Source organism: Streptomyces tailanensis, assembly GCF_008386495.1.
GTDB classification, from domain to species: domain Bacteria; phylum Actinomycetota; class Actinomycetes; order Streptomycetales; family Streptomycetaceae; genus Streptomyces; species Streptomyces tailanensis.
The window spans coordinates 1-223,449 of record NZ_VTHJ01000004.1; the positions used below are offsets into that span (position 1 = coordinate 1).

The window sequence follows — 223,449 nt, forward strand, 5'->3', positions numbered from 1 at the left end:
ACATCGCCAAACACACCTCCCTGCTGGACTCAGTGCGCCGGCTCGGCGATGTGCTGCGTACCGATCCGCTTGCGGAACACCCAGTACGTCCACCCCTGGTAGAGCATCACGACCGGGGTGGCGATCGCCGCGCACCACGTCATGATCTTCAGGGTGTACGGGCTCGACGAGGCGTTGGTGACCGTGAGGCTCCACTCCTCGTTCAGCGAGGACGGCATGACGCTCGGGAAGAGCGCCAGGAAGAGCATCGCCACGGCAGCCACGATGGTGACCCCCGACAGCGCGAACGCCCACCCCTCACGTCCCGCCCGGACCGCCGCGAGCGCGGCCACGAGCGCGGCGACCGCCACAACGGCCGCCACCAGCGAGCTGCCGTCACCCTTCTCGATCTGGGTCCAGGCCAGGAAGAGCAGCGCCAGCCCGGCCGTCACCAGCCCGACCCGAAGAGCCAGCACCCGCGCCCGCTCCCGGATGTCCCCGACGGTCTTGAGCCCGACGAACACTGTCCCGTGGAAGGTGAACAACGACAGCGTGACCAGACCACCCAGCAGGGCATACGGGTTGAGCAGGTCCCCGACGTTGCCCACGTACTCGAAGTCGCGGTCGATCTTCACCCCGCGCACGATGTTGGCGAAGGCCACACCCCACAGGAACGCGGGGAGCAGCGAGGTCCAGAAGATCGCCGTCTCCCAGTTGCGCTGCCAGTTCTCCTCGGGCCGCTTCGCCCGGTACTCGAAGGCGACACCGCGGACGATCAGGCAGACCAGGATGAGCAGCAGCGGCAGATAGAAGCCGGAGAAGAGCGTGGCGTACCACTCGGGGAAGGCGGCGAAGGTCGCGCCGCCCGCCGACAGCAGCCACACCTCGTTGCCGTCCCAGACGGGCCCGATGGTGTTGATGAGGACCCGCTTCTCCGGACGGTTCCGGGCCAGCAGCTTGGTGAGGACACCGACTCCGAAGTCGAAGCCCTCCAGGAAGAAGTAGCCGATCCAGAGGACGGCGATGAGGACGAACCAGACGTCGTGAAGTTCCATGACTGTGCTCCCTTGGCCCGGTGCGGCCTAGTACGAGAAGGCCATCGGCTTGTCGGCGTCATGGGATTCGCCGCCGATCTTCGTGGGCGGGTGGAGGTCGGCCTCCGTCAGCTCCGGCGGTCCCGCCTTGACGTACTTCGCGAGCAGCTTGACCTCGACGACGGCGAGGATGGCGTACAGTGTGGTGAAGACGATCATCGAGGTGATGACCTCGCCCTGCGAGACGCCGGGGGAGACCGCGTCCTCGGTGCGCAGGACGCCGTAGACGACCCACGGCTGGCGGCCCATCTCGGTGAAGATCCAGCCCCACGAGCTGGCGATCAGCGGGAAGCCCAGCGTCAGGAACGCGATGCGCCAGTACCACGTGGTGAGGGTCGGGCCGAGAGCCTTGCCCGGCAGCAGCACCAGATGCGGCACCTCGTCGTCGCCCACCCGGAGGTGCTGCGGCAGCATGAACTTCTTGCGGGTGAGCCAGAGCCCGATCAGGCCGATGGCGAAGGACGCCATGCCGAAGCCGATCATCCAGCGGAAGCCCCAGTACGCGACGGGGATGTTGGGCCGGTAGTCGCCGGGCCCGTACTTCTCCTGCTCGGCCTTGTTGACGTCGTTGATGCCGGGGACGTGCGAGCTGAAGTCGTCGTTGGCGAGGAAGGACAGCAGGCCGGGGATCTCGATGGCGACCTTGTTGTGGCCCTTGTCGACGTCACCGTAGGCGAAGACGGAGAAGGGCGCGGGCGCCTCGCCGTCCCACAGCGCCTCGGCGGCGGCCATCTTCATGGGCTGCTGCTTGAACATGACCTTGCCGAGCAGGTCGCCGCTGACCGCGGTGAGCAGGCCGGCTATGACCACGGTGACCAGGCCGAGCCGCAGCGAGGTCTTCATCACCTGTACATGCTTCTTGCGGGCCAGGTGGAAGGCGGCGATGCCGACCATGAAGGCACCGCCGGTGAGAAAGGCGGCGGTGAGGGTGTGGAAGACCTGGGTGAGCGCGGTGTTCTGGGTCAGGACGAGCCAGAAGTCGGTGAGCTCGGCCCGGCCCTTGGCCTCGTTGATCCGGTAGCCGACGGGGTGCTGCATCCACGAGTTGGCCGCGAGGATGAAGTACGCCGACAGGATCGTGCCGATGGACACCATCCAGATGCAGGCGAGATGGATCTTCTGCGGCAGCTTGTCCCAGCCGAAGATCCACAGCCCGATGAAGGTGGACTCGAAGAAGAAGGCGATCAGCGCCTCGAAGGCGAGCGGGGCGCCGAAGACATCGCCGACGAAGCGCGAGTAGTCGGACCAGTTCATGCCGAACTGGAACTCCTGCACGATGCCGGTGACGACACCCATCGCGATGTTGATCAGGAAGAGCTTGCCCCAGAACTTGGTGGCCTTGAGGTACTTCTCCTTCCCCGAGCGCACCCACGCGGTCTGCAGGCCCGCGGTGAGCGCGGCGAGCGAGATCGTGAGGGGGACGAAGAGGAAGTGGTAGACGGTGGTGATGCCGAACTGCCATCGCGCCAGAGTCTCCGGCGCCAGAGCGAGGTCCACGTCTTCTCCTTACGTGCCGTGGCACTGCGGCAGTTTGCCCCGCTTGTCTCGTACATCACAGGGCAACCGGGACACGCTTGTGAACGCGTTCACATTCACAAGCAATTATGACGCATAGCCGTTCGAGCCTCGACGGGCGGGGGGTCCCCAAGCGTGGACCGCTCCACCCATGGCATGAAAGCGCACGTCAGCAGCCCAGGACCTGCCGTGCGAAACGCAAGAGGGGCCCGGCCAACCCGGGCCCCTCGACCGCCGAAGGCTAGAGCTCCTTGCGGAAGCCCTCCGTGACCTTGAGGAAGATGTCGTTCGCCTCGGTCTCGCCGATCGTCACCCGCACACCCTCCCCCGCGAACGGCCGTACGACGACCCCGGCCTGCTCGCACACGGCGGCGAAGTCGACCGTGCGCTCCCCCAGCCGCAGCCACACGAAGTTCGCCTGTGTCTCGGGCACCGTCCAGCCCTGGGCGCGCAGCGCCTCGACGACCCGGTTCCGCTCGCAGACCAGCGTGCCCACGCGCCCGAGGAGTTCGTCCTCGGCACGCAGGGAGGCGACCGCCGCATCCTGGGCGAGCTGGCTCACACCGAACGGCACGGCCGTCTTGCGCAGGGCCGCCGCCACCGGCTCGTGAGCGATCGCGAAGCCGACACGGAGCCCGGCGAGACCGTACGCCTTGGAGAAGGTGCGCAGCACACAGACGTTTGGCCGCTCACGGTAGAACTCGACGCCGTCCGGAACCTCGACATCCCGCACGAACTCGCGGTACGCCTCGTCCAGCACCACCAGCACATCACCAGGCACCCGGTCGAGGAACCGCTCCAGCTCAGCCCGGCGAACCGCCGTACCCGTCGGGTTGTTGGGGTTGCAGACGAAAATCAGCCGAGTCCGGTCGGTGATCGCGTCCGCCATCGCGTCCAGGTCGTGCACATCGCCCGCCGTGAGTGGCACCTGCACGGACGTGGCCCCGCTGATCTGCGTGATGATCGGGTACGCCTCGAACGACCGCCAGGCGTAGATCACCTCGTCACCGGGACCCGAAGTGGCCTGCAGCAGTTGCTGGGCGACGCCGACGGAGCCGGTACCCGTGGCCAGGTGCGTGACCGGCACCCCGAAGCGGTCCGACAGTTCACTCATCAGCCCCGTGCAGGCCATGTCCGGGTACCGGTTGAAGGACGTGGCCGCCGCGGTCACGCCCTCCAGCACTCCGGGCAACGGCGGGTAGGGGTTCTCGTTGGAGGACAGCTTGTACGCCACCGGACCGCCCGCCGCGGCCGGCTTGCCGGGCTTGTAGGTGGGGATACCCTCCAGCTCGGCTCGCAGCTTGGGGCTCGTCTCGCTCACCGCAGTCCTCCTCGTCGACGTAATGCTTCTCACCTTATGAGGATTCGGCGCGCCTGCGAATGGCCTGTGGACAACCACGTCCACACCGCGCCCGCGCCTCTCCCGTCGCACCGCCTCACGGGCATCTGCCCCGAAGGCGTACGAATCGGGGGCGCGCCGCCCACAAGCGCACGCGCCGGTGGCTCACGCCGTAGCGCGCATCACCCGTGCAGGTGAGTTGAGACCTCTTCGAGACATGAGCCACTTGGCAGGCGCATAGGCGTCGACAAGTAATGTACTGACGTTGGATCGTTCAACTCCCTTGCATTTCAAGGGCATTGACCCGTGGTGACCTTGCAGAAACGTGCCTGTCAACGAGTGCATATGCGTCCGCACTACCCCACCGCATGAGCCCTACTATCGGCTCGCCATGACAGCAGCAGGGAAGCACCAGGTGAGCCGGGCGGAAACTCCCCGCCGAGGCAGCCGGTCGGGCCGGGCGGGCATTCGGGATGTGGCCGCCGCCGCCGGAGTCTCCATCACGACCGTTTCCGACGCCCTCAACGGCAAGGGCCGGCTCCCGGACGCCACCCGACGCCATGTACGCGAGGTCGCCGACCGACTTGGCTACCGCCCCTCGGCGGCGGCCCGAACCCTCAGAACGGGCAAGTCCGGCCTCATCGGCCTGACCGTGACCACGTACGGGGATGAACCTTTCACCTTCACCGAGTTCGCGTACTTCGCGGAAATGGCGCGGGCCGCCACCTCGGCCGCGCTCGCCCGGGGCTATGCCCTGGTCATCCTTCCCGCGACCTCGCGCCACGACGTGTGGTCGAACGTCGCCCTGGACGGAACCGTGGTCATCGACCCGTCCGACCAGGACCCGGTCGTCAGCGAGCTGGTCCGCCAGGGATTACCGGTGGTCTCCGACGGCCGCCCGGCCGGCTCGCTGCCGGTCACCGCGTGGGTCGACAACGACCACGAGGCCGCGGTCCTCGGCATCCTCGACCACCTGGCCGACGCGGGCGCCCGCCGGATCGGACTCCTCACGGGCACGACGACCGACACGTACACCCACCTCTCCACGACCGCGTATCTGCGCTGGTGCGAGCGCGTGGGCCAGGATCCGGTGTATGAGGCCTATCCGGCGCACGATCCGTGCGCGGGGGCCGTCGCCGCCGACCGGCTGCTCGCCCGGCCCGACCGCCCGGACGCGGTCTACGGCCTCTTCGACCCGAACGGCACCGATCTGCTGGCCGCGGCCCGGCGGTACGGCCTGCGCGTCCCGGACGACCTGCTGCTCGTCTGCTGCAGCGAGTCCGCCGTGTACGCCACCACCGAGCCGCCGATCACCACGCTCTCGCTGAAGCCGCGCCGGATCGGCACGGCCGTGGTCCAGCTCCTCATCGACGCCATCGAGGGGGTCGAATCGGACCAACCGGTCGAGCAGGTGATACCGACGGAGCTGATCGTGCGGACCTCGTCCGAGCGGCGTCCGCCGCGTACGACGGTCAGTCCGCCGCGATCACCCGAAGAGGGTTGACGCCTCAGCGAGGATCCGAGAGGGAAAAGGGCGGGGAGAGCCCCGCCCAATTCGGGAGAAAACCGCGGTGAACTGGGGCCCTGCGCCATTTCACCACCCCTGGGTCATCACATGGCGCGATCCGCATTCCTATGATGGGCGGACGACACCGCGGGCCGCTGCGACCAGGCAGTCCGATGCGGTGCAGATGCGGCGCGATGGTGGTGGAGGGGTCGATGACTCAGGGGGCCGGTCAGGGACCCGAGGAGCGGACGCCGACGGTGCGCGATTTCCGCGTGCCCGCGTACGTCCACGAGGCCGGTCCGTACGGGCAGCACACCACGCATCCCGGCGGAACCGCCAAGCCCGCCGAGGAGCCGGGAGGCTACCCCGAGGGCTACACCCCGACCCAGCGGGACCTGCCGGTGATCAACCGGGGTGACACGCTTCAGGTCGTGATCGACCCGGAGGCCGTGGCGGCCGAGCCGTCCACCGCCAGGCCGGGCCCGCTGTTCGTCGTCGGGGACGTCCACGGCTACCTGGACGAGCTCCTCGCCGCGCTCCGGGAGAAGGGCCTCGTCGACGCGGCGGGCAACTGGTCGGCGGGCACCGCCCGGCTGTGGTTCCTCGGCGACTTCACCGACCGCGGCCCGGACGGCATCGGCGTCATCGACCTCGTGATGCGCCTGTCCGCGGAGGCCGCCGCGGCCGGCGGTTACTGCAAGGCCCTCATGGGCAACCACGAACTGCTGCTGCTCGGCGCCAAGCGGTTCGGCGACACGCCCGTCAACTCCGGGGCGGGCACCGCCACCTTCCAGGCCGCCTGGCTGCTCAACGGCGGCCAGAAGACCGACATGGACCGCCTCCAGGACCACCACCTCCAGTGGATGGCCCGCCTCGACGCCATGGAGGAGGTCGACGGCCACCTCCTGGTGCACTCCGACACCACCGCCTACCGCGACTACGGCGACTCCATCGAGGCGGTCAACGACACCGTCCGCGAGACGATCACGCGCAACGACCCGGACGAGGTCTGGGACCTCTTCCGCAAGTTCACCCGGCGCTTCTCCTTCCGCGACGAGGGCGGCGCCGACGCGGTGCGCTCCCTGCTGGACACCTACGGTGGCACACGTATCGTCCATGGTCACAGCCCCATCCCGTACCTCCTGGGCGAGGTCGGCTCGGAGGACGGCGAGGACGAGACGGGACCCTCGGTCGAGGGACCGTACACCTATGCGGACGGTCTGGCCGTCGCCATGGACGGCGGCGTGACCATGGCCGGAAAGCTGCTGGTCCAGCAACTTCCGCTGGATAGCTGAGCCGTCAACGGGCAGGCGTCCTTTCGTCGGAAGACTTCGCTGGCCAGGGGCCAATTTCTTCAAACCCCCTGTCACCGCCTGCCGTCACCGCTCTACCATCGGCTTATCCGTAGCAGGCTCCCCTCCGTTTCTGCCCGACGGCTCGTCAGCATGCCGAGCCACAAGCCCTACGGAGCATCGGGGGATGCACATGAACAGCGTTCCGCAGCACCTGCTCAGTGAGGACCGCCAGGAATACGAGCGGATCCTCGGCGAGGCGCTGCGCTCCGCACCACACCGCCCGGAATTCGCCGCTGGTCTGCAGCGGCTCAACCCCGAACAGCTGCGCACCATGGCCCTCAGCGCCACGGCCATCATCACGGCGGCCGCGGCGACCGAATACGAGTACTACGTGAAGGTCCGCGACGAACTGCGCAACCCGTCGCTGTCCGTCCCACCCGCCCACGAGGGTTCGGCGGCCGGTTCCGCCGAGCCCGACGGGACCGGGGTGGGACTCGCGGCCGCCACGGGCGAGGTCGGCGAGACGGCCGGTGCCGGTGCGGGCGCCATCGCCGCCGTACTCGCTCCCGTCCTGGCCGGTACCGCCGCCGGGCTCTTCCTGCTCGTGGGTTACATCATGAAGATGATCGACCCCGATCGGGCGATAGCCCAGACCCTGCTCACCACGGGGTGGGTCTTCGGCGCGGTCACGGCTGCCGCGATCCTGGTGGCCGCCGTCGGCCTCCTGCTCACCGCCCTGCGCAACGGCTCCACCACCGTGGACGGCGGAGCACACAGCGAGTTGAGCGAAGAGATGGCCCGGGCCAGGGAGGCCTGGCGCGAGGCACTCCTGGAGCGCGGCATCCTGCCGTTCCTGCATGACGCTCTCAAGAACCCGGGCGCGGCAGCGCTGAGCGACCCGGATCGGCCGGCCCCGCCCAGCCGTATGCCTCACCTCGGCTACAACCGCCCGAACTTCACCAGCCCGGGCAGCGGCCCCGCCGGCTCCCGCCCCAGCTTCAGCAGCCCGGACTTCACCAGCCCGGACTTCGGCGGCCCGGAACACCAGCCGGACTGAGTCCTCGGGACCGAGCCGCCGCCCGGAAGACACCGGGCCCGGCGGCCGACCGGCGCGAGCTCTGTCCGGCCGACCGACGCCGTCGCACTCCGACCCGTCCGCTCGACGTGCGCAGGGGAACGCCCGTCGGGCCACGGCGCTGCCCGAGCAGCGGCGGGCTCCCCGGACAGCCACCCGGGAGAGCACCGCCTCCGCGTGAACAGCCAACGGCCACGACGAACCCGCGCCCGCCGCACCCAGCCGTCCGCCCCTGGCTCTGCCGTCCACCCCCTTGCGCTCAGTCCGCGAGCGGCAGATACACCCGGTTCCCCGCTTGAGCGAACTCCTTCGACTTCTGGGCCATGCCCTCCTCGATCTCGGCCCGGGAGCCGCCGTGTTCACGACGGATGTCCTGGGAGATCTTCATCGAGCAGAACTTGGGACCGCACATGGAGCAGAAATGGGCCGTCTTGGCCGGTTCCGCCGGGAGGGTCTCATCGTGGAAGTCGCGGGCCGTGTCCGGGTCGAGGGCCAGGTTGAACTGGTCCTCCCAGCGGAACTCGAAGCGGGCGTCCGACAACGCGTCGTCCCACTCCTGTGCGCCCGGGTGTCCCTTGGCGAGGTCCGCCGCATGGGCCGCGATCTTGTATGTGATGACGCCGGTCTTCACGTCGTCACGATTGGGCAGTCCCAAGTGCTCCTTGGGCGTGACGTAGCAGAGCATCGCTGTGCCCCACCACGCGATCATCGCGGCACCGATGCCTGAGGTGATGTGGTCGTACGCCGGTGCGACGTCCGTGGTCAGCGGGCCGAGCGTATAGAACGGAGCCTCATCACAGATCTCCTGCTGAAGGTCGATGTTCTCCTTGATCTTGTGCATCGGGACATGTCCCGGGCCTTCGATCATGGTCTGAACATTGAAACGCTTCGCGATCCGGTTGAGTTCCCCGAGCGTGCGCAACTCCGCGAACTGCGCCTCGTCGTTGGCGTCCGCGATGGAGCCGGGCCGTAGGCCGTCGCCGAGCGAGTACGTGACGTCGTACGCGGCGAGGATCTCGCACAGCTCCTCAAAGTTCTCGTAGAGGAACGATTCCTTGTGGTGCGCGAGACACCAGGCCGCCATGATCGAACCACCGCGGGAGACGATGCCGGTCTTGCGGTTCGCGGTCAGCGGTACGTACGCCAGGCGCACGCCCGCGTGGACCGTCATATAGTCCACGCCCTGCTCGGCCTGCTCGATGACCGTGTCCTTGTAGATCTCCCAGGTCAGCTCCTCGGCCTTGCCGTCGACCTTCTCCAGCGCCTGATACAGCGGCACCGTGCCGATGGGAACGGGGGAGTTGCGCAGCACCCATTCACGGGTGGTGTGGATGTTGCGCCCGGTCGACAGGTCCATGACCGTGTCGGCGCCCCAACGGGTCGCCCAGGTCATCTTCTCGACCTCCTCCTCGATGGAGGAGGTGACCGCGGAGTTGCCGATGTTGGCGTTGACCTTCACCAGGAACCGCTTGCCGATGATCATCGGCTCGATCTCCGGATGGTTCACATTGGCGGGCAGGACGGCCCTGCCCGCCGCGATCTCCTCACGGACGACCTCCGGCGAGACATTCTCCCGTACGGCCACGAACTCCATCTCGGGGGTGATCTCCCCTCGCCGCGCATACGCGAGCTGGGTCACCGCCCTGCCGTCGCGGCTCCGGCGCGGCTGACGCGGCCGCCCTGGGAACACCGCGTCGAGGTTGCGCAGACCGCCGCGCGGCGAGGTGTGCTTGATCCCGTCGTCCTCGGGGCGGACGGGACGGCCCGCGTACTCCTCGGTGTCGCCACGGGCGGTGATCCAGTTCTCACGGAGGGGGACGAGTCCCCTCCTGACGTCGGTCTCGACGGTCGGATCGGTGTACGGGCCGGAGGTGTCGTACAGGGTGACGGACTGCCCGTTGGTGAGGTGCACCTGACGGACCGGCACCCGCAGATCGGGGCGCGAGCCCTCGACGTACGCCTTGTGCCAGCCGACGGACTTCCCGACCTCCTGGGACTGTTCGCCCTGAGGGCTTTCGCCCCGAGACGCGGCGGATGTCCCGCCCGTCTGGTCGGAGGCAGGCGTGCGTGTGTCCTCGATGGTCATGAGACCTACTCCCTACGCCGGCATTACCCGGTAACAGGTTCAGCGGTCGGCGCAGCGATTTCCGCCCGGCGATGTTCCACGTGAAACATCGCGTATACGGAGGTCAGCGCCCTCTCAGCCCGGTGCTCCGAGCTCCCGCGTGTGCAAAGGTGTCTCCACGCTAGCGTCAGATGTGGCGCGGTGAACAGTGGGCACCGCCCGTTCTTGCGATGATCGGTCGGTGACCACGATGCAGCAGCCCCCGCCTCCACCCTCCGAGCCACCCCGTGGCCATGGCCCCGCAAACAGCCACTGGGACGGCAGCGGAGGCGGCCACGGCCCCAGAGACGGGCACGGCCACAGCTTCGGCGACGGGCAGGGCCACGGCCCCAGAGACGGGCACGGCCACAGCTTCGGCGACGGGCAGGGCCACGGCCCCGGGGACGGGCACGGCCAAGGCCCGCCCTCCGGGGGTGGACACGGCCACTCACACGGCCACGGCCCTGCCGCCCCCGTTTCGCAGCATCTGCGCAAGGTCATCGCGGCGGTACTCATCCCCTTCGCGACCGCGGTCGTCGTGGGTCTGGTCGTGCTCTGGCCCGGAGGTGCCCCGCCGCACGAGCGCACCGGGGTGGGCTTCGACCGACAGACGCAGTCAGCCACGGTCACCAAGATCGAAGAGGTCGACTGCTCCTCGGTGAACGCCTCGGGCGTCCCCCCGACCGGCGACACGTCCACCGCCGAGGGCTCGTCCGCCCAGCAACAGGCGAACGGCACCTGCAAGAAGGCGACGATCCGGGTCGACACCGGCAATGACAAGGGCCGTACGTTCACGGAGATCGTTCAGCCGGACCAGTCACGGCAGTTGGATCAGGGCCAGGAGGTCGTGGTCGCGTACGAACCCGCCGCGCCCAAGGACCTGCAGTACTCGGTCACCGATGTGAACCGGCGGTTCCCGATGGCGCTGCTCGCCGGGATCTTCGCGCTCGCCGTCGTGGTGGTGGGCCGGCTGCGCGGGGTCATGGCGCTGGTCGCACTGGCGATCAGCTTCCTGGTGCTGACCTTCTTCATCCTGCCGGCCATCCTCCAGGGCTCGAACCCGCTGGTCGTGGCGGTGGTCGGAGCGAGCGCCATCATGCTGACCGCGCTCTATATGTGCCATGGCCTCTCGGCCCGCACCTCGGTCGCGGCGCTCGGCACGCTGATCTCGCTGCTGCTGATCGGCGTGCTGGGCTCGGGGTTCATCGGCTGGGCCAGCCTGACCGGCAACACGGACGACAACACCGGCCTGATCCACGGTCTGTACCCGGACATCGACATGAGCGGTCTGCTGCTCGCGGGCGTCATCATCGGTTCCCTCGGTGTGCTCGACGATGTGACGGTCACCCAGACGTCGGCGGTCTGGGAGCTGCACGCGGCCAATCCGTCGATGGGCTGGCGCGGGCTGTACCGCGCGGCCATCCGGATCGGCCGGGACCACATCGCGTCGGTGGTCAACACCCTCGTCCTGGCCTACGCGGGTGCCGCGCTGCCGCTGCTGCTGCTCTTCTCGATCGCGCAGAGCAGCGTGGGCACGGTCGCCAACAGCGAGCTCGTCGCCGAGGAGATCGTGCGCACGCTCGTCGGTTCGATCGGTCTGGTCGCTTCGGTGCCGGTGACCACCGCGCTGGCCGCCCTGGTCGTCTCCGCCGACCGACCAGGCACCCCGGCGACGGAGCCGGCGCCCGCTCCGGCGCGCGCCGGGAGGGGCCGCCGCCGCAAGCGCTGAAGCGTTACGGCACCCCCGGCGGCGTACGGCTCATCCCGTGCTCTGCTCCTCCGCCAGGATGCGGTCCAGCGCCTCGTCGAGCAGCGTGTCGAAGTCGGCGAGGGAACGCTCCTGCCCCAGCGGCACGAGCTTGTCGGTCCGGTCCAGGAAGGCCACGAGCGGCGCCGTGCCGACCCGGAACAGTGCCTGGTCGCTGCCCACCTGAAGCCGGATCAGGACCTCGCCGAACGTCTCCGGGTCGGCGGGGGCGATGTGCACGTCCCCGTCCCCGCACGGCCGTCCCACGCCGTCGATGAGCAGCTCCCGGCCGAACGCCCAGGTCACGGGAGCGTCGCCGGGCAGGTGGAAGGTCAGCCGTACGGCATAGGGATCACAGGTCTCGTAACGCAGCTCCACCGGAATGCGGAAAGAGAGCTCTTCGGACACGAGGAAGCTCATCATGACCTCTGCCTGTACCGACTCGCGCATCGCTTTACCCCGCCATGTTGGTCGAGTAGCCAGGAATCATCCGCCTGACACTGCTGGAAGTTTGCTTAACGTGCGCGGGAGATCACAAGGAGTGATTTTTCAGATGCTGATAGAGATCGCTAGTGTCCCTAGCAGCTTTCCGACCTCGGCCTGCAACTGATGCGCCGCGGGCAGCAGCCGGTCGGCCTGGTGCACGGGCAGCGAGATGGCAAGGGTCCCCGCCGTCGTCCCTGCGGTGATGGGGATCGCGGCGCAGGCCGTCCCCAGGGCGTACTCCTGCCGCTCGACGACCGGTTCCATCCGTCCGATCCGGTCCAGGCGCCGTAGCAGGGTCTCTTTGTCACGCACCGTGTACGGAGTGATCGACTGCACGGGGTAGCGGTCCAGGTGGTCGCGGCGGGCCTCGTCGCCGAGCTGGGAGAGCAGGCACTGTCCGACGGCGTGGGCGTGCCCGGTCTCCCGGAAGTCGGCCCACTCCTCGACCGCCGGGTTGTTCGGGCTGTCGGCGACGCAGAGGACGTCGATCTCGCCGTCCCGGTAGACCGCGTAGTAGACGGGTGCGCCGATGGTGTCCCGCCAGTGCGCAAGGGTCTCGCTCACCGTGCTGCGACGTTTCTCCTGCGCTCCGCTGCTGCTCAGCCGCTCGGCTGCCTCACCGAGGAAGAACAGCCCCTTCTCCCGGCGCAGATAGCCCTCGTGCACCAGTGTGCGCAGCAGGTGGTAGGCCGTGGGCAGTGCGAGCCCGGCGTCCCGCGCCAACTGTTTGGCGGGCGCCCCGTGTCCTCGCTCGGCGACGGCCTCCAGCAGCCGCATGGCCCGCTGTACGGAGCCGATGAGAGTGCCGGAGTGCGATTCCGGCGGGGCCGCCGGAGCCGGGATGCGCGCCCCCCGCCCCGATCCGTGCGAGTGCGGGGGGACGGATCGGCGGGTATCAGGGGGTACCGGTCGGACGAGGCGGGTCGCCGTAGCCGTGGGCGGTTCTGCGGGCCGGCCGGCCTCTTCGCCTGGTGACGTGCGCGGCTGTGCCGGGGGAGCCGGGGCCTTCGAGGGGCCCGTACGCGGCGTTGCGGGCGGGGCTTGGGTCTGCCCGGCTCGGGTGCGCGGCTGCTCGGGGGCGCCGACCGCCGGTGTGGATCGAGGACTCGGTTGTGATCGAGGGCCCGGTTGCGGGGGAGGAACAGCGCTCTGTGTCGCTCGGGAGCGCGGCTGGGAGGGCGGGAAGAGTGGTTCTGCGGGTGCGGTGTCAGCCGTGGCCAAAGGTCACTCCCGAAGCGCGAGGAGGGCCACCCGTGCGGGGGACACGGGAGGAGATGCGCCGCCCGCGGGGTCGAGCCCGCGACGAGTGCCCGGACTCTAGCCGCCCGCCACCACTCGCAGACGGCCCCACCGGGAAACTTCCCTCTGGCGAGGGAACCTCACGTTCCTGTTACCGTCGCGCCCTGACCGGCCCTCACTCACTCACACCTCAGTTCTTGCCCCATGCTGACGCCTCACCAGTCACCGCTTGACGACGAGCTCGTCGTGAACTTCCGTACGACGTAGATCAGTCCACCGACGAGCGCCACGAAGACGAGCACCTTGAAGAGCAGGCCGATCACGAAGCCGACGACATTGGCTATCAGGCCGCCGAACACGACCAGGGCGATGACCGGCACCGCGATCCACTTCACCCACCACGGCATCCCCGCGAAGATCTCCCGCATCGCCTTGCTCCTTGTGTCTCCACCCGTGGCTCCTCTTCTGAGGCACCGCTTCCGGGTTTTCTGACGTCCTGCCATCGATGCTAGGGCCGCGAAGGGGCCGTTCGGGGGCTTCGCACCCCTTGTCCGTCCCTGATCGTTCCCCTAGGGAACGCCGAAGCGGACATCAGCCCTCCGGCGGAGAGAACACCACCACGACCCGCAGATCCTCGGTGATGTGATGGAACTTGTGGGCGACTCCGGCGGGCACGTACACGACACTGCCGCGTGCCACCTGGGTGGTTTCCAGACCGACCGTGAGCGAGGCGCGGCCGCTCACCACGAGGTACACCTCGTCCTGGCGGTGCGGCTGCTGCGGATCGAGCTCCCCGGCGTCGAGCGCGTACAGACCGACCGACATGTTCCGCTCGCGCAGGAACTGCAGGTAGGCGCCGTCATTGGCGGCGCGTTCCGCCTCCAGCTCAGCCAACCGGAATGCCTTCATCGACTTAGTCCGCCTTGCCCGTACTAGTAACCGATCTCGTCTGCCACGATCAGACACATGAAGAATTTCGTAGTCAAGACGATCGCCAACGCCGGCGCCCTCGCGGTCGCCGTGTGGGTGCTCGACAAGATCACGCTGACCGGGGACAGCACGGGCAAGAAGGTCGGCACACTGCTGCTGGTCGCGCTCGTCTTCGGCCTGGTGAACGTCGTGGTCAAGCCGCTCGTGAAGCTGCTCACCCTCCCCCTGTTCATCCTGACGCTCGGCCTGTTCACGCTGGTGGTGAACGCCCTGATGCTGCTGCTCACCTCGTGGGTGGCCGACAAGCTCGACCTGAGTTTCCACGTGGACGGCTTCTGGACCGCCGTCCTGGGCGGCCTGATTATCTCGATCGTCTCCTGGGCACTCCACCTCGTCCTGCCCGACGGGGACTGAGGCTCCGAGATGACCTACCGCGTCTGCTTCGTCTGCACCGGCAACATCTGCCGCTCCCCGATGGCCGAGTCGGTCTTCCGCGCCCGTATGGAGGAGGCCGGGCTCGACGGCCTGGTCGAGGTCGACAGCGCGGGCACGGGCGGCTGGCACGAGGGTGACCCCGCCGATCCGCGCACCGTCTCCGTCCTGGAGGCGAACGGCTACGGCAGCATCCACGCCGCCCGGCAGTTCCAGGCTTCCTGGTTCTCCCGCCTCGACCTCGTGATCGCCCTCGACGCCGACCACGTCAAGGCGCTGCGCCGCCTCGCGCCCACCACCGCGGACGTGGAGAAGATCCGCCTTCTGCGTTCCTACGACCCCGCGGCAGGCGACGACCTCGACGTTCCGGACCCGTACTACGGGGGCATGGATGGCTTCGAGGAGTGCCTGGCACTCGTGGAGTCCGCGAGTCCCGGCCTGCTCACCGCCATACGCGAGCAGGTGGAGGGACGGGTCGCATGAGCGCGGAGAGCCCCACTTCGAACCCCGGTGACGGCACGCGCGCGGTGCGGGCCGGGTTGCCCGAGCCCGTCAAGCACGAGCCGACCTTGCCCGGGCCGGTCTTCGCCGCCCACTACCACCTGCCCGGCGACCCCACCGGACCGTACGTCTACGGACGCGACCAGAACCCCACCTGGACCCTCCTCGAACGCGCCATCGGCGAACTGGAGGCGCCCAGGCAGGACGACGTCGAGACGCTCGTCTTCGCCTCCGGCATGGCCGCCATCTCGGCCGTCCTCTTCTCCCAGCTGCGCACCGGCGACGTCCTCGTCCTGCCCAGCGAGGGCTACAACGTGCTGCCCCTGGCAGGCGAGCAGCTGCGGTCGTACGGCGTTGAGGTACGCAGCGCCCCGACGGGCGGCGACGCCCAGCTCGACGTTCTCGACGGCGCCAAGCTGCTGTGGCTGGAGACGCCCTCCAATCCGGGGCTCGACGTGTGCGATGTACGGCGGCTCTGCGAGGCGGCACGTGCGCGTGGATGTCTCGTCGCCGTCGACAACACCCTGGCTACGCCGCTCGGGCAGCGGCCGCTGGAACTGGGCGCCGACTTCGCGGTGGCCAGCGGCACCAAGCAGCTGACCGGGCACGGGGACGTCCTGCTCGGGTACGTCGTCGGGCGCGATGCTGCCGCGATGGAGGCCGTACGACGCTGGCGCAAGATCGTCGGAGCGATTCCGGGGCCGATGGAGGCCTGGCTCGCGCACCGCTCGCTCGCCACGCTCCAGCTGCGGGCCGACCGGCAGAGCGTCAACGCCCTCGCCGTCGCCGAGGCGCTCATGGGATGGCCCGCGGTGACCGGGGTGCGCTATCCGGGGCTGCCCGACGACCCCTCGCACAAGATCGCCTCGCAGCAGATGCGGCGCTTCGGGTGCGTGGTGTCGTTCTCGTTGCCCACGCGCGCGTGTGCCGAGCGTTTTCTCGACGCGCTGCGCCTAGTGGACGACGCGACGAGCTTCGGCGGGGTGCGGTCCACCGCCGAGCGGCGCGGACGGTGGGGAGGCGACGCGGTTCCGGAAGGCTTCATCCGCTTCTCGGCCGGCGCGGAGGACACCGACGACTTGGTGGCGGATGTGCTGCATGCGCTCTCTGTCGCTACCGACTAGTACTCCGCTACGTACAGCGGACGGTCCGAGCCTCCCCCCTCGTGGCTCGGACCGTCCCGGTTCCGCGCGCGAAGAACCGCGCGAACAAGGCTAGTTGACTCTGTGTCAGTGTCCAATCACAGTAGCGACAGCGACCTATCGACTTATTTATAGTTGGGCGCTCCGGGGGCGGCGAGGGGAGGGGCGACCATGGATCTGGCCTTACTGCGTACGTTCGTGACCGTGCACCGTGCCGGCTCCTTCACCCGCGCCGCCGCGCTGCTCGGCCTCTCGCAGCCGGCCGTCACCTCGCAGATCCGCGCCCTCGAACGACAGCTGGGCCGTCCCCTCTTCCTCCGCCAGGCCCGGGGAGTGACCCCGACGACCATCGGCGACGAGCTCGCCCACAAGGCGGCGCCGCATCTCGACGCGCTCGTGGAGATCGCCGAGGCCGGCCTGGACGGCGACTCCTCCTTACGGACCCTCCATCTCGCCGGTCCACCCGAGTTCACCGCCGAACGAGCCCTGCCCGCCCTCACCGAGCTGACCGGAGACGACGGACAGGGCTTCGCGCTGAGAGCGTCCTTCGGAAACGCCGACGAGACTCTCGACGGACTCGCCGCCGGGCACCACGACCTGGCCATCACCACCGCCCAGCCGCGCGGCACCCTACTCACCGCGACCCCGCTCTGCGACGAGGAACATGTGCTGGTCACCGCCCCGCGCTGGGCCGCGCGCATCGGTCCCGGCAAGCTGCGCCGCAAGGGAGCGCACACACTGGAGCACTTCCCGGTCGTCGAAGTGCACGAGTCACTGCCGTTCATCTCGCGTTACTGGGCCTCGGTCTTCGACTCCCGTCCCACAGCCTCCGGCACGGTCGTCGTCCCGGACCTGCGCGCGGTCCTCGCCTGCACGGTCTCAGGGGCGGGCCTGGCCGTGCTGCCCCGCTATCTGTGTGCCTCCGCCCTGGAACGCGGTGATGTCGTGGCACTCCTCGATCCGCCAGTACCGCCACTGCGGACGTATTTTCTGGTGGTCCGCACCGGCACCCTGGCCATGCCGCACATCGCGCGGGCCCACGAGTGGCTGCTGCGGTCGGCGGCGGACTGGTCCTGAAGCGGCGCCCACCAAAGCGGCGCGCCACACTTCCGTGGTCGGGCGATGTTTCACGTGGAACATGTCGGGCCACATTTCTCCCATGACCGTCCGACCCGTGGTCAAGCGCACCGCCCGCGCCGTCCTGCTCGACGGCGACGACCTGATCCTGATCAAGCGGACCAAGCCGGGCGTCGATCCCTACTGGCTCACGCCGGGCGGCGGGGTCGAGCCGGAGGACACGACTGTCGTCGACGCGCTCCACCGCGAGGTGCACGAGGAACTCGGCGCGAAGATCACCGATGTGGTCCCCTGCTTCGTGGACACGGTCGAGCACATCGGCGAGGACGGCGGCGCCACGGGCGTAAAGGTCCAGCACTTCTTCGTCTGCCGCCTGGAATCCATGGACCCCGCCAAGCGACACGGCCCCGAGGTGGACGAACCCCAGGGCGAATACGAGATCGTGCGTGTGCCCTTCACCCGGGTCGGCATCGCCTCCGTCCACCTCGTCCCGCTGTCCCTGCGGCACTACCTGGACGGAAACATCGAGGGCGTACGGGCGATGCACGCGCCTGACCTGGGATAACCCCTCACCGGTTGCTGCCGGACCGCTACCCGCGCGGACTTCTCGGTCAGTCCCCGGCCGCCACCAGTTCCTCCACCGAGTCGTGGCGAATGCGCTCCAAGGGGATGCCGACGCCCTTCAGGGCGTCCACACCGCTGCGGATCATGCCGGGCGGGCCCGAGAGGTAGGCGTCGTACCCGTTCCACGGTCCGTACTCGCGTATGGCGTCGGGCAACTGGAGCAACCCGTGCTTGTCCACCACCGGACGGACCTCCAGCCAGGGGTTGCTCTGCCGCAGTCGCAGCAGCGTGTCGATGTCGTACAGGTCGCGGTTGGAACGGGCTCCGTAGAAGACCTCGACCGGGCGGTGCCGTCCATGTTCGGCGACGTCCTCGACCATGGCTTTGATCGGCGCGATACCGGTGCCGCCGCCCAGGCAGAGCAGTCCGCTGTCGGTGGTGTGGTCGACGGTCATCGCACCGGCTGGCGGGCCCAGTCGGATGACGTCGCCGGGCCGGGCACGGTGCACGAGCGCGTTGGAGACCCAGCCCGCGGAGATCGCCTTCACGTGGAACGACAGCAGCCCGTCCGAGCGGGGTGCCGACGCGAACGAGTAGTGCCGCCAGATCCGCGGCCACCAGGGAGTCTCCACACTCGCGTACTGCCCGGCGAGAAAGGGATACGGCTGGTTCGGACGAACGGTGAGGACCGCTATGTCGGCGGTTCTCAGCTCGTGCGAGACCACCTCTGCCATCCACCAGGGCGGGGAGCGCAGCTCGTCGGCGGCCGCCGCGTCGATCATCACCTGCGAGATGGTCGTGTACGCCCGGACCCAGGCAGCCTCGGTCTCGTCGTCCCAGACCGCCTGGGCATAGCGGCTCAGCGCGCCGATCAGACACTCGCCGACGGCCGGGTAGTGCTCGGCCTGGGTGCCGTACTTGCGGTGGCCTCGGCCGAGGTTCTGCAGGTAGTCGACGAGGACCGGAGCGTTGTCGATGTGCTCGGCGGCGGTCAGCAGCGCCTTGAGCAGGCGATCCCGCTGGGCGTCCATCGCCGGGGGAAACATGGGGCGCAGTTCCGGGTGCTGGACGAAGAGCAGCGCGTAGAAGTACGAGGTGACCTTCTCGGCGACGGGGCCGACCTCGGCCATGGTGCGCCGGATGAGCACGACGTCGGGGGAGGGCTCGGGCGTGCGGACGGCACGCTGGTCGGGTACGCGGGATTCGAGTACGGAGTGCTCGGAGCCGTGCTCGCCCTCACCGGGGCCCGGCCGGCGGCGCTCCTGCGGAGCCTCGTCACGGTCTTGCTGCGGCGCACTCGGCGTCTCCTGAGGCCGGTTCACGGGCCGGAGTGCGGCGAGGCGGTTGCCTTCCGGCTCCTGGCCTCCGCCGGGGGACGGCGGCTGCGTCCGCGGTGTGAACCAACCGCTTCCGTCACTGTCCCCTGAAGTGCCGTTGCCGGCCGCCGTGGTGGTCGGAGCGTCCATGGTGTGCCTCGCCTCGAGCATCTTTCGGTCGATCTGCGCACTTCCCGGGTCGGAAGTCGCCTGCTTTCCCCCGTGGACGGCCTTGCTTTCCCTGTTCGTTCCTGTCGACCAATGCGGCCACATTCAACCCGCATTCCCGCTGCGTACGGACAAGTAGGTGAGAGTGTGACGTGAGCCGTAGCACTCATGCCGCAGCGTTCCACAGCACACGGACGCCCCGCCTCATAACAGTGAAGGCAGGTCTTCGATCTCCCTGTCCTGTTAGGCTGCATTGGACTGCTTTCGCACCCACGCCATGAGACGACTACATCTCGCTTCGGACACGAACCGGACTCGACCCTACCGGCAGGATCGCCATATACAAGTCCCCCCTTGCTGTACTGGGAATTCCACGGGTGCGAATCAGCAACACCTTCAATTACCGGGCGTGTCGCACCAACTCATAGGCATCCGACAGATCCTGCCCCGTGTAGGAGTGAGTGGCGAGCCCCGTCAGACGCCGATCGGCATTAACGGCCACCGAGATCGGCACCGTACCGAAGAGTTCCGCGTCGGAGAGCGAGTCGCCGTAAGCGACGCAATCGGCCCGGGTCAGCCCGAGCTCCGCGCAGAGGCGGTCCGCGATCTCCACCTTCGCCGCCGGTGTGAGGATCCCGGCCGGATCGACGGGCTCGCTGAAGGGCACCCGGGGAAAGCGCGATCCGTACGCCGCGTGTGCACCCCATGCGGTGAGCCGCTCGACAAAGAACGAGGGCGAGAGCGAGATGACGGCGCAGTACTCCCCGCGTTCCCTGATCTCGGCCCAGGTGTCCCGGATACGCAACAGCCACGGCGCTCCATCGAAAGCAGCGCCGACATGGCCCTCGGTGAGCCCGGCCCACAGGCCGTGGACGCGCCGTGCGTACGCCCGCGAGTCGATGCGCCGCGTCACGAAGTCCCGTTCGAGTTCGGCTATCTCCTTGTCCAGACCGAGTTGCCGCGAGATCTCCACGGGGGCCGCCGTGCCATACAGCAGAGTCCCGTCCAGGTCGAACAGATGCAGTCGCGTCATGGGAGCAGAGGCTAACTGCGCTCCCCTTCACGCCTGCACGGGTGTGCCTGCACGCGGATGTTTCACGTGAAACATCTGTCCGCCCGCTGTGCGGTTGTGCACGAGATGGCCAAAAGCGCGTACGCCTGACCGCAAACCGGTGGACGTCCGGGGCTTGTGTCGGACAGCCTGACCTGCGTGCCGACACCTTCCCCTGCTGCTCTGCCCATCCGTCGTCTGACGCCTCGCGATCTCACCGCCTGCGCCGACTTGTCCGAAGACCGGGGCTGGCCCCGCGAGGAGCACAAGTGGGGGCTGCTTCTCGCGGCAGGGACCGGGTACGGCATCGATGAACCAGAGGGTGGTCTCGTCACCGCCTGCGTGGTCACCGAGTACGGTCCGGCGGGCCGCCCTGATCTGGGGGCGATCGGCATGGTGCTGGTCGCCGAGCGACACGCCCGCCAGGGCATCGGCCGCCGTCTGATGCGCCATGTCGTCGCAGAGCTGGGCACCATCCCGCTGACCCTTCACGCGACGCCGTACGGGCGTCCTCTCTACGAGGAGTTGGGGTTCAAGGTCACCGGCAGGGCGGAGATGGTCCGAGGACACTTCGCAGCGGGCGGTTCGGCCCCCGCGATCCCCACGCGCCCGGCCACGGCCGAGGACCTCACCACGATCCTGCGCCTCGACGAAAAGGTCTTCGGCACGGACCGCACTCCTATCCTCACCCGGCTCCCCGCCTTCGCCGATCAGCTGCGCGTCGCCGAAGAGAACGGCCGGATCATCGGCTACGCGGCCGCTTGGCCCAACATGGACGACCATGTCGTCGGCCCGCTGATCGCCCGCGACACACAGACGGCGAAGGCGCTCATCGCCTCTCTGGCCGCCCACACCGACCGCCCGTTGCGCACGGACATCGACGTGCGTCACGAGGAGCTGCTGGCGTGGGTGAAGGAACGCGGCCTGGAATCGGTCACCTTCAACGCGGTGATGACGTACGGGATTTCCGAGCTGCCCGGCGACTGGACGCGACGGTACGCCCCACTGACCGTGGCAGCGGGCTGAGGCTCCCCGCCGAGCGGAGGATACCCCTCCCCACCGCTGGTCAACGATGCGCAGCCGTCCGCTGCTCGGCCGCTGCCGCTCCCGTTACGACGGTGCTGGAAACGCCTTCCTTGCGCTCCAGCGCAGCCGACAGGAATGCCAGCACGAGGGCGCCGGCCGCGAGGGCGGCTCCGACCCAGTTGGGTGCCGTGTAGCCGAAGCCCGCGTCGATGACGAGGCCACCGAGCCAGGCGGCGAGCGCGTTGCCGAGGTTGAAGGCACCGATGTTCACGGCCGAGGCCAGCGTGGGTGCGCCGTGCGCATGGTTGAGGACCCGCTTCTGCAGCGGCGGCACGGTCGCGAAGCCCAGGGCTCCGATCAACGCGAGGGTCACCGCCGCGGCGGCCTTGTCGTGTGCGGTGAACGCGAACAGGGCCAGGACGACGGCCAGGGTGCCCAGTGAGACGTAGAGCAGGGGCATCAGCGCGCGGTCCGCGTACCTGCCGCCCACGAGGTTGCCGCCGACCATGCCGAGGCCGAAGAGGACGAGAAGCCAGGTGACGGAGGAGTCGGCGAAGCCCGCGACGTGGGTCATCATCGGCGCGATGTAGGTGATGGCCGCGAGGACACCGCCGAAGCCGAGCACGGTCATCGCCATGGCGAGCAGGACCTGGACATTCTTGAACGCGGCCAACTCGTGGCGCAGACGCACGCCCTCCGGCTTGGGCATCTCGGGAACGAGCCGAGCGATGCCCAGCAGGCCGACGACGCCCAGCACCGCGACGGCGGCGAAGGTGACCCGCCAACCCAGGGTCTGTCCGATCAGGGTGCCGAGAGGGACTCCGACGACGTTCGCGATGGTCAGGCCGCTGAACATCATCGCGATGGCGCCGGCCTTGCGGTCCGGGGCGACCAGGTCGGCCGCGACCACCGAGCCGATGCCGAAGAAGGCACCGTGGGCGAGCGAGGCGACCACCCGGCCGAGCAGCATGACGGGATAGACGGGGGCGAGAGCGGAGAGCAGGTTGCCCGCGATGAACAGTCCCATCAGCAGCATGAGCATCCGCTTGCGGGACACCTTCGTACCCAGGACTGTCATGACCGGCGCTCCGAACATGACACCGAGCGCGTAGCCGGTCACGAGAAAGCCGGCGGTGGGGATGGAGACATCGAACTCGCCCGCGACCTCGGGCAACACTCCCATGATCACGAATTCTGTGGTGCCGATTCCGAAGGCCCCGATCGCGAGGGCCAGAAGCGCGAGAGGCATGAGGCTGTAGACCTTCCAGATGATTGCATGTGCACTTTGAGTGCGGCAACAATAATTGCACACGCGCTATAAATGCAAAAGCTGGCTATTGCGTCAGTGGCCTATCCTGGGTTTGAGCCGCTCCGGGACGGAGGAAACCGATGACAGCTACGGACCCCGCGCTCACTGCCCTCGCCCAGGGTTGGTGCGCCCTCTCCCTGTTGCACGGGAGAATCGAGGCCCGCATCGAACGCGCACTGCAGTCCGGGCACGGCCTCAGCGTGCGCGAGTACTCCCTGCTCGACGTGTTGAGCCGCCAGCACGACGGCGAAGGAGGCCATCTGCAGATGAAGCAGGTCGCCGACGCGGTCGTGCTCAGCCAGAGCGCCACCACCCGACTGGTCACCCGTCTCGAAGACCGGGGACTGCTCGCGCGCTACCTGTGCCCGACCGACCGCCGGGGCATCTACACCGATGTCTCCGAAGCCGGCCTCAAACTCCTCGCGGAGGCCCGCCCCACGAATGACGCCGCTCTGCGTGAGGCGCTCGACGAGGCAGCGGAGAACCCCGAACTGGCCCCTCTCGTCCGCGCCATGAGGTCGCTGAACGTGCCCACGTAGGGTTCAGATATGGGAGATCTTGAAGTTCACCCCGCGACCAAGGACGACGTCGCCGCGATCGTCGCGATGCTCGCCGACGATCCCCTGGGCGCGCAGCGCGAGTCGCCGGACGATCTGGCACCGTACTTCACGGCCTTGGAGCGACTCAGCGGCGATCCCCATCAGCACCTGATGGTCGCCGTTCGTGGGGGCCGAGTCGTCGGCACTCTTCAGCTGACGATCGTCCCCGGCCTTTCCAGGCGTGGCTCCACTCGCTCGATCATCGAGGGTGTCCGTGTGCACGCAGACGAGCGAGGGAGCGGCCTCGGCACAGAACTCATCGAGTGGGCGATCAGCGAATCGCGGCAGCAGGGCTGCCAGTTGGTACAGCTGACATCCGACATCACACGCACCGATGCCCACCGCTTCTATGAGCGGCTCGGCTTCGAGGCCACCCACGTGGGCTTCAAGTTGCCGCTCTGAGCGACACCCGGCGATGCGGGCAGGGGTCCTGTTTCACGTGAAACATCGCACGGCAGGACCCCACCCTCACCAATCGGCGTCTACGAGATCCCGCGCCACCCCTCGGGATCCACTCCACCTGGTACGGGAGCCCCCTCCTCGTACGGCTGACGCGTGAACACGAACGAGCCGAGGTCCAGATGGCTCACAGATCCGTCAGGCCTCCGCACGGCCCTCAGGAGCTCTCCGGCGAAGTACCCGTTGAGCCCGGTCCATGTGCCGTCGTCATTGAGGCGGAAACGCGCACTGCGCAGGGTGGCGGAGAGCGGCTCCAGCGAAACTCCCCCATCGGCCACGAGGCGCAGCGCGAAGCTGTACGTGCCCCAGTACCAAGGACCCGCCAACTCCAAGACGGAGCGGTCGACGTCGGGCAGCGGTCGCCACGCGTCGGGGATCCTGGGCTCGGCCTCCGCCACGATACGTACGAGGTCGGCGGCCACCTCCGACACCACCGGCCCGGAGGTGCAGTTGGCGAGCACTACGGCCGCCACATCGTCCTCGACGCTGATCGTGAGGGCCGCGAGAAAACCCGGAACCGAACCGCTGTGGCCGACGAGGAATCGGCCGTCCTGGTGTTGGAGCTGCATGCCGAGGCCGTACGCCGAACCGGCGGCCACATCCGAGGCCTCGCCCGGTGCGGCCGGCGTCCGCATCTCCAGGACGGACTCCGCGCTCAGCACTCGGTCGTCCCCCTGGGCCAGGAAGACAGCGAAGCGTGCCAAGTCCGCTGTTGTGGACCAGAGTTGACCCGCCGAACCCATCCGACCCAAGTCCTCGACGCGCTCCGGCAGCAGGACATCGGCCCAGGGGTGCACGGCCCAGCCACCGGCGTGCGGTGCCTGGGGGTGCCACGTCGTACGGTGCAGTCCCAGCGGTTCGAGCACCTCACGCCGCAGGACATCCTCCCAAGGAGCGTCCCTCAACCGCTCGACGAGCGCGCCGAGGACGGTGAAGCCCGGATTGGAGTAATGGAAGCGGCGACCGACCGGATGCCGGTGCGGCTGCTCGCCGAGCACATCGGCGAGTTCCGGCCGCAGGGAACCAGGGGTCCGCTCCCACCAGGGGGAGGGCGACTCCGCCGCCAGTCCACCTGTATGCGCGAGCAGTTCGGCGATGGTGGCCTCCCCCGCGCCGGTGCCCGGCAGATGCTTCTCCAACGGGTCACCGAGGTCCAGCAGGCCCTCGTCGCGCAACCGCAGCACCAGAACCGCAGTGAAGGTCTTGGTGATAGAGCCGATCCGGTACTGCACGTTCGCATCCGGCGCGTGCCCGTCCACCGAGGTCCGCGCCCCGTTCCACACCCTCTCCCCGCCCCGGACCACCGCCGCGACCAGCGAAGGCGCCCGTCCTTCGGACTGAGCGACGGCAATGCGGTGCAACAAGGCCCGGCGCGTGGCGGGCAGCAGCTCTTCGTGAAGTGTTGTCATGCGCCCAGTCCATCTGGCCCGGCATCGCGCGTCGAGCGCTTTTCCTCCGGACTGCGCGGCCTTCGGATCAGGTCTGCGCCATGTCCACGAATCGCGAGTAGTGCCCCTGGAAGGCGACCGTGATCGTGGCCGTAGGACCGTTACGGTGCTTGCCCACGATGATGTCCGCCTCACCCGCTCGGGGCGACTCCTTCTCGTACGCATCCTCGCGGTGCAGCAGGATCACCATGTCCGCGTCCTGCTCGATCGATCCCGACTCGCGCAGGTCGGAGACCATGGGCTTCTTGTCCGTACGCTGCTCGGGGCCACGGTTGAGCTGGGACAGCGCGATCACCGGCAGCTCCAGCTCCTTGGCCAGCAGCTTCAGGTTTCGCGACATGTCCGAGACTTCCTGCTGGCGGCTCTCGGAACGCTTGCCGCCGGACTGCATCAGCTGCAGATAGTCGATGATGACAAGCTTCAGGTCGTTGCGCTGCTTCAGGCGCCGACACTTGGCGCGGATCTCCATCATCGACAGGTTCGGGGAGTCGTCGATATAGAGCGGCGCGGCCGAGACATCGGGCATCCGGCGGGCCAGCCGGGTCCAGTCCTCGTCCGTCATGGTGCCGGACCGCATGTGGTGCAGGGCCACGCGCGCCTCGGCCGACAGCAGACGCATCGCGATCTCGTTACGGCCCATTTCGAGCGAGAAGATCACGCTCGGCAGGTTGTGTTTGATGGAGGCGGCGCGGGCGAAGTCCAGCGCCAGCGTGGACTTACCCATGGCGGGCCGGGCCGCGATAATGATCATCTGGCCGGGGTGCAGACCGTTGGTGAGCTGATCGAGATCGGTGAAGCCGGTCGGCACACCGGTCATCTCCCCCGACCGCGAACCGATCGCCTCGATCTCGTCGAGAGCGCCCTCCATGATGTCGCCGAGCGGCAGATAGTCCTCGGTGGTGCGCTGCTCGGTGACCGCGAAGATCTCCGCCTGGGCTCTGTTGACGATCTCGTCCACGTCGTCGTCGGCCGCGTATCCCATCTGGGTGATGCGGGTGCCAGCCTCGACCAGGCGGCGCAGGACCGCGCGCTCGTGGACGATCTCCGCGTAGTACTCCGCATTCGCCGCCGTCGGCACCGTCTGGACAAGACCGTGCAGGTAGGAAGCGCCACCGACCTTGGTGATCTCGCCGCGTTTGGTGAGCTCGGCGGCGATGGTGATGGGGTCGGCGGGCTCGCCCTTGGCGTAGACGTCGAGGATCGCCTGGTAGATGGTCTCGTGGGCCGGCTTGTAGAAGTCGGGGCCCTTGAGGATCTCGACCACGTCGGCGATGGCGTCCTTGGACAGCAGCATGCCGCCGAGGACGGACTGCTCGGCGTCGAGATCCTGCGGGGGCACCCGCTCGAAGGCCGAGCCTCCGCCGTCCCATTCCCCGTTGTCCCGGCCTCGGTCGTGCTGCTCGTCCCGGCTCCGGCCGCCGTCGTGACGTCGACGGGAAGCGGGCAGACGATCACTGGGTCCGCTGTCGGCCCACGGGTCGTCCAGGGGCTCGGAAATGCTCACCGAGCGACCTCCTCCCGTCCGCCGAGCGGACCTCGCCGTGCCTGTCATTTCTACGGCACGACACTGACAAATAAGAGGCCCAACTCCGGTTCTGGCGGCGTCGGTTTTGCGAGGTTTCCGTGATCCACCAAGGAGCGGGCGCCGCACCACCGTAGGCCCGCAGGCACCGTCAGCCAATCTGGTTATCCACAGGCCATGTGGACGACGGCCCAGATGCTGTGGAGAACCCCGCAAAACCTGTGCACGACTCGGTGGACAGGCCTGTGAACAAGCCCTCGCCGCCTCCCGCAAGACCACCCTGACCTGCACCTTTACCGTCCACCGGCTGTGCAGAAGAAAAACTTCCCGGACGGGATCAAGATCATCGCAACGATTGCGCGACAGCGCCCTCCGTCGGACCTAATGTAATAGGCACTGGTCGCTTGCATCTCTTACCTGTGGAAGATTAGATTGGTGGCCATGGCACAGGCTCCCGCGACCACCAAGGCCGCCCGGCGCCGGCACGACCGAGAGATCGTCACGCTGGCCGTTCCGACCTTCGGCGCGCTCGTCGCCGAGCCCCTTTTCCTCATGGTCGACACCGCCGTCGTCGGCCACCTCGGCACCGCCCAACTGGCCGGCCTCGGTGTCGCTTCGGCACTCCTCGTCACCGCGGTCAGCGTCTTCGTCTTCCTGGCATACGCCACCACGGCTGCCGTCGCCCGGCAGGTCGGTGCGGGCGATCTGCGGGCCGCCATCCGTCAGGGCATGGACGGCATCTGGCTCGCGCTGCTCCTCGGCGCCCTCGTCGTCGCGGTCGTCCTCCCCACAGCGCCTTCCTTGGTGGCCCTCTTTGGTTCCTCAGGCACCGCAGCCCCTTATGCCACGACCTACCTGCGCATCTCGGCCCTCGGCATCCCGGCAATGCTCGTCGTACTCGCCGCCACAGGCGTACTGCGCGGTCTCCAGGACACGAAGACCCCCTTGTACGTCGCCGTCGTGGGCTTCGTCGCCAACGGCGCCCTCAACGTGGGCCTCGTCTACGGCGTCGGCCTGGGCATCGCCGGATCCGCCTGGGGCACGGTCATCGCCCAGTGCGGCATGGCTGCCGCCTATCTCTGGGTCGTGATTCGCGGAGCACACAAGCACGGCGCCTCACTGCGTCCGGACGCCGCCGGTATACGTGCCTCGGCTCAGGCCGGAGCGTCCCTGCTCATCCGTACGCTCTCCCTGCGAGCGATTCTGCTGATCGCCACCGCGGTCGCCGCCCGACTGGGGGACGAGAACATCGCCGCGCACCAGATCATCCTCTCGCTCTGGAGCCTGCTTGCCTTCGCTCTGGACGCGATCGCCATCGCAGGGCAGGCCATCATCGGCCGATACCTGGGAGCGGGCGAGGCCCAGGGAGCACACGAGGCATGCAGCCGCATGGTGCAGTGGGGGATCGCCACGGGTGTCGTACTCGGACTTCTGGTGATCGCCACCCGCCCCCTGTTCATCCCACTCTTCACGGGCGACCCGGCGGTGCAGGAAGCCGCGCTGCCCGCCCTGATCGTGGTGGCTCTCGCCCAGCCGATCTCCGGGATCGTGTTCGTACTCGACGGCGTACTGATGGGCGCGGGAGACGGCCCCTACCTGGCCTGGGCAATGATGCTGACCTTGGCGGTCTTCGTCCCGGCAGCTCTGCTCGTCCCTGCCCTCGGCGGCGGTCTGACGGCCCTCTGGGCCGCCATGACGCTGATGATGGCGGCGCGCATGCTGACCCTGTGGCTGCGCTCGCGCTCCGGTCGCTGGATCGTCACCGGAGCGACACGCTGAACAGTCCAGCCTCGTTTCACGTGAAACATCGCCCTTTGCCCTGTTTCACGTGAAACAGTCACTCCGCAGGTATCCGGCCTGATTGACCTACGGCGCGAGAAAAGCATGTGGGGCCGTACCCTTCACAGGGTGCGGCCCCACGCTGCTTCAGCGAACGCGACGCTCAGGCCGCGACAACCTCGATGTTGACCTTGGCGGCAACCTCGGGGTGCAGACGCACAGACGTCTCGTGAGCGCCCAGCGTCTTGATCGGAGCAGACAGCTCGATGCGGCGCTTGTCGACCTCGGGGCCACCAGAGGCCTTGATCGCGGAAGCGATGTCGGCCGGGGTGACGGAACCGAAGAGACGACCGGCGTCGCCGGAGCGAACGGCCAGACGGACCTTGACGGCCTCGAGCTGGCCCTTGACCTGGTTGGCCTGCTCGATGGTCTGGATCTCGTGGATCTTGCGAGCACGACGGATCTGCTCGACGTCCTTCTCGCCACCCTTGGTCCAGCGGATAGCGAACTTCCGCGGGATCAGGTAGTTGCGAGCGTAACCGTCCTTGACGTCGACGACGTCGCCGGCAGCGCCGAGGCCGGAGACCTCGTGGGTGAGGATGATCTTCATTAGTCGGTCACCCTTCCCTTAGCGCGCGGTGGACGTGTAGGGCAGCAGCGCCATCTCACGGCTGTTCTTGACGGCCGTGGCGACGTCACGCTGGTGCTGCGTGCAGTTGCCGGTCACGCGGCGGGCACGGATCTTGCCGCGGTCGGAAATGAACTTCCGCAGCATGTTCGTGTCCTTGTAGTCCACGTACGTGACCTTGTCCTTGCAGAAAGCGCAGACCTTCTTCTTCGGCTTGCGCACAGGCGGCTTCGCCATGGTGATTCTCCTGTGTGATCAAGAAGTTTGGGGTACGGCCCCGCCCTTGACCTCCAGGACCGATGATCGGCCCGAAGGGTCTTAGAAGGGGGGCTCGTCCGAGTAGCCGCCACCGCCGCCGGAGCTTCCGCCCCAGCCGCCGCCACCGCCAGCGCCCTGGTTGCCACCGGCGGGAGCACCGCTGGCCCACGGGTCGTCGGCGGGAGCGCCGCCCTGCTGGCCGCCGCCGGGGCCGCCACCGGGGCCTCCGCCCCAGCCGCCGCCCTGGCCGCCACCGCCACCGTAACCACCCTGGCCACCGCGGCCGGTGGTCTTGGTGACCTTGGCCGTGGCGTTCTTCAAGCTGGCGCCGACTTCCTCGACGTCCAGCTCGTAGACCGTGCGCTTGACGCCCTCACGGTCCTCGTAGGACCGCTGCTTCAGCCGGCCCTGCACGATGACGCGCATGCCTCGCTGGAGCGACTCGGCGACGTTCTCCGCCGCCTGACGCCAGACCGAGCAGGTCAGGAACAGGCTCTCGCCGTCCTTCCACTCGTTCGTCTGGCGGTCGAAGGTGCGGGGGGTGGACGCGACACGGAACTTCGCGACCGCCGCACCGGACGGGGTGAAGCGCAGCTCGGGGTCGTCGACAAGATTGCCGACGACCGTGATGACGGTCTCGCCTGCCATGGGGGAACCTCTCGGCGGGTTTGCTGCTGGCTGCTTGGTGCTGCTACTCGGATCCCGGGATCAACTGAGCGGAAGAGCTCAGTGGGTCTCGGGGCGGAGGACCTTGGTCCGGAGGACCGACTCGTTCAGGTTCATCTGGCGGTCGAGCTCCTTGACGACCGCAGGCTCGGCCTGCAGGTCGATGACCGAGTAGATGCCCTCAGGCTTCTTCTTGATCTCGTACGAGAGACGACGACGGCCCCAGGTGTCGACCTTCTCGACCTTTCCGTTGCCCTCACGGACGACGGAGAGGAAGTTCTCGATCAGAGGGGCGACAGCGCGCTCCTCCAGATCGGGGTCGAGGATGACCATCACCTCGTAGTGACGCATGTGGAACCCACCTCCTTTGGACTCAGCGGCCACGGTCGTTCCGTGGCAGGAGGGTTGTGATGCGTACGCAACGGTATCGGCCACCACTGACAATCGGGGGTCCCCTCGGGGATTCCATGCCATGGCCTGGGCAGACACCGGTGCAGACGTTACAGAGTACCCGCACACAGGCTTCCGGTTGAAATCCGGCGGTGGGGACCGTCAATCTGTATGCATCGGGTGTGTATGGCGCTACGATGCGCCGCCTTCCGCAGGAGGTGCCCTATGGCACAGACATTGCGACCCAACATCGCCGGCTCTCTACTCGCCACCGACAACAAGCCCCACCCCGTGCAGGACACCCTGCTCGCCGTGACGCTCCTGCTCGGGGCAGTCTCCTTCATCACGGCGATGTTCCACCATCTGCACCTGCTCAGTTCCTGGACAGGGCTGGTGGGCATCCTCATCGGCGCGTACGGGCAGTTCATCTCGGAGACAACCCGTGAGCGCTTCGGACTGATCGTGGGTCTCGGTGCCTCGGCCGTCGGATTCTTCCTCGGCATGGCCCATGGAGGGCTCTTCGGCGGGGTCATCGGCTGACTCCGTACCAACTGCCGTACGGTCGGGGGACGGTTCCTGTGGTGGGCCGTCGCCTTACATCGGACCAAGCGGCCGAATAACACCGTCAGACGTCCCGGCCGCATACCGGCCGGGCGCCAGGTTGCGTACGGCCATCCGGGGCGCTCGTAGGGCGCAGTAGGCTTCGGCGCGAGAGCCGGAGCCCCTGTACCCATGGGGACACACCAGCCCGAGGAGCGCCCCGAATGAGCCTGACCCTGAGGACGATCAGCCGAGAGCAGCATCTGGCGTACATCCAGAGCCTGCCCGCGGCGAGCCACATGCAGGTCCCGGCCTGGGCCGACGTCAAGGCCGAGTGGCGCTCCGAAAACCTCGGGTGGTTCGATGACAAGACCGGTGAGATGGTGGGCGCCGGCCTGGTGCTCTACCGACAGCTTCCCAAGATCAAGCGCTATCTCGCCTACCTGCCCGAGGGCCCGGTCATCAACTGGTTCGCGCCGAATCTCACCGACTGGCTCGAGCCGATGCTCGCCCATCTGAAGCAGCAGGGTGCCTTCTCGGTGAAGATGGGGCCGCCGGTCATCATCCGGCGCTGGGAGGCCACGTCCATCAAGAAGGGCATCCAGGACCCGGACGTGAAGCGCCTGCGCGACATCGAGGCGGACTTCATCGAGCCGCGTGCCTTCGAGGTCGCCGACAAGCTGCGCCGCATGGGCTGGCAGCAGGGCGAGGACGGCGGTGCCGGCTTCGGGGACGTCCAGCCCCGCTACGTCTACCAGGTGCCGCTCGCCAACCGGTCCCTGGAAGAGGTCCACAAGAACTTCAACCAGCTGTGGCGCCGGAACATCAAGAAGGCCGAGAAGGCGGGCGTCGAGGTCGTCCAGGGCGGCTACCACGACCTGGAGGAGTGGCAGCGGCTGTACGAGATCACGGCCGTGCGTGACCGATTCCGGCCCCGCCCGCTGTCTTACTTCCAGCGCATGTGGACGGCCCTCAACACCGAGGACCCCAACCGCATGCGTCTCTACTTCGCCCGGCACGAGGGCGTGAACCTGTCCGCCGCGACGATGCTGGTCGTCGGTGGTCACGTCTGGTACTCGTACGGCGCTTCGGACAACATCGGCCGTGAGGTCCGGCCCTCGAACGCGATGCAGTGGCGGATGCTGCGCGATGCCTACGCCCTCGGCGCGACCGTCTACGACCTGCGTGGCATCTCCGACTCGCTGGACGAGACGGATCACCTCTTCGGTCTGATCCAGTTCAAGGTGGGCACGGGCGGGCAGGCCGCCGAATACCTCGGCGAGTGGGACTTCCCGCTCAACAAGCTGCTCCACAAGGCGCTCGACATCTACATGTCGCGCCGCTGACGCCCCCGTTTTTGCTTCCATACTTCTGATACACCGCAGCCACGAGAAAGGTTCCGGGACCGGCCATGGCGCTCACGCTCTACGTCGACACCGCGCGCTGGCGGGCACACCACAAGCACGTTCAGGAGCAGTTCCCGGGACTCGTCCCCGTCTGCAAGGGCAACGGCTACGGCTTCGGGCACGAGAAACTGGCGGAAGAGGCCACGCGCCTCGGGTCGGACGTCCTCGCCGTCGGCACCACCTACGAGGCTGCCCGGATCAAGGACTGGTTCAGCGGCGACCTGCTGGTGCTGACGCCCTACCGACGCGCTGAAGAGCCCGTACCCCTGCCCGACCGCGTCATCCGCTCCGTGTCGTCGGTCGACGGCGTGTACGGCCTCGTGGGCGCCCGCGTCGTCATCGAGGTCATGTCCTCGATGAAGCGGCACGGTGTCAGCGAGCAGGAGCTGCCCCAGCTCCACGCGGCCATAGAGAACGTGCGCCTGGAGGGCTTCGCCATCCATCTGCCGCTGGACCGCACCGACGGCTCGGACGCCGTCGAGGAGGTCATCGGCTGGATGGACCGTCTGCGTGCGGCCCGTCTCCCGCTGCACACCATGTTCGTCAGCCACCTCAAGTCCGAGGAACTCGTCCTCCTCCAGCAGCAGTTCCCGCAGACCCGTTTCCGGGCCCGCATCGGCACGCGGCTGTGGCTGGGGGACCACGAGGCGACCGAGTACCGCGGGGCCGTCCTGGATGTCACCCGGGTCGCGAAGGGCGACCGCTTCGGTTACCGGCAGCAGAAGGCGGCCTCGGACGGCTTCCTGGTGGTCGTGGCGGGCGGAACGTCGCACGGGGTGGGTCTGGAGGCTCCGAAGGCGATGCACGGCGTCATGCCGCGCGCCAAGGGCGTCGCCCGGGCGGGCCTCGCGACGGTCAACCGGAACCTTTCTCCGTTCGTCTGGGGCGGCAAGCAGCGCTGGTTCGCCGAGCCGCCGCACATGCAGGTGTCGATCCTCTTCGTGCCCGCGGACGCCCCCGAGCCGAAGGTGGGCGAGGAGTTGGTGGCCCATCTGCGGCACACCACCACGCAGTTCGACCGCATCGTCGACCGCTGAGTCTCAGCCCCTCAGGACACGCAGCGTCGGGCGGAAGCGCCCGCCCCGCACAACGCGGGAGGCCGTACACGGAGAACCCCGTGTACGGCCTCCCGCGTTGCTCCACGCGCCGTGTTCGCTCAGGGCGAACCGTCTGCCGCGTTACGGCTGCCCCACTCGACGGGCGGCCCCTCGAAGTGCGCCGCGTGGCGCGGGGGACGGGCCGCGGCGCCGTACACATGGACGTCCTCCGCGCCGTCCAGCACACCGCCGGACGGATCGTCGTCACCGGCTCGGCGCACCACGTCCCGTTCCGGCATGAAGATGTCGCGCACGACGACGACGCACAGGTACAGCGTTCCCAGCAGGTGGGCCATGATGGCGACCTGGTATCCCTCGACGGGCAGGCCCTTGTGGGCGTCGCCGCTCGTCGTGTACGCGAGGTACATCCAGATCCCCAGGAAGTACGCGACCTCGCACGCCTGCCAGATCAGGAAGTCCCGCCAGCGGGGCCGGGCCAGCGCGGCGAGCGGGACCAGCCAGAGCACGTACTGCGGCGAGTAGACCTTGTTGGTGAGGATGAAGGCCGCGACGATCAGGAAGGCCAACTGCGCGAAGCGGGGGCGGCGCGGGGCGGTCAGCGTGAGCGCGGCGATACCGGCGCAGACCAGTAGCATGGCGATCATCGCGTACGCGTTCGCCGTCTCGGCGGTGATCTGGATGTTCACCCGCTGCGAGATGACGAGGAAGAACGAGCCGAAGTCGACGCCGCGTTCCTGACTGAAGCGGTAGAACTTCGCCCACCCGTCCGGCGCCAGGAGCATCACGGGAAGGTTCACCGCGAGCCAGGCCCCGACGGCGCCGAGCAGCGCGGTCCCGAACGCCCGCAGCCTGCCCGCCCGCCAGCACAGGACGAGGAGCGGTCCGAGCACCAGGAACGGGTAGAACTTGGCGGCGGTGGCGAGCCCGAGCAGCACACCGAAGGCGAGGGGACGCTGCCGCGACCACATCAGCATCGCGGCGGCCAGCAGGGCCACGGCGAGCAGATCCCAGTTGATGGTGGCCGTGAGGGCGAAAGCGGGCGCCAGGGCCACCAGCAGGCCGTCCCAGGGCCGCCGACGGTGGATGCGCGCGGTGCAGACGGCGATGACCGCCGCGCACGCCATCAGCATCCCGGCGTTGACCATCCAGTACCACTGCTCTTGTTCCTGGATGGTGCCGCTGCCCGGGGTGAGCCACGCGGCGACCTCCATGAACACTCCGGTCAGCACCGGGTACTCGAGGTACTCCATGTCGCTGGTGTCGACAGGAATCTTGTCGAAGTACGGCACGAGGCCGTCGGCGAAACCCCGCCCCTGGTAGAGGTGCGGGATGTCCGAGTAGCACGCGTGCGTGTACTGGGAGCTGGCACCGAAGAACCAGGCGCCGTCGTAGCAGGGCAGCTTCTGCACCATGCCGAGCGCGAACATGCCGATCGCCACGAGCGCGACGACCCGTACGGGGGTCCACCAGGACGTCCCGAGCAGTGCCCGCCGCCCGATCGGGCCGCCGATCAGCTCACTGCCGGTCGCAGCGACCTCGTCCTCCTTGGTCGGACGCACTGGCTCCGGCTCGTCCACGCTCACTCGCGTCGTCTCTGCACTGGGCATGCCGCACATCCTGCCGTACGCGCCTGGGAATACGCCGAGGACCGCTACATCCCACATGGCAAGGGCCACCGCACCTGAGGGGTGCGGTGGCCCTTGTTTCACGTGAAACATCCCCTATGGGGTGGCGTGCTATCCGGTGTTGTCGCCGAACAGCCCCCCGTTCTGGTTGCCTCTCGTGCTGTCTTCTTCTGTCTCCGTCGGTGTGGCAGTCACGCCGCCGTCGGTGCCGGCGGTATCCGCGCCGCCCGTCTCCGTACCTCCCGTCACCTCACCACAGGTGGGGTCGAACGGGTTGTTGCAGGCCTCGCTGGGCGACGGCGACGGCAGAACCTCGCTCTCGCTCGGCGACGGGCTGGGCGACGGGCTCTCCTCCTCTTCCTCGGGCTCGGTCACCGTCGGCGTCGGAATCGGGTCCGGATCGTCGTTGACGATCTCACCGATGGGCTCGGGCTCCGGGAAGTCCTTGGCCGGCTGTCCCTTGAGCGCGTCCTCCATGTAGTCGTGCCAGATCTCGGCCGGGAAGGAGGCACCGTGGATCGAATCCTTGCCACCCGTTCCGTACATCTCCAGGAAGGTGCGGTTCTTGTTGGACTCGTCGTCGTCCATGCGGTACATGCTGATCGCGGTCGACAGCTGGGGGGTGTACCCGACGAACCAGGCCGACTTGTTGCCGTCGGTGGTACCGGTCTTGCCGGCCACCTGCCGGCCGCTCAGCTGGGCCGAGGTACCGGTTCCCTCGTCGACGACGGTCTTGAGGACGTCGGTGACGTTGTCGGCGACCTCCGGGGTGAAGGCCTGCTTGGTGTCGGCGATGTCCTCGTGGTCGAACGTCGTCAGGCCCTCGTACTCGACCTTCGTGACGGAGAACGGGTCGTTCTGCTTGCCGCTCGCGGCGAAGGTCGCGTACGAGCCCGCCATACGGATCGCGCTGGGGTCGGAGATGCCGATCGAGAAGGACGGGAAGCTGGTGCCCGCCAGGCTGTCCTCCTTGAGGCCGGCCCCGATGGCCGCTTCCTTCACCCGATCCAGACCGACGTCCATGCCCAGCTGCACGAAGGCGGAGTTCGCCGAGACCCGCATCGCCTCACGCAGGTCGATCTGGTACTTCGGCGGACTGCCGTACGACGCATCGTCGTCGTTGGCCTGCAGCCACTCCTCGCCCTTTTCGTTGGTCCAGATGTCGCCGTTGTAGTCCCTGATCTTGAGGTTGTTCTTGCCGCTGTAGAGGCTCTTCGGCGAGACGATGGTGACCTCGTCCTGCGCCTGCGACTCGCCGAGGTCGGGATCGCGCTTGCCCCAAGCCATGGCCGCCGCCAGAACGAACGGCTTGAACGTCGAACCGACCTGCGCACCGGTGACGTCGGCATTGTTGGTGAAGTGCTTGGTGGCGTCCTCACCACCGTAGATCGCCTCGATGGCACCCGACTTCGGATTCACCGACGCGCCACCGAACTGCACATGCGTGTCCGTATCCGGGCGCTGCTTCGGTTTGATGTTCTCCTTGCGGACCTTGTTCACGGCCTTCTCGAGCTCCTGGACCTTCGTCTTGTCGAAGGTCGTGTGGATCTCGAATCCGCCCCGTTCGAGCTCTTGCTGCGTGATCTTGGTGTTGTTGAGGATGTAGCCCTTGGCCGTGTCGACCAGGTAGCCGATCTGGCCGCCCAGCTGAGCGTTGGACCGAGGCTTCTGGACCTTGGGGAACTCGGGGTACTTGTCCCGCTCCGCCGCCGTCAGGTGCTTGTCCTTGACCATCTCCTCCAGGATCCACCTCCAGCGCTCCGTGACACGCTTGGTGTTCGCCTGTGCCGTGGCCGCCGGGTCGTACGCCGTGTTTCCGGCCGGGTCGTAGTATGTGGCGCCCTTGAGGAGCGCGGCGAGAAACGCGCACTCGCTCGCGTTGAGTTCCTCCGCGTCCTTGCCGAAGTAGGTGCGGGCCGCCGCCTGGAGGCCGTAGGCGCCACGGCCGAAGTAGGCCGTGTTCAGGTAGCCCCGCATGATCTCTTCCTTCTCGACGGAGGCACCCACCTTGACCGAGATGAAGAGTTCCTTGACCTTCCGCGACAGGGTCTGCGACTGGTCGTCGAGCATGGCGTTCTTCACGTACTGCTGGGTGATGGTCGAACCACCCTGCGTCTGACCGCCCTTGGCCATGTTGACGACGGCGCGGGCGATACCCATCGGGTCGACGCCGCTGTCGGTCTCGAACGTCTTGTTCTCGGCCGACATGACGGCGTAGCGCATCTCCTTGGGGATCTTCTCGTACGCGATGATCTGGCGGTTGACCTCACCACCCGTCGCGACCATCTGGGAGCCGTCGGACCAGTAGTAGACGTTGTTCTGCGCCGTCGCGGCCTGGGCCGGGTCGGGGACGGCCACGACCGCGTAGCCGATACCGGCCGCCGCCACCAGGCATCCGAAGAACCCGATGAACAGCCCCGTCACCTGACGCCACGAGGGCACCCATCGCATGGCCCCGTACTTGCCGGCGCGTGGATAGTCGATGAAGCGCTGCTTGCCGGGTGGAGCGGCGCGTCCGCGGCCACGACCGGGACCACGCCCTGCGGGCTCGGCCGCTCTACGGCGGCCGCCGACAGTGCCAGTGCTTCTCTGCGCCGCCCGTCGAGCCGCAGCACGGCCCTCGTACGGGGTCTCCTCACCTCCCGGCCCATAGGTGTCGGAAAGTGACCCGGTGGCGCCCCGCGGTGCCGCGCGGCGGCCGGAGGACGCCGACTGGCCGCGTCGGGCCGCGGCACGTCCGCCTCCCTGCGGCTGCGGCGGTTTGCGACGGTGCTCGCTCATCGAACGACTACTCCTCGGGCAGGCGCACCTTTGCGCGCCTGGAAACGGCGGCTGGTTTCCGGTCCCCCCGAAGTACGGATGCGGTCGTGTTGGCATTCATCCGTACCGCACCTAGGACGACGGCGTGCTCAAACGTCACTCGGTTCCCAGTGGTGTGCATGCCGCACAGACTACGCACCGCCAAAACCCACTGAGTACCGAACTTCATCCCAAAACAGGCAACTTGCATCCTACGAATCGGTGATGTGATCCCGTTCACCGCACCCCCACTTGTCGCATTCGGAGGGGCGTTCTATCGTCGGGATATATCGAGTCGATACATCGGCTCGGCATATACGCGTGTCGGAAGGCCAGCGGCGAAGAGGAGGCGACATGAGCCGGCGCTCCGGGATACTCGAGTTCGCCGTCCTCGGTCTGCTCCGCGAAGCCCCGATGCACGGCTATGAGCTGCGTAAACGGCTCAACACGTCGCTGGGTGTGTTCCGCGCGTTCAGCTACGGAACGCTCTACCCCTGTCTCAAGACGCTGGTCGCCAACGGCTGGTTGATCGAGGAATCGGGTGGTACCCAGGACGACGCTCCCGCCGCCCCGCTCACGGGTCGCCGCGCCAAGATCGTCTACCGGTTGACGGCGGAAGGTAAGGAGCACTTCGAGGAACTGCTCTCGCAGACGGGCCCCGACGCGTACGAGGACGAGCACTTCGCCGCTCGCTTCGCCTTCTTCGGGCAGACCTCCCGTGATGTGCGCATGCGCGTCCTGGAGGGCCGCCGAAGCCGTCTGGAAGAACGGCTGGAGAAGATGCGCGCCTCGCTGGCGCGCACTCGGGAGCGCCTCGACGACTACACGCTTGAGCTCCAGCGCCACGGGATGGAGTCCGTGGAGCGCGAAGTGCGCTGGCTGAACGAGCTCATCGAAAGCGAGCGGGCGGGCCGGGACCTGAAGGGCCCCGCCCATGGAGAACCCGCTCGCGACACCACAGAGGGAGCGCCGGGCGCCCTGCCCCGGTCCGAGGACACCCCTCGGCCGGATGCGCCCGGCGACACCGCCACGTGAGGTCCCTGCCAGGACCTCACTCGTACACACAGGGAGCAACCGGAATGGGTTCGGTTCGCGTAGCCATCGTCGGCGTGGGCAACTGCGCCGCGTCGCTGGTGCAGGGAGTCGAGTACTACAAGGACGCCGACCCGGCGTCCAGGGTCCCGGGTCTCATGCACGTGCAGTTCGGTGACTACCACGTCCGTGACGTGGAGTTCGTCGCGGCCTTCGACGTCGACGCGAAGAAGGTCGGTCTCGACCTCGCGGACGCCATCGGCGCCTCCGAGAACAACACCATCAAGATCTGCGACGTACCGAGCACCGGCGTGACCGTCCAGCGCGGCCACACCCTCGACGGCCTCGGCAAGTACTACCGCGAGACCATCGAGGAGTCCGCCGAGGCCCCGGTCGACATCGTCCAGGTCCTCAAGGACAAGCAGGTCGACGTCCTCGTCTGCTACCTGCCCGTCGGTTCCGAGGACGCGGCGAAGTTCTACGCCCAGTGCGCCATCGACGCCAAGGTTGCCTTCGTCAACGCCCTTCCGGTCTTCATCGCCGGTACCAAGGCGTGGGCGGACAAGTTCACCGAGGCGGGCGTCCCGATCGTCGGCGACGACATCAAGTCGCAGGTCGGCGCGACCATCACCCACCGCGTCATGGCGAAGCTGTTCGAGGACCGCGGTGTCGTCCTGGACCGCACGATGCAGCTGAACGTCGGCGGCAACATGGACTTCAAGAACATGCTCGAGCGTGACCGCCTCGAGTCCAAGAAGATCTCCAAGACGCAGGCCGTCACCTCCCAGATCCCCGACCGGGAGCTCGGCGAGAAGAACGTCCACATCGGCCCGTCCGACTACGTCGCCTGGCTGGACGACCGCAAGTGGGCGTACGTCCGCCTCGAGGGCCGCGCCTTCGGTGACGTCCCGCTGAACCTGGAGTACAAGCTCGAGGTCTGGGACTCCCCGAACTCCGCCGGCGTCATCATCGACGCCCTGCGCGCCGCGAAGATCGCCAAGGACCGCGGCATCGGCGGCCCGATCCTGTCGGCGTCGTCGTACTTCATGAAGTCGCCGCCGGTCCAGTACTTCGACGACGAGGCCCGTGAGAACGTGGAGAAGTTCATCAAGGGCGAGGTCGAGCGCTAGGCAGGCCTGTCATCCGGCCTGTTGAGGGTCCCCGGGTCATACGCCCGGGGACCCTCCCCGTATGTGAGGCTGTGCGCCATGGCTGTCGTACGTGACCTGCGGGTACTCCTGCGTTTCCGGGACTTCCGGCGTCTGCTCGCCGTACGGCTGCTGTCCCAGGGAGCGGACGGCGTCTTTCAGGTCGCGCTCGCCACCTACGTCGTCTTCTCGCCCGAGAGGCAGACGTCAGCGGCCGCGATCGCCTCCGCCATGGCGGTCCTGCTCCTTCCGTACTCCCTCGTCGGGCCCTTCGCGGGCGTCCTGCTGGACCGTTGGCGGCGCCGTCAGGTCCTGCTGTACGGCAGTCTGCTGCGCGTCCTGCTGGCGTGCGTGACAGCCGCCCTCATCGTGAGCCACGTCGCCGACTGGCTCTTCTATGTCTCCGCGCTCTGCGTCACGGCGGTCAACCGCTTCGTCCTGGCCGGACTCTCGGCCGCGCTGCCCCGCGTGGTGGATGACGACCGTCTGGTGATCGCCAACTCGCTGTCCCCGACGGCCGGAACGCTGGCTGCGACCGCGGGCGGCGGACTCGCCTTCGTCGTACGGTTGGTGGGTTCGGACTCCGACGCCGCGGTGGTCCTCCTCGGCGCGGCCCTGTACTTGTGCGCGGCCCTCGCTTCGCTGCGCATAGCCCCAGAACTGCTCGGCCCGGACCCCGAGTTGGTGCAGCCACGGCTGGGCGCGGCCATCGTCGGCACGGCACGCGGCCTGGTCGCGGGCGTACGGCATCTCGCCGAGACGGGACGACGGGCCACGGCCTGGGCGTTGGCGTCGATGACCCTGATGCGGTTCTGCTACGGCGCCCTGACGGTCATGGTGCTCATGCTCTGCCGGTACGCCTGGACACCAGCGACCTCCGGGGCGTCCGGCTCCGATGAGGGACTCGCCCTCCTCGGCCTCGCCGTGGCCATCTCGGGAGCGGGGTTCTTCGCTGCGGCAGTGATCACGCCCTGGGCTGCCGGACGGTTGGGTCCAGCCCTCTGGATCGTCACCTGTGCGGCGGCGGCCGCCGTGCTGGAACCCGCCCTCGGCCTGCCCTTCGAGAAAGTGCCGATACTGATCGCGGCCTTCGTCCTGGGCCTCGTCACCCAGGGAGCGAAGATCGCCACGGACACGATCGTCCAGACCTCGGTCGACGACGGTTACCGCGGCCGGGTTTTCTCTCTCTACGACGTCTTCTTCAACGTGGCTTTCGTCGGCGCCGCCGGAGTGGCCGCCCTGATGCTTCCTCCCGACGGCCGCTCGGCCGCTCTGGTGGTCACGGTGGCCGTGATCTACGGAGTCGCCGCTGCCGCCATGGCCCGCTTTGGACTGCCGAGGCAACGCTGAGCTGATGCGCGAGGGCCGATGTTTCACGTGAAACATCGCAGTGGAGCGTCAAACGGCGCGATGTTTCACGTGAAACATCGCGCAGCGCTGCCGCCCCATGGAGGCGGAGGGCCTGTCGTCACGAAACCTGCGGCACCTGGGCCCACCACTCCTTGAGTGCCGCCACCGCGTCGTCGTGTTCCATCGGCCCGTTTTCCAGCCGCAGCTCCAGCAGGAACTTGTACGCCTGCCCGATCACCGGGCCCGGGCCGACGCCCAGGATCTCCATGATCTGGTTGCCGTCGAGGTCCGGGCGGATGGCGTCCAGTTCCTCCTGCTCCTGAAGCTGAGCGATGCGCTCCTCCAGACCGTCATACGCACGGGAGAGAGCGTTCGCCTTGCGTTTGTTGCGCGTGGTGCAGTCGGAGCGGGTCAACTTGTGGAGCCGGTCGAGAAGCGGTCCTGCATCGCGCACATAGCGGCGGACGGCGGAGTCCGTCCACTCCCCGGTGCCGTACCCGTGGAAGCGCAGGTGAAGTTCGACCAGGCGCGAGACGTCCTTGACCAGATCGTTCGAGTACTTGAGGGCCGTCATGCGCTTCTTGGTCATCTTGGCGCCCACCACCTCGTGGTGGTGGAAGGAGACCCGGCAGTCCTTCTCGAAACGACGCGTACGCGGCTTGCCGATGTCGTGGAGCAGTGCGGCAAGGCGGAGCGTGAGGTCGGGTCCGCTGTCCTCCAGCGCGATCGCCTGCTCCAGGACGATCAGCGTGTGGTCGTACACGTCCTTGTGCCGGTGGTGCTCGTCGCGCTCCAGCCGCAGCGCCGGCAGTTCGGGCAGGACGTGCCCGGCGAGGCCGGTGTCGACCAGCAGGGTCAGGCCCTCACGGGGGTGAGCGGACAGGATCAGCTTGTTCAGCTCGTCCCGTACCCGCTCCCCCGAGACAATCTCGAGGCGTCCCGCCATGTCGGTCATCGCCGAGACGACCTCGGGGGCCACCTCGAAGTCGAGCTGCGCGGCGAAACGCGCGGCCCGCATCATGCGCAGCGGGTCGTCGGAGAAGGACTCCTCAGGAGTGCCGGGGGTCCGCAGCACGCGCGCGGCGAGATCTTCCAGCCCGCCGTGCGGATCGATGAACTCTTTCTCCGGGAGCGCCACCGCCATCGCGTTCACGGTGAAGTCACGCCGTACGAGATCCTCCTCGATCGAGTCGCCGTACGACACCTCCGGCTTGCGCGAGGTCCGGTCGTACGCTTCGGATCGGTAGGTCGTGACCTCGATCTGGTAACCGTCCTTCTGTGCCCCCACCGTGCCGAAGGCGATACCGACCTCCCAGACGGCGTCGGCCCAGGGGCGCACAATCTTCAGTACGTCCTCGGGGCGGGCGTCCGTCGTGAAGTCCAAGTCGTTGCCGAGCCGACCGAGCAGCGCGTCCCTGACCGAACCGCCGACCAGGGCGAGCGAGAACCCGGCCTCCTGGAAGCGGCGGGCGAGGTCGTCGGCGACAGGGAACACCCGCAACAGTTCACTCACCGCGCGGCGCTGCACCTGGCTCAGGGCACTGGGGTCTTCGTTGGCGTTGGGCACAACAGAAAAGGGTACGTGGCCCCGATGGCAGCGGTCGCCTCCATTGAATGTGCACAAGGGCTTCGTGCAGATACCCCCGTCGCCGACACCCTTAATACGTGCACATACAGGGACAGCACGGGCTCGTCCCCCGATCTTGTGGGCCGGACGGCGGCACTTCCCCTCGGCGCGCATCGTTACCATGCGTGGACGCACATTCCGACGACCACTGACGACGACGAGGGACGGGCGAGCGCGTGGCCGAGGCGGCAGACTTCCAGGGGACAAGTGCCTCACCTGCCCGCCGGTGGCTGCAGCGCACCGGAGCACTGTTCGCCGGGGCGCCTCTGCTGGCGGGTCTGCTCCAGCTGCCCACGGCCACGGACGCCCGGGCGGCGCAGCAGGCATCTCTGGCCGCCGCCACAGGGGCGAACACCGTAGAGGTCTCCCTGGACTCGCTCAGCCCCAGCGTCCCCACCGACGGCGACACGATCACGGTCTCCGGCACGGTCACGAACAAGGGCAAGCAGACGATCACGTCGGCTCATGTGGGCCTGCGCGTGGGCTCGGCGCCCATGACGGGCCGTTCGGCCATCGACGACGCCGCCAAGCGCACCGGTTTCGACCAATTCGTCGACGGGACGGAGGTCGGCGGCAAGTACGTGGAGAAGTTCTCCGAACTCTCCTCCGGTGTGGCCCAGCCCTTCACCATCTCGGTGCCCGTCAAGGAGCTGGACCTCGGCGCGGACGGTATCTACCAGCTCGGCGTCTCGCTCTCGGGCCGGACCTCCGCCTCCTCGTACGACCAGGTCCTCGGCATGCAGCGCACGTTCCTGCCGTGGCAGCCCGACGAGGCGGACACGAAGACGAAGACGACGTACCTCTGGCCGCTGATCTCCACCAGCCACCTCACCGCCGAGACCGGCCCCGGAGAGCAACAGACGCCCACCTTCCTGAACGACGACCTGGCCAAGGAGATCTCCGCCGGCGGCCGCCTGGAACAGATGCTGACGCTGGGCAAGGACCTCGACGTCACCTGGGTGATCGATCCGGATCTGCTGGCGTCGGTCGTCGCGATGACAGAGAGCTACAGCGTCCGGAGCGGAAACTCCACCGTCGCGGGCAAGAACCAGGCCGTCGCCAAGGAGTGGCTGGCCGAACTGGAGACGGCGGTCCAGGGTGAGGAAGTGATCGCCCTTCCGTTCGCCGACCCGGATCTGGCGTCGCTGGCACGCAACGGCAAGACGGTCACCGGCTCCCTGAGCCGTCTGAAGGACGCCACCGACGTCGCCGCGGACACCGTCAGGAACGTCCTCCGGGTGGAGCCGAACACGGAATTCGCCTGGCCAGTGAACGGCGCCGTCGACCCGTCGATCGTCAAGGTCGCCATCTCCGCGGGCGCCGACAAGGTGATCGCCCGCAGCGACAGCCTGCAGGAGAGCAGCCGCCTGTCCTACACGCCCAGCGCGGCGCGTCCCATCGGTGGCGGCACCACGGCCGTCGTGGCGGACGCCCGGCTGTCCACGGCGTTCCAGGGCGACATGACGAAGGCCGAGAGCTCCACGCTGGCCGTGCAGAGGTTCCTCGCCCAGAGCCTGATGACGGACCTCCAGAACAACAAGCAGCGCAGCATCGTGATCGCCCCGCAGCGCATGCCGTCGGTGAGCCAGGCACAGACGATGGCGCAGGCATTGACGGCGCTCCAGGGAGGAACCTGGTCACAGCCCCAGGAGCTGTCCGCGGCCGCCGACGCGAAGCCTGACCCGGACGCCAGCACCAAGATCCCGTCCGCCGCGGCGTACCCCAAGTCGCTGCGCAAGCAGGCGCTGCCGAAGTCGGCGTTCGAGGAGATCCGGACCACACAGAGCGACCTCGACCGCTTCAAGGTGATCCTCACCGACCAGTCCCGTGTGGTCACGCCCTTCGGCCGGACCATGGACCGGGAGATGTCCACGTCCTGGCGGGGCCGCGGCGCGGAGGCAAAGGCATACCGCGGCGACGTGGAGACGTATCTCGGCACGCTCACCAGCCAGGTCCGGCTCATCGAGAAGTCCGAGACGAAGCTCTCGGGCCGCAGTGCCACGATCCCGGTGACCGTGCAGAACAACCTGGTGCAGGGCGTCGACAATCTGACGCTGCGCCTCATGTCCGAAGCCCCGAAGCGCCTGAAGATCGGCGACGAGGCCTTCGACGAGCAGTCCGTCGACATCTCGGGCGGGCACAGCGAGTCGGTGAAATTCACCACCAACGCCGAGGCCAACGGCCCGGTCACCGTCGTCGCCCAGCTCTACACGGAGGACGGTGACAAGTACGGGGGCGAGGTCCGTTTCACGGTGAACGTCACCGAGATCACACCCACGGTGATGCTGGTCATCGCCGGTGGCGTCCTGCTCCTCGTACTCGCCGGGTTCCGGATGTACACGCAGCGCAAGCGTGCCGCCGCCCGGCTGGAGGCGGAGGGATCCTCCACCGACGACAACTCGTCGGAAGACATCTCGCCGGACGAGGACTCGAACGCCGAGGCAGCCTCAGTCGTACACACTGCCGAGGAGGAGTCCCCGGTCGAGTACGGGGCAAACGAGCCGGAGCACCCGAGTGACCCGGCACCGGACACCGCACCGGAAAGCGCCGACCCGTCCGGCACGGGTGAGAGAGTGGACCGTTGAGCGATTGTCGCGGCCGGTGGGCCCGGGGACGATGAGGTGGGGTAACCATGAACGCGCCGTACGACGGTGACCGCGGCCAGGGCGCGGCCGATTCGGGCTACCCCGACGGCCCGCTGCCCGGGCCGGGCCAGGTACCGCCGCAGCCCCCCGCGGACATGTACCTCCAGGACGCCTACGACCAGGACCCCTACCGCGCGCAGGACCTGGCCGCCCAGGACCCGGTGGCCGAGGCGCTCTACGACCGTGCCGCCCACCCGCCACCGCCTCCGGGCACCTACCAGCCTCAGCAGCCCCTGTACGCCCAGCCGGCGGCGTCGCAGTACGCCCCCGACCCGCGCGTGTGGGCGCAGACGCCGGCGCCGGAGCCGGAGGGGCCGACGCGGCATCTGCCGTACGGCGACGACGCCCGCCCGACCCAGTTCGTGGGCGTGGACGATCTGGTCACCCAGGCCGGGGAGGAGCGCCACGAGCCGGACGCGTTCGCTCACCTCTTCCGGGACCAGCAGCAGAGCGGTCACCCGCCGATGGGGCAGCCGTCCGTGCCCAACCCGACGCCCGCCCCAGCGCCGGGCCCGGGACGCCCGGCGCACGAGGAGTCCATTCCGGCCCCCGCTGCCACGCCCGTGCCTGCCCCGAAGAAGGGTGGGCGGGCCTCGGGACTGCTGAAGTCCAGCGCCGTCATGGCGGCCGGCACCATGGTCTCGCGCCTCACCGGCTTCATCCGGTCGGCGATGATCGTCTCGGCGTTGGGCCTCGCCCTGCTCGGTGAGTCCTTCCAGGTGGCCTACCAGCTGCCGACGATGATCTACATCCTGACCGTCGGCGGTGGTCTCAACTCCGTCTTCGTGCCGCAGCTCGTGCGCGCCATGAAGGAGGACGACGACGGCGGAGAGGCGTACGCGAACCGGCTCCTGACTTTGGTCATGGTGGTCCTGGGCGTGCTCACCGCGCTCGCCATGTTGGCGGCACCGCTCCTCGTCCGCGCGCTGTCGACCCCTCTCGCCACGGACGCCGACGCCAACGACGTCGCCGTCACCTTCACGCGGTACTTCCTGCCCTCGATCTTCTTCATGGGCATCCACGTGGTGATGGGTCAGATCCTCAACGCCCGTGGCCGGTTCGGCGCGATGATGTGGACCCCGGTCCTGAACAACATCGTCATCATCGTCACCCTCGGCGCTTTCCTCTGGGTCTACGGCAGTGCGGCCGACTCGAAAATGCAGGTCAGCAACATCCCGCCCGAGGGCCTGCGGCTGCTCGGCATCGGCATCCTCCTGGGCCTCGTGGTCCAGGCCCTGGCCATGGTCCCGTACCTGCGGGAGACCGGATTCCGGCTGCGGCTGCGCTTCGACTGGAAGGGGCACGGTCTCGGCAAGGCCGCGATGCTCGCCAAGTGGACGATCCTGTTCGTGCTCGCCAACCAGGCGGGCGCCCTCGTCGTCACCCAGCTGGCGACCGCGGCGGTCACGGAGACGAAGATCTCCGGCACCGGTTTCAGCGCTTACGCCAACGCCCAGCTCATCTGGGGCCTGCCACAGGCCATCATCACCGTCTCGCTCATGGCCGCCCTCCTGCCGCGCATCTCGCGCTCGGCCGCCGAGGACGACGCGGGCGCCGTTCGTGACGACATCTCACAGGGCTTGCGCACCACGGCGGTCGCCATCGTGCCGATCGCCTTCGGCTTCGTCGCACTCGGCATCCCGATGTGCACACTGATCTTCGGTTCCTCCGGCATCGGCGCCGCCACGAACATGGGCTTCATGCTGATGGCCTTCGGTCTCGGCCTGATCCCGTACTCCGTTCAGTACGTCGTCCTGCGCGCCTTCTACGCCTACGAGGACACGCGGACCCCGTTCTACAACACGGTCATCGTGGCCGCCGTCAACGCGAGCGCCTCGGCGGTCTGCTTCTTCGTGATCCCGGCCCGCTGGGCCGTGGTCGGCATGGCCACCTCGTACGGTCTGGCGTACATGATCGGTGTCGGCGTCGCCTGGAGGCGGCTGCGCAAGCGGCTGGGTGGTGACCTGGATGGGGCGAGGGTCCTGCGGACGTACGCGCGGCTGTGCATCGCCTCGTTGCCCGCGGCGCTGCTCAGCGGTGCGGCCTGCTACGGAATCAGCAAGTCTTTGGGACAGGGCGTCGGTGGCTCGATGCTCGCACTCGTCGGAGGAGGAATCGTTCTGCTCGGTGTCTTCTATGTCGCCGCGCGGCGCATGCGCATCGAGGAACTCAACTCGATGGTCGGCATGGTCCGCGGGCGGCTGGGGCGCTGAGGCGGGGGTACGCGCACAACCATCGTCCGCCGCCGCGTGTCGCTCATAGCGGCGGACTGTGGGCACAATTGGCTTTGGCGTCGCAGAGCGCGCAACGGATGGGGAGGCAGGAACGACGGTGGCGGAACGGAGCACGGCTGCCGTCGACGTGGCAGACAACAGCGGCGACAAGTCGCTGACCGCGCAGGCGGACCAGTCCACGGCCGACGGGGAGGCCCAGAACCGGGAGCGGGACACGGAAAGCTCGGCGAGTGAAGAGGCACAGGGGAGCGGCGGTACCGAGAGCCCTTCCCAGACAACACCGCCCGAACTGCACAGCGGCCACAAGCTCGCCAGGCGCTACCGCCTCGAAGAGTGCGTCACCCGTCTGGACGGTTTCAGCAGTTGGCGTGCCGTGGACGAGAAACTGCGTCGCGCCGTCGGGGTGCACGTACTGCCCGCCGACCACTCGCGCGCCCGTACCGTGCTGGCGGCGGCACGTTCCTCGGCGCTGCTGGGCGATCCCCGCTTCGTCCAAGTGCTGGACGCGGTCGAGGAGAACGACCTCGTGTACGTGGTGCACGAGTGGCTTCCCGACGCCACGGAACTGACGGCGCTCCTGGCCTCCGGCTCGCTGGAACCGCATGACGCGTACCAGATGGTCACCCAGGTCTCCCATGCGATGGCCGCCGCGCACCGCGAGGGGCTTTCCCATCTGCGGCTCAACCCGAGCGCCGTGCTGCGCTCCGCCTCCGGGCAGTGGCGCATCCGCGGTCTCGCCGTGAACGCCGCGCTGCGCGGCATCGGTTCGGACACCCCGCAACGCACGGACACGGAGGCGATCGGCGCGCTCCTCTACGCCGCGCTCACCCAGCGCTGGCCGTACGAGAACGACGCGCACGGTCTCTCCGGGCTACCCAAGGGCGTGGGGCTCATCGCCCCCGACCAGGTACGGGCGGGCGTCCACCGTGGCCTGTCGGAGCTCGCCATGCGCGCGCTCGCCAATGACGGCGCCACCGCATCACGCCACGAGTCTCCGTGCACGACGCCGGAGGAACTGGTGAAGGCGATCGGTGAGATGCCCCGCATCCGTCCGCCGGAGCCCGCGTTCACCGCCCCGCCCGACTACCAGCGCACGTCGTACCAGCAGGGGACGTACGGCCGTCAGACGCAGCACCCGGGCGTCACACAGCCGCTGCCGACCCCGCCGCCCCCGCTGCAGAGCCGGACCGGCAAGGCCCTCAAGTGGGCAGTGTCGGCGCTGCTCATCGCCGCGCTCGGCCTTGGCAGCTGGCAGCTGGCCGACGCGCTCATGCAACGCAGTGAGCAGTCCGGTGACACGGACACGAGTCAGACGACGGACGACAACGACAAGGGCACCAACACCGCCAAGCCGGTCACGACGCTCAGCATCCAGGACGCCGCGGAGTACTACCCGGACGGGAAGCCGCAGCACGCGAACGACGCGGATCTGACGTACGACAAGGACACATCGACGTACTGGCGGACCTACTCCTACACCGACGGCCCCACGCTGGCACCGTTCAAGCAGGGCGTCGGGATCGTCTACGACCTCGGGTCGGCCCAGGAGGTGTCCGCGGCGTCGATAGGGCTCTACTACGCCGGCGACCGCACGACGGCCACGCTGTACGCGGCCGACTCCCTGTCGTCGTCCGCCCCGCTCAGCTCCATGTCCAAGATCGCGACGAACACGACCAGCGGGACGAGCCTGAAGATCTCCGCCAAGAAGCCGGTGAAGACCCGGTACGTTCTCGTCTGGCTCACCGAGGTGCCCCAGGCGGCCGGTGACCAGTTCAGTGACTCCGGCTACAAGCAGGCGATCACCGACGTGAAGTTCACGGGCTGAGAGCTCACCGGAGGGAGGGGAGGTCCGATGGCGCACGGCGCTGATCACAGCGGAGTAAACGATCAGGATCTCCTCGCCCGCCATGTCGAGGGCGATCCCGACGCTTTCGGTGAACTCGTACGACGCCACCGGGACCGGCTGTGGGCGGTGGCCCTGCGGACGTTGAGGGACCGCGAGGAGGCCGCCGACGCCGTCCAGGACGCGCTGGTCTCCGCCTATCGGGCCGCGCATACATTTCGTGGCCAGTCGGCCGTCACGACCTGGCTGCACCGCATCACGGTGAACGCCTGTCTGGACCGCGCCCGCAAAGCTGCCTCCCGCAAGACGTCGCCCGTCGACGACACCGAGCGCCTGGAGCAGCTCCTGGAGCCGCACGAGTCGGCATCCGCTCCGGCCGAGCGGAACGATCTGCACCGTCAGCTGCTGGATGCCCTGAGCACCCTGCCGCAGGACCAGCGGGCCGCGCTCATCCTGGTCGATATGCAGGGCTACCCGGTGGCGGAGGCCGCGCGGATCCTCGACGTGCCGACCGGCACCGTCAAGAGTCGCTGTGCCCGTGGCAGAGCCAGACTTCTGCCGCTTCTGGCCCATCTCCGCTCGGATGGAGGGGGTGACGGCGGTGAAAAATCGAGGCATGGAAGGAACCGGACGCAGGGGACATCCGTCCCACCCGCAGCGGGACCACATGATGCAGGGCCAAGCGATTCAGCTGCTGTGAAGGGCGGAGGTGGACGCGCGTGACATCCACGACCGACGCGGCCGGGCACCCGGAAGTCGCGGAGATCTCCGACCTCACCGAAGGTCTGCTCCCGCCGACCCGTACTGCGGATGTGCGCCGCCACCTGGACGAGTGCCCGCTCTGCGCAGACGTCTACGCCTCGCTGGAGGAGATCCGCGGCCTGCTCGGCACCCTGCCGGGCCCTGTGCGTATGCCCGACGACGTGGCGGGGCGCATCGATGCCGCCCTCGCCGCCGAAGCCCTCCTGAACTCCACGGCATCCGGATCCGAGATCAACGACGTTCCCGCAGACTCCGAGATCAACGACGTTCCCGCAGACTCCGAGACCAAGGACGTTCCCGCGACGCTCAGCCCCTCCGGTCCGGCATCGACCGCAGACGACAGCGTGCGTGTTTCACGTGAAACATCGCCCGCAGCGGATCGCCCGGTCGGCCACTCGCGCGCCTCCACCGGCCCGGGCCGAACGAGTCAGAAGCGCCGCAACCGCCGCAGGACGGTTCTCGGTGCCGTCTTCGCGGTGGCCACGCTGGGCCTCAGCGCGCTTCTGGTCCAGTCGATGAACGACAACGGCTCCGGCAACGACCCCACGACAGCAGCGCAGAGCGCGGCCTCCGACTCCTTCTCCGGAATCAAGCTGGAGAAGCAAGTAGAGGATCTCCTGGACGAGTCCCAGGGCCAGACCTCACCCGGCGAGGATTCCCTCGGAGTCAAAGGGACGCCGGAGTCTCAGGAGAAGAGCACGAACTCAGTCCTCAAGACCGCCGTGCCCGACTGCATCGCAAAGGGCATCGGCGACACCACGGGCGCGATCGCTTCCAAGTCGGGCACCTACCGGGGAGCGCAGGCGTATCTCGTGCTGCTGCCCGACCGCTCCGACGACACACGCGTCACCGTGTACATCGTCGACGCCTCCTGCATGGACAAAGCTTCGGAGCCTGCCGGTGAGGTTCTGCTGAAGCGGTCCTACGCCGGTCGCTGAGTCCCGTCTCTCGCGTTCCGTCGCCCCTGGCATCCCTGTGCGGTCCCTCATCTCCGTGTGCCCGGACACACCGGGAATGCACGCCCCTTAGGATCCGTTGGGTGGGGTGAGAGTTCCGAGAGCAGCTCCCACCGGCAGTACGCAGCAGTCTCCAGAGACGAGGAATCAAGCCGTGAGCGACGTCCGTAACGTGATCATCATCGGCTCCGGGCCCGCCGGCTACACGGCAGCGCTCTACACCGCGCGCGCGTCGCTGAAGCCGCTGGTGTTCGAAGGGGCTGTCACCGCAGGCGGCGCCCTCATGAACACCACTGAGGTGGAGAATTTCCCCGGCTTCCGTGACGGGATCATGGGACCCGACCTCATGGACAACATGCGGGCCCAGGCCGAGCGCTTCGGCGCCGAGCTCGTTCCGGACGACGTCGTCGCCGTCGACCTGAGCGGCGAGATCAAGACCGTCACGGACACCGCGGGCACCGTGCACCGTGCCAAGGCCGTCATCGTCACCACAGGCTCCCAGCACCGCAAGCTCGGGCTGCCCAACGAGGACGCTCTCTCGGGCCGCGGTGTCTCCTGGTGCGCCACCTGTGACGGGTTCTTCTTCAAGGACCAGGACATCGCCGTGATCGGCGGCGGTGACACCGCCATGGAGGAGGCCACCTTCCTCTCCCGGTTCGCCAAGTCCGTCACCGTCGTCCACCGCCGTGACACCCTGCGCGCCTCCAAGGCGATGCAGGAGCGCGCGTTCGCCGACCCGAAGATCTCCTTCATCTGGGACAGCGAGGTCGCCGAGGTCCAGGGCGACCAGAAGCTCGCCGGGCTGAAGCTGCGCAACGTCAAGACGGGCGAGACGTCCGACCTGCCGGTGACGGGTCTGTTCATCGCGATCGGCCATGACCCGCGCACGGAACTCTTCAAGGGTCAGCTCGAGCTGGACGACGAGGGCTACCTGAAGGTGGCCACCCCGTCGACCCGCACGAATCTGACCGGTGTCTTCGGCGCCGGGGACGTCGTCGACCACACGTACCGCCAGGCGATCACCGCAGCCGGCACCGGCTGCTCCGCCGCCCTCGACGCCGAGCGCTATCTCGCCGCCCTCGCGGACGGCGAGCAGGCCCCCGAGCCCGAGAAGACCACCGTCTGACCCTCATCCGCCCCACCGCACCAATCAGTTAGGAGCCCTCTGTGGCCGGCACCCTGAAGAACGTGACCGACGACTCCTTCGAGCAGGACGTTCTCAAGAACGACAAGCCCGTCCTGGTGGACTTCTGGGCCGCATGGTGCGGTCCGTGCCGCCAGATCGCGCCGTCCCTCGAAGCGATCGCCCAGGAGTACGGCGACAAGATCGAGATCGTCAAGCTCAACATCGACGAGAACCCGGCCACCGCTGCCAAGTACGGGGTCATGTCAATCCCGACCCTGAACGTCTACCAGGGCGGCGAGGTCGCCAAGACCATCGTCGGCGCCAAGCCGAAGGCCGCAATCGTGCGCGACCTCGAGGACTTCATCGCTGAGTGATGTTTCACGTGAAACATGAATGGGTCGGCCCTCCTGGGTCGGCCCATTCGCTTTAGAGCGGCCGCAGCGCCGGTTCCTTCTGCACAGCTCCCAGGAGCCGGTCGAGCGCCAACTCGACGTCCTCCTTCCAGGAGAGCGTCGTCCGCAGCTCCAACCGCAGCCGCGGATACATGGGATGAGGGCGGACCGTCTTGAATCCCACAGCCGTCAGATGATCGGCGGGCAGGACACACGCCGGTTCCTTCCAGCGAGCGTCGCCAAAGGCCTCGATCGCCTTGAAGCCCCGCCGCAGCAGGTCCTTGGCAACCGTCTGGACCATCACACGGCCGAGGCCCTGGCCCTGATAGCCCTGCATGATGAAGGCAGTCATCAGCTGGACCGCGTCGGGGGACACCGGGCTCGTGGGGAACGCCATGGAGCGGGGCACATAGGCCGGAGGCGCGTAGAGCACGAAGCCCACCGGCACCTCGTCCACGTAGACGACTCGGCCGCAGGACCCCCAGTCCAGCAGAACGGCGGAGATCCACGCTTCCTTCTCCAGTGCGGGAGTGCCGGCCTTTACCGCGGCCTCGCCGCTGACTGGGTCCAGCTCCCAGAAGACACACGAGCGACAGCGCTTGGGAAGGTCCTGAAGGTTGTCCAGCGTGAGCGGTACGAGCCGACGCCCCATGAAGGCTGTTCCTCGCTTCCTTCGCCCGCGGCGTCGCGAGCGGCTGTCAGAGCGCTTCGCTCCCTGAGCAGGCTGCCGACGAACCCGCCGAGCGCGCCCAGTCCCAGGCCCGCGGTCACCAGACCGGAACGGCTCACGGTTCGCATTGCCCCGCCTCCTATTGAAGGTGCCGTCAGGTGGATGCGCCATCCCGAACGCATCGTATCCACGATGTGATTGCCTAGATACCGCCTGAAAGCAAAGAGCGGGCTGTGTCCGGTATACATCGGACACAGCCCGCTCGGGCGGTCGACCAGCCGAAGGCTGTCCTGCCATTCGAAGATTCAGTCCTCCGAATCCTCCGAGTCGTCGTCCAGGAGACTCCTCTGGAGAGCGAGCTTCTCGCCCGGAGCGAGCGTGCTCAGAATCCGCTCAAGGTCTTCCGTGGAGGCGAACTCCACGGTGATCTTGCCCTTCTTCTGGCCAAGATCGATCTTCACCCGCGTCTCGAAGCGATCCGAGAGCCGGGTGGCGAGCTCGCCCAGCGCCGGAGAGGGCACTGAGCCGGCCCGTGGCCCCTTGGCCCTCGCGGTGGTCTTGGGCCGCGAGCCCATGAGCGTGACGATCTCTTCGACGGCGCGGACCGAGAGGCCCTCGGCCACAATCCGGTGAGCCAGCTTGTCCTGCTCCTCCGAGTCCTCGACGGAGAGCAGCGCCCGAGCGTGCCCAGCCGAGAGGACACCGGCGGCCACACGGCGCTGAACCGCGGCTGAGAGCTTCAGCAGACGCAGAGTGTTGGAGACCTGCGGGCGGGATCGGCCAATGCGGTCCGCCAACTGGTCGTGTGTGCAGTTGAAGTCCTTGAGCAACTGGTCGTAGGCGAACGCCTCTTCCAGCGGGTTCAGCTGGGCACGGTGCAGGTTCTCCAGAAGCGCGTCCAGAAGAAGCTTCTCGTCGTCCGTGGCCCGCACGATCGCCGGGATCGCCTCCAGCTCGGCCTCGTGGCAGGCTCGCCAGCGCCGCTCACCCATGATGAGCTCATAGCGAGCCGGGCCCACCTGCCGTACGACGATGGGCTGGAGAAGGCCGACCTCCTTGATGGAGGTGACGAGTTCCTGGAGAAGGTCCTCGTCGAACACCTCGCGCGGCTGGCGTGGGTTCGGGGTGATGGAGTCGAGGGGCAGCTCGGCAAAGTAGGCGCCGATGGGTGCCGCAGGTGACTCCACCGCGCTGTTCGTCGGCAGCTCCTCTGTTTCACGTGAAACAGGCGGGAGGGTAGCCACCTTCGAGGCCGCCAGTCCACGCTCGGGGGTGAAGACCGATGCCGCCGCCGGTGGTGTGGACGCGGGTGCTCCCGCTGCCGGAGACTCCTTCTCTCCTGTCGAGGCTGCTGGGATCAGTGCGGCGAGACCACGGCCCAACCCCCTCCGTCGATCGCTCACTGGATCCCCTCCACCACACTCGGATTGTTCTGAGCACCGATATGGGCGTGCGTCGGGTCGTACCCTACGCCCACACCCTTCAGTGCGATTTCTCGTGCCGCCTCAAGGTAGGAGAGGGCACCGCTCGATCCTGGATCGTAAGTCAGTACCGTCTGCCCGTAGCTCGGCGCCTCGGAGATACGGACCGAGCGGGGAATGCTCGTCCGCAGTACCTCGTCGCCGAAGTGGGTGCGCACCTCTTCGGCGACCTGGGACGCCAGACGCGTCCGGCCGTCGTACATGGTGAGCAGAATGGTCGACACATGGAGGACGGGGTTGAGGTGCCCCCGCACCAGGTCGACATTGCGGAGCAGCTGTCCGAGGCCCTCCAGTGCGTAGTACTCGCACTGGATCGGGATGAGGACTTCCTGGCCGGCGACCAACGCATTGACCGTCAGCAGGCCGAGCGAGGGCGGGCAGTCGATGAGGACGTAGTCCAAGGGCTGCTCGTACGCCTGAATCGCCCGCTGCAGTCGGCTCTCTCGGGCCACCAGGGACACCAGCTCGATCTCCGCACCGGCGAGATCGATCGTGGCAGGGGCACAGAAAAGTCCCTCGACATCGGGAACGGGCTGGACGACTTCCGCCAGCGGCTTGCTGTCGATCAGCACGTCATAGATGGACGGCACCTCGGCATGATGGTCGATCCCCAGCGCGGTGGACGCGTTGCCCTGAGGGTCAAGGTCGACCACTAGGACACGGGCGCCATGCAAGGCCAGCGAAGCGGCGAGATTGACCGTCGTCGTGGTCTTGCCCACCCCGCCCTTCTGGTTGGCGACCACCATGACCCGGGTCTGCTCGGGCCGCGGCAGACCCTCGCCTGCGCGGCCCAGAGCCTCTACCGCCAGTTGGGCAGCACGACCGATGGGAGTGTCGTCCATCGGGGGCGGTGTTTCACGTGAAACATCCTCCCCCATCGACTCGGTACGGGGACCGGGGACCGGATCGGTCATCGGTCCCGCGATGTTGGCGTCGGACCGCAAGGATTCACTCTCCTCGACTTCAGGCTCGCAATGAACAGAGCCTCCCATGTCTTCGGGGTCGTGAACCAGTGAGGCCTGGTGTTCTGTGGAGAAATCCACCTCTGTGGACAACTCCGTTACCTCTCCGAGTGACCCGAGAGGCTTCCGGTCGCGCGGTTCGGCCGCAGCGCGGCCACGGCCGATGATGCCGTGCAGCAATGAGCGACGTTTCACGTGAAACACGATGCCTAGCGGCACAGGTCACAACCGCGCGACACTCCGAGATGCGTAGGTTTGGAAGCTTGTGTGGAGTACGACTCGTCGTCAGGACGGATCAGCCAACGTCCAGATCAACGGCGCCGACGTGCCCGTCCCGTACGGGCCGCCTTGGCGCGCTTCGCTGCGAAGCGCACGCCGCCCGGGCTCTCCCCCACCTCCACGCGGACGACCGTGGACATCGGGTCCACGACACCCTCACCGACATGAAGGATGGATGTCTCCACCGCACCGAGCTTACTCAGAGCCGTGGCCGCGCTCTTCAACTCCTCCTCGGCGGTGTCGCCCTTGAGGGCCAGCATCTCTCCGTAGGGACGCAGCAGCGGAATGCCCCAGGTGGCCAGTCGGTCCAGCGGAGCCACGGCCCGTGCCGTCACCACATGGACCGGGTGCAGCGTCCCGAGTACCTCTTCGGCACGGCCACGGACGACGGTCACATGGTCGAGGCCCAGGAGCTCAACAACCTCGGTCAGGAAGTTGGTACGCCGCAGCAGGGGCTCCAGCAACGTGATCTTCAGGTCGTCCCGGACGAGGGCCAGCGGAATGCCGGGCAGTCCGGCACCCGAGCCGACATCGCAGACCGTCACCCCCTCGGGAACGACCTCGGAGAGCACCGCGCAGTTCAGCAGATGCCTCTCCCACAGGCGGGGCACTTCCCGCGGGCCGATGAGCCCTCGCTGCACCCCCGCTTCCGCCAGGAGTTCGGCGTAACGGACTGCGTCCGCGTAGCGATCACCGAATACATCGCGCGCCTGCTCGGGCGCAGGGGGAAGCTCCGCTGCCTCCGTCACCGGGACCGTCCTTCCGTACCGCAAAAGCGCACTGGGCGCTGACACCAGAACAACAGGCTGACAAAGTTACGGCCCCGCCTGCGGACAGACGGGGCCGGAGGAACGAACGTACCGAATCAGGCGGGAAGCACGACGACGAAGCGCTGCGGCTCCTCGCCCTCGGACTCGCTGCGCAGGCCCGCGCTCTTGACCGCGTCGTGCACGACCTTGCGCTCGAAGGGCGTCATCGGCTGCAGCTTCACCGGCTCGCCGGTGCTCTTGGCCTCGGCCGCGGCCTTGGCGCCCAGCTCCGAGAGCTCGGCACGCTTCTTGGCGCGGTAGCCGGCGATGTCCAGCATCAGACGGCTACGGTCGCCGGTCTCACGGTGCACGGCCAGACGCGTGAGCTCCTGAAGCGCCTCGAGCACCTCGCCGTCGCGGCCGACGAGCTTCTGCAGATCGCGGCTGCCCGTGTCGCTGATGATCGAGACAGAGGCACGGTCGGCCTCGACGTCCATGTCAATGTCGCCGTCGAGATCGGCGATGTCCAGCAGACCTTCGAGGTAGTCCGCCGCGATCTCACCCTCCTGCTCCAGGCGGGTGAGGGTGTCGCCACCCTCGGAGGAGGCGGCGGGGGTGGTGCCTTCCGTCACGGGATGGGCTCCTTCTTACTTCTTGGACGGGGACTTGGGGCGCTGCTGGCCCCTGCGCTGACCGGACTGCGCCTTGCTTCGGCCACCGGCGCCGGTCTTGGGCGCGGCCTTCTTGGCGGCGGCCGGCTTGGTGTCCTCCGGCTCGTCCGACTTGGTCAGTGAGGGCCCGGCCTTCGGCTCGGTGTCGTCGGCGGTCTTCGCACCGGACTGACGCTGGGCCTTGGTCTGACGCTTGGGCTGCTGGCGCTTGGGAGCGCCGGTCGGCGTACCGTCCTCGGCGATGGCGACGGCCGAGGCCTCGCTCTTGACGACGGTGCCGTCGGCCTGGGCCGCGAGGCCCTCCTTGCTCAGACCGGTGATGAACTTCCGCTCGTACTCGTTGCGGTCACGGCCCTTGGCGACGATCGCCTTGACTATGGCGCGCTCACTGCGGCTGCGGGTCTTGCCGTGCCGCGTGACGTGCTTGAAGAGGCGCTCCAGGTAAGCGGCCTGGGCCTTGGAACCCGGGGTCGGGTTGTTGTGGATGACGTACATCTGCTGGCCCATGGTCCACACGTTGGTGGTCAGCCAGTAGACGAGGACACCGACCGGGAAGTTGATGCCGAAGACGGCGAACATGATCGGGAAGATGTACATCAGCATCTTCTGCTGCTGCATGAACGGCGTCTTCACCGTGGTGTCGACGTTCTTCGTCATCAGCTGACGCTGCGTGTAGAACTGCGACAGCGACATCAGGACGATCATGACCGCGGTGACGATGCGGACGGTGGTGATCGAGGCGTCGAGCGCCGAGGCCTCCGCCGCGGTGTCCGTGAACGTCGCGGCCAGCGGAGCACCGAAGATGTGCGCCTTCTGCGCGCTCGCCAGCAGGCTCTCGTTGATGACACCGACGGTGTCGTTGTTCGCGATGCTGTTGAGCACGTGGTACAGGGCGAAGAAGAACGGCGACTGCGCCAGGATGGGAAGGCACGAGGAGAGCGGGTTGGTGCCCGTCTCCTTGTACAGCTTCATCATCTCTTCGGACTGACGCTGTTTGTCGTTCTTGTAGCGCTCCTGGATCTTCTTCATCTCGGGCTGGAGCGTCTGCATGGCCCGGGTCGCCTTGATCTGCTTCACGAAGAGCGGGATCAGGCAGATACGGATCAGGATCACCAAGGACACGATGGACAGGCCCCAGGCCCACCCGGTGTCATCGCCGAAGAGGGCGCCGTACACCGTGTGGAACTGGACGATGACCCAGGAGACAGGTGTCGTGATGAAGCTGAAGAGACTGGCAATCGTGTCCACTAATCATGCTCCTTGGGCATGGGACGGGCTCTCGGCGGCCGGGCTCGAAGGAACGTGCCCCTCGGTGGCCGATTCGACGGCGGAGGACCCGCCCTTGCGTGCGCGCCACGTGCCACGCACCATCTCGTGCCACCGCGGCCGCTTGCGCGGCGGGACGTGGTCCACACCGCCGAGCGACCAGGGGTTGCACCGCAGGATGCGCCAAGCTGTGAGTGCCGTTCCCTTGATCGCACCGTGCCGGTCGATGGCCGTGTACCCGTAATGGGAGCACGACGGGTAGTACTTGCACACCGGCCCGAGCAACGGGCTGATGGTCCACTGGTACAGCTTGATCAGCACCAGCAGCGGGTACTTCATCGCGCGCCCCCTCCCAGCAGCCGCTGTAGGGCGGCATCCAGGTCTTGGGCCAGTTGTACGTGGTCGGCGTCACCCGCACCGGGCAGCGCTCGTACGACTACCAGGCTACCGGGGGGCAACTGGGCGACTCGATCGCGCATCAGATGGCGAAGTCTCCGCTTCACCTTGTTGCGCACGACCGCACCGCCGACGGCCTTGCTTACGACGAAACCCGCACGCGTCGGGGGAGCGCTCTCCCCAGGCGCATGCGGGTCTGTGGCACCGCTACGTAGGTGAACGACAAGGAGCGGGCGTCCGGCCCGGCGCCCTCGTCGTACCGCGGTCGCGAAGTCCTCGCGCCGCCTCAGCCGATGCTCGGTAGGCAGCACGACGTCATGACCTGATCAGGATCAGGCGGACAGGCTGGCGCGACCCTTGCTGCGGCGGTTCGCGAGAATCGCGCGGCCGGCACGGGTACGCATCCGCAGGCGGAAGCCGTGGGTCTTCGCGCGACGACGGTTGTTCGGCTGGAAGGTGCGCTTGCTCACTCGGGGGCTCCAGAAATAAATCGGTAGTTGCGGGTGCCGTCCTGGCTGTCACCGTGCGCCCACGAGTAGCTCGTATTAACGCCCGAGTGCACCGCTTTCCGATCACCTGACGCGATCTGTGCCCATCGGAGGCAGGCGGCAGCAGCCATCGACAACTCGACCTGGTTACGGTACGCGCGGCTACGCCATCCGGTCAAACCAGAGGTCACCGGGAGCCACTATCCACAGCCTGGGGACAACAACTTGAACCGCACCCGCCGCCGTGACTACCGTGACGGAACTCTGCTTCGTTCCCTTTCCTCGACTGCTGGGATCCGACCCACCCACCAGACCTGGTCCCGAGCGCACCAACCGAGATCCATCCCGACCCGTCCCAGAACCACACGTTCGTGGGACCTGTGAGAGAGCGTGCCCTGTGGCTGACGTACCTGCCGATCTTGCCGCAGTGTGGCCACGCGTACTGGAAAAGCTTCTCGGTGAGGGCCGCGGCCAAGGTGTCGAGGTGAAGGACGAGCGCTGGATCAAGCGCTGCCAGCCGCTCGCGCTGGTCGCGGACACCGCTCTTCTCGCCGTCCCGAACGAGTTCGCGAAAGGCGTACTCGAAGGCCGTCTCGCGCCGATCGTCAGCGAGACCCTCAGCCGGGAGTGCGGCCGCCCCATCCGTATCGCGATCACTGTCGACAGCTCGGTGGGCGAGCAGCCCGCCCCGCCCGTCCAGCCCCGATTCGAGGAGCCGGACCTCCCCTCGGGCGCGGGTCAGCACCGGGACGCCTACGACAGCAGGGACACATACGACAGTCAGGGGCGGGACGCCTATGACAGTCAGGGCTCGTACGAGAGCCAAACCCGGGACACCTACGAGAGTTACGGCCGTCACCGTGCCGACGACCGCGGGCCGGGACGCGGCGAACAACTGCCCGGTGGGGCCGGCGACCAGCTGCCGCACCCGCGCACGGACCAGCACCCCCCCGGTCGCGCCGATCAGCTGCCGACCGCCCGGCCCGCGTACCCGTCCGAGTACCAGCGCCCCGAGCCGGGCGCCTGGCCGCGGCCCTCGCAGGACGACTACGGCTGGCAGCAGCAGCGTCTCGGTTTCCCGGAGCGGGACCCGTACGCATCGCCGTCGCAGAACTACCGCTCGCAGTCGCTGGAGCGGCCGCCGTACGACCAGCAGCGTCCGGAGTACGGCTCCGGGCGCGACGACTACGACCGGCCGGGCAGCGACTACGACCAGCGGCCGGACCGGCGTGAGCTGCCCGAGCCGTCGCCGGGTCCGGGGCATGTGCACCGTGGCGGTCCGGCCGGCAGCGCGCCCGGCCCGCTGGCCGCTCAGCCCGCGCCCGCGCCCGGTCCGGGCGAGCCCACGGCCCGGCTGAACCCCAAGTACCTCTTCGACACGTTCGTCATCGGCGCCTCGAACCGCTTCGCGCACGCCGCCGCGGTGGCCGTCGCCGAGGCGCCGGCGAAGGCGTACAACCCCCTTTTCATCTATGGGGAGTCGGGACTCGGCAAGACGCACCTGCTGCACGCGATCGGGCACTACGCGCGCAGCCTCTACCCGGGCACGCGGGTGCGGTACGTGAGCTCCGAGGAGTTCACCAACGAGTTCATCAACTCCATCCGCGACGGCAAGGGCGACAGCTTCCGCAAGCGGTACCGCGAGATGGACATCCTGCTCGTCGACGACATCCAGTTCCTCGCGGACAAGGAGTCGACGCAGGAGGAGTTCTTCCACACCTTCAATACGCTCCACAACGCCAACAAGCAGATCGTGCTCTCCAGCGACCGGCCGCCCAAGCAGCTGGTGACCCTGGAGGACCGGCTGCGGAACCGTTTCGAGTGGGGACTGATCACCGACGTCCAGCCGCCCGAGCTGGAGACGCGCATCGCGATCCTCCGCAAGAAGGCGGTGCAGGAACAGCTCAACGCCCCGCCGGAGGTACTGGAGTTCATCGCCTCCCGCATCTCGCGCAACATCCGCGAGCTGGAGGGCGCGCTGATCCGGGTGACGGCCTTCGCGTCGCTCAACCGGCAGCCGGTGGACCTGGGCCTCACGGAGATCGTTCTCAAGGACCTGATCCCCGGCGGTGAGGACTCGACGCCGGAGATCACCGCGACGGCCATCATGGCGGCGACCGCCGACTACTTCGGCCTCACGGTCGAGGACCTGTGCGGCAGCTCACGTGGCCGCCAGCTGGTGACGGCCCGGCAGATCGCCATGTATCTGTGCCGCGAGCTGACAGACCTGTCGTTGCCGAAGATCGGCGCGCAGTTCGGCGGCCGCGACCACACCACCGTCATGCACGCCGACCGCAAGATCCGCGCGCTGATGGCCGAGCGGCGCTCCATCTACAACCAGGTGACGGAGCTGACGAACCGCATCAAGAACGGCTGACAGAAGGCCGTCTACGTCGCTGAGGGCGCCCCGGGACGAGTTCCCGAGGGCGCCCTCGGCGTTCCTGTGGCACCTGCCGACCGCTTCCCCCGTCGCCCGGCCGTCATCAGCTGTTCGAATACTTGCCGCGTTACGGCCTTCCTCCACAGATTCGGTGACTTTTTCCCGTCCACACCCTGGGGACCGGGAAGTTATGCAGATCGTGTCCACAGGGCAGGCTGTTGAGGGATCATCGGGCCAGGTCAGCCACCTGTGGATCCGTGGACGAAAGATCTCCACAGGCTGTGGACAAAGCGGAGATCCACAGACTGTGGACGAAGTTGTCCACCGACGACCCACAGGCTGCGGCCGATTGTCCCCAGTGATCGCCCGCTTCTCCACATGGCTGTCCACTGTTCGGCAAGCCTGAGCGCCTTCTCACCGTGTCGAGTGAAAGGCGTCACACGAAGTTGCCCGGTTGGCCTGTGGGAAAGGCGGGTAAACCTGGGGACGCCGCTGGGGAGAAGTGCCCTGGGGCTGTGCACGGTGTGTGCAGAACTTTCTGTTCTCCACAGAGACCCCTGGTTGTCCACCGCCTCCACCCACAGGCCCCGTGGACAAAATCTGCCGCCTGAGCTGCGGAAACGGGGTTATCCACGGTTTCCACAGGCCCTACTACTACTCCCAACTAGAGAGAGCTGGGAATCCGTTTCGAAGTGGGTCCTGTGCACAACTCGCTCCCGGCTGCCTGACCGCGCCTCGTCACGACTTGACCCCGAGAGGCTCCGAGTGTCAGTGGCGTGCGTCAGACTGGTCCCCGGTGTCCTTCCCCTCACAGGAGCCAGCGACACCGAGACAGACGACGAAGCCAGGCAGGGCGAGAAGCGCCGGCAACAGCAGGAGGCGGCAACAGTGAAGATCCGGGTGGAACGCGACGTACTCGCGGAGGCAGTGGCCTGGGCGGCGCGCAGCCTCCCGGCCCGTCCGCCGGCGCCTGTCCTCGCCGGCCTCCTTCTGAAGGCTGAGGACGGCCAGCTGAGCCTGTCCAGCTTCGACTACGAGGTCTCCGCGCGCGTCTCCGTGGAGGCGGAGGTCGACGAGGAGGGCACGGTCCTCGTCTCGGGCCGTCTCCTCGCGGACATCTGCCGAGCCCTCCCCAACCGCCCGGTGGAGATTTCCACAGACGGTGTACGGGCGACCGTGGTCTGCGGCTCCTCGCGGTTCACCCTCCACACACTGCCTGTGGAGGAGTACCCGTCGCTGCCGCAGATGCCGAACGCCACGGGCACCGTCCCCGGCGAGATCTTCGCCTCCGCGGCCGCCCAGGTGGCCATCGCCGCCGGGCGTGACGACACGCTGCCCGTCCTCACCGGTGTGCGCATCGAGATCGAGGGCGACACCGTCACGCTGGCGTCCACCGACCGCTACCGCTTCGCGGTCCGTGAGTTCCTGTGGAAGCCGGAGAACCCGGAGGCGTCCGCGGTCGCCCTGGTACCCGCCAAGACGCTCCTGGACACCGCCAAGGCGCTCACGAGCGGCGACAGCGTCATCCTGGCGCTGTCCGGCTCGGGCGCGGGCGAGGGCCTGATCGGTTTTGAGGGCGCCGGCCGTCGTACGACGACGCGTCTCCTCGAGGGCGACCTCCCGAAGTACCGCACGCTGTTCCCGACGGAGTTCAACAGCGTGGCCGTCATCGAGACCGCCCCGTTCGTGGAGGCCGTCAAGCGCGTGGCCCTGGTCGCCGAGCGGAACACCCCGGTGCGGCTGAGCTTCGAGCAGGGCGTGCTGATTCTGGAGGCCGGCTCCAGCGACGACGCACAGGCTGTGGAAAGGGTCGACGCCCAGCTGGAGGGCGACGACATCTCGATCGCCTTCAACCCGACGTTCCTCCTGGACGGCCTGAGCGCCATCGACTCCCCGGTCGCCCAGCTGTCCTTCACGACGTCCACGAAGCCCGCGCTGCTCAGCGGCAAGCCGGCGGTGGACGCGGAGGCGGACGAGGCCTACAAGTACCTGATCATGCCGGTGCGGCTGAGCGGCTGAGCGGCCCGACGACCTTCGCGGTTGTCCACAATGCTGTGGGGCCCGGTGGATGGATCACCGGGCCCTCGGCACGAAGCCGCAGGTCGGAGGCAACGTATGAGCGGGTATGCCCACAGGTGTGCGTGAGCGTCCGGGTTTAGGGTCGTGTGTGGGTACGCAGGTGCCCTCATGCCACGTCGCAACCTAAGGAACAACTGATGGAGCTCGGTCTCGTCGGCCTCGGCAAGATGGGCGGCAACATGCGCGAGCGGATCCGCCGCGCCGGCCACACCGTCATCGGATACGACCGGAACCCGGATCTCGCCGATGTCCACAGCCTCGAAGAGCTTGTGGGCAAGCTCAAGGGCCCCCGCGTCGTGTGGGTGATGGTCCCGGCCGGTGCCGCCACTCAGTCGACCATCGACGAGCTCGCCGAGCTCCTGCAGCCCGGCGACGTGGTCGTGGACGGCGGGAACTCGCGCTGGACGGACGACGAGAAGCACGCCGGGGAACTCGCGGCCAAGGGCATCGGTTTCGTCGACTGCGGCGTCTCCGGCGGTGTCTGGGGCCTGGAGAACGGCTACGCGCTGATGTACGGCGGCGACGCCGAGAACGTCGCCAAGGTGCGGCCGATCTTCGACGCGCTGAAGCCCGAGGGCGACCTCGGCTCGGTGCACGCCGGCAAGGTCGGCGCCGGGCACTTCGCGAAGATGGTCCACAACGGCATTGAGTACGCGATGATGCAGGCGTACGCCGAGGGCTGGGAGCTGCTGGAGAAGGTCGCCTCGGTGACGGACGTCCGTGAGGTGTTCCGCTCCTGGCAGGAGGGCACGGTCATCCGCTCCTGGCTGCTGGACCTCGCGGTCAACGCCCTTGACGAGGACGAGCACTTGGAGCGGCTCAAGGGTTATGCACAGGACTCGGGCGAGGGCCGCTGGACCGTGGAGGCCGCCATCGACCACGCCGTGCCGCTGCCCGCGATCACGGCCTCGCTCTTCGCGCGGTTCGCCTCGCGTCAGGAGGACTCCCCGCAGATGAAGATGATCGCGGCGTTGCGGAACCAGTTCGGCGGCCACGCGGTCGAGAAGAAGTAGCCCACGGCACAGAACGTAAGAACGAACGGTCGACGAGAAGTAATCCACAGGGCCGCACAGCGGTCCACAAGCCTGGGGGAGGTCGGCACCCGACCATGCACGTCACGCATCTGTCGCTGGCCGACTTCCGCTCGTACGCCCGGGTCGAGGTCCCGCTCGACCCGGGCGTCACCGCGTTCGTGGGCCCCAATGGGCAGGGCAAGACGAACCTGGTCGAGGCCGTCGGCTATCTCGCGACCCTCGGCAGCCATCGCGTCTCCTCCGACGCGCCGCTGGTCCGCATGGGCGCCGACCGCGCGGTGATCCGGGCGCAGGTGCGCCAGGGGGAGCGTCAGCAGCTGATCGAGCTGGAGCTGAACCCCGGTAAGGCCAATCGCGCCCGTATCAACAGGTCCTCGCAGGTCAGACCGCGTGATGTGCTCGGCATCATACGGACGGTGCTGTTCGCGCCCGAGGACCTCGCCCTGGTCAAGGGCGACCCCGGGGAGCGGCGTCGTTTCCTCGACGAGCTGATCACCGCGCGGGCGCCCCGCATGGCGGGCGTGCGCTCCGACTACGAGCGGGTCCTCAAGCAGCGCAACACCCTCCTCAAGACGGCCGCGCTGGCCCGCCGTCACGGGGGCCGCACCATGGACCTGTCGACGCTCGACGTGTGGGACCAGCACCTCGCGCGCGTGGGCGCCGAACTACTCGCCCAGCGTCTGGACCTGGTCGCGGCCGTCCAGCCGCTGACCGACAAGGCGTACGAGCAGCTGGCGCCCGGCGGCGGCCCGGTGAGTCTGGAATACAAACCCTCCTCGCCCGGCATCGTCGGCCACGCGCGCGAGGAGCTGTACGAGCAGCTGATGGCCGCCCTCGTCGAGGCCCGCAAGCAGGAGATCGAGCGGGGCGTCACCCTCGTCGGACCCCACCGGGACGACGTGATAATCAAACTTGGTCAGCTGCCCGCCAAGGGATACGCCTCCCACGGCGAGTCCTGGTCGTACGCCCTGGCGCTGCGCCTCGCCTCGTACGACCTGCTGCGGGCCGAGGGCAACGAGCCGGTGCTGATCCTGGACGACGTCTTCGCCGAGTTGGACACCCGCCGCAGGGAGCGCCTGGCGGAGTTGGTCGCGCCGGGCGAGCAGGTGCTGGTGACCGCGGCGGTCGACGACGACGTACCGGGCGTACTGACGGGGACACGGTACGCCGTCTCCGACGGGACGGTGGAGCGCGTATGAGCGGATCCGAGGGAACCCCGAAGCCTCCCGAGCCCTCCGGTGTGGACCTCGCGCGCGTGGCGCTGCGCGCCGCCAAGGAAGCCGCACGCGCGCGTGGGGATGCCGCGCAGCAGAAGAAGCAGGCGCGACGTGGTGGCGGTCTGCGCTCCGGAGCGCGAGCCGACGGCCGTGATCCGATGGCCCTCGGCTCCGCCATCAACCGGCTGATCACCGAGCGCGGCTGGGAGACCCCGGCCGCCGTCGGCGGGGTCATGGGCCGCTGGCCGCAGATCGTCGGCGAGGACCTGGCCAAGCGCTGCGTGCCGGAGAGATACGACGAGGACGAGCGGGTCCTGCACGTGCGGTGCGACTCCACGGCGTGGGCGACGAACGTGCGGATGCTGGCACCGCAACTGGTCGCCCGGCTCAACGAGGACCTCGGGCACGGCACGGTACGGCTGCTCAAGGTGCACGGCCCCGACGGTTCCGCCCGTCGCTACGGTCCTCTGCGCGCCCCGGGGAGCACCGGTCCCGGCGATACCTACGGGTGACCGTAGTCACATTCTCAAGCACATCCATGCCCCCGAGCGGGAGTCTCCGGCTGCCCGGCGAGCGGCCACGTGCTGCGGCACGCGCGTTCGCATGCGGTTGCGAACGCCGACCTGACCCGGGGGTAGCAAAGGGTTGACACCCGGAAGCGCTGAGTGCCTCCGTGAGCCTCTTGGAGCCCCGCTCCGCATATGGGGAGTCGGGAGAGACCGGTTCAGGGCGGCACATGCGGACTCAGGTACCGGCAAACCCCCATCACTGTCGGCGCTACCGGTAGACTGGGAGCGAATCCCGCCCCATTCGTGGGGACCGCTTCGGAAACACTGTGTAACGCTGACAAAGGCTTCCACCGCAACACGCCGCAGCCGCTCCGGCAAACCCGCCGGGAGTCTGGCTTGTGCTGTGCCAGAAAGGGCGCTTCGTGGCCGATTCCGGCAACCCCAACGAGAACATCCTGTCCACCGAGGCCCCGGCTGGAGTCGCCGAGGCCTCAACCACGGCGTACGACGCCAGCGCCATCACCGTCCTCGAGGGCCTGGACGCGGTCCGCAAGCGACCCGGTATGTACATCGGCTCGACCGGTGAGCGCGGACTTCACCACCTCGTGTACGAGGTCGTCGACAACTCGGTCGACGAGGCGCTGGCCGGCCACGCGGACACCATCGACGTGACGATCCTGGCCGACGGCGGTGTGCGCGTCGTCGACAACGGCCGTGGTATCCCGGTGGGCATCGTCCCGTCCGAGGGCAAGCCGGCCGTCGAGGTCGTGCTGACCGTCCTGCACGCGGGCGGCAAGTTCGGCGGCGGCGGCTACGCGGTCTCCGGCGGTCTGCACGGCGTGGGCGTGTCCGTGGTGAACGCCCTGTCCTCCAAGGTCGCGGTCGAGGTCAGGACTGACGGCCACCGCTGGACGCAGGACTACAAGATGGGCGTCCCCACGGCGCCGCTGGCCAAGCACGAGGCCATCGAGAAGACCGGCACGTCGGTCACCTTCTGGGCCGACTCGGACATCTTCGAGACCACCGAGTACTCCTTCGAGACGCTCTCGCGGCGCTTCCAGGAGATGGCGTTCCTCAACAAGGGTTTGACGATCAAACTCACTGACGAGCGCGAGTCGGCCAAGGCGACCTCCGGAGCGGACGAGGCAGGCGCGGACGAGACCGCCGAGGTCAAGACCGTGACGTACCACTACGAGGGCGGCATCGTCGACTTCGTGAAGTACCTCAACTCCCGCAAGGGAGACGCGGTGCACCCGACGGTGATCGACCTTGAGGCGGAGGACAAGGACAAGAGTCTCTCCCTCGAAGTCGCGATGCAGTGGAACAGTGGTTACACCGAGGGCGTCTACTCCTTCGCGAACATCATCCACACCCACGAGGGCGGTACGCACGAAGAGGGCTTCCGCGCGGCGCTCACCAACCTGATCAACAAGTACGCGCGCGACAAGAAACTGCTGCGTGAGAAGGACGACAACCTCACGGGCGACGACATCCGCGAGGGTCTGACGGCGATCATCTCGGTGAAGCTGAGCGAGCCTCAGTTCGAGGGACAGACCAAGACCAAGCTGGGCAACACGGAGGCCAAGACCTTCGTCCAGAAGGCGGTCTACGAGCACCTGAACGACTGGCTGGACCGCAACCCGGTCGAGGCGGCGGACATCGTCCGCAAGGGCATCCAGGCGGCCACCGCGCGCGTGGCGGCCCGCAAGGCCCGGGACCTCACTCGGCGCAAGGGTCTGCTGGAGACGGCGTCCCTGCCGGGCAAGCTCTCCGACTGCCAGTCGAACGACCCCATCAAGTGCGAGATCTTCATCGTCGAGGGTGACTCCGCCGGTGGCTCGGCCAAGTCCGGCCGGAACCCCGAGTACCAGGCGATCCTCCCGATCCGAGGCAAGATCCTCAACGTGGAGAAGGCCAGGATCGACAAGATCCTGCAGAACCAGGAGATCCAGGCGCTGATCTCGGCCTTCGGCACCGGAGTCCACGAGGACTTCGACATCGAGAAGCTGCGCTATCACAAGATCATCCTGATGGCGGACGCCGACGTCGACGGCCAGCACATCAACACCCTGCTGCTGACCTTCCTGTTCCGCTTCATGCGGCCGCTGGTCGAGGCCGGGCACGTGTTCCTGTCCCGTCCGCCGCTCTACAAGATCAAGTGGGGTCGGGAGGACGTCGAGTACGCGTACTCCGACCGCGAGCGCGACGCGCTGACCGAGATGGGCCGCCAGCGCGGCAAGCGCATCCGGGAGGACTCGATCCAGCGCTTCAAGGGTCTCGGCGAGATGAACGCCGAGGAACTGCGCATCACGACGATGGACCAGGAGCACCGCGTCCTCGGCCAGGTCACCCTCGACGACGCCGCCCAGGCTGACGACCTCTTCTCGGTCCTGATGGGCGAGGACGTCGAGGCGCGCCGCGCGTTCATCCAGCGCAACGCCAAGGACGTCCGCTTCCTCGACATCTGAGTCGGTCCCAGCTGACCGCACCAGGAAGGATCCTCACCAGCAATGGCCGACCAGAACACTCCAGTGACGCCCGAAGAGGGCGGCGAGATCGTCATGCGTGTCGAGCCCGTCGGGCTCGAGACGGAGATGCAGCGCTCGTACCTCGACTACGCGATGTCCGTCATCGTCTCCCGCGCGCTGCCTGACGTACGTGACGGTCTCAAGCCCGTCCACCGCCGCGTCCTGTACGCCATGTACGACGGCGGCTACCGGCCCGAGAAGGGCTTCTACAAGTGCGCCCGCGTCGTCGGCGACGTCATGGGTAACTACCACCCGCACGGCGACTCCTCGATCTACGACGCGCTGGTCCGCCTCGCGCAGCCGTGGTCGATGCGGATGCCGCTGGTGGACTCCAACGGCAACTTCGGCTCGCCGGGCAACGACCCGGCGGCGGCCATGCGCTACACCGAGTGCAAGATGGCGCCGCTGTCGATGGAGATGGTCCGCGACATCGACGAGGAGACTGTCGACTTCACGGACAACTACGACGGCCGCTCCCAGGAGCCGACCGTCCTGCCCGCCCGCTTCCCGAACCTGCTGATCAACGGCTCGGCGGGTATCGCGGTCGGCATGGCGACCAACATCCCGCCGCACAACCTCCGCGAGGTCGCGGCCGGCGCCCAGTGGTATCTGGAGAACCCCGAGGCCTCCCACGAGGAGCTGTTGGACGCGCTGATCGAGCGCATCAAGGGCCCCGACTTCCCGACCGGCGCCCTGGTGGTCGGCCGCAAGGGCATCGAGGAGGCGTACCGCACGGGCCGCGGCTCCATCACGATGCGCGCGGTCGTCGAGGTCGAGGAGATCCAGAACCGCCAGTGCCTGGTGGTCACGGAGCTGCCGTACCAGGTCAACCCGGACAACCTCGCGCAGAAGATCGCCGACCTAGTGAAGGACGGCAAGATCGGCGGCATCGCGGACGTCCGCGACGAGACGTCGTCCCGTACGGGCCAGCGTCTGGTCATCGTCCTGAAGCGTGACGCGGTCGCCAAGGTCGTGCTGAACAACCTGTACAAGCACACCGACCTGCAGACGAACTTCGGCGCCAACATGCTGGCGCTGGTCGACGGCGTGCCCCGCACCCTCTCCCTGGACGCGTTCATCCGCCACTGGGTGACGCACCAGATCGAGGTCGTCGTCCGTCGTACGCGCTTCAGGCTGCGCAAGGCCGAGGAGCGCGCGCACATCCTGCGCGGCCTGTTGAAGGCTCTGGACGCCATCGACGAGGTCATCGCGCTGATCCGGCGCAGCGACACCGTCGAGATCGCGCGTACGGGCCTGATGGGCCTGCTGGAGATCGATGAGATCCAGGCCAACGCGATCCTCGAGATGCAGCTGCGCCGCCTGGCCGCCCTGGAGCGTCAGAAGATCCTCCAGGAGCACGCCGAACTCCAGGCGAAGATCAACGAGTACAACGAGATCCTCGCCTCCCCGGTCCGGCAGCGCGGGATCGTCAGCGCGGAACTCGCCGCGATCGTCGAGAAGTACGGCGACGACCGCAAGACCATGCTGGTGCCCTACGACGGCGACATGTCCATCGAGGACCTCATCGCCGAGGAGGACATCGTCGTCACCGTCTCGCGCGGCGGTTACGTCAAGCGGACCAAGACGGTCGACTACCGCGCGCAGAAGCGCGGCGGCAAGGGCGTACGCGGCACGAAGCTCAAGGAAGACGACATCGTCGACCACTTCTTCGTGTCCACGACCCACCACTGGCTGCTCTTCTTCACCAACAAGGGCCGCGTCTACCGGGCCAAGGCCTACGAGCTGCCGGACGCCGGACGTGACGCGCGTGGACAGCACGTCGCCAACCTTCTGGCCTTCCAGCCGGACGAGGCGATCGCCGAGATCCTCGCGATCCGCGACTACGAGGCGGCGCCCTACCTGGTGCTGGCCACCAAGGGCGGACTTGTGAAGAAGACGCCTCTGAAGGATTACGATTCGCCCCGTTCCGGCGGTGTGATCGCGATCAACCTCCGTGCGAAGGAGGACGGTTCCGACGACGAACTGATCGGAGCCGAACTCGTCTCGGCCGAGGATGACATCCTTCTGATCAGCAAGAAGGCACAGTCGATCCGCTTCACGGCGACGGACGAGGCGCTGCGGCCCATGGGCCGTGCCACCTCGGGTGTCAAGGGCATGAGTTTCCGTGAGGGAGACGAGCTGCTCTCGATGAATGTTGTTCGAACCGGTACGTTCGTGTTCACTGCCACAGACGGTGGGTACGCGAAGCGGACCGCCGTCGACGAGTACCGCGTCCAGGGTCGCGGTGGCCTCGGTATCAAGGCCGCCAAGATCGTCGAGGACCGCGGCTCGCTCGTCGGCGCGCTGGTGGTCGAGGAGACCGATGAGATCCTCGCCATCACGCTGTCGGGCGGTGTGATTCGTACGCGAGTCAACGAGATCAGGGAAACCGGCCGTGACACCATGGGCGTCCAACTGATCAATCTGGGCAAGCGCGATGCCGTGGTCGGTATCGCCCGTAACGCCGAGGCGGGGCGCGAGGCGGAAGAGGTCGACGGCGACGAAGCCGTGGACGAGGCCGTCGAAGTCGCCGCGACGACCGGTACGGACGAGGGTGAGGGACCCTTGTCCGAGTAGCACGAGGAGTGAGTCAGCGTGAGCGGAGCCACGGGCGCCGGATCGTCCGGTTCTTCGGCCGGCCCTTCGACCGGTGCGGAGGCGGACGGCGGCGGCCGTGGCTCCGCCGCGCGTGCGATGGACACGCACACCACCCAGCTGAAGGCGATCAAGCCGAGTGCGGCCGACTCGTCGTCGCCCGACGGGCAGGGATCCCAGGGGGGAACCGTGACGGACACCCGGGGTTCGCAGACCCAGCAGCAGCAGCAGTCAGGCCCGGCCGCGGCCAAGGGCGGGCCCGGCCCGGCTCCTGCCCAGGCACAGCCGCACGCGCAGCCACCGGCCCAGGCCGGTGGCTCGGCACTGCCCGGGGAGCGGCGGCCGCAGCAGCAGGGCCCGTACCACCCGCCGCAGGCCTACCAGCCGGCCCCCGAGGGTGCCTCGCGCAAGCCGCGTACGGGGGCGCGTACGACGCCGCGTACGCGTAAGGCACGGCTGCGGGTGGCCAAGGCCGACCCGTGGTCCGTGATGAAGGTCAGCTTCCTGCTCTCCATCGCCCTCGGCATCTGCACCGTCGTCGCGGCGGCGGTGCTGTGGATGGTCATGAACGCGATGGGCGTCTTCTCGACGGTCGGTGCCACCATCTCCGAGGCCACCGGCTCGAACGAGTCCAACGGCTTCGATCTGCAGTCGTTCCTGTCGCTGCCCAACGTGCTGATCTTCACCGCGATCATCGCGGTCATCGACGTCGTCCTCGCCACCGCCCTCGCCACCCTCGGTGCCTTCATCTACAACCTCTCCGCGGGCTTCGTGGGCGGCATCGAGCTGACGCTGGCCGAGGACGAGTAAGCGTCCTCTCTCAGCGACGTGTGAGCCGGGGGACGGCGTAAAACGCAGTCCCCTACGGGGTGTCCCACCTCGTCAAGGGCGGCCACCGGCCCCCTCCAGGTATCGATTTTGGGACTGCCCACGTCGTGCGCTAATCTTCAGGAGTCAGCGCGCGGGACACACACCGCAAAGCGCGGCGGGGCTATAGCTCAGTTGGTTAGAGCGCATCCCTGATAAGGATGAGGCCACAGGTTCAAATCCTGTTAGCCCCACCAGCCAAAAGACCACCTGCTCTTTGAGTAGGTGGTCTTTTGACATCATCGGCTGACATCAGCCGATGATTTGATCTTCCAGTAGCTCGGCGAGCATCTCGGTTGCTTCGCGTTGGTCGGAGCCGACCACGTGCGTGTAGACGTCCATGGTCATGCTGATCTGGCTGTGCCGGAGGATCGTCTGAGCGACCTTGGGGTGCACCTTGAGGAAGGCGAGCAGGGTCCCGCAGGTGTGCCGAGCGAGCCTGACTGTGATCCGACGCACGCCGGCCCGCTTCACGAGGGCGTTGAAGGCTCGGGAGAAGCCCACCGGGTCGGTCAGCCCGCCGCGCTCCGACGAGAAGATCACGTCATGGTCCGGCCCTTGCTCCCAGGAGTCCCCAACGATCTGCCGCTCTAGATCTTGCAGTTCCCGACGCTCTTCCAGGGCGCGGGCGCAGAACTCCGGAAGCGGAAGAACGGCCGTCGAGGAATCGGTCTTGAGGTCCTTGAGGATCAGTCCCACGCCCTTCTCCCGCTGCACCTGCTTGGTCGGGGTGAACTGCCGGTTCTCAAAGTCGATGTCCTGCCAGCGAAGGCCCAGCACCTCACTCCGGCGGAGACCGAGGACGAGGATCAGAACGCAGGCCGCGTAGAAGCGGTGAGCGCGGGCAGTCCGCAGGAAGCTGATCGCCTCACGCGCACTCCAGGCCCGTCCTTTGTCCTTGCTGACCTTGGGCATGTCGACCAGAAGCGCGACGTTACGCGTCAGCAGCTCCTCGCGCATGGCACGGTTGAGGGCGTTCCGGAGCGTACGCAGCACCTCGAAGCGAGTAGCTGCGGGAACCTTCTCGCGCGTCAACGCGGCCATGCACGTGCGGATCTGAGCCGGCGAGAGCTTCACCATGGGCTTCTTGCCGAGGTGAGGAACGAGGTAGAGCCGCACCTTCGACTCGTACTTGACGTACGTGTTGTGCTCGCGATCCGGCTTCACGATGTGCTCAAGCCAGTAGGCCAGCCACTCCCCGAGGCTCCAGGACCGGGACGGCACCGGGATACCGTTGCGCTCCTGGTCTTGGAGCTTGCCGAGCTTCTCAGCGGCTTCATCCCAGGTCGCGCCGTAGACGTACTTCCGGACGCGGTTGCCCTCGGTGTCGGTGACGTACGCGGCTCCCTGGTACCGGCCGTCAGCACGCTTGGCGATCGTCCCGCCGCCGTTGGGTCGACGCTTGGCCATCAGGCAGCCTCTCCGAGTCGGCCAACGATGAAGTCCCGTACGGAGTCAGCCGGGATGCGACGGCAACCGTCGATCTTGATCGAGACCAGGCGATGCGTGCGGATCAGGTCGTAGACCTTGGTCCGGCCGACCTTGAGCTGCGCCATGGTCTCCGGCACCGTGAGCAGCACCGGGGCGGCGATGGTCATACGGAGGCTCCTTCCAGGTCGGGTAGATCTACGAGGGCTTCGCGGGCGGTTTCGCGGTTCTGTTGGATGTCCCGGCGGATGGTGGCGGCGAGCCAGGATTCGCCGGGGGTGTAGCCGTGGCCGGCGTAGGTCCAGTGGGCGAGCGTGAGCGTGGTTGCCTCCGGGATGTCGTCAGGGTCGGGCAGGCCGAGGGCGGCTCGTTGCTGGGCGGCGCGGTAGTCGGCGCGGACCTGGCGGAGGGCACCGAGGGTGGTGGAGTAGCGGCGGGACTTGGTGGAGAAGTGGCCCCGGAAGCCGAGCATGTGAGCCCAGTCCCGCAGCTTCCGTTCCGGGTAGAGCGCGTGCAGGTCTAGGCATGCTTCGATCAGTCGGCGGGGGTGGTCGGGGACGCCGAGGAGTACGAGGGCTTCTTTGTTGCCGATCCGGCGGTCCACGGTGCCGGTGGTCTCAGCCGCCTTCGTGGCGTACTTCGCGACGTACGAGGCGACAGCCTTTTCGGTGATCTCTTCGCCGTGGCCGAAGGCGCCGATGGGCTGCACGTCGAGCTGCGTGCCCCATCGCAGCGTGCGGGCCGGCTCGGTGTGTGCGGGCTGGTCGGGGTTCGGCTGGTAGCGGGCCGGGGGCACCTCGACCGCGACGCGGGCAGCGGCGGCGCCGATGGCGTCGGTGAGGAGATCGAGGGTGGCCCAGGCCGGCGGCGGGGAGTCGGGCCCGTCCGGTCCGTCGAAGCGGATCACGGCGTGGAAGTGCACGGCCCCGCGCTTCTGGTATTCGGCGACCTTACCGAAGGACAGCCGGGACTGTTCATGAGCGGCTTTCTGGGTGAGTCCGGCACGGCGGGCGATCTCGCGGCGGAGGTAGATCGTGAAGTAGCGCCACAGCTCGGAGGCATGGTTGTTCCACAGCACCGCACCCGCGTAGTCGTACGAGACCGGGTCGAGGGCGGTGCCGAGTTCAGGAGCGTCCTCAGCGTGCCGGGTACCGCAGCGGCAGGGCCGGTTACCGGGGCGGTTGTGGACGGGGCCGAAGGAGGGGGCGGTGAGGGTGGCGAAGACGCGGGGGTGTTCGCGCACGGTCTCCGGGGTGCCCTTGGCCGGGTCACCGGTGAGGCCGGCCCGGATGAGGTGGTAGGTGTCGCCGGCGTAAGTCCAGGCGCAGGCCGGGCAACGGGAGGCACGACGGTTGCCGCAGGCGACGCGGAGCATGCCGCCCGGCTCGGTGTCGGTGGAGTAGGCGTGCAGGATCGTCTTCGTGGCGGGGTCGATCGTCTTCGTGCCGCCCATAAGCCGGATGGGGTCGGAGCAGCCACCGGTACGGCGAATCTGCTCTTGCCAGCGGTCGAAGTCGCCGGACCCGGCCACCCTCAGCGCGTCGGCGAGGGTGGCCGGGTCGAGACCCGCCAGGGTGGCGGTGTCGGTCACGCGATCACCCGTTCTTCCGGGCGTGGGCGGGGCCGTGGTTGGCGGTGTAGTCGTCGACCAGGGCGGCCACGTCGCGATGGCCGGTGGCGGTGTCGGACTGCCCACACGGGCCACAGGTGTAGGAGCCGGACGGGGTGGACGCCGTGGTGTTCCACCAGCGGGCGGGGTCGTCGTGACGCCGGTAGATCGGTTCGGCGGCCACGTGCAGGCCCGGACGGTCCGGGGTCGGGGTCAGGTCAGCCACGGCCGTCACCGCCCCGCTCGGGTGAGGGCGGCGGGGAGGGCGTAGCCGGTGCCCCGGCAGGCCCGGCAGATGACGCGGAGGAGGACGCGGGAACCGTCGCGGTGGCGGTCGCCGGTGGTGATCGAGACGACGGGGAAGCCGTCGCAGTGGTGGCAGACCGGACGGTTCGGGACGCGGAGAGGCATGATGAGTACAGCCCTTTCGGATCGAAAGATCGGGAAGTGGTGGAGCCGTCCGGGGCGGCGGAAACTTGGCGGTTGAGGCCGCCCCGGAGGGTGCTACTTGCGGTAGCGGTTACTGGACCGGACGGGCCGGGAACGAACCGGACGCTTGCGCGGCGAGCGGGAACGCCGACGGGTGCCCGCGCGGGATAACTCCCGTTTGTTCTTGGACGTGCGATTGATCGCGTAGGTGAGCCCGCCGGTCGCCGAGAGGACTGCTACAGCCGCGCTGGCGATGACCTGGACGACGAAGGCGATCACCAGTAGCACCGCGACCGAGCCGGTGATGATCAGCAGGGTCATGACGATCGGGCCCTTGTAGGAGCGCGGGGCTTCCTGGACGATCACGACCTTCCGCAGGTCGGTACCGGGCGGCATCTCGCGCACCAGGTCGGACGGGATGTGTCCGGCGCGGAACTGTTCGTCGGGCAGCCGCATGGGATCTCTCCTCTCAGGCCGTGCAGCGGTGGGTGCGGGCGGCGAGTTCGGCCGCCGACCGGTCGTCGTACTCGGACGAGAAACCGCACTTCGGGGCGGTGCACGCGGCCGTGTGCTTGGTCTGGCCGCGCCCGTTGTAGAAGGAGCCGACCTTGACGGGACCGATGCGGACCACGTCGTAGAAGGTGTTCGGGCGGCGGGACATGGGTGAACCTCCTTGTTTGTCAGGCGAGTTGGGCGGCGATCGCGCCGGCGAGGTCTTCAGGGATGCCGAGGCGGGCGCGCAGGGTGGCGGTGTCGATGTCGGTGCCGGTGCGGGCGCGGTGGTCGGTGGCGACCTTGCGGGCGTGGTCGACCAGTGCCGGGGGCACGGCCGGGGCGTTCACGGCGGAGGCCGGTTGAGCGGCGGGCAGTTCCGGCACGGACGCCGGCTCAGGCGCCGGGGCCGGGGCGGGTGGTTCGTCGCGGATCGTCTCGACCTCGACCGGAGCCGGTTCCTCGCTGGCCACCGCCGGGGCGGGGGTCGCGTGGTCGACCGTGGGGGCGTGGACGAGGAGCGTGCCGCCGAGGAAGGCCAGCGCCGGCCAGCCCGCTACGAGGATGCGCAGCCAGGCCGGGACCGCATCGAGGTCGAGGAGTCCGGCGGTGGCGATGTTGGCCCCGAGGGAGGCAGCCAGGGCGATCACGAACCAGGTCCAGGCGGCGCGGTCGCGGCGGGCGGTGCGCAACCGGCGCCACGCGGCGACGAGGAGCAGGTCAACGCTGATGGGGTAGGCCCATGCCTTCCAGCCGGTCTGTCCGGCTGCTTCGGCGAGGTCGTGCAGGTGGGCGAAGGACAACGCCCCGGCGATCACGGCCTGTACGAGTACGGCGTCCGGGCGGATCGAGCGGGTCACGGTCTTCACCTCCTTCGCAGGTGTCGGGCCGGGGCGGGCGGGGAGCAGGTCTCCGGCCGCCCAACCCCGGCGGGTTCAGTCGTCGGCGGGGATCTCGCCGGCACCCAGGCAGTTCAGGCACAAGCCGGTCTGCTGACCGACCGTCCGCTGCTTGCGTCCGACGCGGACCGTGCGGGAGACCTCACCGGAGCCCTTGCACGGCTCGCACTTGGTGACGTTCGCGGGAGGCCGCTTCGAGGTCGTTCGGTCGGCCACCGCGATCACCAAGCCCATGCGGAGTCGGAGTCGTCTTCCGGCTCTTCGTCGCGGTAGTCGTCCATGACGTCCGGCGAGTTGTTCCACGCGGAGAGCAGGGCCGATTCCAGCGGGTCAACCGGGCGCGGGTCGGGCTTCGGGAACGGGATGACCGTCACGTGATCTCTCCCTTCGGGTTTTGGCATGGCGGGGGTAGGGACTTGACGCGGGGCGGTCGCGCCGACCGTGGAACGGGGGTGTTACTCGGTGACCGAGCTGGCCTGTACCAGCGGCGGCACGGTCGGCATCGGCGGCACGACGAGCAGCGGCGAGGCCATCCGGTCGACGGGCCTGAACGGTGCCAGGAACGGCAGCTCCGGGGTGAGGTGGGCGAACTGGCGGCAGACGGCAACCGCTTCGGCCGGGGTGATCTCGGGGGTGCGGATGCGGGACCAGCCGCCGGAGGTGTCGCCGGCCACCGCCGTACCGGGACGGTTCGCGGGGATCGAGGTGGACGCTGCGACCGCTTCCGGGGAGATGTCGGCCAGGCCCATTTCGGCACTGGCCTTGTCGTTGACGCGGTGCACCACACGGCCGGTGAGCTGGGCACGCAGGGCGGTAGCGCCACGGCCGAGGTCGGAGCCGAAGCGCTGCCCGCACACCTCCAGATAGATCCCGATCGCACGAGCCATCTGCCCCAGACGCACCAGTTGCATGACCGTGCGGTCACGGGCCGGTTCGTCCTTCTTGGAGATCACGAGGAACAGTTCCGCGATCTCGTCGATCAGCACCACCAGCGGCACCGGCCGCAGACGCTCAGGTAGCTCCCACAGATCCGACACCCCATGCAGCGCGAGGAGATCGAACCGCTCTTCCATCTCGATGACCAGCGCGTCTATCAGACGTGCTGCATCCTCCGGGGTGGTGACCAGCGCCGACAGCCGGGGCGCGTAGCGGCTCTGTTCGACACCACGCTTGCAGTCGATACCGATCAACCCGACCGGCAACTGAGCCAGCCCCTTGATCAGACTGCGCTGATACACCGACTTGCCGGACTGGTTCGCACCCAGGGTCAGCGCCATCGGGACTTCGCGGTAGTTCCGCTCGAAAACCGTGCCGTCCTCCCGCAGCGCGACCGGGACGACCAGGTCACGAGGTCGGTACGTACGCGGCAGACGAACCCGGTTGAGCACGTCGTAGCCGGTCATCCGCAACTCGACATAGCCGGGCTTGGTCTCCGCCACACTCACCGAGCGGACTCCCCAGGCGTGGCGGAGACGCTCGGTCGACGCGGCGAGGTCGGCAGGCTCCAGACCGGCGGGAAGCCGGAGCGTCACCCGCAGGCCAGTCGAGGTCGGGACCACCCGGCGGACCTTCGGCGGCACCGGCCGCACCTCCTGGCGGGCCAGGTTGCGGGCCACGAAGGCGCGGAAGCGAGACGGCTGCACCGTCAGCCCGCACACCTCCATGGTCGAGCCGTAGGTCCAGGTGAACCGGCCCCAGGTGACCGGCAGACCGACCAGCGACCAGTACGCGCGAGGAGCACGGACCTTCGCGTAGCCGAGCCCGCCGGCGCCAGCGGCCACGGTCCCGAGTTCCACCCAGGGGGACAGGTCGGCCATGGTCAGGCCGCCGGGGTGATCGCGACCGCGCGGAACGAGATCCCGTGCCGCTTCTGGCCGTTGAACTCGTTCTCCCAGTCACGCGCCTTGAGGCCGACGACCCGCACCGGCATACCCGGCATCAGGCCCTCGGGGAAACCGGTCTCCGGCACGGTCACCTGGTAGAGGTTCCCCTCCCCCTCGTCCGAGACCAGCAGGCCCACGGTCGACAGACCGGCGTTGGTGTCACGGTCCACGGCCCGTTCCCCGGTCTTCTTGTTGACCATCTTCGGTTCCGGCGCGGTCGCTACGAACACCACGGCGGTCGAGAGGTCGATCTTGAAGGACGGCATTATGGAGTCTCCCTTAGGGGACAGGCCCCGGGCTGCGTTGTGATCTTGGCGGATGGCACGCAGTCCGGGGCCGCTTGTGTTCCGACACCATCGAAGCTACTCGCAGAAAAACTGCGAGTCAACAGAAAAGCTGCGACTAGTAGGAGAACTCTGAGTCTGCGAGACTGGACGCGACCAGGAAGGTGGAGAGATGGCTAACTTTGGGCTTTTTGTTCGCTTTACGCTGCGCGATGGCGCAGGCGAGGCATTTGACGCGCTGGTAGAAGCGACCACCGCAGGCATCCGGGCGCACGAGCCCGGAACGTTGATCTACTCGTGCCACGAAGTCGAGGGCGCACCCAACGAGCGGACGTTCTACGAGCTGTACGCCGATCACGACGCATTCGAGGAGCACGAGCGCCAGCCCCACACGCGCCACTTCCTCGGCGAGCGTGACAAGTACGTCGAGAAGACCGAGGTTGACCGCCTCCAGCCGTACGCCGGCAAGTACCCCACCGGAGCCGACAAGTGAGTGGCTCAGACACCGTCACTGTCGGTCAGAGGGTGAAGGAGCTTCGTCGCGCCGCAGGCATGTCCCAAAGCGACCTCGCCACTGCGATGGGACGCTCCGAGAGCTGGGTCTCACAGGTCGAGAGAGGTGTGCAGCCTGTCGAGCGACTGTCGATCCTCCAGGGACTCGCAGACGCACTCAATGTGTCCGTACGAGAGGTGCGGCCCGATGCTGCGCCAGTCGAAGAGGTCGCGCCAGAAGATCTACCGAAGAGTAATGATCTCGACGGACTACGTGTAGCGCTGACCGGCCATCCGGCCTTGCCCAGCCTCTTTCAGCAGTCTCCGACCAAGCCAGAACCATCACTCGCTGACTTCCGCCGGCAGGTGGAGGAGGCGTGGGCACTCGCGCACGCATCGAGCTACGCAACACTGAGCGATCATCTCGCTGCCCTTCTCCCGAGCATTGAGGCCGCAGTACGCCACGCACCAGCAGGCGACCGCACCGAGCTGCACGCGCTGCGCGCCAAGGCGTACCAGGTAGCCGCAGCGAGCTTCACTCGGCAAGATCAAGCGGACGCAGCATGGATCGCAGCCGACCGGGCGCTACAGGCAGCCGAGCTAGCTGGTCAGCCCTTGGAGGTCGTCTCCAGCTTGTTCCGCATGGCACATGCCTTCATGCGGCAGCAGCACATGGAGCAGGCCGAACAGGCAGCGAAGTCGGCCGTGGCCGTCATGGCTCCGAGGGCGGAGGCGCCGACGTGCCCACCAGAGGAGCTGTCGCTACTCGGCGCCATGAATCTGGTCCTTGCCGTGATCAATGCAAGGGAAGGGCACCGGGGCCCAACCCGCGAGCACATCGAGCGAGCGCGAGAGATCGCAGCTCGGTTGGGTGGGGACCGCAACGACTTCGATACGGAGTTCGGGCCGACCAACGTAGAGATCCACGCTGTGAGCACGGCGGTTGAGTTGGGAGACGCGGGCCTTGCCCTGGAAGTAGCGGAGCAGGTGGACGCATCGGGGCTCTCCGCAGAGCGCCAGGCACGTTTCCTACTTGACGTGGCGCGGGCGCACGCGCAGCGGCGACACGTCGGGGAAGCCACAGCCGCGCTTCTGGAAGCCGAGGCCCTGACACCCGAGCAGATCCACGATCACTACTTGGCACGCGAGGTCATCCGGGACCTGATCCAGCTCTCAGAGCCCCGAGTGCCCGGACCGCTGCGCGATTTGGCTGATCGAAGCGCTGTCGTCTAGCCGAGCTGTTACAGGTTTCTCTACCTCATCAAGCCCCACCCTTCGGGCGGGGAGGGGGGTCCCGCCTGGTCACAGCCCGCAGCATCCGGCGGGCCTCAGCCGTGGCGCACTTGAGATGACAGAGCACTAGCACGCCACCGCAGGATCTCAGCTCTCCCATGCTTCACCAGCCCCAGGAGCAGCGCAGCACCTCAGCCCCGGCCCACGGTCCACGGCTCGCAGGACAGAGCAGGGGCTCTTGGCCTTCGGCCATCCTGTGCGCTGGCCGACCGGCTTCCTTGCCGCCGCTACGGAGACCACACCCCACCGGCCCGCACTGCGGGCCGGCGCGGGCTCGGGGCCGGGGCTTCGCTCCTGCCTTCGGCCCGCGCCGCCCCGGCCCCGGCCCGCGCCACCGAATCGTTGCCCCGGGGTGATCCCCGTTTCACGCTCTGGCACACCGGGGGCCGATACACAGGACCGCGCCTGATTCCCCGCCCGTCCCGCAGCACCAGGCCCTGACTTGGGCAGCACCGCCGCACGGTCGGCATGCATGATCCGCACGAACCCGACACGACGCTTTGTGATCAAAGACAGGTGCGCCACGGCTGAGGCCCGCCGGACACCACAGGCAGTGAGGGGCGGGACGTGGGGGTTGGGGGCGGTCGCTCCGAGACTTTAAGGTCTGCTGATCTGCGGGGCCCCTCCGAGAGCAAGAAAGGGGGCCGAGTGCCTGCTTCGCACGGTGAGGGCGGTAGCCCTCTCCATTGGATCAAGTGTAATTGCCCCCTTTCATGCTCTCGCCCCGCAGATCACCAGACCTCAAACTCTCTCCCCCGACCGCGCGGGCAGCCAGTACGCTGAGTTCGGCTTGTCAAGAGGGCGCCTGTTTCTGACATCAGCGGCTGACACCAACAGACGCGAACAGCAGCGGTCGCCGCCGAACCTCAGCGGACAGTCAGGCGAGGAACAGAGCGAGTTGACCGACGTCGACGACTCCCCGTGATCGACCTGATAAGGATGAGGCCACAGGTTCAAATCCTGTTAGCCCCACCAGCATGAAGACCCTCAACCGATCGTGGTTGGGGGTCTTCTTCGTTTGGTTTTCGTTCGGCCGGACGCGAATGCGAGAAACCCCCGGCAGGGGAAGGCCGGGGGTTTCTCGCTGCTCTGCGGGGCGTCGTACGCAAGATCGGATCGCCGGTGGGGTGGGTGTCGGGCGGGAGGATCAGCGCTGGAGAGGTGCGAGGGGCTCTGTCTGTGGGAGAGGGGCATCGGGGGCGGCTACCGGGCTGATGACGGTCCTGGCCGTGTCCGTGGCCGGGCGGTGGCGGCAGGTGGGCGAGGAGCCGTGGGCCTCGGCGCGGATGCGTTGCTTCATCGTCGGGGGCAGGGCGCGGTCGTGGGGCCGGGTCTGGAGGGGCAGGACCGGTGTCCTCGCGGGAGCCGCGCAGTTGCGGGTCGTCTCGGTCCGCTGTACCGCGGCGCCTGCCGTGGTCGTGATGAGTCCGAGCGCCGTGCACAGCGCGAGGAAGGCGGTGACGATGGCGGTCCACAGCTTCATGACCTTGTTCTGGGCCATGGCCCCTCACTTTCGGGTCGGGCGATTTGCGTACTTTCCTCATGATGTGTATGTGGGCTCCGAAGTGGGGGACCGACGCCCATGGCGCGGCGATCTTCAGATGAACATCACTCGGACGGGCGCAAGGCCTGCGGAAAGCTCCAGAGCGAGGGGGTTCCGGGACTCGTGGAGGTGTGCGAGGTGTGATGGACCTGTGCGATGAACCTGTGATCGGAATGACAGAATCCGGTTCTACTGAGGCTTTCCGGGCGGCAGTTGAGCGCCCGACGCAGGTCACCGATCGATATCGGTCGGTGTGTATAGTCGGGCGGCAGAGGTCCCCTACGTCAAGGAAAGACGAGGTCGCGCGGTGAAGAAGCTTCTCCTGGTCGCACTGGCCGCCATCGGCGGGCTCCTCGTGTACCGCCAGATCCAGGCGGATCGCGCCGAGCAGGATCTGTGGACGGAGGCGACTGACTCCGTGCCCACGGGTTCGTGAACATCGACATCAGTCTCAGAGCAGACCCCGGCCGTGCTCACGGCCGGGGTTTTGTGTTGCTTGGGCGTATGGTCCCGGAAATTTGGGCGCATCCTGTCGGCGCTGATTCGCTTTGGTGAACGAATTGATTGCGTAGGCAAAGTGAAGGTCTTCGTAGAGGACGTTTTCGGCCGCTCGTCCGCAGGAAAGCGGGCACGCGCGCGTACGGCCCGGCAGGATGGGCGCGTTCGGGGCACGACTTCCCGGCTATGACTTCTGGGCTTCGGCTTCGGAGCCGCGACTTCGGGTCTACGACGAGGGGTGGCGCGTGATGGGGCGGCGTACAGTCCGGTGGCGAGCTGCGGCGGCAGCGGGGGCGGCCCTGTACGTGACGACGGCGCTGTCCGCGCCCGCCACGGCGGCCGATGCACCGACTCCGTACTCCTATGCCGAGGACGCGACGGGGGTCGAGGGCTCGACGAGCTCCACGGGGGCCATACGGCTGGCACCTGGCAAGACCTATCGCAGCTCCATCGGCCCCGGTGCCAAGCTCTACTACCGCCTCGATCTCGACGCCGTGGCCAACGCGTACGCCTCGGCCACGGCCGTCCCCGCGGTGGGGGCCACGGTCGCCTCCTCGGACGGCGTCAGGGTGAGCGTGGAGGACTCCGACGGCCGCCGCTGTTCCTACGAGACCGCCCGCTTCGGCGCGACCCGCAGTGCGCACCCCGTCACCGCCCTGGCCTCACGTGAGATCGGCACCGACGAGTACATGTGCCAGGCATCCGGGGCGTACTACCTCGTCGTCCAACGCGTCGGTTCGGGTACGGGCTCCACCTCCGGATCGTCGTCGGGCTCCGTACCGGAGGGCTCGTCGGAGGAGTGGGGGCTGGAGCTCGGCTACGCCTCGGAGCCCGCTGTGGAGAAGGGCGGCTCGACGAGCGCCCCCGAGAACTGGAACTCGGCCCCGCCCGAGGCCGTGCAAGGAGATCCCGAGCGGCGCCGTGGCGGGAGCGGCTTCGCCACGGCGAGCCCCCTCGCGCAGGGGGTCTGGCAGGACGAGACCGGGATCAAGGCCGGGGAGACGCTCTTCTACAAGGTGCCGGTCGACTGGGGGCAGCAGCTCTACGCCACCGCCGAACTGGGCAGCACGACCGGCGGCGACGGGTTCGTGGGCAACGCACTGGCCATGTCGCTCTACAACCCCGCGCGCGGCTTCGTGGACGACGCGCTCATCAGCTACGGCGGCGACCAGCGGTCCGCCGACCTGGACCCGCTCCCCCCTGTCGCGTACGACAACCGCTTTTCCTTCGACGGAGAGGCGAGCGGAATGCGGTTCGCCGGCTGGTACTACCTGGCGGTCCACCTCGGCACGCCGGTCGCCGCCCGGTACGGCGACGAGCCCATGGGTCTGACCCTGCGCGTGCGGGTGAGGGGCCAGGCGCAGGACGGGCCGGGGTACCTGGGAGCGGCCGCACCGAGCGGGGTCTTCGAGGTCACCGACGAGGACCAGGAGGCGGCGGAGAACGGGACGACGGGGGACACTCTGGACGATGCGGGGGACACCGACGGCGAGGGGGACGTGGACGGGGAGGCGGCCTCCGGCGGCGGCGGGGAGGACTCCGGGAACTCCACGGTGACCGGAGACAAGCGTCTCGCCATGACAGCGGTCGCGGCCGGCGGTATCGGCACGGGCAGCCTGCTGGTGCTCGGGCTCCTGATGTGGACCCTCGTGGCACGCAGGCGGGCGGCCGGCGCGGGGCGGGCAGGGCGGGCGGGGCGAGGGCCGGGTACGGCTTCGCGGGGGCGGCACGGGCCGTCTCGGGGCCGGTAGCGCCCACGAAGGCTGGCGGCTGTCGAGCGGGCGACCCGCCCTGAGGGGCACGAGGCAGTCGACGTACGGGTCAAAGCTGGCCGAGCGCCCAAAACCCCACGGCGAAGCAGGCCAGCGCGAGCAGCAGTACCGGAACGACGACCTTCGCGGGCGGGCCCGGACGACGCCGGGAGATCGCCCTCGATCGGCGTGGAACCTGCGCGGGCCGAGCGGTGTATGAACCAGTAGAGGCGTACGCGTGCTGCTGCACCGCCGAGGTCGGGGCCTGAGAGAGGCCCAGCGGCGGTTGCGGCTGAGGGGAGGGGACATGCGTGGGTTCGGGGTGCGGAGCGTGCAGGGGCGTCGCGGCGGGGGGAGTGGTCTGCTGCTCCTGTTGGTGCTGTGGGTGGCCGGGCGCGTGCTGCTGCTCCGCCTGGCGCGAGGGCGCGTGGGCGGCCAGCACCTGGGGTGGCGGCAGATGGAAGCTGCCGGTGTCCGACATCGTGGCCGGCCGCGGCGGCACGGGGTCGCGTTCGGGCCGTGGCGGTACGGCGGCAGGCGACGGTTCGGGCGATACGTGCCCGGTGTGCCCCGAAGACGAAGAGCCGGAGCCGGTCTGGGGCGGGGCGCTGATGGGCATGGGGGGCGTCGATATGGGGCCTGTGTACGGAGGTTGAGGTACGGAGTCGGCAGGCGCAGCCGGGGGCACCGAGCCCGTGCCGGGCTGCGAGGGCGGGTCCTGGGCTGCCAGGACCTGGGGCGGCGGAGCGGGGAGCGGAGGGTGCTGAGGCGGCGGTGGCGTCACGTCCACACCGGACGATGACAGGCCAGACGAAGAGGACGTGGCGGAGCGAGGCGCCGACGAAAGCGAAGACGAGTGAGGAGGAGACGAGGGCGAAGGCGCGGACGGACCAAGCGAGTTGGAAGGAGTGCCCATGCTCGGGTGAGGAGTGTGCGTACCCCGGCCGGGAGTTGATGAGGACTTGCCGCCGGTGCCCGTACCGATGCTGTCCAGCCCTGATGCTCGCTGCAGTGGTCCTTCGGGGCTGAACCCCTGTGGGAGGGGGCCGAGTTGGTCGAAGACCTCGACGATCTCGTCGTCGGGCCCGGGCTCGGGCAGGAGCTCGATGGCCGCGGCAAGGGCCTTGCGGGCGCCCGTGGCGGTGCGGAAGCGGGCGTTCGGGTCCGGCTGGAGCAGGGTGGCGATCACCTGCCACAGGGGCTCGGGGATGCCCCGAGGGGCCTTCGGCGTGCCGTGGGCGGCGAAGTGCTCGATGAGCGCCTTGGCATCGGGTTTGGCGCCCTCCAGCAGGTACAGGGCGACAAGGCCCACCGCGAACAGGTCGGCCGGGAAGTCCGGGTCCGCGCCCAGCATCTGCTCAGGGGCGAAGTAACCCGGCGTTCCCACCACGTAGTTGGTCTCGGTCAGCCGAGGTTCGCCCAGGCGCATGGCGATGCCGAAGTCGGACAGCCGCAGCCGGGGCCGGGCCGTGCCGGTGGCTTCCAGGAGCACGTTGGCGGGCTTGATGTCGCGGTGGATGACGCCTTCCGCGTGCACGGCGGCGAGGCCGGAGAGCAGTTGGTCGAGCAGCTCGCAGACGTAGGAGGGCGGAAGGGGGCCGTAGTCGTTGATGAGGTTGACCAGGGAACCCCCGGCGACCAGGTCCATGGTGAACAGGACCTTGTCGTCGTCGGCGGCCCAGCTTGCGGGCGCGAGCACATGGGGGTGATCGATCCGCACGGCCTGTTCGCGGACGAACCGCAGCAGGGCGTGTGCGTCGCGTTGCTGCAGGACTTTGGCGGCCACGTACCGGCGGCGCCGGTGGTCCCAGGTGCGCCAGACCGCGCCGACTCCCCCGCGTCCGATCGGGTCGACCAGTTCGTACCGGCCGGCGAAGACCTCACCCATGGCTGTGCGTCGTTCCCCCTTCGGCTCCCCCCTTGGCTGCCCGTCGGCGGAGGACACGGCGCTCGCGCCGTCCTCCGCGGAGCCGGTTTCCGCTCACCGGCTCTTCTCGGAGCTGGCTTCCGTCCTTCTGTCCCCCCTGTCGCTCCGCGACGCTCTCGTCCGCTGTCCTTCCCCTGCCCTTCGGCCGGCTCTTTCGGAGCCTACGTCCACGTCTCCGTGGCTCGTTCGGGATCTGCTGGGTCCCTCGTCCCCTTCTTCGGTCGGGCCCGGTCGCCGAACCCCCTTTCGATGACCGGGCCTTGGACTCAGTTCTGGTGGGACTGGTAGTGCGCCACCGCGTCCGAGGTGCGGCCCGCGCCGTACACCCGGAGGAACTCTGCCAGTTCCGGGTGGGTCGGGGCGAGGGTGTCCGCCGCCTCGATGATGTCGCCTGCGGCCGCGACCGAGCGCAGCAGCGACTGGATCTCGCGGACGACCCGCTTGACCGTCGGCGCCCCCGAACTCGTCGTCGACTGTGTGGTGTTGCTGAGCACCGATCCCCCCTGTGACTTCTTGATCTCGTCCATCCGCTCGGTCGCCTCGGCGGCGCTCACGCTGCCGTCCGCGACCTGACCGGCCAGGTCCTGCAGCAGCTGAACCCGCTGGACCACTGCCGGATTGCCGATCTTGGCACGCTGACCACTCATCAGCTGCGACAGCATCGGTGCGGACAGGCCCAGTACCCCCGCGAGACGAGCCTGGTTGAGCCCCAGATCCTCGATGAGCCTACGGAAGAGCGCCCCCAACGGCTCTCCGTACCAGTTCCGCTGCAGCTCCCGGGCTCTTGCGGTCGCTTCCTGCTGTGCGGCGTCCATTGCGTCTCCCCATCGCTTCCCCAAATACCGCGGTTCGCTCTAGCGAACCACGACGAGCATCTTACGGAGAGTGGTCGTTCACGGGGACCCCCAATCTTTTTGCGAGATCCAGGGGATGACCCGGTACTCTGGTCTGCGGCGCCTCCGGTGGTCGGTACCTCCGGGTGGACGCTTCCCTTCCGGGGCCTTAGCTCAGTTGGTAGAGCGCTGTCTTTGCATGGCAGATGTCAGGGGTTCGACTCCCCTAGGCTCCACAGCGGATCGACCGGGCCAGATGTCGTAGGACATCCGGCCCGGTCTTTTTCCTGTGGCAGGGACCGGGGTCTCCGGCGATGCTCCGATCCGGGTTCGTCGCGATCGCTATCGGTGCACTGCTCGGGAAGGTGGGCTCTGGAGCGGGGCGACGCGCGGTGGCACGTGTCGACGTGCGCATATGCGAAAACCGTGGTCTGGGTCACGGTGCGACGCGACCGGGTGGGTTCATCACTCTTCGCAACCGGATTGACACATTCCGAGAAATGTCGCGTCGGCGGTTCTGGCGGTGCGGACGTTTCACGTGAAACAGCCCTGTGCGGGCAGGAGAGCTTCAAATCTCCTGCCCGCACAGGGCTGTTGAGGGGCGCCCTGAGATGAATGGGGGATGCCTGGGCGAGAGCGACTTCGATTGTCGGCCTCAGTGGCGCTCGTCGCGTTCCGCGGCCTCCTCCTCGGCCTGCTTGGCCTGGACCTCCGGGTCGAGAACGGACTGGTCGCTGCCGTCGACGGAGGACAGGCGGCCGGGGTCGGAGACCTCGGTGGCGGCGGGAGGCTCGACCAGCCAGTCCGGGTTGGCCTGCTTGTCCCACCACTTCCATGCGGCGAAGGCGCCACCCGCCAGGACACCCAGCACCGCCAGCCCCTTGGCGGCGCGGCCGAGCCTGGCACGGCGCTGCTGCTTGCGCACCAGCTTCTGGATCTGCTGGGGCGACACCTGCCCGCGCAGTGCGGCCAACGCCGCCACACCGCGGGCCGCGGCCTCCTCTCGGACGGGGCCGGCCGCGGCCACCGCCTGCTCGATGCGTGGACGCGAGTAGTCGGCGGCCTGGCGAGCCGCCTTACGCGTGCGGACGGCGGCCTCATGGGCTGCGTGGTCGACCTTCGGCGGCACATGCGTGCGGGCCTGTTCCAGCCGCGGGACGACATGGGCGCCGTACTGGACGCGTGCCTGTTCCGCGGCCTGCGACACCTTCGGCGCGAGTCGTACGCGTGCCTCGTGCGCGTAGTGCGAGGCCTTGTCCTTGGCCGTGTCGGCGTAGGGCGCCACCACTTCCGCGGCGTGCAGCACGCTGTCCTTCGCCGAGCCGGTCGCGGCGCGCACGCTGTCGATGCGGGTCACGGGATCCTCCTCCTCGGTGGCGTACGGTAATTCGACTTTCCACCCTTTTGGGGATCATGCCTCCCGGAACGCTCCAGGGCATGTGAGGGCGGGCATCCGGGTCATGGGCGCCGACTCCGCGAGGCCGGGGAGCAGGAAACGCTCAAGATCCGGAGATGCAATAGCGGATGAATACGGGGCAACGGGAACTTGTCCATGACAGTGCCGACAATGCCACGGATCGTCGCGAAGCGCGCCGATACCGGCGGTACTCGACCGGTTTTCCGCACGGCCGCCGCACGAGGGTGTGGCCGTCGGGCGACTCGGAGCCCCGTCCGTGCGAGGATCGGGGGAGTTCACAGAGGACAACGGAAGGCAGATCGTGGCTGAGCAGCTGTACGCCACCCTGAAGACCAACCACGGCGACATCGAGGTGCGGCTGCTGCCGAACCACGCGCCCAAGACGGTCCGTAACTTCGTCGAGCTCGCCCAGGGCGAGCGTGAGTGGACGAATCCGGCCACCGGCCAGAAGTCCACGGACAGGCTCTACGACGGCACGGTCTTCCACCGGGTGATCAGCGGATTCATGATCCAGGGCGGTGACCCCCTGGGCAACGGCACCGGCGGTCCCGGCTACCAGTTCGCGGACGAGTTCCACCCGGACCTCGCCTTCGACAAGCCCTACCTGCTGGCCATGGCCAACGCCGGCCCGGGCACCAACGGCTCGCAGTTCTTCATCACCGTCTCCCCGACGGCGTGGCTGACCCGCAAGCACACCATCTTCGGCGAGGTCGTCGACACGGCCAGCCAGAAGGTTGTGGACGCCATCGCGACCACCCAGACCAACCCGCGCACCGACCGCCCGGTCAACGACGTCGTCATCGAGTCGGTCGTCGTCGAGACCCGCCAGGGCTGAGCCCGAAGGGTTCACAAGGTCCCGAAGGGAACCATTCGCCCCGCCCATCCGTAAGGATGGGCGGGGCGAATGGTTCCACGGACGACACGGAGGGACACCATGGACCAGGTGCCGGGCAGCTCGCAGGACGCACAGAGCCTGCCCACCTGCTACCGGCACCCGGGCCGCGAGACGGGCATCCGCTGCACCCGCTGCGAGCGCCCCATCTGCCCCGAGTGCATGGTGAGTGCCTCCGTGGGCTTCCAATGCCCCGAATGTGTCCGCAACGGCTCAGGGACGGGGCACGCGCCGTCCGCCTCCCAGCCCCGCACCCTCGCGGGCGGCACGGTCGCCGCCGACCCCCGACTCATCACCAAGCTCCTGGTCGGCGTGAACCTGCTGCTTTTCCTGGTACAGCTCTCGCTGGGCGACGACCTCACCGCCCGGTTGTACCTCATCGGGCGGGACTGGATCCCGCAATTGGGCACCACGCTCCAAGGCGTCGCCGAAGGGCAGTGGTACCGGCTGCTGACGTCGATGTTCCTGCACGGCAGCGTCATGCACATCGCCTTCAACATGCTCAGCCTGTGGTGGATCGGCGGCCCGCTGGAGGCGGCCCTCGGCCGCGCCCGCTACCTCGCGCTGTACTTCATCTCCGGCTTCGCGGGCAGCGCGCTCACCTATCTGCTCGCCGAGCCGAACCAGGCGTCCCTCGGTGCTTCCGGCGCCATCTTCGGCCTCTTCGGCGCGACCGCCATCCTCATGCGGCGGCTGAAGTACGACATGCGCCCGGTCATCATCCTGCTGGTGATCAACCTGGTCATCACCTTCGGCTGGTCCAGCATCGCCTGGCAGGCCCACGTCGGCGGCCTCGTCGGCGGTGTCCTGATCGGCTACGCGATGGTCCACGCACCGCGCGAGCGCCGGGGGCTGATCCAGTACGGCGTGTGTGCCCTGGTGATGGTCGCCGCGGTGGCCATGACGCTGGTCAGGACGGCTCAGCTCGTCTGAGCCGTCATCGATACGACACTGTTGTCCACAGACTGTGGCGGATCTTGTGCATAGGGTGCGGGAACAGGTGTGCCCCCTGTCGCTCACCTGTGTTTCCACAGGTCAGGCAGGGGGCGAACGTGTTTGCGGGTGTCAGTTGACCAGTCGTACCGGCGTCAACGCCCGATGGGTTATCCACAGATGGTCTTTCTTTTCCCCATGTGGATAACCCCTGTGGATAACTCCGTGGACAGCTCTGGGGAGAGCTGGTCTCACGGCGTCGGGGCTGCTACTTCCACTGGGTCGAGACGCCGAATCCCGCGGCGATGAAGCCGAACCCGACCACGATGTTCCAGTTGCCGAGCGAGTCAATGGGCAGGGAGCCGTCGGTCACATAGAAGACGACGATCCAGGCGAGGCCGATGAGGAACATGGCCAGCATGACCGGCGCGACCCAGCCGCGGCTGTTCAGCTTGATATTCGTCGCCTGCTTTGACGGCGGCGGCGTGTAGTCGGCCTTCTTGCGGATACGTGACTTCGGCACGAGGGTCTCTCCTGTCGATGCGCTGCGTGGCCGCGCAGGGAAGTGTGGCGGGCTCCGGGGCAGCGTACAAGGGGACACTGAATGCTCCCCCGGGCGTCCGTTAGCGTAGTGCTTCCGTGGCGCCTAAGGAGATAAGGGTACGTTGAGCAATTCAGCCGACTCCCCCGAGGCCGGTTCCGGTGACCTTGCCGCCCCGAGCGGTGACGCCGCCTCCCGGGGAGGTTTCCGGCCCGCGCGCGTGCTTACCGTAGGGGTCTTCGCCCTCGCCGGGCTGATCTTCTTCACGAGCTTCGACACGGCCAAGGGCACCAATATCCGTACGGACGCCTCGCTGCTCAGGCTCTCCGACCTGATCCAGGAGCGCAGCCACAAGAACGGGCAGCTCGACGAGTCCAACGCGGTGCTCCGGGACGACGTCGAGGCCCTCGCCGAGCGGGACGACGGCAGCACCGAGGCGGAGGACGCACGGCTCAAGGCCCTGGAGAAGAACGCCGGCACCCAGAAACTCAAGGGCGACGCCATCACCGTCACCCTCGACGACGCTCCGCCGGACGCCACCGCCAAGCTCCCTGGTTACCCCGACCCACAGCCCGACTACCTGGTCATCCACCAGCAGGACCTCCAGGCCGTGGTGAACGCGCTGTGGCTGGGCGGCGCCGAAGGCATCAAGGTCATGGACCAGCGGCTGATCTCCACCAGCGCCGTACGGTGCGTCGGCAACACCCTGATCCTCCAGGGCCGCGTCTACTCACCCCCGTACAAGATCCAGGCGATCGGTGACCCGGAGAAGCTCCAGAAGGCGATCACGGCGTCCGAGGCGATCCAGAACTACATGGTGTACGTCAACGTCTACGGGCTCGGCTGGAAAGTCACCGAGGACGGCCCGGTGACTCTTCCCGGCTACTCGGGCACAGTGGATCTGAAGTACGCGAAGCCCGTGGAGTAACGGCAGCCGGGGGACCCGTGTCGGTGCGCGTGATCGTGAGGACCGTCAGCGAACTCTGCATCACCGTCGGCACCCTGATCGTGCTCTTCGTCGTCTACGTGCTGTTCTGGACCGGTGTGAAGGCCGACAGAGCGATGGACCGCCAGGTCGAGGTCCTCCAGGACCGGTGGGCGAAGCAGCCGGTGCGACACACGTCCGCCCCAGGCGCCTCGACGGCGGCTCCGGAGCCGCCCGCTCCGTATGAGGACGTCAAGCCTTTCGCCCTCATGTACATCCCGCGCCTTGGTTTCACGTGGAACAAGCCCGTCCTCGAGGGGACGAAGACGAACACTCTCAAGAAAGGGCTCGGCCACTACGCGAACACCGCTCAGTTGGGGCAGAAGGGGAACTTCGCGGTCGCCGGCCATCGCCGTACGTACGGCGATCCCCTCAAAGATTTTCCCCAGCTGCGCCCCGGCGACGCGGTGGTCCTGACCGACGGGGCGAACTGGTTCACGTACGTCATCGACAAGGGGCCCTACCGGACATTGCCCACGGACGTGCAGGTCATCGACCCCGTGCCGAGGAAATCGGGATACACGCGCGCGGGACGCTATCTGACGCTGACGACCTGCGACCCGGAGTGGGGGCACAGCCATCGGCTCATCGTCTGGGGGCATCTCGAATCGATCCAGCCTGTGGAGGCCGGGAAACCGGAGGCACTACGCCGTTAGTCTGGTAGCGGTACGGCGTGAGTCCGGTGCCGTGGTGTGAAGGAAGGGACGGCATGTACGGCTGGATCTGGCGACATCTGCCGGGCAACGTATGGGTGAAGGCTCTGATTTCAATCGTCCTCACCCTGGCCGTCGTCTACGCCCTCTTCCAGTACGTCTTTCCCTGGGCCGAACCCCTCCTGCCCTTCAACGATGTGACGGTGAACGACCAGTGAGCGCAGCCCGACCCGCCCGCATCCTCGTCGTCGACAACTACGACAGCTTCGTCTTCAACCTGGTCCAGTACCTGTACCAGCTCGGCGCCGAGTGCGAGGTGCTGCGCAACGACGAGGTGGCGACCGCGCACGCCCAGGACGGCTTCGACGGTGTGCTTCTGTCCCCCGGCCCCGGCACCCCGGAGGAGGCCGGCGTCTGCGTCGACATGGTCCGCCACTGCGCGGCGACCGGCGTGCCCGTCTTCGGCGTCTGTCTCGGCATGCAGTCCATGCAGGTGGCGTACGGCGGTGTCGTGGACCGTGCGCCCGAACTCCTGCACGGCAAGACGTCGCTGGTGGAGCACGAGGGCAAGGGCGTCTTCGCGGGTCTGCCGACCCCCTTCACCGCGACCCGCTACCACTCGCTGGCCGCCGAGCCCGGGACCGTGCCGGCCGAGCTGGAGGTCACGGCACGCACGCACGACGGGATCATCATGGGCCTGAGGCACCGTGAACTGCCCGTCGAGGGCGTGCAGTTCCACCCCGAGTCGGTGCTCACCGAGCACGGCCACCGCATGCTGGCCAACTGGCTGGTGGAGTGCGGGGACCAGGAGGCCGTGGCGAGGTCGGCGGGGCTCGCCCCGGTGGTGGGCAGGGCCACGGCGTGACGGCGGTGCGCCCCGAGCGCGAGAGTGCCCCCTACGGCGGCGAGGCCGCGTACGGGGGCGCCGAGGCGTTCGAGGCGTTCGACGGGACTGTCCAGGCTCCCCGCCAGGGAGAACCCTTCCGGTCGGCGGCCGAGCCGCCGCAGTGGTACGCCCCACCGGACCAGCAGGCCTCCGGGTACGCCCAGGACGGCTGGCACGGGCAGCGGCCGTACGCGGAGCCGGCGTATGAGCCGCGTCCCCAGGCCGCCCCGTACGGGGAGCCGTTCGAGTCCTATGGACCGACGGCGATGTCGACGTCGACGGCGTACGGATCGACGGCCTACGAGGCGACCGCGCCCGAGCATCCCCCGGTCGACACCGCCCTTGAACATCCTCCGATCGACGAGGAGACCGTGGCGCTGCGGGTGGAGGAGGCCCGGCGCAGAGCGGCGGAGGCCGAGTCGATACCCGCGCCGCCCGCCTCCGGGGGCCGTGCGGCCCGCCGTAAGGCCGCGAGACGGCACGGGAGGCATTCGGGCTCCCTGGGCGCGGACGCGGGCTCCGGGGCCGCTCAGGGGCCCGGAGGGGCCTTAGAGGCGGCCGATGAGATGTCGGCGCCCCTCTCCCGGGTGGAGGCGCGGCGGGCGGCGCGGGCGCGCAAGCCCAGCGCGGGAGTGATCGCGAGCCGGGCGATCGGTGAGGTGTTCATCACCACCGGCGTACTGATGCTGCTGTTCGTGACGTACCAGCTCTGGTGGTCCAACATCCGGGCACAGCAGGAGGCGGGCCGGGAGGCGACCAGCCTCCAGGAGGAGTGGAAGAACGGACAGCGCGCGCCGGGCGCGTTCGAGCCGGGGCAGGGCTTCGCCATCCTGCACATTCCGAAGCTGGACGTGGTGGTGCCGATCGCGGAGGGCATCAGCAAGTCGAAGGTCCTGGACCGCGGAATGGTCGGGCACTACGACGAGAACAGCATCAAGACGGCGATGCCCGAGGACAGGACCGGCAACTTCGGCATCGCGGGACACCGCAACACGCACGGCGAACCGTTCCGGTACATCAACCGGCTCCAGCCGGGCGACCCGATCGTCGTGGAGACACAGGACAAGTACTACGTCTACGACATGGCCTCGATCCTTCCGGTGACGCCGCCGACCAACGTCAGCGTGCTCGAACCGGTCCCCCCGGATTCGGGGTTCACCGAGCCGGGCCGTTACATCACGCTGACCACGTGCACGCCGGAGTTCACGAGCAAGTACCGGATGATCGTGTGGGGCAAGATGGTCGAGGAACGGCCGCGCAGTGAGGGGAAGCCCGACGCGCTCGTCCAGTAGGGGCTCGACCAAGGGCGGATGAACTGTGGCAGTGACCACCGACGAGACCGATGACGTCGAAGAGGGGACCGGCGGGTCCGGGACCGCGCCGCCGCGGCGCGGCATGGGACGGATCGCGATGGCGGTCAGTGTCTTCGGCGAACTCCTCATCACCGCGGGCCTGGTGCTCGGACTGTTCGTCGTCTACTCGCTGTGGTGGACGAACGTGCTCGCCGACCGGGAAGCGGACAAGGAAGCGAACAAGGTCCGGGACACCTGGGCGTCGGCGGACAGCGGCCCGGGTGCCCTGGACACCAAGGACGGCATCGGCTTCCTGCACGTCCCCGCAATGAAGAACGGTGAGGTCCTGGTCAAGAAGGGCACTTCCACCAAGATCCTCAACGGTGGCGTCGCCGGCTACTACACCGACCCGGTCAAGGCGACCCTCCCCACCTCGGACAAGGACGGCAACTTCACCCTCGCCGCCCACCGCGACGGCCACGGCGCCAAGTTCCACAACATCGACAAGCTCAAGAAGGGCGACTCGATCGTCTTCGAGACCCGCGACAACTGGTACGTCTACAAGGTCTACGACAACCTCCCCGAGACCTCGAAGTACAACGTCAAGGTCCTGTCGGACATCCCGAAGGAGTCCGGCAAGAAGAAGGCCGGCAAGTACATCACTTTGACTACTTGCACGCCCGTGTACACGTCCCGGCACCGGTACATCGTGTGGGGCGAGCTGGTCCGTGTGGAACGGGTGAACGCGGAACGGACGCTGCCCAAGGAGCTGCGGTAGCGCTGTAGTTGTCCGTACGGCAGTTGTTCATACGACGGAGCCCCGGCCCCTTCCTGAGAAGGGACCGGGGCTCCGTCCTGTGGCGCTATCCGAAGAGGCCGCCGTTGTTTCCTCCGTTGTTGTTGCCGCCGTTGTTGCCGAAGCCGACCGAGGCGAGGGTGATGGTCGTCTGGGCCGGGTCGGCGTCGTCGCCGCCGTCCGGGTCCTGGTCGGTGACGAGTGCGGTGTCGCTCTGGTCGCTGCCCGGGGCGAACTGGATGTTCGTGAAGCCCGCCTGCTGCAGGAGCTGCTTGGCCTCGCCCACGGTCCGGCCGACCACGTTCGGGACCTCGGCCTCCTGCTCCTCTTCCTCCTCGGCCGCCTTGCCGATCTGGATGGTGACCGTGTCGCCCTTCTCGGCCTCGCTGCCCTGCTCCGGCGAGGTCGCGATGACCTTGCCGACCAGGTTGGGGTCGTCCGTCTCGACCTCGACGCACTCGCCGACCAGGTTGTTGGCCGTCATCTGGGCCTTGGCCTGGTCACAGCTGAGGTTGCGGACGTCCGGGACGGTGACCGTCGCGGCCTCCGTGGCGACTGTCAGCGTGATCGTGGAGCCCTTTTCGAGCTTGCCGCTGTCGGGGTCCTGGTCGATCACGATGCCGGCCGTGCGGTCGGACTCCTCGGTCTTCTTCTCGACCTGGAAGCCCTTCTTCTCGAGTTCGGCCTCGGCGTCCTCGAACTTCAGGCCCTGGACGTCGGGGACCGCGACCTTCGGGGCACCGGTGGAGATCACCAGGGCGATGGTGTCGCCCTTCTTGACTGGATCACCTTCCTTAGGCGTCTGACTACAGACGTTGCCCGTCTTCTGGTCCTCGCACTCAGCTTTGGTGACCGTTACCTCGAGATCAACATTGCCTGCTGCTCTCTTGGCTTCGGCCTCCGTCTGTCCCACGAAGCTAGGGCTCTTGAACGTTTCGTTGGAGGTGTCGTTGCCCGGGAACATCCACCGTCCGATGAGGATCGCGCCGATCAGCACCAGCACACCCGCGACGACCAGGAGGATCGTCGAGGTGTTGTTCTTCTTCGGCTGGCGGCGGCGGCCCTGACGGTCGTCGTAGCCGCCGTAGCCGCCGTAGCCGTCGTCCCCGTTCATCGGGGGCAGCATGGTGGTGGCCTGGGCGTCCGTGGAGCGCAGGGCGGTGGTGGGCTGGTCGTCGGGGTAGCCGCCGTAGCCGACCGATCCCATGGCCGCCGTGGCCGCGACGGGCTGGCCGTCGAGGCAGGCCTCGATGTCGGCGCGCATCTCGTCGGCGGACTGGTAGCGGTAGTCCGGGTCCTTGACCAGGGCACGCAGGACGATGGCGTCCATCTCCGGCGTGATCTCCGGGTCGAAGACGCTCGGGGGCTGCGGTTCCTCCCGTACGTGCTGGTAGGCGACCGCCACGGGGGAGTCGCCCACGAACGGCGGGCGGACCGTCAGCAGCTCGTAGAGCAGACAGCCCGTCGAGTACAGGTCGGAACGGGCGTCCACCTGCTCGCCCTTGGCCTGCTCCGGGGAGAGGTACTGGGCGGTGCCGATGACCGCGGACGTCTGGGTCATGGTCATGCCGGAGTCGCCCATGGCGCGGGCGATGCCGAAGTCCATGACCTTGACCTGGCCGTTGCGCGTCAACATGACGTTCGCCGGCTTGATGTCACGGTGGACGATCTGGTTGCGGTGGGCGTACTCCAGGCCTTGGAGGATGCCGATGGTCATCTCCATGGCCCGCTCCGGCAGCAGCTTGCGGCCGCTGTGAAGAAGCTCACGGAGGGTGGAGCCCTCGACGTACTCCATGACGATGTACGGGATCGAGACCCCGTCGATGTAGTCCTCGCCCGTGTCGTAGACCGCGACGATCGCGGGGTGGTTGAGCGAGGCGGCCGACTGGGCCTCCCGGCGGAACCGGGCCTGGAAGGTGGGGTCGCGCGCGAGGTCCGCTCGCAGCGTCTTCACCGCCACGGTGCGGCCGAGGCGGGTGTCCATCGCGAGGTAGACCTCCGCCATGCCACCACGGCCGAGCACCTGGCCCAGCTCGTACCGGCCGCCGAGGCGACGCGGCTCTTCCATAGCTTCCTACCAGCCCTCTCCGTCGGTCCCGACCGCACCCATGTACGGTCCGGCGGCTGTGCTGTCCGGGCATACGGTACCCGGCTCGCCTTCTGTGACCTGGCCAACCGCATCAGCCGATACAGGACCGGTATCGCAACGTGCACCGATGTGAAGGTGACGTGAGCGGGGTCACTTCTTGCTGTTGATCACTGCCTGCATCACGCTCTTCGCGATCGGGCCGGCGAGACCGCCACCGGAGATCTCACCGCGGTCCGCGCTGCCGTCCTCGACGACCACGGCCACGGCGACCGGCGAGCTGCCGTCGCTGAGCTTGGCGTACGAGATGAACCAGGCGTACGGCAGCTCCTTGTTGTTGAGGCCGTGCTGGGCGGTACCGGTCTTGCCACCGACGGTAGCGCCGCTGATCTTCGCGCTGCCGCCGGTGCCGGCCGGGTCGTTGACGACGGTCTCCATCATGTCCTGCAGCGCCTGGGCGGTGTCCGGCGAGACGGCCTGGGAGAGCTCCTCCGGCTCGTGCGACTCGATGACGTCGAGGGTGGAGGCGCGCAGCTGGTCGACCATGTACGGCTTCATCAGCTTGCCGTCGTTGGCGATCGCAGCGGAGACCATCGCCATCTGCAGCGGGGTGGCGCGGTTGGAGCCCTGGCCGATGCCGTCGAGGGCGTTCTGCGGACGGTTGTCCTCGGGGTAGACGCTCTCCGCCGCGCGGACCGGGATGTCCAGTTCGGCCTCGCCGAAGCCGAACTTCTCGGACTGCTCGATCATCTTGTCGTTGCCGACGCTGTCGCTGAGCTTGGCGAAGACGGTGTTGCAGGAGACCTTCAGCGCGTCGCGCAGGGTCGCGTTCTCGCAGTCCCCGTGCTGGTTGGTGAGGTCGGTGCTCGACTCGGGCAGCCGGTACGGCTCCGGGCTGTCCGTGGCCTCGTCGATGCCGCTGACCACGTTGTTCTCCAGCGCGGCGGCGGCGGTGACCACCTTGAACGTGGAGCCCGGCGGGTAGGTCTCGCGCAGTGCGCGGTTCAGCATCGGCTTGTCGGAGTCCTTCTCCAGCTTCGAGAAGGTCTCGCTGTCCTTGCTGCTGATACCGGCGAAGGACGACGGGTCGTACGACGGCGTGGAGGCCAGCGCCAGGACCGCCCCGGTCTGGGGGTCGATCGCGGCGACGGCACCCTTCTTGTCACCCAGGCCCTCGAAGGCCGCCTTCTGCGCGGCGGCGTTGAGGGTGGTGACGACGCTGCCGCCCTGCTTCTTCTTCCCGGTGATCATGTCCAGCGTGTTCCGGAAGAAGAGCCGGTCGTCGTTGCCGGTGAGGATGCCGTCCTCAAGGCTCTCCAACTGGGTGGCGCCGACGATCTGGGAGGCGTACCCGGTGACGGGCGCCCACATCTCGCCGTTCTTCCAGGTGCGCTTGTACTTGTAGTCGGTGCCCTTGGTCTCGACGGAGCCGGTGATGGCCTTGCCGTCGACGATGATGTCGCCGCGCGGAGTGGCGTAGCGCTCGATCGAGACGCGACGGTTCTCCTTGCGTGATTGCAGGGCGTCGGCCTGTACGTACTGGATCCAGTTGTCGCGAATGAGCAGGGCGAGGACGAGCAGCCCGCAGAAGATCGCGATCCGGCGCAGGGGCTTGTTCACGGTCGGACCACCTGGGTCATCTCGGCGTCGGGGTTGGGCGCGGGGGCCGGGGCAGGGCGGCGGGCGGTGTCGCTGATGCGCAGCAGGAGGCCGATGAGCGCCCAGTTCGCGATCACGGAGGAACCACCGGCCGCGAAGAACGGCATGGTCATACCGGTCAGCGGGATCAGGCCCATGACACCGCCGACCACCACGAAGATCTGCAGGGCGAACGCGCCCGAGAGGCCGACCGCGAAGAGCTTGCCGAAGGGGTCGCGGGCGGCCAGGGCGGTGCGCACACCTCGCTCGATGATCAGCCCGTACAGCAGCAGGATCCCCATGACACCGGCGAGACCGAGTTCCTCTCCGACGGTGGAGAAGATGAAGTCGGAGTTGGCGGCGAAGCCGATGAGGTCGGAGTTGCCCTGGCCGAGCCCGGTGCCGAGGACGCCACCGGACCCGAAGGACATGATCGACTGGCCGATCTGGTAGCAGGCGTCGGAGTTCTCGTAGCAGGACCAGGGGTCGAGCCAGGCGTTGACACGGGCCTGTACGTGACCCGCGAACGACGCGACACCGACCGCGCCGGCGGCGGACATCAGCAGGCCGATGACGATCCAGCTGGTCCGCTCGGTGGCGACGTACAGCATGATCACGAACATGCCGAAGAACAGCAGCGACGTACCGAGGTCGTTCTCGAAGATGAGGATGAGCAGGCTGACGGCCCAGATCGTGATGATCGGGCCGAGGTCGCGGCCGCGCGGCAGGTACAGGCCCATGAAACGGCGGCTGGCCAGTGCCAGGGCGTCCCGCTTCACCATGAGGTAGCCCGAGAAGAAGATCGCGAGAATGATCTTCGCGAACTCGCCCGGCTGGATCGTGCCCACGCCGGGAATCCTGATCCAGATCTTGGCGCCGAACGTGTCGTCGCCGAGGCCGGGCACGAGGGGCAGGACGAGGAGCACCAGTGCGACGGCCATCGAGATGTACGTGTAGCGCTGCAGGATGCGGTGGTCCTTGAGGAAGACGACGACCGCGACGAAGAGCGCGAGGCCCAGAGCCGAGAACAGCAGTTGCTTCGGGGCCGAGGGGGTGAAGACGCCGTAGGCGCTCTCGGCCAGATTCTGCAGCCGCTCCGACTGGTCCAGGCGCCAGATGAACACCAGCCCCAGTCCGTTGAGCAGCGTGGCCAATGGCAGCAGTAGCGGGTCCGCGTAGGCCGCGAACTTCCGTACGACGATATGGCCGATGCCGGCCAGGAGGCCGAGGCCGAGGCCGTACCCGAGCAGGCCGGTGGGCACCTGGTCGTTGATGGCGAGTCCGACGTTGGCGTAGGCGAACACCGGGATGACGACCGCGAAGACCAGCAGCGCCAGCTCGGTGTTGCGCCGGCTCGGTGCGCCGATCGCGCCGATCGTGGACGTGTGCTGCGTCGACGTGTTGGTAGTACTGCTCATCGTGTGAGTGGGCCCCTCGCGGCTTGCCTACTGCTCACCGCACCGCGAGACCAGTTCCTGCTCCTCCTCCGAGAGGCTGGGGCCGGTCGACGGTGCGGGTGCGGTCTGGGACGGGGACGGGGACGTCGATGGCGTCGACGTCGGGGACGGTGTGGCCTTGGACGTGAGGGAGGTCCTGGTGGTTCCCGTGACGCCTCCGGCCTCGCCCTCACCGGTCTTCGCGTTGCTGTCCGCCTCGCGGCGCTCGGCGTTCTTCTTGCACGCGGACGCCTGGTCGGACAGTTCCGCGATCTTCTTCTGGGCGTCGCTCAGACCGCCCCCGGAGATCGTGGCCTCGACCTGCTTCTTCTGGTACGGCGGCAGGTACTTGAGTTCGATCTCGGGGTGGTCCTTCTCCACCTTCGACAGCGTGATCCAGGCCAGGTCCTGGCTGATGCCGCGGTACAGCGCGACATGGTCGTCCTTGGCACCGACGTAGTACTGCGTCTGCGTCCAGCGGTACCCGCCGTACAGGCCGCCGCCGATCAGGCCGAGGGCGAGAAGGCCGAAGAACGATCTCTTCAGCCACTTGCGCTTCTTGCCGGGCTTGACGAAGTCGTCGTCGGAGTAGTTCCCGAAGCTGCCCGCGGCCGCCATGTATCCGGTGGTGTCGCCGGAGCCGGGTGGGCCGAACTCGCCGCCACCGCCCTGTCCGTGCCCCGGACGGCCGAGGCCGGAGGCGCGGCCGGCGGGGGTCTGCATGATGCCGTTGTCCTGCAGGTGGAGCTGGTTCTCGGCGACGGCGCCGACCACGACCGGGGTGTCGTGCAGCTGCCCGGCGAGGGTGTCCCCGGTGTCGAGGTCGAGGACGTCGGCGACGATGACAGTGATGTTGTCGGGGCCGCCGCCGCGCAGCGCGAGCTGGATCAGCTCCTGCACGGTCTCCTGAGGGCCCTGGTAGCTGGCGAGGGTGTCCTCCATCGTCTGGTGGGACACGACGCCGGACAGGCCGTCGGAGCAGATCAGATACCGGTCGCCGGCGCGGACCTCACGGATGGACAGGTCGGGCTCGACGTGGTCGCCGCTGCCCAGCGCGCGCATCAGCAGGGAGCGCTGCGGGTGGGTTGTGGCTTCCTCTTCGGTGATGCGGCCCTCGTCGACGAGTCGCTGCACCCAGGTGTGGTCCTGGGTGATCTGGGTGAGGACGCCGTCGCGCAGGAGGTAGGCGCGGGAGTCGCCGACGTGGACGAGGCCGAGCCGCTGGCCGGTCCACAGCAGGGCGGTGAGCGTGGTGCCCATGCCCTCCAGCTGTGGGTCCTCCTCGACCATCGCGCGCAGCTGGTCGTTGGCGCGCTGCACGGCGGTGCCGAGGGAGGTGAGGATGTCGGAGCCGGGGATGTCGTCGTCGAGCGTGACGAGGGTGGAGATCACCTCGGAGGAGGCGACCTCGCCGGCCGCCTGGCCGCCCATGCCGTCGGCGATCGCGAGGAGGCGCGGACCGGCGTAGCCCGAGTCCTCGTTGCCCTCGCGGATCATGCCTTTGTGCGATCCGGCGGCGAAGCGCAGTGAGAGACTCATGCGCACCTCGCCCGTCGGCTCCGGGTACATCCGCACGGTGCCCACCCTCCGGTCGGGAGCGCGCCGGGGCCCCTGGTGGGGGCCGCCACCGCGTGCTCGCTCCGCTCGCGCTCATTCATGATGTAGCACTACTTCCGCAGCTCGATGACGGTCTTGCCGATGCGGATCGGCGCGCCCAGCGGAATGGGCGTGGGAGTCGTCAGTCGGTTCCGGTCGAGATACGTGCCGTTGGTGGACCCCAGGTCCTCGACGATCCACTGGCCGTCGCGGTCCGGGTAGATCCGGGCGTGCCTGCTGGAGGCGTAGTCGTCGTCCAGCACGATCGTGGAGTCGTGTGCGCGGCCCAGGGTGATGGTCTGGCCCTGGAGCGCCACGGTGGTACCCGTGAGGGTGCCCTCGCTGACGACGAGTTTGGTGGGGGCGTTACGGCCGCGGCGGCCACCGGAGGCGGCGGGCTGCTGGCCGCGCTGCTGCGGGGGCGCGGCCTGCCGGGCGGCCTGTTGTGGCCGCGCGTTCTCCCGGCGCGACCCCCGCTGGGTGACGCGCGTACCGAACAGGTCGCTGCGGATGACCTGCACGGCCACGATCACGAACAGCCACAGTACGGCCAGGAACCCCAGCCGCATGACCGTGAGGGTCAGCTCTGACATTGCCCCCGCTTCACCCTTCGGCTTGCCGGTAAATGATGGTGGTGCTGCCCACGACGATCCGCGAGCCGTCGCGGAGCGTAGCGCGGGTGGTGTGCTGCCCGTCCACCACGATGCCGTTGGTGGACCCAAGATCCTGGATCGTCGAGGGCGTTCCGGTCCGGATCTCGCAGTGCCGACGGGATACGCCGGGGTCGTCGATCCGCACGTCGGCTTCGGTGCTGCGGCCCAGCACGAGCGTCGGGCGGGAGATCTGATGGCGGGTGCCGTTGATCTCGATCCAGTAGCGCGTGCGCCCGCCGGCCGCCGGGGCGGCACCGGCCCGCTGGAGGTAGGGCGCGGAGCCGGGGCGGCCACCGCCGGGCGGTGGTGTGGCCGGCATGGGCGGGGCGCCCGCGGGTGCGGCGGTGGGCGGGTAGCCGTAGCCGCCGGGGCGGCCCGCGGCGGGGCTCGCCGGGGCGCCGGCGGGGGCCTGCTGGTTGGTGGAGGAGGCGAGCGTACGGCTGCGCACCCGGTACAGACCGGTGTCGAGGTCGTCCGCCTTCTCCAGGTTGACCTTGATCGGTCCCATGAACGTGTAGCGCTGCTGCTTGGCGTAGTCGCGCACCATGCCGGCGAGCTCGTCGCCGAGCTGGCCGGAGTAGGGGCTGAGGCGCTCGTAGTCGGGCGTGCTCAGCTCCACGATGAAGTCATTGGGCACGACTGTCCGGTCGCGGTTCCAGATGGTCGCGTTGTTGTCGCACTCACGCTGGAGCGCTCCCGCGATCTCGACGGGCTGGACCTCGGACTTGAACACCTTGGCGAAGGTGCCGTTGACCAGACCTTCGAGGCGCTGCTCGAACTTCTTCAGGACTCCCATGGGGCACCTCCTCCATCGTCACCGCTCTGCGTACTGCGCCCGTACTGCTTACTGATCGTATCCACGCGCCGGGAAATCGGCTGGTTCCCCCCGTCGGCCCCGTCGACCGGTGTCACCCGGTGTCGACGCCCACTGAAGTCCCCTCCCGGATTCCCATCGGAGCTCTTCTTCGAACTACCGCTGTCCGAACTCTGCCAAGGATCGTAGAGGCGGCGCGAGACCAGTGTCCCGCACCGGGCCGTGCACCCTGTCCTCCTCCAGTGGAGATGGCCGGGACCGGTACGAGGTTGATACGTGAACCAGCATGCGTTGATACGTAGCCGGAGGCCCCCCGTGTTCGGTCCGTGCTGGTCGGGCCGGGCGCGGCGGCGTGGACGGCGGCCAGCTGCGGATAAGGGATGCGAACCCACCGTCTCCAGCGTGCTAATCTTCTCGATGTCAGAAGGCGCCAGCACCGCGAGGAGCAGGCCCTGAGGACACACCTAATGCGCGGGTGGCGGAATAGGCAGACGCGCTGGATTCAGGTTCCAGTGCCCGCAAGGGCGTGGGGGTTCAACTCCCCCCTCGCGCACAGCGAAGCGGTCCCATCGTGATCACGATGGGACCGCTTCTTTTTGCTCTTCTCTTTGCCCGCTTCCCGGCGTTCGGGGAGCCCGGAGGTCGGCCCGCCGGGCCTCTGAAGTGTGAGGAGTCTCTCAGGGGATTCGGTAAGGGCTTTCAAAGCGATGTTTCACGTGAAACGTCGTAGATGGGGTGCTCGGGTGCAGTCCGCGTGCGGTATCGCTCCGCCGAGGAGGCGGCGGGCTGTGATCATCTCGGGACTTGATCCGGTGAAACCCGTCAGAACCGTTGACGCTCACCCGCCCCATATCTATCTTCTGGTCGGAAATTCGTACAACGTCCGTAATTTCGAACGTAGTTCTCGCTTCCTGTCATGCAAGCAAGCACCCCCACACCTGCCAGAGACGAGGCGCACATGGCACCGCCGCTCTCCAGACGCTTCCTCCTCCAGTCCGCGATCCTCGCCGCGGCTGTACCCGGAGTCTCCTTCGGGACGGGCGCCGGCCGCGCGTCCGCCGCCATCGTTCCGGCGCCGTCCACGTGGTCCGTGCGGCCCTTCGAGCTCAAGGACGTGACGCTCGGCCAGGGCCTGTTCGCCGGCAAGCGGCAGCTGATGCTCGACCACGGCCGCGGCTACGACGTCGACCGCCTGTTGCAGGTCTTCCGGGCCAACGCGGGGCTCTCCACCAAGGGCGCGGTCGCCCCCGGCGGCTGGGAAGGCCTCGACGGCGAGGCCAACGGCAACCTCCGCGGCCACTACACCGGGCACTTCCTGACGATGCTCGCCCAGGCCTACGCGAGCACCAAGGACACGGCCTACGCCGACAAGATCCGCTACATGGTCGGCGCCCTGACCGAGGTGCGCGCAGCGCTGCGCACCGATCCGCGCATGCTCGCCGTCACCGGGAAGTTCGGTACCGCCCAGGAGAACGTCCGGGGCTCCTACCAGTACGTCGACCTGCCCGCCGCCGTGCTCGGCGGGGCCTCGGCGATCACCCTGTCGGCCTGGGTGAAGCCCACCCACAACGCCAACTGGGCCCGGGTCTTCGACTTCGGCAACAACAACACCCGCTACATGTACCTGGCGGCCCGCAACGCCAGCGGCTTCCCCCGCTTCGCCGTCACCACCAACGGCCCCGGCGGTGAACAGGGCCTCAACGGAACCGCCGCGCTGCCGCTCAACCAGTGGAGTCACCTGGCGGTGACCATCGGCGGCGGCACCGGCACGCTCTACGTCAACGGCACGGCCGTGGCCCAGAACACGTCGATGACCCTCACTCCGGCGGCCCTCGGCACCCTGGCGAACAACTGGCTGGGGCGGTCCAATTTCTCCACCGACCCCGTCTTCGCGGGCGCGTTCGACGAGTTCAACGTCTGGTCGCGGGCGCTGACGGCCGCCGAGATCACGTCCCTGCAGAGCAACAGGGCGTCGGCCTCCACGGCGGGCCGGGGCAACCTGGCCTCGTACGACTTCTTCGAGACCACCGGCGGCACCTTCGCGGACGCCTCCGGGCGCGGCCTGACCGCCACCCTGCGCCGCACCTGGGGCGCACCCAGCCATGCCGGGTTCCTGGCGGCGTACCCGGAGACGCAGTTCATCCAGCTGGAGTCGATGACCAGCGGCGACTACACGCGCGTGTGGGCGCCGTACTACACCGCGCACAAGATCCTTCGCGGTCTGCTGGACGCCTACCTCCACGTCGACGACGCACGGGCGCTCGACCTCGCCTCGGGACTGTGCGACTGGATGTACTCACGGCTGTCGAAGCTGCCCGACGCCACGCTGCAACGGATGTGGGGGATCTTCTCCAGCGGTGAGTTCGGAGGGCTCGTCGAGGCGATCGTCGACCTGTACACGATCACCGGAAAGGCCGAACACCTCGCGCTCGCCAAGCTGTTCGACCTCGACAAGCTCATCGACGCCTGCGCCGCGAACACGGACATCCTCGACGGCCTGCACGCCAACCAGCACATTCCCATCTTCACCGGTTACGCACGGCTGTACGACGCGACGGGTGAGGCGCGCTATCTGACGGCCGCGAAGAACTTCTGGGGCATGGTCGTCCCGCCGCGCATGTACGGCATCGGCGGCACCAGCACGGCCGAGTTCTGGAAGGCGCGCGGGGTCATCGCGGGGACCGTCAGCGACACCAACGCCGAGACCTGCTGTGCGTACAACCTGCTCAAGCTGAGCCGGACGCTGTTCTTCCACGAGCAGGACCCGAAGTACATGGACTACTACGAGCGGGCCCTGTTCAACCAGGTCCTCGGCTCCAAGCAGGACAAGGCCGACGCCGAGAAACCGCTGGTCACGTACTTCATCGGCCTGAAGCCCGGCCATGTGCGCGACTACACCCCCAAGCAGGGCACCACCTGCTGCGAGGGCACCGGCATGGAGAGCGCCACCAAGTACCAGGACTCGGTGTACTTCACCAAGGCGGACGGCAGCGCGCTGTACGTCAACCTGTACAGCGCCACCACGCTGAACTGGTCGGCGAAGGGCGTGACCGTCACCCAGGCCACCGACTTCCCCCGCGAGCAGGGCTCCACGATCACCTTCGGAGGCGGAAGCGCGGCTTTCGAACTGCGGTTGCGGGTGCCGTCCTGGGCGACCGCGGGCTTCCGGGTGACCGTCAACGGCAGCGCGGTGAGCGGCACTCCGACCGCCGGGACCTACTTCACGGTCCCGTCCCGCACGTGGCGCAGCGGTGACGTCGTACGCGTGACGATGCCGTTCCGGCTGCGGGTGGAGAAGGCCCTCGACGACCCGTCGCTCCAGACGCTGTTCTACGGGCCGGTCAACCTGGTCGGCAGGAACAGCAGTACGAGCTACCTGTCGTTCGGGCTGTACCGCAACGCCGGTCTCTCCGGTGACCTGCTGCCCTCCCTCACTCCGGTGAGCGGGAAGCCGCTGCACTACACACTGGACGGCACCGAATTCGCTCCCTTCTACGAAGGGAGCGAGGATCCGACCCACGCCTACGTCAAGCGCTCGGAACCGAAGGTCTACTTCGGCGGTACCGACTCCGGCGTCGCCAACCCGGCGAAGTCCGACGGCACGACGCTGCTCGACGAGATCTGGGCCGGGGCGCCGTTCGCCAACAAGGGCGCCCTCGTCGCGCGCGTGCAGTCGACCGTGAACTCCTGGGTGTCGGCCGGGCTGCTGAGCCGGGCCGGCGGACAGCAGGTGGTCACGACCGCGGCGAACGCGACGTACGCGGCCTGACGGGCCTTTGCCGCGGGCGGCTGCTCCTCTGGTGGGGGCAGCCGCCCGCGTGTTTCCCAAGCGTTTCCCGGAGGGTCTACGCGGCGAGGCGCTCCGCGAGGGCCTTGGCCTTGACGGCCGCGTCGTCGAAGGCCTTGGCGCGGGAGGCCTCGAAGAGCGGGATCAGCTCGGACATCGCGGGGTTCTGCGGGGCCATGGTGAGCTCCGGGACGATGAAGTCGAGCTTTAGGCCGAGGGTGTCGGCCAGTACGGCCGTCAGGTAGTTCTGCACGTACTCGAACGGCTCGCGCGGTGTCCCGGGGGCGTAGGAACCGCCGCGGCTCGCGACGACCGTGACCGGGGTGCCCTTCGCCTTCGAGTCCTCGTTCATGGCCGTACGGCCGATGAGGATCACGTTGTCCAGCCAGGCCTTGAGGGTCGACGGGATCGAGAAGTTGTACATGGGGGCGCCGATCAGGATCGCGTCCGCCTGCTCCAGCTCCACGATGAGCTTCTCGCGCTCGGCGAAGGCCGCCGCCTGCTCAGGTGTGTGCGTGGCCGGATCGGCGAAGCCGGCGGTGTGCGCGTCGGCGCTGATGTGCGGCACGGGAGCGGTGTGGAGATCGCGATAGATCACCGTGCCTCCCGGGTGCTGGTCCTCCCACGCCTTGCGGAAGGCCTCCGTCACCGCGCGCGACGTCGAGGCGCCGGCGGGGAGCACGGACGAGTCCAGGTGGAGAAGGGTGGCCATGGTCACTCCAAAAGCAAGAGCTGCGGTTTCGTACTCGACTATAGATAGCATAGTCACTTACTTTTTTTCACCCACTCGCAGGAGTCCAGTACTCTGGACCCGTGGCGGAGCAGCAGCGGGACATCCACGGCGCCGAGCCGTGCCAGCAGGTCGACGCCGGCATCACACGTGTGTTCGGCTTGCTCGGAAAACGCTGGACCGGCCTGATCGTGGCCGTACTGATGCCGCACCCCGCGCACTTCGTCGACCTGCGCAGGGCGATTCCGGGCATCAGCGAACGCATGCTCTCCGACCGCCTCACGGAACTCGCCGCAGCCGGCCTGGTCCTGCGCGCGGTCGACGAGGGGCCGCCGCTTCGGGTCACCTACCGGCTGACCGAGGCCGGGGCCGCCCTGGAACCGGCGCTGCTGGAACTCGCCGCCTGGGCCGAGGTCCATCTGCCGCAGGGCCAGCCGTGCGCGGGAGCGGGGCGGGAGTAACGCGCGATGCGCCGTGAGCAGCGCGGCGTGACGGGGTCGGTCTCCGGTGTGTGTGGCGGGCTCGGTCCGGTGCGTGGGGCGGTTTTCCACAGGCGTGGAGGTCCTGGGTGCCGAGTTGTCCACAGGGTCTGACGCGTTTCGGCCACCGGCTGTACCGTCGTCACGAGTTGATGTTCGTGCGTGTATGTGAGCGGGGGAGGCGGTCGGTGTGACCGAGGGCGGTACGACGACGGTGGAGCCGGTGGTCGGGGCCGGGACGAGGGAGGCCGGGGCGCGAGTGCCGTGGGTGGCCGGCTTCGCGCGGTGGCCTTCCGCAGGGTCGCCCAAGGACGAGGGCAAGGCCCTGCGGGCGCGGGTGTCGCGCAGCGCGCACGCGGACCTGACGCTCACCGCCGACCGACCGGACGCGGTGACCGCGGTCGAGGAGTCCAACCGCGGCCGTATCCCCGCCCTCACCCCGATACGGGTCGGCCGGATGGCTGCCACCCCCTTCGCGTTCCTGCGCGGCTCGGCCGGACTCATGGCCCACGACCTCGCGCGTACGCCCATGACCGGCATCGGCACCCAGATCTGCGGCGACGCCCACGCGGCGAACTTCGGTCTGTACGGGGACGCCCGAGGCGGCCTCGTCATCGACCTGAACGACTTCGACGAGACCCTGCACGGTCCCTGGGAGTGGGACCTCAAGCGCCTCGCCACCTCGCTGGTGCTCGCGGGCCGCGAGGCGGGCGCCGACGAGGACACCTGCCGCAAGGCGGCGCACGACGCGGCGGGCGCCTACCGGCGCACCATGCGGCTCCTCGCCAAGCTCTCGGCGCTCGACGCGTGGAACGCCATCGCGGACGAGGAGTTGGTCTCGTACACGGACGCCCACGATCTGCTGGGCACGCTGGAGCGGGTCTCCGAGAAGGCGCGGGCCAACACGAGCGGCCGCTTCGCGGCCAAGGCGACCGAGGCGGTGGAAGGCGGCGGCCGCCGCTTCGTCGACGCCCCGCCCGTGCTGAGCCGGGTGGACGACGCGGAGGCCACGGCGGTCGCCGCCTCCCTGGAGCACTACCTGACCACGCTCTCGGAGGACCGCCACGCCCTGCTCGCCCGGCACGCCGTGCACGACGTGGCGTTCCGCGTGGTCGGCACCGGCAGCGTGGGCACGCGCTCGTATGTCGTGCTGCTCCTGGACCACCGTGGCGAGCCGCTCGTCCTCCAGGTGAAGGAGGCCCGCCCCTCGGCGCTGGAACCGCACCTCGCGACCGCCGGTTTCGATGTGCCGGACGTGAGCCATGAGGGACGCCGTGTCGTCCTCGGCCAGAAGCGTATGCAGGTCGTCAGCGACATCCTGCTGGGCTGGACCACCGTGGACGGACTCCCGTTCCAGGTACGCCAGTTCCGCAACCGCAAGGGCAGCGTGGACCCCGCGGCCCTCGCCGCCGACCAGATCGACGACTACGGCCGTATGACCGGCGCCCTCCTGGCCCGCGCCCACGCCCACAGCGCGGACCCCCGCCTCATAGCCGGCTACTGCGGCAAGAACGAGGAACTCGACGAGGCCGTGGCCACGTTCGCCGCGACATATGCCGACCGCACGGAGGCGGACCACGCGGACCTGGTGGCGGCGGTACGGGCGGGGCGGATCGTGGCGGAGACGGGGGTGTGAGGAGCCTGCGGGGCCCAGGAGCCGACAGGTGTGCCCAGGGATGCTGAGCCGGGTCGGCCGGCGAGAGCGGGCGGTCGGAGGAGTTTCCGGGCGTGGCCTAGGCTGGGGCGGGTGACGACCCCGGAAGCCGATCAGTTCCCGTTCGAGCGCCCCGCTGAGCCTGTTGAGGCAGCTGGGGGTGCGGAGTCTGTCGAGGGAGCCGAGCACCAGGGCGATACGGAGCCGACAAAGGGCGCGGATGTCGGCGCGGCCGGTGGAGGGTCGGGGGCGGAGCGGCCTGAGGAGCGGTTGGAGCGGGCCGTGCGGGCGGCCGAGCAGGCGCTGATCGAGTACGAGATCGCCGTGGAGACCTTCCGGGTCGAGGTGGAGAACTTCTCCCGGCTGCACCACCAGAAACTCGGCCCCATGTACGCCCGGCTCGACGAGCTGGACGCCCAGATCGCCGAGGCGAAGGCCGCGCGCACCGGCGACCCCGAGGACGTACGCAAGGCACAGGAGGCCCGGGCCCGGGTCATGCCCATGCCGGGTGTGGAGGAGCTGTTCCACGGCTGGATGGATTCGGAGGGCCTGTTCCCCGAGGCCGCCGCCATGCTCACCGACCAGCCCGTGCGGCCCCCGGAGCGGGTGCGTCCCAGTGACGAGGCCCGCAGGCTCTACCGCGAGCTGGTCCGCAAGGCGCACCCCGATCTGGCGCAGGACGACAAGGAGCGCGGGCGACGCGACGAGTTCATATCCCGGGTCAACGCCGCGTACGGCCGTGGGGACGAGATCCTGCTGCGGGAACTGTCCGAGGAGTGGGCCGCGGGGCCGGTGCCCGAGGAGCGCAGGCCGAGTCGCAGCGAGGAGCTTTACGCCCGCCTCGAATGGCTCGCCCAGCGCAAGGAGCTGCTCACCCTCGTCGCCCGGGAGCTCGAGGAGGGCGCCATCGGCTCGATGCTCCGCCTCGCCCCGGACGACCCCGACCGTCTCCTCGACGAGATCGCCGATCAACTGTTGGCGGAGGTCGCGCAGCGGGAGGCGGAACTGGCGGCGCTTCTCACCCAGGACGGCCAGGTCGGTCAGGATGGCCAGGACGGGCCGGGCGGGCCGGGCGATCAGGTCGGCTAGTCCGGTCGGCCGGCCGGGAGGGTCTTCGGCCGGGCTCCGGGGCGGTCGCCGGGTGGCCCGACCTGTAGGTGCTCGGGTCGGGTAGCGTCGTACGCATGCATTTCGGAGCTGGTGTGCCCACGGTCGAGGTCGGGGACCTCAAGGACAGCGACTTCCTGCTGGACGTCCGGGAGGACGACGAGTGGCAGGCGGGTCATGCCGAAGGGGCGCTGCACATCCCCATCAGTGAGTTCGTGGCACGTTACGGCGAGCTCACCGAGGCGGCGCCGCAGGACGGCAGGGTCCATGTGATCTGCCGCTCGGGCGGGCGTTCGGCGCAGGTCGCCATGTACCTCGTCCAGCAGGGCATCGACGCCGTGAACGTCGACGGCGGCATGCAGGTCTGGGCAGCCGCAGGCCGCCCGGTGGTGGACGACAAGGGCGGGGCCGGCTTCGTTCTCTAGTCGGCTGCCTCGTTTGTCGAACCAGGGCGCGCAGGAGATTCGCGCGCCCCTGTTCGCGGCGTGCGCGACGCTCACGCCAGTGGGTGTGCTGCCAGCAGATCGCCCAGTGCCTCCTCGTGCGCCGCTGCGGGGCCGAGTGACAGTTCGAGGTGCTTGGCCCAGGCGTGGTAGCGGTGCAGGGGGTAGTCGACGTCGGCACCGAAGCCGCCGTGCAGATGTTGCGCGGTCTGCACGACCCGTCGTACGCCCTCCGAGGCCCAGATTTTGGCCACGGCGACATCCCCGGCCGCGGGCAGCGCACCCCCCGCCCCGGAACTGATCCGCCAGGCGGCCTGCCACAAGGTCGCCTCCATCGCACGTAGGTCGATGAAGCGGTCGGCGGCCTGTACGGCGACCGCCTGGAACGAGGCGATCGGGAACCCGAACTGCTCCCGCTTGCCGGCGTATTCGCTGGTCATGGCCAGTACCCCTTCCCCCAGTCCGAGTGCCAGCGCACACGTACCGGCGGCCAGCAGTTCCCGAAGCCGTTCCCAGGCGCCCTCCGCGTCGATGACGTTCCGCGCGGCGATCCGAACCGACTCCAGCCGCAGCTCGGCCAGCCGTTCCCCGGCCGTGGAGACCTGCTCGGCGAGCACGAGGCCGTCGTGGACCCGGGGCACGATCGCGAGCACGACCCGGCCGTCGGTGAGGGCGGCCGCATGCGCGGACCCGTCGGCGACGACACCGGACTCGACCACCCCCGGTACGACGACGAAGTCGGCGTTGTGCGCCCAGGGCACCGCCGTCTGCACGCCGTCCAGGACCCAGGTCCCGTCGTCCTCCCGCGTGGCGCTGACGGCCAGTTCGGCGGGGTCGTGGCCGGTGCGGCCGTGCGCGGCGACGGTCAGCACGACCTCGCCCCGGCCCACCCGCGCGAGCAACTCCGCCTTCAACTCCTCGCCGCCGTGCGCCTGTACGGTCACCGCCGCCGCGCTGCTCTCCAGCAGCGGCACCCTGGCCAGCACCTTCGCCGACTCGTGCAACACCAGGCACAGCGCGATCGGGTCCAGCCCCGAGCCGCCGTACGAAGGGTCCAGCAACAGGCTGAGCAGGTCCGCGTCGGCGAGCTTCGCCCACAGGGCCCGGTCGAAGTCGTCGGCCACGGCTCCCGGTACGAGCGAGGGGCTCGGCACCCCGTCCGGCGCGACTCCGGCGAACACCGCCCGCGCCGCCTCGGCCGCCGCCTGCTGCTCCTCGGTGAAGGTGAAGTCCACGGTTCCGCCCTTCCGTGTCGCCGATGACGGGGCGTCAAGATAGAACAGGTTCTAGAAGAAGGGAATGGCGTGGTGGCGGTCGAGGAGGCGGTCACGCGAACGGTGATTCGGCCAGGAGAACGACCCGGTCGACTTCGGGGTCGAAGCCGAGCACCGGATGCCCGTGATCGCCCTCCGGGTCCATCAGGACCGGCTTGCCCAGACGTCGCCCGACGTCCCGCAGAAATCCGCAGAACTCATCGAGGCGCTCCTGTCCCTGGATCTCCCGCAGGTCCACATCGAAGTCGATCTCCTCCGTCGCGTGGAATCGAAAGATCGCCAGTACGTCGGTCGAAAGGTGAACTCGCAGCTCAGGGCATTCGGCACCCGCTGGACGAGCGAGCACCGCCTTCGCCCGAGGCTTCACCGGCAGGGTCGTATCGCCTTCGGAGTAACGATGCTTCCAGTCCCGCTCACCGACGAGGTCCAGGAGTGCCTGCCAGTCCTCCGCCGAGGTGTCCGGCACTCGTACGTCCGGCAGCGCACCCATCAATTCGGGGTCGAAGAAGGGCGCGACTTCGTCCCACCACAGATCGGACACCCCACCATGCTGCCTGGCAGGCCGGCGCAGCGCAGCCCGTTTTCGTTCGGCTCAATCATGGGCTACCGCGCCGTAAGGTGTCCCCCGCTGTGGATAACCTCATGGATGCCGTGTGGGCGGTGTGACGATGTGACTGCTGTGGCCACCGGGGCTGTGCCGGATGGATGCGGCTGAGTAAGTTCCGGTGGGGAAACGGACCGGGAGTGGGAAGCGGGGAGCGGGGCGGAATGGACGCGTACGACGAGGTCTCGAACGGCCGGCGCGGGCCGGACGAGCCCGAGGGCTCCGCCTCCACAAGCCCCGCAGAGGAAAGGGAGGGCAGGGCCGACGGCGACGACTCCGCCGCTGCCACACCCCAACCGGCCCCACCGCCCCAACCGGCGCAGTCGACGCGGCCGGCCTCCGGTATTGCCGCGCTCTCCCTCCCCTACCAAATCACCGTGGCGCTCGTCCTCGCTGTCGTCGCGGTTGTGACCTGCGTACACGTAGGCATGGTGTTCCTGCATGTCGCCCCCTCGAACACGGTGACGAAGCAGCATGGTCGGGCGGTCGAGGAGTGGGTGTTCCCGGAGTTCGAGCAGAACTGGAAGCTGTTCGCGCCGAACCCGCTGCAGCAGAACATCGCGGTGGAGGTCCGAGCCGAGGTGCACACCGCGGCCGGTGATGTCCGTATGACCGGCTGGTACGGCCTGTCGGCGCTGGACGGCGCCGCCATCGACGGCAATCTGATGCCGAGCCACACCCAGCAGAACGAATTGCGCCGGGCCTGGGACTTCTACAACTCCACCCACGACAGCGAGAACCGCGCCACGACCTCGCGGGGTGGGCTGTCCGAGCGCTATCTGCGCCGCATCGTGGTGCTTCGCCTCGACCGTGAGCAGGCCGGCGGGGCCGACGGGGTCATCGAGCGGATACAGGTCCGGTCACGTACCACCAATGTGAGGCCGCCCGACTGGAGTGAGGAACAGGTGTCCGACAAGCCTGTCGTCCGTGAGCTGCCCTGGTGGTCGGTGACCGACCGCGATCGCACGAAGGCGAGCGCCGAATGAGCTCCATGAGCCCCTTGACGCCCATGAATCCAGGCAACCAGGGCAACCCGGTGGGCCCTCTCGGTCGTCTCTCCGCCGCGATCGGCAGCGGGATCACCCAGGTCACCGACAACGCGCTGGGCCCCTACCAGAGCGCGATCATCCGGATCGGCTTCGCCGCGACCTGGCTGCTGTTCCTGCTGCGCGAGTTCCCGCACCGCCACGAGTTGTACGGCCCCGACGGGCCCTGGAACTGGGACCTCGCCCAGCAGCTCCTGGTGGACAACGACGCCTTCACGGTGCTGATCTGGTCGAAGAGCGACGTGTGGTTCGAGATCGTCTACGCCCTCGCCATGCTGTCGAGCTTCCTGCTGCTGCTCGGCTGGCGCACCCGCACCGCGAGCGTGCTCTTCATGGTGGGCGTCCTCTCGCTGCAGAACCGCAGCGTCTTCATGGGCGATGGCGGCGACAACGTCATCCACCTCATGGCGATCTACCTCGTCCTCACCCGCTGCGGCCAGGTCTGGTCCCTGGACGCCCGGCGTGCACGGCGCACGCGCGAGCGCGCCGAGCGGGAGGGTAAGGAGCGGGAGGACCGCGTCGGTCCTGCCCTGTGGTGCGTGCTCGGCTTCGTGCTGCTGGTGGCGACGTTCGGCGGCCTCATTCCCGGCGGCTTTCTGGGCGGCTGGCTGACCGTCTTCTGGGGGCTGTGGGCGGTGCACGCCCTCTGGTGGGCCGTCAAGCGCATCTCGTCGGACATCAAGCCCCGTGTCCTGCTCGACATCGTCGCCAATCTCACGCACAACGCCGCCCTGGTCGTGATCATGGCCGAGGCATGTCTGATCTACGCGGCCGCCGGCTGGTACAAGATCCAGGGCACGCGCTGGCAGGACGGCACGGCCGCCTACTACCCGCTCCACCTGGACTACTTCTCGCCCTGGTCGGCGCTCTCCGACCTGATGACGTCGAGCGGCACGATGGTGATGCTGGTGACGTACGGGACGGTCATCGTTCAGGTCGCCTTCCCGTTCACGCTCTTCAACCGGCGCGTCAAGAACGTCCTGCTGGCGGTCATGATGACCGAGCACGCCGTGATCGCCGTCGTTCTCGGTCTGCCGTTCTTCTCGCTCGCGATGATCGCCGCCGATGCCGTCTTCCTGCCGACCCCCTTCCTGAAGCGGCTGGGCGACTGGGTGACACGCGCGCGTGTACGCGTCCTGGGACGTGTGCTGCCCGGGCGTGACCGTACGCCGCCGGGACCGAACGACCAGCAGCGGACACCGCTCCCTGTCGACAACGCGGAGGGGAAGACGACCGAGCAGGCACACGTAGGCTTCACCGCATGAACGATCCGGTGAGCGCGGCACTCTCCGGCGAACCGGCGGACGACCCGGTGCGGAACTGGCGTCGCCTCGCCGACGGCTCCGTCCTGCTCGACGGATTCCACGCCCTCAAGCACGCCCTGCGCTTCGGCGCCGAGGTCCCGGTGGCGGTCACCGTCGACCGTGCGGCGGCACTCGCCCTCGCCGACGACCTGGCCCCCGACGTACGGGACCGGCTCGCGGACCTCCTCCAGGAGGTCCCGGAGGAGATGTACCGCACGCTCGTGCCCCGCCCGCACCCCACCGCGATCGCCGCCCTGGCCGTTCGCCCCTCACGCGCGTCCAACCTGGCGGTGCTCGACCACACCCCTCGTACCGCCCCCGTCGTCGTCCTCGACAACCCGCGCAACCTGGGCAACGCCGGCGCCGTGATCCGCCTGGCCGCCGGTTTCGGCGCGACCGGGGTGGTGACCACGGGCACCCTGGACCCCTGGCACCCCACGGTCGTGCGCGGCGGCGCGGGCCTGCACTTCGCGACCGCGGTCGAGCGCCTGGACGTGGCCGAGCTACCCCCGGGCCCGCTCTTCGCGCTCGACCCCGAGGGCGACGACATCCGGGGCCTGAAGCTCCCGGACGACGCCGTCCTCGCCTTCGGCTCCGAGCGCAGTGGGCTGTCCGCCGAGCTCCGCGCGCGGGCCGACCACTTGCTCTCCCTGCCGATGCGCCCCCAGGTGTCGAGCTACAACCTGGCGACGAGCGTGGCGATGACGCTGTACCACTGGAGTGCGGGCGCCCCGTAAAGGGATTCGAGCTGCAGCGCCGTAAAGGGGCGCGGGGCTGTGCTGGATATGCGGCTCCGCCGCGCGGGCGCGACCAGCCACGACGGTCCGCGGTCGCCCCACAACCAAGCGGCCCCCTACGCTTCGCGCCGAACCTCCACCACCCGGAACCGATTGGCGACGAACGCCCCGTCACACAGCGCCGCGTTCGCCGCCGGGTTCCCACCGGACCCGTGGAAGTCGGAGAACGCGGCGGTCTGGTTCACATACACCCCACCCGTGAGGTTCAGCGACAGCTGAGCGCACTCCTCCAGGCAGACCTCCTCGATGCTGTCTGCCACCTCGCCGGAGGTCGTGTACGCGCCGACCGTCATCGCGCCCTTCTCACGGACCGTGCGCCGCAGCAGCTCCACCGCGTCAGCCGTCGAGTCGACCGCGACAGCGAACGACACCGGACCGAAGCACTCGCTCATGTAGGCGGCCTCGTCATCCGGCTTCGCCCCGTCCAGCTTCACGATCACCGGCGTACGGACGACCGCGCCCGGGAACTCCGGGTTGCTGATCTCCCGTGAGGCGAGGGCGACTTCGCCGAGCCCGGCGGCGGCTTCGAGGCGGGCCTTCACGTCGGGGTTCACGATCGCGCCGAGCAGGGCGTTCGCGCGCGCGTCGTCGCCCAGCAGGCCGCTGACCGACTTGGCGAGATCGGCGACGACCTCGTCGTACGACTTCGGGCCCTCGTCGGTGGTGATGCCGTCGCGGGGGATCAGGAGGTTCTGCGGGGTGGTGCACATCTGGCCGCTGTACAGGGACAGGGAGAAGGCCAGGTTGGAGAGCATGCCCTTGTAGTTGTCGGTGGAGTCGACGAGCACCGTGTTGACGCCGGCCTTCTCCGTGTAGACCTGGGCCTGGCGGGCGTTGGCCTCCAGCCAGTCGCCGAAGGACGTCGAGCCCGTGTAGTCGATGATGCGGATCTCGGGGCGGGTGGCCAGGATCTTGGCGATGCCCTCGCCGGGGCGCTCGACGGCCAGTGCCACCAGGTTGGGGTCGAAGCCGGCCCCGGCGAGGACCTCGCGGGCGACCCGGACGGTGAGGGCGAGCGGCAGCACCGCGCGCGGGTGGGGCTTCACGAGGACCGCGTTGCCGGTGGCGAGGGAGGCGAACAGGCCCGGGTAGCCGTTCCACGTCGGGAAGGTGTTGCAGCCGATGACCAGGGCGATGCCGCGCGGGACGGGCTTGAACCGCTTGGTCATCGCCAGCGGGTCGCGCTTGCCCTGGGGCTTGGTCCACTCCGCGTCGTCGGGGGTGTGGACCTGCTCGGCGTACGCGTACGCCACCGCCTCAAGACCGCGGTCCTGCGCGTGCGGGCCGCCCGCCTGGAAGGCCATCATGAACGCCTGACCGCTGGTGTGCATGACCGCATGGGCGAACTCGTGGGTGCGGTCGCTGATCCGCTTGAGGATCTCCAGACACACCACCGCGCGCGCCTCCGCGCCCGCGTCGCGCCACGCGCGCTGGCCGGCCTTCATCGCGGGCAGCAGCGTGTCGATGTCGGCGTGCGGGTACGTGACGCCCAGCGTCGGGCCGTACGGGGAGGTCTCGTCGCCCACCCAGTCGTCGGTGCCGGGCTGGCCGAGGTCGAGGCGGGTGCCGAGGAGGGCGTCGAAGGCGGCCTTGCCCTCCGCCATGCCCAGGCTGCCGTTCTCGCCGTAGGCCTTGGGGTGCTCGGGGTGCGGGGACCAGTACGCGCGCGTGCGGATCGTTTCCAGGGCCTGATCGAGGGTGGGCCGGTGCTTGGCGATCAAGGAATGCGCGGGCAGTTCGGCGGCCATGCTTGACCAACTCCTCACGTCAGAGGCTCTTCATTGAGGTCTGACCTGGGCAGGAACAGGCGGACAGGGCTAGAGTAACCGAACGATCGGTCGGGACAAGGGAGTCCGCCGCATCTGTGGACAACCCTGTGCGGGAGGATCGCGCACATGACAGCACTCGACCTCAGCAGCCCCGTGGCCGTTGTCGGCACCGGCACCATGGGCCAGGGCATCGCCCAGGTCGCGCTGGTCGCGGGCCATTCCGTACGGCTGTACGACGCCGTCCCCGGCCGCGCCCGGGAGGCGGCCGAGGCGATCGGCGCCCGGCTCGACCGGCTCGTCGCGAAGGACCGTATGACCGCCGCCGACCGGGACGCCGCCCGCGCCCGACTGCACGCCGCGGAGAGCCTCGCCGACCTCGCGGACTGCGCCCTCGTCGTCGAGGCGATCCTGGAGCGGCTGGACGTCAAGCAGGAGCTGTTCCGCGCGCTGGAGGACGTCGTCGGCGAGGATTGCCTGCTCGCCACCAACACCTCCTCCCTCTCCGTCACGGCGATCGGCTCGGCGCTGCGCAACCCGGGGCGTTTCGTGGGCCTGCACTTCTTCAATCCCGCGCCACTGCTGCCGCTCGTCGAGGTCGTCTCCGGGTTCGCCACCGACGTCACGTCGGCCACGCGCGCGTACGAGATGGCCCGCGCCTGGGGCAAGACGCCGGTCGCGTGCGCCGACACCCCCGGCTTCATCGTCAACCGCATCGCACGTCCGTTCTACGCCGAGGCCTTCGCGGTGTACGAGGCGCAGGCCGCCGAGCCGGCCACGATCGACGCGGTCCTGCGCGAGTGCGGCGGTTTCAGGATGGGCGCGTTCGAACTGACCGATCTCATCGGGCAGGACGTCAACGAGTCCGTCACGCACTCTGTGTGGCAGGCCTTCTTCCAGGACGTGCGGTTCACGCCGTCGCTGGCCCAGCGGCGGCTCGTCGAGTCCGGCCGGCTCGGCCGCAAGACCGGACGGGGCTGGTACGACTACGCGGACGACGCCGAGCCCGCCGAGCCGCACACCGCGGAGCCCCTCCAGGCGCCCGCGTACGTCGTCGTCGAGGGCGACCTGGGCCCCGCCTCCGAACTGCTCGCGCTGATCCGCGAGGCGGGCATCGGCGTCCGTGAGGAGGACGAGGACCACGGCACCCGGCTGGTCCTGCCGAGCGGCGGCCAACTGGCCCTGGCGGACGGCCAGACCTCCGTGGAGTTCCGGGACGTCGTCTACTTCGACCTGGCGCTGGACTACCGCCGGGCCACCCGTATCGCCCTGTCCGCCTCCCAGGACACCTCCCCGCAGACGCTCGCCGAGGCCACCGGGCTCTTCCAGGCGCTCGGCAAGGACGTCAGCGTCATCGGGGACGCCCCCGGCATGATCGTGGCCCGTACGGTGGCCCGGATCGTCGACCTCGCGCACGACGCCGTGGCCAAGGGCGTGGCCACCGAGGAGGACATCGACACGGCGATGCGGCTCGGCGTCAACTACCCGCTCGGGCCCTTCGAATGGAGCCGCAGGCTGGGCCGCAACTGGGCGTACGCCCTCCTGGACGACCTGCACCTGCGCGACCCCTCCGGGCGCTACGCGCCGTCCCTCGCGCTGTACCGCCACGCCTACGCCTCCGACAAGCGGGAGGGCACCTCCTCATGACCACCGCCAAGCGCGACACGTACACCCCGGAGACGCTGCTGTCCGTCGCCGTGCAGGTCTTCAACGAGCGTGGCTACGACGGCACTTCCATGGAGCATCTGTCCAAGGCGGCCGGTATCTCCAAGTCATCGATATACCACCACGTCACGGGCAAGGAGGAGCTGCTGCGCCGGTCCGTGAGCCGGGCGCTGGACGGGCTCTTCGGGATCCTCGACGAGGAACCCGCGCGCGTGGGACGTGCGGTGGAGCGGCTGGAGCATGTCGTCCGGCGCATGGTCGAGGTCCTCATCGCCGAACTGCCGTACGTGACGCTGCTGCTGCGCGTGCGCGGCAACACCGACACCGAGCGCTGGGCCCTGGAACGACGGCGTGAATTCGACCACCAGGTCGCCGAGTTGCTGAAGGCCGCGGCCGCCGACGGGGACGTGCGCGGTGACGTGGAGGTGCGGCTCGCGACCCGGCTGGTCTTCGGAATGATCAACTCCATCGTGGAGTGGTACCGGCCCGACGGGCGGGGCATGGGCGAGCGCGAGGTGTCCGACGCGGTCGTACAGATGGTCTTCGGAGGGCTCCGCAAGGAGCACTGAGGCACTCTCTCGGGGGACTGTGGCGGCGTCCTGGCCGCTCACCCCTCCGGTTCCACGTCCTCCTCCTCGAACACCAGCAGCGTGCGGGTGCTGAGCACCTCGGGGATGGCCTGGAGCTTGGTGAGGACCACCTCGCGCAGGGCCCGGTTGTCCGAGGTGTGCACCAGGAGCAGTACGTCGAAGTCGCCGCCCACCAGGGCGATGTGGGCGGCGTCGGGGAGTTGGCGCAGTTGTTCGCGGACCGTGCGCCAGGAGTTCTGCACGATCTTGAGAGTGATGTAGGCCGAGGTGCCTTTTCCGGCGCGCTCGTGGTTCACGCGCGCCCCGAAGCCGCGGATCACGCCGTCCTCGATGAGGCGGTTGATGCGGGCGTAGGCGTTGGCGCGCGAGACATGGACACGTTCGGCGACGGACCGTATCGAGGCGCGGCCGTCGGCCTGGAGCATGCGCAGGATGTCCTGATCTATGGCGTCCAGCGGTCGAGGGGGCGGCAGGGCCGGGCCGTCCTCCGATGGCTCGGCCATTTGTTCAGGTGCCATGCGCCCCCGCCTCCCTACCATGGACGTACTGCGTTCATTGCAGGCTGTGCAGAACCGTTTGTCCACAGCCCGAGGGTGCCTGTAGCCAAAATGCGTCAACGACCGAACAATCGGTAGGTGAGACGCGTCACAGCCGTGCCGCGTCCCAGAGTCACTCCCACGAGGAGGTGCCGTATGACGGTCATGGAGCAGCGGGGCGCGTACCGCCCGACGCCGCCGCCCGCCTGGCAGCCCCGCATGGACCCCACGCCGCTGCTGCCCGACGCGCGGCCGTACCGCGTGCTCGGCACCGACGCGGCCGCCGACGCGGACCCCGCGCTGCTGCGCCGCCTGTACGCGGAGCTGGTGCGCGGTCGCCGCTACAACGCGCAGGCCACCGCACTGACGAAGCAGGGCAGACTCGCCGTGTACCCCTCCAGCACGGGCCAGGAGGCCTGCGAGGTCGCCGCCGCGCTCGTCCTCGAAGAGCGCGACTGGCTCTTCCCGAGCTACCGCGACACGCTCGCCGCCGTCGCCCGCGGCCTCGACCCCGTCCAGGCGCTCACCCTGCTGCGCGGCGACTGGCACACCGGCTACGACCCGCACGAGCACCGGGTCGCGCCCCTGTGCACCCCGCTCGCGACGCAACTCCCGCACGCCGTGGGTCTCGCGCACGCCGCCCGGCTCAAGGGCGACGACGTGGTCGCGCTCGCCCTGGTCGGCGACGGCGGCACCAGCGAGGGCGACTTCCACGAGGCGCTCAACTTCGCTGCCGTCTGGCGGGCCCCGGTCGTCTTCCTCGTCCAGAACAACGGCTTCGCGATCTCCGTGCCCTTGGAGAAGCAGACCGCCGCCCCGTCGCTCGCCCACAAGGCCGTCGGCTACGGGATGCCGGGCCGCCTGGTCGACGGCAACGACGCGGTCGCCGTGCACCAGGTGCTCGGCGAAGCCGTGGCCCACGCGCGCGCGGGTGGTGGCCCCACGCTGGTCGAGGCGGTGACGTACCGCATCGACGCCCACACCAACGCCGACGACGCGACCCGCTACCGCGCCGCCGACGAGGTCGAGACCTGGCGGGCGCACGACCCGATCGCGCTCCTGGAGCAGGAGTTGACCGAGCGCGGACTCCTCGACGAGGCCGGCATCCAGGCCGCACGCGACGCCGCCGAGACCATGGCGGCCGACCTGCGCGAGCGCATGAACCAGGACCCTGCGCTCGACCCCATGGACCTCTTCGCCCATGTGTTCGCCGAGCCGACGCCGCAACTACGGGAGCAGGAAGCCCAGTTGCGGGCCGAGCTGGCGGCGGAGCAAGAAGGGGCGCACTGATGACCACCGTCGCTCTCAAGCCCGCCACCATGGCGCAGGCCCTCACGCGCGCGTTGCGCGACGCCATGGCCGCCGACCTCACCGTCCATGTCATGGGCGAGGACGTCGGCACCCTCGGCGGGGTCTTCCGGGTCACCGACGGGCTCGCCAAGGAGTTCGGCGAGGACCGGGTCACCGACACCCCGCTCGCCGAGGCGGGCATCCTCGGCACGGCCGTCGGCATGGCGATGTACGGGCTCAGGCCGGTCGTGGAGATGCAGTTCGACGCGTTCGCCTACCCGGCGTTCGAGCAGCTCATCAGCCATGTCGCCCGTATGCGCAACCGCACGCGCGGGACGATGCCGCTGCCGATCACCGTCCGCGTCCCGTACGGCGGCGGCATCGGCGGTGTCGAGCACCACAGCGACTCCTCCGAGGCGTACTACATGGCGACTCCGGGGCTCCATGTCGTCACGCCCGCCACCGTCGCCGACGCCTACGGGCTGCTGCGCGCCGCCATCGCCTCCGACGACCCGGTCGTCTTCCTGGAGCCCAAGCGCCTGTACTGGTCCAAGGACTCCTGGAACCCCGAGGAACCGCACACGGTCGAGCCGATCGGCCGCGCCGTCGTGCGCCGCACCGGCCGCAGCGCCACGCTCCTCACGTACGGCCCGTCCGTGCCCGTCTGCCTGGAGGCCGCCGAGGCGGCCACGGCCGAGGGCTGGGACCTCGAAGTCGTCGACCTGCGCTCCCTGGTGCCCTTCGACGACGAGACGGTCGCCGCGTCGGTACGGCGCACCGGGCGCGCCGTCGTCGTCCACGAGTCCGGCGGGTACGGCGGACCGGGCGGTGAGATCGCGGCCCGTGTCACCGAGCGCTGCTTCCACCACCTGGAAGCGCCCGTGCTGCGCGTCGCCGGGTTCGACATCCCGTATCCGCCGCCGATGCTGGAGCGGCACCATCTGCCCGGCGTCGACCGGATCCTGGACGCCGTGGGGCGCTTGCAGTGGGAGGCGGAGAGCTGATGGCCCAGGTGCTGGAGTTCAAGCTGCCCGACCTCGGTGAAGGGCTCACCGAGGCCATGATCGTCCGATGGCTGGTGCAGGTCGGTGACGTCGTCGCCGTCGACCAGCCCGTCGTCGAGGTCGAGACGGCCAAGGCGATGGTGGAGGTCCCCTGCCCGTACGGCGGCGTCGTCACCGCCCGCTTCGGGGAGGAGGGCACGGAACTGCCCGTCGGTGCCCCCCTGTTGACGGTGGCCGTGGGCGCCCCGGCCTCCGGCGGCGACACCGAGGGGTCCGGCAACGTCCTGGTCGGCTACGGCACCGGGGCGTCTCCGGCGCGGCGGCGGAGGGTGAGGTCGGGGGATCCCGCACGGTCCGCCGCCGCGTCGGCTGGGGGCAACGGCCCCGCGGAGCCGGTCGGGCTCACCGGGTCCGCTCCGGCTGCCGGTCTCGTCGGGACCGCCCCGGCCACCGCGCCCACGGCCGGGCCGAGCTCTGTGACCGGGCATCGGCCCCAGGCCGGTGCCACGGCCGTCCCGGTGCGCCCGGAGGGACCCGCGCGCCCGGAGGGACCGGTGCCGGTCATCTCCCCGCTCGTACGCCGGCTCGCCCGCGAGAACGGCCTCGATCTGCGGCAGCTGCACGGCTCCGGCCCCGACGGTCTGATCCTGCGGGCGGATGTGGAGTACGCCCTGCGGTCCGCCACGGCCGAGGCCCAGGCGCCGCAGGCCCCGGCCACGCAGATTTCCGACGTCCCCGGCACCCGCACTCCCCTCCGTGGAATCCGAGGCGCCGTCGCCGACAAGCTGTCCCGGAGCCGACGCGAGATCCCCGACGCGACCTGCTGGGTGGACGCCGACGCGACAGAGCTGATGAACGCCCGTCTGTCCATGAACGCAGTCGGCGGCCCGAAGATCTCCCTCCTCGCGCTGCTCGCCCGGATCTGCACGGCCGCGCTGGCCCGCTTCCCGGAGCTCAACTCGACGGTCGACATGGAGGCACGAGAGGTCGTACGGCTCGACCGGGTGCACCTCGGTTTCGCCGCGCAGACGGAACGAGGCCTGGTCGTGCCCGTCGTACGGGACGCGCACACGCGGAACGCGGAGTCGCTCAGCGCCGAGTTCGCGCGGCTGACCGAGGCCGCGCGGACCGGGACCCTGACACCCGCCCAGCTCACCGGAGGGACCTTCACGTTGAACAACTACGGCGTCTTCGGCGTCGACGGCTCCACGCCGATCATCAACCACCCCGAGGCGGCCATGCTCGGCGTCGGCCGCATCGTCCCCAAGCCGTGGGTCCACCAGGGCGAACTGGCGGTACGGCAGGTCGTCCAGCTGTCGCTCACCTTCGACCACCGGGTGTGCGACGGCGGCACGGCGGGCGGCTTCCTGCGGTATGTGGCGGACTGCGTCGAACAGCCGGCGGTGCTGCTGCGCACGCTCTGACCACCGGCTTTGCCGGCCCGGCCCTGATGGCGCACGGCCCATCGGCGCTGACCGACCGTGCTTGCGCGGCCTCCCCGCGTTCCCTGTGATCGTGGGGGGAACGCATACTCGTGGGGTGACCGCGTACGAGCCCCCGGGCGGCCCCTGTACCGAGGCGTTCGACGCCGTCGTGCTCGCCGGCGGCGCCGCCCGGCGGCTCGGCGGCGCGGACAAGCCCGGTGTGCGCGTGGGCGGACGGGCCCTGCTCGACCGCGTGCTGACCGCCTGCGCCGGGGCCGGGCTGACCGTCGTCGTCGCCGCCCCCCGCCCCACCGCACGCCCCGTGCTGTGGGCCCGCGAGGAGCCCCCCGGCGGCGGACCCCTTGCCGCGCTGGACGCCGGGCTCCGGCACACCACCGCGCCGTACGTCGTCGTCCTCTCCGCCGACCTGCCGTTCCTGGACGAGGAGACGGTACGGCGGCTGCTCCACGCCCTCGGCGGCACGGAGGGCGTCGGCGGCTCCGAAGCCATGCCCCCTCCCGCCGAAGCCGCGCCCCCGCCCACCCGCGCAGACGGCGTCCTGGTCACCGACTCCGACGGCCGGGACCAGCCCCTTGTGGCCGCGTACCGGGCCGGGGCCCTGCGCCGGGAGCTGGCGCGGCTCGCCGCCGAGCACGACGGCCTGACCGGGCTCCCCCTGCGGCGGCTGACCGCCGCTCTCCGCCTCACCCGCATCACCGACCCGGTCGCGTCCTTCGACTGCGACACCTGGGACGACATCGCCGCCGCCCGCGCACGGATCAGGGAGCATGGCCACGTGTTGGATGAATGGATTACCGCAGTCAAGGACGAGCTGGGGATCGACCTCGACGTCGACATCGCCGAACTGCTCGACCTCGCCCGTGACGCCGCCCACAGCGTGGCCAGGCCCGCGGCCCCGCTGACCACCTTCCTCGTCGGTTACGCGGCCGCCAAGGCCGGGGGAGGCCCCGAGGCGGTCACCGAGGCCGCCCGCAAGGCCGCCGCCCTGGCGCTCCGCTGGGCCGACGACGGCACCCCTGACGCCGCGCCGGGCGCCGCAAGGCCCAGTAGCGGTGGCACGGATGCCCCCGGCACGGCCCCGGACGCCGGATGACCGCCCAGGACGCCCGGGACGCCGAGGAACTCGACGTGGAGGAGGCGCTCGCCGTGGCCAACGACAGAGTGGCCCGAGGGCCGGGCGAGCCCCGCTCCGCCCGCGAGACCTCCGCCACGGGCCGGTCCGCCGCACACCCCGCCAAGGACGACGCGCATCACCGGGCCACCCCCTGGCCCGAGGCCCGCGCCATCACCGAGCGCGCCGCCCGCTCGGCCGGGCGTCGGCCCCCCGTCTCCGTCACCGTCGACGACTCGCTCGGCCTCGTCCTCGCCGCACCCCTCACCGCCCTCAGCGACCTTCCCTCCTTCGACACCTCCGCGATGGACGGCTGGGCGGTCGCCGGACCCGGCCCCTGGGACGTACGCGAGGACAGTGTGCTGGCAGGGCACGCCGAGCCCGAGCGGCTCACGGACGGCGAGGCGGTCCGGATCGCCACCGGGGCACGCATTCCGTCCGACACGACCGCTGTTCTGCGCAGCGAGCACGGGCGCACGGACGACAAGGGACGACTGCACCCGACCCGGGATCTGGCACACGGCCAGGACATCCGCCCCCGTGGCCAGGAGTGCCGTATCGGCGACCAACTGCTGCCGCTCGGCACACAGATCACCCCGGCCGCGCTCGGACTCGCGGCCGCCGCCGGATACGACACGCTGACCGTCCTCCCCCGCCCTCGCGTCGAACTGCTCGTCCTGGGGGACGAATTGCTCACCGAAGGACTCCCGCGTGAGGGCCTGATCCGGGATGCCCTCGGCCCGATGCTGCCGTCCTGGCTACGGGCGCTCGGGGCCGAGGTCACCGCTGTACGACGGCTCGGGGACGACGCCGAAGCCCTGTACGAGGCCGTACGGAAATCCGCCGCCGACCTCATCGTCACCACGGGCGGAACAGCGGCCGGACCCGTCGATCACGTCCACCCCACCCTGCGCCGCGTCGGTGCGGAAGTCCTCGTCAACGGCGTCAAAGTGCGCCCCGGCCACCCCATGCTGCTGGCCCGCACGAAGGAGAACCAGCACCTGGTCGGCCTGCCGGGCAACCCGCTGGCCGCTGTCTCCGGGCTGTTCACGCTCGCGGAGCCCCTGCTGCGGACCCTCGCCGGACGAGCCGCCCCGGAGCCGTACGCACTGCCCCTGAGCGAAGCCGTGCACGGACACCCCTACGACACCCGGCTCATCCCCGTCGCCCTGCGCGAGGACGACGCCGTACCGCTGCACTACAACGGCCCCGCCATGCTCCGCGGCATCGCCACCGCCGATGCCCTCGCTGTCGTACCACCCGGCGGCGCCCGCCCTGGTCAGGAGTTGGAACTGCTCGATCTGCCCTGGGCGACAGCGGGGATCCAGGTGTGTTTCACGTGAAACGTCCGCGCGGCCAGCTGCCCATGCGGCGAAGGGTGTTTCACGTGAAACATCGGACGGGCTGGGGTGAAGTACAGCAAGGGGATATACGGGGATACGGGGAGTGTTTCACGTGAAACTGCCGGGCCAAGACGTGATCGCCCGCCAAGCGGACGAGCGTATCGTGACCCACCAGGTGAGGCTGCCGAAGAGAACGGTCGAGCGCCCGATCCGGCAGGTCGCCAAACGGCTGGTGATGGCGCTGGTCGTGCTGGTCTCGACCGCGCTCATCGTCTATGCCGATCATGAGGGTTACAAGGACAATTCCGATGGACCCGTCGACCTGCTCGACGCCTTTTACTACGCCACGGTCACCCTTTCCACCACCGGGTACGGCGACATCACCCCGGTCAGTGACGCGGCCCGGTTCACCAACATCTTCGTGATCACGCCGCTGCGTGTGCTGTTCCTGATCATCCTGGTCGGCACCACGCTGGAGGTGCTCACGGAGCGCACACGCGAGGAATGGCGACTGAACCGCTGGAGGGCGGCCTTGAGGGAGCACACCGTTGTCGTCGGCTTCGGCACGAAGGGGCGGTCGGCGATCCAGACCGTCTGCGCGACGGGGCTGAAGAAGGAGCAGGTCATCGTCGTGGACCCCAGCTCCAAAGTCATCGAAGCGGCCACGGCCGACGGATATGTGGGGATCATCGGTGACGCGACCCGCAGTGATGTGCTGCTGCGGGCCGAGGCGCAGAAGGCGCGGCAGATCATCATCTCGACCGCGCGGGACGACACCGCCGTGCTCGTCACGCTGACCGCCCGCCAGCTCAACCGCGGGGCGAAGATCGTGGCTGCCGTGCGGGAGGAGGAGAACGCGCCGCTGCTGAAGCAGTCCGGGGCCGATGTCGTCATCACCAGCGCCAGTGCGGCCGGGCGGCTGCTCGGGCTCTCCGTGCTCAGCCCCGCCGCCGGCATGGTCATGGAAGATCTCATCCAGCAGGGCAGCGGGCTCGACATCGTCGAACGGCCGGTCATAAAGGCCGAGGTAGGGCGCAAGGTGAGGGAGGCGGACGACCTGGTGGTCAGCGTCGTACGCGGGCATCGGGTGCTCGGCTACGACGACCCGTCCATCGGCGAACTCCAGCTGACGGACCGGCTCATCACCATCACCCGCGCCACGCCGAGCACGAAGATCACCCCCGAGACCAAGCACCTGCCGTAGCGGGAGCAAGAGAGCGCCCCCAGGGACACACTCCTGACGTACTCCCCAGGGGCGTTTCGTCTCTCGACCGATCGCTACTTGCGGTTGTACAGGCGCATCGTGATCGGGCCGAAGATCAGCACGAACAGGGCGGACCAGCCCAGCGACCAGGCGATTTCGGCGGCCGGCCACTCGCCCGCCATCAACTCCCGCACCGCCGACGCCAGATGCGTGACGGGGCTGTTGTTGACGAACGCCTGGAGCCAGCCCGGCATGGTGCGAGGGTCGACGAAGACGTTGGACAGGAAGGTCAGCGGGAAGATCACCATCATGCTGACGCCCATCACGGACTTCTCGGTGCGCAGCATCAGCCCGAACATCGTCCAGATCCACGAGAACGCGAACGAGAAGACGATGAGCAGCGCGACGCCGAGGACCACGCCCACGAACCCGCCGTCCGGGCGGTAGCCGAGGATCATGCCGACGGTGAGCATCACCACGGACGCGATGGCGTAGCGCAGGGCGTCGCCCAGCAGATAGCCGACCATCGTCGACGGCCGCCATATCGGCAGCGAGCGGAACCGGTCGAAGACACCCTTCTCGATGTCCGTGTTGACCGAGACACCGGTGTACATCGTGATCATCACGACCGACATCACCAGGATCCCCGGCAGCAGGAACTGGATGTACTCCTTGGGGGAGCCGGCCAGGGCGCCGCCGAAGAGGTACGTGTACATCAGCACCATCATGATCGGGAACGCGGTGACGTCGAAGAGCTGCTCCGGCACGTGTTTGATCTTGAGGATGGCCCGCCAGCCGAAGGTCAGTGACGCGGACAGGGCGCTGGGCCGTGGCGGCCGCTCCTTGGCGATCAGCAGCGCGGCGAGCGACTCGGCGCTGACCGGGGCGAGTTCCTTGCTTTCGGTGGTGGTCGCGGTGCTCATGCCGCCGCCTCGTCCTTCGTGTCGACGACCTTGGAGTCGTGGGCCTTCGTGTCGTGTCCGGTGAGGGCGAGGAACACCTCGTCCAGGCTGGGCTGCCCCAGTGAGAAGTTGTCGACGGTGATGCCGGTACGGGCCAGTTCGGCGAGCGCGCGGGCTGCGGCCTCGGCGGCACCCTGCCCGTTGGCGGAGCCCGCGCCGACCCGCGCCGTCAGGGCCACTGGGTCCGGATCCCGCTGCACATCGGCGTCGAGCGCGCGCCGCAGCACCTCCTCGGCCTGCGGCCGCTGGGCGGCGTCGCGCAGCCGCAGATGGACGGAACCCGCGCCCACGGACGCCTTCAGCTCGCCCTTCGTGCCCTCCGCGATGACCTTGCCGTGGTCGATGACGGCGATCCGGGATGCCAACTGGTCGGCCTCGTCCAGGTACTGCGTGGTCAGCAGCACCGTCGTGCCCTGGGCGACCACCGCGCGCACGATGTCCCACACCTGGTTGCGGCTGCGCGGGTCGAGGCCGGTCGTCGGCTCGTCCAGGAACAGCAGGTCGGGGGTGTTGAGGATGGACGCGGCGATGTCGATACGGCGCCGCATGCCGCCCGAGTAGTGCTTGACCTGCTTGCCGGCCGCCTCGCTCAGGCCGAAGGCCTCCAGCAGCTGCTCGGCGCGGTGCCGCGCGGCCCGCTTGTCGTGGCCGAGGAGCCGGGCCAGCAGCACCAGGTTCTCGGTGCCGGTCAGGTCCTCGTCCACGGAGGCGTACTGCCCGGTCAGGCTCACCCGGCCGCGCACCTCGTCGGCCTCCCGGACGACGTCGTGACCGAAGACGTGCGCCTCGCCGCCGTCGGGGCGCAGCAGGGTGGCGAGCATCTTCACCGTGGTCGTCTTGCCGGCGCCGTTCGGGCCGAGGACGCCGTAGACCGTGCCGGTCGGCACGGCCAGGTCGACGCCGTCGACGGCCCGGGTCTCGCCGAACGTCTTCACCAGACCCGCGGTCTCGATCGCGAGGCCGGACGTCTGTGCGCTCATGTCTGAGTCCTTCCGCGTACGGGGCCCGTGTCCGGGGCTATGCAAAGGGAGACCGCCCAGGCCGCCGGAACTCATCGGTCACCGCACGAGAACCACGACAACCTCGGCGCCGAAGCGAAGCGCGCCGACGGCGACCCGTGCGGCCGTAACCCCTCCACCTTCCCTCCGGTGAAGATCGAACGCACCTCAATTAGGACCAAGGACGGAGCCGGGCACGACCAAGGGCGGACTTGGAGGGGACCAGAGGTGGACCCGGACAGGGCGAAGGGCGGCGGCGCCGGATCGGATCGGATCGGCTACGGGATCGACTGGGATGGGCGGGGGGCGGGCGGGCCGGTTCGGGGTCGGGCGGCGCAGGCCGGGCGGGCCAGGGACGCAGGGTGACCGGGGCCAAGGCGGAGGCCGCACGCGTTCGCCGGCCAGGGACGGAGACGTTGGCCAGCCGGGCAGCGGCTATGGCCGGATCGGGATGGGAGCCGGAGCCGGCTGGTGCTGAGCGCGGCCGACCATGCGGGCCGAGCACGGCCGACCGGGCCGACCACGGTCGACCATGCCGGCCGAGCGCGGTCGGCAGCACAGGCAGACCGGGCCCAGGTGCGGCACTGGGGGGACAGCAGCGGGGCCGGCGGCGCGGGAAGCATGCGACGAGCGGCGGCTCCCGGCTTCGGGACGCTTCGGGGCTGAGAGGTGCCTTCCGGCTTCAGGGTGGCTTCCGGGCTCGGGGGCGCGTCCGGGATTGTGGGGTGGTCCTGGGACTGAGGGGCGGCTTCCGGCCTGAGAGGCGGCCCCGGGACTGCTCGAAGTGGCTCTGGGACTGCGGGATGGCTTCCGGGCTCGGGGTGGCTCCGGGGCTGAGGGGCGGCTTCCGGCCTGAGAGGCGGCCCCGGGACTGCTCGAAGTGGCTCTGGGACTGCGGGATGGCTTCCGGGCTCGGGGCGCCTCCGGGACTCAGGGGTGGCCCCGGGAGCGAGGGGCGGCCCCTGGATTCAGGGACGGCTCGGGGACCGAGGGACCGCTCCCGCCTCACAGGCGGCCCTGGGAACCCAGGCGCGGCCCCGGCCCCAGGTGTGTGGGTCCGGAGGCGAAAGGAGCACCGGCGGCGGGGCCGGGAGGCCGAGGAGTAGCGTCGGGCTCATGTATGCGATCACGATTCCCGAACCCGGTGGGCCCGAGGCGCTGGTGTGGGACGAGGTCCCTGATCCGGTGCCCGGTGAGGGTGAGGTGCTCGTCGAGGTGGTGGCGAGCGCCGTGAACCGCGCCGACCTGCTCCAGCGGCAGGGCTTCTACGATCCGCCGCCCGGCTCCTCCCCCTACCCCGGCCTGGAGTGCTCCGGGCGGGTCGCGGAGACAGGGCCCGGCGTCTCCGGGTGGAGCGTCGGCGACGAGGTGTGCGCGCTGCTCTCGGGCGGCGGCTACGCGGAGAAGGTCGTCGTCCCGGCCGGTCAGCTGCTGCCCGTGCCCGTCGGCCTCGACCTCAAGCAGGCGGCCGCGCTGCCTGAGGTGACCGCCACGGTCTGGTCGAACGTCTTCATGATCGCGCACCTCCGCCCCGGTGAGACCCTCCTCGTGCACGGCGGCTCCAGCGGCATCGGCACGATGGCCATCCAGCTCGCGAAGGCGGTCGGCGCGAAGGTCGCGGTCACCGCGGGTACCAAGGAGAAACTCGAACAGTGCGCCGCGCTGGGCGCAGACATCCTGATCAACTACCGCGAGCAGGACTTCGTCGAGGAGGTCAGGCGGGCCACGGACGGCAAGGGCGCGGACGTCATCCTCGACAACATGGGCGCCAAGTACCTCGACCGCAACATCCGCGTCCTCGCCGTCAACGGCCGCCTCGCCATCATCGGTATGCAGGGCGGTATCAAGGGCGAGCTGAACATCGGCGCGCTCCTGGCCAAGCGTGCCGCGATCAGCGCGACCTCCCTGCGCGCCCGCCCCCTCGAAGAGAAGACGACCATCATTGCCGCTGTACGAGAGCACGTGTGGCCGCTGATCGCGGGCGGTCACGTACGGCCGGTCGTCGACCGCGAGATCCCGATGAACGACGCGGCGGCCGCACACCGCGTACTGGAGGAGAGCGGCCACGTCGGCAAGGTCGTACTGGTCACGCCATAGGCACCGCCGGGACGCCGTACGTACGGTCGCAGCAGCCGGCCCGCTACGAGCCCCGCTCAATCGCGCCGTATCCGCAGGCCCACGAAGGCCAGTCCCAGGCCCAGGCCCATCAGCATCAGGCCGACGCCGAGGGCGAGGGCCTGCAGTACCGGCTCCCCGGTGGTTCCGGTTCCGGGCCGTGCGGCGTACGACGGGCCGGGCGGCGCGGCGTTCTGCGACGGCTCGGGGGCGGCGGTGGCCTCCGGGCCGTCCGGTTCCCCGGCGGGCTCCAGCGAGGCCGCGTACGCGTCTTCCTCCGCGGGATCCGCGAGAACGGCGTCCGGGCGCCCCGGCCGCTCCCGCCCCTCGCCCGCGCGGCTGCCTGCCCAGGAGGTGGCCGGGTCGGGCTCGGCGGCGTACCCGGACGGCACGGCTCCCGCCACTGGGACCATGAGCAGTCCCGCGACGAGGACCAGTCCCGTCACACGCGACAAGCGGAGCCAAGGAGCCACGCCCCCAGACTCACACGCCACCCCCGCCCCGGCATCCCGGCACCGCACCCAAGAACCGGGTATCCCGGCACTCAGCACTCAGCACTCAGCACCTGGCGCCTGACACCTCGACCCGAGACCTCAGCACCTCGGCCCTGGCCACTTCGGAACCCGACATCCAGAGCCCGGCGCCCGACGCCCGGCGCCCGGCGCCCGGCATCCGGGCACCTGACATCCCGGCCTCCGACACCTCAAAACCGGCGTCGAAGAACCCGGCCCCCACCGCACCACCGCCCCCGCCACCCGCACCCAATCCCCACCCACCCAATCCCCACCCCACCCCGCACCGAAATGCACAGGTAGTGACACGAACAGCTCGCACATAAACGGTGGATCACCCCGCGTCGGGGGCACCACGGTGATGAGGTGTACGTGTGCGAGAGAATGGCGGCATGGAGATGCCGAGGAACGAACGGTCGCCCGAACAGCCCCAGATCCTGGTCGTGGGCCAGGACGGCATGGCGGTGGGTGGCGGAGGAGACGAGGACTCCCGCGAGGTCCCGGTGACGGAGATGGTGGAACAGCCGGCCAAGGTCATGCGCATCGGCAGCATGATCAAGCAGCTGCTCGAAGAGGTCAGGGTGGCCCCCCTCGACGAGGCGAGCCGGGCCCGGCTGAAGGAGATCCACGCCAGCTCGGTCAAGGAACTCGAGGACGGGCTGGCACCCGAGCTGGTCGAGGAGCTGGAGCGGCTCTCCCTGCCCTTCACCGACGAGGCGATCCCGAGCGACGCGGAACTGCGCATCGCGCAGGCCCAGTTGGTCGGCTGGCTCGAAGGCCTCTTCCACGGGATCCAGACGACGCTGTTCGCCCAGCAGATGGCCGCCAGGGCCCAGCTGGAGCAGATGCGCCGAGCCCTGCCGCCGGGCGTCGGCGGCCACGAGGGCGACGGTGACGACCGGACCCTCGGCCGCTCGGGCGGCCCGTACCTCTGACCTCCGGCCCCGCCACCGACGTACGAAAACGGGCCCGGCACACCATGTGCCGGGCCCCTTCCCATGGGCTGTGACCTTGGGCTGAGCCCGGGCTGTGAGCCGAGGTCAGGCCGGGTTGCCCGTCGACACCTTGAGGATGATCTCGTCCATGTCCTTGGGGTCGACGTCCGTGTCGGCCGTGGGGTACTGCTCCATGACCGTCCCTTCGCCGTACGTGTTCTCGTCGACGTCCTGGGTGTTGTACTGCCAACCCGCCGCCTGCAGACAGGCCTTGACCGAGTCGATGTTCTTGAAGGTGAAGTCCGGGAGCATGATCTTGTCGGGGTCGTTGTACGACTCCGTGGGCTCCGTGCACTCGGTCTTCTCGATGACCTTGGTCGTGTCCGGCCCTTTGTGCCCCTCCACGACGGTCGCCGAGGGTGACGGGGACGCGCTGGTGTCGCCGCCGGCCTCTGAACTGCTGCCGTTGTTCAGCGCGAGTGCTGTGATCAGGCCGCCGATCGCGATCAGGGACACGACGATCGCGCCGATGACGATGCCCTTGTTGCTCTTGTCGCCGCCGGAACGGCCCGCCGACAGCGACGACTGCTGCGGCGAGATGTTGTATGGCGGCGGGGTGGCCGCGCCCTGCTGGGGCGCGTACGCGGCGGTTTGCGGCGGCGTCTGGTAGCCGCCCTGCTGCGGGTAGCCGTACGACGGGGCGGGCGCGGGCGTCGCCGGACCGTATCCGCCCGTGGACGGCGGCTGGTACGGCGTCTGGACGCTGCCCGACTGCGGCATGCCCGTCTGGCCGACCGGTGGGAAGACGGCGGAGGACACCCCGGCGCCGCTGGAGGTCTGCGCGCCCGGCACGATGCTCGGCGCGATGGACTGGAGGGACGCGGCGACCCGCAGGCACTCGTCGCGCATCGCCTCCGCGCTCGGGAAGCGCTCGTTCGGGTTCTTCTTCAGCGCGCGGGCGATGATGGCGTCCACGGCCGGCGGCAGGGAACGGTTGATCGAGGAGGGAGCGACGGGCTCCTCCTGGACGTGCGCGTACGCGATCGCCAGCGGCGAGTCCGCCTCGAAGGGCAGCCGCCCGGTGGTCAGTTGGAACAGCATGATGCCAACCGAGTACAGATCGGAACGCGCGTCCACGCCGCGGCCGAGGGCCTGCTCGGGCGAGAGGTACTGCGGGGTGCCGACGACCATGCCGGTCTGCGTCATCGACGTGACGCCCGACTGCATGGCCCGGGCGATGCCGAAGTCCATCACCTTGACCACGGACCGCTTGGTCATCATCACGTTGCCCGGTTTGATGTCCCGGTGGACCAGGCCCATCTCGTGACTGATCTCCAGCGCCGCCAGCACATCCGCGGTGATCTTCAGTGCCTTGTCGGCGGGCATCGCGCCGAGCTGCTGGATGTCCGCGTCGAGCACCGAGCCGAGCGGCTTGCCCTCGATGTACTCCATGACGATGTACGGCGTCGTCATGCCGTCGAGCTCGTCCTCGCCGGTGTCGAAGACCGAGACGATATTGGTGTGCGTGAGCTTCGCCACGGCCTGGGCCTCGCGGCGGAAGCGCTCACGGAAGGCCTGCTCACGGCCGAGATCGGTGTGCAGGGTCTTGACCGCGACCTGCCGGTCGAGCACCGAGTCGTACGCGAGGTGGACGGAGGCCATGCCGCCCTCGCCGAGCAGGTCACGCAGCTGATAGCGCCCGCCGGCGAGCGAACGCCCCGCGTACCGGCCCTGTGCGGCGTCCTGGCTCATGTTCCTGCGTCCCCCATCGGCGCGCGCGGAAGCCGCTGCCCGGGCTTCCGCGATCGGTGATCCCTGAGATCCTGGTGATCCTTTGTGCTATTCCCGGCCAAGTCTGCCCCAGGCCACTGACACGTCAAGCGCGGTGCCCGTTCCGTGACCGTACGCGAAAGAAGCGTCGCGGAAGCGTTACAGGGGGCGTACGCCCGGTACACAGAACTTGCACGAGTGCGCGCGGTGCGGGTTTCATGGCCGATCAACCCTTGAATCCACCTTTGAATCCACCTTGAATCCGTCGGCGATCCCTCAAGAGCCGTCGCGCTCCAACTCGGACCGGCCCCTTGCGTGAAGGCTGTAGCGTGGCCGACTGAGACCGTAAGACGGAGACCGTAACAAGAACCGCGCGGACCGCGGGCAGAAACGACGGCGAGGACTGATGGCACAGCAGCAGCGCTCTCAGGGCCCGTCCGACCCCGAGGCGACTGGCGGCGGAATGTCAGACGCGCCGGAGTTGTGGGGCAACGGCGGGCTTGTCGGCGACGGTCGGTACCGGCTGACCCACAGACTCGGCCGGGGCGGCATGGCCGAGGTGTTCGCGGCCGAGGACGTACGTCTCGGTCGTACGGTCGCGGTCAAGCTGCTCCGTTCCGACCTGGCCGAGGACCCTGTCTCCAAGGCCCGCTTCACGCGCGAGGCCCAGTCCGTGGCCGGGCTCAACCACCACTCCATCGTGGCGGTCTACGACTCCGGTGAAGATGTTGTGAACGGTACGCCGGTTCCGTACATCGTCATGGAGCTGGTCGAGGGGCGCACCATCCGCGATCTGCTGATCAACGCGGAGGCGCCGGGCCCCGAGCAGGCGCTGATCATCGTCTCGGGGGTCCTCGAGGCGCTCGCGTACTCCCACCAGCACGGCATCGTGCACCGCGACATCAAGCCGGCCAACGTCATCATCACCACCAATGGCGCGGTGAAGGTGATGGACTTCGGCATCGCGCGCGCCCTGCACGGGGCGTCCACCACGATGACGCAGACCGGCATGGTCATGGGCACGCCCCAGTACCTGTCCCCGGAGCAGGCGCTCGGCAAAGCCGTCGATCACCGCTCCGACCTGTACGCGACGGGCTGTCTGCTCTACGAACTGCTCGCGCTGCGCCCGCCGTTCGTCGGGGAGACCCCGCTGTCGGTGGTCTACCAGCACGTCCAGGACATCCCGGTGCCCCCGTCCGAGGTCTCGGAGGGGGCGGCGCCCCCGGAGCTCGACGGACTCGCCATGCGCTCCCTCGCCAAGGACCCGGACGACCGGTTCCAGACGGCCGAGGAGATGCGCGGCCTCGTCCAGTACGGCCTGCAGATGCTGTACGACCAGGGCGGCCACACCGGCACTTGGAACACCGGGCCCGTGACCATGCACGACGGCAGGCACACGCCGCCGGGCGGCATGGCGGGGACGACGGCCATGCCGCATCCCGGCGACATGGGCACCTCGCAGATCCCGCAGCCGATCATTCCGGGCTACGGCGGCGGCGGTGGCCGGGACGACGGCGGCTTCGAGGGGCACGGCAACCGGGGCGGCGGCCGCGGCAAGCTGTGGATCCTCGCGGTCCTCGCGGTGATCGCCGTCGCGGTGGGCGTCGCGGTGGCGCTGCAGAACACCGGCAGCGGCGACGGCGGCGGCACGGACACCACGCAGTCGCCGACGGCCTCGACGTCCAGCAAGGACAAGGAGGCCAGCGAGTCGCCCAGCGAGGAGGCGACCGAGGAGACGACGGACGAGAGCACCAGTTCGGGCGACGGCTCGAACTACACGCCCTCGTACACCCAGTCCCCGACCTACAGCCAGCAGCCGACGCAGAGCCAGCCGACCGCGCAGCCCACCGAGACACAGCCGACGACCACGGCACCGGAGAGCCCGACGCCATCGGAAGAGACCCCCGAGACGCCCGCGTCGCCCGACGACGGCAGCGGAAACAGCGGCGGTCTGACGGGCGAGGTCACCGGCGGCGACGAAGAGTGACCCGCTCCCGGTAGCCCACCCCGGTAGGACCCGGAAACACCCTCCACGCGCGCGTGAAGCCCGAAAAAGGGCTCCACGCGCGCGTGTTGTTTCCCGGCGACCGGCCTCACCCCACGAACGCCTCCCACACGGGGCAGGGCGTGCGACTGTCCAACGACCACCGCGACCGTCCGCCCCTGCGCCCCGCCGACGGTGGCGGACACGCCCGAGACGCGGCTGGGCAGGGCGAGAGCGGCCCACACCGGACCCGCAGCCGAAAAGCGCCGCCCAAAACCCGCGCGGTACTCCAAAGGAGAACTCTTCCCGAGCCAGGGTCGGCCGGGATAACGTGCCGGTGTTCCGGCCCCCTGCGAGGCTGTAACCAGTGCTGTGACCAGCAACTGTTCCCGACGTGCGCGACTTACTTGGACCTCCCAGTACCGAAATACTTGGAAATCCAAGGAAAATTGCAGGTCAGGAGGGGTTTCACAGGAATGTGGAGCACTGGGTAACGTGCCTCGTGCAGGGCGCTCGCCGGGGCACCTGTCACGTCTGTTCCCGGCCAAGGGCACCCACCCCGTGCACGGGTACCGGGATCAGGCGAGCCGCACTGGTCACCCGGCAACCCCGGGGGCCGGACCGACGGAGGAGCACACGTGACCGTGGAGAGCACTGCCGCGCGCAAGCCGCGACGCAGCGCCGCAGGCAAGACCGGCACCACCGGTGGCAAGGCGGCCGGCACCACCGGCACCAAGCGCACCGCTGCGAAGAAGACGACCAACGCGGAGCCCGAACTCGTCCAGCTGCTGACGCCCGAGGGCAAGCGCATCAAGAACGCCGGCACCGCCGCGTACGACCCGTACGTCGCCGACATCACCCCCGACGAGCTGCGTGGTCTGTACCGCGACATGGTGCTGACCCGGCGCTTCGACGCCGAGGCCACCTCCCTGCAGCGTCAGGGCGAGCTGGGCCTGTGGGCCTCGCTGCTCGGCCAGGAGGCCGCCCAGATCGGCTCCGGGCGGGCCACCCGCGAGGACGACTACGTCTTCCCGACCTACCGCGAGCACGGCGTCGCCTGGTGCCGCGGCGTCGACCCGACCAATCTGCTCGGCATGTTCCGCGGCGTGAACAACGGCGGCTGGGACCCGACCACCAACAACTTCCACCTCTACACGATCGTCATCGGCTCCCAGACGCTGCACGCCACGGGCTACGCGATGGGCATCGCCAAGGACGGCGCCGACTCGGCGGTCATCGCCTACTTCGGCGACGGCGCCTCCAGCCAGGGCGACGTCGCCGAGGCGTTCACCTTCTCCGCGGTTTACAACGCGCCGGTCGTGTTCTTCTGCCAGAACAACCAGTGGGCCATCTCCGAGCCCACCGAGAAGCAGACCCGCGTCCCGCTCTACCAGCGCGCCCAGGGTTTCGGCTTCCCGGGCGTACGTGTCGACGGCAACGACGTACTGGCCTGCCTCGCGGTCACCAAGTGGGCGCTGGAGCGGGCCCGCCGGGGCGAGGGCCCGACCCTGGTCGAGGCGTACACGTACCGCATGGGCGCCCACACCACCTCCGACGATCCGACCCGCTACCGGCACGACGACGAGCGGGTGGCCTGGGAGGCCAAGGATCCGATCGCGCGTCTGCGCGGCTACCTCGAGTCCGAAACGGACACGAACGAGGGATTCTTCGCGGAACTCGAAGCCGAGAGCGAGGCGTTGGGAAGGCGAGTGCGCGAAGTGGTGCGTGCCATGCCTGACCCGGACCACTTCGCCATCTTCGAGAACGCGTACGCGGACGGACACGCGCTCGTGGACGAGGAGCGAGCCCAGTTCGCCGCGTACCAGGCGTCGTTCGCCGATGTGGACGAAGAGGAGGGCAAGGAGCGATGACCACGCAGACAGCCGCGCAGACGGCCGGGCAATCCGCCGTGAAGAGCCTGGCGCTAGCCAAGGCGATCAACGAATCGCTGCGCAAGGCCCTCGAAACCGACCCCAAGGTCCTCGTCATGGGTGAGGACGTCGGCAAGCTCGGCGGCGTTTTCCGGGTGACCGACGGCCTCCAGAAGGACTTCGGCGAGGACCGTGTCATCGACACCCCGCTCGCCGAGTCGGGCATCGTCGGCACAGCCATCGGCCTCGCCCTGCGCGGCTACCGCCCGGTGGTCGAGATCCAGTTCGACGGCTTCGTCTTCCCGGCGTACGACCAGATCGTCACCCAGCTCGCGAAGATGCACGCGCGCGCGTTGGGCAAGGTCAAGCTCCCGGTCGTCGTCCGCATCCCCTACGGCGGCGGCATCGGCGCGGTCGAGCACCACTCCGAGTCCCCGGAGGCGCTGTTCGCGCATGTGGCGGGCCTGAAGGTGGTCAGCCCCTCCAACGCGTCGGACGCCTACTGGATGATGCAGCAGGCCATCCAGAGCGACGACCCGGTGATCTTCTTCGAGCCCAAGCGGCGCTACTGGGACAAGGCCGAGGTCAACCCAGAGGCCATCCCCGGCCCCCTGCACAAGGCCCGGGTCGTCCGGGAGGGCACGGACCTCACGCTCGCCGCGTACGGCCCCATGGTGAAGCTCTGCCAGGAGGTCGCCGACGCGGCCGCCGAGGAGGGCAAGGCCCTGGAGGTCCTGGACCTCCGGTCGGTGTCCCCACTGGACTTCGACTCGATCCAGACGTCGGTGGAGAAGACGGGCCGCCTGGTGGTGGTCCATGAGGCCCCGGTGTTCTTCGGCTCGGGCGCGGAGATCGCCGCCCGCATCACCGAGCGGTGCTTCTACCACCTGGAGGCCCCCGTCCTCCGGGTCGGTGGGTACCACGCCCCGTATCCGCCTGCCCGCCTGGAGGAGGAGTACCTGCCGGGCCTGGACCGGGTGCTCGACGCCGTCGACCGCTCGCTGGCGTACTGAGGGAGAGGTCCGTGACGACGATGACAGACACGTCTCTGCGCGAGTTCAAGATGCCCGATGTGGGCGAGGGGCTCACCGAGGCCGAGATCCTCAAGTGGTACGTCCAGCCCGGTGACACGGTCACCGACGGCCAGATCGTCTGCGAGGTCGAGACGGCCAAGGCCGCCGTCGAACTGCCGATCCCGTACGACGGTGTCGTACGCGCGCTGCACTTCCCCGAGGGCGCCACGGTGGACGTCGGCACGTCGATCATCGCGGTGGACGTGGGCGGGGGCGCGGTGCCGGTCGAGGAGACGCCGCCCGCGAAGGAGGAGCCCCAGCCCCAGCCCAAGCCCGAGCCGGCGGCCAAGAAGCCCGAGGGCCGCAAGCCGGTCCTCGTCGGCTACGGGGTCGCCGAGTCCTCCACCAAGCGCCGCCCCCGCAAGGGCGTGCCCGCCGCCGCGCCTCCGCCCGAGGAGACCCTGTACGGCGCCTCCGTCCTCCAGAGCATCCAGGGTGAGCTGAACGGCCATGGGGGTGGTGCACAGCCGCGTCCGCTGGCGAAGCCGCCGGTGCGCAAGCTGGCCAAGGACCTCGGCGTCGACCTGGCGACGATCACCCCGTCCGGCCCGGACGGCATCATCACTCGCGAGGACGTCCACGCGGCCGTGGCCCCGCCGAAGGCCCCGGAGCCGGTGGTGGAGGCCCCCGCGGCGCCTGCTGTGTCGTACGAGGCCGAGGGCGCACGGGAGACCCGTATCCCCGTCAAGGGCGTCCGCAAGGCGACGGCGGCGGCGATGGTCGGCTCGGCGTTCACCGCGCCGCACGTCACGGAGTTCGTGACGGTCGACGTGACGCGCACGATGAAACTGGTCGAGGAGCTGAAGCAGGACAAGGAGCTGGCGGGCCTGCGGGTCAACCCGTTGTTGTTGATCGCCAAGGCCTTGCTGGTGGCGATCAAGCGCAACCCGGAGATCAACGCCTCCTGGGACGAGGCCGCCCAGGAGATCGTGGTCAAGCACTACGTCAACCTCGGCATCGCCGCGGCCACCCCGCGCGGCCTGATCGTCCCGAACATCAAGGACGCCCACGCGAAGACACTGCCGCAACTGGCCGAGTCCCTCGGCGAGTTGGTCTCCACGGCGAAGGAGGGCCGCACCAGCCCCGCCGCGATGCAGGGCGGCACGGTCACCATCACCAACGTCGGCGTCTTCGGCATCGACACCGGCACGCCCATTCTCAACCCCGGCGAGTCCGCGATCCTCGCCGTCGGCGCGATCAGGCTCCAGCCGTGGGTCCACAAGGGCAAGGTCAAGCCCCGCCAGGTCACCACGCTGGCGCTCTCCTTCGACCATCGGTTGGTGGACGGGGAGTTGGGCTCGAAGGCGCTGGCGGATGTGGCGGCGATTCTGGAACAGCCGAAGAGGTTGATCACCTGGGGCTGACGCCCATGACTGGATAGGCTCAGCACGAAGGGGCCGGCCGCAAACTCCACTTGCGACCAACCCCTTCTGCTTGGCGCCCATTCAGGTGCCGTCAGCCTCGGCTGAGCACGTACACCGGCGCCCCTTCCTCCGTCGCGCCCCGCGGGTGGATACAGGCGTGCTTGCGCAGTAGTCGGAGGCATTCGTTGACACGGTGCACCGACAGCCCTGTACGGGCCGCGATCGCCTCCAGCGGCTGGCGCAGCTCACCCTCTTCGACGAGAACTGGCGCGATCACCACGGCTACCGTCCACACATCCGCCGTCACGGACAACCGCTCCCGCCAGTCGGCCAGCACGGATTCCGTGGTCGGATGCGCCGAGAAGGCGGTGGCATCGGGCGCAGGCCGCTCGACGGCCAGGACATCGAGCCGGTTCGCGATGCGTTCCATGGCTTGGGCGATGGCTTGCTGGGCAGCCAGAGTTTCACGCTGCATCTCGACCATGGTCTGTTGTGTCTCCACCATGCGCTGCTGTGTCTCCAGCATCTCCTGGTGCAGCGCGAGTGACTTGTGCTGTGCGACCGCGAGTTGTTCGTCCGCCTGGAGGTTGCGCTCCTCCAGCCGAACGATGGCTTCCGCGACCTGCTCGGGCATGGCGTACGCGATGGGAGCGCCCGGCTCAGAGGGCTGTACCTCGGCCTCCTCAAGCGTGTAGGAACCCTCGCGCTGAATGGTCTCGATCACCTCGGCGACCCACTGTTTGAAGGGGGCGCATTCAGGCTTGGTGCAGGCGCTGACGAGACGGATCAGACCCTGGAGATCGATGAGAGTCAAGTCTCGACGCCACTCCCTACCTGCGGGAACGCTGAGACCGTAACCTCCAGTTACGGTCTCAAGAATCTCTCGGTGAGCGTCCGGGACATGGTCGGCGAGAGCCTTCCGAGAGTTGGTGTGCCCCAATTGCTTGCAGACATCCACCGCCGGAAACCAGTGGGTCCCGTCCGGCATGGTCAGTCGGCGGACGCGGGCTCCGGTTGCCGCGTAGACGAAGTCGCCGACATCGAGCGCATCACGCTGCGTACGAGGGTCGGGTTGGTGCTTGCTGGGTTCGATCATCTGAACCACCTCCGCAGCGGAACGTAAGGCGGCGGGGAGTGCCAGTTGGGGTAGCTATGTTCACCATTGCGGGTGAATGACGGCCGCTCGGATTGCCGTTCGGGAACGGGGAAGGGGGCCACCGCGGTGAGCGGTGGCCCCCTTCTCGTGGTTCAAGCAAGGCGAAGGCGGGGCCTACAGCGCGGCGAAGCCGTAGTTCAGGAGCTTCTTCGCGTCCGACGCGCGGTTCGCGGCGGAGGACGCGGTCAGGACCGTGCCGTAGATCGTCTTGCCGTTGCGGGTGGCGGCGAAGACGAGGCAGTACTTGGCCTGAGTGCCGGAGCCGGTCTTGATGCCGATGGTGCCCGAGTAGGTGGTCAGCAGCGGGTTGGTGTTCGTCCAGGTCGGCATCGTGCGGGTGCCGCCCGACTTGGTGATCGTCTTGGCCGTGTACTTCTTGGTCTTCACGATCGTCTTGAACGTGGAGTTCTTCATCACGTTGCGCGCGAGCGTCGTGAGGTCCTTCGGCGTCGAGTAGTTCGAGCCGTTGCTGATGCCGTCGAACGAGTCGAACTTCGTATTCGTCATGCCGAGGCTCTTGGCGGTCGTGTTCATCTTGGAGATGAACGACTTCACCCGCGCCGCACGCGTCGAGCCCGTACCGAACTTGTCGGCGAGGGCGTACGCGGCGTCACAGCCCGAGGGCAGCATCAGCCCGTAGAGCAGCTGACGGACGGTGACCTTGTCACCGACGATCAGCCGGGCGGAGGACGCCGTGTTCTTGACGATGTAGTCGCTGTACGCCTTCTGGATGGTGACCTTGGCGTCCAGGTTCAGGTTCTTCTGCGACAGCACGACCTTGGCGGTCATGATCTTGGTGGTGGAACCGGTGGCGCGCGTGGTGTTCGCGGTCTTGCCCCAGCTCTTGCCGGTGGCCGGGTTGATCACGAACCCGCCCTTGGCGTTGATCGTGGGCTTCGCGACGGCGGCATGCGCGGGAGCGGAGCTGATGACCCCGGTCGCGATCATCGCACCGGAGGTCACGACGACGGCAGCGGCTCTGCGGACACGTACGCCCTTTATGGCGGTAATCAAGTCAAATACCCCGATTGCGTCAAATGTCTGAGGAGCGCGGCCACTTGGGTGCCGACGTTCGGGCAAAGCACGGCCGCTTCTCGTGTGACAAGTGAGTAGCACAAAAGGTTGTGCGGTGAGTGGGGCGGGGGTCAATTCAAGTCCACCTGACAGCCCCCTGACAGGTCCAGGATGGGGTTACTGTCCCGGGTCGTGGACCCCGACCGCGATGCGTACGTGATGTATCTATGCTGTGGGCATGCCGTCAGCTCCTGCCCCCGCCCCCGCAATCAAGGCCCCCGCCATCAAGCAGCCGCCCGCCGCCGACCGTGTCTACACGCATGTCAAACAGGGCGTCCTGGAGCGCCGTTACGAGGGAGGCACGCTGCTCACCGAGGGCGAGCTGGCCGAGGCGGTCGGGGTGTCCCGGACGCCGGTGCGCGAGGCGCTGCTGCGGCTGGAGGTAGAAGGGCTGATCAAGCTCTATCCGAAGAAGGGCGCCCTGGTCCTGCCCGTTTCCGCGCAGGAGATCGCGGACGTGGTCGAGACCCGGCAGCTGGTCGAGGAGCACGCGGTCCGCAAGACGGTCCCGGCCTCACCGCAGCTGATCGAGCGTCTGGAGGAACTGCTGGAGAAGCAGAAGGCGCAGGCCGCCGCCGGGGACCTGGCGGGCGCCGCCGTGACCGACCGCTGCTTCCACGCCGAGATCGTCCGCAGCGGCGGCAACGAGATCCTCTCCCGTCTCTACGACCAGCTCCGCGACCGGCAGTTGCGCATGGGCGTCGCCGTGATGCACGCCCACCCCGACCGCATCACGAAGACGCTGACCGAGCACGAGGAGATCCTGCAGGCGCTGCGCGCGGGCGATGCGGAGGCGGCGGTCGACCTCGTGCACCGGCATGTCAGCTGGTTCTCCAACCTGGCGCGGGGGGAGGTCCGTTGAGCCGCCCCGGCATATCCTCCGCGTCCTCGGCGTCCCTCCCGGGCGATCCGCCCGGCGGCCGGCGCGCCCTCGTCGTCTGGGGCACCGGTGTCGCGGTCTACTTCGTCGCCGTCATCTTCCGTACGTCGCTGGGCGTGGCCGGTCTCGACGCCGCCGACCGCTTCCACGTGGGCGCCTCCGCTCTGTCGACCTTCTCGATCCTCCAGCTGCTGGTCTACGCGGGCATGCAGATCCCCGTCGGCCTGCTGGTCGACCGGCTCGGCACCAAGAAGGTGCTGACCCTGGGCGTCCTGCTGTTCACGGCCGGCCAGATCGGCTTCGCGCTGTCTCCGTCGTACGGCATGGCGCTGGCCTCGCGTGCGCTGCTGGGCTGTGGGGACGCGATGACGTTCATCAGCGTGCTGCGGCTGGGCACCCGCTGGTTCCCGGCCCGGCGCGGGCCGCTGATCGCGCAGTTCGCGGGGCTGGCCGGAATGGCGGGAAACCTGGTCTCGACGCTGGTGCTGGCCCGGCTGCTGCACGGGGTGGGCTGGACGGCGGCGTTCCTGGGCAGCGCGGCCGCCGGGGTCGTCGTCCTCGTCCTCGTACTGCTGTTCCTCAAGGACCACCCGGACGGGCACGAGCCGGAGCCCTTCCCGCACCAGGGGGCGGCATACGTCCGCCGCCAGATCGTGGCGTCCTGGCGGGAGCCGGGGACGCGGCTCGGGCTGTGGGTGCACTTCACCACTCAGTTCCCGGCGATGGTGTTCCTGCTGCTGTGGGGGCTGCCGTTCCTGGTCGAGGCGCAGGGGCTGAGCCGGGGCACGGCCGGTGAACTGCTCACCCTGGTCGTCCTGTCCAACATGGCTGTCGGACTGGTGTACGGGCAGGTCGTCGCCCGGCATCACGCGGCGCGGCTGCCGCTGGCGCTCGGCACGGTCCTCACGACGGCGGCGGTCTGGGCGGCCACGCTCCTGTACCCCGGGGAGCACGCGCCGATGTGGCTCCTGATCGTCCTGTGCGCGGTCCTCGGCGCCTGCGGCCCCGCCTCGATGCTCGGCTTCGACTTCGCCCGCCCGGCGAACCCGCCCGAGCGTCAGGGCACCGCCTCCGGAATCACCAACATGGGCGGTTTCGTCGCCTCCATGACGACCCTGCTCGCGGTCGGCGTGCTCCTCGACATGACCGGCGACAACTACCGCATCGCCTTCTCCGCCGTCTTCGTCCTCCAGGCCCTGGGCCTGACCCAGATCCTCCGCCTACGCGGCCGGGCGGCCCGCCGCGAGCGGGAACGCCTGGTGGCGAGCAGGGTGGAGACGGTGCACGTACCGGCGTGAGCCGATGTGAGCCGACACGAAGGCCGCGCGGACCTTGGTGGTCGGTGAGTCCTACACCGTCACCGCGAACGACCGCAGGATCTCCGCGATCAGCTGGGGGTCGCCCTCGGCCTTGATGCGGTCGGCGACCAGGTCGGCGGTCACGCGGCCGCAGGCGAGGCGGACGTAGGTCTCCCAGTCGAGGGTGAGGGTGGCGGCGGGGCCGAGGGCGGGGGCGGTCTCCAGGGTGCCGCGGCCCTGCATGTCGACGCGGACGGTGCGGATGAACTCCACTGGGCCGTGCACGTCGAAGACGACGGCCGAGCTGCGCGGCGCCCGCGCGTCCTCGGCGACGACCTTCGGCAGTACGGAGAGCAGTTCGTCACGGACGACGTACGCGCCCGGCGAGTCCAGGTTCCCCGGCTGGCCCAGCGCGGCACGCAGGTCCTGCTCGTGGACCCACACGTCGAACGCGCGGTTGCGCATCGCCTGCTCGAGCGTCAGCTCGGTGCCGAGCGGGCCGCGCACCTTGTGGCCCGGGTCCCTCGACTCGTTCCGCAGCTGGCGGTTGCGGCGGATGATCGTGTACTCCAGCTCGGAGGTCATCTCCGGGGCGGTGTGGTGCCGCCGGGAGTCGACCTGCATCTCCATGTACCGCTGGTGCTCGGTCCGTACGTGGTACAGGTCGCGCGGGAGGGTGTGGATCGGCCGCGGGTCGCCGAGCATCTCGCAGTCCAGGCCGATCACATGGGAGACCACATCGCGCACCGACCAGCCGGGGCATGGCGTCCGCCGGTTCCACTCCCCCTCCACGAGCGGCGTCACCAGCTCGGATATCGCGTCCACGGAGTGGGTCCAGGCGTCGGCGTAGGGCTGGAGAGTGGGATGCAGACTCACGGAACGGGACCCCTCGGGCGTTCGGTACGTGTCAGTACGGTCGGTACGTGTCGGCTACGTAGTGGGTGGTCGTCGAAGGTGGGGGCGTCGGCGTTGACGGCTGGAGTGGGCGTCGGCGGCTGTCGGTGGGTGCTGTGGAACGTTAAGTTACGCTGCTGAGAGGCACCCCGGCAGTGCTTTCGTGTGACGATCGTAGGCCCGATATGGACGGCTCGAATGCCAGGACGGTGGTAGTGTGCGCGCCTCGCTCATCCAGATCGGCGTAGACGAGGACGAATCGGTCGATTCGCGCAGGCGGCGCGTGGCGTCGCTGGTACGGGAGCAGGCCGGCGCCGATCTCGTCGTCCTCCCCGAGCTGTGGACCACCGGCGCGTTCGCGTTCGAGTCCTTCACGGCTGAGGCCGAGCCGCTGGAGGGGCCGACCCACGAGGTGATGGCCAAGGCGGCGAGCGACGCGGGCGTCTGGCTGCACGCCGGCTCGATCCCCGAGCGGGACCCTGAGGGCCCTCTCTACAACACGTCTCTCATCTTCTCCCCCTCCGGCGAACTCGCCGCCGCCTACCGCAAGGTCCACCGCTTCGGCTTCGACAAGGGCGAAGCCGTACTGATGGGCGCGGGGTCGGAGCTGGTGACGCTCCGCCTCCCCGAGACGACCATCGGTCTGGCCACCTGCTACGACCTCCGCTTCCCCGAACTCTTCCGCGGCCTCGTCGACGCGGGCGCCGAGACCCTCGTCATCCCCGCCGGCTGGCCCGAACGCCGCCGCGCCCACTGGACCCTCCTCGCCCAGGCCCGAGCGGTCGAGAACCAGTCGTATGTCCTCGCGTGTGGAACGGCCGGTACGCACGCGGGAGTTCCGCAGGCGGGTCACTCGATCGTGGTCGATCCCTGGGGCGAGGTACTCGCGGAGGCCGGCGCCGACGAGGAGATCCTCACCGTCGAGTTCGACCCGACGAAGGTCGCGACGACACGGGAGCAGTTCCCGGCCCTGAAGGACAGGGTGCTGGGACTGCCGACGCCGCGGCGCTGACCTGCGTCGACCCGCCGCCCTGGCGTGCGACGGACGGTCGCGAGGGGCCCCCTCCGAAACGTCGTCTGTAGGCAGAAGGGCTCAGTCCGGTCTCCTGGCGCAATCGCGCGCGGAGGTTCGCGGCGGTCCCGAGTCCGCTGCGCTCGGCGACGATATCGAGCCGTTCCTCGCCGCGTTCGATGAGCCGACGGGCCAGGTTCACGCGTTCTCCGGTGAGCCAGGCCAGGGGAGTCGTGCCGAGCTGGGCGCGGAAACGGCGGTGCAGGGTGGCGGGCGAGACGGCCGCCCGCGCGGCGAGGTCCGCGACGGAGAGGGGTTCGTCGAGCCGCTCCTGGGCCCACGCCAGTACGGGGGCCAGGGACTCGTCCGGGATGTACGGAACGGGCCGCTCCACGAACTGCCGCTGTCCGCCGTCGCGATGGGCGGCGAAGATCAGCCGCCTGGAGACGTGGTTGGCGATCTCGGCGCCGTGGTCGCGCCGTACGACATGCAGGCCGAGGTCGAGCGCCGAAGCGCTGCCCGAAGCCGTGAGGATGTCGCCGTCGTCCACGAACAGTACGTCCGGCTCCAGCAGCACTGCCGGGAAGCGTGAGCGGAACGACTCCGCCCACATCCAGTGGCAGGCGGCCCGCCGTCCGTCCAGCAGCCCCGCCTCGGCGAGGGTGAACGCGCCCGAGCAGAAGCCGAGCAGACGCGCCCCGCGCGCGTGCGCCCTCTGGATCGCGTCCAGCACCCGCGGCGCACGCGGGGCGTCCGTGTCGGGCCGGTTCGGCACGATCAGAGTGTCCGTCTCCTCGGCCGCCTCCAGCCCGGCGACCCCGGTCAGTGTGAAGAATCCGTCCCGCATCCGTGTGTGGGACCCGGCCGCGCACAGCCGGAAGTCGTACAGCGGCCGCCCCAGCTCCGGCCGGTCGAGGCCGAAGATCTCGATGGCACAGCTCATCTCGAACGGGTTGGAGTTCTCGTCGATGACGAGGACGACGCGGTGCGGCTGCCAGGATCCTTGCGACATGTGCGATTCCTAGCACTCGTGCGGTGGTGCCGTCACCCGCACGATGACCGTATGGAATCCACGGAACGCACCGAACCCGCCGAACCCATCGCTCTGTTCGACGCCCTTGCCTCCTTCGACGCCCTGTGGAGCCCCCGCATCGTCACCACCGTCAACGACTACGACGTCCGCGTCGCGAAGATCGAGGGCGAACATCTCTGGCACACCCATGACCACACCGACGAGTTCTTCCTGGTCATCGAGGGTGAACTGCACATCTCCCTGCGCGAACCGGCCAGCGAGCGCACGGTCGTCCTGCCCCAGGGCTCGGTCTTCACCGTCCCGCGAGGCACCGAGCACAAGCCGTACGCCCCGGCCCGCGCCGCCATCCTCGTCCTGGAGCCCACCGGCACCCTCACTGTGGGCGACCGCCACGACGAGATCCCGGACCACGTGGACGCGACGACGGGGCATGCGCTGGCCTGACCACGGGGCCTCCGAGAGTTGATGAGAGTTATCCACAGGCCCGGCCGCAAGGTTTTCCACAGGCTCGCGAGCGGGCGGCGTGCGAGTGGCACTCTGGACCCATGAACGACACCACGACCCAGCACCCGACACCCCGCCGTGTCCGTGTCCGCGCCCCCGAGCTGATCGGCAAGGGCGGCTGGCTGAACACGGGCGGGAAGCAGTACACCCTCGCTGACCTGCGGGGAAAGATAGTGGTGCTGGATTTCTGGACCTTTTGCTGCGTGAACTGCCTGCATGTCCTGGACGAGCTGCGGGAGTTGGAGGAGAAGCACCGGGACACGGTGGTGGTCATCGGGGTGCACTCGCCGAAGTTCGCGCACGAGGCGGAGCACCGGGCGGTGGTCGACGCCGTGGAGAGGTACGAGGTGGAGCACCCCGTCCTCGACGACCCGGAGCTCGCGACGTGGAAGCAGTACGCGGTACGGGCCTGGCCGACGCTCGTGGTGATCGACCCGGAGGGGTATGTCGTCGCCCAGCACGCGGGCGAGGGGCATGCCCACGCCATCGAGCGGCTGGTCACGGAGCTGGAGGCCGAGCACGGGGCGAAGGGCACGCTACGGCGCGGCGACGGGCCGTACGTGGCGCCGGACCCGGAGCCGACGGTGCTGCGCTTTCCCGGCAAGGCGCTGCTCCTCCCGGACGGCGACTTCCTGGTCAGCGACACGACCCGGCACCAGCTGGTCCGGCTGGCGGCGGACGGCGAGACCGTCGTACGGCGCTACGGGTCCGGTGAGCGCGGATTCGTGGACGGCACCGCCGAGCACGCCCGCTTCAGCGAGCCGCAGGGGCTGGCGCTGCTGGACAACGGCGTGGTGGTCGTCGCCGACACCGTGAACCACGCCCTGCGCCGCCTCGACCCGGCCACCGGCGAGGTCTCGACCCTCGCCGGCACCGGCCGCCAGTGGTGGCAGGGGGCGCCGACCTCGGGTCTCGCGTGGGAGGTCGACCTGTCCTCGCCATGGGACGTGGCCGTCTTCGCCGGCAAGGTCTGGATCGCCATGGCCGGTGTCCACCAACTGTGGACGTACGACCCGGCCGACTGCACCGTGGCCGTGGCGGCGGGTACGACGAACGAGGGACTCGTGGACGGGCCGGGGGCGGAGGCCTGGTTCGCGCAGCCGTCGGGGCTCGCGGCCACCGCCGACCGGCTGTGGCTGGCCGACTCCGAGACGTCCGCGCTGAGATGGGTGGACCTCGACGGGGTGGTCCACACGGCGGTCGGCACCGGGCTCTTCGACTTCGGCCACCGTGACGGCGCGGCCGAACAGGCACTGCTCCAGCATCCGTTGGGGGTCACCGTCCTGCCCGACGGTTCGGTGGCGGTCAGCGACACGTACAACCACGCGTTGCGGCGCTATGACCCGGCGACGGGTGAGGTGACCACGCTCGCCACGGATCTGCGGGAGCCGAGCGACGCGGTGCTCGTCGGGGACGACATCGTGGTCGTCGAGTCGGCGAGACACCGGCTGACCCGGCTGCGGCTGCCGGAGGAGACGGTGAAGGTCGAGGCCGTCGCCCACCGCACACAGCGCGCGGCCACCGAAGTCGCCCCCGGCAGCCTGCGGTTGGACGTCATCTTCCAGGCCCCGCCCGGCCAGAAGCTCGACGAACGGTACGGCCCGTCGACCCGTCTCCTCGTCTCCGCGACTCCGCCCGAACTGCTGCTCCGGGGCGAGGGCGCGGCCCCGGACCTGTCCCGCACGCTGGAACTCAACCCGTCCATATCCGAGGGCGTCCTGCACGTCTCGGCGATGGCGGCCTCCTGCGACGACGACCCTTCCAACGAGTACCCGGCCTGCCACGTCCACCAGCAGGACTGGGGCGTGCCGGTCCGGATCACGGACGGCGGGACGGACCGGCTGCCGCTGGTGCTGGCGGGGATGGACGAGACCCTTCAGGTTGCCCGTCCCTAGGACGCCCGTCGCTCGCGCTCAGTACCTCCTTCAACTGTCCGAAGTTGAACGGCGTTCGTCTATATCCCGGGATGCGAGCGCGCAACCGAGGGCGGACGATGGAGTGGTCGGGAGCCCATTTCCGGAGTGGAGTGTGGCAGTGGTCGGCCGGCGCGGGGCCGTTCACGGTTCCCCTCTCGTGTCGCGCCACCCGCTCTCGCGGTTCCCCTCGTTCTCGAACGGCCGCTGCCGCCCGGGACGTTCACTCAGGCACGTGAGTTCGGGCACGTGAGCTCGGGCACGTGCCGATTCCGGACCGGTTCACTTCGTGGAGGCACCCACATGCCCGTGCTCTTCTTCGACATAGGAGCGACCCTGGCGGATGCCCGGGAGGAGGCGGACGGTTCGCTGACGTTGCTGCCCCGACCCCGCGTACTCGCGGTGCTCGACGCCTTCCCAGACGTACGCAAGGGCGTCATCTCCAACCCGGGCTCGGGTGAAGGCGCCGCGGAGCGGGCCGCGTCGGCGCTGCGGGAGGCGTTCCCCGGCCGGTTCACGGACGACGCGCTCATCCGTTGGGGCCCCAAGAACAGTCGGGAGATCTTCGACGAGGCGGTCGCTGGCGCGGCGGGCGAGGGGAGCCCGGCCTCCGCGGCCGGCGAGTGCGTCTTCGTGGGCGAGGACCACCAGGAGCGCGCGTTCGCCGCACAAGCCGAACTGCGTACGGCGGCCCACCCCGTATTCACCGGCGCCGCCCTGGAGAACCGCCCCGTTCTCTGGGCGCGGATCGAACTGCCCGAGGACCGGGGGCTGCCCGCACTGGAGAGGGTCGCGAACCGGACCGAGGTCGTTCCCGTGCACATCGCCTCCGGGCGGCTCGTGCTGGCCATGGCGAGCATGCGCGGCGCCGCGGCACTCGAACAGGCCGGGTTCATGGTCGACCTGCGGGGGCCGGTGGAGGACACGGCGGCCTTCCTGATCCGCGACGACCGCCCCCTCACCCCCGCTCAGGGCTTCGCGGACGCCCCGGACAGGGCGACGACACGCGCCACGTCCGCTTTCGGCGTCGTAGCCGACGAACTGGCCGGCGTCACGGCCCCGCCGCTCCTCCCGCTGGGCCCCGCGCCGGGCGGTGTCTACGTCGCCGCACCCGCCGGCGCTCCGATCGAGGACGTCCACCTGCCGGGCGCGAAGCCCGGCCACACCGAGCGACTGCTTCCGGACCCGGCGCTTCTCTTCCGCCCCGGCGAGGCATGGGCACAAGGATTCGCCGCAGGCCTTGCAGAAGGCGCTACGGAAGGGACTGGGGAAGGCCCGACGGAGCCGGGCCCGCCCGTGTCGGCAGCCGGTGACGGCCGCCCCTCCCCGGAGACGATCGCCGCGGTACGGGCGGCCGTGACCCCCGAGGTACTGCGCGGCCACGTCGCGCGCATCTCCGGTGTCGAACCGCTCAGAGACGGCGAGGCGCTGCTGGTGCGCAGCCGTGACGCGTCCGCCGTGGACAACCCCCGAGTCGTCGAGGCGCTCGCGGACCGCTTCCAGAACCTCGGCCTGAGGGTACGACTGCACCAATTCCGGTGGCGCGGACGCCGGTTGTTCAATGTGGAGGCCGAGCACCGTGTGGCCGGGGCGGACTCCACGGTTCTCATCACCGCGCATCTGGACTCCACTGCCTCCAGCGGTGCATTCGTCGACGAGAACGGCGACCCGCGCCCCTACGACCCCACCGGGGACCCCGCACCGGGCGCCGACGACGACGGCAGCGGAACCGCCGCCGTCATGGCCGCGGCGGAGTGCCTGCACCACATGCTCGCGGAGGGCAGGACACCGACCCGGAACGTGCGCTTCGTGCTGTTCAACGCCGAGGAACAGGGCCTGGTCGGCAGCAAGTTCTATGCGCGGGCCGCCGCCGCGGCGGACGACCGTATCGCCGGTGTCTTCCAGATGGACATGATCGCGGGTCGGCAGCAGGGCAGCATACCCATCGTCGAGATCCACGCCGGTTCCTCGGTGCCGGGTCCGGTGGTCGGAGCATCCGACACGCTGGGCGCTCTCGTCGCGGACACCGTCCCCGCCATCGACCCCGCGGTGACGGTTCAACAGCTCACGGGCCCCTCCGATCCGGCGATCGGACGGAGCGACCACGCCAGCTTCCACGAGCGGGGGTGGGCGGCCATCGCCGTCTCCGAGGACATATTCGCTCCGGGCGGCGGGCCCGGTACGGGCACCAGGCAGTACCACACCCCGGGAGACACCCTCATCGACCAGGACCACAGCCCGGAGTTCGCGGCCACGGTCGCCCGCTCCGTCACGGCGACCGCCCTCACCCTCGCGGGCCTCTAGGGGGCTTTCCTCCAACCCACAGGACAGCGAAGCCGGGTCTCGCGCCCGGTGACAGGAGCAACCGTCATGACACAGCTGATCGACAAGCGGGATCTGGAGTACGACCGGCTCGCCCGGGTCCAGGGCGCCGAGGCGTTCCTCGCCGAGACCGATCGCGTGGCGGCGTCGGTGCACCACACCCTCATCGCCGACGACAGCAAGGTGAACCGCTTCACAGGGCACCTGACCGAGCTGCGGGTGGAGGGCGCACCGGCCGGACTCGCCGAACGGGCGGGCGCCGAGGCCGCCGACGGCGACTACATCGTCCGCGCCAAGGAGTACCTTTCCTCGGTCTCGGGGGCGATCGGCTTCGCCGCCGGAGAGCCCGCCGAGTTCGAGGCCGATCCGAAGGTGATGTCCACGAGCGGCGGCATGCGCGTGGTCAGCCTCCAGCAGACACTCAACGGCATCGACGTGTGGGGCATGGCTCCCAAGGTGTGGCTGCGCGAGGACGGCAGGGTCGACAGGGTCGTCGGCGACACGGCGAGCGTGCCGGGCAATGTGCCCACGATGCCGGCGGTGCCGGTCGAGACGGCTCTGGCCGCCGGCGCCGCGAAGGCGGCCGAACCGGTCACGATCGACGGCCCCTTCGGCACCGACGAACTGCCCGCTCTGGACATCTCGGAAGGTTTCCGCCGGCTGAGTTCCCAGGCGGGCAACGACCAGCCGATGACGTTCGACAAAGGCGCCTTCGAGGAGGCGATCCCCGCTCGGCTCGTGTACTTCTACATGGGCGACACCGTCCGTCTCGCCTGGTCGTTCAGGTTCTCGCGCGCGAAGGGAGCCGTGCAGTACCACGCGCTCGTGGAGGCCGACGAGAGAACGCCGGACAAGGCCGCGCCCCAGGTCCTCTACCTCCAGGACCTGACGAACCATGTCGTCGGAGGACTGGTGTTCCGGCAGAACCCGGCCGAGACCGGGTACGCCCTGGCTTCCTTCCCGCTGCCGCTGAGCGACTATCCGGTCGTATCGCCGCCCGACCCGTTGCCCGGGTTCCCCGGGCCATGGGCCGAGCGGCAGAACGGGCAGGTGGCGACCGTCGGGAACAATGTGCAGGCCGTCGACGGGGACACCGGTGAAAGCTTCAAGGTCGGCGTCGACACGGCGGGCAACGGGGTGTTCGCCCCGACCCCGGACACACCCGAGCAGCTCGTCACCAATATCTTCTTCTTCTGCAACTACATGCACGACTTCTTCGTGATGCTCGACTTCACGGAGGAGCACGGCAACTTCCAGACCGTCAATTTCTCGGGCCTGGGCCACGGCGCCGACCCGGTCGTCGCCCTCGCGCATCCCCGGCCGGTCTTCGGCACGGCCAACATGCTCACGCCCCCCGACGGTCGGGCGGCGGAGATGAACATGGGACTGGTCGCCGGCACCGGACGGCACACGGCCAACGACGCACACGTCGTCTTCCACGAGTTCACACACGGTGTGACCAACCGGCTGGTCGGAGGCCTGCACGATGCCAACGGTCTGCGCGAGGAGCAGTCCCGGGCGATGGGCGAGGGCTGGTCGGACTACTTCGCGCTCACCATCTTCAACTTCTCCCGCGAGCGGGAGCACACCGTCGTCGGCGACTGGGTCGTCAACGACCCGGGCGGCATCCGCCAGCGCCCGTACGACGACCGCTACCCCGGTGACTTCGGGGCCATCGGGCGGACCGCGGGCGGGCTCGACTACACGAGGATCCACAACGTCGGCGAGATCTGGTGCGCCGCGCTCATGGAGATGACCCGCCGGATCGGCGCGGAACTCGGCAGCAAGGAGCGCGGCTACCGGGTCGCCTGGCAGGCCGTCGTCGACGGGCTGAAACTCACCCCGAAGAACCCGTCGTTCCTCACCGCCCGTGGCGCGATCCTGCGGGCCCTGAAGGACCTCAAGGGCGCGGCGTTCACCGAGGCCGAGTACCCCGAGGTCCGCAAGGCGGCCTGGGAATCCTTCGCCCGCTACGGCATGGGCTTCGACGCCTTCTGCCCCAACGCGTCCTTCACCGGCTGCCGGTCCGGCACCCAGCTGCCCCCGGCCGGACACGAGGACTGAGGCGGATCAGCCGGATCTTCCTCAGTACCCCTGGTAGCCGTCGCGGTGATGGTGGTGCCGGTCGTCGTCGATGACGGGGGTCGCGGGCGGCACCACGACGCGCCTGCGCTTGGCGATGCTGCTGAATGTCGCGACTCCGATGAGTCCGACGATCATGAAGATGACGCCGACCAGGTCGAGGTTGACCCCTTGCATGTCCCAGTCGGTGGCGAACGTGAGGATGGCCCCCACGGCGATCAGAATGATGCACCCGCCCAGGCCCATGAGTGTTCCCTCCCAGTCCGGTTGGGTCGGCCGGTAGTTCCGGTCGTTCGGTCCTTCCGGTCGGCTCCGGGTACCCGGACGGGGCTGTCCGTAACTGGGGGCTACAGGGCCTAGCCCTCCAGGAACGCCGCCAGTGCGTTCGCCAGGAGGTAAGGGTCCTTGGCGCCGCACAGTTCGCGGGCGCTGTGCATGGAGAGGATGGCGACGCCGATGTCGACGGTACGGATGCCGTGCCGGGCGGCGGTGATGGGGCCGATGGTGGTGCCGCAGGGCATGGAGTTGTTGGAGACGAAGGTCTGGAAGGGCACGCCGGCCCGCTCGCAGGCGGCGGCGAAGACCGCGCGGCCCGAACCGTCCGTGGCGTAGCGGTTGTTGACGTTGACCTTGAGGATCGGGCCTTCGTCGGCGCGGGGGTGGTGCGTCGGGTCGTGGCGCTCCGCGTAGTTGGGGTGGACGGCGTGACCGGTGTCCGAGGAGAGGCAGACCGTACCGGCGAAGGCGCGCGCCCGGTCCTCGTACGAGCCGCCGCGGGCGAACACCGAGCGCTCCAGTACGCCGCCGAGGAGCGGGCCGTCGGCGCCGGTGTCGCTCTGGGAGCCGTTCTCCTCGTGGTCGAAGGCGGCGAGGACGGGGATGTGGGGGAGTTCGTCGCCGGAGGTGGCGACGGCGGCGAGCGCGGCCGTACCGGCGTGCACGGAGAGGAGGTTGTCCATGCGGGGACCGGCGAGGAGCTCCTTGTCGCGGCCCAGGTACGCGGGCGGTTCGACGGAGTGGGTCATCAGGTCCCAGCCGGTGACCTCGCCCTTGGGGAGGCCCGACTCCTCCTCCAGGAAGGCGATCAGGTCACCGTCGCGGATGTCGTCGCCCAGGCCCCAGATGGGCTGGAGGTGACGCTGCTTGTCGAGTTTGAGGCCCTCGGAGGTGACCGTGCGGTCGAGGTGGACGGCGAGTTGGGGAACGCGGAGGAGGGGTCTGTCGATGTTGACCAGGCGGCTGGTGCCGTCGCGCAGGGAGAGACGGCCGGCGAGGCCGAGGTCGCGGTCCAGCCAGGAGTTGAGCAGCGGGCCGCCGTAGATCTCGACGGCGACCTGGCGCCAGCCGTGCGCTCCGCTGTCCGGGCGGGGTTTGACGCGCAGGTTGGGGGAGTCGGTGTGGGCGCCGACGATGCGGAACGGGGTGTGCGAGGTGGCGCCCTCCGGCACGTACCAGGCGATGATCGCGCCGCCGCGCAGCACGTACTTGCCGCCCAGGGCGCCGTCCCATGCGTCGGTCTCCGAGACCTGTCGGAAGCCGGCCTTCTCCAGCCGTTCCGCGGCGCTCGCCACCGCGTGGTACGGGGACGGGCTGGCCGTCAGGAAGGTCATGAGGTCGTCGGTGTGGCCGCGATCGAAGCGTGGGGGTGTGCGCATGGGGTTCACCTTAACGACGTACGAGGGCCCGCTCCCGGGGGTTGGGAGCGGGCCCTCGCCCGCAGGTGGGACAGGTGGGTGGGCAGCCGGCCCGGCGGCGCGGCTGCCCCCAGCTTCAGCTAGCGGCTGTTAGAACGCCGCCTCGTCCAGCTCCATCAGGTCCAGGTCGGCGTTCTCGGAGATCTTGCGGGCCAGGGTGACGCCCGGGAGGACGTTGGCCGCGAAGAACTTCGCCGCCGCGATCTTGCCGGTGTAGAAGGCCCTGTCCTTGGCGGAGGCCGTCTCCAGCTTCTCGGCGGCGACGGCGGCGCCCTTGAGGAGGAGGTAGCCGACGACGACGTCACCGGAGGCCATGAGGAGGCGGGTGGTGTTGAGGCCCACCTTGTAGATGTTCTTGACGTCCTGCTCGGTGGCGGCGAGGTCGGTGAGGAGGAGGCCGACCAGGGACTCCAGCTCGACCGCGGCCTTGGCGAGGTGCTCGCGGGCGACCGCCAGCTGCTCGCCGCCCTCACCGAGCGCCAGGAACTTCTTGATCTCCTCGGCGAGGGAGTTCAGCGCGGCGCCCTGGTTGCGGACGATCTTCCGGAAGAAGAAGTCCTGGCCCTGGATCGCGGTGGTGCCCTCGTACAGGGTGTCGATCTTGGCGTCGCGGATGTACTGCTCGATCGGGTACTCCTGCAGGAAGCCGGAGCCGCCGAAGGTCTGCAGCGACTGGGCGAGCTGCTCGTAGCCCTTCTCGGAGCCGTAGCCCTTGACGATGGGCAGGAGCAGGTCGTTCAGGGCCTCCAGGGCGGAGATGTCCTCGCCCGCCGCCCCCTTGACCTGGATCTCGTCCTGGATGGAGGCCGTGTAGAGGACGAGGGCGCGCATGCCCTCCGCGTACGCCTTCTGCGTCATCAGCGAGCGGCGGACGTCGGGGTGGTGGGTGATGGTGACCTTGGGCGCGGTCTTGTCCATGAAGTTCGCGAGGTCCGGGCCCTGGACGCGCTCCTTGGCGTACTCAAGGGCGTTCAGGTAGCCCGTCGACAGCGTGGAGATCGCCTTCGTGCCGACCATCATCCGGGCGAACTCGATGATGCGGAACATCTGGCGGATGCCGTCGTGCTTGTCGCCGATCAGCCAGCCCCTGGCCGGGTGACGGTCGCCGAAGGTCATCTCGCAGGTGTTGGAGGCCTTCAGGCCCATCTTGTGCTCGACGTTCGTGGCGTAGACGCCGTTGCGCATCCCCAGCTCGCCGGTCTCGAAGTCGAAGAGGTACTTCGGGACGAGGAAGAGGGACAGACCCTTGGTGCCGGGGCCGTGGCCCTCGGGGCGGGCCAGCACGTAGTGAAGGATGTTCTCCTCCATGTCGTGCTCACCGGACGTGATGAACCGCTTCACACCCTCGATGTGCCAGGAGCCGTCCTCCTGCTGCACGGCCTTCGTGCGACCGGCACCCACATCGGAACCCGCGTCGGGTTCGGTGAGCACCATGGTGGAGCCCCAGGTCTTCTCGACGGCGATCTGGGCGATCTTCTTCTGTACGTCGTTGCCCTCGTCGTAGAGGATTCCGGCGAACGCCGGGCCGGAGGCGTACATCCACACGGCCGGGTTCGAGCCGAGCAGCAGCTCCGCGTACGCCCAGATCAGGGAGCGGGGGGAGGTCGTACCGCCGATCTCCTCGGGCAGGCCGAGGCGCCAGTACTCCGAGTCCATGAAGGCTTTGTAGCTCTTCTTGAACGTGGCCGGGACCGGAGCGGTGTTCGTCTCCGGGTCGAAGACCGGCGGGTTGCGGTCGGCGTCCGTGAAGGACTCCGCCAGCTCGTTCTCGGCGAGACGGGTCAGCTCCTCCAGGATGCTCTTGGCCGTGTCCGTGTCCATCTCCGCGAACGGGCCGGTGCCGTACAGCTTGTCGCGCCCGAGGACCTCGAAGAGGTTGAACTCGATGTCGCGGAGGTTCGACTTGTAGTGCCCCATGGCGATGGCTCCGTAGAGAGATCGGCGAGGCACTGGATCCTCGCGCTAGTTCACATACCAACAAGTAGCTTCGATGTCGATAATGCTACCCACCGGTAATAAGAAGCAACCCCGATCGGGCCATCTGTGACTCGTTACGCTTTGCCGCATGTACGGCTACGACCAGAACGCTGGCACTCAGCAGCAGTACGCCCCGCCACCGCAGCAGCAGATGCCGGGCCAGCAGATGCCCGGCGGCCCGATGGGCGGCGGCTACGGGCAGCAGCCGCCGCTGTACCCCGAGCCGTCACCGCCCTCGCTCGCGGACGCGGTGCGCGCCTTCACCACCGGTCAGATGGCCGCGGAGGACTTCCAGCAGGTCTTCGCGACGTCCAAGGTGTACTGCCCGCGCGGCGACAACCCCGGGTTCCTGGCCCTGCACAACACCCAGCAGCCGGTGATCCCGATGTTCACCTCGCTCAAGGAGCTCCGCCGGTATGCCGGCAAGGAGTCCAAGTACTTCGTCATCACCGGCGCCGAGGTCATCGACCTCCTCCCGACCGGCTATGGCTTCGTCCTCGACATGGAGGGCGAGCACCGGATGGTGTTCGACGCGAAGGCTGTGGAGCAGATGGTGGAGTTCGCGATGCGGCGGATGTACGGGTAGCTCCGCGAGTAGCTCCGCTGGTCGGGCCGGGGCGGGGTGGGGGCGCTGCGGTTCGTTGCGGGGTGCGGGGTGCGGGTTGTGGGGGTTGCTCGCGCCCACGCGGCGGAGCCCCATATCGATACAGCCCCGCGCGCCCCTGGCTTGGCTGCCGTGGGCCTTTCTGGGTTTGCTGAACCGTTTCTTTCGGTTCGCGGGGTCCCATACTGTGCCCCCGTGACCGAGATCGACACCTCGCCGCTGGTCCTGCATGGTCGGCGGCGTTCTGTTGCCCGGCTGAAGGCCGGCGTGCTGTTGCTGGACCAGGGGCGGATCCGCCGCCGTATCCCCGTGGCGGCGATCGAACGGTTGGACGTGGGCGGCCAGCGAGGCCGGGAGCTGACCGTCGTACTGACCGCCGGGGCCCCACCCGCCGTGACCTATGTCCTAAGGGCACGCAGCGCCCCGATGGTCCGGGAGTTCGCTGCGGCCGTGAGCCGGGCGCTGCCCGTACGGGACGCCGAGGAGCCGCGTCCCGACGGGACGGGGCTGGTGTCGGAGGAGGTGGTGAAGCGGTGGTCGCCGCGCCCGGAGCGCTGGGTGGCGACGGGCCTGCTGGTGGTCTATCTGCTGGTGCCGCTCGTCCATTGGCTCGCCGGAAGGACGACACCCTTCGTCCTGTGGCTGCTGGGCCCCTGGGTGGCCCTGCTCGGGCTGGGGAGCGTGATGGGCGGTTGGGAGGCGAAGGAGAAGGCAGCCGCGCTGCGCACCCGGGGGATCACGGTGGAGGGGCGACTGGAGTACTCGTACGAGGAACGCTCCGGGGAGGACACCGTCAAGAAGCACGTCTACTCCTTCACCGACACGAGCGGTGAGGTCCATCAGCGCCATGGCACGAAAGGCGGTGGCGCCGAGCGGGTCGAGATCGTCTACGACCCCGCGGACCCGAAGGAGAACAACAAGGTCGGACGCGGTACGGCGGTGCGGCTGGCCGGGGCATGGCTGCTCGTCGTGCTGGTCGGGGTCCCGGCGGTGGTGGCCGGGGCGGTGTTCATGGTCGTGGGGGTGGTGGCCCTGTTCCCATGGCCCGGAGCGGAATGAGGCCCATGGCGGAGAGGGGGTGAGGCACCCACGGCAGGGAGGGGAATGCGTCGCGGTCGTGAGCTGTTGAGACTGGCGGAAAGTTCAATAGTCAACTAAAGTGAGCGTACGACGAGGAGGTACCGACATGCCCGCAGTGACCGTCGAGAACCCGCTGGCCCTGCCCCGAGTGGTGGCGCCGGCCGACGCGGTGGCCCGTCCCGTGCTCGGTGTGACGACCGCGCCCAGTGGCTTCGAGGGTGAGGGCTTCCCGGTGCGCCGTGCGTTCGCCGGGATCCACTACCGCCACCTGGACCCGTTCATCATGATGGACCAGATGGGTGAGGTGGAGTATCAGCCTGGGGAGCCGAAAGGGACCCCGTGGCATCCGCACCGCGGCTTCGAGACCGTCACCTACATCATCGACGGGATCTTCGACCACCAGGACAGCCAGGGCGGTGGCGGCACCATCACCAACGGCGACACCCAGTGGATGACGGCCGGTTCCGGCCTCCTCCACATCGAGGCGCCGCCGGAGTCCCTCGTCATGTCCGGCGGGCTCTTCCACGGCATCCAGCTCTGGGTGAACCTCCCGGCCAAGGACAAGATGATGGCCCCCAGGTACCAGGACATCCGCGGCGGCCAGGTCCAGCTCCTCACCACCCCCGACGGCGGCGCGCTCCTCCGCGTCATCGCCGGTGAGCTGGACGGTCACCAGGGACCGGGCATCACCCACACCCCGATCACCCTGCTCCACGCGACCGTGGCGCCGGGCGCGGAGATCACGCTGCCGTGGCGCGAGGACTTCAACGCCCTCGCGTACGTCCTCGCCGGGCGCGGCAGCGTCGGTGCGGACCGGCGGCCGATCCACATGGGTCAGACGGCCGTCTTCGGCGCGGGCTCCTCGATCACGTTCCGCGCGGACGAGAAGCAGGACTCCAACGCGCCCGACCTGGACATCGTGCTGCTGGGCGGACAGCCGATCCGTGAGCCCATGGCCCACTACGGTCCGTTCGTCATGAACACCCGCGAGGAACTGCAGCAGGCTTTCGAGGACTTCCAGAAGGGGCGGCTCGGGACGGTCCCGGCTGTCCACGGGATGTCCGAGGGCGGCATCTGAACGTGAACGAGTCGAGGCTCCTGTCCGACCATGGGCGGGGGCCCTTCGCCACCGGCGGGTGCTTGAGTCCGGTACGGTACGACAAGGCCCGAAGTCGCAACGCTGGTTTGCGACTTCGGGCCTGTCTTACACGGGTGTTACGGCGCTACGGCAGCACGTAGAGCGGTGCCCCGTCCGGCGCGCGGCCGGCCTGGCGCACACACTCCTGTTCGCACAGCATCTCCAGGCAGTCGCGGACGCGGTCCAGGGGCAGACCCGTGTCCGTCGCGATCTCCTCCAGGTGGTAGTCGGCGCCGCCGTGTAGCAGCGTCGGGGCCAGGTAGGCCGCCACGGCGTGGACGTCCTCGGTGAGACGAGATTCCTCGCCTTCCAGTTGGCGAGGAGTTGTTGCGGAGTCAGCTCCGGCGCGGGGGAGGAGCGGGGGCGGTCGGCGGGGCGCCGTAGGTTCTCCGCGATGTCGCGCAGCGCTTGGGCCATCACGTCCTGGCTGCGGCTGAGCTGCTTCAGCAGGTCGTTCCGCTCCTGTTGGAACGCCGTCAGCATCTCGTCCGCCCGGATGTTCCGCTCTTCGAGTCGCACGATGGCGTCGGCGACTTGTTGCGGCATGACGTAGGCGGTGGTGTCGGTGGGCGAGGGTTGCACCGGGGCCGGTTCAAGGCTGTAGGAGCCGTCGACCTGGATGGTCTTGATGACCTCGGAAACCCAGTCCTTGAAGGGCTGGGACTCCGGCTTCGTGCACCCGTTGACGAGCTGGATGAGCCCCTGAAGGTTCACCATCTTCATCGTCTTACGAAGCCCGTGACCTGTAATATTGCGTGCTGCGTCGCTCTGGCCGACGCTTCGCGCAATATCGCCGAGCGTTGTTACGTGCTGTTGCGGGACCATGTTGTGCACGGCGTCCCGCGTGTTGGCGTAACCGAGATTGCCCGCCACATCCATCGCCGGAAACCAGTGCGTTCCGTCCGGCAACGTGAGCCTCCGGATTCGCGCCCCCGTGGCCGCGAACACGAAGTCGTTGATGTCGATCGCGTCCTGCTGTTGTGCCGCCGACTGGTCCGACGGCGGGTTCTTCTGCTCGTACATCGAGCATCACCTCCGCCTCGGAAGCTAGGCAGAAGGCGGAACAACTCGCGGTCGTAGCAAGGATGTTCACCCGATAGTGGACAGAGGTATCGATTCTGTGACAAAGGGTGAGTGGGACAGGTCCCCTCCGCCTGCCCCTCTCACCTCTGACCTTCCGCCTGTCGGCGGAAGGTCAGAGCCTGCTGTTGCCCCCCTTGTTGACGATGGTGGCCTTCTTGCAGTTCTTCCAGGTGAGCTTGTTCGGGCCCTTCTTTCCGCTGCCCTTGCCGCCCCAGAGGGTGAGGGGGACGGGCTTGCCGTAGTAGCCGATGCCGTACTTGTTGTTCTTGAAGACGTTGCCGCCGCTGCCGCAGACTTCGCCCTTCGCCGTGTCGCGCCACTCGCTGAACATGGCGTACGTGCCCGACTTGGTGAAGGTGTTACCGCTCACCGTGTTGCGGCTGCTGCGGTCCCGGATGCGTACGGGGTCGCCGGAGATGGAGGAGAACTTGTTGCCGGTGATGGTGCTGCCCGTGGTCCGGTAGAGGTAGACCCCGTGCATGTGGCCCTTGTTGCGCAGGTTGGAGAACGTGTTCTTCTTGATCACGATGCCGGAGGAGTTCTTCACATGGACCCCGGCGTAGCCGGTGGAGCCGCTGAGGTTCTTGAAGGTGTTCCCGGTGATCGTGACGTTCGAGACGTTGCGCAGCAGGATGGCGTTGGCGTGGCCGGAGAACGTCCTGCCCTTGATGGTGAAGTTGCCGGGACCGCCGTTGATGCAGAGCTGGTAGTCGCCCGTCGGGCACTTGCCCTGTCCCGGGTACTTCGCGGCCACGGCCGGCGCCGACCAGCTCGGCTCGGCCAGGGCACCCAGGATCAGCGCGCTGCCGACCGCGGTGGTGACGAAGGCCTTCGGTACGGAACGGGTACGCGGGGCGTGCGTACGCATGGGGCGACTCCTCTTCATGTGGGTCAGGCGGGTGGGGCGCGGCCGGGCCACCCCCGTGGGGCCGGCCGTCGCGACAGCAACCGAGCCTGGGCTGCGGGATCTTGTCCGGCAATGGCTTTCCGTGTCCGGGACAGACGGGCCGCTGTCCGGGCTGGTCAGCGGCTTGTCCGGGCAGTACGGGCGAGACGGGGCGGGGCGCCCGACGTGGCCGGGACGAGGGTTGTCGGCCGCGACGGCCGGGATCACAATGACCGCATGGCGATCACGGGGGACGGCGAGAACACCGAGAACACCGAACGCAGCGGAACAACCGGGGAGTTAGGACCGGGGGGCGCGCGTACTTCCGCGGAGTACGTCGCCCTGTTGCGGCGGCTCAAGGAGCACAGCGGGCTCACCTTCCGGCAGTTGGAGCAGAAGGCCGCCGCGCGCGGTGACGTCCTGGCGCGCAGCACCCTCGCGGACGTACTGCGGCGCGATGCGCTGCCCCGCGCGGAGGTCGTCGCCGCGCTCGTCCGGGCGTGCGGGGCAGGGAAGGACGAGTCCGCGTGGCTGACGGCCAGGGAGCGGATCGCGTCCACGGCCGGGGTCGTCGAGGGCGAGTCCTCGGATTCACCGGACTCGCCCGACTCACCCGACTCATCGGACTCCCCCGCATCGTCTTCCGGCAGCTCCGGCAGCCGTCTGCGTACCGCTTCCCTCGCCGCCGTGGCCTCGCTCGGGACCGTCGCTCTGCTCGTCATCGGCGCGCTGGTGCTGTTGCCGCAGGACGGGGAGTCGCCGGCCGCCGAGGGTGCGGGCGGCCAGGCGTCGGAGACGTCCACCCCGGTAGAGCCCGGCCCCGCCCCCGGACTGTCCCGCATTCGCCCGGTGCGCGCGCCCGAGCTGTGCCTGACCGACGGGGAGGCGCACGTCGAGAGCGGTGCGTCCAAGGTCGTGGCGGTACAGCGGCCGTGCGGCGAAGCCGTACCGCCGAAGACGTATCTGCTGAAGTCGGACGACGGGCTGTACCGCATCCAGTGGGACCACCCGGATCCGGACAAGGGCAAGGGCTGCCTCACCCTCCTGACCGACGGGGAGTTCCGGCAGATGCTCGAACCCCGGAACGACTGCCAGGTCCCGGGGCCCTCCCAACTCTTCCGTATCGAACGCGCCGAGGGCACCGCCGACGGCTGGCTACTGCGCCCCGAGCAGGCCGACGACATGTGCCTCGGCATCCGCGGGAACGCCGACGAGGCGAACGCGGTGGCCGTCGCGGAGAACTGCACGGAGAAGGAGAAGGGGACGGACGTCCTCGCGCAGGTGTTCCTCATCGGGCGAGGGTGACGGTCGGCGTCGGCATCGGCGTCGTATGACAGTGCCCGCCCCCCGTCACCCGCCCGGGCCGTCCGCGCACGACAGCCCCTCCCGGGCCGTGGTCGGCTGGAAGCGTGCAGCTGCTCCCCGAGCCCGTGCGGCGTCTTGCGGCCTGGTGTGTCGTCGTGCTGCTCGTCGCCGGGGTCGTGTACATCGGCGTCCGGTTGTGCGTGGAGTTCAGGGCCGCCGTCACGCCCGTGCTGCTCGCGCTGCTCGGGACCGCGCTTCTCGGGCCGTTGTACCGGCGGCTGGTCAAGGCTCGGGTGCATCGTTCCGTGGCGGCCGGGCTGACGTGTGTCGCTGTCGTCGCGGTGGTCGGCGGGGCCGTGTACATCGTGGTCGCGGCGCTCATCGACACCGGCGATCAGATCATCGCCTCGCTCAGGGACGCGGCCGACGATCTCGCCACGCACTTCGGGGCCGCCGGGACCTCGCTCGATGATCTGGCCGCCAACGCGAAGGAACTGCTCACCAGGTTCGGCGGGACGGCGGCCTCCAATGTCATCAGCGGGGTGAGCGTCGTCGGTGAGGCCATCGCCTTGGCCGTACTCGCGCTGCTGCTCGTCTTCTTCTTCCTGCGGGACTCCCACCGCGCCGTCGGTATGATCCGCGCCGTCTCGCCGCGCGGGGGCGCCGACACCGTCGAGGCCATCGCCCGGCGGGCCTTCGGGGCGGTCGAGGGGTTCATGCGTGGGACGACCCTCATCGCGCTCATCGACGCCACCTGCATCACCGTCGGGTTGCTGATCCTCGACGTGCCGGGCGCGGTCGGGCTCGGCGCGCTCGTCTTCGTCGGCGCCTACATCCCCTACCTCGGTGCTTTCATCTCCGGCGCGGTGGCCGTGCTCGTCGCCCTCGCCGACCGGGGGTTCGTGATCGCGCTGTGGGCCCTCGGGGTGGTCGTCGCCGTCCAGGTCCTGGAGGGGCATGTGCTGCAGCCGCTGATCCAGAGCCGGACCGTACAGATGCACCCGGCGGTCGTCATGCTCGCCATCACCGCGGGCGCCTCGGTCGCCGGCATCCTCGGCATGCTCCTCTCGGTACCGCTCACCGCGGCCGTCTTCGGAGTCGTACACGAACTACGGGCGCGCTATGCCACCGAGGAAACCCCTTAGACCCCTTAGACCCCTTAGACCGCTTAGACGACTTAGACGACCAACCTTCCGTCCGACCCGTCCGCCGGTGCCGCCTCGTACAGCTCGAACCAGATGCTCTTGCCGTCGCCGCGCGGATCCACGCCCCACGCGTCCGCGAGCATGTCCATGAGCACCAGGCCGCGGCCGGAGGAGGCCAGTTCGCCGGGGTGGCGCTTGTGCGGGAGGTCGTCGCTGGTGTCGGTCACCTCGATACGCATCCGGCGCTTGCCCCCCTCCCCGGCCATCTCGGCGACGAGCAGCGCGTCGGCGTCGGTGTGGACGAGGACGTTGGTGAGCATCTCGGAGACGAGGAGGACCGCGGAGTGGATCTGGTCGTCGGAGGTCCAGTCGTGCAGGAGTTCACGGACCTGCTGGCGGGCCCCGGCGATCCGCTCGGGCTCGGCCTGGGCGACGGTCAGAGCGGTACGGCGTACGGGAGGCCGTACGGCGGTGGTGTCACCGCGGCCGCGGCCCTCGCCCGCCCGGCACAGCAGCAGCATCGCGATGTCGTCCTCGCGCCGGTCGGCGAGCGGGCCGGGGGTGTGGTGCGAGGAGGGGCCGTGCACAGCCTGGACCAGCACATCGGCCAGCGCCTCCAGCCGCCCCGGTTCCAGAAGGCCCGGCACCGACTTCAGCCCACCGGACCCCATGCCACCACCGGACTTCAGCCCGCCGCCGACGCTGCCGTCTCCGCTGCCGTCCCCGTCCCCCTCGTACGGCCTCGCGTCGAACCCCTCCAGGATCGTGCGGACGCGGCGCCAGCCCGTGTCGAGGTCGTGGCCGCCGGTCTCGATGAGACCGTCGGTGCACAGGAGCATGGTCTCGCCGGGCTCCAGCACCAGCTGGGTGGTGGGGTAGTCGGCGTCGGGGTCGATGCCCAGCGGCAGGCCGCCCGGGGTCGGCCGGAGCAGTACGGTGCCGTCGGCCATGCGGACCGCCGGGTCGAGGTGCCCGGCACGGGCGATGTCCAGTACGCCGGTCACCGGGTCGACCTCGACGTACAGGCAGGTCGCGAAGCGCAGGTCGGCGAGATCGGCGGCGGAGTCGTTGGTGATCCCGTGCAGGAAGCGCGAGGCACGGGAGAGGACGGCGTCGGGGCGGTGGCCCTCGGAGGCGTAGGCGCGCAGGGCGATGCGGAGCTGGCCCATGAGCCCGGCGGCGCGTACGTCGTGGCCCTGGACGTCGCCGATGACGAGGGCGAAGCGGCCGCTCGGCAGGGCGATCATGTCGTACCAGTCGCCGCCGACCTGGAGTCCGCCGCCGGTGGGGACGTACCGTGCGGCGACGCTCATGCCGGGTATCTCGGGGCCGAGGGTCGGCAGCATCGTGCGCTGGAGGCCGTCCGTCAGCTCGCGTTCGGTCTCGGCGGCGTCCGTGCGGGACAGGGCCTGGGCGAGCATGCGGGCGACGGTGGTCAGGACCGAGCGCTCGTCGGGTGTGAAGGTGACCGGATAGGTGAAGCCCGCCATCCACGCGCCGATGGTGCGGCCGGCGACGATCAGCGGCAGGAACGCCCAGGACTGGCGGCCGAACTGTTCGGCCAGCGGCCAGGAGGTGGGGTAGCGGGCCTTGTACTCCTCGGGGGAGGAGAGATAGACGGCGCGGCCGGTGCGCACCACCTCGGCGGCCGGGTAGTCCGTCTCCAAGGGCATGTGGAAGGCGGCCTCGTCGCCCTTCTTGTGCCCGTGGTGGCCCGTGACGGTGAGGTGGTCGGCCGCCACCCCGAACACGGCGAGCCCGTCCGGGGAGAAGCCCGGCATCGCCAGGCCCGCCGCGACCCGCAGCACCTCCTCCGTCGACCGCGCCTCGGCCAGCGCGCGCCCCGCGTCCAGCAGGAACGCCTCGCGTGAGCGCCGCCAGTCGCCGGTGACGGCGGGGGCGCGGGAGGCGGTCTCCGGCGAGGGCTCGGTGACCTCCTGGATGGTGCCGATCATCTCGACGGAGTTCCGCACCGGGTCGAACTTTGACTTGGAGCGGCTGCGGACCGTTCGGATCACCCGGCCCCGCTCGTCCATGACGCGGATCCGGACCTCGGCGATGGTGTCCTCGGCACCCGCGAGCTGGACGACGGAGACGATCTCGTTCCAGTCCACGGGGTGGAGCCTCGCCCGGGCACAGGCCTGGGTGAGCGTCCTCGGCTCCGGGGGCAGCCCCAGCATCCGGGCGGCTTCGGCGTCCACGGTGACGGCACCGGCAGCGCTGTCCCAGGTCCACAGCCCAGTCTCGAGGGCGGACAGGACGTCCTCCACGGTGGGTGGGGGCTCACCAGTGCGCATTGACCCACTCTAAGAACAGCTGATCTGACGGTGCCACCGCAGCGTAGTCGCTCCGCTGGGAGCCGGGGGGTGTTTTGGGAGGGTCAGGGTCGTCGGGAGGCTGTGGATGTGTGGGGGCTGGTCGCGCCCACGCGGCGGAGCCGCAAATCGATACAGCCCCGCGCCCCTTATGGGGCGCCCCGAACGCGGCGGCCCCGGCCGGTACCCTGGGCTGTGTTTCACGTGAAACACAGCCCAGAATCCCCGATCAGCGAAGACTGGATGAACGACGATGCATCGGTACAGGTCCCACACCTGCGGCGAGCTCCGCGCCTCTGACGTCGGCACCGACGTCCGGCTGAGCGGCTGGCTGCACAATCGGCGCGACCTGGGCGGCATCCTCTTCATCGATCTGCGCGATCACTACGGCATCACGCAGCTCGTCGCCCGTCCGGGCACCCCGGCGTACGAGGCGCTGGACAAGATCTCCAAGGAGTCGACCGTCCGCGTGGACGGCAAGGTCGTCTCCCGCGGCACCGAGAACGTCAACCCTGACCTGCCCACCGGCGAGATCGAGGTCGAGGTCGGCGAGGTCGAGTTGCTCGGCGCGGCCGCCCCGCTCCCCTTCACCATCAACGCCGAGGACGGGGTCAACGAGGAGCGGCGCCTGGAGTACCGCTTCCTGGACCTGCGCCGCGAGCGCATGCACCGCAACATCATGCTGCGTACGGCGGTGATCTCCGCGATCCGTCACAAGATGACGGCGCTGGGCTTCAACGAGATGGCGACCCCGATCCTGTCCGCCACCTCCCCCGAGGGCGCCCGCGACTTCGTCGTCCCCTCCCGCCTCAACCCGGGCAAGTTCTACGCGCTCCCGCAGGCCCCGCAGCAGTTCAAGCAGCTGCTGATGATCTCGGGCTTCGACCGGTACTTCCAGATCGCGCCCTGCTTCCGTGACGAGGACGCCCGCGCGGACCGTTCGCCGGGTGAGTTCTACCAGCTCGACGTCGAGATGAGCTTCGTGGAGCAGGAGGACGTCTTCCAGCCCATCGAGAAGCTCATGACCGAGCTGTTCGAGGAGTTCGGCAACGGTCGTCACGTCACCTCGCCCTTCCCGCGCATCCCGTTCCGCGAGGCGATGCTCAAGTACGGCTCCGACAAGCCGGACCTGCGCGCCCAGCTGGAGCTGGTGGATATCACCGACATCTTCGAGGGCTCGGAGTTCAAGGCCTTCGCGGGCAAGCACGTACGTGCACTGCCGGTGCCGGACGTCTCCGCCCAGCCCCGTAAGTTCTTCGACCAGCTCGGCGAGTACGCGATCGAGCAGGGCGCGAAGGGCCTGGCCTGGGTACGCGTCGCGGAGGACGGTTCGCTGTCCGGCCCGATCGCCAAGTTCCTCACCGAGGAGAACGTCGCCGAGCTGACCAAGCGGCTGTCACTGGCCGCCGGGCACGCGGTGTTCTTCGGCGCCGGCGAGTTCGAGGAAGTCTCGAAGATCATGGGCGCGGTGCGGGTGGAAGCCGCGAAGCGCGCCGGGCACTTCGAGGAGGGCGTCTTCCGCTTCTGCTGGATCGTCGACTTCCCGATGTACGAGAAGGACGAGGAGACCGGCAAGATCGACTTCTCGCACAACCCCTTCTCCATGCCGCAGGGCGGCCTTGAGGCCCTTCAGACCCAGGACCCGCTGGACATCCTCGGCTGGCAGTACGACATCGTCTGCAACGGCGTCGAGCTCTCCTCCGGCGCGATCCGGAACCACGAGCCCGACATCATGCTCAAGTCCTTCGAGATCGCGGGCTACGAGCGGGACACCGTCGAGGAGCAGTTCGCGGGCATGCTGCGCGCCTTCCGCTTCGGCGCCCCGCCGCACGGCGGCATCGCCCCCGGCGTCGACCGCATCGTCATGCTCCTCGCGGACGAGCCCAACATCCGCGAGACCATCGCCTTCCCGCTCAACGGCAACGCCCAGGACCTGATGATGGGCGCGCCGACGGAGCTGGAGGAGACGCGGCTGAGGGAGCTGCACCTGTCGGTGCGGAAGCCGCAGCCGAAGTAGCCTGTATCTGAAGTAAGGCAAGCCTTGCTGCACGGCTTTTCGTAAAGGGACCTGAAATCGCCCGTCGATTTCAGGTCCCTTTCCTCTGAGTGCGGAAAAGGGGCCGTTTTCTCAGCTCATTGACAGGCTTCTTACCTAACTTCCCGGCGCATGACAGCGAATCAACAGCCTCAATATGATGTGACGCGTCGGAAGGTCGTCGTGGCGGGTGCGGGTACCGTCGCAGCGGTGGGCCTGGGTGGCGCCTTGGCGGCCAACGCGTTCGCCGGTGAACGGAGAAAGACCCCCGGCGAGGAGTGCTACCGGCTGACGTCGGAGACCGTCGAGGGCCCGTACTACATCGACGCGGACAAGCTCCGCCAGGACATCACCGAGGACCGCGAGGGCATCCCGCTCCTGCTCCGCCTCAAGGTGATCGACTCCGAGACCTGCCGGCCGATCCGCGACGCGGCCGTGGACATCTGGCACTGCGACGCGGTCGGCGTCTACTCCGGCTACGAGGACATGGGCAACGGCGGTGGCGGCCCGGCCCCGACCGGCGAGCCGCCCACCGGTGAGCCCCCGAGCGGCGACCCGTCCGGTCCGCCACCCGGCGGCGGCCACCAGGAACCGACGGACGACACCCGCTACCTGCGCGGCACTTGGCGTACGGACAGGCACGGCTTCGTCACCTTCGAGACCGTCTTCCCCGGCTGGTACCGGGGCCGTTGCGTCCACATCCACACCAAGGTGCACGTCAACGGTGAGTGGACGGACGCCGGTTACGAGGGTGGCACCACCTGCCACACCGGCCAGTTCTTCTTCGACGAGGAGTCGGTCCTCGCCTCCGCGGTGGTCGAGCCGTACGTGTCCAACACGGCGGAGCGTACGACCCTCGACGAGGACACGATCTACGACGGCAGCGGCACCCGAGGCGGACTGCTCAAGCTGCGCTACGACAAGCGGGACATCTCCAAGGGGGTCCGGGCCTCCCTCACGGTGGGCGTGGACCCGAAGGCGACCAATGACGGGACGGGGACGCTGCCGCAGCCGAGCGCGTCGGCGTCGCCGTCCGCGAGTTAGAGCATAGGTAAGGTAAGCCTATCCAGAGTTTTTGCCGAAAGGGGGCCCGAAATAGACGGCGATTTCGGGCCTCCTTTCCCTCCGCTTGGGAATGCATGGCAAACCACAGTCCTTTCTTACGGCTTTGACAGCCTGGCTCCCTAATTTCCTCGGCATGACGGGAAACCAGACCGGAAACGAGAACGAGACGGCCCAGGGGCCGAAGCACAAGCGGGACCTGACGCGCCGCAAGGTCGTCGTGGCGGGCGCGGGCGCCGTGGCCGCCGTGGCCGCGGGCGGAGCGGTCGTCGCGACCGCGAGCGCGGGCACGAACAAGAAGGGCACCGCCACCCCCCTCTCCTCCACCAGCGCCAGCGCCGGCGAGGAGTGCTACAAGCTCACCTCGGAGACCACCGAGGGCCCGTACTACATCGACGCGGACAAGCTCCGCCAGGACATCACCGAGGACAAGGAGGGCATCCCCATGACCCTCCGCATCAAGGTGATCGACTCCGAGACCTGCAAGCCGATCCGCAACGCGGCCGTCGACGTCTGGCACTGCGACGCGCTGGGTCTCTACTCGGGCTACGAGAGCTTCTCCGGGGGCGGCGGCACCGCCCCCACCGACGCCCCCTCCGGCACGCCGACCGGCGAGCCTCCCACCGGCGAGCCCCCGGCCGGCGGTGGCGGTGGCGGCGGCGTGCACGAGGAGCCCACCAGCGACACCCGCTACCTGCGCGGCACCTGGAAGACCGACAAGAAGGGCTTCGTCACCTTCACCACGATCTTCCCCGGCTGGTACCAGGGCCGTTGCGTCCACATCCACACCAAGGTGCACGTCAACGGTGAGTGGACGGACGCCGGTTACGAGGGTGGCACCACCTGCCACACCGGCCAGTTCTTCTTCGACGAGGAGTCGGTGCTCGCCTCCGCCGAGGTCGAGCCGTACTCGACGTCCACGACCGAGCGTACGACGCTCGACGAGGACACGATCTACGACGGCAGCGGCACCCAGGGCGGCCTGCTCAAGCTGAAGTACAAGAAGAACGACATCGCCAAGGGCGTCATCGGCTCCATCACGGTGGGCGTCGACCCCGAGGCCACCAACACGGGCACGGACGACTCGGTACAGCCCGGCGCGCCGGAGACGGCTTCCGCCTCCGCCTCCGCGAGCTGACGGTCGTACGACGCAGCCGAGCCGACGGACGTACGGCTCGGCGAACGGCCCGGAACCCCACCCCCTGGGTTCCGGGCCTTTGCCATGTCCGGGCTGCCCCTTTTTGGGATCTCAGGAGCGGCACAGACTTCTCGCGGGGAGCGCACAGCGGCGGGAGGTCTCATAGATGCGGCAGGGTGCGGCGATGTCACCCGGCAGAGGACCGGAAGGGCCGGAGGGGACCATGGCATTCGCCGTACTGCTCGCACTGTTGCTGATCGTCGGAGCGGCGGTCGCGGTCGTCGCGCAGCGACGTTCGGCCGGCCCGCGCCCCGGCCGGGGCGACCTCTCCGACCTGGACGCGGAGGCCGACGCCAACCGCTGGGTCGTCCGGCTCGGCGGCAGCCTGTCCGGCATCGACGTACGGGCGCAGGCCGGGGCGGACGGCGACGCGGCCCACTCCCTCACCGAAGCCACCGAACGCCTCCGCACCGCGCGCGCCCAACTGTCCGCCGCGCGGACGCCGGACCAGTACGCGTCGGTGACCCGGACGGCGGCCGAGGGGCTGGGTCATGTACGGGCGGCCCGTACCGCGTTGGGCCTGGACGCGATGGTTCAGGGGGCGGAGTCGGTGGACCGTACGGCGATCAGCAGCCCGCTCGACCAGGCCAGCCGGGCCGTACGGAAGTCGGAGCGCGCCTCCAGAACCGCGAGCAGATCCGTCACCGCCGCCTCGTGACCCTCCGGCCGGCCGGGCTGGGGCAGCAGGTCGTCGATGACGTACGTGCCGCCCGGGGCGACGAGCTCCAGCGCCCGTTCGAGATGGGTGAACTTCCCGGGCCAGGTGTCCGCGAAGACGAGATCGAAGGGGGCGCCGTCGTACTCCTCCAGCCAGCGCCCGCCGTCGCCCGTCACGAAGATGACCCGTTCGTCGCCGCCGAGTTGTCGGCGGGCGATGGCCTGTACGGAGTCGTCGAGCTCGATGGTGACAAGGGTCGCGTCCTCGCTCATCCCGTCCAGCAGCCAGGCGGTGCCTTCGCCGACACCGGTCCCGAGCTCCAGGATCCGCCCGCCGGGGCGGGTCGCGGCGAGGGCGGCGAGGAGGCTGCCGGTGCGGGGGTCGCAGGACATGGTGAATCCGGTGGCGCGGGCGGCCGCCTGCAACTCCGGGAGTCCGGTAGGGAGTTGGGCGGTGGTTGGGTTGTCGTCCATGGTGGGATTCTGGGAGCGGGGTGAGGGACAGCTCAACCGAATTCCGGTTCCGATTCCGGTTCGGGTGGGCCCGGAACTGGGGTACTTCGGCCCACGTCCTACAGACCATGACCACCTCCCCCTCCACGCCCACCCCCACGACCCTCGGCGAAGAAGTCCTCCTCCTCTCCCTCGACGACGCCACGGGAGAGAGCCGGCTGCCCCTGCGGACGATGGACGCGATCGCCGTGGCGACCCTGCTGGAACGGGCCCTGTCCGGCGACGCGGCGGAGGCGGCGCTGCCGGACGACGCCGAGAAGTGGATCTTTGAGCACCGCAACGAGGAGTACGAGACCGCGATCCAGGGCCTCATGGCCAAGGGCCTGATCCGCAAGGAGAAGCGCCGGGTCCTCCTGGTCTTCCGCACGACCAGGTACCCGGAGTCGGACGGCAGCGTGGAGTCGGCCCTGCGACGCCGCTTGGCCGAGGTGGTCCTGGAGGGAGCCGACCCGGACCCCCGCACCGCCGCCCTGATCACCCTCCTCCACCACGGCGAACTCCAGGCCCTCGCCTTCCCCGAGGCGGACACCGACGGCTCGCCGGCCAAACAGCGCATGGCCGGGATCGCCGGACACCACTGGGCGGACCCGGCCCTCCGCCGCATGGCCGAGACCGCGGCCGCGACGGCGGCGGCCCTCACGGCGGCGGCGATGGTGACGACGGTGGTGGTGATCACGACGGTGACGTGAGCGGTTGGACGGTGACCGAGTGAGCGTCAGACGGTTCAGACCGTGATGACGAGCTTGCCCCGGGGGTGGCCGTCGCGCAGATGGCGGAGGGCCGCGGGTGCCTCGCCGAGGGGGTACGCGCGGTCGATGGCCGGGATGATCCTGCCCTGCTCAGCGAGGTCTTTGAGGGCCAGGAGGTCCTCTTGACGGCTGAGGGAGACGAGGTTGCGGAGGTTCTGCGCGATGAACGGCGAGAGCAGGACGGCCCGGAGACCACGGCTCATGCCGCCGAGGAAGCCGCTGCCGCCCTCGCCGCCGACGATGACGAGAGTGCCGCGTGGCGTGAGGACGCGGCGGAGTACCGGCAGCGGCCGAAGCCCCGCGTTGTCGACGATGACGTCGTAGCGGTGCGGGCTGTCGGTGAGGTCCTCGCGTGTGTAGTCGATGACATGGGTGGCGCCGAGTGAGCGGACGAGGTCCGCGCCGGTCGGACCGCAGACGCCGGTGACCTCCGCGCCGTACATCGTGGCGAGCTGGACGGCGTACGTTCCCACGCCGCCGGACGCGCCGATGACGAGGACCCGTTGGCCGGGCTGTGGGCGGGACTTGCCGCTGAGGGCCTGGAGGGCGGTCATGCCGGAGACGGGGAGGGCGGCCGCCTGTTCGAACGTGAGGTTGGCGGGCTTGAGCGCGATCTTGTCGGCCTTGGCCCGCGCGTACTGAGCGAACGAGCCCTCGCAGTTGCCGAACACCTCGTCCCCCGGCTTGAATCCGGTCACCTTCGCCCCGACCGCCTCGACCCGCCCGGCTCCGTCCCACCCCCGTACGGGGTTCTTGGGCCTACGAAGCCCCAGCGCGACCCGGGCCACATACGGCCGCCCCGTCATCAGATGCCACACCTCGGGCCCGCAACCGGCGGCACGCACCTCGACCAGCACCTCGTCGTCGCGGGGTACGGGGCGCTCGATGTCCCGCAGCTCCAGAAGATCCGCCGACCCGTACGCATCCTGAACGATCGCCTTCATGGCCGTAGCTCCTCTTTGCGGTCCCCGACGTCGAATGTCCCGGTTGCGCTGAGCACCCCGATTGTTCCGAGCATCTCGGCGGCTCGAACGGCTGACCAGATTCCTGAGGGCGGTTTTGGAAGCGGGCAGGATGAGCTTTCCTACGGCGGACGGTTGACCCCGCCTGCTGCCGCCCGGGGATGTGCCCCGCCCTCCCTCAGGACTGCCAGGCGGATCTAGGTAGAACCAATCTACGTAGATTGGTTCTACCTAACTTGTTGATCTGGACGCTTCGGGGAACCGGTCGAACAGTTCCTCGGCGTTGGTGACCGTGAGGGCCTCGTCCACCCAGTGCAGCAGGGTGACGGGGTCATGGCACGAGCTGATGCGCTCTCGCGTGGAGGCCAGGGTGGGGATGCGTCTCTTCTCCAGAAGGTGCAGCACCAACGAAGCCCGCTCCTCGATCCGGCCGGCGGTGACGCCGCGGAGGAAAGTCTCCTCGATGAGAGTGCCGTGGCCAGGGAAGTAGCTGCCCACGATGCCTCCGACTTCCAGCACCATTGCTGCTCTCCTTATCACGCCGCCGGGGTGAGTTCGCACCACACGAACTTGCCGTGGCTGTTCGGGCGTTGGGTTGCTGAGCCGAGGTAGTACCAGCCCCAGTTGTCGGCGCACTCCTCGATGAGGGTGAGGCCTCGGCCGGATTCGAGGGACGGCATTGGGGCGGCGGTGAGGGGGGCAGGGCCGGTGGGGTGGGGTCCGTGTCCCATACGCCGATACGGAGGATCGGGGCCGACCAGCGGAGCCTCATCGCCTCCGGGCCCTTGGTGTGCTGCACGGCGTTGGCGACCAGCTCGCAGGCGAGGAGTTCGGCGGCTTCGATGAGGTGGGGGAGGCCGTGCAGGGTGAGGATCAGGCGGAGGGTGCGGCGGGCGATGGTGACGGCTCGGGGGTCGTTGGGGATGGAGAGGGAGTAGGTCCAGGGTTCGGTGAGTTGGCTGGTGGATTCCTCGGGTTCGGGCATGCGTGACTCCTGTGGGGTGCAGGGGAGTTGGGAGTTGGGCTGCGCTGTGGTCGCGGGCGGTGGCATTGCCGCGCCCGCCATGGCACGGCGGTGCGGTGCGCTTCCGGGACGTCCCGGCGATTCGCAGCGTGTGCGGCGCGTCACTGACGGTAGAGGAGAAATTTCTCCTCCTGCAAGCCGTTCGCGTAACCTGACACCCGAACGAGGGGGTCCAACGGGGCCTTCAGGCAGTGCTGTTGAGGGGATGAGCCGCCATGGCGCCGAGGAGTCAGCCGACCGCCCGGCAGGTGCGACTGGGTGCCGAGCTGCGCAAGTTGCGGGACGCGGCAGGGATGTCGGCCAAGGAGGCGGCGCGGCTTCTGTCGTCAACCTCGGCGCAGATGAGTCAGGTCGAGTCCGGGTTGTCGGGGGTCAGCGAGGAGCGCGTACGCAGACTCGCCGCGCTCTACGTGTGTGAGGACGAGGGACTGATCGAGGCCCTTGTGGCGATGGCGACTGACCGTACGAGTGGCTGGTGGAAGGAGTACCGAGAGGTGTTGCCGCCGGCGTTCCTGGACTTGGCGGAGCTGGAGCATCACGCCAGGTCGATCCAGGTGATCGGGACCGCGCACCTTCCGGGACTGTTGCAGACGGAGGAGTACGCGCGGGCGGTGTTCGCGTACTGGGTTCCGGAATTCACGGGGGGCGAGGTGGAGCCACGGGTCGGGCATCGTATGCGCCGCAAAGCTGTCATCACGCGTGACGGGGCCGTCGAGTACAAGGCGGTGATCCACGAGTCCGTGCTGCGGACGCGCGTCGCCGACCGGAGCGTGCAACGGGCCCAACTGGACGAGATCCTCCGGAAGTCGGAGCGTCCGAACGTCACCGTGCGCGTGGTTCCCTTCGACACCGACGGCTTCGCCGGTGCGAGCGCAGCGCTGCTTTACCTGGGCGGACCGGTGGCCGCGCTGGACACGGTGCAGCGGGACACCCCGTACGGGACCGCCTTCCTCGACGAGGCTTCTCAGCTCATCGCCATGCGAACGCTCTTTCGTAAGGTGGAGTCGGCATCGCTCGACCCCGTGAAGTCCCGGGACTTCATCCACCGTTTGGCGAAGGAGCTGTAAGAGACGTGGCTCAGTGGCAGAAGTCGACCTTCTCCGGTGGCGCCGACGGTAACGAGTGTGTCGAACTTGCCTGTTGTGGTACCGAGTTGCTCCTACGCGAGAGCGACGACCCGACCCGAATACTTCCCCTCGCCCCCACCGGCCTCGCCGCGCTCCTCCGGCGGCTCCAGGCGGAGCGCCTCTGACCGCAGACCTACCGGGACGGCCGCAAAGAGGCCACCGACGCGGCGGAGGCGATCCGGGAGGCTCTGGCCGGTCTCGGCTTCCCCGAGAGCGTCTGGGGCAGTGTCCGCCCCATGGTCATCCACAGCGGTAAGCCGTACGTGCACCTGGGCATGGTGCGCGCGGCTGTGGCCCAGCGGATGGCGAAGGCTATGCGGACCCCGGCCGAACCCGGCAAGTAACCGGCCTCCGCCGGAGCTCGGACCGTTCGCGCCCAATGCACCGCCTCCGGCGGCAGCAACACCACGCGCGTGTTGTCCCCGCTGATCGCCACGCCGATGGAGCCGCCCGCAGCCATCGCGCGGTCGCCGGAGGCCGATACCTCCGGGGGCTGCTCGCCGATCACGGGCGTGGTGTGGTGTGGCCGTCGCCCGTGATGGCAACGCCGATGTTGCCGCCCGCCGCGATCGCCCTCGTCCCCGACGCCGTGACCGTCACGCCTCCGGATGGCAACAGGCCCGCCAGCTCGCGCAGCAGCTCCGCGTCCTCACGCAACGCCCGCTTGATCTGCTGGCGCAGGGCCGCCGACGCGTCCCCGTCCGACGGTTCCCGCGCCGCGTCCGCCACCGCCGACTCCAGCTCCGCCCGCCCCTGCTCGTCCCGGCGGTGCCACACCGCCTGGAGCATCCGGCGGCCGATGTTCGCCGTGGCCTCCACCGCCGCGCTCTCCGCTCGCGTCAGCACCCCGGTGCCGTACGCGACCACGGCCGCCGTCAGGTACGGGCCCGCCTGGCCCACCAACTGAACAATCTCCGCGCTCATCCCCAGCCCTTCCCCCGCACGGCCCATCGCCAACACAGCGTAGGGACTGTTGGCTAATCCCGTAGGGCCACCGGCGATTGTGCTTTCAGTCTCAGCGACACGCCGCGGTCACGGCGTGTCGCTGAGACTCACGACCCAATTGGGCATCCCAACGGCTCCGCCGGACTATCGCTTCAGGGCCCGGTACCGCCTCACCAGCGCCACCACCTTCTCCGGGTCCTTCCCGCCGTTCAGCTCTGTCAGGAGGTCGTCGGGGCAGAGTTCGTAAAGGTCGCCCCACCAGCCCCGGCGGCGGTTGTCGTAGATGCGGTAGCCGCCGGGGACGCCTCGGGCGACGTAGCGTCGTTTGCTCACCAGGGGTCGTCCTCCGGAGGGGGGTTCATCGCCTCCTCTTCCAGGAGGCGTTCGGCGATGTCGTCGGCCCAGGACTGGGCCCACTGGCGGAGTGACATGGTGGCCCGTTCGTCGAGGCCGTGGCGAGTGAATTCCCGGTCGGCGAGCCACTCGATGCTCTCCAGACGGGACTGGAGGTCGGTGAGGTCGAAGCCGGCGGAGGTGTGGCGGCGGGCCAGTTCCTCCAGTTCGGGGAGGGTCCAGCGATCGGCGGCGGCGTGGACCGCGATGAGGTCCCGGGGGGCGCCTCGGTCGGCCAGGGCGCGGACCTTGGTGCCGACCACGTCTTCGAGGGCAAGGGCCGGTCCCAGGGGCGTCTCGACCGGGGGGCGCCACAGGGTTTCCTTGAGGACGTCGAGGGTGCGTTCCTCCGCTGTGGTCGGGTCGGTGATGCGGAGGCGGGCGGAGAGGGGATCGGTCTCCACCTCCTCCAGCAGCCAGCCTCGTTCCGCCAGGCCTGTTCGGACCGTGGCGGCGATCTGCTCCATGGGGGCCGGGTGCTCTGTCGCCACTTCCAGGTGCCGGCCCGGCGGTCTCGCCTCGGTCAGGCCGTGTGCCCGTACCGCGTGGTCGCCGGTCAGGGCCAGGGCGTAGGGGGCGCCGATGGTCAGGATGTCGGTGAGGAGGTGGTGGACCGGGTCGGCGGGCTCGGGAAGGTCGAGGCCGTTCATGTGGTGGCCTGTGGGGTGGTCGTGACTGGTGGAGGTGGGGCCATGGGGGGATTATCACGGCCCCGGCCCCCGTCAGCCGGTCAGTACGGCCGTCGGCCCACCCAGTTGCCCGGTGGGTCGAAGTTCGCGACGACGTACGTCCAGCCGTTGTCGCACCTGGTCTTCGCCGCGCCGATCCTCGTCGAGGCGCGCCACACCACCTGGGTGTAGTGGAGGCACTCCTTCCCGTTCACGCAGGAGTTCGAGGCGCGGTCGTAGTCGGGCTTCTCGTCCACCCACAGGCGGGCCGCGTCCGACATCGAGAAGTCGGGGCTGGATCCCTTGGCCAGGTTCTCGCCGTACCGGCTGTTCGAGTGCGTCAGCCGGCAGTCGTCGACGCGCCGCCCGGCCCAGTAACGGGCCTGTCCGGCGACCGAGTCGTCCCAGACGAGGGGAGGGACACCTGCATCGGCTCGCGCCTTGTTGACGATCGTCAGGAGGCCGTTGATCTCACGTTTTCGCGCCCCCGCGCCGGTCACCTCAGCCACCCCAGCTACATCAGCCACCTCCGTTGCCCCAGTTACCGCCCCCGCCACGGCTTCCCCCGCCGTCGAGTGGTGACCGACCGCCTGCGCCGCCCCCGGTGTGAGTGTCACCATCGCCGCCGCCGCGGCGGCCAACGCCCGCACCCTGTTCTGCCGCACTCCCCGTGCCCTCCCTCTGTCGCCCCAACTTCCTTCCTGGCGTTGCCAGTTGTAGAGGAGGGGCAGGACTCGCCGTGGCGGACGGAGTGACCTGCCATCCCATCGGGGGAAACCGGGAGGCAGGGGGTTTGAGAACCTCTTTCCCGGCATGAACTCACAGAGCGAAGGAGCGCGCCGACCATGGCGGATGTCAGAGTCACGTATGACCGAACCGCGGACGCGGCCTACGTCTACCTCGCCGACCCACAAGCCCGTGCCACGGCGTCGGCGGCCATGTACCCCTGTGATCCCGTGCAGGTCGGCGGCATGATCAACCTCGACTTCGACGAACAGGGGCGCCTCATCGGTGTCGAGGTGCTGGGGGCCAGTGCGAAGCTGCCGACGTACCTGCTTGAGTCGGCGGAGCGCCTGGACGCCGAGGGTGCGTCCTGAGAACGAGCCAATCGCCCGTCGCGGATCAGTCCCCCATGTCCCAGTAGTCCCTCATCTCCTCCATTGTGCGAGGGCTCTTGCGCCATGCTTCCCAGTAGTCCAAGCCGGCCCGCCGCTTTCGCCGCTCCTGGCGATCGAGCACCGCGGCGACAGCCGCACACGAAGCCAGAAAGGCGATCTCTGCCGCAAGTGCACCTAGAGGGTGTTGGCCGACCAGTCCCGAGGGAAAGGGCGGCGATGCGGCTGATCGGGAAGACGAGTGCGGCTGTGATGGTGCCGAGGCAGCCGAAGCGCGGCCCTCCTATGAACATCAGGGCGCAGCAGATCCTCAGGAGGACGATCGCGACGACCAGCACCCATTGCGCGGGGCTGGATGGCCCCTGGCCTGCGGCAATGGCCGCTGTGCGGAATCACATGGCATTTGCCGGCATGCGCACCCCTGGGAGAGTGACTGCCTGCGATTTGCGTGATCAGTTGACGGCGCGACATGCCACTTCTAGCGCTCCCCACACGGGACGGGTCCCGGGTTCCTGGAGCGGAACCCGGGACCCGGGAACGAATGAGGGATCAGCAACCCTCAGTCGGAGTTACGGCGTCACCATCAAGGGCGTACGTCCCACCACCGTCTCGCCGTCCCCGAACTCCACGACCCCGACGTACCGTTCGCCGCGCGTCGCGCCCGAACCCCATGTCACCGTCACCTCGGGGCGGTCGCCCGCGGTGACTCGCTGGCTGGAAGGGCTGACCGTGGGGGGCAGCGCCGGTTCGCCCTGGCCGACCTTCCAGCTCCACAGGGTGTACTGCTGGCTGGTCGCGCCGGCCGGGAGTTCGTACTGGAGGACGTAGACGTCGTAGTCGCCGGGCGGCAGGTCGGTGTGTTCGTCGGAGCCGACGTCCGGCCAGCGGCCGATGTGGTTGCCGGCGGTGTCGAAGACGTACAGGTCGAGGTCGCTGCCGGGGAGGTGGTCGGCGGTGGTGATGGCCAGGCGGGTGAAGGCGGCGCCCTCGGGGACGTGGACGCGGTGCTTCACGACCGCGTCGTTGGTGTGCTGGCTCTCCCAGAAGGCGGACTGGTCGGTGCCGGTGAGGGTGCCGGTCGTCCTCTCGCCGGTGTACAGGGCCGCCTTGGCCGTCAGGGAGCCGGTCCAGCCCACCCCGGCGGTCAGCTTCACCGAGTCCTCGCCGCTGACCGTGACCTCGTCCGGCGCCGCGAAGTGCGTGGGGCTCAGGGCGATCGGGCTGGTGACCCGGTGACGGGCGTGGGTGTCGCTCCAGGTGAGGGAGCCGTAGGACCAGGTGTCGAGGGTGGCGTCCGTACGCTCGAAGCGAACCCTGTACGAGGCCGACTCGCCCGGCGCCAGCGTCAGCCGCTTCGGGGTGACCTCGGCGCGGAAGCCGGGCGGGGTCTGGAGCTTGGCCTGGTACGTGGCCGTCTCCGGGGACACGTTGGTGACCTTGCGGGTGACCGTCTGGAGGCCGTAGAGGTCGCCGACCGAGATCGACGGGTAGTTCAGGTCGCTGGGGTCGAGTGGCGCGGCCGTGGCGCAGGGGTCCTCGCCGTTCTCGGCCGCCGGGGGGTTGCCGATGGCGCAGAGGTACGCGGTCCAGTCGGCGGACGTCGAGTCGTAGACCAGGCCGGGGTCGGCGGCGCGGGTGACGCGGGGGGTGCCGGCGCCGTAGTCGAGCGGGGTGGCGGAGTCGGCGAGCTGGCGGCCGACGGGGTCGCCAGCCTCGTCCTTCGTCGTCGCCGTCGTCATCAGCGCCGACTTGATCTCCATCGGCGACCAGCTCGGGTGGAGCTGCTTCAGCAGGGTCGCGAGGCCCGCGATGTGCGGCGCCGCCATCGACGTACCGGACATGAAGCCGAACGAGCCCGCGTATCCCTGCAGGCCGCCCGGCACCGTGCCCGCCGGGACGGTCTCGCCGGGGGCGGCGATGTCCGGCTTGAGCAGGTCGCCGTCGCTGTAGTGGTCGGGGCCGCTGGAGGAGAAGGAGGTGACGTCCCGCGTCGTGACCTTGTGGCTCTCGCTGGGGATGAACTCGGCGGTCGCGCCCGCGGTGGCCGCGTACTCCTTCACCGCCGGCGCGTCCTCCTTGCCCACCTGGAACACGGGGACGGAGAAGACGAAGGCGAAGAAGTCCTGGGCGCTGGTCGGGGTGTGGGTGAGGACGATCGCCGCGCCGCCGGCCGCCTTGACCTCGGTGGCCTTGGTCCCGACGAAGATGCCCTCGCCGCCCCGGTCGCAGACGACGATCTTCCCCTTGGTCCGCTCGGGGTCGAGCGTGCCCGGCGCGCACAGCGCGGCCCGCTCGGCGGTCGCGTCCGACTTGCGTACGTCGGCGGCGTTGACCAGCGGCGTCGAGGGGACGCTCGGGTTCATGTTGCGCCCGGTGAAGCGGCGGCCGTCACCGAGGGCGAGGGACGCGGTGTAGTCCGTGTCGTGCGTCGACGCGGCGACCGTCGTCACCCAGGGGGCGGTGTGTTCAACCGTGTCCGGGCCGCTGTTGCCCGCCGAGGCGGCGACGAACACGCCCGCCTTGGCCGCGTTGAACATGGCCTCCTTGGTGGGCGGGCTCGCGATGTCCCCGCCTATGGAGTAGTTGATGACGTCGACGCCGTCCGCGACGGCCCGGTCGATCGCGGCCACGGTGTCCACGTCCGCGCAGTTCGTGCTCCAGCAGGTCTTGTAGTACGCCAGCCGCGCGGCCGGCGCGACTCCGCTGAGCTTGCCGCTGGTGTTGCTGCCGGGGATCGACGCCTCGACGCCGTGGTTCCCGGCGGCCGTCGTACCGGTGTGTGTGCCGTGGCTGTCCCGGTCCAGCGGTGAGGCCACGTCGTCGGGGGTGGGCTCGGCCACGCCCTTGCGGAACCACTGGGCGCCGATCACCTTGTTGTTGCAGGTGACACGGTTGGCGGGGTCGGGGTCGCTGCCCTCGTCGCAGGCGCCGCGCCACTTCTTGGCGATGATCCCGGCGTCGGGGCGGGGTTCCGGCAGCGGGGCGAGCATCGGGTTCGACGGGTCGAAGCCGGTGTCGACGATGCCGACGACCATGCCCTCACCGGCGTGCTCGGGGCCGCCGAACTTCGACCACAGCCCCTTGTCGCCGGACAGGCCCAGCATGGCGGGGAGGTCGGGGAGGGAGGCGGAGCCGGTGGTTTTGCTGGTGTCGGACGCGGCGGGTGCCTTCGCGATGTCGGTCGGGGCGTCGGATCGGCCGAGGGCGTCGGCCGCGGGGCCGTGGTCGGGCGTCGGGGCGTCGGCGGTCAACTTGCTGACCTTACTCCGCGTCACCGAGACCACCCCCGACGTCCCCGCCAGCTTCGACGCCTGCCGGCCGGTCAGCTTCGCGGCGAAACCGTTGAGCGTGAAGTCGTAGTCGTAGAGCGGCTTGACGCCGGGTACGGCGTCGAGGACGTCGTCGCGGCGATCGTCCAGGTGCTCTCGATAGGCGTCGACCGCGCCGGAGTCGGGGTCGAGCCGCTTGCCGCCCTTCGGTGCCGTCCGCTTCAGACGGGGCAGACCGCCCTCGTAGGCGGCGACGGACGGGTCGGCGAGCGTCACGACGTAGATGCCGGGGTCGTAACTACGGCCGTTCTCCCTGGAGTTGTCGGCGGCGTAGGCGGTAGGAGCGGTGACGGCGGTCAGCGTCAGGGCTCCGGCGAGGAGCGGCGCCAGAAACGTGACGGCCGCTCTCGGGCGTATGTGATGGTGAGTCAACTGTGGTCCATGTCAATCGAATTGGGTAAGACTCGTCCCCCGATCCCCCATGGCCTCAAATGAAACAGGTGACTCACCAGTAGAAGCTCTTGAACCGTCAAGTAACCGGGAACCTTCACGGCTGCTCCACAGCTCCTCGCCGAAGCGCCGGAAGTTCGCCTTGCATTGGCCTCCCGTACTTCTCAAGCTCCGTTAAGGAAAGGCAAAGGGAGCTCAAAGCTTCACCCGCGATCGTCCACTGTCATGGACCAGACCCTTCTCGTGGTCGCCGACCTGGCCGCCATCTCCCTGCTGACCTTCGCGGTCTACTTCCCGCGCCACCACCGCCGGGACCTCATCGCCGCCTTCCTCGGCGTCAACATCGGCGTCCTCGCGGTGGCGATGACGCTGAGCTCCTCCTCGGTGGGCATCGGCCTCGGGATGGGCCTCTTCGGCGTCCTGTCGATCATCCGGCTGCGATCCAACGAGATCGCGCAGCACGAGATCGCGTACTACTTCTCCGCCCTCGCCCTCGGCCTGCTGGCCGGGCTGCCGGAGAAGGTGAACGTCCTGTCGATCCTCCTCATGGCGCTGATCGTCGCCACGATGTACGTCGGCGACCACCCGAAGCTCTTCGGCCGCTACCGGCAGCGCAGCCTCCGCCTCGACGCGGCCTACACCGACGAGGACGCCCTGCGCGCGCACCTCGAAATGCTGCTCGGCGGGCGCGTGGTGAACCTCTCCGTGCAGAGCGTAGACCTGGTCAACGACATGACCCTGGTCGAGGTCCGCTACGTCGTCACCGGAGAGGGATCGCGGGCGCCGCAGGAGACGGCGGGCCACCGCGTCGATCACGAGGTGCGGGCATGACCGCCGTCGACTCGGTCGCATCGGTGGTCGGACTGCTGCGCCCCATCGGCCTCGACGAACTCGTCGAGCGCGCCGAACTCCTGACCCGCGTGGACCGCAAGTACATGCTGCCCACCGCCGACCTGCCGCTCGTGATCGGCGGGCTCGACGAGGACGCGCAGGTCCTGGAGGTCGACGGACAGCGGCAGTTCGCGTACCGGTCCGTGTACTTCGACACCCCGGACATGGACGGCTACCTGGGCGCGGCCCGGCGCCGCCGACGCCGCTTCAAGCTCCGCATCCGCACGTATCTGGCATCGGGTGTGCACTACTTCGAGGTCAAGACGCGTGGCCCGCGCGGTACGACGGTCAAGCAGCGCATCCCGTACGAGGGTGACCTGTGGCGGCTGGGCCCCGAGGCCCGGGCGTACGCCGACGAGATGCTCGGCGAGGCGGGCATCAACTCACGGGGCTTCCGGCTGCTGCCCACGCTGACCACCCGCTACCGCCGGACCACGCTGTTCCTGCCGGGCAGCGGCAGCCGGGTCACCGTCGACACGGACCTGACCTGGGCCCTGCCCGACGGGACCGAACTGCGCACCCCCGAGCGGACCATCGTCGAGACCAAGGCCGGGCGCGCGGGCTCCGGCGCCGACCGGCTGCTGTGGTCGCTGGGGCACCGGCCCGTCCCGGTCTCCAAGTACGGCACCGGGCTCGCCGCGCTCCGGCCCGACCTGCCCGCCAACCGCTGGCTGCCCGTCCTGCGGCGCCACTTCCCCACCGCACCCGCACTGAACGGGAGTCCCGCATGAACATCCGACCCAGCTCATGGAAGAGAACAGCACGCGGCCTTCGTACGAAGGTGGCGGGCGCCCTCGCCTCTGTCCTCCTCGCCACGGCCGCGCTGGCCGGGTGCTCCTCCGGGAGCGATTCGGCCTCCGCGTCGTCCGACTCGTCCGCCTCGTCGTCGAGCGCGGCCGCGGCGGTGGACGGTTCCCAGACGGCGTCCGCCGTACTCGCCGCCAACGAGGAGACGCACGCCGAGGACGGCGACACGGAGTACGACGAGTCCGACGCCGTCGCCATCGAACTGAACGGCGACTCGGCCTCGGCCGACGGCAAGGGTGTGGACGTAGACGGGTCCACGGTGACCATCACCTCCAGCGGCACCTACCTGCTCAGCGGCTCCCTCGACGACGGCCAGATCGTGATCACCGCCCCCGAGGCGACCGTGAAGCTGGTCCTCGACGGAGTCGACATCTCCAGCTCCTCCGGGGCCGCGATCGCCGCGACCGAGGCCGAGCGGCTGGTCGTCGTCCTCGCGGACGGCAGCGAGAACACCCTCAGCGACACCGACTCCTACGCCGACGACGCGGAGGCCAACGCCGCCCTCTACAGCGCGGGCGACCTGACGATCGGCGGCAGCGGCTCGCTCACCGTGAAGGGGAACGGCAACGACGCGATCGCAGGCAAGGACGGCCTGGTCGTCGAGGGCGGCAACATCACCGTCGAGGCCGCCGACGACGGCATCCGCGGCAAGGACTACCTGGTCGTGAACGGCGGCACGCTCACCGTCACGGCCAAGGGCGACGGCCTGAAGTCCGACAACGCGGACGAGGAGGACGCGGGTTACATCGCCGTCGACGGCGGGACGGTCTCCGTCACCGCGGCCGGCGACGCCGTGGACGCCGCCACCGACCTCGTCGTCACCGGCGGCAAGCTGACCGTGAAGGCCGAGGCCTCCGACGACACCTCCGCGCACGGCCTGAAGTCCGGCGTGATCACGGTTCTCGAAGGCGGCACCATCGACGTCTCGGCCTCCGCCGACGCCCTGCACGGCGAGGCGGCCGTCCACGTCGGCGGCGCCGAGGTCACCCTCTCCGCCGGCGACGACGGCGTACACGCCGAGGGTGACCTGGTCATCAGCAAGGGCACGGTGAACATCACCGGTTCCAACGAAGGCCTGGAGGGCAAGGACATCCTGGTCAGCGGCGGTACGACGACGGTCACTTCGAACGACGACGGCGTGAACGCCTCCGGCAGCGAGGCGACCACCGAGGACCAGGGTGGCGGTCCCGGCGGCGGTGGCGGCATGGGCGTAGGCGATTACACGGCCAAGGTCACCGGCGGCACCCTCGTCCTCAACTCCCAGGGCGACGGCTTCGACTCCAACGGCACCGCCGAGATCACCGGCGGCACGATCGTCGTCAACGGCCCCGAGCAGGGCGGCAACGGCGCCCTCGACGTCAACGGCAGCTTCACCGTCAGCGGCGGCACACTCCTCGCCTCCGGCAGCGCCGGCATGGTCGTAGCCCCGGACACCGAGTCCGCCCAGGGCTGGCTGTCGGCGACGCTGGACGCGTCGGTCGAGGCCGGCACGACCCTCCACATCGTCGACGCGGACGGCGAGGTCGTGGCCTCGTACGTCACTTCCAAGACGATCCAGAACGTCGTCTACTCGGCCGAGTCGATCAAGAGCGGCGAGGAGTACACCGTCTACTCCGGCGGCACCACCTCCGGCTCCGACACCGGCGGCCTCACCGAGTCCGGCAGACTCGGCAACGCCGAAAAGATCGCCACGGCCACGGCAGGCGAGGCCCCGGAGGGCGGCTTCGGTGGCGGAGGCCCGGGCGGTGGCAGGCAGTAGCGGACTTGGCGCCCGGAGGAGAGAGCTCCGGGCGCCCTGGGCGTTTCGTGGCAGAGGGGTTCACGCCGCGCGGGCGAGTTCGCACCAGACGAACTTGCCGTTGCCATGGGGCGGTTGGCCTGTGCTGCCGAGGGTGTACCAGCCCCACCTGTCGGAGCACGCCTTGACGAGGGTGAGGCCACGGCCATTTTCGAGGCCGGGGCGCTTGGGGTGCGTGGTGGCGGTGAGGCATGCCGGGACCGGCGGGTCGGGATCGGTGTCCCATACGCCGATGCGGAGGATCGGGGCGGACCAGTGGAGCCTTATGGCTGCCGGGCCCTTGGTGTGCTGTACGGCGTTGGCGACCAGTTCCCTCGCTACGAGTTCGGCGGCTTCGGCGAGGTGGGAGAGGCCGTGGAGGGTGAGGACGTGACGGAGGGTGCGGCGGCAGATCGTCACGGCGCGGGGGTCGTTGGGGATGGAGAGGGTGTAGGTCCAGGGTTCGTTGCGGTCGCTGGGCTGGTCTCCGGTTTCGGGCATGCGTGACTCCTGAGAGATGGAGGGGAGTTGGGCTCACTGTGCTCGGGGGCGGTGGCTCTGCCGCGCCCGTCCTGGCAGGACGGTGCGGTGCTGCGCTTCCAGGACGCCCCGGCATTCCGCAGTGTGTGCGTCGCGTCACCGACAGTAGGGGATAGGGTTAATCCGTCGCAACCCTAATCCCCTGAGTCGGGTAGGGTTCGAGTCTGTCGACGCACTGTGATCAGGCAGGGTCGACAGGCCGAAAAGGGAGGCGTCGATGGCGCCAAGGAGCCGACCCACGGCTCGCCAACTGAGGTTGGGGCTCGAGCTGCGCAAGCTGCGCGAGGCAGCCGGAATGACCGGACGAGAAGCGGCGGAGCGGATGGGTGTCAACGCCATCCAGGTGAGCCAGATCGAAGCCGGCCGTGCGGGAGTCAGCGATATCAGACTGAGACGGCTTGCCGGGCACTACGCCTGCTCGGATGTCGAACTCATCGATGCCTTGGCGGAGATGGCCACGGACCGTACCCGGGGGTGGTGGCAGGCATATCGGGGGGCGCTGCCGCCGGCCTTCCTGGACCTGTCGGAGTTGGAACATCACGCGCGATTCCTGAAGGTGATCGCTACGACGCACGTACCGGGCATTCTCCAGACCGAGGACTACGCACGCGCGGTGTTCTCCTACGTGGTACCCGAACTGCCCTCCGGTGAGCTGGATGTATGGGTGGCGCATCACATGCACCGCCGGGTGGTCCTGGATCGCGACCCACCTGTTGAGTACCAAGCGGTCGTCCATGAAGCAGCGTTGCGCGTCAAAGTGGGAGACCGCGAAGACGCCCGTGCTCAGCTGCGGGAGATCTTGACGCTCTCGGAGCGACCCAACGTCAGTGTCCGGGTCGTGCCCTTCGAAGCCGATGGTTTCGGCGGTGCCAACAGTTCGCTGATGTGGGTCGGTGGGCGACTGCCCCGTCTGGACACCGTGCACCATGACACGCCACATGGCAGTGCGTTCGTGGATGCCGAGGATCGGCTTGTCAGGGCCCGAAATCTCTTTCGCAAGGTGGAAGAAGCGTCCCTCACGCCCACCGCGTCGCGGGACCTCATCCACAAGGTGGCGCGCGAACTGTGAGGCGAGACAGGGCGCCGGCGTCGTACTGGCAGAAGTCTTCCTTCTCCGGTGGGGCCGAAGGGAACGAGTTTGTTCCGGCTACGCGGGTGAGCCGAAGTTCTGGGTCCAGTAGTTGCCGGGGCTTGCCAGGCCGATGCCGATTTCCTTGAAGCCGCAGTTCAGGATGTTGGCCTTGTGGCCGGGGCTGTTCATCCAGCCGTCCATGACGCTCTCGGCGGTGCCGTACCCGGCGGCGACGTTCTCGCCCGCGGAGCTGTACTGGTATCCGACACGGGCGAGCCGGTCGGTCATGGACGAGCCGTCGGAACCGGTGTGGGACATGTTCTGGTGGTCGGCCATGTCCTGGCTGTGGTTCTGCGCGGCCTTGGTGAGCTTGGCGTCCACGGTGACCGGCGCGCAACCCGCCTTCGCGCGTTCGGAGTTGACCAACTCCAGCACCCGGGCCGTGGGGCCGGAGGCCGCGGTGTTCGCGGAGTCGCGAGGAGTGCTGGCGGCGCGCGTGGGCTTGGGCGTGCTCGGCGGCGGCGTGGTCTTGGCGGGTTTGTCGGCGGTGCGCTTGGGGGTCGGGCTCGGGGACTTCGAGGGTGACCCGCTCGGGGTGCTGCGGGAGCGAGAGGGGCTCGGCTTGCCGGTGGGTTCGGCGGAGGTGGCCGGGGCGGAGGGTGTCGCGGACGCGGAAGGTGTGCGCGACGGCCGCGCGGGAGCCGCCGTGTTCGACTCGTCCCCTCCCCACCAGGAGGACGCCACGCTGCGCCAGTCGCCGAAGCCGAAGCCGAAGCCGAAGCCGAGTCCGACGCCGCTCGCCTGCGCGGCTACGGGTATGCCGATGGCGCCCACCGCCACTACGACAGCCGACGCGATGGCTATCTTGCTGCGTTTGGAGCGTTTCTTTCTCTGGCGGTGCTTGCTCATACGTGGCCTCACTCACAAGCGACGTCGGCCGGCCTTGGCCCTGGCGAGCCGTCATTATGGGGACCCTCGCGCGCAGGGGGCAACGAACACCCGTCCGACCGTCGAGCGGTGCCGACGGCGTCTCGCCGGGGTGTGCGGGACCGTGGCTCCGGCCGCCCGGAATCCGCGAACAGGCCCCTGGGAACAGGTGGAATGAGCTCTCCAGAAGCCGCGCGCGCCGAGGTCATCGAGCCTGGACGACCGGTTGAATTAGCAATAATGATGTCTGATGACCGATTGGTGTTCGAAAGGAGGGAGTTGTCGATGATTGGAAATCGGGCAGTCGGCGATATTCATGAACAACTCCGGCGTGATGCATGTCACTGTTGAATCGGTGCAGACTGGAAGGGCGGGGTTTCCCGAGAGAGCGGACCCCCGTACGGAGATTCCCGAGGCCCCGCGGTGATTCGGTCATGGAGGAAACATGACGGCAGTCGCGCGGACGGATGTACCCGTCGAGATCGAGGGTGGCGGCGTCGAACTGCGGATGCAGGACATCGGCGGCGACACGGACGTCGCCTTCGTCCGCCTCCCCAAGGGCACGGACATGCGGCCCGCCCTCAAGGACGAGCCCGAGGGTCTGTGCCAGGTCCCCCACTGGGGCTACATGTTCAAGGGCCGACTGGTGATGCACACCAAGGAGGGCGACAAGACCTACCAGGAGGGCGAGGCCTTCTACTGGCCGCCCGGTCACGCACCGGAAGCGCTGGAGGACTGCGAGTACGTGGACTTCTCGCCCCGCAAGGAATTCGAGCAGGTCATCAGCCACGTCAAGTCGAACCTCGGCTGACCCAGGAGACCAGCCGTAGCTGACCCCGGCTCAGAAGCCCTGACAGAGAAGGAAGTTGGCGGCAACCTTTCCCGAACCCGCGACCACAGATGAGTCGGAACCCCCTTCACGAGGGCTCCACAAGAACCACGTGCACCCCAAATCACGTGCTCTCCGAACGACGTACGTTACGTAAGGACTCATCCGTGGCATCTGCCTCTCCGCGCCCGTCCCACCGCCGGTCCCTCCGCACGCGCCGCACCCTCGTGGTCACCGCCGCCGCCGTGGCCGCCGGTGTGGGCGCCGGCGTCCTCGTGATGAACGCCAACGCCGACCCCGCCGCCGTGGACCTGTACCACCAGGTGCTGCCCGCCAAGGACGGCTGGGCGGCCTCCGGCTCCGGCACGACCGGCGGTGCGAAGGCCGAGGCGGCGCACACCTTCACGGTCTCCACCCGCGCGCAGCTGGTGAAGGCGCTGGGCTCCCAGACCGACACCACCCCGCGGATCATCAAGATCAAGGGCACGATCGACGCCAACACGAGCGACGCGGGCAAGAAGCTGACCTGCGCCGACTACGCCTCCGGCACCGGCTACTCGCTCTCCGCGTACCTCAAGGCGTACGACCCCGCGACGTACGGCAAGAAGGCCCCGTCGGGCACGCAGGAGACCGCGCGCAAGGCCGCCGCCGACAAGCAGAAGAAGAACATCGTCTTCCGCGTGCCGTCCAACACCACCATCGTGGGCGTCCCCGGCACCAACGCAGGCATCAAGGGCGGCAGCGTCCTGGTCCAGAACGTCAAGAACGTCATCGTCCGCAACCTGACGTTCGCCGCCACCGAGGACTGCTTCCCCCAGTGGGACCCGACCGACGGCTCGTCCGGCGAGTGGAACTCCAACTACGACTCGGTGAGCCTGCGCGGCGCGACCAACGTGTGGGCCGACCACAACACGTTCACCGACGCGCCCACCTTCGACAAGTCGCTGAAGACGTACTTCGGCCGCAAATACCAGATCCACGACGGCGCCCTCGACATCACGAACGGCTCCGACCTGGTGACCGTCGAGCGCAACACCTTCGACTGCCACGACAAGACGATGCTGATCGGCAGCAGCGACTCCGACAGCACGGGCAAGCTGCGCGTCACCATCCACCACAACCTCTGGAAGGGCATCGTCCAGCGCGCCCCGCTGGCCCGCATCGGCCAGATCCACCTCTACAACAACGTCTACGACACCACCACGGTCAACGGCTACGCCCCCAAGTACAGCCTCGACTCCCGCGCCAAGGCCCAGGTCGTCGCCGAGCGCAACGTCTGGAAGATCCCGGCCGGCGCCAAGGTCGCCAAGCTGCTCAGCGGCGACGGCACGGGCTCGGTCGCCGGCGGCGGCAACCTCGTCAACGGCACCGAGACCGACCTCGTCGCCGCGTACAACGCCGCCGGCTCCAAGAAGCTCAAGACCACGGTCAACTGGAAGCCGGCCCTGACGGCGGGCCTCCAGACCTCCGTCAAGAACCTGCTGACGGAGCTGACGGGCACCGGCACGACGGGCGCCGGCGCCGGCCTGCTGAAGTAACCGGCGCAACAGACTCCTGGTCCGGGTCCTTGGAGGGAGCCGGGACCGGGAAACGTCCTGGACAGGAAGGGTCCGGGGCAGTGCAGAGGGGCCCGGGGAGCGGACGGCTTCCCGGGCTCCGGGCAGCTCATCGGGTGGTTTACCGGGCCACGAACTGCGTGAGAATCGCCTGGACCTCGTAGATGTCCACGCCCTTGGTGAAGGTCTTCTCGATCGGTTCATGAGTCCCGGAGAGCCAGATCTTGAGCTCGGCGTCGAGGTCGAAGTGACCGGCCGTCTCGACCGAGAAGTGCGTGATGCTGCGGTACGGGACGGAGTGGTACTCCACCTTCTTGCCGGTCAGCCCCTGCTTGTCGATCAGGATCAGCCGGCGGTCGGTGAACAGGATGGTGTCGCGGATCAGCAGGAACGCGGCGTGAACCTGCTCCCCGTGCCCCAGCAGCCGCGCGTAGTCCTGCTGGGCCTTGCCGGGATTGACGGTGTGCGCGTTTCCGAACAGTGCCATGCCCCGGGAGACGCACACCCGGGTGCACGGGGTTGCCTCCCCACTACGGCGCGCTACTCCCCAGTCGGAAATACATCTGGGACTTCAGCGGCAGAGTTGTCTGTTCGGCGGCCTGACCAGCACACTCACTCAACTTTTCGTGTCAGCGTCGGTTGTTCACCGAGCGCGGGGCTCGTGGTCATCCGGCAGACAACCGGGTCAGCCGGTATCCGGCTGTGCTCGGACCATCGACAGGTCGGGGCGGACTTTCGCGATGGCGGTGAAGTCGTCGTCCATGTGGAGCACGGTCAGGCGGTGGTGTTCGGCGGTGAGCGCGATCAGGATGTCGATGGGTGAAGGTCCGCGATGGTGTCCGATGCTCACCAGGTCCCTCTGCACGGCGATGATCTTCGGCCATGGGTCGTCGAGCGCGGGCACCGAGCCGAAGGTCTGGCCGAGCATGGTGAAGAACGGCTCGTAGTCGCGGTCGGCCCGAAGACCCGGCATCAGCTCGGCTTCGACCGGCGGGCAGACGGCGACGAGGCCGCGCGCCACGCGGTCGGGCCAAGGGGCGCCGATCTGGCGGCGTAGCAGCCGCCAGACGGCGGAGGTGTCGGCGAGGTAGGTCACAGTCCGGAACGCTCCCGCTCTTCGAGGACGTCGAAGTCGAGGAACGCGTCGGCGTTCTCCTGGAGCCAGCGCAACGCTCGGGCCCGGTCATCCGCGCTGATCGCTGCCGCTATCGTCAATGCGCGGTTGATGGTGTCCCGCTTGGTCTTGGTTCCGAGCTGCTGCTGGGCGAAGGCCAGCATGTCGTCGTCGATGTCGACCAGAGTCCTGGACATGTGGCCTCCCGCGAGACCCGCTTGATATACGCCTGAAGTAGATATATCAAGCGGGGTCCGGCGTCCCGGTCTTCTTTTCGAAGCCTGAGAGTTACTACGCCGGCTCGCCGCCGAAGCGCTCCTTGTACGCCTCCAGGTCGTCCTCCGTCAGCTTGGCGAAGAGGACCGGCGGGACGGTGAACGGGGTACCGGCCGGGACGAAGGCCAAGGCCTTGGCCTCGTCCGCCGTGACCCAGGTGGCGGTGTCGTCCGGGAGGGCGAAGGCGGTGCGCATGGCGGCCGAGGAGGCCGGGATGAACGGCTCGGAGACCACCGAGTAGAGGTGGATGAGGTTCATGGCGGTGCGGAGGGTGAGGGCGGCGCCGTCCTGGTCGGTCTTGATCTCCAGCCAGGGGGCCTTCTCCTCCAGGTAGGAGTTGCCCGCCGACCACAGGGCGCGCAGCGCGGCCGCCGCCTTGCGGAACTGGAGGGACTCCATCTGTGACTCGTACTCGGCGAGGAGGCGGGCGATCTCCTCGCCCAGCTTCGCCTCCGCCTCGCCGGCCGCCGAACCCGCCGGGACCTCGTCGCCGAAGCGCTTGCGGGAGAAGGACAGGACACGGTTGACGAAGTTGCCGAGGGTGTCGGCGAGGTCCTTGTTGACCGTGGCGGTGAAGTGCTCCCAGGTGAAGGACGAGTCGTCCGACTCGGGGGCGTTGGCGATGAGGAAGTACCGCCAGTAGTCGGCGGGCAGGATGTCGAGGGCCTGGTCGGTGAAGACGCCCCGCTTCTGCGACGTGGAGAACTTCCCGCCGTAGTACGTCAGCCAGTTGAAGGACTTGACGTAGTCGACCTTCTTCCACGGCTCCCGGATGCCCAGCTCGGTGGCCGGGAACATCACCGTGTGGAACGGGACGTTGTCCTTGGCCATGAACTGCGTGTACCGGACGTCGGTGTCGACGTCGTACCACCACGACTTCCAGTCGCGGTTCTCCGGGTCCTGGTCCGACCACTCCTTCGTCGAGCCGATGTACTCGATCGGCGCGTCGAACCACACGTAGAAGACCTTGCCCTCGGCCGCCAGCTCCGGCCAGGTGTCGGCCGGCACCGGCACGCCCCAGTCCAGGTCACGGGTGATGGCGCGGTCGTGCAGTCCCTCGTTCAGCCACTTGCGGGCGATCGAGGACGACAGATGCGGCCACTCCTCCTCGTGCGCCGCGACCCAGGCCTCGACCTCGTGCTGGAGCTTGGACTGGAGGAGGAAGAGGTGCTTGGTCTCGCGGACCTCAAGGTCGGTCGAACCGGAGATCGCCGAGCGCGGGTCGATCAGGTCCGTCGGGTCGAGGACACGGGTGCAGTTCTCGCACTGGTCGCCGCGGGCCTTGTCGTAGCCGCAGTGCGGACAGGTGCCCTCGACATACCGGTCCGGAAGGAACCGGCCGTCGGCGGGCGAGTACACCTGCCGGATCGCCCGCTCCTCGATGAACCCGTTCTCCTTGAGCTTCCGCGCGAAGTGCTGGGTGATCTCCACGTTCTGCGGGCTGGAACTCCGCCCGAAGTAGTCGAAGGCCAGCGCGAACCCGTCGTACACCGCCTTCTGCGCGTCATGCGCCTGCGCGCAGAACTCGTCGACCGGGAGCCCCTGCTCCTTCGCCGCCAGCTCGGCCGGGGTCCCGTGCTCGTCGGTCGCGCAGATGTAGAGGACATCGTGGCCGCGCTGCCGCAGGTACCGCGAGTACACATCCGCCGGGAGCATGGACCCCACCATGTTGCCCAGGTGCTTGATCCCGTTGATGTACGGAAGGGCGCTGGTGATGAGGTGTCGAGCCATCGGGGGATGCTCCCAGGTCGGTCGTTTTCGTGAGTCTTGAAATCCTAGCCGACATGGGTGTGCCGCCCGCCTCCCCTTTTGCGGGGTGGGAAGCGGGCGGCACGGGGCGCGAGGGCCGGGTACGGGCTCCGGGTACGGGCTCCGGGTACGGGCTCCGGGTTACGGGCGCCAGGTGGCCAGGATGCCCTCGTAGACCTCGGCGTCCGTGAGCTCGCGGGGGGTTTCGCCGGCGAGGAAGTGGGAGGTGTTGTCCGACTTCAGCTTGCGGAGGTAGTCGAAGGCCTTGTTCTCCGGGGCGCCGAAGGCGATGAAGGCGAAGTGGACGGAGGGGTGGTTCTTCGCGGCGTCCGTGAGGGCCTGGGTGGCGGGGGTCTTCGCGTCCGGGGCGCCGTCCGTCTGGAAGACGACCAGGGCGGGGGACGTGGGGTCGGCCGACTTCTGGTGCTGGGCGAGGACCTCTTCTACGGCCACGTGGTAGCTGGTACGGCCCATGCGGCCGAGGCCGTTGTGCAGGTCGTCGACCTTGTTCTCGTGCTCGGTGAGGGTGAGCTCGCCGGTGCCGTCCAGTTCGGTCGAGAAGAACACGACGGGAACCGTGGCCTCCGGGTCCAGGTGGGCGGCGAGGGCGAGGGTCTGCTCGCCGAGGGCCTGGGCGGAGCCGTCCTTGTAGTACGGGCGCATCGACGCGGAGCGGTCGAGGACGAGGTACACCTTCGCCCGGGCGCCGGTCAGGTCCCGCTTCTTGAGTACGGCACCGGCGGCCTTGTACGCGGCGGAGAGGCCGGGGGCGCGGGTGCGGAGGCGTGCGGTGGGGGTGGCCGTGGCCGCGGGGGTGGCCGTGGCCGCCTTATCGGCCTCGGCTCCGCCTTCGGCCTTTTCCGTTGTCCCACCCGCACCACCCGTACCGCTTTCGTCGTCGGCTACGGGTGCCTCCTGCGGGGGCTGACCACCGTCGGCGACTGCGGGTTCGGGGGCCTCTTCGGTCACGGAGGATTCCACGGTGGCAGCCACGGGCTCCGGCTCCGGCTTCGGCTCTGATTCCGCTTCCGCTTCCGCTTCCGGTTCCGGTTCCGGTTCCGGTTCCGGTTCCGGTTCCGGCGTAACCTCCGGCTCCGGTGCCTTCACGGCTTCGGGCTCCGGCTGGACCTGCGGCTCGGGCTCGACGGCGACCACAGCCTCCGGCTCGGCGACGGTCTCGGGCTCGGGCTCGGGCTCGACAGCGGGTTCCGGCGCCTCCGCGACAGCGCTCTCGACGACCGGCTCGGCCTCGGCCTCGGGAACGACCTCGGCGACCGGCTCGGCCTCCTTCGCCGCGACCGTGGCGGTCTCGGCCTCGGAAACGACCTCAGGCTCCGCCTCGACCACCGGCGCCACAACCGCCGCCTCGGCCTCCGCCTTCTCCTCCGCTACCTCGGTCGTCGACGCCGCAGCCTCGGCCTCCGCGACCACCTCGGCCTCCGCCTTCACAGGCTCGGGCTCGGCGGACACCACCGGTTCCGGCGTCGGCTCAGGCTCGACCACCGGGTCGGGCTCGGCCACCGGCGCGGCAGCCGCCGCCTCGGGCTCGGCGACCGGCTCCGCCTCGGCCACCGGCGCCACAACCGCCGGCTCGGCCTCGGCCTCGGACTCCGCCCCCTCCTCACCCCGCGCCTTGGGCACCGACACGTTGTCGAAGGCCGCGGAGACGAGCTCGTCGGCGACGGACGAAGCCGGCTTGGGCTCGGCGGACGGTGAGGCGGCCGTCTCCGCAGTCGTCGGCTCGGGCTCGGCCGCCGGGGCCGGAACCCTCGGCTCGGCCTCCGGCAGGGAACCCCGCAGGGAAGCCTCCTGCGAAGGAACCGAGTCCCGCCCCTTGCGTGAGCGGCTGAACGCGTTCCGCAGGAGAGAGAGAATGCCCATGTGCGCAACCCTTCGCGTGAGTTGAAGCCCGTCAATCCCTGGCCAGGACGGACACGTAAGGTTAGCGGCCGACTGTGGCGATCTTGGGGTGGGGCAGGGGGTTTCACTATCTCTGCCACACCGCGCTGTCAACACCGCCTCAACAGCCGCAGGTTCACCCCGTATTCACCTTCCAGCCTTGCCCTCGAACACACGCGCCCCTAACGTCGCGCTCACACCAAAAAGGCACATAAACATAAGACGAGCAAGGAGCGCGCTGTGCGCAAGCTGCTGCCCATGATCGGCTCGCATTCCGGCGGCCGGTCCGCCATGACCTGTCGGTTCCGCTGTGGTGACGCCTGCTTCCACGAGGTCCCGAACACCAGCACCAACGAGTACGTGGGTGATGTCATCGCGAGCGCGCTCAGCCGCCGCTCGGTGATGAGAGCCGCCGCCGTCGTCTCCGTGGCCACCGCGGCCGGTACGGCGACGACGCTCGGTGCGGCGATGCCCGCCGCCGCTGCCACCGGGGCCACCGAGGCCACCACCACGAAGGCGTCCACCAAGCCCAAGGGCGCCCGAGGCCTCCGGTTCACCGCCGTCGCGCCGAACACCACCGACGCCGTGACCGTCCCGGACGGCTACAAGCAGAACGTCGTCATCCGCTGGGGCGAGCCCATCCTGCGCGGCGCCCCCGCCTTCGACCCGGAGAACCAGACCGCCAAGGCGCAGGCGGGCCAGTTCGGGTACAACTGCGACTTCCTCGCCCTGCTCCCGCTCCCCGGTGAGCGCGGCCGCAAGCTCCTCGTCGCGAACCACGAGTACACCGACGAGGTGCTCATGTTCCGCGGCTACGACGCCGCCAACCCGACCCGTGACCAGGTCGAGATCGCGTGGGCCGCCCACGGTTTCTCCGCCGTCGTGGTCGAGGAGGACCGCCGCACCGGCAAGCTCACCCCGGTGCCCCGGCACCACCTCAACCGGCGCATCACCGCCACCACCGAGTTCAAGCTGACCGGCCCCGCCGCCGGCTCGGACCTCCTCAAGACCTCCGCCGACCCGACCGGCACCAAGGTCTACGGCACCCTCAACAACTGCGCCGGCGGCACCACTCCGTGGGGCACCACGCTGCACGGCGAGGAGAACTTCAACCAGTACTTCGCCAACAGCAGCCGGGCGACCGACAAGCGGTACGGCATCGGCACCGGCGCCACCGAGCGCAAGTGGGAGCGGTTCGACAAGCGGTTCGACGTCGCCCAGGAGCCCAACGAGGTGCACCGCTTCGGGTACATCGTCGAGCTCGACCCGTACGACCCGACCTCGACGCCCCGCAAGCACACCGCCATCGGCCGCTTCAAGCACGAGGGCGCGACCGTACGGCTCACCCGCGACGGCCGTCCCGTCGTCTACTCCGGTGACGACGAGCGCTTCGACTACTTCTACAAGTTCGTCAGCAGCAAGCGGATGAAGAAGGGCAGCTCGCGGGCCGTACGCGAGCACAACCTCTCGCTGCTCGACGAGGGCACCCTCTACGTCGCCAAGCTCACCGGTGACTCCCCGGCGATCGAGATCGACGGCACGGGCAAGCTGCCGAGCGACGGCGAGTTCGACGGCAGCGGCGAGTGGATCCCGCTGGCCACCGCGACCGCCAAGGGCGCCGTCTCGCACGTCGAGGGCATGACGGCCGACGAGGTCTTCGTCTTCACGCGGCTCGCCGGTGACAAGGTCGGCGCCACGAAGATGGACCGTCCCGAGGACATCGAGCCCAACCCGGTCACCGGCAAGGTCTACGTCGCCCTCACCAACAACTCCAACCGCGGCAAGACGGGCTTCGCGCCCGCCGACGAGGCCAACCCGCGCAACGCCAACAAGCACGGCCAGGTCCTGGAGCTCACCGAGCGCTGGAACCGGCCCGAGAGCACCAAGTTCGCCTGGCTGCTCTTCCTCGTCGCGGGCGACCCGAACGACCCGGCGACCTACTTCGCGGGCTTCCCGAAGGACAGCGTCAGCCCGATCTCCTGCCCGGACAACGTCGCCTTCGACCCGTACGGCAACCTGTGGATCTCCACCGACGGTGCCCAGCTCGGTTCGCACGACGGTCTGTTCGGTGTCGCCACGCGTGGCGAGCGGCGCGGTGAGCTGAAGCAGTTCCTGACCGTGCCGAGCGGTGCCGAGACCTGCGGCCCGATCATCACGGACCGCCGGGTTCTGGTCGCGGTGCAGCACCCGGGCGAGATCGATGGCGCCACCGTCGAGAACCCGAAGAGCACCTGGCCCGACGGTCCGGGCACGTACGTCCGCCCGGCGGTCGTCGCGGTGTGGCGCGCGGACGGCTGCGACATCGGCGTCTGATCGGGGGCAGCTTCCCTGATGCATGACTGATTCATGGCTGAGGGCCGCCTTCCCCATCGGGAAGGCGGCCCTCAGCCATGAATCAGGGGGCGGCCAGGCAGCTCGCGCCCGGGGCGGCGGCCGGGTCCAGCAGGGCGGCGGGGTCGACGAGGGCGGCCGGGTCCGCCGCGAGCTCCGTCGCGGCGGCCGGTGTCTCGGCGAGACAGGTGACGGCGGCGGTCGGGTCCGGCACCGCCGCGGTGGCGGCCGGGGTCATGACGCCGGCGAGGGCGAGGGTTCCGAGCAGGACGGTTGCGGTACGCCGCATGGCGAACATCCCCTTGTCAGAAAGAAGGTGAATAGGGCGGACAAGGGGATCATTGCCCCTTCCGGGCTATGGACTCGCCTTCCGTCACTCGCACGGGGACGACGTAACGATTCGGCGTTTGCGGCGAGTTGACCGGGATGTGTTGATATCGGTTTGAGGGTGATGTGCTGATGCTGACGTCAGTGCGGTGACGTGATCGCCCGTGCCGCCGCCACTTCCTGCCACAGCGGCTCCAGCACACTCCCCTGCGGCCCGCTCAGATCGGACCTGACCTCGTAGAGGACGTCCGTTTCCCGCAGCCCCCACGCCAACTCCCGCAGCTGGAGGGCGATTTGGTCCACCTCGGCGGTGGACGGCGGCGCGGCGCCCTGTTTGACCCGTACCCGCGCGGCGGTCGTCGCGTCCACGATCCGCTCGACGGCCACCACCAGCGGCCACCAGGCGGCGGCCCGGCTCCCGGTGGGCGGCGGCTCGGTCAGCGCCCGCTGGAACTCCGTACGGACCGCGGAGAGGTCCCGGTAGAGCCGGCGCCGCATCCGGGCGCGGTCGGAAGGGTCCCCGGTGGCCTCCCCGAAGGCGCGCTCCACGTACGCGGCCGTGTCGGCGACCGCGTCGGCCAGCCGGTCGCCGACGCGGGCGTGCCAGCTCTCCGGCCACAGCAGATACCCGGCGACGAGCGCGATCGCGCAGCCCATGAGGGAGTCGACGAGGCGGGGCAGCAGCAGGTCGGTGCCCTCGCGGTTGAGGGTGTCGGAGAGGAGGAGGATCACCGGGGTGATGGCGGCGGTCTGATAGCCGTAGCCGCGAGGTGTGAACACGGGAACGAGCGGCGCGAGGAGCAGCATCACGGGTACGTCCCACCACCCGCGCGGCACCTCCGCCAGCACCCCGGCCGCCACCACCAGACCCACGACCGTGCCGAGGGCCCGCAGCAGCGCCCGGGAGAAGACGGAACCGAAGTCCGGCTTCAGTACGAAGGTGATGGTCAGCGCGACCCAGTACGAGCGCGGCACGGCGATCAGCGACACGAGGGCCTGGGCGAGGCCGATGCACAGGGCGAGGCGCAGGCCGTAGCGCCAGGAGGCGGCGGAGAGGGCGACGTCGCGGGCGGCGCGGGCGGCGCGTACGCGCAGCGGGGCGTAGCGGCCGCGGCGGTCGACGGTGTAGGCGCCCCCCAGCGCGTCCGGGGACTTCTCGCTGACGACGTCGGCGGCGTGCCGCAGCGCCTGGTCGACGGCCCGCCCGATCCCGCTGCCGCTGCCGCTGCTGCCGGGCTCGGGCAGCCGCAGCCCCAGCGGCCCCGAGTACCCGGTCTCGACCGCCTCCGCGAGATGGCGTACGGCGGTCGGGATCCCGGCGGGCAACGGCCGGGCGGAGAGGCGTACGGCGGGGGCGGCCTCCACGAGCGGGGTGATCGCGTTCAGCTGGGCGAGGAGCCGGACGAGTTCGGGGCTGCGGCCGTGGTGGCGGGCGCGGCGGCCGAGGACGAGGTCGTAGGACTGGTTGAGGGACTGGGTGACGGCGTGGCGGGCCTCGTCGTAGGCCTCCGCGGTGTCGGCGGTGACCGTGAACAGGTCGGCGACCTTGCGGTACGTCTCCGCGACGGCGGCCCGTTCCGGTACGCCGGCCCTGAGCGGCCAGGCGAGGAGGGCCTGGACGAGGACGAGGAGGCCGCCGCCGGTCATCAGGAGCGGGGCCAGCCACCAGTCGCCCGGCAGGGGCAGGCCCGCGCCCACGACCGAGTTGAGGAGCAGGAGGAGGCCCGACACGGAGGCCACGGCGCCGATCGTCGAGATCATCCCGGAGACCAGCGCGAGCCCGGTGAGCGCGCCGACGGTGACCCAGCCGTGCCCGTATACCAGTGAACCGAGGGTGATGCCGACGGCGGCGAACAGTTGCGGGACCGCGATGCTCAGCAGCCGCATGCGGTACGCGTCCGCCGTGTCGCTGATGACTCCGGAGAGGGCGCCCATGGAGGCGAGGGCGCCGTACACGGGCCGGTCGAAGGCGAGGCCGAGGGCGAGCGGCAGGGTCAGCGCGATCGCGGCGCGCACGACGGCGGGCCGGTTGACGGGCGCCTGCTGCGGTCGGAGGTTCCGCACCAGCCAGTCGGGTGGGGTGAGGCCGATGGGGAACGGGCGGGACATGGGGCCATTATCGCGGCGGACGGCGCGCCGGACCCGGTGCGGTCACTTCCGCTCGTGCAGCGTGAGGTCGACGGTGACCGCGTTGTGGTCGGTGCCGCCCAGTTCCCGGATGTGGACCTCGCGGGCGGAGAAGTCCTGCGCGGAGACGAGGACATGGTCGATCTGGGCGCCGATGGTGGGGGTCGTGCGGGAGGGCCAGGTCGGGGTGCGGTCCTCCCCGACCAGCCGGGCGGCGTCGCTGAGACCGGTGTCGAGGAGGGCGCGGAAGGCCGCGTGGTCCTGGGTGGCGTTGAAGTCCCCGGCGATGATCGTCGGGGTCCGGGTGTCCGCCGCCGCGTACGCGCGCAGCGCGCCCAGCTCCCGCCGCCAGGTGTCGAGCTGCCCCGGCAACGGCGGCATGGGGTGCGCCAGCCGCAGCCGTACGGGGTTGCCCTCGACGTCGGCGACGGCGCCGGGCATGCCCATGGTGGCGGGGATGGGGTCGGCGGCCTTGAGAGGGAAGCGACTCAGGATGACGGAGCCGTCGGACCCGTAACCCTCGACGGCCTGGCGATACGGGTAGGCCGGGGCCTCGCCGCTGAGGTCGCCGAAGGTGTCACGGAGGTCGGCCATGCAGGTGGCCTGGCACTCCTCGACGAACACGATGTCGGGGCGGTCGCGGTCCACGGCCCTGATGAGGGCGTCGGTGCCGTGCCCGAACTGCACATTGGACGTCATCACCCTCACCTGCGCGAGCGGCGTCCCCTCCGCCTGGGGCGCCTTCCCGTACGGCTCGATGTACCAGGCGAGCGCCCCGAGCAGCACGACACCCCAGGTCAGCCCGACCCAGGAACGGGCCAGAGCGGACAGCAGCAGGGCGAGCCCGGTGGGGACGAGCAGCCACGGCAGGAAGGCGAGGAGCTGGGGAACCGGGGTAAACCCGTCGACGTCGGCGACCCGACAGCCGACGACCACACTCACGCCGAGCAGAAACAGAACGGCAAACCCCTTCTTGCCGCCATGCGTCCTCCGCCGCGCCGCCGACTCCGGCACCGGCCGCTCGATGGTCGTGCTCTCCACGGTCCGGCCTCTCCACTCGCATCCGGGGTCTTCGGTACTTCCTCCTAATGACGGCGTGGGTGGGGCGAAGGTTGCGCGGGGTCGGGGTTACGAGTGGTCACGACTGGTCACGAGTTGGTGTCGTGGTGCTCACGTCTGTGTGCACGGCCACAGCGAAAGGGATGCACGTGGGCGCATACTGGGGGCAATGACTAAGCCTGCTGCACCGAAGCGTCATTTGCCCACGAGCCCCTTCAAGGCTCCGGTCGCACCGGTTCCCAAGCACTTCGCTGTGGGTGACCAGGTGACACACGACATGTACGGTCTCGGCCGGGTGATCGGCATCGAGGACGGAATCGCGGCTCTCGTCGATTTCGGCTCGGCGCAAATGCGGATCTTGAGCCCGTACGCCAAGATGACCAAGCTGTAGGACCGCCGTGCCCGGTCAGGGCACGCCAGGCCCCTACAACGACCTGCGACGACCTGTAACGAAAGAGAGACCCCTCATCGATTCGACATCGCTGTTCTCCGCTCCGGAAGGACAGTCCCGCCGTTCCACCGCAGCATCGCCGCCTCCGGCGACGAACCCCTTCCAGGCCCCGGACTTCGGGGAGGACGAGACCTTCCTGCTCGAGGATGCGCAAGAGCCTGCCTTGGGCATGAGGCGCTGAGGCCCGTCACCGCTACGGCCCTCTCAGGTCTGCTTCCTCATCGGTTTCCTCATCGGTTTCCCTATCGGCGGGATCCGGCGGGATCCGGTCCGTGCGGGGGCCGCACGTGGAATCCGTGGAGTCCGATACCGTCCGCGTCGACGTCGTTGGGTTCACGGCTCTTCGTCCTCGTCGGGCAGCAAGGGAGCGACGTCCGCGGGGCGGGCCACGCGACCGGGCGCCCGAGGTGGGTGGGTGTGCGGGAGCGAGCCGACAGGATGTGCGGCCGTTGGCATCAGGTGTCGTAGACCGTGGAACGGTGTCCGACGTGGATGGCCCACACCACGAGTTCACCGTTGTCGTTCGTGTAAACCACGCGGTAGTCGCCGACGCGCAGCCGACGCCGGTCCGGCTGGGAGACGAGTGCGGTGGTGTTGAAGCCGAGCGGGTCGGTCTCCAGCTCGGTCAGCTTGGCAAGGATGCGGAGCGCCATGCCGCGGGGAATCTTGCGGAGCTCGGCCTGAGCCTCGGGCCGCAAGACGGCGCGGTACTCACTCACGCTGTGTTCATTCACTGCGTGCCAGCGTCTCCCTCATGACGTCCTCAATCGGGACACCTGCCGCCGGACTGGCCATCCGCTCGTCGATGATCCGGTTGATCTCGCGCTCTTCCCACTCCTGGTACCTGCGCAGCACCTCGATCGACACGACGGCAGCCACTTCCTTGCCCCGCCGGGTAATGACCGTGGGCACGTCGCCCCGGTCGGCTCGCTCGACCACCTCGGCCAGATGGGCACGCACGTCACGGATGGACTCTATGGGCATCTGCGTCATGAACCGGAGGTACCAAGTGTCCCATGTGTACACAACCTGGGACGGCGGAGCCTTGAGGACATCCGGGCCGGGGCGGTGGAGCTGCGTCGAGCCGTCCACACGATCGGTGACGACGAGTTCGCCGAGCTCGAACTGGTCGAGCAGGGTGACGGACTGAGTGGCGGCGAGAACCTGGCTGCGCGTGGACGCCGAACGGAACAGCTCCCGCCAGGACAGTGAGCGCGAACGGATGCAGGCCCAGCTCGGGTTCGTCCAGCACGAGCAGTAGATCACCCCGCCTTCCGGAGAGTGCCGGATGGTCTGCGGGACGTGGCGATACACGGTGCGTGGGCTCATGACGGTTCCCCCGGGCCGCCGTCGCGGGTGTGGGTGTCCTCAGTGTCTTCTTGGGGGACGCTGGTGGCGAATTCAGGCTGCAGGCACCAATTGGCGGATCTGTCTCAGCGGTCTGCCCTGTTTGCGGCGTGTCGCTGTGACAGATTCGCCAATCGGTACGTGCCTTCGGGTTTCGCCAACCGTGTCGATGTCACGCGGCCTTCGACTAGATGCACGAGTCCAAGGTCAGTGGTCGTAGGCGGTCAGTGATCGGATGACCGGTGCGCCTGCCTTGTGGTTGTGCGAGATGGCGGCAGTCAGTGCGAGGAGTCGTTGCAAGATGCGGACGGCGACGCCGCCGGGGGTGCACTCGCCGTGCTGTTCCGGGTCCAACTGGCCCTTGAGTGTGTCATTGACCGACTCGATCAACTGCCGCAGCAGCTCGACGCCCAGGTGCGCCAACTGCCGCTCGAACTCCCGGCCGTAGTAGTTCTTGTCGGCAAGCAAGGTCTGGCCCGGCCTGTCCCGGACGAGCGCGGGCTCAGCAGCGAGCAGGGCCTGCATGATGCTGCTTTCAGCAGGTCGTCGATCTTCACGTAGAGCGCGGTCGCGAGGGTGTCCAGGTAGGTCGTCACACACTGACTCCGGACGCCCTCGCCACGTGTGCGCAGCCGATTCGCAGGCGGCGGGCTGGACGTGCTGAAGCCCATCGATGCCCGCGTTCATTCACGGACCGGCAGCTTCTTGAGGCGCGCTGTCTGCTCTTCCTGGACCCGGCGGGCTGTCTCCAGGAAGTCGATGATCACGGCGAGCTGTTCTTCGCCGTAGCGCCGGAGCGCCGACGTTCCGGCCTCGCCGAGGGGGCCGTACACCTCGCGCTCGGCAGCGCGGGCAGCCTCGGTGGCGGCGACCAGAACCCGCCGCCGGTTGGCGGCGTCCCGGCTGCGGGTGACGAAGCCCGCTCGTTCGAGGCGGTCGATGGCGGTTGTCGTCGCCGCCGGGCTGAGCTTGGCCGCGGTGGTGAGCTCTCCGGCCGCCATCGGGTCCTTGGCCAGGATCAGGTCCAGGCAGCGCAGGTCGGTGCGGTTCAGCCCCAGCCGGGCCGCGGCCGACTCGTCGAAGGCGTCGAAGCTCTGCTGGAGCAGCCTCATCCGCACGGCGACCTCGCTCACACCATCATCTTTCGACATTCGAAGCTTTCTGTTAGCGTAAGATTCGACAGTCGAAATGATAGCTCCGGGAGGACGTCATGGCCACCAGCGACGAGCAGATCACGCAGTTGTTCAAGCGGTTCATGCAGGCGTGGACCGACAACGACGCCGTCGCCTTCGGCGCCTGCTTCACCGCCGACGCCGACTACGTCTCCTACGACGGCACCCACGCGACCGGCCGACCGGCCCTCCAGGACAACCACGACCGGCTCTTCCGCGGCGTGCTGGCCGGCTCAGCACTCGTCGGCGACCTGGAGGCGATCCGCCAGATCACCGCAGACGTCGCCATCGTCCACGGCACGGCATCGGTACTGATGCCCTGGCGCTCCAAGCTGCCCAAGCGACGCCTGTCCCGGCAGACCCTCGTGGTCGTCCGCACCGAACAGGGATGGCGGATCTCCGCCATCCACAACGGACGCGTGCGGCCGGTGACCATCCCCGACCATGACGCCTTCCCATCCCGCATGTCCCAGGCGATGAGCCGGATCAGCCAGCGCCTGGGCAGTGGCCGCCCCGTTCCTGGCACCGCGCAGACCACCCCGTCCGCGCCCCAGGTCTGACACCGCTACGGACCGCTCAGCCCTGCGCCCCCGACCGGCGCCGTGGTCATCCACCGCAGCGAGCCCTGCGGGTGCCGACGGAAGCCCCGTACTCCTGGCACCCCAGGAGGCGGTCCGCACTCATCCCTTGGACTCGTTCATCTATCCCGCGACAGGAACGTGAGCATGAGGCAGGCTGCCGGGATGAGATCTCGAACCGGTGGCATGTGGTGGGGAACGACGATCTAAGCGCCGGACCCTGGTGGCTTGGCGAAGTTCTGCGCCGAGCTCCTTGGTTGGCACATCGGACACGTCGGACACGAGGAGCCGGGAACGGCCATCGTCGCCGCCTCTCCACAGGGACCGTTGTTCGTGTTCCAGTAGGTGGGCGGCCATCGGGTTCCGGTGTGGCCTCCGGCCGACGGGGAGCAGCGCCCGATGATGCCCTTCGGCTTCCAGGTCGGCGGGACCCCGCCGGACACCCCTTCCGGTCAGACGGACGACCACCGGCGGAGGGGGCACCCGCACCCGGGTCGCTTGTCTAGGACGTGCGTTCGTGATCGTGGGACGTGGCCAGGGACCACATCACGAAGACGGCTACGGCGATCGCGATGACGGACCAGACGGGGGCGTAGGGGAGGAACATGAAGTACTCGATGGCGAAGAGGGACGCGAAGGCTATGCCCAGGCCGCGGGCCCAGTCCTTGCCCTGGAGGATGCCCCAGCCGGTGACGGTGACGATGACGCCCATGACGAGGTGGATCCAGCCCCAGGTGGTGAGGCTGAACTCGAAGACGTAGTTGCCGATGGGGGCGTACACGGTGTCCGTGGCGATCCCCGCGATGCCGTTGAGGATGCTCATGATGCCGCCGACCATCATGAGGACACCGGCGAAGACCGTGCCGCCGAGGGCCCAGGCCGAACCGGGGTGCCTCGCGTAGGACGGGGTCGGTGTCGAGACGGTCTGCTCGGACCGGGGGGTCTCGCGCGGGGTGGTGCTGTGCTGGAACTGGGACATGAGGGCCTCCTCGAACGTTCTCGAACGGACGGACAACTCATCCGCAGGTTCGCGCCGCGCGAGGAGGGGCGCATGTGGTGTGGGCCGAATGGGTGACGCGTCAGTGATGCCGGTGATGTGAGTCGATCTTTGTCAGGTAGTCCGCCAGGGCCTTGTCGAAGTCTTTCGGGCGTTCCAGGTTCGGCAGGTGGGCCGCGCCTTCGATGATCTTGAGGGTGGAGTCGGGGAGGGCCGTGTGCATGGCCTCGGCGTCCGCTACGGGGGTGTAGTCGTCGTCCGCGCCTACGACGACCAGGGCGGGGACGGTGACCGTTGTGAGGAGGTCGCGGTAGTCGGGGCGTTCCGCTCGGCCGCGCAGGGCTGCCGCCGCGCCCTCGGGGGCGGTGGTGGTCATCATGCGGTGCACGTGCGCTGTGACTTCGGCGTCCGCGTACGGGGCGATCATTTTGTACAGGACCTCGTCCGCGTAGCCGGTCATTCCCTCCTGTAGGAGGCGGTCCGCCATCGCGTTCCGGGTTCGCTTGCCCTCTGGCGTTTCGGCGGCCGGGAAGGTGTCGGCGAGGACGAGACCTCGGATTCGGTGTGGGAACTGTCGGTAGCACTCCATCGCTATCTGGCCGCCCATGGACAGGCCCGCGAGGACGAAGTCGGTGACGGCGAGATCGTCCAATAGCGCCGCGACGTCCTCGGCGAACGTCGAGAGCGGGGTGATGCCGGGGATGACCGGGGACTCGCCGTAGCCGCGCAGGTCGGGGGCTATGACTCGGCGGGAGGCGGCGAACTCGGTGATCTGGGGGTGCCACATCGTGCGGTCGAAGGGGTGGCCGTGGATGAGGACCAAGGGGGACGCGTCCGACGTGACGTCTCCTTTGTCCTCGTATGCGAGGAAGGGTGCCATGTGTTCGACCCTAGGGTTCCTCAACTCCTCGGCGCAATAAGATCTTTGCCCTCGGTGCAATGTCGAGGGGGAGGCAGTCGGGCGTGAGTGGGGCTGACTATCGGCGTATCGCCGATCGCATCGCGGACGACATCGTCGCCGGGCGGTTGAAGCCCGGCGAGCGGTTGCCGCCGCAGCGGGTGTTCGCGCGGCGGCGTGGGATCGCCGGGTCTACGGCCGGGCGGGTGTACGGGGTGTTGGTGCGGCGCGGGCTGGTGGTGGGGGAGGTCGGGCGTGGGACGTTCGTACGGGCGGCGCCGCCTGTGTCGGCGGGGTGGGCGCTGGCGGAGCCGGCCTCGTCGGCGCCGGTGAATCTGGAGCTCAACTACCCTGCCGTGCCTGGCCAGTCGGAGCTGTTGGCGGCTGGGCTCGCGCCGTTGCTGCGGGTGGATGTGCTGGGGGATGCGTTGCGTACGGCGCCTGCGACGGGTACGGCCGCCGCGCGGGAGGCGGCGGCCGGGTTGCTCGCCGTACCGGGGTGGCGGCCGGCCCCGGAGCGGTTCCTCTTCGCCGGGAACGCCCGGCAGGCCATCGCGGGGGCCCTCGCCCACCTCGTACGGCCAGGGGGGCGGGTCGGCGTGGAGTCCCTTACGTATCCGCTGGTCAAGGAGATCGCCGGGCGGTTGGGGGTGACGCTCGTGCCGCTCGCGACGGACGGGGAGGGGATGCGGGCGGAGGCGGTTGCCGCGGCGCATCGGGCGGCGCCGTTGTCGGCGGTGTATGTGCAGCCGACGTTGCACAATCCGACGTCGGTGACGATGGGGGCGGGGCGGCGGGGGGAACTGGCCGGCGTGGTGCGGGAGTTGGACCTGCCGGTGATCGAGGATCGGATCTGGTCCTTTCTGGGGGATGCCGGTGAGTTGCCGTTGGCCGCGTACGCGCCGGAGCGGGTGTACGTCGTCGATGGGCTGTCCAAGCGGGTGGCGCCGGGGCTGACGGTGGGGTTCGTGGTGGTGCCGGAGGGGCGGGGCGAGGTGATGGCGGCCGCGTTGCGTTCCGGGGGATGGACCGCGGGGAGGTTCGCCCTGGAGGCCGGGGTGCGGTGGATCGGGGACGGGACGGTCGGGCGGTTGGTCGCGGCGAAGCGGGACGATGCGGCGGCTCGGCAGCGGCTGGTCGGCGAGCATCTCGCCGGGTTCGTCGTACGGGGGGATGCGCGGGCCTACTACGCGTGGTGGGAGCTGCCGGAGCCTTGGCGGGCCGACATGTTCTGCGCGGCGGCGGCTGCGCGGGGGGTGGCGGTGACGTCGGGGGTGGAGTTCAGCGTGCCGGTGGTGGGGACCGGGCGAAGGGTGGCTGTCAGTGGCCCGGCGGTGGGGGCTGGGCGAGGTTCGGCTGTCAGTGGCCCGGCGGCTGGTGCCGGGCGGGGGGCGGGTGCGCTTGCCGGCGCTGAAAGGGTGCCGCCTGCGCCCACCCTCCCCCACCCTCGGCTTCTCCCCCACTCTCGGCTGCGCTCGAGCGGGGGGACCCCCATGAGCGGGGGGACCCCCATCGCCCCAGCGGCACGATTGCCCGCAGCAACGGCAGGGGGTGGCGACGACGCAGGAACGCGAGGGGACGGCGGTGGCGCCGCAGGAACGCGAGGCGCGGTGGCTCCCGCGGCCAGTTGCGTCAGGCTTGGGCTTGCTTCGGTTTCTCTGTCGGAGTTGGCGGGGGCGTTGCGGGTGCTTGCCGATGTCGCTCGGAGCGGCCCGTGAGCCAGGCCGCCGCGGCCACTGTCAGGCCCAGGGTCAGGAGGGCCCAGGTCACTGTGCGGAGGGTGGTGGTGAGGGTGTCGTAGACGGCGGTCGCCGCGGCGGGGGAGACGTCGGGGGGGAGGTCCGTGAGGGTGAGGTGGCGGCCCAGGGCTACGGCCAGGCCGAGAAGGGCGCCGCCCAGGGCCGTGCCGAGGCCGACCGCGCAGACGGCTCGGCGGCGGCGGGTGGCGACGAGGATGCCCCCGGCGGCCAGTACGAGCGCACCGACCGGGAGCCAGAACGCGGCGACTTCGAGCACGCGATACCCCTTCCGAAGTTGGACCAGTTCCCCGGCCGACAGCACCTCGATCTCGGTGTGCGCGACCGGGATGCGATGGGCGAACGGCACGTGGTCGCGGACGAGTTGACGCTTGACCCGCTCGCCGACCGGCGCGAGGTCGAGCGTCACCGGACGCGGCTCGCCGCCAGCGGTACCGCCGTCGGCGCCCCCTCCCCGTACCGCCCGCAGCACCGCGTCGTGCGCCGCCCGGTTCGCCGCGTGCCACGCCGTACGGAACGCCTCCGTCTGCGTGAAGGAGCGCGCCGCCTCGTGCGTGAAGTCCCGGAGCGGCTCCCGCAACGGCGGCCCCACCCGCACCTCCCGCAGAATCCCGGCGGCGACCGCGTCCGCGAGCGCCTCCCGTACGTCCGGGTCGGCCGCCAACGGCGCCACGACCGCCTCGTACCGGCCCCGGTCCGCGATCTCGTACGTCGCCCACGTGGCCAGCGCGCCCATCGGCGCCAGCAGGCAGGCGAGCAGGGTCAGTACGGCGGACAGAGGGCCGCGAGCGCGACGTGGGAACACCTCTTCAGGCAAGTCCCCCGGCCGCGCCCGCGCGAGCGCTCACGGCCCGCATGCCTGCGAATGGCCCCACAGGACAAGCCGAACGGGGCGGCCCACCCAACAGTGTGTGATCACCCCACCCGGCGCCCCGCCGCGTCCTCGTGCGTGTAGTACCGGTAGAACGCCACCGCGAACACCCCCGCCGCGATGCCGAGCGCCATGAGCGTGGAGCGCACCACGGTGTGGCCCGCCTGCTGGTACAGGAACCCGAAGGCGCAGCCCGCGAAGGCGGCCCAGAGCAGGGCGTGCCGCTCGCGGCGCAGGCGGGGTGCGACGGCCTGTACGGCGAGGTAGAGCGCCGCGAAGACGATCGCGGTCCCGAAGCCGAAGAGGACGTTCCAGCCGGTGATGGGGCCGCCGCTGCGGTTGTTGGCCGCCGCCCAGTAGCCGTAGACGAGGCCGAGGAGCATGGGCAGGACCCAGCGCGTGACGGTGTGGGTGCGCTCGTCGAAGATGTCCGGGGTGTACGGCGTGCTCGGGGTCCTCGACGCCGGTGCGCCCGGTACGGCCGACGTCCTCGGTACGGGTGTGCCCGGCCGCCTGCCCGGTGTGGGTGCCGCTTGAGCCATGGGAGGACTCCTCTCTTCCCTCCGCCCCGATACCAGGGCACACCTGAGAGGGACCCCTGGCAAGTCGGGATGCGAGGCCCGTACCGCCGTGTTTGGCTGTGGCTCATGCGGATCCGGATGCGGGTGCCGATGCCGCGTGTGCGTCGCCGGGAGCCGGACCTCGTCGAGCGGCAGCAGCTGCTGCGGGTCCGCGGGCGCAGCATCGCCTGGCTTCCGCCGCTGGTGGTGCTCTGCGCCGTGCCGCTGCTCGACTGGGCGACCGGCGGCGACTTCCGGGTCATCTCGTGGCTGGTGCTCGTGCCGGGCATCGCCGCGGCCGTCTGCCAGGTGTGGACGACGGGGGTGTTCGCCGGCCTGGCGATGTTCCTGTACGTCCTCGGCGACGACTCCGGGGCGCGTGAGTACCGCACCGGACTGCCCGACTTCATCCTCGTCGCCCTGGGCGGGCTGCTGTCCGTGCTGGCCTGCACGGTACGGCTGCGGGGCCAGGAGCGGATGCTGCACATGCGGGCGATCATCGACACCACCAGCCGTATCCTGCTGCGCCGGCTGCCCCCGGACGTCGGCGGACTCGACCACGCCGAGGTGTACCTCGCCGCCGACAGCCAGGCCCGTGTCGGCGGCGACTTCTACGACATCCAGCCGAGCCCCCACGGCACGCGCGTCGTCATCGGCGACGTCCAGGGCAAGGGGATCGCGGCGGTGGAGGCGGCGTCCGTACTGCTCGGTACGTTCCGCGAGGCGGCGTACCACGAGCCCGGAGCGGAGGTCGTGGCCGAGCGGCTGGAGACCCGGATGGTGCGGCACGTGCGCTACTGCGCGCACATCGGCCGCGCCGACGCCGAGCGCTTCGCGACCGCCGTCCTCCTCGACTTCCCCCAGCTGCGCAGCGAGCGCACCGACTGGGGGCCGGATCTCACCGGTCTCGACGCGGTCACCGTGGGCGTCATCAACTTCGGCCACGAACCCCCGCTCCTGGTCTCCCCCGACGGCGTACGTCCCCTCCCCCTGCCCGACGGACTCCCGCTGGGGCTCGGCGAGTTGGAGCCGCAGCCGCACCGCCCGTCCACCGTCCGGCTCGCCGCCGACGAGACCCTCCTCCTCGTCACCGACGGCGTGACCGAGGCCCGCGACGGCGGCGGCGTCTTCTTCCCGCTCCGCGAGTACGTCGCCGGCGCGCTCGCCGCGGACCCGCGCGCCACCGAGCCCGACACCCTGGTCCGCCTCGTCCACGAGGGGGTTCTCGCCCACACCGGCGGCCACCTGGACGACGACACGACGATCTTCGCCGTACGCCGTGCGGGGCGAGCCCACTGAGCCGGGCCGAGCAGGGGCGAGCAGGGCCTCCCACCCGCCCCTTTCCCCGTTTGCACGCGCAGCGGTTACGGTGCTGGATGACGTACGTGATCCGTGTACGTGATCGATGTACGTGATCGATGGGGAGGGAACGATGCCCGGAACCGTGCTGCTGCTCGCGGCCTCGCCGGTGGGCAAGGGGTGCCTGGTGGACGCGGCCTCCGTGCTTCCCGTGCTCGCGGCCGTCGCGCCCGAGGTGCTGTCCGGCACGGGTACGGCGAACGTGGTCGAGCTGGCCGATCCGCTGGAGCCGCAGGCCGTCCTCACCCGGCTGCGCGCCGCGGCCACCGCGCCCGGGCCGCTCGCCATCTACCTCACCGGCCAGCTCCAACTCGACCGCAAGCAGCGGCTCGTCCACCTCGCGCTGGCGCGGACGACTCCCGCGACCGTTCGCTACACCGCGTTTCCGTGGCACTGGCTGGTGGAGGAGCTGCGGTTGCGTACGCCGGGGTCCACGACGCTGTTCCTCGATCTGCACGCGGACGGGGAGGTGTGGCGGCAGATGGCGGGGCGGCCGCTGGGGGTGGGGCCGGGGGTGAGTGTGTACGGGCGGATCGCGCCGCCGCCGTCGTCTTCGGCAGCGGGCTTGCGGCGGGGGGTGGCCGTGCCCACGTATATGAAGGCGCTCGCGACGATACTGCGGAGCGGGCAGCGGATGGCCCCTGGCGTGCTGCATGAGCAGGTGCTGGCGCGGACGGGGGGTGCGGGGTACGGGGATGTGGTGCTGGCCTGGGACGGGGCGGCGCCCGGCGGTGGTGGCCCCCTTGGGTCTTTCGCCCCCGCCGCCCCTACCCAGTCCCGTCCCCTGGGGGCTGCGCCCCCAGACCCCCGCTGTCGCCCTTCGGGCTCGTCCTCAAACGCCGGACGGGCTGAGAATGCCGACCCCCACGCCGCCATCACCGCCGCCGTCGAGGCCGGGCGGCATGCCGAAGCCGACGCGTTGGCCGTGCGGTGGGAGGCGGAGGCTGTGCGGGAGTTCGGGGACGGGGCGGCCGAGGTGTGGCACTGGCGGGAGGTGCGGGCGGATCTGGCGATGCTCGCGGGGGACGCGGCGCGCAGTTGTGAGGTGTGGCTGGGGGTGGCCGGGGCGCGGTTGGCGGCGGGGCAGGCCGCGGGGGATCCGGCGGTGGAGGCGGCCGTCGACCGGGCGCATCATCAGTGGGCGCAGGTCAGCGACGTGGGCCGGGCCCGTGAACTGGGGCTGGTGCTGGCCGGGTTGCGGGAGCGGGTGCCGGGGCGGCGGGAGGGGGCGCTGGCCCATGTGCGGCAGCGGCTCGTGGAGTTGAGGTCGGCCCAGCACGTGCCCGGTTAGTCGAGCCGGGCCGATGAGCCGTCGTTCCGTTCGTCGTAGATCGATGAGCCGTCGATCTGGGCGAATGCCGGGCCGACCTCGGAGGGGGAGTTGTCCGAGGTCACACCGTTGCCGACGCACCTCGCACATCCCTCACTCAATCGGGCGTGGCTCCGGAAACGGTCGGATCCGGATCAGAGAATGATCAGAAACCCGTCAAGTGATGGTAATAATCACACCTCACAGGCCATTCCCAAGTTACGCCGGAGTCAGAAGGCGGTCAGTAGCCGTTCACGCCGGGGCCGGGAGCCGCACCCTGAACCACGCGCCCTGGTGGGACGGTTCGAGGGCGACCGTGCCGCCGTGGGCCGTCGCGATGGCCGCGACGATGCTGAGGCCGAGTCCGCTGCCCGCGGCCTTCGTCTCCTCGCCGCGCACGAACGGCTCGAAGAGGCGGGCGCTGAGTTCGCGCGGGACGCCGGGGCCGTCGTCCATGACCTCGATGACGCGATAGCCGTCCTCCGTGCCGAGGCCGAGCGTGGTCGTCGTACCGGGCGGGGTGTGGACGCGGGCGTTGTTCAGCAGGTTGGCGACGAGTTGGTGGAGCCGTAGCGGGTCGCCGGTGACGGTGTGGTCGCCGGGGGCGAGGAGCAGCCGTACGGGGTGGTCGGGGTGGCAGTCGCGGGCGGCGGAGGCGGCGTCGCGGCACAGCTGGGCCAGGTCCACGCGGGTCAGTTGCAGGGGCTGGCCGAGGTCGAGGCGGGTCAGCAGGACGAGTTCGTCGATGAGGGTGCTCATGCGGCCGACCTCGGTGGCGATCCGGCCGAGCGCCTCCTGCCGCATGGGTTCGTACGCGGGGTCGCCGTCGCCGACGCGGGCGAGTTCGGCGTATCCGGAGATCGTGGTCAGCGGGTTGCGCAGTTCGTGCCCGGCGGAGGCCATGAACTCGCGCAGCCGTCGCTCGCTCTCCCGGCGTTCCCTGACCTCCCGGCGGCCGAGGCGGCGGGCGCCGAACAGGACGCTGGCGAGGAGGGGGAGTGCGGCGACGCTCTCGACCTGGAGGAGCCGTTCGACGGCTCGGCGGTCGGCGGTGGTGGTCTGGGCGGTGACGACGTAACGGGCCTTGCGGGTGCTGTCGGTCCGGCGGAGGTGGGTCACCTGGGCGCGGTAGGTGTCGCCGAACGCGGAGGGGTGGGCGCGGGTGGCGTATGCCTTCAGCCGGGCCGGGGTGAGGCTCGGGAAGGCGGGGAGGTCGGTGGAGCCCCGGTAGCGCTCGACGACCCGGCCCTCGGCGTCGAGGACGAGTACGAGGCAGTTCTTGCCCAGGGTCGATGCCGACGGGGGCGGGGCGGCGGGGTCGCGGGCGAGGCGGCTGAACCTCGCGATCTGTTCGTCGGTGCGGGCGGTGAGGTGGTGGGCGAGTGTGTGGGCGGACAGGGCGGCCACCGCACCGAGGGTGGCGAGGGTGGCGATCAGCCAGAAGCCGACGGTGCGTTGACCTGACCGGTCTGGGCGGATGGGCTGTTCGACGGGTGGGCCGGGGAGGCGGGGGGTGTGGGCCTGCGCGTGTGGCGGCGCGGCCGTCGCGAGAAATCCGGCGGCCCTGATGTTCCCGCCGAGTCCTGTGAACCCACTCATCCCGCGCCCAACCCTTTGCTTCCGCCCAGCAGTTCCTCGCCTCGCGCCCCGCAGGGGCGCGGGGAACTGCGCGAGCGACCACGAACCGAACCGCAGTCGCCCGAATACCAGCATCCCGCCCGAGCTCGTAGGCGCGACGTGGCCCCCAACCTCTCCGCGCCGTCGTTCAGTTCGTGCACAGCTGGTAACCCACCCCCCGCACCGTACGTATCAGGGACTGCCCAGGCTCGCCCAACTTCCGGCGCAAGTAGTAGATGTACGTGTCCACTACGCCGGACCCCTCGTCGCGGTGGTTCCACACCCGCTCCTGGATCTGGCCTCGCGAGAGCACCCGCCCGGGGTTCTCCATGAGGTACCGCAGCAGGGCGAACTCGGTGGTGGTGAGGTCCACGGGGCGGCCGCCGGCCCAGACCTGGTGGGCGTCGGCGTCGAGTTGGACGGCGCCGGCGCGGAGCCGGTTGCGGTCGGGGGTGGGGACGGTGACGCCGGCGCGGCGCAGCAGGGCGCGTACCCGGGCGGCCACCTCCTTCAGCTCGAACGGCTTCGTGACGAAGTCGTCCCCGCCCATGTCCAGCCCTCGCACCCGGTCGTCGACCCCGCCGAGCCCGGTCAGGAACAGCACCGGTACGGCGTTCCCCCGGTCCCGCAACGTCCGGCACACCTCGAAGCCGCCGAGGTCGGGGAGGTTCACGTCGAGGAGGATCAGATCGGGGTCGTGCCTGGTCACGGCCTGGAGCGCCTGGCGACCGGTGGCCGCGGCGATCACCTGGTAGCCGAGGAACTCCAACGCCATCGTGAGCATGGAACGGATCCCTTCCTCGTCGTCCACGACGAGAAGCCGCCCGGCCGGCGAGGCCGAAGCGGCCGACGCGGCTGACGGAACTGCAGAAGGGACCGACGGCACAGGGGTGGTCATGTCCTGTTCCTTTGCGACCGTGACCTCGAAATTGAGGTCTCAAGTTTCGGCAGATCCGTATCGTCACACGTACCCGCAGGTAAGGAGAGCGCTTTCGAAATCATTCGGAATGAGCCATTCCTTGTCGGGGAGGGGATACGGGCTCGCGTGACTGAGCCTGACAACACGTCTGTTGGTTCTCACCCCCTTTCATCAGGGAAACCAATCCCACGCGGCGCCTCCGGACAGCGCGGTGGCCCGCGACGTCGGACGTCGCGGGCCACCGGTGGTGAGGGTGCTGTTCCTCGGGGCTAGCTGGTGAAGATGAAGTACTTCCAGGCGCCGTGCGTCGTCGTGTTGACGTTGTCGCCCGACGTCGTGTCGATGTACGAGGAGCGGATCCGGAAGCGGATGCCGGTGCTCGGGGTGCCCTGGAGTTCGACGGCGCCCAGGCCGGAGGACTCCAGGGGCAGGTACTTCGTGCCCGTGGTGCGCCAGGCGCCGTCGTAGTACGCCTGGACCTGGACCCGGTAGTCACGGCCCGGGTAGTAGGTCATCCGGGTCGTGAACAGCGGGTCCACGGACTTGCGGAAGTAGTAGTACGTGTGGTTCCAGGCGTACTGGGTCTTGTAGTGGCGGCTCGGTGTCGTCGACACCCTCACCTTCGTGTAGACCTTGCTCGTCGCCGTCTTCGGCGCGTAGCGCGCGTCGCCCGCGAACTTCGCGGTGAGCTTGGTGTCGCGGGTCAGGTCGAGGGTGACGTACAGGTTGCCCGACGAGTTCACCGTCCCCGACTTCACCAGCTTGTTCGGCTTGTCGGAGCCGTAGGGGTCGGCCCAGATCTCGACCTTGCGGTTCTTGTACGTCGTACCGAGGTGCGCCGTGAACGTCACGTCCGCCCCGTACGAGTAGACGTTGCCGTTCTTGTTCAGCGTCAGCGTGGTCGTGGCGCGCGAGACCTGGACCGTGTCGGACGCGGAGGCCGCCTGGTGGGTGGCGTCGCCCGCGTAGGAGACGGTGTACTTCACCGAACCGCCCGCCGGCGGGGTGTCCTTGAAGGAGTACGAGCCGTCCGCCGCGACCGTGACCGGGGCGAGCGCCTTGCCCGCCGGGGACTCCAGGTCGGTGCGGGTGACCGTGAGGGTGGTGCCGGAGGCGAAGGCCGCGTCCGAGGTCAGCTTGCCGGTGACGGTCAGGGACTGGGCCCGGGTGGCCGTGGCGGGCGCGTTCACCGTCAGCGTCGTCGGGGACGGTGCCGGGGGCGGCGGCGGGGCCTCGGCACCCAGGTCGCGCAGCGCGTAGCCGCCGGTGCTGAGGGCGACGACCGCGAACAGGTGCGACTCGTCCGGCGTGAAGGCGAGGCCGCCCGGCGTGAGGACGCCGGCGTCGCCGGTGCCTTCGGCCGTGTTGGTGAAGTCGTAGACGTGGGTGGCCGTGGTGGTGCCCGGCTCGTAGGTCCACACGTCCGGCGAGTACGTGCCGTCGATGCCCGCGGCGACCGTGCCGTCGGGGGCGATGTCGACGGCGTTCGGGTACGAGTCGCTCGGGTACTGGCCCGCCGGGGTCAGGTCGGCGGTCTTGTACACCTGGTGGAAGTACGGCGCGCCGCTGGCCACCACGAGCTGGGAGCCGTCGGGGGTGAGGGCGAGGTCGCGCAGGTTGCTCGGCACGTAGTCGCTGGTGTTGGGGCCGCTCGCCGTGCGCGTCGCCGTACCGGAGGAGACGTCGTAGACGGCGACGCTGGCCGGGCTCATGCCCTCGATGCCCGCCGCCAGCGTGTTGGGGGCGCCCGGGGTGGAGGCCAGGGTCGGGGCCGCGTACCAGCCGCGATCCTGGCCCAGTGTGAGCACCGGGTCGGTGCCGGAGACGTCCAGCGAGCCGATGTTGCCCTGGGCGGCGGCGCCGTAGCCGAACCACAGCTTGCCGCCCGCCCACGCCGGGTACTGCGGGTCGGTGCCCTCACCGATCGGGTACCGCTTGGCCTCGGTGACCGTCGCCGTGTCGATGGCCACGATCGAGTCGTCGCCCGGCACCGCCGCGTACAGCGTGCCGGAATCGGGGGACAGCTCCAGGCCCTTGGCGCCGGGCAGCGAGGGCACGGTGCCGACGACCTGGCCGGCGTAGTCGGTGGCGACGACCTTGCCGCCGGTCGGGTCGGAGACGAAGACCCGCTGGTGAACGCCGTCGACGACGATGTCGCCGGACGACTGCACCGGCAGGGGCGTACTGGTGTCGGCCACGGCGGGCGTGGCCACGCCGACCGCGAGCGCGGCCGAGCTGAAGAGGACGGCCAGCGCGGTGGCGGCCGGAAGGGTGCGTACGTGTCTGCGCACGGTGTTTCGAACCCCCGGAAGGAAGCGAAGGAAAGGCGATACGCGCGCCGCTCGCATACGGGCCGTGGGGGGTCGAAGACATGCCTGACCGAGCACATGCCTGATGCATGGACCGTGTGGGGCGCGTGTGACGCGTGAGCGAAGACTAGATCACGCCACTGACAGGAGCTTCACAGGGGGTGTTCGGGAATTCAACGGGACGCGGCAGCCCGGTGAGCCCCCATGCTTCACCTGCGGCTCTGCCGCATCCGGCCGATGTCGGCCCGGCGTCGCTCGTTCATACAGCCGATGGCTCAGTTGGTGAAGATGAAGCAAGCGCGGGGAGAAGACCTCCAAGCGGTTGCAGCACACCTACGACCAGATCAAGCAGCTCCGAGCA

198 protein-coding genes, 3 tRNA genes and 3 pseudogenes are annotated in these 223,449 nt (G+C 69.1%); 102 read left to right on the forward strand and 102 right to left on the reverse strand.

The features are described from left to right. Positions 1-29: 29 nt before the first annotated feature. The 3 genes from cydB to hisC all read right to left on the reverse strand — a co-directional run bounded on the left by cydB (position 30) and on the right by hisC (position 3,909). A complete protein-coding gene (gene cydB, locus F3T56_RS04670) occupies positions 30-1,034 on the reverse strand; it encodes a cytochrome d ubiquinol oxidase subunit II (protein ID WP_149823404.1) in 1,005 nt (334 codons plus the stop codon). A 27-nt stretch (positions 1,035-1,061) separates the two neighbouring features. Next, positions 1,062-2,570 (reverse strand): cytochrome ubiquinol oxidase subunit I, encoded by a 1,509-nt coding sequence (locus tag F3T56_RS04675; protein WP_149823405.1) that lies wholly within the window; start codon positions 2,568-2,570, stop codon positions 1,062-1,064. 259 nt (positions 2,571-2,829) lie between these two features. Then, a complete protein-coding gene (gene hisC, locus F3T56_RS04680; RefSeq protein ID WP_149823406.1) occupies positions 2,830-3,909 on the reverse strand; it encodes a histidinol-phosphate transaminase in 1,080 nt (359 codons plus the stop codon). A gap of 409 nt (positions 3,910-4,318) precedes the next feature. On the opposite strand from hisC, the gene F3T56_RS04685 reads away from it, so the two are divergent. The 3 genes from F3T56_RS04685 (at position 4,319) to F3T56_RS04695 (ending at position 7,786) form a co-directional block, all read left to right on the forward strand. Further along, on the forward strand, positions 4,319-5,431 hold the full coding sequence (locus F3T56_RS04685; protein WP_149823407.1) for a LacI family DNA-binding transcriptional regulator: 1,113 nt from the start codon (positions 4,319-4,321) through the stop codon (positions 5,429-5,431). Positions 5,432-5,631: 200 nt separating this feature from the next. Then, the gene (locus tag F3T56_RS04690) at positions 5,632-6,729 is read left to right on the forward strand and encodes a metallophosphoesterase (RefSeq protein ID WP_246203421.1); all 1,098 of its coding nucleotides are present in this window, start codon (positions 5,632-5,634) and stop codon (positions 6,727-6,729) included. A gap of 184 nt (positions 6,730-6,913) precedes the next feature. After that, positions 6,914-7,786: a hypothetical protein gene (locus tag F3T56_RS04695; RefSeq protein ID WP_149823409.1), complete on the forward strand. Its 873-nt coding sequence runs from the start codon at positions 6,914-6,916 to the stop codon at positions 7,784-7,786. A gap of 277 nt (positions 7,787-8,063) precedes the next feature. Here the strand turns inward: F3T56_RS04695 and thiC are convergent, their stop codons facing one another. Beyond that, on the reverse strand, positions 8,064-9,890 hold the full coding sequence (thiC, locus tag F3T56_RS04700; RefSeq protein ID WP_149823410.1) for a phosphomethylpyrimidine synthase ThiC: 1,827 nt from the start codon (positions 9,888-9,890) through the stop codon (positions 8,064-8,066). Between the two features lie 220 nt (positions 9,891-10,110). Between thiC and F3T56_RS04705 the strand changes: the two genes are divergently transcribed. Next, the gene (locus F3T56_RS04705) at positions 10,111-11,637 is read left to right on the forward strand and encodes a YibE/F family protein (protein ID WP_149823411.1); all 1,527 of its coding nucleotides are present in this window, start codon (positions 10,111-10,113) and stop codon (positions 11,635-11,637) included. A 30-nt stretch (positions 11,638-11,667) separates the two neighbouring features. Here the strand turns inward: F3T56_RS04705 and F3T56_RS04710 are convergent, their stop codons facing one another. From F3T56_RS04710 to F3T56_RS04725, 4 genes are all read right to left on the reverse strand, one after another. After that, positions 11,668-12,105: an SsgA family sporulation/cell division regulator gene (locus F3T56_RS04710; protein WP_149823412.1), complete on the reverse strand. Its 438-nt coding sequence runs from the start codon at positions 12,103-12,105 to the stop codon at positions 11,668-11,670. Positions 12,106-12,204: 99 nt separating this feature from the next. After that, entirely contained in the window at positions 12,205-12,984 is a 780-nt protein-coding gene (locus F3T56_RS04715; protein WP_246203423.1) for an IclR family transcriptional regulator, read from the reverse strand. Between the two features lie 611 nt (positions 12,985-13,595). Next, positions 13,596-13,808 (reverse strand): DUF5326 family protein, encoded by a 213-nt coding sequence (locus F3T56_RS04720; protein ID WP_149823414.1) that lies wholly within the window; start codon positions 13,806-13,808, stop codon positions 13,596-13,598. Positions 13,809-13,971: 163 nt separating this feature from the next. Beyond that, positions 13,972-14,289 (reverse strand): cupin domain-containing protein, encoded by a 318-nt coding sequence (locus F3T56_RS04725; RefSeq protein WP_149823415.1) that lies wholly within the window; start codon positions 14,287-14,289, stop codon positions 13,972-13,974. A gap of 57 nt (positions 14,290-14,346) precedes the next feature. On the opposite strand from F3T56_RS04725, the gene F3T56_RS04730 reads away from it, so the two are divergent. The 5 genes from F3T56_RS04730 (at position 14,347) to F3T56_RS04750 (ending at position 18,027) form a co-directional block, all read left to right on the forward strand. Further along, complete coding sequence (locus F3T56_RS04730; protein ID WP_149823416.1) at positions 14,347-14,724, forward strand: phage holin family protein; 378 nt, start codon at positions 14,347-14,349, stop codon at positions 14,722-14,724. A gap of 9 nt (positions 14,725-14,733) precedes the next feature. Continuing rightward, positions 14,734-15,225, forward strand: coding sequence for a low molecular weight protein-tyrosine-phosphatase (locus tag F3T56_RS04735; protein ID WP_149823417.1), 492 nt, complete (start codon positions 14,734-14,736; stop codon positions 15,223-15,225). After that, the gene (locus F3T56_RS04740) at positions 15,222-16,367 is read left to right on the forward strand and encodes a cystathionine gamma-lyase (protein WP_149823418.1); all 1,146 of its coding nucleotides are present in this window, start codon (positions 15,222-15,224) and stop codon (positions 16,365-16,367) included. Before F3T56_RS04735 ends, F3T56_RS04740 begins: the two co-directional genes overlap by 4 nt. 189 nt (positions 16,368-16,556) lie before the next feature. Beyond that, entirely contained in the window at positions 16,557-17,462 is a 906-nt protein-coding gene (locus F3T56_RS04745; RefSeq protein WP_149823419.1) for a LysR family transcriptional regulator, read from the forward strand. Between the two features lie 82 nt (positions 17,463-17,544). Next, the gene (locus F3T56_RS04750) at positions 17,545-18,027 is read left to right on the forward strand and encodes an NUDIX domain-containing protein (protein ID WP_149823420.1); all 483 of its coding nucleotides are present in this window, start codon (positions 17,545-17,547) and stop codon (positions 18,025-18,027) included. 46 nt (positions 18,028-18,073) lie between these two features. On the opposite strand, the gene F3T56_RS04755 is transcribed toward F3T56_RS04750, so the two are convergent. Then, on the reverse strand, positions 18,074-19,492 hold the full coding sequence (locus F3T56_RS04755; protein ID WP_425473544.1) for a globin domain-containing protein: 1,419 nt from the start codon (positions 19,490-19,492) through the stop codon (positions 18,074-18,076). Between the two features lie 418 nt (positions 19,493-19,910). Further along, complete coding sequence (locus tag F3T56_RS04760; RefSeq protein ID WP_149823422.1) at positions 19,911-20,543, reverse strand: HAD family hydrolase; 633 nt, start codon at positions 20,541-20,543, stop codon at positions 19,911-19,913. A gap of 177 nt (positions 20,544-20,720) precedes the next feature. On the opposite strand from F3T56_RS04760, the gene F3T56_RS04765 reads away from it, so the two are divergent. Further along, a complete protein-coding gene (locus tag F3T56_RS04765) occupies positions 20,721-21,587 on the forward strand; it encodes a GNAT family N-acetyltransferase (protein ID WP_149823423.1) in 867 nt (288 codons plus the stop codon). Positions 21,588-21,627: 40 nt separating this feature from the next. On the opposite strand, the gene F3T56_RS04770 is transcribed toward F3T56_RS04765, so the two are convergent. Next, positions 21,628-22,836 carry an MFS transporter gene (locus tag F3T56_RS04770; RefSeq protein WP_149823424.1) on the reverse strand — a complete coding sequence of 403 codons (1,209 nt, stop codon included), beginning with the start codon at positions 22,834-22,836 and terminating at the stop codon, positions 21,628-21,630. A 140-nt stretch (positions 22,837-22,976) separates the two neighbouring features. Here F3T56_RS04770 and F3T56_RS04775 point away from each other — a divergent pair, with 140 nt between their 5' ends. After that, positions 22,977-23,435, forward strand: a complete 459-nt coding sequence (locus F3T56_RS04775) for a MarR family winged helix-turn-helix transcriptional regulator (protein WP_149823425.1) — start codon at positions 22,977-22,979, stop codon at positions 23,433-23,435. 9 nt (positions 23,436-23,444) lie between these two features. Further along, positions 23,445-23,897, forward strand: coding sequence for a GNAT family N-acetyltransferase (locus F3T56_RS04780; protein ID WP_149823426.1), 453 nt, complete (start codon positions 23,445-23,447; stop codon positions 23,895-23,897). 80 nt (positions 23,898-23,977) lie between these two features. On the opposite strand, the gene F3T56_RS04785 is transcribed toward F3T56_RS04780, so the two are convergent. Then, the gene (locus F3T56_RS04785) at positions 23,978-25,363 is read right to left on the reverse strand and encodes a serine hydrolase domain-containing protein (protein ID WP_149823427.1); all 1,386 of its coding nucleotides are present in this window, start codon (positions 25,361-25,363) and stop codon (positions 23,978-23,980) included. Positions 25,364-25,430: 67 nt separating this feature from the next. Next, on the reverse strand, positions 25,431-26,906 hold the full coding sequence (dnaB, locus tag F3T56_RS04790) for a replicative DNA helicase (RefSeq protein WP_149823428.1): 1,476 nt from the start codon (positions 26,904-26,906) through the stop codon (positions 25,431-25,433). A 450-nt stretch (positions 26,907-27,356) separates the two neighbouring features. Here dnaB and F3T56_RS04795 point away from each other — a divergent pair, with 450 nt between their 5' ends. Further along, on the forward strand, positions 27,357-28,703 hold the full coding sequence (locus F3T56_RS04795) for an MATE family efflux transporter (protein ID WP_149823429.1): 1,347 nt from the start codon (positions 27,357-27,359) through the stop codon (positions 28,701-28,703). 163 nt (positions 28,704-28,866) lie between these two features. Here F3T56_RS04795 and rplI read toward each other — a convergent pair whose 3' ends face one another. The 4 genes from rplI to rpsF all read right to left on the reverse strand — a co-directional run bounded on the left by rplI (position 28,867) and on the right by rpsF (position 30,606). After that, the gene (gene rplI / locus F3T56_RS04800) at positions 28,867-29,313 is read right to left on the reverse strand and encodes a 50S ribosomal protein L9 (RefSeq protein ID WP_149823430.1); all 447 of its coding nucleotides are present in this window, start codon (positions 29,311-29,313) and stop codon (positions 28,867-28,869) included. An 18-nt stretch (positions 29,314-29,331) separates the two neighbouring features. Next, on the reverse strand, positions 29,332-29,568 hold the full coding sequence (gene rpsR, locus F3T56_RS04805; protein ID WP_003949403.1) for a 30S ribosomal protein S18: 237 nt from the start codon (positions 29,566-29,568) through the stop codon (positions 29,332-29,334). Between the two features lie 81 nt (positions 29,569-29,649). Next, on the reverse strand, positions 29,650-30,237 hold the full coding sequence (locus F3T56_RS04810; protein WP_149823431.1) for a single-stranded DNA-binding protein: 588 nt from the start codon (positions 30,235-30,237) through the stop codon (positions 29,650-29,652). Between the two features lie 78 nt (positions 30,238-30,315). Next, entirely contained in the window at positions 30,316-30,606 is a 291-nt protein-coding gene (gene rpsF, locus F3T56_RS04815; RefSeq protein ID WP_005482942.1) for a 30S ribosomal protein S6, read from the reverse strand. Positions 30,607-30,870: 264 nt separating this feature from the next. Between rpsF and F3T56_RS04820 the strand changes: the two genes are divergently transcribed. From F3T56_RS04820 to F3T56_RS04830, 3 genes are all read left to right on the forward strand, one after another. Continuing rightward, a complete protein-coding gene (locus F3T56_RS04820) occupies positions 30,871-31,185 on the forward strand; it encodes a hypothetical protein (RefSeq protein WP_149823432.1) in 315 nt (104 codons plus the stop codon). A gap of 224 nt (positions 31,186-31,409) precedes the next feature. Further along, on the forward strand, positions 31,410-32,531 hold the full coding sequence (femX, locus tag F3T56_RS04825; protein ID WP_149823433.1) for a peptidoglycan bridge formation glycyltransferase FemX: 1,122 nt from the start codon (positions 31,410-31,412) through the stop codon (positions 32,529-32,531). Between the two features lie 65 nt (positions 32,532-32,596). Further along, a complete protein-coding gene (locus tag F3T56_RS04830) occupies positions 32,597-33,628 on the forward strand; it encodes an alanine racemase (protein WP_149823434.1) in 1,032 nt (343 codons plus the stop codon). 119 nt (positions 33,629-33,747) lie between these two features. Here the strand turns inward: F3T56_RS04830 and F3T56_RS04835 are convergent, their stop codons facing one another. Continuing rightward, entirely contained in the window at positions 33,748-35,265 is a 1,518-nt protein-coding gene (locus tag F3T56_RS04835) for a glycosyltransferase family 87 protein (RefSeq protein ID WP_149823579.1), read from the reverse strand. Positions 35,266-35,385: 120 nt separating this feature from the next. Then, positions 35,386-38,055: a transglycosylase domain-containing protein gene (locus F3T56_RS04840; protein ID WP_172638803.1), complete on the reverse strand. Its 2,670-nt coding sequence runs from the start codon at positions 38,053-38,055 to the stop codon at positions 35,386-35,388. Positions 38,056-38,427: 372 nt separating this feature from the next. On the opposite strand from F3T56_RS04840, the gene F3T56_RS04845 reads away from it, so the two are divergent. The 3 genes from F3T56_RS04845 to F3T56_RS04855 all read left to right on the forward strand — a co-directional run bounded on the left by F3T56_RS04845 (position 38,428) and on the right by F3T56_RS04855 (position 41,603). Then, positions 38,428-39,108 (forward strand): PadR family transcriptional regulator, encoded by a 681-nt coding sequence (locus F3T56_RS04845; RefSeq protein ID WP_149823435.1) that lies wholly within the window; start codon positions 38,428-38,430, stop codon positions 39,106-39,108. Between the two features lie 44 nt (positions 39,109-39,152). Further along, positions 39,153-40,235, forward strand: coding sequence for an inositol-3-phosphate synthase (locus tag F3T56_RS04850; RefSeq protein WP_149823436.1), 1,083 nt, complete (start codon positions 39,153-39,155; stop codon positions 40,233-40,235). 78 nt (positions 40,236-40,313) lie between these two features. Then, positions 40,314-41,603, forward strand: a complete 1,290-nt coding sequence (locus F3T56_RS04855) for an MFS transporter (RefSeq protein WP_149823437.1) — start codon at positions 40,314-40,316, stop codon at positions 41,601-41,603. A 118-nt stretch (positions 41,604-41,721) separates the two neighbouring features. Here the strand turns inward: F3T56_RS04855 and F3T56_RS04860 are convergent, their stop codons facing one another. Next, positions 41,722-43,170: a CCA tRNA nucleotidyltransferase gene (locus F3T56_RS04860; protein ID WP_149823438.1), complete on the reverse strand. Its 1,449-nt coding sequence runs from the start codon at positions 43,168-43,170 to the stop codon at positions 41,722-41,724. A 236-nt stretch (positions 43,171-43,406) separates the two neighbouring features. Between F3T56_RS04860 and F3T56_RS04865 the strand changes: the two genes are divergently transcribed. From F3T56_RS04865 to trxA, 7 genes are all read left to right on the forward strand, one after another. Continuing rightward, positions 43,407-45,815 carry a DUF6049 family protein gene (locus F3T56_RS04865; protein ID WP_149823439.1) on the forward strand — a complete coding sequence of 803 codons (2,409 nt, stop codon included), beginning with the start codon at positions 43,407-43,409 and terminating at the stop codon, positions 45,813-45,815. A 47-nt stretch (positions 45,816-45,862) separates the two neighbouring features. Further along, the gene (gene murJ, locus F3T56_RS04870; RefSeq protein ID WP_149823440.1) at positions 45,863-48,088 is read left to right on the forward strand and encodes a murein biosynthesis integral membrane protein MurJ; all 2,226 of its coding nucleotides are present in this window, start codon (positions 45,863-45,865) and stop codon (positions 48,086-48,088) included. Positions 48,089-48,206: 118 nt separating this feature from the next. Further along, positions 48,207-49,934: a protein kinase family protein gene (locus F3T56_RS04875; protein WP_149823441.1), complete on the forward strand. Its 1,728-nt coding sequence runs from the start codon at positions 48,207-48,209 to the stop codon at positions 49,932-49,934. A 27-nt stretch (positions 49,935-49,961) separates the two neighbouring features. Further along, a complete protein-coding gene (gene sigM, locus F3T56_RS04880) occupies positions 49,962-50,675 on the forward strand; it encodes an RNA polymerase sigma factor SigM (RefSeq protein WP_149823442.1) in 714 nt (237 codons plus the stop codon). Then, the gene (locus tag F3T56_RS04885; RefSeq protein WP_149823443.1) at positions 50,672-51,652 is read left to right on the forward strand and encodes a hypothetical protein; all 981 of its coding nucleotides are present in this window, start codon (positions 50,672-50,674) and stop codon (positions 51,650-51,652) included. Before sigM ends, F3T56_RS04885 begins: the two co-directional genes overlap by 4 nt. A 172-nt stretch (positions 51,653-51,824) precedes the next feature. Continuing rightward, the gene (gene trxB, locus F3T56_RS04890) at positions 51,825-52,796 is read left to right on the forward strand and encodes a thioredoxin-disulfide reductase (RefSeq protein WP_149823444.1); all 972 of its coding nucleotides are present in this window, start codon (positions 51,825-51,827) and stop codon (positions 52,794-52,796) included. A gap of 41 nt (positions 52,797-52,837) precedes the next feature. Further along, positions 52,838-53,170: a thioredoxin gene (gene trxA / locus F3T56_RS04895; RefSeq protein ID WP_045558506.1), complete on the forward strand. Its 333-nt coding sequence runs from the start codon at positions 52,838-52,840 to the stop codon at positions 53,168-53,170. A gap of 52 nt (positions 53,171-53,222) precedes the next feature. Here trxA and F3T56_RS04900 read toward each other — a convergent pair whose 3' ends face one another. The 9 genes from F3T56_RS04900 to rpmH form a co-directional block, all read right to left on the reverse strand. Further along, entirely contained in the window at positions 53,223-53,840 is a 618-nt protein-coding gene (locus tag F3T56_RS04900; protein WP_149823445.1) for a GNAT family N-acetyltransferase, read from the reverse strand. Positions 53,841-54,163: 323 nt separating this feature from the next. Further along, positions 54,164-55,261 carry a ParB/RepB/Spo0J family partition protein gene (locus tag F3T56_RS04905; RefSeq protein WP_149823446.1) on the reverse strand — a complete coding sequence of 366 codons (1,098 nt, stop codon included), beginning with the start codon at positions 55,259-55,261 and terminating at the stop codon, positions 54,164-54,166. Beyond that, the gene (locus tag F3T56_RS04910; RefSeq protein WP_149823581.1) at positions 55,258-56,331 is read right to left on the reverse strand and encodes a ParA family protein; all 1,074 of its coding nucleotides are present in this window, start codon (positions 56,329-56,331) and stop codon (positions 55,258-55,260) included. Before F3T56_RS04910 ends, F3T56_RS04905 begins: the two co-directional genes overlap by 4 nt. 281 nt (positions 56,332-56,612) lie before the next feature. Continuing rightward, a complete protein-coding gene (gene rsmG, locus F3T56_RS04915; RefSeq protein ID WP_149823447.1) occupies positions 56,613-57,329 on the reverse strand; it encodes a 16S rRNA (guanine(527)-N(7))-methyltransferase RsmG in 717 nt (238 codons plus the stop codon). Positions 57,330-57,445: 116 nt separating this feature from the next. Continuing rightward, the gene (locus F3T56_RS04920; RefSeq protein ID WP_149823448.1) at positions 57,446-57,961 is read right to left on the reverse strand and encodes a Jag family protein; all 516 of its coding nucleotides are present in this window, start codon (positions 57,959-57,961) and stop codon (positions 57,446-57,448) included. 15 nt (positions 57,962-57,976) lie between these two features. Beyond that, the gene (gene yidC / locus F3T56_RS04925; protein WP_149823449.1) at positions 57,977-59,248 is read right to left on the reverse strand and encodes a membrane protein insertase YidC; all 1,272 of its coding nucleotides are present in this window, start codon (positions 59,246-59,248) and stop codon (positions 57,977-57,979) included. A 3-nt stretch (positions 59,249-59,251) separates the two neighbouring features. Next, the gene (yidD, locus tag F3T56_RS04930) at positions 59,252-59,605 is read right to left on the reverse strand and encodes a membrane protein insertion efficiency factor YidD (protein ID WP_149823450.1); all 354 of its coding nucleotides are present in this window, start codon (positions 59,603-59,605) and stop codon (positions 59,252-59,254) included. Next, positions 59,602-59,973 carry a ribonuclease P protein component gene (gene rnpA, locus F3T56_RS04935; RefSeq protein WP_149823451.1) on the reverse strand — a complete coding sequence of 124 codons (372 nt, stop codon included), beginning with the start codon at positions 59,971-59,973 and terminating at the stop codon, positions 59,602-59,604. Before rnpA ends, yidD begins: the two co-directional genes overlap by 4 nt. A gap of 21 nt (positions 59,974-59,994) precedes the next feature. Continuing rightward, on the reverse strand, positions 59,995-60,132 hold the full coding sequence (gene rpmH / locus F3T56_RS04940) for a 50S ribosomal protein L34 (RefSeq protein WP_005482975.1): 138 nt from the start codon (positions 60,130-60,132) through the stop codon (positions 59,995-59,997). 415 nt (positions 60,133-60,547) lie between these two features. On the opposite strand from rpmH, the gene dnaA reads away from it, so the two are divergent. The 9 genes from dnaA (at position 60,548) to F3T56_RS04990 (ending at position 73,556) form a co-directional block, all read left to right on the forward strand. Beyond that, a complete protein-coding gene (dnaA, locus tag F3T56_RS04945; RefSeq protein WP_149823452.1) occupies positions 60,548-62,527 on the forward strand; it encodes a chromosomal replication initiator protein DnaA in 1,980 nt (659 codons plus the stop codon). An 891-nt stretch (positions 62,528-63,418) separates the two neighbouring features. Further along, the gene (gene dnaN, locus F3T56_RS04955; protein ID WP_149823453.1) at positions 63,419-64,549 is read left to right on the forward strand and encodes a DNA polymerase III subunit beta; all 1,131 of its coding nucleotides are present in this window, start codon (positions 63,419-63,421) and stop codon (positions 64,547-64,549) included. 197 nt (positions 64,550-64,746) lie between these two features. After that, complete coding sequence (gene gnd, locus F3T56_RS04960; protein WP_149823454.1) at positions 64,747-65,622, forward strand: phosphogluconate dehydrogenase (NAD(+)-dependent, decarboxylating); 876 nt, start codon at positions 64,747-64,749, stop codon at positions 65,620-65,622. Positions 65,623-65,717: 95 nt separating this feature from the next. Beyond that, on the forward strand, positions 65,718-66,842 hold the full coding sequence (gene recF / locus F3T56_RS04965; RefSeq protein WP_149823455.1) for a DNA replication/repair protein RecF: 1,125 nt from the start codon (positions 65,718-65,720) through the stop codon (positions 66,840-66,842). Next, a complete protein-coding gene (locus F3T56_RS04970; RefSeq protein ID WP_172638804.1) occupies positions 66,839-67,372 on the forward strand; it encodes a DciA family protein in 534 nt (177 codons plus the stop codon). The genes recF and F3T56_RS04970 overlap by 4 nt, the downstream gene beginning before the upstream one ends. Before the next feature lie 395 nt (positions 67,373-67,767). Then, positions 67,768-69,837 (forward strand): DNA topoisomerase (ATP-hydrolyzing) subunit B, encoded by a 2,070-nt coding sequence (gene gyrB, locus F3T56_RS04975; RefSeq protein ID WP_149823456.1) that lies wholly within the window; start codon positions 67,768-67,770, stop codon positions 69,835-69,837. A 42-nt stretch (positions 69,838-69,879) separates the two neighbouring features. Beyond that, positions 69,880-72,474 carry a DNA gyrase subunit A gene (gene gyrA / locus F3T56_RS04980; RefSeq protein ID WP_149823457.1) on the forward strand — a complete coding sequence of 865 codons (2,595 nt, stop codon included), beginning with the start codon at positions 69,880-69,882 and terminating at the stop codon, positions 72,472-72,474. A gap of 18 nt (positions 72,475-72,492) precedes the next feature. After that, positions 72,493-73,302, forward strand: a complete 810-nt coding sequence (locus tag F3T56_RS04985; RefSeq protein WP_149823458.1) for a DUF3566 domain-containing protein — start codon at positions 72,493-72,495, stop codon at positions 73,300-73,302. A gap of 177 nt (positions 73,303-73,479) precedes the next feature. After that, positions 73,480-73,556 (forward strand) — tRNA-Ile (locus F3T56_RS04990). 55 nt (positions 73,557-73,611) lie between these two features. Here F3T56_RS04990 and F3T56_RS04995 read toward each other — a convergent pair. The 12 genes from F3T56_RS04995 to F3T56_RS05045 all read right to left on the reverse strand — a co-directional run bounded on the left by F3T56_RS04995 (position 73,612) and on the right by F3T56_RS05045 (position 80,365). Beyond that, positions 73,612-74,769 (reverse strand): tyrosine-type recombinase/integrase, encoded by a 1,158-nt coding sequence (locus F3T56_RS04995; protein ID WP_149823459.1) that lies wholly within the window; start codon positions 74,767-74,769, stop codon positions 73,612-73,614. Beyond that, positions 74,769-74,957, reverse strand: coding sequence for a helix-turn-helix domain-containing protein (locus F3T56_RS05000; protein WP_149823460.1), 189 nt, complete (start codon positions 74,955-74,957; stop codon positions 74,769-74,771). Before F3T56_RS05000 ends, F3T56_RS04995 begins: the two co-directional genes overlap by 1 nt. After that, positions 74,954-76,378: a replication initiator protein RepSA gene (gene repSA / locus F3T56_RS05005; RefSeq protein WP_149823461.1), complete on the reverse strand. Its 1,425-nt coding sequence runs from the start codon at positions 76,376-76,378 to the stop codon at positions 74,954-74,956. The genes F3T56_RS05000 and repSA overlap by 4 nt, the downstream gene beginning before the upstream one ends. A 4-nt stretch (positions 76,379-76,382) precedes the next feature. After that, positions 76,383-76,622, reverse strand: a complete 240-nt coding sequence (locus tag F3T56_RS05010) for a hypothetical protein (protein ID WP_246203405.1) — start codon at positions 76,620-76,622, stop codon at positions 76,383-76,385. Positions 76,623-76,627: 5 nt separating this feature from the next. Next, positions 76,628-76,807 (reverse strand): hypothetical protein, encoded by a 180-nt coding sequence (locus F3T56_RS05015; protein WP_149823463.1) that lies wholly within the window; start codon positions 76,805-76,807, stop codon positions 76,628-76,630. Positions 76,808-76,900: 93 nt separating this feature from the next. Continuing rightward, positions 76,901-77,281, reverse strand: a complete 381-nt coding sequence (locus tag F3T56_RS05020) for a hypothetical protein (RefSeq protein ID WP_246203406.1) — start codon at positions 77,279-77,281, stop codon at positions 76,901-76,903. Positions 77,282-77,294: 13 nt separating this feature from the next. Beyond that, a complete protein-coding gene (locus F3T56_RS05025) occupies positions 77,295-77,486 on the reverse strand; it encodes a mobile element transfer protein (protein WP_149823464.1) in 192 nt (63 codons plus the stop codon). 19 nt (positions 77,487-77,505) lie between these two features. Next, positions 77,506-78,177, reverse strand: a complete 672-nt coding sequence (locus F3T56_RS05030) for a DUF2637 domain-containing protein (RefSeq protein WP_149823465.1) — start codon at positions 78,175-78,177, stop codon at positions 77,506-77,508. A gap of 75 nt (positions 78,178-78,252) precedes the next feature. Continuing rightward, a complete protein-coding gene (locus tag F3T56_RS05035; protein ID WP_149823466.1) occupies positions 78,253-78,432 on the reverse strand; it encodes a hypothetical protein in 180 nt (59 codons plus the stop codon). A gap of 5 nt (positions 78,433-78,437) precedes the next feature. Further along, entirely contained in the window at positions 78,438-78,590 is a 153-nt protein-coding gene (locus tag F3T56_RS45995) for a hypothetical protein (protein WP_172638805.1), read from the reverse strand. Positions 78,591-78,671: 81 nt separating this feature from the next. After that, on the reverse strand, positions 78,672-80,033 hold the full coding sequence (locus F3T56_RS05040) for an FtsK/SpoIIIE domain-containing protein (protein WP_149823467.1): 1,362 nt from the start codon (positions 80,031-80,033) through the stop codon (positions 78,672-78,674). A 2-nt stretch (positions 80,034-80,035) separates the two neighbouring features. Beyond that, the gene (locus F3T56_RS05045; RefSeq protein WP_149823468.1) at positions 80,036-80,365 is read right to left on the reverse strand and encodes an SCO3933 family regulatory protein; all 330 of its coding nucleotides are present in this window, start codon (positions 80,363-80,365) and stop codon (positions 80,036-80,038) included. A gap of 190 nt (positions 80,366-80,555) precedes the next feature. Here F3T56_RS05045 and F3T56_RS05050 point away from each other — a divergent pair, with 190 nt between their 5' ends. Continuing rightward, positions 80,556-80,876: a putative quinol monooxygenase gene (locus F3T56_RS05050; protein WP_149823469.1), complete on the forward strand. Its 321-nt coding sequence runs from the start codon at positions 80,556-80,558 to the stop codon at positions 80,874-80,876. A 32-nt stretch (positions 80,877-80,908) separates the two neighbouring features. Further along, positions 80,909-82,108 (forward strand): helix-turn-helix domain-containing protein, encoded by a 1,200-nt coding sequence (locus F3T56_RS05055; protein WP_246203407.1) that lies wholly within the window; start codon positions 80,909-80,911, stop codon positions 82,106-82,108. A gap of 1,207 nt (positions 82,109-83,315) precedes the next feature. On the opposite strand, the gene F3T56_RS05060 is transcribed toward F3T56_RS05055, so the two are convergent. Further along, positions 83,316-83,669, reverse strand: coding sequence for a DUF6344 domain-containing protein (locus F3T56_RS05060; protein ID WP_149823471.1), 354 nt, complete (start codon positions 83,667-83,669; stop codon positions 83,316-83,318). 349 nt (positions 83,670-84,018) lie between these two features. On the opposite strand from F3T56_RS05060, the gene F3T56_RS05065 reads away from it, so the two are divergent. Continuing rightward, positions 84,019-84,147 (forward strand): DLW-39 family protein, encoded by a 129-nt coding sequence (locus F3T56_RS05065; protein ID WP_003999697.1) that lies wholly within the window; start codon positions 84,019-84,021, stop codon positions 84,145-84,147. Positions 84,148-84,457: 310 nt separating this feature from the next. After that, positions 84,458-85,960: a hypothetical protein gene (locus tag F3T56_RS05070; protein WP_172638806.1), complete on the forward strand. Its 1,503-nt coding sequence runs from the start codon at positions 84,458-84,460 to the stop codon at positions 85,958-85,960. 70 nt (positions 85,961-86,030) lie between these two features. On the opposite strand, the gene F3T56_RS05075 is transcribed toward F3T56_RS05070, so the two are convergent. Both F3T56_RS05075 and F3T56_RS05080 read right to left on the reverse strand, forming a co-directional pair. Then, on the reverse strand, positions 86,031-87,848 hold the full coding sequence (locus F3T56_RS05075; protein WP_149823473.1) for a serine/threonine-protein kinase: 1,818 nt from the start codon (positions 87,846-87,848) through the stop codon (positions 86,031-86,033). 305 nt (positions 87,849-88,153) lie between these two features. Then, positions 88,154-88,702, reverse strand: a complete 549-nt coding sequence (locus tag F3T56_RS05080) for a helix-turn-helix domain-containing protein (protein ID WP_033530590.1) — start codon at positions 88,700-88,702, stop codon at positions 88,154-88,156. A 181-nt stretch (positions 88,703-88,883) separates the two neighbouring features. Here F3T56_RS05080 and F3T56_RS05085 point away from each other — a divergent pair. After that, positions 88,884-88,956 (forward strand) — tRNA-Ala (locus F3T56_RS05085). Positions 88,957-89,375: 419 nt separating this feature from the next. On the opposite strand, the gene F3T56_RS05090 is transcribed toward F3T56_RS05085, so the two are convergent. Next, positions 89,376-90,077 carry a DUF5324 family protein gene (locus tag F3T56_RS05090; protein ID WP_149823474.1) on the reverse strand — a complete coding sequence of 234 codons (702 nt, stop codon included), beginning with the start codon at positions 90,075-90,077 and terminating at the stop codon, positions 89,376-89,378. Between the two features lie 361 nt (positions 90,078-90,438). Here F3T56_RS05090 and F3T56_RS05095 point away from each other — a divergent pair, with 361 nt between their 5' ends. Then, on the forward strand, positions 90,439-90,972 hold the full coding sequence (locus tag F3T56_RS05095; protein ID WP_149823475.1) for a peptidylprolyl isomerase: 534 nt from the start codon (positions 90,439-90,441) through the stop codon (positions 90,970-90,972). A gap of 99 nt (positions 90,973-91,071) precedes the next feature. Then, on the forward strand, positions 91,072-91,962 hold the full coding sequence (locus tag F3T56_RS05100; protein ID WP_149823476.1) for a rhomboid family intramembrane serine protease: 891 nt from the start codon (positions 91,072-91,074) through the stop codon (positions 91,960-91,962). A gap of 268 nt (positions 91,963-92,230) precedes the next feature. Here F3T56_RS05100 and crgA read toward each other — a convergent pair whose 3' ends face one another. Next, positions 92,231-92,485 (reverse strand): cell division protein CrgA, encoded by a 255-nt coding sequence (gene crgA, locus F3T56_RS05105; RefSeq protein ID WP_045558527.1) that lies wholly within the window; start codon positions 92,483-92,485, stop codon positions 92,231-92,233. A gap of 142 nt (positions 92,486-92,627) precedes the next feature. Here crgA and F3T56_RS05110 point away from each other — a divergent pair, with 142 nt between their 5' ends. From F3T56_RS05110 to F3T56_RS05135, 6 genes are read left to right on the forward strand one after another with little or no spacing between them, the layout of a single operon-like run. Next, the gene (locus F3T56_RS05110; protein ID WP_172638807.1) at positions 92,628-93,431 is read left to right on the forward strand and encodes a DUF881 domain-containing protein; all 804 of its coding nucleotides are present in this window, start codon (positions 92,628-92,630) and stop codon (positions 93,429-93,431) included. Positions 93,432-93,448: 17 nt separating this feature from the next. Beyond that, complete coding sequence (locus F3T56_RS05115) at positions 93,449-94,144, forward strand: class E sortase (protein WP_149823477.1); 696 nt, start codon at positions 93,449-93,451, stop codon at positions 94,142-94,144. 53 nt (positions 94,145-94,197) lie between these two features. Continuing rightward, positions 94,198-94,359, forward strand: coding sequence for a hypothetical protein (locus F3T56_RS05120; protein WP_149823478.1), 162 nt, complete (start codon positions 94,198-94,200; stop codon positions 94,357-94,359). Further along, positions 94,356-95,006, forward strand: a complete 651-nt coding sequence (locus tag F3T56_RS05125) for an aminodeoxychorismate/anthranilate synthase component II (RefSeq protein WP_149823479.1) — start codon at positions 94,356-94,358, stop codon at positions 95,004-95,006. The genes F3T56_RS05120 and F3T56_RS05125 overlap by 4 nt, the downstream gene beginning before the upstream one ends. Next, positions 95,003-96,319: a class E sortase gene (locus F3T56_RS05130; RefSeq protein WP_149823480.1), complete on the forward strand. Its 1,317-nt coding sequence runs from the start codon at positions 95,003-95,005 to the stop codon at positions 96,317-96,319. Before F3T56_RS05125 ends, F3T56_RS05130 begins: the two co-directional genes overlap by 4 nt. A gap of 25 nt (positions 96,320-96,344) precedes the next feature. Further along, a complete protein-coding gene (locus F3T56_RS05135; RefSeq protein ID WP_425473545.1) occupies positions 96,345-97,097 on the forward strand; it encodes a class E sortase in 753 nt (250 codons plus the stop codon). 85 nt (positions 97,098-97,182) lie between these two features. On the opposite strand, the gene pknB is transcribed toward F3T56_RS05135, so the two are convergent. The 6 genes from pknB to F3T56_RS05170 form a co-directional block, all read right to left on the reverse strand. Then, entirely contained in the window at positions 97,183-99,183 is a 2,001-nt protein-coding gene (gene pknB, locus F3T56_RS05140; protein WP_149823481.1) for a Stk1 family PASTA domain-containing Ser/Thr kinase, read from the reverse strand. 171 nt (positions 99,184-99,354) lie between these two features. Continuing rightward, a complete protein-coding gene (locus tag F3T56_RS05150) occupies positions 99,355-100,821 on the reverse strand; it encodes a peptidoglycan D,D-transpeptidase FtsI family protein (protein ID WP_149823482.1) in 1,467 nt (488 codons plus the stop codon). After that, positions 100,818-102,257: an FtsW/RodA/SpoVE family cell cycle protein gene (locus F3T56_RS05155; RefSeq protein ID WP_149823483.1), complete on the reverse strand. Its 1,440-nt coding sequence runs from the start codon at positions 102,255-102,257 to the stop codon at positions 100,818-100,820. The genes F3T56_RS05150 and F3T56_RS05155 overlap by 4 nt, the downstream gene beginning before the upstream one ends. A gap of 27 nt (positions 102,258-102,284) precedes the next feature. Beyond that, positions 102,285-103,814, reverse strand: coding sequence for a Stp1/IreP family PP2C-type Ser/Thr phosphatase (locus tag F3T56_RS05160; RefSeq protein ID WP_246203410.1), 1,530 nt, complete (start codon positions 103,812-103,814; stop codon positions 102,285-102,287). A 128-nt stretch (positions 103,815-103,942) separates the two neighbouring features. Next, positions 103,943-104,464 (reverse strand): FHA domain-containing protein FhaB/FipA, encoded by a 522-nt coding sequence (locus F3T56_RS05165; protein ID WP_149823485.1) that lies wholly within the window; start codon positions 104,462-104,464, stop codon positions 103,943-103,945. 10 nt (positions 104,465-104,474) lie between these two features. Beyond that, a complete protein-coding gene (locus F3T56_RS05170; protein ID WP_149823486.1) occupies positions 104,475-105,320 on the reverse strand; it encodes an FHA domain-containing protein in 846 nt (281 codons plus the stop codon). 487 nt (positions 105,321-105,807) lie between these two features. Between F3T56_RS05170 and F3T56_RS05175 the strand changes: the two genes are divergently transcribed. Both F3T56_RS05175 and F3T56_RS05180 read left to right on the forward strand, forming a co-directional pair. Next, positions 105,808-105,891, forward strand: a tRNA-Leu gene (locus F3T56_RS05175). Positions 105,892-106,296: 405 nt separating this feature from the next. Further along, entirely contained in the window at positions 106,297-109,107 is a 2,811-nt protein-coding gene (locus F3T56_RS05180; protein ID WP_149823487.1) for a beta-L-arabinofuranosidase domain-containing protein, read from the forward strand. Positions 109,108-109,183: 76 nt separating this feature from the next. On the opposite strand, the gene F3T56_RS05185 is transcribed toward F3T56_RS05180, so the two are convergent. Then, the gene (locus F3T56_RS05185) at positions 109,184-109,837 is read right to left on the reverse strand and encodes an FMN-dependent NADH-azoreductase (RefSeq protein WP_149823488.1); all 654 of its coding nucleotides are present in this window, start codon (positions 109,835-109,837) and stop codon (positions 109,184-109,186) included. A gap of 101 nt (positions 109,838-109,938) precedes the next feature. On the opposite strand from F3T56_RS05185, the gene F3T56_RS05190 reads away from it, so the two are divergent. The 4 genes from F3T56_RS05190 to F3T56_RS05205 all read left to right on the forward strand — a co-directional run bounded on the left by F3T56_RS05190 (position 109,939) and on the right by F3T56_RS05205 (position 113,520). Beyond that, positions 109,939-110,316, forward strand: coding sequence for a winged helix-turn-helix transcriptional regulator (locus tag F3T56_RS05190; RefSeq protein ID WP_149823489.1), 378 nt, complete (start codon positions 109,939-109,941; stop codon positions 110,314-110,316). A 208-nt stretch (positions 110,317-110,524) separates the two neighbouring features. Continuing rightward, positions 110,525-111,970 carry a DUF2252 domain-containing protein gene (locus F3T56_RS05195; RefSeq protein ID WP_149823490.1) on the forward strand — a complete coding sequence of 482 codons (1,446 nt, stop codon included), beginning with the start codon at positions 110,525-110,527 and terminating at the stop codon, positions 111,968-111,970. A 111-nt stretch (positions 111,971-112,081) separates the two neighbouring features. Next, complete coding sequence (locus F3T56_RS05200; protein ID WP_149823491.1) at positions 112,082-113,077, forward strand: hypothetical protein; 996 nt, start codon at positions 112,082-112,084, stop codon at positions 113,075-113,077. A gap of 113 nt (positions 113,078-113,190) precedes the next feature. Then, a complete protein-coding gene (locus F3T56_RS05205; protein WP_149823587.1) occupies positions 113,191-113,520 on the forward strand; it encodes a rhodanese-like domain-containing protein in 330 nt (109 codons plus the stop codon). A gap of 71 nt (positions 113,521-113,591) precedes the next feature. Here F3T56_RS05205 and F3T56_RS05210 read toward each other — a convergent pair whose 3' ends face one another. Continuing rightward, on the reverse strand, positions 113,592-114,773 hold the full coding sequence (locus F3T56_RS05210; protein ID WP_149823492.1) for an acyl-CoA dehydrogenase family protein: 1,182 nt from the start codon (positions 114,771-114,773) through the stop codon (positions 113,592-113,594). A 91-nt stretch (positions 114,774-114,864) separates the two neighbouring features. Further along, entirely contained in the window at positions 114,865-115,353 is a 489-nt protein-coding gene (locus F3T56_RS05215; RefSeq protein WP_149823493.1) for a hypothetical protein, read from the reverse strand. A 227-nt stretch (positions 115,354-115,580) separates the two neighbouring features. Here F3T56_RS05215 and F3T56_RS05220 point away from each other — a divergent pair, with 227 nt between their 5' ends. Genes F3T56_RS05220 through F3T56_RS05230 form a run of 3 tightly spaced genes read left to right on the forward strand, consistent with a single transcriptional unit; the run spans position 115,581 to position 118,503 of the window. Next, the gene (locus tag F3T56_RS05220; protein ID WP_149823494.1) at positions 115,581-116,402 is read left to right on the forward strand and encodes a DUF5819 family protein; all 822 of its coding nucleotides are present in this window, start codon (positions 115,581-115,583) and stop codon (positions 116,400-116,402) included. A gap of 23 nt (positions 116,403-116,425) precedes the next feature. Next, positions 116,426-117,727 (forward strand): HTTM domain-containing protein, encoded by a 1,302-nt coding sequence (locus F3T56_RS05225; RefSeq protein ID WP_149823495.1) that lies wholly within the window; start codon positions 116,426-116,428, stop codon positions 117,725-117,727. After that, on the forward strand, positions 117,724-118,503 hold the full coding sequence (locus F3T56_RS05230; protein WP_149823496.1) for a TrmH family RNA methyltransferase: 780 nt from the start codon (positions 117,724-117,726) through the stop codon (positions 118,501-118,503). The genes F3T56_RS05225 and F3T56_RS05230 overlap by 4 nt, the downstream gene beginning before the upstream one ends. 116 nt (positions 118,504-118,619) lie before the next feature. On the opposite strand, the gene paaN is transcribed toward F3T56_RS05230, so the two are convergent. Further along, entirely contained in the window at positions 118,620-120,311 is a 1,692-nt protein-coding gene (gene paaN, locus F3T56_RS05235; protein WP_149823497.1) for a phenylacetic acid degradation protein PaaN, read from the reverse strand. A 147-nt stretch (positions 120,312-120,458) separates the two neighbouring features. Here paaN and F3T56_RS05240 point away from each other — a divergent pair, with 147 nt between their 5' ends. Both F3T56_RS05240 and F3T56_RS05245 read left to right on the forward strand, forming a co-directional pair. Next, positions 120,459-121,976: a 3-hydroxyacyl-CoA dehydrogenase gene (locus F3T56_RS05240; protein WP_149823498.1), complete on the forward strand. Its 1,518-nt coding sequence runs from the start codon at positions 120,459-120,461 to the stop codon at positions 121,974-121,976. Beyond that, the gene (locus F3T56_RS05245) at positions 121,973-122,563 is read left to right on the forward strand and encodes a TetR/AcrR family transcriptional regulator (RefSeq protein WP_149823499.1); all 591 of its coding nucleotides are present in this window, start codon (positions 121,973-121,975) and stop codon (positions 122,561-122,563) included. The genes F3T56_RS05240 and F3T56_RS05245 overlap by 4 nt, the downstream gene beginning before the upstream one ends. A gap of 38 nt (positions 122,564-122,601) precedes the next feature. Here the strand turns inward: F3T56_RS05245 and F3T56_RS05250 are convergent, their stop codons facing one another. After that, a complete protein-coding gene (locus tag F3T56_RS05250; protein ID WP_149823588.1) occupies positions 122,602-123,087 on the reverse strand; it encodes an Lrp/AsnC family transcriptional regulator in 486 nt (161 codons plus the stop codon). Between the two features lie 189 nt (positions 123,088-123,276). Between F3T56_RS05250 and pdhA (F3T56_RS05255) the strand changes: the two genes are divergently transcribed. From pdhA (F3T56_RS05255) to F3T56_RS05280, 6 genes are all read left to right on the forward strand, one after another. Beyond that, positions 123,277-124,410 (forward strand): pyruvate dehydrogenase (acetyl-transferring) E1 component subunit alpha, encoded by a 1,134-nt coding sequence (gene pdhA / locus F3T56_RS05255; protein ID WP_149823500.1) that lies wholly within the window; start codon positions 123,277-123,279, stop codon positions 124,408-124,410. Further along, positions 124,410-125,414, forward strand: a complete 1,005-nt coding sequence (locus F3T56_RS05260) for an alpha-ketoacid dehydrogenase subunit beta (protein WP_149823501.1) — start codon at positions 124,410-124,412, stop codon at positions 125,412-125,414. The genes pdhA (F3T56_RS05255) and F3T56_RS05260 overlap by 1 nt, the downstream gene beginning before the upstream one ends. Next, entirely contained in the window at positions 125,414-126,838 is a 1,425-nt protein-coding gene (locus F3T56_RS05265; RefSeq protein WP_149823502.1) for a dihydrolipoamide acetyltransferase family protein, read from the forward strand. Before F3T56_RS05260 ends, F3T56_RS05265 begins: the two co-directional genes overlap by 1 nt. Before the next feature lie 115 nt (positions 126,839-126,953). Continuing rightward, complete coding sequence (locus F3T56_RS05270; RefSeq protein WP_149823503.1) at positions 126,954-127,952, forward strand: NTP transferase domain-containing protein; 999 nt, start codon at positions 126,954-126,956, stop codon at positions 127,950-127,952. Next, positions 127,949-129,313, forward strand: a complete 1,365-nt coding sequence (locus F3T56_RS05275; RefSeq protein ID WP_149823504.1) for a molybdopterin molybdotransferase MoeA — start codon at positions 127,949-127,951, stop codon at positions 129,311-129,313. The genes F3T56_RS05270 and F3T56_RS05275 overlap by 4 nt, the downstream gene beginning before the upstream one ends. Before the next feature lie 103 nt (positions 129,314-129,416). After that, a complete protein-coding gene (locus tag F3T56_RS05280; protein WP_172638808.1) occupies positions 129,417-130,517 on the forward strand; it encodes a potassium channel family protein in 1,101 nt (366 codons plus the stop codon). 74 nt (positions 130,518-130,591) lie between these two features. Here the strand turns inward: F3T56_RS05280 and F3T56_RS05285 are convergent, their stop codons facing one another. Both F3T56_RS05285 and F3T56_RS05290 read right to left on the reverse strand, forming a co-directional pair. After that, positions 130,592-131,440: an ABC transporter permease gene (locus tag F3T56_RS05285; RefSeq protein WP_149823506.1), complete on the reverse strand. Its 849-nt coding sequence runs from the start codon at positions 131,438-131,440 to the stop codon at positions 130,592-130,594. Then, positions 131,437-132,459 (reverse strand): ATP-binding cassette domain-containing protein, encoded by a 1,023-nt coding sequence (locus tag F3T56_RS05290; protein WP_149823507.1) that lies wholly within the window; start codon positions 132,457-132,459, stop codon positions 131,437-131,439. The genes F3T56_RS05285 and F3T56_RS05290 overlap by 4 nt, the downstream gene beginning before the upstream one ends. A 1,134-nt stretch (positions 132,460-133,593) precedes the next feature. Here F3T56_RS05290 and F3T56_RS05295 point away from each other — a divergent pair. Further along, positions 133,594-134,574 (forward strand): NAD(P)H-quinone oxidoreductase, encoded by a 981-nt coding sequence (locus F3T56_RS05295; protein ID WP_149823508.1) that lies wholly within the window; start codon positions 133,594-133,596, stop codon positions 134,572-134,574. 56 nt (positions 134,575-134,630) lie between these two features. Here F3T56_RS05295 and F3T56_RS05300 read toward each other — a convergent pair whose 3' ends face one another. Further along, positions 134,631-135,038 (reverse strand): hypothetical protein, encoded by a 408-nt coding sequence (locus F3T56_RS05300; RefSeq protein WP_246203414.1) that lies wholly within the window; start codon positions 135,036-135,038, stop codon positions 134,631-134,633. Positions 135,039-135,496: 458 nt separating this feature from the next. Here F3T56_RS05300 and F3T56_RS05305 point away from each other — a divergent pair, with 458 nt between their 5' ends. Then, a complete protein-coding gene (locus tag F3T56_RS05305; RefSeq protein ID WP_149823510.1) occupies positions 135,497-136,039 on the forward strand; it encodes a bacterial proteasome activator family protein in 543 nt (180 codons plus the stop codon). A 105-nt stretch (positions 136,040-136,144) separates the two neighbouring features. Here F3T56_RS05305 and F3T56_RS05310 read toward each other — a convergent pair whose 3' ends face one another. Next, positions 136,145-137,791: a protein kinase domain-containing protein gene (locus F3T56_RS05310; RefSeq protein ID WP_149823511.1), complete on the reverse strand. Its 1,647-nt coding sequence runs from the start codon at positions 137,789-137,791 to the stop codon at positions 136,145-136,147. Positions 137,792-138,215: 424 nt separating this feature from the next. On the opposite strand from F3T56_RS05310, the gene F3T56_RS05315 reads away from it, so the two are divergent. The 4 genes from F3T56_RS05315 (at position 138,216) to F3T56_RS05330 (ending at position 144,101) form a co-directional block, all read left to right on the forward strand. After that, positions 138,216-139,796, forward strand: a complete 1,581-nt coding sequence (locus F3T56_RS05315; RefSeq protein WP_149823512.1) for a protein kinase domain-containing protein — start codon at positions 138,216-138,218, stop codon at positions 139,794-139,796. Between the two features lie 635 nt (positions 139,797-140,431). Next, positions 140,432-141,664 (forward strand): pyruvate dehydrogenase (acetyl-transferring) E1 component subunit alpha, encoded by a 1,233-nt coding sequence (pdhA, locus tag F3T56_RS05320; RefSeq protein ID WP_149823513.1) that lies wholly within the window; start codon positions 140,432-140,434, stop codon positions 141,662-141,664. Next, on the forward strand, positions 141,661-142,677 hold the full coding sequence (locus F3T56_RS05325; protein ID WP_149823514.1) for an alpha-ketoacid dehydrogenase subunit beta: 1,017 nt from the start codon (positions 141,661-141,663) through the stop codon (positions 142,675-142,677). Before pdhA (F3T56_RS05320) ends, F3T56_RS05325 begins: the two co-directional genes overlap by 4 nt. 11 nt (positions 142,678-142,688) lie before the next feature. Then, entirely contained in the window at positions 142,689-144,101 is a 1,413-nt protein-coding gene (locus tag F3T56_RS05330) for a dihydrolipoamide acetyltransferase family protein (RefSeq protein ID WP_149823515.1), read from the forward strand. Between the two features lie 91 nt (positions 144,102-144,192). On the opposite strand, the gene F3T56_RS05335 is transcribed toward F3T56_RS05330, so the two are convergent. Next, positions 144,193-145,197 (reverse strand): BRO-N domain-containing protein, encoded by a 1,005-nt coding sequence (locus F3T56_RS05335; RefSeq protein ID WP_149823516.1) that lies wholly within the window; start codon positions 145,195-145,197, stop codon positions 144,193-144,195. A 174-nt stretch (positions 145,198-145,371) separates the two neighbouring features. Further along, positions 145,372-146,271, reverse strand: a complete 900-nt coding sequence (locus F3T56_RS05340) for a D-alanyl-D-alanine carboxypeptidase family protein (protein WP_149823517.1) — start codon at positions 146,269-146,271, stop codon at positions 145,372-145,374. A gap of 238 nt (positions 146,272-146,509) precedes the next feature. Between F3T56_RS05340 and F3T56_RS05345 the strand changes: the two genes are divergently transcribed. After that, entirely contained in the window at positions 146,510-147,193 is a 684-nt protein-coding gene (locus F3T56_RS05345; RefSeq protein WP_149823518.1) for a GntR family transcriptional regulator, read from the forward strand. Then, on the forward strand, positions 147,190-148,509 hold the full coding sequence (locus F3T56_RS05350) for an MFS transporter (protein ID WP_172638809.1): 1,320 nt from the start codon (positions 147,190-147,192) through the stop codon (positions 148,507-148,509). The genes F3T56_RS05345 and F3T56_RS05350 overlap by 4 nt, the downstream gene beginning before the upstream one ends. 51 nt (positions 148,510-148,560) lie before the next feature. Here F3T56_RS05350 and F3T56_RS05355 read toward each other — a convergent pair whose 3' ends face one another. Continuing rightward, entirely contained in the window at positions 148,561-149,385 is an 825-nt protein-coding gene (locus F3T56_RS05355; RefSeq protein ID WP_149823519.1) for a maleylpyruvate isomerase family mycothiol-dependent enzyme, read from the reverse strand. Between the two features lie 235 nt (positions 149,386-149,620). On the opposite strand from F3T56_RS05355, the gene F3T56_RS05360 reads away from it, so the two are divergent. Beyond that, the gene (locus F3T56_RS05360) at positions 149,621-150,415 is read left to right on the forward strand and encodes a carbon-nitrogen family hydrolase (protein ID WP_149823520.1); all 795 of its coding nucleotides are present in this window, start codon (positions 149,621-149,623) and stop codon (positions 150,413-150,415) included. Here F3T56_RS05360 and F3T56_RS05365 read toward each other — a convergent pair. Beyond that, positions 150,318-151,427, reverse strand: a complete 1,110-nt coding sequence (locus F3T56_RS05365) for a GlxA family transcriptional regulator (RefSeq protein ID WP_149823521.1) — start codon at positions 151,425-151,427, stop codon at positions 150,318-150,320. The genes F3T56_RS05360 and F3T56_RS05365 overlap by 98 nt on opposite strands. Before the next feature lie 51 nt (positions 151,428-151,478). On the opposite strand from F3T56_RS05365, the gene F3T56_RS05370 reads away from it, so the two are divergent. From F3T56_RS05370 to F3T56_RS05385, 4 genes are all read left to right on the forward strand, one after another. Beyond that, positions 151,479-151,892, forward strand: a complete 414-nt coding sequence (locus F3T56_RS05370) for a cupin domain-containing protein (RefSeq protein ID WP_149823522.1) — start codon at positions 151,479-151,481, stop codon at positions 151,890-151,892. A gap of 101 nt (positions 151,893-151,993) precedes the next feature. Beyond that, a complete protein-coding gene (locus F3T56_RS05375; protein WP_149823523.1) occupies positions 151,994-153,847 on the forward strand; it encodes an NHL domain-containing thioredoxin family protein in 1,854 nt (617 codons plus the stop codon). Positions 153,848-154,168: 321 nt separating this feature from the next. Beyond that, positions 154,169-156,169, forward strand: a complete 2,001-nt coding sequence (locus F3T56_RS05380) for a M28 family metallopeptidase (protein WP_149823524.1) — start codon at positions 154,169-154,171, stop codon at positions 156,167-156,169. Between the two features lie 66 nt (positions 156,170-156,235). Then, on the forward strand, positions 156,236-158,251 hold the full coding sequence (locus F3T56_RS05385; RefSeq protein WP_149823525.1) for a M36 family metallopeptidase: 2,016 nt from the start codon (positions 156,236-156,238) through the stop codon (positions 158,249-158,251). Between the two features lie 21 nt (positions 158,252-158,272). On the opposite strand, the gene F3T56_RS05390 is transcribed toward F3T56_RS05385, so the two are convergent. The 3 genes from F3T56_RS05390 to F3T56_RS05400 all read right to left on the reverse strand — a co-directional run bounded on the left by F3T56_RS05390 (position 158,273) and on the right by F3T56_RS05400 (position 161,880). After that, positions 158,273-158,515, reverse strand: coding sequence for a DUF6458 family protein (locus F3T56_RS05390; RefSeq protein ID WP_149823526.1), 243 nt, complete (start codon positions 158,513-158,515; stop codon positions 158,273-158,275). 110 nt (positions 158,516-158,625) lie between these two features. Further along, entirely contained in the window at positions 158,626-159,924 is a 1,299-nt protein-coding gene (locus tag F3T56_RS05395) for a M18 family aminopeptidase (protein WP_149823527.1), read from the reverse strand. Positions 159,925-160,053: 129 nt separating this feature from the next. Continuing rightward, positions 160,054-161,880 carry an acyl-CoA dehydrogenase gene (locus tag F3T56_RS05400; RefSeq protein ID WP_149823528.1) on the reverse strand — a complete coding sequence of 609 codons (1,827 nt, stop codon included), beginning with the start codon at positions 161,878-161,880 and terminating at the stop codon, positions 160,054-160,056. Between the two features lie 148 nt (positions 161,881-162,028). Here F3T56_RS05400 and F3T56_RS05405 point away from each other — a divergent pair, with 148 nt between their 5' ends. The 3 genes from F3T56_RS05405 (at position 162,029) to F3T56_RS05415 (ending at position 164,702) form a co-directional block, all read left to right on the forward strand. Beyond that, on the forward strand, positions 162,029-162,526 hold the full coding sequence (locus F3T56_RS05405; protein ID WP_149823529.1) for an SseB family protein: 498 nt from the start codon (positions 162,029-162,031) through the stop codon (positions 162,524-162,526). A 213-nt stretch (positions 162,527-162,739) separates the two neighbouring features. After that, positions 162,740-163,603, forward strand: a complete 864-nt coding sequence (locus tag F3T56_RS05410) for a DUF3592 domain-containing protein (protein ID WP_149823530.1) — start codon at positions 162,740-162,742, stop codon at positions 163,601-163,603. Between the two features lie 127 nt (positions 163,604-163,730). Next, entirely contained in the window at positions 163,731-164,702 is a 972-nt protein-coding gene (locus F3T56_RS05415; RefSeq protein WP_149823531.1) for a pirin family protein, read from the forward strand. A 126-nt stretch (positions 164,703-164,828) separates the two neighbouring features. Here F3T56_RS05415 and F3T56_RS05420 read toward each other — a convergent pair whose 3' ends face one another. Both F3T56_RS05420 and F3T56_RS05425 read right to left on the reverse strand, forming a co-directional pair. Continuing rightward, a complete protein-coding gene (locus F3T56_RS05420; protein ID WP_246203415.1) occupies positions 164,829-165,785 on the reverse strand; it encodes a BRO-N domain-containing protein in 957 nt (318 codons plus the stop codon). Positions 165,786-165,957: 172 nt separating this feature from the next. Beyond that, a complete protein-coding gene (locus F3T56_RS05425) occupies positions 165,958-166,713 on the reverse strand; it encodes a right-handed parallel beta-helix repeat-containing protein (RefSeq protein WP_172638810.1) in 756 nt (251 codons plus the stop codon). 255 nt (positions 166,714-166,968) lie between these two features. Here F3T56_RS05425 and F3T56_RS05430 point away from each other — a divergent pair, with 255 nt between their 5' ends. Next, positions 166,969-168,036 carry a helix-turn-helix domain-containing protein gene (locus F3T56_RS05430; RefSeq protein ID WP_246203416.1) on the forward strand — a complete coding sequence of 356 codons (1,068 nt, stop codon included), beginning with the start codon at positions 166,969-166,971 and terminating at the stop codon, positions 168,034-168,036. Positions 168,037-168,140: 104 nt separating this feature from the next. After that, on the forward strand, positions 168,141-169,181 hold the full coding sequence (locus F3T56_RS05435; RefSeq protein WP_149823533.1) for an AI-2E family transporter: 1,041 nt from the start codon (positions 168,141-168,143) through the stop codon (positions 169,179-169,181). Between the two features lie 32 nt (positions 169,182-169,213). On the opposite strand, the gene F3T56_RS05440 is transcribed toward F3T56_RS05435, so the two are convergent. After that, positions 169,214-171,478 (reverse strand): ATP-binding SpoIIE family protein phosphatase, encoded by a 2,265-nt coding sequence (locus F3T56_RS05440; protein ID WP_149823534.1) that lies wholly within the window; start codon positions 171,476-171,478, stop codon positions 169,214-169,216. Between the two features lie 271 nt (positions 171,479-171,749). On the opposite strand from F3T56_RS05440, the gene aspS reads away from it, so the two are divergent. The 3 genes from aspS (at position 171,750) to F3T56_RS05455 (ending at position 175,731) form a co-directional block, all read left to right on the forward strand. Then, a complete protein-coding gene (gene aspS / locus F3T56_RS05445; RefSeq protein ID WP_149823535.1) occupies positions 171,750-173,513 on the forward strand; it encodes an aspartate--tRNA ligase in 1,764 nt (587 codons plus the stop codon). Positions 173,514-173,663: 150 nt separating this feature from the next. Next, a complete protein-coding gene (locus F3T56_RS05450; protein WP_149823536.1) occupies positions 173,664-174,575 on the forward strand; it encodes an intradiol ring-cleavage dioxygenase in 912 nt (303 codons plus the stop codon). Positions 174,576-174,729: 154 nt separating this feature from the next. Further along, positions 174,730-175,731 carry an intradiol ring-cleavage dioxygenase gene (locus F3T56_RS05455; protein ID WP_149823537.1) on the forward strand — a complete coding sequence of 334 codons (1,002 nt, stop codon included), beginning with the start codon at positions 174,730-174,732 and terminating at the stop codon, positions 175,729-175,731. 594 nt (positions 175,732-176,325) lie between these two features. On the opposite strand, the gene F3T56_RS05465 is transcribed toward F3T56_RS05455, so the two are convergent. Further along, positions 176,326-176,922 carry an O-methyltransferase gene (locus F3T56_RS05465; RefSeq protein WP_149823538.1) on the reverse strand — a complete coding sequence of 199 codons (597 nt, stop codon included), beginning with the start codon at positions 176,920-176,922 and terminating at the stop codon, positions 176,326-176,328. 107 nt (positions 176,923-177,029) lie between these two features. Here F3T56_RS05465 and F3T56_RS05470 point away from each other — a divergent pair, with 107 nt between their 5' ends. Further along, on the forward strand, positions 177,030-177,650 hold the full coding sequence (locus F3T56_RS05470) for a GOLPH3/VPS74 family protein (protein ID WP_149823539.1): 621 nt from the start codon (positions 177,030-177,032) through the stop codon (positions 177,648-177,650). A gap of 35 nt (positions 177,651-177,685) precedes the next feature. On the opposite strand, the gene F3T56_RS05475 is transcribed toward F3T56_RS05470, so the two are convergent. From F3T56_RS05475 to F3T56_RS05485, 3 genes and pseudogenes are all read right to left on the reverse strand, one after another. Beyond that, positions 177,686-178,654 (reverse strand): NAD(P)-dependent alcohol dehydrogenase, encoded by a 969-nt coding sequence (locus F3T56_RS05475; protein WP_149823540.1) that lies wholly within the window; start codon positions 178,652-178,654, stop codon positions 177,686-177,688. Between the two features lie 249 nt (positions 178,655-178,903). Further along, positions 178,904-179,194, reverse strand: coding sequence for a hypothetical protein (locus F3T56_RS05480; protein WP_149823541.1), 291 nt, complete (start codon positions 179,192-179,194; stop codon positions 178,904-178,906). A 14-nt stretch (positions 179,195-179,208) separates the two neighbouring features. Then, positions 179,209-179,657 (reverse strand): annotated as a pseudogene (locus tag F3T56_RS05485) (ATP-binding protein). Positions 179,658-179,911: 254 nt separating this feature from the next. Here F3T56_RS05485 and F3T56_RS05490 point away from each other — a divergent pair. Further along, entirely contained in the window at positions 179,912-180,763 is an 852-nt protein-coding gene (locus F3T56_RS05490) for a helix-turn-helix domain-containing protein (RefSeq protein ID WP_149823542.1), read from the forward strand. Between the two features lie 5 nt (positions 180,764-180,768). Further along, positions 180,769-180,948: a DUF397 domain-containing protein gene (locus tag F3T56_RS05495; protein WP_149823543.1), complete on the forward strand. Its 180-nt coding sequence runs from the start codon at positions 180,769-180,771 to the stop codon at positions 180,946-180,948. A gap of 8 nt (positions 180,949-180,956) precedes the next feature. Here F3T56_RS05495 and F3T56_RS05500 read toward each other — a convergent pair whose 3' ends face one another. The 5 genes from F3T56_RS05500 to F3T56_RS05520 all read right to left on the reverse strand — a co-directional run bounded on the left by F3T56_RS05500 (position 180,957) and on the right by F3T56_RS05520 (position 183,494). Further along, positions 180,957-181,331: a hypothetical protein gene (locus F3T56_RS05500; protein WP_149823544.1), complete on the reverse strand. Its 375-nt coding sequence runs from the start codon at positions 181,329-181,331 to the stop codon at positions 180,957-180,959. Then, positions 181,328-181,747, reverse strand: a complete 420-nt coding sequence (locus F3T56_RS05505; protein ID WP_149823545.1) for a hypothetical protein — start codon at positions 181,745-181,747, stop codon at positions 181,328-181,330. Before F3T56_RS05505 ends, F3T56_RS05500 begins: the two co-directional genes overlap by 4 nt. Positions 181,748-181,912: 165 nt before the next feature. After that, a complete protein-coding gene (locus F3T56_RS05510) occupies positions 181,913-182,101 on the reverse strand; it encodes a hypothetical protein (RefSeq protein WP_149823546.1) in 189 nt (62 codons plus the stop codon). Beyond that, a complete protein-coding gene (locus F3T56_RS05515) occupies positions 182,098-182,811 on the reverse strand; it encodes a nucleotidyl transferase AbiEii/AbiGii toxin family protein (protein ID WP_149823547.1) in 714 nt (237 codons plus the stop codon). Before F3T56_RS05515 ends, F3T56_RS05510 begins: the two co-directional genes overlap by 4 nt. An 80-nt stretch (positions 182,812-182,891) precedes the next feature. Next, positions 182,892-183,494: a pathogenesis-related family 1 protein gene (locus F3T56_RS05520; RefSeq protein ID WP_281291805.1), complete on the reverse strand. Its 603-nt coding sequence runs from the start codon at positions 183,492-183,494 to the stop codon at positions 182,892-182,894. 180 nt (positions 183,495-183,674) lie between these two features. Here F3T56_RS05520 and F3T56_RS05525 point away from each other — a divergent pair, with 180 nt between their 5' ends. After that, positions 183,675-183,926 (forward strand): DUF2283 domain-containing protein, encoded by a 252-nt coding sequence (locus F3T56_RS05525; RefSeq protein ID WP_149823548.1) that lies wholly within the window; start codon positions 183,675-183,677, stop codon positions 183,924-183,926. Between the two features lie 587 nt (positions 183,927-184,513). Here F3T56_RS05525 and F3T56_RS05530 read toward each other — a convergent pair. Continuing rightward, on the reverse strand, positions 184,514-187,645 hold the full coding sequence (locus F3T56_RS05530) for a S8 family serine peptidase (protein ID WP_149823549.1): 3,132 nt from the start codon (positions 187,643-187,645) through the stop codon (positions 184,514-184,516). Positions 187,646-187,888: 243 nt separating this feature from the next. On the opposite strand from F3T56_RS05530, the gene F3T56_RS05535 reads away from it, so the two are divergent. The 3 genes from F3T56_RS05535 to F3T56_RS05545 are packed head-to-tail and all read left to right on the forward strand — an operon-like array spanning position 187,889 to position 191,120. Beyond that, a complete protein-coding gene (locus tag F3T56_RS05535; protein WP_149823550.1) occupies positions 187,889-188,494 on the forward strand; it encodes a DUF4956 domain-containing protein in 606 nt (201 codons plus the stop codon). After that, entirely contained in the window at positions 188,491-189,285 is a 795-nt protein-coding gene (locus F3T56_RS05540; protein ID WP_149823551.1) for a VTC domain-containing protein, read from the forward strand. The genes F3T56_RS05535 and F3T56_RS05540 overlap by 4 nt, the downstream gene beginning before the upstream one ends. Further along, the gene (locus tag F3T56_RS05545; protein WP_149823552.1) at positions 189,282-191,120 is read left to right on the forward strand and encodes a carbohydrate-binding domain-containing protein; all 1,839 of its coding nucleotides are present in this window, start codon (positions 189,282-189,284) and stop codon (positions 191,118-191,120) included. The genes F3T56_RS05540 and F3T56_RS05545 overlap by 4 nt, the downstream gene beginning before the upstream one ends. Before the next feature lie 60 nt (positions 191,121-191,180). On the opposite strand, the gene F3T56_RS05550 is transcribed toward F3T56_RS05545, so the two are convergent. Further along, the gene (locus F3T56_RS05550; protein ID WP_149823553.1) at positions 191,181-191,639 is read right to left on the reverse strand and encodes an ATP-binding protein; all 459 of its coding nucleotides are present in this window, start codon (positions 191,637-191,639) and stop codon (positions 191,181-191,183) included. 256 nt (positions 191,640-191,895) lie between these two features. Between F3T56_RS05550 and F3T56_RS05555 the strand changes: the two genes are divergently transcribed. Next, the gene (locus F3T56_RS05555; protein ID WP_149823554.1) at positions 191,896-192,747 is read left to right on the forward strand and encodes a helix-turn-helix domain-containing protein; all 852 of its coding nucleotides are present in this window, start codon (positions 191,896-191,898) and stop codon (positions 192,745-192,747) included. A gap of 78 nt (positions 192,748-192,825) precedes the next feature. Here the strand turns inward: F3T56_RS05555 and F3T56_RS05560 are convergent, their stop codons facing one another. After that, positions 192,826-193,659, reverse strand: a complete 834-nt coding sequence (locus tag F3T56_RS05560; RefSeq protein ID WP_149823555.1) for a CAP domain-containing protein — start codon at positions 193,657-193,659, stop codon at positions 192,826-192,828. Positions 193,660-194,122: 463 nt separating this feature from the next. Here F3T56_RS05560 and F3T56_RS05565 point away from each other — a divergent pair, with 463 nt between their 5' ends. Further along, a complete protein-coding gene (locus F3T56_RS05565; protein WP_149823556.1) occupies positions 194,123-194,488 on the forward strand; it encodes a cupin domain-containing protein in 366 nt (121 codons plus the stop codon). Between the two features lie 185 nt (positions 194,489-194,673). Beyond that, positions 194,674-196,044 carry a pectate lyase family protein gene (locus tag F3T56_RS05570; RefSeq protein ID WP_149823557.1) on the forward strand — a complete coding sequence of 457 codons (1,371 nt, stop codon included), beginning with the start codon at positions 194,674-194,676 and terminating at the stop codon, positions 196,042-196,044. 139 nt (positions 196,045-196,183) lie between these two features. Here the strand turns inward: F3T56_RS05570 and F3T56_RS05575 are convergent, their stop codons facing one another. The 5 genes from F3T56_RS05575 to F3T56_RS05595 form a co-directional block, all read right to left on the reverse strand. Beyond that, the gene (locus tag F3T56_RS05575) at positions 196,184-196,549 is read right to left on the reverse strand and encodes a PH domain-containing protein (RefSeq protein WP_149823558.1); all 366 of its coding nucleotides are present in this window, start codon (positions 196,547-196,549) and stop codon (positions 196,184-196,186) included. A gap of 198 nt (positions 196,550-196,747) precedes the next feature. Then, complete coding sequence (locus tag F3T56_RS05580) at positions 196,748-197,158, reverse strand: PIN domain-containing protein (protein ID WP_149823559.1); 411 nt, start codon at positions 197,156-197,158, stop codon at positions 196,748-196,750. Next, positions 197,155-197,373, reverse strand: coding sequence for a type II toxin-antitoxin system VapB family antitoxin (locus F3T56_RS05585; RefSeq protein ID WP_149823560.1), 219 nt, complete (start codon positions 197,371-197,373; stop codon positions 197,155-197,157). The genes F3T56_RS05580 and F3T56_RS05585 overlap by 4 nt, the downstream gene beginning before the upstream one ends. Before the next feature lie 94 nt (positions 197,374-197,467). Next, complete coding sequence (gene metG, locus F3T56_RS05590; RefSeq protein WP_149823561.1) at positions 197,468-199,183, reverse strand: methionine--tRNA ligase; 1,716 nt, start codon at positions 199,181-199,183, stop codon at positions 197,468-197,470. 159 nt (positions 199,184-199,342) lie between these two features. Then, the gene (locus F3T56_RS05595) at positions 199,343-201,082 is read right to left on the reverse strand and encodes a VWA domain-containing protein (protein WP_149823562.1); all 1,740 of its coding nucleotides are present in this window, start codon (positions 201,080-201,082) and stop codon (positions 199,343-199,345) included. Between the two features lie 258 nt (positions 201,083-201,340). Here F3T56_RS05595 and F3T56_RS05600 point away from each other — a divergent pair, with 258 nt between their 5' ends. Beyond that, positions 201,341-203,413, forward strand: a complete 2,073-nt coding sequence (locus tag F3T56_RS05600; RefSeq protein ID WP_149823563.1) for a PhoX family protein — start codon at positions 201,341-201,343, stop codon at positions 203,411-203,413. Positions 203,414-203,495: 82 nt separating this feature from the next. Here the strand turns inward: F3T56_RS05600 and F3T56_RS05605 are convergent, their stop codons facing one another. From F3T56_RS05605 to F3T56_RS05615, 3 genes are all read right to left on the reverse strand, one after another. Further along, complete coding sequence (locus tag F3T56_RS05605; RefSeq protein WP_149823564.1) at positions 203,496-203,720, reverse strand: hypothetical protein; 225 nt, start codon at positions 203,718-203,720, stop codon at positions 203,496-203,498. Between the two features lie 179 nt (positions 203,721-203,899). Continuing rightward, positions 203,900-205,867 carry an FUSC family protein gene (locus F3T56_RS05610; RefSeq protein ID WP_149823565.1) on the reverse strand — a complete coding sequence of 656 codons (1,968 nt, stop codon included), beginning with the start codon at positions 205,865-205,867 and terminating at the stop codon, positions 203,900-203,902. A 42-nt stretch (positions 205,868-205,909) separates the two neighbouring features. Then, entirely contained in the window at positions 205,910-206,926 is a 1,017-nt protein-coding gene (locus F3T56_RS05615) for an endonuclease/exonuclease/phosphatase family protein (protein ID WP_149823566.1), read from the reverse strand. 187 nt (positions 206,927-207,113) lie between these two features. Here F3T56_RS05615 and F3T56_RS05620 point away from each other — a divergent pair, with 187 nt between their 5' ends. Further along, on the forward strand, positions 207,114-207,335 hold the full coding sequence (locus F3T56_RS05620) for a hypothetical protein (RefSeq protein WP_149823567.1): 222 nt from the start codon (positions 207,114-207,116) through the stop codon (positions 207,333-207,335). A gap of 515 nt (positions 207,336-207,850) precedes the next feature. Here F3T56_RS05620 and F3T56_RS05630 read toward each other — a convergent pair. From F3T56_RS05630 to F3T56_RS05650, 4 genes and pseudogenes are all read right to left on the reverse strand, one after another. Further along, positions 207,851-208,114, reverse strand: coding sequence for a type II toxin-antitoxin system RelE family toxin (locus F3T56_RS05630; protein WP_149823568.1), 264 nt, complete (start codon positions 208,112-208,114; stop codon positions 207,851-207,853). Positions 208,115-208,121: 7 nt separating this feature from the next. Further along, positions 208,122-208,388 carry a type II toxin-antitoxin system Phd/YefM family antitoxin gene (locus F3T56_RS05635; RefSeq protein WP_149823593.1) on the reverse strand — a complete coding sequence of 89 codons (267 nt, stop codon included), beginning with the start codon at positions 208,386-208,388 and terminating at the stop codon, positions 208,122-208,124. Positions 208,389-208,949: 561 nt separating this feature from the next. Further along, a pseudogene (locus F3T56_RS05645) lies at positions 208,950-209,225 on the reverse strand (IS982 family transposase); the annotation flags it as partial. A gap of 200 nt (positions 209,226-209,425) precedes the next feature. Then, entirely contained in the window at positions 209,426-209,875 is a 450-nt protein-coding gene (locus F3T56_RS05650) for a MarR family winged helix-turn-helix transcriptional regulator (RefSeq protein WP_216372924.1), read from the reverse strand. Between the two features lie 77 nt (positions 209,876-209,952). On the opposite strand from F3T56_RS05650, the gene F3T56_RS05655 reads away from it, so the two are divergent. Further along, a complete protein-coding gene (locus F3T56_RS05655) occupies positions 209,953-210,474 on the forward strand; it encodes an SgcJ/EcaC family oxidoreductase (RefSeq protein WP_149823571.1) in 522 nt (173 codons plus the stop codon). Between the two features lie 520 nt (positions 210,475-210,994). Here the strand turns inward: F3T56_RS05655 and F3T56_RS05665 are convergent. Continuing rightward, on the reverse strand, positions 210,995-211,471 hold the full coding sequence (locus tag F3T56_RS05665; protein WP_149823572.1) for a DUF7144 family membrane protein: 477 nt from the start codon (positions 211,469-211,471) through the stop codon (positions 210,995-210,997). A gap of 100 nt (positions 211,472-211,571) precedes the next feature. Next, positions 211,572-212,369 (reverse strand): alpha/beta fold hydrolase, encoded by a 798-nt coding sequence (locus F3T56_RS05670; protein WP_149823573.1) that lies wholly within the window; start codon positions 212,367-212,369, stop codon positions 211,572-211,574. Positions 212,370-212,428: 59 nt separating this feature from the next. Between F3T56_RS05670 and F3T56_RS05675 the strand changes: the two are divergent. After that, a pseudogene (locus tag F3T56_RS05675) lies at positions 212,429-213,676 on the forward strand (aminotransferase-like domain-containing protein); the annotation flags it as partial. Positions 213,677-214,019: 343 nt separating this feature from the next. Here F3T56_RS05675 and F3T56_RS05680 read toward each other — a convergent pair. Next, positions 214,020-214,949, reverse strand: coding sequence for a hypothetical protein (locus tag F3T56_RS05680; RefSeq protein WP_246203418.1), 930 nt, complete (start codon positions 214,947-214,949; stop codon positions 214,020-214,022). Between the two features lie 110 nt (positions 214,950-215,059). Further along, positions 215,060-215,557, reverse strand: coding sequence for a hypothetical protein (locus tag F3T56_RS05685; protein ID WP_149823575.1), 498 nt, complete (start codon positions 215,555-215,557; stop codon positions 215,060-215,062). A gap of 105 nt (positions 215,558-215,662) precedes the next feature. Here F3T56_RS05685 and F3T56_RS05690 point away from each other — a divergent pair, with 105 nt between their 5' ends. Both F3T56_RS05690 and F3T56_RS46000 read left to right on the forward strand, forming a co-directional pair. Further along, on the forward strand, positions 215,663-216,874 hold the full coding sequence (locus F3T56_RS05690; RefSeq protein WP_246203419.1) for a PP2C family protein-serine/threonine phosphatase: 1,212 nt from the start codon (positions 215,663-215,665) through the stop codon (positions 216,872-216,874). Between the two features lie 133 nt (positions 216,875-217,007). Continuing rightward, entirely contained in the window at positions 217,008-218,225 is a 1,218-nt protein-coding gene (locus F3T56_RS46000) for a hypothetical protein (protein WP_172638811.1), read from the forward strand. Between the two features lie 270 nt (positions 218,226-218,495). On the opposite strand, the gene F3T56_RS05710 is transcribed toward F3T56_RS46000, so the two are convergent. From F3T56_RS05710 to F3T56_RS05720, 3 genes are all read right to left on the reverse strand, one after another. Next, complete coding sequence (locus F3T56_RS05710) at positions 218,496-219,842, reverse strand: sensor histidine kinase (RefSeq protein ID WP_149823577.1); 1,347 nt, start codon at positions 219,840-219,842, stop codon at positions 218,496-218,498. A gap of 166 nt (positions 219,843-220,008) precedes the next feature. Next, a complete protein-coding gene (locus tag F3T56_RS05715) occupies positions 220,009-220,758 on the reverse strand; it encodes a response regulator transcription factor (protein ID WP_246203420.1) in 750 nt (249 codons plus the stop codon). A gap of 290 nt (positions 220,759-221,048) precedes the next feature. Next, positions 221,049-223,127 carry a YncE family protein gene (locus tag F3T56_RS05720; RefSeq protein ID WP_425473546.1) on the reverse strand — a complete coding sequence of 693 codons (2,079 nt, stop codon included), beginning with the start codon at positions 223,125-223,127 and terminating at the stop codon, positions 221,049-221,051. Positions 223,128-223,449 lie beyond the last annotated feature (322 nt).

Excerpts from the sequence above, each read along its gene's own strand:
- cydB (WP_149823404.1), bottom strand. The coding sequence starts at position 1,034 with ATGGAACTTCACGACGTCTGGTTCGTCCTCATCGCCGTCCTCTGGATC.
- F3T56_RS04685 (WP_149823407.1), top strand. The coding sequence starts at position 4,319 with ATGACAGCAGCAGGGAAGCACCAGGTGAGCCGGGCGGAAACTCCCCGC.
- F3T56_RS04695 (WP_149823409.1), top strand. The coding sequence starts at position 6,914 with ATGCACATGAACAGCGTTCCGCAGCACCTGCTCAGTGAGGACCGCCAG.
- thiC (WP_149823410.1), bottom strand. The coding sequence starts at position 9,890 with ATGACCATCGAGGACACACGCACGCCTGCCTCCGACCAGACGGGCGGG.
- F3T56_RS04710 (WP_149823412.1), bottom strand. The coding sequence starts at position 12,105 with ATGCGCGAGTCGGTACAGGCAGAGGTCATGATGAGCTTCCTCGTGTCC.
- F3T56_RS04720 (WP_149823414.1), bottom strand. The coding sequence starts at position 13,808 with ATGCGGGAGATCTTCGCGGGGATGCCGTGGTGGGTGAAGTGGATCGCG.
- F3T56_RS04725 (WP_149823415.1), bottom strand. The coding sequence starts at position 14,289 with ATGAAGGCATTCCGGTTGGCTGAGCTGGAGGCGGAACGCGCCGCCAAT.
- F3T56_RS04730 (WP_149823416.1), top strand. The coding sequence starts at position 14,347 with ATGAAGAATTTCGTAGTCAAGACGATCGCCAACGCCGGCGCCCTCGCG.
- F3T56_RS04735 (WP_149823417.1), top strand. The coding sequence starts at position 14,734 with ATGACCTACCGCGTCTGCTTCGTCTGCACCGGCAACATCTGCCGCTCC.
- F3T56_RS04740 (WP_149823418.1), top strand. The coding sequence starts at position 15,222 with ATGAGCGCGGAGAGCCCCACTTCGAACCCCGGTGACGGCACGCGCGCG.
- F3T56_RS04745 (WP_149823419.1), top strand. The coding sequence starts at position 16,557 with ATGGATCTGGCCTTACTGCGTACGTTCGTGACCGTGCACCGTGCCGGC.
- F3T56_RS04750 (WP_149823420.1), top strand. The coding sequence starts at position 17,545 with ATGACCGTCCGACCCGTGGTCAAGCGCACCGCCCGCGCCGTCCTGCTC.
- F3T56_RS04755 (WP_425473544.1), bottom strand. The coding sequence starts at position 19,492 with ATGGACGCTCCGACCACCACGGCGGCCGGCAACGGCACTTCAGGGGAC.
- F3T56_RS04760 (WP_149823422.1), bottom strand. The coding sequence starts at position 20,543 with ATGACGCGACTGCATCTGTTCGACCTGGACGGGACTCTGCTGTATGGC.
- F3T56_RS04770 (WP_149823424.1), bottom strand. The coding sequence starts at position 22,836 with ATGCCTCTCGCGCTTCTGGCCCTCGCGATCGGGGCCTTCGGAATCGGC.
- F3T56_RS04775 (WP_149823425.1), top strand. The coding sequence starts at position 22,977 with ATGACAGCTACGGACCCCGCGCTCACTGCCCTCGCCCAGGGTTGGTGC.
- F3T56_RS04780 (WP_149823426.1), top strand. The coding sequence starts at position 23,445 with ATGGGAGATCTTGAAGTTCACCCCGCGACCAAGGACGACGTCGCCGCG.
- F3T56_RS04785 (WP_149823427.1), bottom strand. The coding sequence starts at position 25,363 with ATGACAACACTTCACGAAGAGCTGCTGCCCGCCACGCGCCGGGCCTTG.
- rplI (WP_149823430.1), bottom strand. The coding sequence starts at position 29,313 with ATGAAGATCATCCTCACCCACGAGGTCTCCGGCCTCGGCGCTGCCGGC.
- rpsR (WP_003949403.1), bottom strand. The coding sequence starts at position 29,568 with ATGGCGAAGCCGCCTGTGCGCAAGCCGAAGAAGAAGGTCTGCGCTTTC.
- F3T56_RS04810 (WP_149823431.1), bottom strand. The coding sequence starts at position 30,237 with ATGGCAGGCGAGACCGTCATCACGGTCGTCGGCAATCTTGTCGACGAC.
- rpsF (WP_005482942.1), bottom strand. The coding sequence starts at position 30,606 with ATGCGTCACTACGAGGTGATGGTCATCCTCGACCCCGATCTGGAGGAG.
- F3T56_RS04820 (WP_149823432.1), top strand. The coding sequence starts at position 30,871 with ATGGCACAGACATTGCGACCCAACATCGCCGGCTCTCTACTCGCCACC.
- femX (WP_149823433.1), top strand. The coding sequence starts at position 31,410 with ATGAGCCTGACCCTGAGGACGATCAGCCGAGAGCAGCATCTGGCGTAC.
- F3T56_RS04830 (WP_149823434.1), top strand. The coding sequence starts at position 32,597 with ATGGCGCTCACGCTCTACGTCGACACCGCGCGCTGGCGGGCACACCAC.
- F3T56_RS04835 (WP_149823579.1), bottom strand. The coding sequence starts at position 35,265 with ATGTGCGGCATGCCCAGTGCAGAGACGACGCGAGTGAGCGTGGACGAG.
- F3T56_RS04840 (WP_172638803.1), bottom strand. The coding sequence starts at position 38,055 with ATGAGCGAGCACCGTCGCAAACCGCCGCAGCCGCAGGGAGGCGGACGT.
- F3T56_RS04845 (WP_149823435.1), top strand. The coding sequence starts at position 38,428 with ATGAGCCGGCGCTCCGGGATACTCGAGTTCGCCGTCCTCGGTCTGCTC.
- F3T56_RS04850 (WP_149823436.1), top strand. The coding sequence starts at position 39,153 with ATGGGTTCGGTTCGCGTAGCCATCGTCGGCGTGGGCAACTGCGCCGCG.
- F3T56_RS04855 (WP_149823437.1), top strand. The coding sequence starts at position 40,314 with ATGGCTGTCGTACGTGACCTGCGGGTACTCCTGCGTTTCCGGGACTTC.
- murJ (WP_149823440.1), top strand. The coding sequence starts at position 45,863 with ATGAACGCGCCGTACGACGGTGACCGCGGCCAGGGCGCGGCCGATTCG.
- sigM (WP_149823442.1), top strand. The coding sequence starts at position 49,962 with ATGGCGCACGGCGCTGATCACAGCGGAGTAAACGATCAGGATCTCCTC.
- F3T56_RS04900 (WP_149823445.1), bottom strand. The coding sequence starts at position 53,840 with ATGGGGCGTCGGCTCGTACCGCTCACGCTGGACAACCTTCAGGACCTT.
- F3T56_RS04910 (WP_149823581.1), bottom strand. The coding sequence starts at position 56,331 with ATGGGAGGCTCTGTTCATTGCGAGCCTGAAGTCGAGGAGAGTGAATCC.
- yidD (WP_149823450.1), bottom strand. The coding sequence starts at position 59,605 with ATGAAGTACCCGCTGCTGGTGCTGATCAAGCTGTACCAGTGGACCATC.
- gnd (WP_149823454.1), top strand. The coding sequence starts at position 64,747 with ATGGAGCTCGGTCTCGTCGGCCTCGGCAAGATGGGCGGCAACATGCGC.
- recF (WP_149823455.1), top strand. The coding sequence starts at position 65,718 with ATGCACGTCACGCATCTGTCGCTGGCCGACTTCCGCTCGTACGCCCGG.
- F3T56_RS04970 (WP_172638804.1), top strand. The coding sequence starts at position 66,839 with ATGAGCGGATCCGAGGGAACCCCGAAGCCTCCCGAGCCCTCCGGTGTG.
- gyrA (WP_149823457.1), top strand. The coding sequence starts at position 69,880 with ATGGCCGACCAGAACACTCCAGTGACGCCCGAAGAGGGCGGCGAGATC.
- F3T56_RS04995 (WP_149823459.1), bottom strand. The coding sequence starts at position 74,769 with ATGGCCAAGCGTCGACCCAACGGCGGCGGGACGATCGCCAAGCGTGCT.
- F3T56_RS05000 (WP_149823460.1), bottom strand. The coding sequence starts at position 74,957 with ATGACCATCGCCGCCCCGGTGCTGCTCACGGTGCCGGAGACCATGGCG.
- F3T56_RS05015 (WP_149823463.1), bottom strand. The coding sequence starts at position 76,807 with ATGCCTCTCCGCGTCCCGAACCGTCCGGTCTGCCACCACTGCGACGGC.
- F3T56_RS05020 (WP_246203406.1), bottom strand. The coding sequence starts at position 77,281 with ATGCGGCTGCCCGACGAACAGTTCCGCGCCGGACACATCCCGTCCGAC.
- F3T56_RS05025 (WP_149823464.1), bottom strand. The coding sequence starts at position 77,486 with ATGTCCCGCCGCCCGAACACCTTCTACGACGTGGTCCGCATCGGTCCC.
- F3T56_RS05040 (WP_149823467.1), bottom strand. The coding sequence starts at position 80,033 with ATGGCCGACCTGTCCCCCTGGGTGGAACTCGGGACCGTGGCCGCTGGC.
- F3T56_RS05045 (WP_149823468.1), bottom strand. The coding sequence starts at position 80,365 with ATGCCGTCCTTCAAGATCGACCTCTCGACCGCCGTGGTGTTCGTAGCG.
- F3T56_RS05050 (WP_149823469.1), top strand. The coding sequence starts at position 80,556 with ATGGCTAACTTTGGGCTTTTTGTTCGCTTTACGCTGCGCGATGGCGCA.
- F3T56_RS05060 (WP_149823471.1), bottom strand. The coding sequence starts at position 83,669 with ATGGCCCAGAACAAGGTCATGAAGCTGTGGACCGCCATCGTCACCGCC.
- F3T56_RS05070 (WP_172638806.1), top strand. The coding sequence starts at position 84,458 with ATGGGGCGGCGTACAGTCCGGTGGCGAGCTGCGGCGGCAGCGGGGGCG.
- F3T56_RS05075 (WP_149823473.1), bottom strand. The coding sequence starts at position 87,848 with ATGGGTGAGGTCTTCGCCGGCCGGTACGAACTGGTCGACCCGATCGGA.
- F3T56_RS05080 (WP_033530590.1), bottom strand. The coding sequence starts at position 88,702 with ATGGACGCCGCACAGCAGGAAGCGACCGCAAGAGCCCGGGAGCTGCAG.
- F3T56_RS05100 (WP_149823476.1), top strand. The coding sequence starts at position 91,072 with ATGGACCAGGTGCCGGGCAGCTCGCAGGACGCACAGAGCCTGCCCACC.
- F3T56_RS05120 (WP_149823478.1), top strand. The coding sequence starts at position 94,198 with ATGTACGGCTGGATCTGGCGACATCTGCCGGGCAACGTATGGGTGAAG.
- pknB (WP_149823481.1), bottom strand. The coding sequence starts at position 99,183 with ATGGAAGAGCCGCGTCGCCTCGGCGGCCGGTACGAGCTGGGCCAGGTG.
- F3T56_RS05155 (WP_149823483.1), bottom strand. The coding sequence starts at position 102,257 with ATGAGCAGTACTACCAACACGTCGACGCAGCACACGTCCACGATCGGC.
- F3T56_RS05160 (WP_246203410.1), bottom strand. The coding sequence starts at position 103,814 with ATGAGTCTCTCACTGCGCTTCGCCGCCGGATCGCACAAAGGCATGATC.
- F3T56_RS05165 (WP_149823485.1), bottom strand. The coding sequence starts at position 104,464 with ATGTCAGAGCTGACCCTCACGGTCATGCGGCTGGGGTTCCTGGCCGTA.
- F3T56_RS05170 (WP_149823486.1), bottom strand. The coding sequence starts at position 105,320 with ATGGGAGTCCTGAAGAAGTTCGAGCAGCGCCTCGAAGGTCTGGTCAAC.
- F3T56_RS05180 (WP_149823487.1), top strand. The coding sequence starts at position 106,297 with ATGGCACCGCCGCTCTCCAGACGCTTCCTCCTCCAGTCCGCGATCCTC.
- F3T56_RS05185 (WP_149823488.1), bottom strand. The coding sequence starts at position 109,837 with ATGGCCACCCTTCTCCACCTGGACTCGTCCGTGCTCCCCGCCGGCGCC.
- F3T56_RS05220 (WP_149823494.1), top strand. The coding sequence starts at position 115,581 with ATGGACGCGTACGACGAGGTCTCGAACGGCCGGCGCGGGCCGGACGAG.
- F3T56_RS05225 (WP_149823495.1), top strand. The coding sequence starts at position 116,426 with ATGAATCCAGGCAACCAGGGCAACCCGGTGGGCCCTCTCGGTCGTCTC.
- F3T56_RS05230 (WP_149823496.1), top strand. The coding sequence starts at position 117,724 with ATGAACGATCCGGTGAGCGCGGCACTCTCCGGCGAACCGGCGGACGAC.
- paaN (WP_149823497.1), bottom strand. The coding sequence starts at position 120,311 with ATGGCCGCCGAACTGCCCGCGCATTCCTTGATCGCCAAGCACCGGCCC.
- F3T56_RS05240 (WP_149823498.1), top strand. The coding sequence starts at position 120,459 with ATGACAGCACTCGACCTCAGCAGCCCCGTGGCCGTTGTCGGCACCGGC.
- F3T56_RS05245 (WP_149823499.1), top strand. The coding sequence starts at position 121,973 with ATGACCACCGCCAAGCGCGACACGTACACCCCGGAGACGCTGCTGTCC.
- F3T56_RS05250 (WP_149823588.1), bottom strand. The coding sequence starts at position 123,087 with ATGGCCGAGCCATCGGAGGACGGCCCGGCCCTGCCGCCCCCTCGACCG.
- pdhA (WP_149823500.1), top strand. The coding sequence starts at position 123,277 with ATGACGGTCATGGAGCAGCGGGGCGCGTACCGCCCGACGCCGCCGCCC.
- F3T56_RS05260 (WP_149823501.1), top strand. The coding sequence starts at position 124,410 with ATGACCACCGTCGCTCTCAAGCCCGCCACCATGGCGCAGGCCCTCACG.
- F3T56_RS05265 (WP_149823502.1), top strand. The coding sequence starts at position 125,414 with ATGGCCCAGGTGCTGGAGTTCAAGCTGCCCGACCTCGGTGAAGGGCTC.
- F3T56_RS05275 (WP_149823504.1), top strand. The coding sequence starts at position 127,949 with ATGACCGCCCAGGACGCCCGGGACGCCGAGGAACTCGACGTGGAGGAG.
- F3T56_RS05285 (WP_149823506.1), bottom strand. The coding sequence starts at position 131,440 with ATGAGCACCGCGACCACCACCGAAAGCAAGGAACTCGCCCCGGTCAGC.
- F3T56_RS05290 (WP_149823507.1), bottom strand. The coding sequence starts at position 132,459 with ATGAGCGCACAGACGTCCGGCCTCGCGATCGAGACCGCGGGTCTGGTG.
- F3T56_RS05295 (WP_149823508.1), top strand. The coding sequence starts at position 133,594 with ATGTATGCGATCACGATTCCCGAACCCGGTGGGCCCGAGGCGCTGGTG.
- F3T56_RS05305 (WP_149823510.1), top strand. The coding sequence starts at position 135,497 with ATGGAGATGCCGAGGAACGAACGGTCGCCCGAACAGCCCCAGATCCTG.
- F3T56_RS05310 (WP_149823511.1), bottom strand. The coding sequence starts at position 137,791 with ATGAGCCAGGACGCCGCACAGGGCCGGTACGCGGGGCGTTCGCTCGCC.
- F3T56_RS05315 (WP_149823512.1), top strand. The coding sequence starts at position 138,216 with ATGGCACAGCAGCAGCGCTCTCAGGGCCCGTCCGACCCCGAGGCGACT.
- F3T56_RS05325 (WP_149823514.1), top strand. The coding sequence starts at position 141,661 with ATGACCACGCAGACAGCCGCGCAGACGGCCGGGCAATCCGCCGTGAAG.
- F3T56_RS05335 (WP_149823516.1), bottom strand. The coding sequence starts at position 145,197 with ATGATCGAACCCAGCAAGCACCAACCCGACCCTCGTACGCAGCGTGAT.
- F3T56_RS05345 (WP_149823518.1), top strand. The coding sequence starts at position 146,510 with ATGCCGTCAGCTCCTGCCCCCGCCCCCGCAATCAAGGCCCCCGCCATC.
- F3T56_RS05365 (WP_149823521.1), bottom strand. The coding sequence starts at position 151,427 with ATGTCGCAAGGATCCTGGCAGCCGCACCGCGTCGTCCTCGTCATCGAC.
- F3T56_RS05370 (WP_149823522.1), top strand. The coding sequence starts at position 151,479 with ATGGAATCCACGGAACGCACCGAACCCGCCGAACCCATCGCTCTGTTC.
- F3T56_RS05375 (WP_149823523.1), top strand. The coding sequence starts at position 151,994 with ATGAACGACACCACGACCCAGCACCCGACACCCCGCCGTGTCCGTGTC.
- F3T56_RS05380 (WP_149823524.1), top strand. The coding sequence starts at position 154,169 with ATGCCCGTGCTCTTCTTCGACATAGGAGCGACCCTGGCGGATGCCCGG.
- F3T56_RS05385 (WP_149823525.1), top strand. The coding sequence starts at position 156,236 with ATGACACAGCTGATCGACAAGCGGGATCTGGAGTACGACCGGCTCGCC.
- F3T56_RS05390 (WP_149823526.1), bottom strand. The coding sequence starts at position 158,515 with ATGGGCCTGGGCGGGTGCATCATTCTGATCGCCGTGGGGGCCATCCTC.
- F3T56_RS05395 (WP_149823527.1), bottom strand. The coding sequence starts at position 159,924 with ATGCGCACACCCCCACGCTTCGATCGCGGCCACACCGACGACCTCATG.
- F3T56_RS05400 (WP_149823528.1), bottom strand. The coding sequence starts at position 161,880 with ATGGGGCACTACAAGTCGAACCTCCGCGACATCGAGTTCAACCTCTTC.
- F3T56_RS05405 (WP_149823529.1), top strand. The coding sequence starts at position 162,029 with ATGTACGGCTACGACCAGAACGCTGGCACTCAGCAGCAGTACGCCCCG.
- F3T56_RS05415 (WP_149823531.1), top strand. The coding sequence starts at position 163,731 with ATGCCCGCAGTGACCGTCGAGAACCCGCTGGCCCTGCCCCGAGTGGTG.
- F3T56_RS05420 (WP_246203415.1), bottom strand. The coding sequence starts at position 165,785 with ATGTACGAGCAGAAGAACCCGCCGTCGGACCAGTCGGCGGCACAACAG.
- F3T56_RS05425 (WP_172638810.1), bottom strand. The coding sequence starts at position 166,713 with ATGCGTACGCACGCCCCGCGTACCCGTTCCGTACCGAAGGCCTTCGTC.
- F3T56_RS05430 (WP_246203416.1), top strand. The coding sequence starts at position 166,969 with ATGGCGATCACGGGGGACGGCGAGAACACCGAGAACACCGAACGCAGC.
- F3T56_RS05440 (WP_149823534.1), bottom strand. The coding sequence starts at position 171,478 with ATGCGCACTGGTGAGCCCCCACCCACCGTGGAGGACGTCCTGTCCGCC.
- aspS (WP_149823535.1), top strand. The coding sequence starts at position 171,750 with ATGCATCGGTACAGGTCCCACACCTGCGGCGAGCTCCGCGCCTCTGAC.
- F3T56_RS05450 (WP_149823536.1), top strand. The coding sequence starts at position 173,664 with ATGACAGCGAATCAACAGCCTCAATATGATGTGACGCGTCGGAAGGTC.
- F3T56_RS05455 (WP_149823537.1), top strand. The coding sequence starts at position 174,730 with ATGACGGGAAACCAGACCGGAAACGAGAACGAGACGGCCCAGGGGCCG.
- F3T56_RS05465 (WP_149823538.1), bottom strand. The coding sequence starts at position 176,922 with ATGGACGACAACCCAACCACCGCCCAACTCCCTACCGGACTCCCGGAG.
- F3T56_RS05470 (WP_149823539.1), top strand. The coding sequence starts at position 177,030 with ATGACCACCTCCCCCTCCACGCCCACCCCCACGACCCTCGGCGAAGAA.
- F3T56_RS05475 (WP_149823540.1), bottom strand. The coding sequence starts at position 178,654 with ATGAAGGCGATCGTTCAGGATGCGTACGGGTCGGCGGATCTTCTGGAG.
- F3T56_RS05480 (WP_149823541.1), bottom strand. The coding sequence starts at position 179,194 with ATGGTGCTGGAAGTCGGAGGCATCGTGGGCAGCTACTTCCCTGGCCAC.
- F3T56_RS05490 (WP_149823542.1), top strand. The coding sequence starts at position 179,912 with ATGGCGCCGAGGAGTCAGCCGACCGCCCGGCAGGTGCGACTGGGTGCC.
- F3T56_RS05505 (WP_149823545.1), bottom strand. The coding sequence starts at position 181,747 with ATGAGCGCGGAGATTGTTCAGTTGGTGGGCCAGGCGGGCCCGTACCTG.
- F3T56_RS05515 (WP_149823547.1), bottom strand. The coding sequence starts at position 182,811 with ATGAACGGCCTCGACCTTCCCGAGCCCGCCGACCCGGTCCACCACCTC.
- F3T56_RS05525 (WP_149823548.1), top strand. The coding sequence starts at position 183,675 with ATGGCGGATGTCAGAGTCACGTATGACCGAACCGCGGACGCGGCCTAC.
- F3T56_RS05535 (WP_149823550.1), top strand. The coding sequence starts at position 187,889 with ATGGACCAGACCCTTCTCGTGGTCGCCGACCTGGCCGCCATCTCCCTG.
- F3T56_RS05540 (WP_149823551.1), top strand. The coding sequence starts at position 188,491 with ATGACCGCCGTCGACTCGGTCGCATCGGTGGTCGGACTGCTGCGCCCC.
- F3T56_RS05545 (WP_149823552.1), top strand. The coding sequence starts at position 189,282 with ATGAACATCCGACCCAGCTCATGGAAGAGAACAGCACGCGGCCTTCGT.
- F3T56_RS05550 (WP_149823553.1), bottom strand. The coding sequence starts at position 191,639 with ATGCCCGAAACCGGAGACCAGCCCAGCGACCGCAACGAACCCTGGACC.
- F3T56_RS05555 (WP_149823554.1), top strand. The coding sequence starts at position 191,896 with ATGGCGCCAAGGAGCCGACCCACGGCTCGCCAACTGAGGTTGGGGCTC.
- F3T56_RS05560 (WP_149823555.1), bottom strand. The coding sequence starts at position 193,659 with ATGAGCAAGCACCGCCAGAGAAAGAAACGCTCCAAACGCAGCAAGATA.
- F3T56_RS05565 (WP_149823556.1), top strand. The coding sequence starts at position 194,123 with ATGACGGCAGTCGCGCGGACGGATGTACCCGTCGAGATCGAGGGTGGC.
- F3T56_RS05575 (WP_149823558.1), bottom strand. The coding sequence starts at position 196,549 with ATGGCACTGTTCGGAAACGCGCACACCGTCAATCCCGGCAAGGCCCAG.
- F3T56_RS05585 (WP_149823560.1), bottom strand. The coding sequence starts at position 197,373 with ATGTCCAGGACTCTGGTCGACATCGACGACGACATGCTGGCCTTCGCC.
- metG (WP_149823561.1), bottom strand. The coding sequence starts at position 199,183 with ATGGCTCGACACCTCATCACCAGCGCCCTTCCGTACATCAACGGGATC.
- F3T56_RS05595 (WP_149823562.1), bottom strand. The coding sequence starts at position 201,082 with ATGGGCATTCTCTCTCTCCTGCGGAACGCGTTCAGCCGCTCACGCAAG.
- F3T56_RS05605 (WP_149823564.1), bottom strand. The coding sequence starts at position 203,720 with ATGCGGCGTACCGCAACCGTCCTGCTCGGAACCCTCGCCCTCGCCGGC.
- F3T56_RS05610 (WP_149823565.1), bottom strand. The coding sequence starts at position 205,867 with ATGTCCCGCCCGTTCCCCATCGGCCTCACCCCACCCGACTGGCTGGTG.
- F3T56_RS05620 (WP_149823567.1), top strand. The coding sequence starts at position 207,114 with ATGACTAAGCCTGCTGCACCGAAGCGTCATTTGCCCACGAGCCCCTTC.
- F3T56_RS05635 (WP_149823593.1), bottom strand. The coding sequence starts at position 208,388 with ATGACGCAGATGCCCATAGAGTCCATCCGTGACGTGCGTGCCCATCTG.
- F3T56_RS05655 (WP_149823571.1), top strand. The coding sequence starts at position 209,953 with ATGGCCACCAGCGACGAGCAGATCACGCAGTTGTTCAAGCGGTTCATG.
- F3T56_RS05665 (WP_149823572.1), bottom strand. The coding sequence starts at position 211,471 with ATGTCCCAGTTCCAGCACAGCACCACCCCGCGCGAGACCCCCCGGTCC.
- F3T56_RS05670 (WP_149823573.1), bottom strand. The coding sequence starts at position 212,369 with ATGGCACCCTTCCTCGCATACGAGGACAAAGGAGACGTCACGTCGGAC.
- F3T56_RS05685 (WP_149823575.1), bottom strand. The coding sequence starts at position 215,557 with ATGGCTCAAGCGGCACCCACACCGGGCAGGCGGCCGGGCACACCCGTA.
- F3T56_RS05690 (WP_246203419.1), top strand. The coding sequence starts at position 215,663 with ATGCGGATCCGGATGCGGGTGCCGATGCCGCGTGTGCGTCGCCGGGAG.
- F3T56_RS46000 (WP_172638811.1), top strand. The coding sequence starts at position 217,008 with ATGCCCGGAACCGTGCTGCTGCTCGCGGCCTCGCCGGTGGGCAAGGGG.
- F3T56_RS05710 (WP_149823577.1), bottom strand. The coding sequence starts at position 219,842 with ATGAGTGGGTTCACAGGACTCGGCGGGAACATCAGGGCCGCCGGATTT.
- F3T56_RS05715 (WP_246203420.1), bottom strand. The coding sequence starts at position 220,758 with ATGACCACCCCTGTGCCGTCGGTCCCTTCTGCAGTTCCGTCAGCCGCG.
- F3T56_RS05720 (WP_425473546.1), bottom strand. The coding sequence starts at position 223,127 with ATGCGAGCGGCGCGCGTATCGCCTTTCCTTCGCTTCCTTCCGGGGGTT.